Origin of the sequence: Winogradskyella wandonensis, assembly GCF_004346845.1 — a bacterium.
GTDB classification, from domain to species: domain Bacteria; phylum Bacteroidota; class Bacteroidia; order Flavobacteriales; family Flavobacteriaceae; genus Winogradskyella; species Winogradskyella wandonensis.
Genome location: NZ_SMGI01000002.1, coordinates 230,686 through 461,371, shown reverse-complemented (window position 1 = coordinate 461,371; position 230,686 = coordinate 230,686). Strand labels below are relative to the sequence as shown.

The 230,686-nt window shown below is 35.2% G+C and carries 188 protein-coding genes, 4 tRNA genes and 1 riboswitch (2 of these 193 running past the window's edge); of the genes, 132 read left to right on the top strand and 60 right to left on the bottom strand.

Annotated features, from left to right (window positions below; genetic code table 11):
• From DFQ05_RS06835 to DFQ05_RS06825, 3 genes are all read left to right on the top strand, one after another.
• Window positions 1-2,258, top strand: partial view of a beta-mannosidase gene (locus DFQ05_RS06835; RefSeq protein WP_132704651.1) — the 3' portion only. Its footprint begins 220 nt before the window's first position; only the last 2,258 of its 2,478 coding nucleotides appear in the window; the start codon falls outside the window, past its left edge; its stop codon occupies window positions 2,256-2,258.
• Between the two features lie 36 nt (window positions 2,259-2,294).
• Window positions 2,295-3,539 (top strand): metallophosphoesterase, encoded by a 1,245-nt coding sequence (locus DFQ05_RS06830; RefSeq protein ID WP_132704650.1) that lies wholly within the window; start codon window positions 2,295-2,297, stop codon window positions 3,537-3,539.
• A gap of 138 nt (window positions 3,540-3,677) precedes the next feature.
• Complete coding sequence (locus tag DFQ05_RS06825) at window positions 3,678-3,974, top strand: thioredoxin family protein (protein WP_073083249.1); 297 nt, start codon at window positions 3,678-3,680, stop codon at window positions 3,972-3,974.
• On the opposite strand, the gene DFQ05_RS06820 is transcribed toward DFQ05_RS06825, so the two are convergent.
• Together DFQ05_RS06820 and DFQ05_RS06815 are read right to left on the bottom strand one after the other, a co-directional pair.
• Complete coding sequence (locus tag DFQ05_RS06820; RefSeq protein WP_132704649.1) at window positions 3,959-4,636, bottom strand: polysaccharide deacetylase family protein; 678 nt, start codon at window positions 4,634-4,636, stop codon at window positions 3,959-3,961. The genes DFQ05_RS06825 and DFQ05_RS06820 overlap by 16 nt on opposite strands.
• Complete coding sequence (locus DFQ05_RS06815) at window positions 4,637-8,071, bottom strand: glycosyltransferase family 117 protein (protein WP_132705100.1); 3,435 nt, start codon at window positions 8,069-8,071, stop codon at window positions 4,637-4,639.
• A gap of 152 nt (window positions 8,072-8,223) precedes the next feature.
• Between DFQ05_RS06815 and DFQ05_RS06810 the strand changes: the two genes are divergently transcribed.
• From DFQ05_RS06810 to DFQ05_RS06785, 6 genes are all read left to right on the top strand, one after another.
• Window positions 8,224-8,296, top strand: a tRNA-Gln gene (locus DFQ05_RS06810).
• Window positions 8,297-8,505: 209 nt separating this feature from the next.
• Window positions 8,506-8,970 (top strand): ribosome assembly cofactor RimP, encoded by a 465-nt coding sequence (gene rimP / locus DFQ05_RS06805; protein WP_132704648.1) that lies wholly within the window; start codon window positions 8,506-8,508, stop codon window positions 8,968-8,970.
• A gap of 11 nt (window positions 8,971-8,981) precedes the next feature.
• Window positions 8,982-10,214, top strand: a complete 1,233-nt coding sequence (gene nusA / locus DFQ05_RS06800; protein WP_132704647.1) for a transcription termination factor NusA — start codon at window positions 8,982-8,984, stop codon at window positions 10,212-10,214.
• A gap of 61 nt (window positions 10,215-10,275) precedes the next feature.
• Window positions 10,276-12,990 (top strand): translation initiation factor IF-2, encoded by a 2,715-nt coding sequence (infB, locus tag DFQ05_RS06795; RefSeq protein ID WP_132704646.1) that lies wholly within the window; start codon window positions 10,276-10,278, stop codon window positions 12,988-12,990.
• Between the two features lie 99 nt (window positions 12,991-13,089).
• Window positions 13,090-13,674: a phage tail protein gene (locus DFQ05_RS06790; RefSeq protein WP_132704645.1), complete on the top strand. Its 585-nt coding sequence runs from the start codon at window positions 13,090-13,092 to the stop codon at window positions 13,672-13,674.
• A 6-nt stretch (window positions 13,675-13,680) separates the two neighbouring features.
• Window positions 13,681-14,370: a T9SS type A sorting domain-containing protein gene (locus DFQ05_RS06785; RefSeq protein WP_132704644.1), complete on the top strand. Its 690-nt coding sequence runs from the start codon at window positions 13,681-13,683 to the stop codon at window positions 14,368-14,370.
• A gap of 55 nt (window positions 14,371-14,425) precedes the next feature.
• Here DFQ05_RS06785 and DFQ05_RS06780 read toward each other — a convergent pair whose 3' ends face one another.
• Window positions 14,426-14,803 carry an SPOR domain-containing protein gene (locus tag DFQ05_RS06780; protein ID WP_132704643.1) on the bottom strand — a complete coding sequence of 126 codons (378 nt, stop codon included), beginning with the start codon at window positions 14,801-14,803 and terminating at the stop codon, window positions 14,426-14,428.
• 214 nt (window positions 14,804-15,017) lie between these two features.
• Here DFQ05_RS06780 and DFQ05_RS06775 point away from each other — a divergent pair, with 214 nt between their 5' ends.
• The 13 genes from DFQ05_RS06775 to queG all read left to right on the top strand — a co-directional run bounded on the left by DFQ05_RS06775 (window position 15,018) and on the right by queG (window position 36,100).
• Window positions 15,018-16,313, top strand: coding sequence for a c-type cytochrome (locus DFQ05_RS06775; RefSeq protein ID WP_132704642.1), 1,296 nt, complete (start codon window positions 15,018-15,020; stop codon window positions 16,311-16,313).
• A 24-nt stretch (window positions 16,314-16,337) separates the two neighbouring features.
• Window positions 16,338-19,415, top strand: coding sequence for a TAT-variant-translocated molybdopterin oxidoreductase (locus DFQ05_RS06770; RefSeq protein WP_132704641.1), 3,078 nt, complete (start codon window positions 16,338-16,340; stop codon window positions 19,413-19,415).
• 26 nt (window positions 19,416-19,441) lie between these two features.
• Window positions 19,442-21,178 (top strand): NrfD/PsrC family molybdoenzyme membrane anchor subunit, encoded by a 1,737-nt coding sequence (gene nrfD / locus DFQ05_RS06765; RefSeq protein ID WP_132704640.1) that lies wholly within the window; start codon window positions 19,442-19,444, stop codon window positions 21,176-21,178.
• Window positions 21,179-21,183: 5 nt separating this feature from the next.
• Window positions 21,184-21,726, top strand: coding sequence for a DUF3341 domain-containing protein (locus DFQ05_RS06760; RefSeq protein WP_132704639.1), 543 nt, complete (start codon window positions 21,184-21,186; stop codon window positions 21,724-21,726).
• 1 nt (window position 21,727) lies between these two features.
• Entirely contained in the window at window positions 21,728-22,285 is a 558-nt protein-coding gene (locus DFQ05_RS06755) for a c-type cytochrome (RefSeq protein ID WP_132704638.1), read from the top strand.
• 22 nt (window positions 22,286-22,307) lie between these two features.
• The gene (locus DFQ05_RS06750) at window positions 22,308-23,648 is read left to right on the top strand and encodes a quinol:cytochrome C oxidoreductase (protein ID WP_132704637.1); all 1,341 of its coding nucleotides are present in this window, start codon (window positions 22,308-22,310) and stop codon (window positions 23,646-23,648) included.
• 25 nt (window positions 23,649-23,673) lie between these two features.
• Window positions 23,674-24,735 (top strand): cytochrome c oxidase subunit II, encoded by a 1,062-nt coding sequence (locus DFQ05_RS06745; RefSeq protein WP_132704636.1) that lies wholly within the window; start codon window positions 23,674-23,676, stop codon window positions 24,733-24,735.
• Between the two features lie 37 nt (window positions 24,736-24,772).
• A complete protein-coding gene (locus DFQ05_RS06740; protein WP_132704635.1) occupies window positions 24,773-26,566 on the top strand; it encodes a cytochrome c oxidase subunit I in 1,794 nt (597 codons plus the stop codon).
• A gap of 254 nt (window positions 26,567-26,820) precedes the next feature.
• Window positions 26,821-30,984, top strand: coding sequence for a T9SS type B sorting domain-containing protein (locus tag DFQ05_RS06735; protein WP_132704634.1), 4,164 nt, complete (start codon window positions 26,821-26,823; stop codon window positions 30,982-30,984).
• Window positions 30,985-31,015: 31 nt separating this feature from the next.
• Window positions 31,016-31,972, top strand: coding sequence for a PorP/SprF family type IX secretion system membrane protein (locus tag DFQ05_RS06730; RefSeq protein ID WP_132704633.1), 957 nt, complete (start codon window positions 31,016-31,018; stop codon window positions 31,970-31,972).
• Window positions 31,973-31,991: 19 nt separating this feature from the next.
• Complete coding sequence (locus DFQ05_RS06725; RefSeq protein WP_241974228.1) at window positions 31,992-33,935, top strand: OmpA family protein; 1,944 nt, start codon at window positions 31,992-31,994, stop codon at window positions 33,933-33,935.
• A gap of 161 nt (window positions 33,936-34,096) precedes the next feature.
• Window positions 34,097-35,119, top strand: a complete 1,023-nt coding sequence (ruvB, locus tag DFQ05_RS06720) for a Holliday junction branch migration DNA helicase RuvB (RefSeq protein ID WP_132704632.1) — start codon at window positions 34,097-34,099, stop codon at window positions 35,117-35,119.
• 54 nt (window positions 35,120-35,173) lie between these two features.
• Entirely contained in the window at window positions 35,174-36,100 is a 927-nt protein-coding gene (gene queG / locus DFQ05_RS06715) for a tRNA epoxyqueuosine(34) reductase QueG (protein WP_132704631.1), read from the top strand.
• Here the strand turns inward: queG and DFQ05_RS06710 are convergent.
• A complete protein-coding gene (locus DFQ05_RS06710; RefSeq protein WP_132704630.1) occupies window positions 36,097-37,128 on the bottom strand; it encodes a LacI family DNA-binding transcriptional regulator in 1,032 nt (343 codons plus the stop codon). The genes queG and DFQ05_RS06710 overlap by 4 nt on opposite strands.
• Window positions 37,129-37,274: 146 nt before the next feature.
• On the opposite strand from DFQ05_RS06710, the gene DFQ05_RS06705 reads away from it, so the two are divergent.
• The 13 genes from DFQ05_RS06705 (at window position 37,275) to DFQ05_RS06645 (ending at window position 60,051) form a co-directional block, all read left to right on the top strand.
• Entirely contained in the window at window positions 37,275-39,908 is a 2,634-nt protein-coding gene (locus tag DFQ05_RS06705; protein ID WP_132704629.1) for a TonB-dependent receptor, read from the top strand.
• Window positions 39,909-40,028: 120 nt separating this feature from the next.
• The gene (locus DFQ05_RS06700; RefSeq protein WP_132704628.1) at window positions 40,029-41,360 is read left to right on the top strand and encodes an MFS transporter; all 1,332 of its coding nucleotides are present in this window, start codon (window positions 40,029-40,031) and stop codon (window positions 41,358-41,360) included.
• A 21-nt stretch (window positions 41,361-41,381) separates the two neighbouring features.
• A complete protein-coding gene (locus DFQ05_RS06695) occupies window positions 41,382-42,308 on the top strand; it encodes a carbohydrate kinase family protein (RefSeq protein WP_132704627.1) in 927 nt (308 codons plus the stop codon).
• 11 nt (window positions 42,309-42,319) lie between these two features.
• Window positions 42,320-44,059 (top strand): alpha-amylase family protein, encoded by a 1,740-nt coding sequence (locus tag DFQ05_RS06690; RefSeq protein WP_132704626.1) that lies wholly within the window; start codon window positions 42,320-42,322, stop codon window positions 44,057-44,059.
• A 74-nt stretch (window positions 44,060-44,133) separates the two neighbouring features.
• Complete coding sequence (locus DFQ05_RS06685) at window positions 44,134-46,422, top strand: NADP-dependent malic enzyme (protein ID WP_132704625.1); 2,289 nt, start codon at window positions 44,134-44,136, stop codon at window positions 46,420-46,422.
• 76 nt (window positions 46,423-46,498) lie between these two features.
• Window positions 46,499-47,080 (top strand): Holliday junction branch migration protein RuvA, encoded by a 582-nt coding sequence (gene ruvA, locus DFQ05_RS06680; RefSeq protein WP_132704624.1) that lies wholly within the window; start codon window positions 46,499-46,501, stop codon window positions 47,078-47,080.
• Between the two features lie 5 nt (window positions 47,081-47,085).
• Window positions 47,086-54,375, top strand: a complete 7,290-nt coding sequence (gene sov / locus DFQ05_RS06675) for a T9SS outer membrane translocon Sov/SprA (RefSeq protein ID WP_241974227.1) — start codon at window positions 47,086-47,088, stop codon at window positions 54,373-54,375.
• 56 nt (window positions 54,376-54,431) lie between these two features.
• Window positions 54,432-54,812 carry a glycine cleavage system protein GcvH gene (gene gcvH, locus DFQ05_RS06670; RefSeq protein WP_132704622.1) on the top strand — a complete coding sequence of 127 codons (381 nt, stop codon included), beginning with the start codon at window positions 54,432-54,434 and terminating at the stop codon, window positions 54,810-54,812.
• Window positions 54,805-55,179, top strand: a complete 375-nt coding sequence (locus DFQ05_RS06665) for a VanZ family protein (protein ID WP_132704621.1) — start codon at window positions 54,805-54,807, stop codon at window positions 55,177-55,179. Before gcvH ends, DFQ05_RS06665 begins: the two co-directional genes overlap by 8 nt.
• Before the next feature lie 62 nt (window positions 55,180-55,241).
• Window positions 55,242-55,967 carry an energy transducer TonB gene (locus DFQ05_RS06660; protein WP_132704620.1) on the top strand — a complete coding sequence of 242 codons (726 nt, stop codon included), beginning with the start codon at window positions 55,242-55,244 and terminating at the stop codon, window positions 55,965-55,967.
• Window positions 55,968-56,247: 280 nt separating this feature from the next.
• Window positions 56,248-57,039 carry an energy transducer TonB gene (locus DFQ05_RS06655; protein WP_132704619.1) on the top strand — a complete coding sequence of 264 codons (792 nt, stop codon included), beginning with the start codon at window positions 56,248-56,250 and terminating at the stop codon, window positions 57,037-57,039.
• Between the two features lie 218 nt (window positions 57,040-57,257).
• A complete protein-coding gene (locus DFQ05_RS06650) occupies window positions 57,258-59,369 on the top strand; it encodes an energy transducer TonB (protein WP_132704618.1) in 2,112 nt (703 codons plus the stop codon).
• A gap of 49 nt (window positions 59,370-59,418) precedes the next feature.
• Complete coding sequence (locus DFQ05_RS06645; protein WP_132704617.1) at window positions 59,419-60,051, top strand: hypothetical protein; 633 nt, start codon at window positions 59,419-59,421, stop codon at window positions 60,049-60,051.
• Window positions 60,052-60,062: 11 nt separating this feature from the next.
• Here DFQ05_RS06645 and DFQ05_RS06640 read toward each other — a convergent pair whose 3' ends face one another.
• A complete protein-coding gene (locus tag DFQ05_RS06640; protein WP_132704616.1) occupies window positions 60,063-60,941 on the bottom strand; it encodes an MBL fold metallo-hydrolase in 879 nt (292 codons plus the stop codon).
• 142 nt (window positions 60,942-61,083) lie between these two features.
• Between DFQ05_RS06640 and cyoE the strand changes: the two genes are divergently transcribed.
• The 15 genes from cyoE to tsaB all read left to right on the top strand — a co-directional run bounded on the left by cyoE (window position 61,084) and on the right by tsaB (window position 74,457).
• Complete coding sequence (gene cyoE, locus DFQ05_RS06635; protein ID WP_132704615.1) at window positions 61,084-61,977, top strand: heme o synthase; 894 nt, start codon at window positions 61,084-61,086, stop codon at window positions 61,975-61,977.
• A complete protein-coding gene (locus tag DFQ05_RS06630) occupies window positions 61,978-62,568 on the top strand; it encodes a cytochrome c oxidase subunit 3 (RefSeq protein WP_132704614.1) in 591 nt (196 codons plus the stop codon).
• 36 nt (window positions 62,569-62,604) lie between these two features.
• Window positions 62,605-63,603: a cytochrome c oxidase subunit 3 gene (locus tag DFQ05_RS06625; RefSeq protein WP_132704613.1), complete on the top strand. Its 999-nt coding sequence runs from the start codon at window positions 62,605-62,607 to the stop codon at window positions 63,601-63,603.
• Between the two features lie 19 nt (window positions 63,604-63,622).
• Window positions 63,623-64,069: a cytochrome C oxidase subunit IV family protein gene (locus DFQ05_RS06620; protein WP_132704612.1), complete on the top strand. Its 447-nt coding sequence runs from the start codon at window positions 63,623-63,625 to the stop codon at window positions 64,067-64,069.
• Between the two features lie 90 nt (window positions 64,070-64,159).
• The gene (locus DFQ05_RS06615; RefSeq protein ID WP_132704611.1) at window positions 64,160-64,861 is read left to right on the top strand and encodes a hypothetical protein; all 702 of its coding nucleotides are present in this window, start codon (window positions 64,160-64,162) and stop codon (window positions 64,859-64,861) included.
• A gap of 3 nt (window positions 64,862-64,864) precedes the next feature.
• The gene (locus DFQ05_RS06610) at window positions 64,865-65,632 is read left to right on the top strand and encodes an SCO family protein (protein WP_132704610.1); all 768 of its coding nucleotides are present in this window, start codon (window positions 64,865-64,867) and stop codon (window positions 65,630-65,632) included.
• A 57-nt stretch (window positions 65,633-65,689) separates the two neighbouring features.
• On the top strand, window positions 65,690-66,232 hold the full coding sequence (locus tag DFQ05_RS06605; protein WP_132704609.1) for a DUF420 domain-containing protein: 543 nt from the start codon (window positions 65,690-65,692) through the stop codon (window positions 66,230-66,232).
• A 124-nt stretch (window positions 66,233-66,356) separates the two neighbouring features.
• Window positions 66,357-66,581 carry a hypothetical protein gene (locus tag DFQ05_RS06600; RefSeq protein ID WP_132704608.1) on the top strand — a complete coding sequence of 75 codons (225 nt, stop codon included), beginning with the start codon at window positions 66,357-66,359 and terminating at the stop codon, window positions 66,579-66,581.
• 136 nt (window positions 66,582-66,717) lie between these two features.
• Window positions 66,718-67,419, top strand: a complete 702-nt coding sequence (locus DFQ05_RS06595) for an ABC transporter ATP-binding protein (protein WP_132704607.1) — start codon at window positions 66,718-66,720, stop codon at window positions 67,417-67,419.
• On the top strand, window positions 67,412-68,656 hold the full coding sequence (locus tag DFQ05_RS06590) for an ABC transporter permease (RefSeq protein WP_132704606.1): 1,245 nt from the start codon (window positions 67,412-67,414) through the stop codon (window positions 68,654-68,656). Before DFQ05_RS06595 ends, DFQ05_RS06590 begins: the two co-directional genes overlap by 8 nt.
• Before the next feature lies 1 nt (window position 68,657).
• The gene (locus tag DFQ05_RS06585) at window positions 68,658-69,917 is read left to right on the top strand and encodes an ABC transporter permease (protein ID WP_132704605.1); all 1,260 of its coding nucleotides are present in this window, start codon (window positions 68,658-68,660) and stop codon (window positions 69,915-69,917) included.
• A gap of 21 nt (window positions 69,918-69,938) precedes the next feature.
• A complete protein-coding gene (locus DFQ05_RS06580) occupies window positions 69,939-71,108 on the top strand; it encodes an efflux RND transporter periplasmic adaptor subunit (protein ID WP_132704604.1) in 1,170 nt (389 codons plus the stop codon).
• A gap of 49 nt (window positions 71,109-71,157) precedes the next feature.
• Window positions 71,158-72,477 carry a TolC family protein gene (locus DFQ05_RS06575; RefSeq protein ID WP_132704603.1) on the top strand — a complete coding sequence of 440 codons (1,320 nt, stop codon included), beginning with the start codon at window positions 71,158-71,160 and terminating at the stop codon, window positions 72,475-72,477.
• A 2-nt stretch (window positions 72,478-72,479) separates the two neighbouring features.
• Window positions 72,480-73,781 (top strand): efflux RND transporter periplasmic adaptor subunit, encoded by a 1,302-nt coding sequence (locus DFQ05_RS06570; RefSeq protein WP_132704602.1) that lies wholly within the window; start codon window positions 72,480-72,482, stop codon window positions 73,779-73,781.
• 1 nt (window position 73,782) lies between these two features.
• Complete coding sequence (tsaB, locus tag DFQ05_RS06565; RefSeq protein ID WP_132704601.1) at window positions 73,783-74,457, top strand: tRNA (adenosine(37)-N6)-threonylcarbamoyltransferase complex dimerization subunit type 1 TsaB; 675 nt, start codon at window positions 73,783-73,785, stop codon at window positions 74,455-74,457.
• Here the strand turns inward: tsaB and DFQ05_RS06560 are convergent.
• The 4 genes from DFQ05_RS06560 to DFQ05_RS06545 all read right to left on the bottom strand — a co-directional run bounded on the left by DFQ05_RS06560 (window position 74,454) and on the right by DFQ05_RS06545 (window position 77,209).
• Window positions 74,454-75,266, bottom strand: coding sequence for a mechanosensitive ion channel family protein (locus tag DFQ05_RS06560; RefSeq protein WP_132704600.1), 813 nt, complete (start codon window positions 75,264-75,266; stop codon window positions 74,454-74,456). The two genes, tsaB and DFQ05_RS06560, sit on opposite strands and share 4 nt — an antisense overlap.
• Before the next feature lie 73 nt (window positions 75,267-75,339).
• Window positions 75,340-76,002 (bottom strand): hypothetical protein, encoded by a 663-nt coding sequence (locus DFQ05_RS06555; protein WP_132704599.1) that lies wholly within the window; start codon window positions 76,000-76,002, stop codon window positions 75,340-75,342.
• Window positions 76,003-76,054: 52 nt separating this feature from the next.
• Window positions 76,055-76,255, bottom strand: a complete 201-nt coding sequence (locus DFQ05_RS06550) for a dodecin family protein (protein ID WP_132704598.1) — start codon at window positions 76,253-76,255, stop codon at window positions 76,055-76,057.
• A 51-nt stretch (window positions 76,256-76,306) separates the two neighbouring features.
• The gene (locus tag DFQ05_RS06545; protein ID WP_132704597.1) at window positions 76,307-77,209 is read right to left on the bottom strand and encodes a NifU family protein; all 903 of its coding nucleotides are present in this window, start codon (window positions 77,207-77,209) and stop codon (window positions 76,307-76,309) included.
• Between the two features lie 169 nt (window positions 77,210-77,378).
• Between DFQ05_RS06545 and DFQ05_RS06540 the strand changes: the two genes are divergently transcribed.
• The 5 genes from DFQ05_RS06540 (at window position 77,379) to DFQ05_RS06520 (ending at window position 86,696) form a co-directional block, all read left to right on the top strand.
• Entirely contained in the window at window positions 77,379-81,983 is a 4,605-nt protein-coding gene (locus DFQ05_RS06540; protein ID WP_241974226.1) for a choice-of-anchor L domain-containing protein, read from the top strand.
• Between the two features lie 4 nt (window positions 81,984-81,987).
• Window positions 81,988-82,998 (top strand): PorP/SprF family type IX secretion system membrane protein, encoded by a 1,011-nt coding sequence (locus DFQ05_RS06535; protein ID WP_132704596.1) that lies wholly within the window; start codon window positions 81,988-81,990, stop codon window positions 82,996-82,998.
• Between the two features lie 201 nt (window positions 82,999-83,199).
• Entirely contained in the window at window positions 83,200-85,365 is a 2,166-nt protein-coding gene (locus tag DFQ05_RS06530) for a histidine kinase (protein WP_241974225.1), read from the top strand.
• Window positions 85,366-85,369: 4 nt separating this feature from the next.
• Window positions 85,370-86,104, top strand: coding sequence for a LytR/AlgR family response regulator transcription factor (locus DFQ05_RS06525; protein WP_132704594.1), 735 nt, complete (start codon window positions 85,370-85,372; stop codon window positions 86,102-86,104).
• Window positions 86,105-86,180: 76 nt separating this feature from the next.
• Entirely contained in the window at window positions 86,181-86,696 is a 516-nt protein-coding gene (locus DFQ05_RS06520; protein ID WP_132704593.1) for a gamma carbonic anhydrase family protein, read from the top strand.
• 9 nt (window positions 86,697-86,705) lie between these two features.
• Here DFQ05_RS06520 and murI read toward each other — a convergent pair whose 3' ends face one another.
• From murI to DFQ05_RS06480, 8 genes are all read right to left on the bottom strand, one after another.
• Window positions 86,706-87,485 (bottom strand): glutamate racemase, encoded by a 780-nt coding sequence (murI, locus tag DFQ05_RS06515; RefSeq protein WP_132704592.1) that lies wholly within the window; start codon window positions 87,483-87,485, stop codon window positions 86,706-86,708.
• 65 nt (window positions 87,486-87,550) lie between these two features.
• On the bottom strand, window positions 87,551-88,063 hold the full coding sequence (locus DFQ05_RS06510) for an OmpH/Skp family outer membrane protein (RefSeq protein ID WP_132704591.1): 513 nt from the start codon (window positions 88,061-88,063) through the stop codon (window positions 87,551-87,553).
• A 37-nt stretch (window positions 88,064-88,100) separates the two neighbouring features.
• On the bottom strand, window positions 88,101-89,198 hold the full coding sequence (locus tag DFQ05_RS06505; protein ID WP_132704590.1) for an OmpH/Skp family outer membrane protein: 1,098 nt from the start codon (window positions 89,196-89,198) through the stop codon (window positions 88,101-88,103).
• 152 nt (window positions 89,199-89,350) lie between these two features.
• Complete coding sequence (bamA, locus tag DFQ05_RS06500) at window positions 89,351-91,918, bottom strand: outer membrane protein assembly factor BamA (protein ID WP_132704589.1); 2,568 nt, start codon at window positions 91,916-91,918, stop codon at window positions 89,351-89,353.
• On the bottom strand, window positions 91,890-92,630 hold the full coding sequence (locus DFQ05_RS06495; protein ID WP_132704588.1) for an isoprenyl transferase: 741 nt from the start codon (window positions 92,628-92,630) through the stop codon (window positions 91,890-91,892). The genes bamA and DFQ05_RS06495 overlap by 29 nt, the downstream gene beginning before the upstream one ends.
• On the bottom strand, window positions 92,631-93,317 hold the full coding sequence (porG, locus tag DFQ05_RS06490; RefSeq protein ID WP_132704587.1) for a type IX secretion system protein PorG: 687 nt from the start codon (window positions 93,315-93,317) through the stop codon (window positions 92,631-92,633). It abuts the gene before it with no gap.
• A 98-nt stretch (window positions 93,318-93,415) separates the two neighbouring features.
• Window positions 93,416-94,294: an NAD kinase gene (locus DFQ05_RS06485; RefSeq protein WP_132704586.1), complete on the bottom strand. Its 879-nt coding sequence runs from the start codon at window positions 94,292-94,294 to the stop codon at window positions 93,416-93,418.
• A 3-nt stretch (window positions 94,295-94,297) separates the two neighbouring features.
• Window positions 94,298-94,954, bottom strand: coding sequence for a CBS domain-containing protein (locus DFQ05_RS06480; protein WP_132704585.1), 657 nt, complete (start codon window positions 94,952-94,954; stop codon window positions 94,298-94,300).
• A gap of 90 nt (window positions 94,955-95,044) precedes the next feature.
• Between DFQ05_RS06480 and DFQ05_RS06475 the strand changes: the two genes are divergently transcribed.
• The 6 genes from DFQ05_RS06475 to clpX all read left to right on the top strand — a co-directional run bounded on the left by DFQ05_RS06475 (window position 95,045) and on the right by clpX (window position 100,496).
• Window positions 95,045-95,758, top strand: coding sequence for a pyridoxine 5'-phosphate synthase (locus DFQ05_RS06475; RefSeq protein ID WP_132704584.1), 714 nt, complete (start codon window positions 95,045-95,047; stop codon window positions 95,756-95,758).
• Complete coding sequence (locus DFQ05_RS06470) at window positions 95,755-96,522, top strand: alpha/beta fold hydrolase (RefSeq protein ID WP_132704583.1); 768 nt, start codon at window positions 95,755-95,757, stop codon at window positions 96,520-96,522. The genes DFQ05_RS06475 and DFQ05_RS06470 overlap by 4 nt, the downstream gene beginning before the upstream one ends.
• Window positions 96,523-96,571: 49 nt before the next feature.
• Entirely contained in the window at window positions 96,572-96,922 is a 351-nt protein-coding gene (locus DFQ05_RS06465; RefSeq protein WP_132704582.1) for a phage holin family protein, read from the top strand.
• A 76-nt stretch (window positions 96,923-96,998) separates the two neighbouring features.
• Entirely contained in the window at window positions 96,999-98,321 is a 1,323-nt protein-coding gene (tig, locus tag DFQ05_RS06460) for a trigger factor (protein ID WP_132704581.1), read from the top strand.
• A gap of 88 nt (window positions 98,322-98,409) precedes the next feature.
• Window positions 98,410-99,084 carry an ATP-dependent Clp protease proteolytic subunit gene (locus DFQ05_RS06455; protein WP_132704580.1) on the top strand — a complete coding sequence of 225 codons (675 nt, stop codon included), beginning with the start codon at window positions 98,410-98,412 and terminating at the stop codon, window positions 99,082-99,084.
• A 179-nt stretch (window positions 99,085-99,263) separates the two neighbouring features.
• Window positions 99,264-100,496, top strand: a complete 1,233-nt coding sequence (gene clpX, locus DFQ05_RS06450) for an ATP-dependent Clp protease ATP-binding subunit ClpX (protein ID WP_132704579.1) — start codon at window positions 99,264-99,266, stop codon at window positions 100,494-100,496.
• A gap of 198 nt (window positions 100,497-100,694) precedes the next feature.
• Here clpX and DFQ05_RS06445 read toward each other — a convergent pair whose 3' ends face one another.
• The gene (locus tag DFQ05_RS06445; RefSeq protein WP_132704578.1) at window positions 100,695-102,209 is read right to left on the bottom strand and encodes a GH3 auxin-responsive promoter family protein; all 1,515 of its coding nucleotides are present in this window, start codon (window positions 102,207-102,209) and stop codon (window positions 100,695-100,697) included.
• 92 nt (window positions 102,210-102,301) lie between these two features.
• Here DFQ05_RS06445 and DFQ05_RS06440 point away from each other — a divergent pair, with 92 nt between their 5' ends.
• Together DFQ05_RS06440 and DFQ05_RS06435 are read left to right on the top strand one after the other, a co-directional pair.
• Complete coding sequence (locus DFQ05_RS06440) at window positions 102,302-103,093, top strand: DUF2797 domain-containing protein (protein WP_132704577.1); 792 nt, start codon at window positions 102,302-102,304, stop codon at window positions 103,091-103,093.
• A gap of 71 nt (window positions 103,094-103,164) precedes the next feature.
• A complete protein-coding gene (locus tag DFQ05_RS06435; RefSeq protein ID WP_338419703.1) occupies window positions 103,165-103,428 on the top strand; it encodes a hypothetical protein in 264 nt (87 codons plus the stop codon).
• A 79-nt stretch (window positions 103,429-103,507) separates the two neighbouring features.
• On the opposite strand, the gene rpsU is transcribed toward DFQ05_RS06435, so the two are convergent.
• The 4 genes from rpsU to DFQ05_RS06415 all read right to left on the bottom strand — a co-directional run bounded on the left by rpsU (window position 103,508) and on the right by DFQ05_RS06415 (window position 108,206).
• Window positions 103,508-103,702 (bottom strand): 30S ribosomal protein S21, encoded by a 195-nt coding sequence (rpsU, locus tag DFQ05_RS06430; protein ID WP_132704576.1) that lies wholly within the window; start codon window positions 103,700-103,702, stop codon window positions 103,508-103,510.
• Between the two features lie 101 nt (window positions 103,703-103,803).
• On the bottom strand, window positions 103,804-104,667 hold the full coding sequence (locus tag DFQ05_RS06425; RefSeq protein WP_132704575.1) for a sigma-70 family RNA polymerase sigma factor: 864 nt from the start codon (window positions 104,665-104,667) through the stop codon (window positions 103,804-103,806).
• 105 nt (window positions 104,668-104,772) lie between these two features.
• Window positions 104,773-107,409, bottom strand: a complete 2,637-nt coding sequence (locus DFQ05_RS06420) for an AsmA-like C-terminal region-containing protein (protein WP_132704574.1) — start codon at window positions 107,407-107,409, stop codon at window positions 104,773-104,775.
• A gap of 92 nt (window positions 107,410-107,501) precedes the next feature.
• Entirely contained in the window at window positions 107,502-108,206 is a 705-nt protein-coding gene (locus tag DFQ05_RS06415) for a queuosine precursor transporter (RefSeq protein WP_132704573.1), read from the bottom strand.
• Between the two features lie 71 nt (window positions 108,207-108,277).
• On the opposite strand from DFQ05_RS06415, the gene folK reads away from it, so the two are divergent.
• Both folK and DFQ05_RS06405 read left to right on the top strand, forming a co-directional pair.
• A complete protein-coding gene (gene folK, locus DFQ05_RS06410; RefSeq protein WP_132704572.1) occupies window positions 108,278-109,429 on the top strand; it encodes a 2-amino-4-hydroxy-6-hydroxymethyldihydropteridine diphosphokinase in 1,152 nt (383 codons plus the stop codon).
• The gene (locus DFQ05_RS06405; RefSeq protein WP_132704571.1) at window positions 109,401-109,880 is read left to right on the top strand and encodes a GyrI-like domain-containing protein; all 480 of its coding nucleotides are present in this window, start codon (window positions 109,401-109,403) and stop codon (window positions 109,878-109,880) included. Before folK ends, DFQ05_RS06405 begins: the two co-directional genes overlap by 29 nt.
• A 42-nt stretch (window positions 109,881-109,922) precedes the next feature.
• Here the strand turns inward: DFQ05_RS06405 and DFQ05_RS06400 are convergent, their stop codons facing one another.
• Window positions 109,923-110,540: a class I SAM-dependent methyltransferase gene (locus DFQ05_RS06400; RefSeq protein WP_132705096.1), complete on the bottom strand. Its 618-nt coding sequence runs from the start codon at window positions 110,538-110,540 to the stop codon at window positions 109,923-109,925.
• Window positions 110,541-110,645: 105 nt separating this feature from the next.
• The gene (locus tag DFQ05_RS06395; RefSeq protein ID WP_132704570.1) at window positions 110,646-111,185 is read right to left on the bottom strand and encodes an RNA methyltransferase; all 540 of its coding nucleotides are present in this window, start codon (window positions 111,183-111,185) and stop codon (window positions 110,646-110,648) included.
• 109 nt (window positions 111,186-111,294) lie between these two features.
• On the opposite strand from DFQ05_RS06395, the gene mutS reads away from it, so the two are divergent.
• The 16 genes from mutS (at window position 111,295) to DFQ05_RS06315 (ending at window position 138,825) form a co-directional block, all read left to right on the top strand.
• Window positions 111,295-113,907, top strand: a complete 2,613-nt coding sequence (mutS, locus tag DFQ05_RS06390) for a DNA mismatch repair protein MutS (RefSeq protein ID WP_132704569.1) — start codon at window positions 111,295-111,297, stop codon at window positions 113,905-113,907.
• Between the two features lie 94 nt (window positions 113,908-114,001).
• A tRNA-Gly gene (locus DFQ05_RS06385) sits at window positions 114,002-114,073 on the top strand.
• Between the two features lie 50 nt (window positions 114,074-114,123).
• Window positions 114,124-114,208 (top strand) — tRNA-Leu (locus DFQ05_RS06380).
• Between the two features lie 170 nt (window positions 114,209-114,378).
• Window positions 114,379-117,201 carry a helix-turn-helix and ligand-binding sensor domain-containing protein gene (locus DFQ05_RS06375; protein WP_132704568.1) on the top strand — a complete coding sequence of 941 codons (2,823 nt, stop codon included), beginning with the start codon at window positions 114,379-114,381 and terminating at the stop codon, window positions 117,199-117,201.
• Window positions 117,202-117,508: 307 nt separating this feature from the next.
• Window positions 117,509-120,691, top strand: coding sequence for a glycoside hydrolase family 2 TIM barrel-domain containing protein (locus tag DFQ05_RS06370; protein ID WP_132704567.1), 3,183 nt, complete (start codon window positions 117,509-117,511; stop codon window positions 120,689-120,691).
• A 7-nt stretch (window positions 120,692-120,698) separates the two neighbouring features.
• Window positions 120,699-122,135: a carbohydrate-binding protein gene (locus DFQ05_RS06365; RefSeq protein WP_132704566.1), complete on the top strand. Its 1,437-nt coding sequence runs from the start codon at window positions 120,699-120,701 to the stop codon at window positions 122,133-122,135.
• 21 nt (window positions 122,136-122,156) lie between these two features.
• Complete coding sequence (locus tag DFQ05_RS06360) at window positions 122,157-123,005, top strand: glycoside hydrolase family 16 protein (protein WP_132704565.1); 849 nt, start codon at window positions 122,157-122,159, stop codon at window positions 123,003-123,005.
• Between the two features lie 23 nt (window positions 123,006-123,028).
• On the top strand, window positions 123,029-125,806 hold the full coding sequence (locus DFQ05_RS13790; RefSeq protein WP_132704564.1) for a PKD domain-containing protein: 2,778 nt from the start codon (window positions 123,029-123,031) through the stop codon (window positions 125,804-125,806).
• Window positions 125,807-125,879: 73 nt separating this feature from the next.
• Window positions 125,880-129,344 (top strand): hypothetical protein, encoded by a 3,465-nt coding sequence (locus DFQ05_RS06350; RefSeq protein ID WP_199221971.1) that lies wholly within the window; start codon window positions 125,880-125,882, stop codon window positions 129,342-129,344.
• 5 nt (window positions 129,345-129,349) lie between these two features.
• Complete coding sequence (locus tag DFQ05_RS06345; RefSeq protein WP_132704563.1) at window positions 129,350-130,642, top strand: glycoside hydrolase family 17 protein; 1,293 nt, start codon at window positions 129,350-129,352, stop codon at window positions 130,640-130,642.
• 19 nt (window positions 130,643-130,661) lie between these two features.
• Window positions 130,662-132,158, top strand: a complete 1,497-nt coding sequence (locus DFQ05_RS06340) for a glycoside hydrolase family 30 protein (RefSeq protein ID WP_132704562.1) — start codon at window positions 130,662-130,664, stop codon at window positions 132,156-132,158.
• 7 nt (window positions 132,159-132,165) lie between these two features.
• The gene (locus DFQ05_RS06335; protein ID WP_132704561.1) at window positions 132,166-133,713 is read left to right on the top strand and encodes an MFS transporter; all 1,548 of its coding nucleotides are present in this window, start codon (window positions 132,166-132,168) and stop codon (window positions 133,711-133,713) included.
• A 22-nt stretch (window positions 133,714-133,735) separates the two neighbouring features.
• Window positions 133,736-134,647, top strand: coding sequence for a glycoside hydrolase family 17 protein (locus DFQ05_RS06330; protein ID WP_132704560.1), 912 nt, complete (start codon window positions 133,736-133,738; stop codon window positions 134,645-134,647).
• 134 nt (window positions 134,648-134,781) lie between these two features.
• Window positions 134,782-136,587: a T9SS type A sorting domain-containing protein gene (locus tag DFQ05_RS06325; protein ID WP_132704559.1), complete on the top strand. Its 1,806-nt coding sequence runs from the start codon at window positions 134,782-134,784 to the stop codon at window positions 136,585-136,587.
• A gap of 177 nt (window positions 136,588-136,764) precedes the next feature.
• Window positions 136,765-137,754: a T9SS type A sorting domain-containing protein gene (locus DFQ05_RS06320; RefSeq protein ID WP_132704558.1), complete on the top strand. Its 990-nt coding sequence runs from the start codon at window positions 136,765-136,767 to the stop codon at window positions 137,752-137,754.
• A 66-nt stretch (window positions 137,755-137,820) separates the two neighbouring features.
• The gene (locus DFQ05_RS06315) at window positions 137,821-138,825 is read left to right on the top strand and encodes a LacI family DNA-binding transcriptional regulator (protein ID WP_132704557.1); all 1,005 of its coding nucleotides are present in this window, start codon (window positions 137,821-137,823) and stop codon (window positions 138,823-138,825) included.
• A 41-nt stretch (window positions 138,826-138,866) separates the two neighbouring features.
• Here DFQ05_RS06315 and DFQ05_RS06310 read toward each other — a convergent pair whose 3' ends face one another.
• On the bottom strand, window positions 138,867-139,346 hold the full coding sequence (locus tag DFQ05_RS06310) for a hypothetical protein (RefSeq protein WP_132704556.1): 480 nt from the start codon (window positions 139,344-139,346) through the stop codon (window positions 138,867-138,869).
• A gap of 87 nt (window positions 139,347-139,433) precedes the next feature.
• Entirely contained in the window at window positions 139,434-140,669 is a 1,236-nt protein-coding gene (locus DFQ05_RS06305; protein ID WP_338419702.1) for a 3-deoxy-D-manno-octulosonic acid transferase, read from the bottom strand.
• 110 nt (window positions 140,670-140,779) lie between these two features.
• Between DFQ05_RS06305 and DFQ05_RS06300 the strand changes: the two genes are divergently transcribed.
• The 4 genes from DFQ05_RS06300 to DFQ05_RS13745 all read left to right on the top strand — a co-directional run bounded on the left by DFQ05_RS06300 (window position 140,780) and on the right by DFQ05_RS13745 (window position 144,617).
• Window positions 140,780-141,928 carry a DegT/DnrJ/EryC1/StrS family aminotransferase gene (locus DFQ05_RS06300; protein ID WP_132704555.1) on the top strand — a complete coding sequence of 383 codons (1,149 nt, stop codon included), beginning with the start codon at window positions 140,780-140,782 and terminating at the stop codon, window positions 141,926-141,928.
• Window positions 141,929-141,948: 20 nt separating this feature from the next.
• A complete protein-coding gene (gene galE / locus DFQ05_RS06295) occupies window positions 141,949-142,968 on the top strand; it encodes a UDP-glucose 4-epimerase GalE (protein WP_132704554.1) in 1,020 nt (339 codons plus the stop codon).
• 6 nt (window positions 142,969-142,974) lie between these two features.
• The gene (locus tag DFQ05_RS06290) at window positions 142,975-144,255 is read left to right on the top strand and encodes a metal-dependent hydrolase family protein (RefSeq protein ID WP_132704553.1); all 1,281 of its coding nucleotides are present in this window, start codon (window positions 142,975-142,977) and stop codon (window positions 144,253-144,255) included.
• Between the two features lie 170 nt (window positions 144,256-144,425).
• Window positions 144,426-144,617 carry a hypothetical protein gene (locus tag DFQ05_RS13745; protein WP_132704552.1) on the top strand — a complete coding sequence of 64 codons (192 nt, stop codon included), beginning with the start codon at window positions 144,426-144,428 and terminating at the stop codon, window positions 144,615-144,617.
• A gap of 1 nt (window position 144,618) precedes the next feature.
• On the opposite strand, the gene lspA is transcribed toward DFQ05_RS13745, so the two are convergent.
• From lspA to DFQ05_RS06270, 3 genes are all read right to left on the bottom strand, one after another.
• Window positions 144,619-145,110: a signal peptidase II gene (gene lspA / locus DFQ05_RS06280; protein ID WP_241974223.1), complete on the bottom strand. Its 492-nt coding sequence runs from the start codon at window positions 145,108-145,110 to the stop codon at window positions 144,619-144,621.
• Window positions 145,111-145,122: 12 nt separating this feature from the next.
• Window positions 145,123-146,016: an ACP S-malonyltransferase gene (gene fabD, locus DFQ05_RS06275; RefSeq protein ID WP_132704550.1), complete on the bottom strand. Its 894-nt coding sequence runs from the start codon at window positions 146,014-146,016 to the stop codon at window positions 145,123-145,125.
• A gap of 81 nt (window positions 146,017-146,097) precedes the next feature.
• Window positions 146,098-147,027 carry a dihydrofolate reductase gene (locus DFQ05_RS06270; protein WP_132704549.1) on the bottom strand — a complete coding sequence of 310 codons (930 nt, stop codon included), beginning with the start codon at window positions 147,025-147,027 and terminating at the stop codon, window positions 146,098-146,100.
• A 288-nt stretch (window positions 147,028-147,315) separates the two neighbouring features.
• On the opposite strand from DFQ05_RS06270, the gene DFQ05_RS06265 reads away from it, so the two are divergent.
• Window positions 147,316-147,612 carry an isoamylase early set domain-containing protein gene (locus DFQ05_RS06265; RefSeq protein ID WP_132704548.1) on the top strand — a complete coding sequence of 99 codons (297 nt, stop codon included), beginning with the start codon at window positions 147,316-147,318 and terminating at the stop codon, window positions 147,610-147,612.
• 80 nt (window positions 147,613-147,692) lie between these two features.
• On the opposite strand, the gene DFQ05_RS06260 is transcribed toward DFQ05_RS06265, so the two are convergent.
• The 6 genes from DFQ05_RS06260 to DFQ05_RS06235 form a co-directional block, all read right to left on the bottom strand.
• Complete coding sequence (locus tag DFQ05_RS06260) at window positions 147,693-148,496, bottom strand: energy transducer TonB (RefSeq protein WP_132704547.1); 804 nt, start codon at window positions 148,494-148,496, stop codon at window positions 147,693-147,695.
• Window positions 148,497-148,505: 9 nt separating this feature from the next.
• The gene (locus tag DFQ05_RS06255) at window positions 148,506-149,330 is read right to left on the bottom strand and encodes a thymidylate synthase (protein ID WP_132704546.1); all 825 of its coding nucleotides are present in this window, start codon (window positions 149,328-149,330) and stop codon (window positions 148,506-148,508) included.
• Window positions 149,331-149,512: 182 nt separating this feature from the next.
• Window positions 149,513-151,162: a NupC/NupG family nucleoside CNT transporter gene (locus DFQ05_RS06250; protein ID WP_132704545.1), complete on the bottom strand. Its 1,650-nt coding sequence runs from the start codon at window positions 151,160-151,162 to the stop codon at window positions 149,513-149,515.
• Window positions 151,163-151,173: 11 nt separating this feature from the next.
• Entirely contained in the window at window positions 151,174-151,788 is a 615-nt protein-coding gene (locus DFQ05_RS06245) for a bifunctional nuclease family protein (protein WP_132704544.1), read from the bottom strand.
• 116 nt (window positions 151,789-151,904) lie between these two features.
• Window positions 151,905-152,867 carry an electron transfer flavoprotein subunit alpha/FixB family protein gene (locus DFQ05_RS06240; RefSeq protein WP_132704543.1) on the bottom strand — a complete coding sequence of 321 codons (963 nt, stop codon included), beginning with the start codon at window positions 152,865-152,867 and terminating at the stop codon, window positions 151,905-151,907.
• 137 nt (window positions 152,868-153,004) lie between these two features.
• Complete coding sequence (locus tag DFQ05_RS06235; RefSeq protein WP_132704542.1) at window positions 153,005-153,751, bottom strand: electron transfer flavoprotein subunit beta/FixA family protein; 747 nt, start codon at window positions 153,749-153,751, stop codon at window positions 153,005-153,007.
• Between the two features lie 240 nt (window positions 153,752-153,991).
• Between DFQ05_RS06235 and DFQ05_RS06230 the strand changes: the two genes are divergently transcribed.
• From DFQ05_RS06230 to DFQ05_RS06210, 5 genes are all read left to right on the top strand, one after another.
• Window positions 153,992-154,969: a pyruvate dehydrogenase complex E1 component subunit beta gene (locus DFQ05_RS06230; protein ID WP_073082925.1), complete on the top strand. Its 978-nt coding sequence runs from the start codon at window positions 153,992-153,994 to the stop codon at window positions 154,967-154,969.
• A gap of 85 nt (window positions 154,970-155,054) precedes the next feature.
• Window positions 155,055-157,565 (top strand): DUF5686 and carboxypeptidase-like regulatory domain-containing protein, encoded by a 2,511-nt coding sequence (locus DFQ05_RS06225; RefSeq protein ID WP_132704541.1) that lies wholly within the window; start codon window positions 155,055-155,057, stop codon window positions 157,563-157,565.
• Window positions 157,566-157,677: 112 nt separating this feature from the next.
• On the top strand, window positions 157,678-158,205 hold the full coding sequence (locus DFQ05_RS06220) for an inorganic diphosphatase (RefSeq protein ID WP_132704540.1): 528 nt from the start codon (window positions 157,678-157,680) through the stop codon (window positions 158,203-158,205).
• Between the two features lie 126 nt (window positions 158,206-158,331).
• Window positions 158,332-160,692, top strand: coding sequence for a sodium-translocating pyrophosphatase (locus DFQ05_RS06215; protein WP_132704539.1), 2,361 nt, complete (start codon window positions 158,332-158,334; stop codon window positions 160,690-160,692).
• A 75-nt stretch (window positions 160,693-160,767) separates the two neighbouring features.
• On the top strand, window positions 160,768-161,748 hold the full coding sequence (locus DFQ05_RS06210; RefSeq protein WP_132704538.1) for an App1 family protein: 981 nt from the start codon (window positions 160,768-160,770) through the stop codon (window positions 161,746-161,748).
• 52 nt (window positions 161,749-161,800) lie between these two features.
• On the opposite strand, the gene DFQ05_RS06205 is transcribed toward DFQ05_RS06210, so the two are convergent.
• From DFQ05_RS06205 to DFQ05_RS06190, 4 genes are read right to left on the bottom strand one after another with little or no spacing between them, the layout of a single operon-like run.
• Complete coding sequence (locus tag DFQ05_RS06205; RefSeq protein WP_132704537.1) at window positions 161,801-162,415, bottom strand: deoxynucleoside kinase; 615 nt, start codon at window positions 162,413-162,415, stop codon at window positions 161,801-161,803.
• 3 nt (window positions 162,416-162,418) lie between these two features.
• Complete coding sequence (locus DFQ05_RS06200; RefSeq protein ID WP_132704536.1) at window positions 162,419-163,201, bottom strand: hypothetical protein; 783 nt, start codon at window positions 163,199-163,201, stop codon at window positions 162,419-162,421.
• A 60-nt stretch (window positions 163,202-163,261) separates the two neighbouring features.
• Window positions 163,262-163,945 carry a response regulator transcription factor gene (locus tag DFQ05_RS06195; RefSeq protein WP_132704535.1) on the bottom strand — a complete coding sequence of 228 codons (684 nt, stop codon included), beginning with the start codon at window positions 163,943-163,945 and terminating at the stop codon, window positions 163,262-163,264.
• On the bottom strand, window positions 163,938-165,476 hold the full coding sequence (locus DFQ05_RS06190) for a sensor histidine kinase (protein WP_132704534.1): 1,539 nt from the start codon (window positions 165,474-165,476) through the stop codon (window positions 163,938-163,940). The genes DFQ05_RS06195 and DFQ05_RS06190 overlap by 8 nt, the downstream gene beginning before the upstream one ends.
• 125 nt (window positions 165,477-165,601) lie before the next feature.
• Here DFQ05_RS06190 and DFQ05_RS06185 point away from each other — a divergent pair, with 125 nt between their 5' ends.
• The 6 genes from DFQ05_RS06185 (at window position 165,602) to DFQ05_RS06160 (ending at window position 173,191) form a co-directional block, all read left to right on the top strand.
• Window positions 165,602-165,973 carry a hypothetical protein gene (locus DFQ05_RS06185; protein ID WP_132704533.1) on the top strand — a complete coding sequence of 124 codons (372 nt, stop codon included), beginning with the start codon at window positions 165,602-165,604 and terminating at the stop codon, window positions 165,971-165,973.
• Between the two features lie 12 nt (window positions 165,974-165,985).
• A complete protein-coding gene (locus DFQ05_RS06180) occupies window positions 165,986-166,843 on the top strand; it encodes a GLPGLI family protein (RefSeq protein WP_132704532.1) in 858 nt (285 codons plus the stop codon).
• Window positions 166,844-166,934: 91 nt separating this feature from the next.
• Window positions 166,935-167,768, top strand: coding sequence for a GLPGLI family protein (locus DFQ05_RS06175; protein ID WP_132704531.1), 834 nt, complete (start codon window positions 166,935-166,937; stop codon window positions 167,766-167,768).
• A gap of 93 nt (window positions 167,769-167,861) precedes the next feature.
• Window positions 167,862-168,734 (top strand): GLPGLI family protein, encoded by an 873-nt coding sequence (locus DFQ05_RS06170; RefSeq protein WP_132704530.1) that lies wholly within the window; start codon window positions 167,862-167,864, stop codon window positions 168,732-168,734.
• Between the two features lie 43 nt (window positions 168,735-168,777).
• Complete coding sequence (locus DFQ05_RS06165) at window positions 168,778-171,516, top strand: TonB-dependent receptor (RefSeq protein WP_132704529.1); 2,739 nt, start codon at window positions 168,778-168,780, stop codon at window positions 171,514-171,516.
• Between the two features lie 118 nt (window positions 171,517-171,634).
• Complete coding sequence (locus DFQ05_RS06160) at window positions 171,635-173,191, top strand: M20/M25/M40 family metallo-hydrolase (protein ID WP_132704528.1); 1,557 nt, start codon at window positions 171,635-171,637, stop codon at window positions 173,189-173,191.
• A 52-nt stretch (window positions 173,192-173,243) separates the two neighbouring features.
• Here DFQ05_RS06160 and metK read toward each other — a convergent pair whose 3' ends face one another.
• A complete protein-coding gene (gene metK, locus DFQ05_RS06155; RefSeq protein WP_132704527.1) occupies window positions 173,244-174,500 on the bottom strand; it encodes a methionine adenosyltransferase in 1,257 nt (418 codons plus the stop codon).
• Between the two features lie 289 nt (window positions 174,501-174,789).
• Window positions 174,790-174,915: riboswitch (SAM riboswitch) on the top strand.
• A 170-nt stretch (window positions 174,916-175,085) separates the two neighbouring features.
• Here metK and DFQ05_RS06150 point away from each other — a divergent pair.
• The 5 genes from DFQ05_RS06150 (at window position 175,086) to DFQ05_RS06130 (ending at window position 182,391) form a co-directional block, all read left to right on the top strand.
• Window positions 175,086-176,087 (top strand): homocysteine S-methyltransferase family protein, encoded by a 1,002-nt coding sequence (locus DFQ05_RS06150; RefSeq protein WP_132704526.1) that lies wholly within the window; start codon window positions 175,086-175,088, stop codon window positions 176,085-176,087.
• Window positions 176,088-176,095: 8 nt separating this feature from the next.
• A complete protein-coding gene (locus tag DFQ05_RS06145) occupies window positions 176,096-179,182 on the top strand; it encodes a vitamin B12 dependent-methionine synthase activation domain-containing protein (protein ID WP_132704525.1) in 3,087 nt (1,028 codons plus the stop codon).
• A 186-nt stretch (window positions 179,183-179,368) separates the two neighbouring features.
• Entirely contained in the window at window positions 179,369-180,325 is a 957-nt protein-coding gene (gene metF / locus DFQ05_RS06140; protein WP_132704524.1) for a methylenetetrahydrofolate reductase [NAD(P)H], read from the top strand.
• Window positions 180,326-180,559: 234 nt separating this feature from the next.
• Window positions 180,560-181,651 (top strand): acyloxyacyl hydrolase, encoded by a 1,092-nt coding sequence (locus tag DFQ05_RS06135; RefSeq protein WP_132704523.1) that lies wholly within the window; start codon window positions 180,560-180,562, stop codon window positions 181,649-181,651.
• The gene (locus tag DFQ05_RS06130; RefSeq protein ID WP_132704522.1) at window positions 181,648-182,391 is read left to right on the top strand and encodes a head GIN domain-containing protein; all 744 of its coding nucleotides are present in this window, start codon (window positions 181,648-181,650) and stop codon (window positions 182,389-182,391) included. The genes DFQ05_RS06135 and DFQ05_RS06130 overlap by 4 nt, the downstream gene beginning before the upstream one ends.
• On the opposite strand, the gene gldA is transcribed toward DFQ05_RS06130, so the two are convergent.
• The gene (gene gldA / locus DFQ05_RS06125) at window positions 182,384-183,277 is read right to left on the bottom strand and encodes a gliding motility-associated ABC transporter ATP-binding subunit GldA (protein ID WP_132704521.1); all 894 of its coding nucleotides are present in this window, start codon (window positions 183,275-183,277) and stop codon (window positions 182,384-182,386) included. The genes DFQ05_RS06130 and gldA overlap by 8 nt on opposite strands.
• 297 nt (window positions 183,278-183,574) lie before the next feature.
• On the opposite strand from gldA, the gene DFQ05_RS06120 reads away from it, so the two are divergent.
• Genes DFQ05_RS06120 through DFQ05_RS06105 form a run of 4 tightly spaced genes read left to right on the top strand, consistent with a single transcriptional unit; the run spans window position 183,575 to window position 187,501 of the window.
• Entirely contained in the window at window positions 183,575-184,405 is an 831-nt protein-coding gene (locus DFQ05_RS06120) for a prephenate dehydratase (RefSeq protein ID WP_132704520.1), read from the top strand.
• Window positions 184,402-185,547 (top strand): pyridoxal phosphate-dependent aminotransferase, encoded by a 1,146-nt coding sequence (locus DFQ05_RS06115; protein WP_132704519.1) that lies wholly within the window; start codon window positions 184,402-184,404, stop codon window positions 185,545-185,547. The genes DFQ05_RS06120 and DFQ05_RS06115 overlap by 4 nt, the downstream gene beginning before the upstream one ends.
• A 1-nt stretch (window position 185,548) precedes the next feature.
• Window positions 185,549-186,400: a prephenate dehydrogenase gene (locus DFQ05_RS06110; protein WP_132704518.1), complete on the top strand. Its 852-nt coding sequence runs from the start codon at window positions 185,549-185,551 to the stop codon at window positions 186,398-186,400.
• Between the two features lie 18 nt (window positions 186,401-186,418).
• The gene (locus DFQ05_RS06105) at window positions 186,419-187,501 is read left to right on the top strand and encodes a bifunctional 3-deoxy-7-phosphoheptulonate synthase/chorismate mutase type II (RefSeq protein WP_132704517.1); all 1,083 of its coding nucleotides are present in this window, start codon (window positions 186,419-186,421) and stop codon (window positions 187,499-187,501) included.
• Between the two features lie 67 nt (window positions 187,502-187,568).
• On the opposite strand, the gene DFQ05_RS06100 is transcribed toward DFQ05_RS06105, so the two are convergent.
• Window positions 187,569-188,030, bottom strand: coding sequence for a hypothetical protein (locus DFQ05_RS06100; RefSeq protein WP_132704516.1), 462 nt, complete (start codon window positions 188,028-188,030; stop codon window positions 187,569-187,571).
• Window positions 188,031-188,115: 85 nt separating this feature from the next.
• On the opposite strand from DFQ05_RS06100, the gene rsgA reads away from it, so the two are divergent.
• The 12 genes from rsgA to DFQ05_RS06040 all read left to right on the top strand — a co-directional run bounded on the left by rsgA (window position 188,116) and on the right by DFQ05_RS06040 (window position 201,347).
• A complete protein-coding gene (gene rsgA / locus DFQ05_RS06095; RefSeq protein WP_132704515.1) occupies window positions 188,116-189,066 on the top strand; it encodes a ribosome small subunit-dependent GTPase A in 951 nt (316 codons plus the stop codon).
• Window positions 189,067-189,069: 3 nt separating this feature from the next.
• Complete coding sequence (gene dtd / locus DFQ05_RS06090) at window positions 189,070-189,522, top strand: D-aminoacyl-tRNA deacylase (RefSeq protein WP_132704514.1); 453 nt, start codon at window positions 189,070-189,072, stop codon at window positions 189,520-189,522.
• Window positions 189,523-189,591: 69 nt separating this feature from the next.
• Complete coding sequence (locus DFQ05_RS06085) at window positions 189,592-191,496, top strand: DUF3857 domain-containing protein (protein WP_132704513.1); 1,905 nt, start codon at window positions 189,592-189,594, stop codon at window positions 191,494-191,496.
• 22 nt (window positions 191,497-191,518) lie between these two features.
• On the top strand, window positions 191,519-193,531 hold the full coding sequence (locus tag DFQ05_RS06080; protein ID WP_132704512.1) for a transglutaminase family protein: 2,013 nt from the start codon (window positions 191,519-191,521) through the stop codon (window positions 193,529-193,531).
• 2 nt (window positions 193,532-193,533) lie between these two features.
• A complete protein-coding gene (locus DFQ05_RS06075) occupies window positions 193,534-193,860 on the top strand; it encodes a nucleotide pyrophosphohydrolase (RefSeq protein WP_132704511.1) in 327 nt (108 codons plus the stop codon).
• Window positions 193,861-193,893: 33 nt separating this feature from the next.
• The gene (aroA, locus tag DFQ05_RS06070; RefSeq protein WP_132704510.1) at window positions 193,894-195,123 is read left to right on the top strand and encodes a 3-phosphoshikimate 1-carboxyvinyltransferase; all 1,230 of its coding nucleotides are present in this window, start codon (window positions 193,894-193,896) and stop codon (window positions 195,121-195,123) included.
• Between the two features lie 74 nt (window positions 195,124-195,197).
• Entirely contained in the window at window positions 195,198-196,247 is a 1,050-nt protein-coding gene (queA, locus tag DFQ05_RS06065; protein WP_132704509.1) for a tRNA preQ1(34) S-adenosylmethionine ribosyltransferase-isomerase QueA, read from the top strand.
• Between the two features lie 279 nt (window positions 196,248-196,526).
• Window positions 196,527-197,567 (top strand): dual-specificity RNA methyltransferase RlmN, encoded by a 1,041-nt coding sequence (rlmN, locus tag DFQ05_RS06060; protein ID WP_132704508.1) that lies wholly within the window; start codon window positions 196,527-196,529, stop codon window positions 197,565-197,567.
• A 74-nt stretch (window positions 197,568-197,641) separates the two neighbouring features.
• Window positions 197,642-198,619, top strand: coding sequence for a polyprenyl synthetase family protein (locus DFQ05_RS06055; RefSeq protein WP_132704507.1), 978 nt, complete (start codon window positions 197,642-197,644; stop codon window positions 198,617-198,619).
• A gap of 148 nt (window positions 198,620-198,767) precedes the next feature.
• Complete coding sequence (locus DFQ05_RS06050; RefSeq protein WP_132704506.1) at window positions 198,768-199,331, top strand: RNA polymerase sigma factor; 564 nt, start codon at window positions 198,768-198,770, stop codon at window positions 199,329-199,331.
• The gene (locus DFQ05_RS06045) at window positions 199,318-200,145 is read left to right on the top strand and encodes a hypothetical protein (RefSeq protein ID WP_132704505.1); all 828 of its coding nucleotides are present in this window, start codon (window positions 199,318-199,320) and stop codon (window positions 200,143-200,145) included. The genes DFQ05_RS06050 and DFQ05_RS06045 overlap by 14 nt, the downstream gene beginning before the upstream one ends.
• 95 nt (window positions 200,146-200,240) lie before the next feature.
• Window positions 200,241-201,347: a hypothetical protein gene (locus DFQ05_RS06040; RefSeq protein ID WP_132704504.1), complete on the top strand. Its 1,107-nt coding sequence runs from the start codon at window positions 200,241-200,243 to the stop codon at window positions 201,345-201,347.
• 39 nt (window positions 201,348-201,386) lie between these two features.
• On the opposite strand, the gene DFQ05_RS06035 is transcribed toward DFQ05_RS06040, so the two are convergent.
• Window positions 201,387-202,415: a transglutaminase domain-containing protein gene (locus DFQ05_RS06035; protein WP_132704503.1), complete on the bottom strand. Its 1,029-nt coding sequence runs from the start codon at window positions 202,413-202,415 to the stop codon at window positions 201,387-201,389.
• Between the two features lie 8 nt (window positions 202,416-202,423).
• Complete coding sequence (locus tag DFQ05_RS06030) at window positions 202,424-202,831, bottom strand: carboxypeptidase-like regulatory domain-containing protein (RefSeq protein WP_158281895.1); 408 nt, start codon at window positions 202,829-202,831, stop codon at window positions 202,424-202,426.
• Window positions 202,832-203,193: 362 nt separating this feature from the next.
• Here DFQ05_RS06030 and DFQ05_RS06025 point away from each other — a divergent pair, with 362 nt between their 5' ends.
• The gene (locus tag DFQ05_RS06025; RefSeq protein WP_132704501.1) at window positions 203,194-203,496 is read left to right on the top strand and encodes a hypothetical protein; all 303 of its coding nucleotides are present in this window, start codon (window positions 203,194-203,196) and stop codon (window positions 203,494-203,496) included.
• On the opposite strand, the gene DFQ05_RS06020 is transcribed toward DFQ05_RS06025, so the two are convergent.
• Genes DFQ05_RS06020 through DFQ05_RS05995 form a run of 6 tightly spaced genes read right to left on the bottom strand, consistent with a single transcriptional unit; the run spans window position 203,493 to window position 210,467 of the window.
• Window positions 203,493-204,887 (bottom strand): MptA/MptB family glycosyltransferase, encoded by a 1,395-nt coding sequence (locus DFQ05_RS06020; protein WP_132704500.1) that lies wholly within the window; start codon window positions 204,885-204,887, stop codon window positions 203,493-203,495. The genes DFQ05_RS06025 and DFQ05_RS06020 overlap by 4 nt on opposite strands.
• Before the next feature lie 25 nt (window positions 204,888-204,912).
• On the bottom strand, window positions 204,913-206,403 hold the full coding sequence (locus tag DFQ05_RS06015) for a cellulose synthase family protein (protein WP_132704499.1): 1,491 nt from the start codon (window positions 206,401-206,403) through the stop codon (window positions 204,913-204,915).
• A complete protein-coding gene (locus DFQ05_RS06010) occupies window positions 206,403-207,131 on the bottom strand; it encodes a glycosyltransferase family 2 protein (RefSeq protein ID WP_132704498.1) in 729 nt (242 codons plus the stop codon). Before DFQ05_RS06010 ends, DFQ05_RS06015 begins: the two co-directional genes overlap by 1 nt.
• Window positions 207,128-207,526: a toxin-antitoxin system YwqK family antitoxin gene (locus tag DFQ05_RS06005; protein ID WP_132704497.1), complete on the bottom strand. Its 399-nt coding sequence runs from the start codon at window positions 207,524-207,526 to the stop codon at window positions 207,128-207,130. The genes DFQ05_RS06010 and DFQ05_RS06005 overlap by 4 nt, the downstream gene beginning before the upstream one ends.
• Window positions 207,526-209,160, bottom strand: coding sequence for a 4Fe-4S binding protein (locus tag DFQ05_RS06000; RefSeq protein WP_132704496.1), 1,635 nt, complete (start codon window positions 209,158-209,160; stop codon window positions 207,526-207,528). The genes DFQ05_RS06005 and DFQ05_RS06000 overlap by 1 nt, the downstream gene beginning before the upstream one ends.
• A gap of 2 nt (window positions 209,161-209,162) precedes the next feature.
• Window positions 209,163-210,467 carry an NAD(P)/FAD-dependent oxidoreductase gene (locus tag DFQ05_RS05995; protein ID WP_132704495.1) on the bottom strand — a complete coding sequence of 435 codons (1,305 nt, stop codon included), beginning with the start codon at window positions 210,465-210,467 and terminating at the stop codon, window positions 209,163-209,165.
• Between the two features lie 202 nt (window positions 210,468-210,669).
• Here DFQ05_RS05995 and DFQ05_RS05990 point away from each other — a divergent pair, with 202 nt between their 5' ends.
• From DFQ05_RS05990 to DFQ05_RS05975, 4 genes are all read left to right on the top strand, one after another.
• On the top strand, window positions 210,670-211,374 hold the full coding sequence (locus DFQ05_RS05990) for a DUF547 domain-containing protein (RefSeq protein ID WP_132704494.1): 705 nt from the start codon (window positions 210,670-210,672) through the stop codon (window positions 211,372-211,374).
• 63 nt (window positions 211,375-211,437) lie between these two features.
• Window positions 211,438-212,334, top strand: coding sequence for a hypothetical protein (locus tag DFQ05_RS05985; protein WP_132704493.1), 897 nt, complete (start codon window positions 211,438-211,440; stop codon window positions 212,332-212,334).
• 34 nt (window positions 212,335-212,368) lie between these two features.
• A complete protein-coding gene (locus DFQ05_RS05980) occupies window positions 212,369-213,379 on the top strand; it encodes a glycoside hydrolase family 113 (RefSeq protein ID WP_132704492.1) in 1,011 nt (336 codons plus the stop codon).
• A gap of 60 nt (window positions 213,380-213,439) precedes the next feature.
• Complete coding sequence (locus DFQ05_RS05975; RefSeq protein WP_132704491.1) at window positions 213,440-214,702, top strand: POTRA domain-containing protein; 1,263 nt, start codon at window positions 213,440-213,442, stop codon at window positions 214,700-214,702.
• A 97-nt stretch (window positions 214,703-214,799) separates the two neighbouring features.
• Here DFQ05_RS05975 and DFQ05_RS05970 read toward each other — a convergent pair whose 3' ends face one another.
• Genes DFQ05_RS05970 through DFQ05_RS05960 form a run of 3 tightly spaced genes read right to left on the bottom strand, consistent with a single transcriptional unit; the run spans window position 214,800 to window position 217,265 of the window.
• Window positions 214,800-215,489 (bottom strand): TIGR04283 family arsenosugar biosynthesis glycosyltransferase, encoded by a 690-nt coding sequence (locus DFQ05_RS05970; protein WP_132704490.1) that lies wholly within the window; start codon window positions 215,487-215,489, stop codon window positions 214,800-214,802.
• A complete protein-coding gene (locus tag DFQ05_RS05965; RefSeq protein ID WP_132704489.1) occupies window positions 215,482-216,384 on the bottom strand; it encodes a DUF547 domain-containing protein in 903 nt (300 codons plus the stop codon). The genes DFQ05_RS05970 and DFQ05_RS05965 overlap by 8 nt, the downstream gene beginning before the upstream one ends.
• Window positions 216,381-217,265 (bottom strand): sterol desaturase family protein, encoded by an 885-nt coding sequence (locus DFQ05_RS05960; RefSeq protein ID WP_132704488.1) that lies wholly within the window; start codon window positions 217,263-217,265, stop codon window positions 216,381-216,383. The genes DFQ05_RS05965 and DFQ05_RS05960 overlap by 4 nt, the downstream gene beginning before the upstream one ends.
• Before the next feature lie 87 nt (window positions 217,266-217,352).
• Between DFQ05_RS05960 and DFQ05_RS05955 the strand changes: the two genes are divergently transcribed.
• Window positions 217,353-217,838 carry an Mpo1 family 2-hydroxy fatty acid dioxygenase gene (locus DFQ05_RS05955; protein WP_132704487.1) on the top strand — a complete coding sequence of 162 codons (486 nt, stop codon included), beginning with the start codon at window positions 217,353-217,355 and terminating at the stop codon, window positions 217,836-217,838.
• A gap of 59 nt (window positions 217,839-217,897) precedes the next feature.
• Here the strand turns inward: DFQ05_RS05955 and arsM are convergent, their stop codons facing one another.
• The 3 genes from arsM to DFQ05_RS05940 all read right to left on the bottom strand — a co-directional run bounded on the left by arsM (window position 217,898) and on the right by DFQ05_RS05940 (window position 220,458).
• Window positions 217,898-218,866: an arsenosugar biosynthesis arsenite methyltransferase ArsM gene (gene arsM / locus DFQ05_RS05950; protein WP_132704486.1), complete on the bottom strand. Its 969-nt coding sequence runs from the start codon at window positions 218,864-218,866 to the stop codon at window positions 217,898-217,900.
• An 86-nt stretch (window positions 218,867-218,952) separates the two neighbouring features.
• On the bottom strand, window positions 218,953-219,765 hold the full coding sequence (locus DFQ05_RS05945; RefSeq protein WP_132704485.1) for a purine-nucleoside phosphorylase: 813 nt from the start codon (window positions 219,763-219,765) through the stop codon (window positions 218,953-218,955).
• A gap of 96 nt (window positions 219,766-219,861) precedes the next feature.
• Window positions 219,862-220,458 (bottom strand): TIGR04282 family arsenosugar biosynthesis glycosyltransferase, encoded by a 597-nt coding sequence (locus DFQ05_RS05940; RefSeq protein WP_241974222.1) that lies wholly within the window; start codon window positions 220,456-220,458, stop codon window positions 219,862-219,864.
• A gap of 152 nt (window positions 220,459-220,610) precedes the next feature.
• On the opposite strand from DFQ05_RS05940, the gene DFQ05_RS05935 reads away from it, so the two are divergent.
• On the top strand, window positions 220,611-221,498 hold the full coding sequence (locus DFQ05_RS05935; protein ID WP_132704484.1) for a hypothetical protein: 888 nt from the start codon (window positions 220,611-220,613) through the stop codon (window positions 221,496-221,498).
• Here DFQ05_RS05935 and DFQ05_RS05930 read toward each other — a convergent pair.
• From DFQ05_RS05930 to DFQ05_RS05915, 4 genes are all read right to left on the bottom strand, one after another.
• Entirely contained in the window at window positions 221,495-221,989 is a 495-nt protein-coding gene (locus DFQ05_RS05930) for a rhodanese-like domain-containing protein (protein ID WP_132704483.1), read from the bottom strand. The two genes, DFQ05_RS05935 and DFQ05_RS05930, sit on opposite strands and share 4 nt — an antisense overlap.
• A 12-nt stretch (window positions 221,990-222,001) precedes the next feature.
• Entirely contained in the window at window positions 222,002-223,066 is a 1,065-nt protein-coding gene (arsS, locus tag DFQ05_RS05925; RefSeq protein ID WP_132704482.1) for an arsenosugar biosynthesis radical SAM (seleno)protein ArsS, read from the bottom strand.
• Window positions 223,067-223,076: 10 nt separating this feature from the next.
• Window positions 223,077-223,412, bottom strand: a complete 336-nt coding sequence (locus DFQ05_RS05920; RefSeq protein WP_008270413.1) for an arsenosugar biosynthesis-associated peroxidase-like protein — start codon at window positions 223,410-223,412, stop codon at window positions 223,077-223,079.
• A gap of 121 nt (window positions 223,413-223,533) precedes the next feature.
• Window positions 223,534-223,606: transfer RNA gene (locus tag DFQ05_RS05915), tRNA-Phe, on the bottom strand.
• Between the two features lie 106 nt (window positions 223,607-223,712).
• Between DFQ05_RS05915 and DFQ05_RS05910 the strand changes: the two genes are divergently transcribed.
• The 7 genes from DFQ05_RS05910 to DFQ05_RS05880 all read left to right on the top strand — a co-directional run.
• A complete protein-coding gene (locus DFQ05_RS05910) occupies window positions 223,713-224,441 on the top strand; it encodes a type III pantothenate kinase (protein WP_132704481.1) in 729 nt (242 codons plus the stop codon).
• Window positions 224,441-225,763, top strand: a complete 1,323-nt coding sequence (bamG, locus tag DFQ05_RS05905) for a BamG family beta-barrel-assembly machinery protein (RefSeq protein WP_132704480.1) — start codon at window positions 224,441-224,443, stop codon at window positions 225,761-225,763. The genes DFQ05_RS05910 and bamG overlap by 1 nt, the downstream gene beginning before the upstream one ends.
• 15 nt (window positions 225,764-225,778) lie before the next feature.
• The gene (locus tag DFQ05_RS05900) at window positions 225,779-227,161 is read left to right on the top strand and encodes a tetratricopeptide repeat protein (RefSeq protein ID WP_132704479.1); all 1,383 of its coding nucleotides are present in this window, start codon (window positions 225,779-225,781) and stop codon (window positions 227,159-227,161) included.
• Window positions 227,162-227,716, top strand: a complete 555-nt coding sequence (gene lptC, locus DFQ05_RS05895; protein ID WP_241974221.1) for an LPS export ABC transporter periplasmic protein LptC — start codon at window positions 227,162-227,164, stop codon at window positions 227,714-227,716.
• A 69-nt stretch (window positions 227,717-227,785) separates the two neighbouring features.
• On the top strand, window positions 227,786-227,983 hold the full coding sequence (locus DFQ05_RS05890) for a hypothetical protein (RefSeq protein WP_338419701.1): 198 nt from the start codon (window positions 227,786-227,788) through the stop codon (window positions 227,981-227,983).
• The gene (locus DFQ05_RS05885) at window positions 227,984-229,273 is read left to right on the top strand and encodes a hemolysin family protein (RefSeq protein ID WP_132704478.1); all 1,290 of its coding nucleotides are present in this window, start codon (window positions 227,984-227,986) and stop codon (window positions 229,271-229,273) included.
• A 99-nt stretch (window positions 229,274-229,372) separates the two neighbouring features.
• Window positions 229,373-230,686, top strand: the 5' portion of a protein-coding gene (locus DFQ05_RS05880; protein WP_132704477.1) for a peptidylprolyl isomerase. 831 nt of this gene lie beyond the right edge of the window; the window shows 1,314 of its 2,145 coding nt (coding positions 1-1,314); it begins with the start codon at window positions 229,373-229,375; the stop codon falls past the right edge of the window.

Sequence of the window (230,686 nt, the reverse complement as noted above, 5' to 3'; positions counted from 1 at the left end):
GGGTTTCTGAAGCCGATTGGGAATATAAAACCACATTTTTGGTAAGCAAGAAAATACTTCAAAAGAAACATATAGAATTAAATTTTGAAGGCTTAGACACCTACGCTTCTGTATTTCTGAACGATAGTTTAATCCTGAAAACCAACAATGCTTTTCGAAGTTTTGAGGTTGACATAAAAGAGAATTTAAAAGCTGAAAACGAATTGCGAATTCTGTTTGAAAACACTTCAAAATACGAAGAAATAGAAAAAGAAAAGTTAGGATACGAGTTGCCTGAAGGCAATCGCATTTTTACCAGAAAAGCTCAATTTCAGTACGGTTGGGATTGGGGGCCAAAATTAAACACAAGCGGAATTTGGCGACCGATAAAGTTAGTGGCTTGGAATGATTTTAGGATTAAAAATAAAAGAATCAAAACCATTGAATTAAACGATTCAATTTCAAAATTAGTTGCTGGGATTGAATACGCATTTAACATGGAAAAAGATATAACTCAAGCTGTTTATGTAAATGATAGCTTGGTTAGGGAAAAACAATTTAATCCTTCAAACTATAACTCTGGAATTCCTTTTCAAATTAAAAATCCAAAATTATGGTGGCCGCATAATCTTGGCGAACCGTATTTGTACGATATAAAAGTCGTCGTTAAAGATGACAAGAAAATTCTAGATAGTGTCTCAACAAAATACGGTATACGAGATATTGAATTGGTCACAGAAAAAGACAGCGTTGGTGAGAATTTCTACTTTAAAATTAATAATCAACCGGTTTATGCCAAAGGTGCTAATTACATTCCGCAACACAGTTTTCAAAATCAAGTAACCGATGCGCATTATGAGAAATTGTTAGATGATGTTGTAGATGTTAATATGAATATGCTTCGCGTTTGGGGCGGCGGCATTTACGAGAACGATATCTTTTACGATTTGTGTGACGAAAAAGGCATCTTGATTTGGCAAGATTTTATGTTTGCTTGTGCTATGTATCCTGGCGATGATGCTTTTCTAGAGACTGTAAAACAAGAAGCTATTGATAACGTCAAAAGATTACGCAATCATGCATCGATTGCATTATGGTGCGGCAATAATGAAAATTCTGAAGGTTGGCATCGTTGGGGTTGGCAAGCGGGTAGAAGTGATGAAGAAAAAGAAGAGATTTGGAATAATTATCTAAAGGTTTTTGATTCTATTTTACCAGAAACCGTTTCAAAATATACAGATACCGATTATTGGGAAAGCTCACCCAAATATGGGCGAGGGAATCCTAAATACAAAACCGAAGGTGATGCTCACGATTGGTGGATTTGGCATGATGCCTATCCGTTTGAACATCTCGAAGATAACGTGCCGCGTTTTATGAGCGAATTCGGTTTTCAATCATTTCCGAGTTATGAAACAATTAAATACATCAACCAAAATGATAGTATAGAAATTTCTTCAGAAGGCTTTAAAAACCATCAAAAACACATCAGAGGTTTTCAATTGATAGATGAGTATATGAAGAGAGATTTCCCAGTCCCTGATAATGGCGAGGATTATGTATATATGAGTCAATTATTACAAGCTTACGGAATGAGAATAGGTTTTGAGGCACAACGTCGTGTACGACCATACAACATGGGTACATTGTATTGGCAGCTTAATGATTGTTGGCCTGTGATTTCATGGTCTAGTATAGATTTTTTGGGCAATTGGAAAGCGATGCATTACAAGACTAAAAAAGCCTTTGCCGATGTTTTGATAAGCTCACGAGTGGAGAATGATACACTAAGAACTTGGATAGTTAATGATCTTTTGGAAGCTAAATCAGGAACTTTAAAATCTAAACTAATGGATTTTGATGGCAAGACCATTTGGGAGACTTCCAAACAAGTGGAAGCTTCAGAAAACAAAGGTACACTTGTTCAAGAAATAGATTTGAACACCATAGATTTTAATAAAAAAGAAGCAGTTTTAATTTCAGAATTTAATAACAAAACGGCTTATCATTATTTCACAAATCATAAAAATTTAAGCTTAAAATCTTCAACGTTAACAATCGATGTGGCTAAAGCTGAAGAGGGATTCAACATTACCTTATCGTCTTCTACTCTAGAAAAAGATGTGTTTTTGTTTACGAATGAGAAAGGTCATTTTTCAGATAATTTCTTCGACATTTTGCCAAATGAAGTTGTAACTATTCATTTTAAAACAGATGCAGAAACACTAGAAAATTTGCAACACAAAACCTTTAACAGTTTTGTAAGAGAAACGCTGTAAGGCTATTTGTAACTTTGAGTTTTTAAAAACTTAAACATGCGCTGGTTTATTTTTATCATTATTGTAGCTGTTGCAGATTATTATGCATTTCAGTCTTTACGAACAATTACCAAAAGTAACTGGTGGTATATTTTGTATTGGATATTTACAGTAGCGGTTATCGGAAACTTTGTCTATCAGTTTTATGGATTTAGTAGAAGTGACGGTTTTTCGCATACCAATGCTTATGCAGTAGGGTTTTTAATTGCTTTGGTAGTGCCTAAATTAGTATTAATTGCGGTAATGTTTACTGAGGATGTATTTAGAGTGCCGCAAGGCATTTACAGCTATTTTATGCAAGGCAGTGATAATGGAGACCGCGTAAAGCATTTTCCATCACGAAGAAAGTTCATTAGCCAAATTGCTTTGGGCCTAGCAGCAATACCTTTTACATCTATTCTTTATGGTATGTATAAAGGAAAGTATAATTTCAAAGTACTAAAATACACGCTTCATTTTGATGATTTACCTAGAGCTTTCGATGGGTATAAACTCACGCAGATTAGTGATATACATTCAGGAAGTTTTGATAATATCGATAAGGTAAAATATGCTGTAGATTTAATTAATAAGCAGCAAAGTGATGTTATTTTATTTACAGGAGATATTGTAAACAATAAAGCTACAGAGCTTGAGCCTTATGTTCCTATTTTTAATAAGCTTAAGGCAAAAGATGGATTGTATTCTGTTTTAGGAAATCATGATTATGGCGATTATGTTCGTTGGAATTCTGAAGACGACAAAAAACAAAACTTAGAAAATTTAAAAAACCTCCAAAAACAAATAGGTTTCGATTTACTATTGAATGAGAGTCGTTTTATTGAAAAAAACGGAGAACGAATTGCTCTTGTTGGTGTTGAAAATTGGGGGAAAGGCGGTTTTAAAAAAGCGGGAGACCTTAAAAAAGCATCAGAACAAGTAAATAAAAACGATTTTAAAGTCTTACTAAGCCACGACCCAAGCCATTGGGATGCGCAAGTGGTTAATGATGATTATCACTATCACATTACCTTAAGCGGTCATACACACGGTATGCAATTTGGGATTGAAATTCCTGGCTGGTTTAAGTGGAGCCCAGTAAAGTGGCGTTACAAGCGTTGGGCAGGTATTTACGAGGAGTTAGGGCAGTACATTAATGTTAATCGCGGATTTGGTTATTTGGCTTTTCCTGGGCGTGTCGGAATTTGGCCTGAAATCACGGTAATAGAGCTTAAAAAAGGTAGACAAGAAGCAAATGTATAACTCTTGTATTTAGCTTTTAATAAAATTGTATATTTATAAAAGCATCAAACTGAAAGTGATACGCATACTCATTTAAAGTATAGTATAAAAAAAATGCTTAAGTTTGATGTAAATATCTCTGACTAAAACAGTAACGATATGTCAAAATTTGGAGAGCTTATAGATGTAGACAAACCAGTTCTACTAGACTTCTTCACAGAGTGGAACGAGCAATCTACCGCAATGCATCCTGTACTTCGAGATGTAGCCGCAGCTCTAGGCGATAAAGCGCGCGTTATCAAAATAGATGTTGATAAAAACCAAGAATTAGCCGAAGCATTGCGTGTTAAAGGCTTACCAACACTTATTATTTACAAAAATGGCGAAATGAAATGGCGCCATAGCGGCGAGCAAGATGCCAATACCTTGATTGGTATTATTCAGGAGTATGTGTAATCGAGTGCTTTGAACTCAAACCCTCTTTCGCTATAATATTCTAAAACCTTAGGTAAGACTGCTTTCAAATTCCGTGAAGCTTTTACGCTATCATGCATTACAATAATGCTTCCGTTTTTAGCTGAGTTAATTATATTATTTAAGCATTCTTGTTCTGATACTTTTACGTCCCAGTCAAAAGACAATACATCCCACATAACTATTTTATAACCTAGTTTTTGAAGTTGTTTAGCCTGCTTAGTTTTAAACTTTCCATAAGGAGGACGAAACAATTTTGATTTTCCTTCTTCTATCACACTGAGCGCAGTCGAAGAGCTTTGTTTCGACATAACCGCTTCGCATTTAAGAGCATCTAAAATATAATCTTTCGTTTTATGCTTCCAACCTTTAAGGTGGTTATAGGTATGATTACCGATAGCATGACTTTCAGCTGTAATAGATTCAAAAATATCAGGATGTTTTTCAATATTTGCACCAATACAAAAGAAAGTCGCTTTGGCATTGTGCTGTTTTAATGTGTCCAATACCCATGGTGTAATTTCGGGTGTTGGTCCGTCATCAAACGTGAGATATAAATCTTGTTTGCTAGAATCTATAGTCCAAATAAAATTTGGAAATAGAGATTTTACAAATCCTGGTGTTTTAGCAGGAATGAGTTGCATTTAGTTTGTGCTATCGTTCTCTGTGGACGGGATTTTTTTTATCGTATCATTTGCTGTTTCGCCATCTTTCAAAATATCTAAAATATCTGCTTCGGGCTCTTCGGTTAAGGTATCTTCTCCCATAAGTGGCGCAAAAAGTTCTAAATATTCATTAAAACGTTTGGTTTGTTCTAAAGCAAAATCTCTTTCATCATACATAACCAGGGCATCTACTAACGAGCGATATTTTTGGATATCGGTAAAAATCTCGTCTATAATATCCTTTTGTGTTTCGATGTCTTGACCACTGTAATACACTAAACTTTCTTGATATTTCTTGGCAACATCCAAGAAAAGTGTTCTTGCCTTTTCGGTTTTACCAACTTCAAAATAAGCAGAAATGTATGGCTCTAAAAGCGTGTAATAGCCGTATGTGTCAACTGGCATTTTTTCCATGGCTAAATCAGCCATTTCTTCTGCCTTATCTAATTGCTTTTCGTCGATTAATGCTTCTATAAGTCGCGCGATATTTCCGCGGTAGGTAATCCCGTTTTTACGAGTTTCTACATCGTGATAGATGTCTTCACCGCTGCCACCCCAGTCCCATTTTTTAACCAAGTCATACATTAATTCTGGGTCAACACGACCCATATCAAAAGGATTTGCTTTATCAACAGGTGTTTTTATTGGCACCAACTTGTAACATAAACCGTCTAGCTGGAGGTAGTCTTTCATCCAGATATAATCTTCGTCTGCAAAGGCACCACCGCTAAAGTAAATTGGGCGTTCCCAATTGTTATTGGCAATGATATCTAGCATAAGAAGTCGGTTTTTATAAACAGCGCTTCCTGATATTTTAATATCAAGATGCGGTTCTATTTTATCGGCATCTTTAGGTTTTACGAGGCCATTTTTTAACACAGTTTCCTTATTTACAGGTATTCTAATATTACGGGTTGGGTAATAATTAGAATTTAAGAAATACGTTGGATAGCCTACTGGGTCATCGCCTTGAGATTTTACCAAGTGTCTAATTTTACTTTTAGGACCATCACCGCTTACAAACGTCATGAAGTCTTTGATGTTTAAAGTATCTTTAGCGATACGCTCGTTTATTTCACGATAAAATGTATAATCTCTAGTGCCATCACGATATTGTTTGTGTGTTAATTGTGAAGGAATAGGGTCGCTAGAGTAGGCCTTTCGTTTCATTTGGTCTATATACCATGCGGTTTGAAATAGACTTGTATTTACCACACGCACATCGCGACGCACACCTTCTATTTCTTGCAAGTACCACAACGGAAAAGAATCATTATCTCCTATGGTAAACAAGATAGCGTTTGGTGCGCAGGATTCTAGATATTTTCTGGCCATGGCGTTAGCGGTATATTTTCCAGAACGGTCATGGTCATCCCAATTGTTAGCAGCCAAAACTCCAGGTACGGCAATAAGACAAACTAAAGTTATAGCAGTAATAGGTGCGATACTTTTCTTTGCTTGCTTGCTTAAAAGGTCGTATAAGGCATAAACGCCAAATCCAATCCATATAGCAAAAACATAAAACGAACCAACTACAGAATAGTCTCGTTCACGAGGCTCAAAAGGTCTAATATTTGTGTAAAATTGAATAGCCAAACCAGTAAGTAAGAAAAATACCAGAAGTACCCACCAACGCTTTTTATCTACGCTGAGCAAGAAGAAAAAGCCTATTAAACCAAGTATTAGAGGTAAAAAGTAATAGGTATTGCGACCCTTGTTATTTTCCACATCACTAGGCAGATTATCTTGATTTAAGCCTAAGTGTAGCTCATCAATAAAATCGATACCTGAAATCCAATTACCATTAAAGTCGTCATATTTTCCTTGAATATCGTTTTGTCTTCCAGTAAAATTCCACATAAAATAACGCCAATACATATATCCAAACTGATACTGAAACATGTACATAATATTATCTAACATGGATGGTTTCTCTACATCAAACCATGATTGCGCATTTTCTTTTAAGAAATTATGGTAATCTTCGTAATCTACTTTTCCTTGAGCAATAGCCAGTCTAAACTGACTTACCATTTGATTAATTTGTTGCATTTGGTAGCTAGCTCTTACGCTTGCTTCTTCTTCGGGATAACCAGCGCTTAAGTAGCTTTCGTAAATATCGGTTCCTAGAGTAGGTTTTACCTTAAAATCAATTAATCCGGTGAACATCATGTAATTTTCTGCATGTTCTGTGCTCCACATTCTTGGCAACAGCGATGCGTGTTCCGAATTATAGTTTTGCTTGGCATTCTTCCAATCGTTAATAATATCGTACGTCCCCGTTTCTTCATTTCTCTCATAGTTCTTTTTATCATCTACAAACGGTTCGTCCTTGTCTTGACCAGAATATAATTCAGTAAACTGAGGACCATAAAATAAATGGGTTTCTGGATATTGTTCTAAATTATAATAGGCAAGTAATTCTCTAGCGTCAGAAGGGTCATTTTCATTAATAATAACATGCGCATTTGCTCTAATAGGCAACATCATCCAAGACGAAAAACCAATAAAAATAAATAGCAAACAAAGCGTTAGTGTATTGGCATGGATGTGACCTTTCTTACGCGTATAATTCAAACCATAATAGAATGCAGCTATGACAATAATACCAGCGATTATAGTTCCCGAGTGAAATGGTAAACCAAAAGAATTAACTATGGTAACCTCCATCCAACCGAAGAAACGTAACGTATTTGGAAGCAGTAATTTAAAGATGAACAGTAGGATTGCAGCAGAAATAATATTAGCTAAAATGAAATTCTGAACTGTTATGGTCTTGTAGTTTTTAAAATAGTAAATAAGTCCAATTGCTGGAATAGTTAATAAGCCCATAAAGTGAACACCAAAAGATAAGCCAATTACAAAAGCAATAAGTATTAACCAACGATTACCTCTTGGTTTGTGCATTTCGGCTTCCCAACGTAAAGCGAGATAAAATAAAATTGCCATTATTAGTGTTGCCATCGCGTAAACCTCAGTTTCTACCGCATTAAACCAAAATGAGTCTGTAAATGTAAAAGCTAAACTTCCAACCAATGCACTTCCAAGGATTGCAAGGCCTTTACTTTTTTGGTCCTTTTCAGAATCGTATTTAACCATTTTACGAAGTAAAATAGTAACCGTCCAAAACATAAAGAGAATCGTAAACGCACTAGAAACTGCACTCATCATATTTAGAAGTGCTCCAATTTGCGAAGGCTCCAAAGTAAAAATAGAGAAAAAAGCACCCAGCATCTGAAATAATGGTGCTCCTGGAGGATGACCAACTTGTAGTTTGGACGAGGTTAAAATATACTCTCCAGCGTCCCAGTAACTTACTGTTGGTTCTATAGTTAATGCGTAGGTTATGGCGGCAACAGTAAATACAAACCATCCTAAAATGGTGTTCCACTTTTTAAAGTTGAAATTGGTCATAAAAACAAAGTCTTTTGATGCTGGCGAATTTACTAATAAATACAACACAGCCAATGTTTTTAAGCAAACGTTAAGTATTAGTAATTATTTTTTCATATTTTTTTTGCGCAAGTAAAACTTTGTTATAAATTTGCGCTCTCGTTTAATAACGATGGCCCATGGTGTAACTGGCAACACGTCTGGTTTTGGTCCAGAAGAGTCTAGGTTCGAGCCCTAGTGGGCCAACATAATTTAAAACCTCTATTGAAAAGTAGAGGTTTTTTTATTAGGAAAGTAAATAGTTCAATAATTGTTGCATCTGCTATTATGGTTGAATTTTCAGAATAATAGAGCTAAAACGCCTTGCAAAACTCGATATATATTGTATATTTGCACCACTGTTTAAGGAAATGAAGAATATGAGGGGACGAAAAGTCCCCTCTTTTTATACTAATATGTTAAAGCAAAAAGCAGAAAAGCTACTACAAGAAGCACTTGACGAGCGTCAGGATTTATTTCTTATTGATATGTCTGTTGGTTCGGATAACGCAATAAAAGTAGTAATTGATGGTGATAATGGCGTGCTGGTCGAAGACTGTATGTATATAAGCCGGGCCATAGAACATAATTTAGATAGAGAAGAAGAAGATTTTTCTTTAGAAGTTTTATCGGCAGGAGCAGCATCACCACTAACATTGCCAAGACAGTACAAGAAAAATGTTGGTCGTACGCTAGAGGTAAAGACTAAAGACGACAAAAAAATAGAAGGTAAACTAGAAGCCGCAGACAGTAATGCTATTCAATTAAAATGGAAAGCACGCGAGCCAAAACCAGTTGGAAAAGGAAAAGTGACGGTTACCAAAGAGGCAACCATTGCATTAGAAGATATAAAAGAAGCAAAAGTTATAATTAAATTTTAAGTCCTGTTACTATGGAAAATTTAGCGTTAATTGAATCATTTTCAGACTTTAAAGATGATAAATTAATAGACAGAGTTACGCTAATGGCGATTCTAGAAGATGTATTGCGTAATGCATTGAAAAAGAAATATGGAGATGATGACAACTTCGATATTATTATTAATCCAGACAAAGGCGACTTAGAGATTTGGAGAAATAGAATTGTTGTCGCAGACGGTGAAGTTGAAGACCCAAATCAAGAAATTGAACTATCAGAAGCTCAAAAAATTGAGCCAGATTTCGAAGTTGGTGAAGACGTAGCTGAGGAAGTTAAGCTTTTTGAGCTAGGTAGACGTTCAATTTTAGCACTTAAGCAAAATTTAATTTCTAAAATTCACGAACACGACAACACCAATATATACAAGCAATTTAAAGAACTCGAAGGAGAGATTTATTCAGCCGAGGTTCATCATATACGCCACAGAGCAATTATCTTATTAGATGATGATGGTAACGAGATTATCTTACCAAAAGACAAGCAAATTCCATCAGACTTTTTCCGCAAAGGAGAGAATGTTAGAGGTGTAATAGAAAGTGTTGAGCTTAAAGGAAGTAAACCCGCAATAATAATGTCTAGGACATCACCTCTATTTTTAGAGAAATTATTCGAGCAAGAAATTCCTGAGGTTTTTGATGGCTTAATAACAGTAAGAAACGTAGTGCGCATTCCTGGAGAGAAGGCAAAAGTAGCTGTAGATTCTTACGACGACAGAATAGATCCAGTGGGTGCCTGTGTTGGTATTAAAGGTTCTAGAATTCATGGTATCGTTAGAGAATTGGGTAATGAAAATATAGATGTTATTAATTATACTAATAATATTCAACTATTTATTACACGAGCACTTAGCCCGGCTAGAGTAACGTCGTTAAAATTAGACGAAGAAAATATGCGTGCAGAGGTGTTGCTAAAACCAGAAGAAGTGTCTAAAGCCATTGGTCGCGGCGGCCATAATATTAGATTGGCTAGTAAATTAACAGGCTACGAAATAGATGTCTTTAGAGAAGGTGCAGAAGAAGATGTAGAATTAAGCGAATTCTCTGATGAAATCGATGAATGGATTATACAAGAATTTAGTAAGGCTGGTTTAGATACTGCAAAAAGTATTTTAGAACAGGACCTTGGTGACTTGGTAAAACGTACCGATTTAGAAGAAGAAACAATATCAGAAGTTATTAGAATTCTAAAAGAAGAATTCGAAGACTAAAACTATCAATTTTTGCAAATCAATTGGTAAACTATATATTTAGGATTATATAAAAGCATTTATGGCTCAAATTAGAATTAATAAAGTACTTAGGGAATTAAATATCTCTTTAGATCGTGCTGTGGATTTTCTAGAATCCAAGGGTATCGAAATAGAGAAAAGTCCTAATACAAAAATCTCTCAGGATGTTTATGATACATTGGCTGATGAATTTCAGACGGATGCAACTAAACGCGAGAAAGCACAAGAAGTAAGCGAGGCAAAACAGAAAGAAAAAGAAGCGCTGAGAGAAAAAAGAGAGCGTGAGCTCGAAGAAAAAGCTAAAGAAGAAGCGGAAAGAGAAACCGTTTTAAAAGCTAAGGCAGAACTTTCTGGCCCAAAACAAGTAGGTAAAATCGATTTAGATGGTAACAAACCTAATGTCGAAACGCCTAAGAAAGAAGAGCCAAAAGCCGAAGTACCAAAAGAAGTTAAAGAAACAACTTCTAAAAAGACCACGGCCAAAGCTGAAACTAAGAAAGAGGACGCTCCTGTTAAAGCAGAAGCCCCAAAAGAAGAGCCAAAAGCTAAAAAAGAAGATGCTCCTAAAAAATCTGAAACTACTTCTGAGCCAGTAGATGAAAAGATTAAGACGCAGTACCAAAAGCTTAGTGGTCCAAATATTACAGGGAAGAAAATTGATTTAACTCAATTTAATAAACCTAAAAAGAAAAAAGAAGACAAAGCAAAAGATGGCGATGCTACCAATAAGCGCAAGCGTAGAAGAATTAGTAAGCCAGGAGATAACGGTAAGTCAAACTTCTCGAACGATAGAAAAGGTAATTTTAAAGGACGTGGCAATAACAGACCTAAAGTCGTAAAAGAAGAACCTAGCGAAGAAGATGTACAAAAACAAATCCGTGAGACTCTAGAAAAATTACAAGGTAAAAGCAATAAAGGAAAAGGTGCAAAGTACCGTCGAGAAAAAAGGGATCAGCATAGAGAGCAAACCGAAAAAGAATTACAAGCAGAAGCGGCAGAAAGTAAAACGCTTAAAGTAACAGAATTTGTTACCGTAAGTGAAGTTGCTACAATGATGGACGTTGGCGTAACCCAAGTAATTTCTGCATGTATGTCTCTTGGTATGATGGTAACCATGAATCAGCGTCTCGATGCCGAAACGTTAAGTATCGTTGCCGAAGAGTTTGGATATGATGTCGAATTCGTTACAGCCGATATCGAGGAGTCTATCGAAGAAGTAGAGGATAATCCAGAAGATTTAAAACCACGTGCACCAATTGTTACGGTTATGGGTCACGTAGATCACGGTAAAACTTCGCTTTTAGATTATATCCGTGAAGAAAATGTAATCGCAGGAGAGTCAGGAGGTATCACACAACATATTGGTGCATACGGTGTAACTTTAGAAAACGGACAAAAAATAGCATTCTTAGATACACCTGGTCACGAGGCCTTTACAGCGATGCGTGCTCGTGGTGCTCAAGTTACAGACATTGCGATTATTGTTGCAGCTGCGGACGATGACATTATGCCGCAAACAAAAGAAGCAATTTCTCACGCACAAGCAGCAGGTGTTCCTATTGTTTTCGCGATAAATAAGATTGATAAGCCTGATGCAAATCCTGATAAGATTAAAGAAGGTTTAGCCAACATGAATCTCTTGGTAGAAGATTGGGGAGGAAAAATTCAATCTCACGATATATCTGCAAAGTTTGGTACAGGTGTAAAAGAATTATTAGAAAAAGTACTTCTAGAAGCAGAATTATTAGAACTTAAGGCTAACCCAAATAAACTTGCTAGCGGAACAGTAGTAGAAGCATACTTAGACAAAGGTCGAGGTTATGTGTCAACAATTTTAGTACAAGCAGGTACATTAAAAATTGGAGATTACGTTTTAGCAGGAAAAAATAGCGGTAAGGTCAAGGCAATGCACGATGAGCGTGGTAAGGAAATTAAAGAAGCCGGACCATCAACGCCAGTATCTATTTTAGGTTTAGATGGAGCGCCACAAGCGGGTGATAAATTTAATGTATTTGAAGACGAGCGCGAAGCAAAACAAATTGCAACAAAACGTACGCAATTACAACGTGAGCAATCGGTTAGAACACAGCGTCATATTACACTTGATGAAATCGGAAGACGTATAGCACTTGGTGATTTCCAAGAGTTGAATATTATACTAAAAGGTGATGTAGATGGTTCAGTTGAAGCTTTAACAGATTCGTTCCAGAAATTATCTACAGAAGAAATTCAAGTAAATATCATCCACAAGGGTGTTGGTGCAATAACAGAAAGTGACGTGTTGCTAGCAACAGCTTCGGATGCGATTATTATAGGATTTAATGTTCGTCCTATGGGTAACGCACGTCAGATTGCTGATAAAGAAGAAATCGATATCAGAACTTACTCTATTATCTACGATGCCATAAATGACCTTAAAGATGCAATGGAAGGCATGTTGTCTCCAGAGCTTAAAGAAGAGATTACTGGTACAGCAGAGATTAGAGAAATTTTTAAGGTATCTAAAATCGGAAGTATTGCAGGATGTATGGTAACAAGTGGTAAGATTTATAGAAATTCGGGTATCCGATTAATTCGTGATGGTGTTGTAATTTACACAGGCGAATTAGCATCTTTAAAACGATTTAAAGATGATGTTAAAGAAGTGTCTAAAGGTTACGATTGCGGTATGCAGATTAAAAACTACAACGACATTAAAGAAGGTGATATAATTGAAGCCTTCCAAGAAGTAGAGGTTAAGAAAAAACTGAAATAGTTTATGTAGTTAATATTTAGCTAAAGCGCTTCTTGTAAAAGAGGTGCTTTTTTTATTAACTTTATCAATCTTATTAGTTAAAATTTAAATCTATAAATTATGAAAAAAACTATTACGTTTTTATTATTAGCAGTTTTATTCTCTTCTATAAATCCATTAAATGCTCAAGAGGCCTATCTTGGAGATATTAAACTTACGGCCATAACTTTTGAACAACAAGGTTGGATGACCTGCGACGGGCGTTTACTACCAATTGCTCAGTATCAGGCATTATTTGCATTGTTAGGAACTACTTATGGTGGTGATGGGCAAACAACATTCGCTCTTCCTGATCTTAGGGGTAGAGTACCTGTAGGAATAGGTACAGGTCCAGGTTTACCTCCTGTTAATTTAGGAGAAACTGGAGGAACAAATTCTAATACACTATCTGTTGCTCAGTTACCAGCTCACAGCCATTCTGTAACAGCTGTGGCGGAAGATGGCACATCATCTTCCCCTGCAAACAATTATCCAGCTCAGACCAAAACTCTAGATCCAGAATATTCTACTGGTGGTACTGCAATCACAATGAATACCAACATGATTGGGAATACAGGTAATGGTCAGCCTGTAGAAAATAGACAGCCATATCTTGGTTTAAGATACGTGATTTGCATACAAGGTATTTTTCCTTCTCAAAACTAGTAAGATATGAAACTTAGTGATTATTTTAGAATAGTTTTGTTGTTATTGATTTTTAGTGGATTAGGTTTTTCACAACAAATTACATTTAACGCATGTAACTCATTAATCGATACAGAAGACTATCATTTTGAGCAAGTTAGCTTTGCCAACGATAGAAATAGTTTTGTTACAGTTTCTGACCCTATGTTGGGTTCCCGAGACTGTAGTGGTATAGGATTTTGTAAATTAAAAATCGAATGGAGCACCGCAAATATGCGTTGGGAAATTTTAGCTGATGACGGAAACGATAACTTTATCAACACCTATCTGTTATATTATAACGACGAAGCATCGCTACCGAATCCTCCAAGTTTATCGCTTGGCACATGGGTTGAGGCAACTGCAATAACACAGTCTTTATGTGGGCAAATTGTTACTTTAGAGGGTGCTGTACAAAATTCTGTACTAAGCACGGATAACTTTAGCCAACAAGATAGATTATCTGTGTTTCCAAATCCTGTTAGCCAAATGTTGTATCTAGAGGGTAATGCATTAAATATGGATTATTCAGTTGCGCTTTACGATGTCATGGGCAAACAAGTTTTTACTAAAAGAAACATACACGCCATTAATGTGTCTAAATACAGACGCGGTGTTTATTTTTTAAAAGTGAAGACAGCGAATATAGAACTAAATAAAAAGATACTTATTCAATAAAAAAAGGCGGGATTAAATTAAAAATCCCGCCTTTTTCAATTTCTGATTTAGTCTTTTAATCTTTCTTAGGCTGAAAGATAAAAGCATTCATATAGTTTTTCTTGATTCTAAGAAGCGCGCGATCAGCTTCAAGACGGTCTCTAAAATTACCTACCCAAATTTTGTAGTTCGGCGTATTAAAGACCATTTCTGTAGGCCATTCTCCGTATGTGCTTTGAAATTCAGACTTCACTTTTTCTGCCTGAAAAGAACTGCTTCCGCTATACACTTGAATTTTAAAGAGGTCAACTGTTTTTATGTCTTTTTTAAACTCTAAAAGTTTTTCTATGGCTTTTGGTTGGTCTATCGTAACTGTACCTTCTTGTGCGTTGATTAATGCAGGAATTAATCCAAACATTAAAAAAGCTATCAGTTTTATATTCAATTTTTTCATAGTCAAATAAATTATTTTACAAAGTTATATTTTCTTAACGTATTCAAGGGATATATTCTTATTTAGAATGTTTATAAATTAGATATTATGACTTATCTAACATTTCTAAAATCGACTTTATACCTTATTTTTGCATGAGTTTTTAGAAACATGATTTTTATCATAATTATTGAAAAAATCGTACCAAATTTTAGAAGATAATTCAATTACACATATGAAACACGTTATCTACCGTAATTTAACCTCAAGCATTCTTCGTTTAGGTTTCATATTATTACTTACGTTTTCAACTACCATTTTGGCCCAAGACGGTGATCCAGCAAACGGAAAATCTTTATTTAACGCTCAGTGTGCTGCTTGTCATAAACTAGACAGAAAGATGACAGGTCCTGCATTACGTAACGTGGAAGCTAGACTTTACGAAGAAGAAGGATTAGATAGAGAGTGGTTAAATAAGTGGATACGAAACAGTTCTGCGCTTATCAAAGCAGGTGACCCGTATGCTGTTAAGATTTGGAACGAGTACAACCAAACAGCAATGAATGCGTTTCCTACGTTAAGCGACCAGGATATTTCAGATATTTTAGCGTACACAGCCGAACCACCGCCAGCACCTGTTGTTGTTGATGAAAATCCTATTGGTGGCGGAGCGGGCACTACTGATTCAACTTCAAACTCAATCATCTTAGGAGCACTAGCCTTATTATTTGGTTTATTGGCCTTAGCTTTAGTTTTAGTTAATCGTACATTAAAGCGTTTTGCAGACGCAAAAGGTATAGAGGTTCCGGTAGAAGAACAGCGCATTCCAATCTGGAAAGCATTTGTAAAAAATCAATTCTTGGTTCTAGTCACGTCAATAGTATTGTTATTGGCAAGTGGTTATTTTGTTTATGGTTACTTAATGCAAGTTGGTGTAGACCAAGGCTACGAGCCAGTACAGCCAATCCACTATTCTCACAGAATACATGCAGGAGACAATAAGATAGATTGTAAATACTGCCACTCTTCAGCTAGAGTAAGTAAGCATTCAGGAATCCCATCACTTAACGTTTGTATGAACTGTCATAAGAACATTGCGCAGGTGGCTCCAGAGACTTACGCAGAAGGGCAAGAGTATGGTGTAGATTACAATGCCGAAATTCAAAAGCTATATAAAGCCGTTGGTTGGGATGAAGAAGCCCAAGCATACACTGGCGAAACAAGTCCTGTTAAATGGATACGCATCCATAACTTACCAGACTTTGCTTATTTTAATCACTCGCAGCACGTTTCTGTTGCAGGTTTAGAATGTCAAACATGTCATGGTCCTGTTGAGGAGATGGAAATTATGTACCAATACTCATCGCTAACAATGGGTTGGTGTATCAATTGCCACAGAGAGACAAATGTAAAAGTTAAAGACAACGCATACTATACAAAAATCCACGAGCAATTATCTAAAAAATATGGAGTGGAGCAGTTAACTGCAGCGCAGATGGGCGGATTAGAATGTGGTAAGTGTCATTATTAATAATAAGAAGTAACTCACAATTATATGTCATCAAACAAGAAATACTGGAAAAGTGTTGAGGAGCTAAACGAAAATAGTTCTATTGTTGAGACGCTACAGCAAAACGAATTTGTTGAACAAATACCAACAGACGAGTTTTTAGGAGATAAAGAAACTTTAGAATCTTCATCTACCTCGCGTCGTGATTTCTTAAAATATGTTGGTTTTAGTACAGCCGCTGCTTCTTTAGCGGCCTGTGAAGGACCAGTAGTAAAATCTATTCCTTATGTAGTGCAACCAAAGGAAATCGTTCCTGGTGTAGCAAACTATTATGCAACGACAATTGCAGATGGATACGACTTTGCTAGTGTTTTAGTGAAAACAAGAGAAGGAAGGCCAATTAAAATTGAGAATAACGATTTGGCAAAGACCAACGGTCATGCTAATGCAAGAGTTAACGCTTCAATTTTAGGTTTATACGATAGTCTTCGTGTTAAAGGTCCAATGAAAGGTGATACACCAATTTCTTGGGATACATTCAACACAGAAACTAAAGAGGTGTTTAGTAAAGTTGGTGATAAAGAGATTGTATTTTTAACCCAAACGTTTGCAAGTCCTTCAACCTCTAAATTAGTTGGTGAGTTTTCAGAAACATACGGAAATGTACGTCACGTATCTTACGATGCTATTTCAGAATCTGCTGCTTTAGATGCATTTCAAGCAAAATATGGAAAGCGTGCTTTAGCTAATTACGATTTTTCTAAAGCCATGACTATTGTTTCTGTTGGTGCAGACTTTCTAGGTGATTGGCAAGGTGGTGGATTTGATACGGCTTATGCTAAAATGCGTATTCCAGAAAATGGAAAGATGTCACGTCATATTCAGTTTGAATCTAATATGTCATTAACTGGTGCAAACGCAGATAAGCGTGTGCCAATGAAACCAAGTGAGCAGCGTTTAGCTTTAGCTAAATTATACAGCTATGTTACTGGTGCTTCAGTTGGAGGAAATCTCCCAGAGAATCTAGATAAAGCAGTCAGAGCAGCAGCTTCAGAGCTTAAGAAAGCTGGTAGTAATGGTGTTGTTGTAACAGGTATTCAAGATGTAAATGCACAAACTGTCGTTTTAGAAATTAACGAAGCCTTATCTAGTAAAGCTTTTGATACTAAGACAACAATTAACACAAAACAAGGTAACGACAAAGCAGTAATGCAATTAGTTGCCGATATGAAAGCTGGAAAAGTTGGTGCTTTAGTAATGGTTGGTGTAAATCCAATGTACACATTACCAAACGCCACTGATTTTGCTGAAGGTCTTAAGAAAACAACGTCGATTGCTTTCTCTATGAAGAAGGATGAGACGTCTTCAAATTGTAATTATATTGCTGCCGCACCTCACTATTTAGAATCTTGGGGTGATGTCGAAATTAAAACAGGACACTATGCATTAATGCAACCAACAATCCGTCCGTTATTTGATACGAAGCAGTTTCAAGATGTATTATTAACCTGGACTGATAATACAACAGCATATAACGATTATATCAAGGCAACTTGGAAAGAAAGTATCTTAAACGGAGCATCTTATAACCAAGCATTGCATGATGGTGTGTTTGTGTCGACTTCAAATACAACTGAGGAAGTTTCAGCTGTGGAAGAAATAGAGGCGCCAAGCGGAAACGCTGCCAGAGCTTTAGCGTCTTCTTCAAAGTCTAGTGGTATGGAATTGTCTCTTTATACCAAAACAGGTATGGGAGACGGTCAGCAAGCAAATAACCCTTGGTTACAAGAGTTTCCAGACCCAATTACAAGAACATCATGGGATAACTATTTAACGATATCTCAGGCCGATGCAGATGCAGCAGGATTAGTAAATAAGAATGTTGCTAACGGTGGTCTTAACGGTAGTTTAGTAGATGTTACGGTTAATGGTGTCACAGTAAAGAACGTTCCTGTGTTAATCCAACCAGGTCAAGCTAAAGGTTCTGTAGGTTTATCATTTGGTTATGGTAGAACCATGGGGCTAAAAGGCGACATGCAAACAGGCGTAAATGCCTACCCGTTATATCAAAACTTTAATCCAGTTCAAGAGGTATCTATTACCAAGGCTGCTGGAGAGCACGAGTTTGCTTGTGTTCAGTTACACAACACGTTAATGGGACGTGGCGATATCATTAAAGAAACAACTTTAGAGATATTCAATACAAAAGATAAAAAATACTGGAATTCAATTCCAGAAGTTTCACTAAATCATATCGAAACTCCTGTAACATCACCAGAGGTAGATTTATGGGATGAATTTGATCGTTCAATCGGACATCACTTCAACTTGTCAATAGACTTAAATGCTTGTACAGGTTGTGGTGCTTGCGTTATTGCTTGTCACGCTGAAAATAATGTGCCAGTAGTTGGTAAGACCGAAATGCGTCGTAGTAGAGATATGCACTGGTTGCGTATTGATAGATACTACTCTTCTGAAGATAGTTTTGATGGAGATTTAGAGAAAAAAGAAAATATCTCTGGCTTAGGCAGTTCTTTAAGCGAATTTGGAGAAATGGAAAGTCCAAATGAAAATCCTCAAGTTGTATTCCAGCCAGTGATGTGTCAACATTGTAATCATGCACCTTGCGAGACTGTATGTCCTGTTGCTGCAACAGCTCATGGCCGTCAGGGTCAAAACCACATGGCATATAACCGTTGCGTAGGTACACGTTACTGTGCTAATAACTGTCCTTATAAAGTGCGTCGTTTTAACTGGTTCTTATACAACCAAAATGATGAGTTCGACTACTTTATGAATGATGATTTAGGTCGCATGGTATTAAACCCTGATGTTACCGTACGTTCTCGTGGTGTTATGGAGAAATGTTCATTCTGTATCCAAAAGACACAGAAAACAATTCTCGATGCCAAGCGTGATGGGCGCGAAGTTAAAGATGGTGAGTTCCAAACAGCATGTTCTGCTGCTTGTGGAAACGGTGCTATGGTATTTGGTGATGTAAATGATAAAGAAAGTAAAGTAGCCAAACTAAAAGAAGATGACCGTATGTATCATTTATTAGAATATGTAGGTACAAAACCAAACGTATTCTACCATACAAAAGTTAGAAACACAAAAGCGTAAATTAATAAAGAAATCAATATATAATTATGGCGTCTCATTACGAAGCACCTATTAGAAGACCTTTAGTAACAGGAGAAAAATCCTATCACGACGTAACTGTCGAGGTTGCTAGACCTGTCGAAGGTAAAGCCAATAAATCATGGTGGATTGTATTCTCAATTGCCTTGGTCGCTTTCCTTTGGGGAATAGGTTGTATTATTTATACCATATCAACAGGTATCGGTGTTTGGGGTCTTAATAAGACTGTAAACTGGGCTTGGGATATTACCAACTTTGTTTGGTGGGTAGGTATTGGTCACGCAGGAACATTAATTTCTGCCGTACTTTTATTATTCCGTCAAAAATGGCGTATGGCAATTAACCGTTCTGCGGAAGCCATGACTATTTTCTCAGTTGTGCAAGCAGGTTTATTCCCAATTATTCACATGGGTCGTCCATGGTTGGCATACTGGGTACTGCCAATTCCAAACCAATTTGGTTCGTTATGGGTAAACTTTAACTCGCCATTACTTTGGGATGTATTTGCAATCTCTACATATTTATCGGTATCATTAGTATTCTGGTGGACTGGTTTATTGCCAGATTTTGCAATGATTAGAGATAGAGCAGTCAAGCCATTCCAAAAGAAAATATATTCTTTATTAAGTTTTGGTTGGTCTGGCCGTGCTAAAGATTGGCAACGTTTTGAAGAAGTATCTTTGGTACTTGCTGGTTTAGCAACACCGTTAGTACTTTCTGTACATACTATTGTATCGTTTGACTTCGCGACATCTGTAATACCAGGTTGGCATACCACAATTTTCCCACCGTATTTCGTTGCAGGAGCGATTTTCTCAGGATTCGCTATGGTAAACACGCTTCTTATAATCATGCGTAAAGTATGTAGCTTAGAAGATTATATTACTGTACAGCATATCGAATTGATGAATATCGTAATTATGATTACAGGTTCTATTGTTGGTGTGGCTTATATTACGGAGCTATTTATCGCTTGGTATTCTGGTGTAGAATACGAACAATATGCATTCTTAAACAGAGCAACTGGTCCTTATGCTTGGGCGTATTGGGCGATGATGTCTTGTAACGTATTCTCTCCTCAGTTTATGTGGTTCAAAAAATTACGAACAAGTATTATGTTCTCTTTCTTTATTTCTATCGTAGTAAATATTGGAATGTGGTTCGAGCGTTTTGTGATTATCGTAACGTCATTGCATAGAGATTACTTACCATCGTCTTGGACAATGTTCTCTCCGACATTCGTAGATATTGGTATTTTTATCGGAACAATTGGTTTCTTCTTTGTGTTATTCTTATTGTACTCGCGTACATTCCCAGTAATTGCACAAGCGGAAGTTAAGACTATTTTAAAATCATCAGGTGAGCGATACAAGCGCATTAGAGAAAGTGGAGAGAGTTTAGTTGGTACAGGAGCGGATGATAGAACATCTGTATACTCAGCGGGATTAACAGCCTCTACAGAAGCACCGTTACCTAATACAGATGATGGTAAAGTAGATGATTTATTAAACAGTATCGGAAAATTTGATGCTAATACACAAACAGCAGACGATTTAAAGAAAATAAGTGGTGTAGGTCCTAAGATGGAAGAAGTTCTTAACAGTATAGGAATTTACACATTCTTACAAGTAAGTAAGATGACTAAAAACGAATACGACTTGTTAGATTCAATCACAGGGTCTTTTCCTGGAAGGGCAGAACGCGACGATTGGGCAGGACAGGCTAAAAACTTATTAAACAATTAATAGATATGGAAGCAGCTTCAAAAGTAATTCATGCTATCTATAACGATGATGATATCTTAATGTCAGCCGTAAAAAAGGTGAAGGCAGCTAAGCATCATATCGAAGAAATATATTGCCCATTTCCTGTTCACGGACTAGATAAAGCTATGGGTTTGGCGCCTACACGTTTAGCAATAACAGCATTTTTATACGGTTGTGTTGGTCTTACGGTAGCCGTTGTAATGATGAATTTTATAATGATTGAAGATTGGCCACAGGATATTGGTGGTAAACCAAGCTTTAGTTATATAGAAAATATGCCAGCATTTGTTCCTATCATGTTTGAGTTAACTGTATTTTTTGCCGCGCATTTAATGGTTATTACGTTTTACTTACGTAGCAGAATGTGGCCATTTAAAAAAGCTGAAAATCCAGACCCAAGAACAACGGATGACCATTTTTTAATGGAAATCGCTATTCATGATAACGAGGCAGATTTAACAAATCTATTGAAAGAGACTGGTGCTGTTGAGATTAATATTGTAGAAAAAGACGAAGACGCACATTAATATGAAGACGACTTTAAAAATATCAGTAGTATTACTTATGCTATTTAGTATAGTGTCTTGTAACAAAAAAACAAGACGTAACTATCAGTACATGCCTAACATGTACCAATCTGTGGGTTACGAAGCGTATCAAGAATCTGAGGCCTTTGCAAATGGTGTCGAAGCTCAGCTTCCGGTAGAAGGAACCATTCCAAGAGGATATTCGTTATACGAGATAGAGGATACTAATGAGGGTTACGAGTACGCAAAAGCTAACTTAACAAGTCCTTTAGATTCTGCAGCAGTTGATTATGCAAGAGGGAAAGAGCTGTACGATATTTACTGCGGTATTTGTCATGGTAATAAAGGAGCAGGAAAAGGTTATTTGGTAGAACGTGAGAAAATCTTAGGTGTGCCAAGTTATGCAGATGCTGGTAGAGCAATTACAACAGGAAGTATTTATCATGTTATTTATTATGGTAAAAACTCAATGGGCTCTTATGCTAATTTTATGAGCGAAGAAGAGCGTTGGCAAGTTGTGGCTTATGTTGAAAAACTAAAAGCAGATTTAGAAAAATAAGATTTAGACAAAGATTATATAGATGGAATATAAAATTTCAAATCGATTAAAGATAGCTTCAATCATATTAGTGGTTTTAGGTGGACTGCTATGGGGTTACGGATACATGAAATCTCATGCTGTAACTGAAGATAACATATCTGAATATTTAGTTAACGAACACGGCGATGGTCATGGTAATGAGCATGCTGATGCTGGACATGGAGATACACACAGCCAAGTAGCAGGATACGCAGATGCTGACCATGCAGAAGATGGTCATAAAATGAGTCATGAAGAGCATGCCTTACACCAAATACACAACAGACCTTATGCTGCATTATATGTTGCTGCGTTCTTTTTCTTTATGATTGCTTTGGGCGTTTTAGCATTCTATGCTATACAATATGCGGCGCAAGCAGGTTGGTCACCAGTACTTTTTAGAGTTATGGAAGGTATCACAGCTTATGTATTGCCAGGAGGAATATTGGTTCTTTTAGTTGCTGCGTTTGCAGGTAAGCATCTATTTATATGGATGGATGCCGATGTCGTTGCTCACGATAAGATTATTCAAGCAAAAGAAGGCTGGTTAAATACACCTTGGTTCTTTATAAGAGGCGCAATATTTTTAGCTGGGTGGTCTTTATACAGATACTTTTCTCGTAAGTTTTCGATTGCTCAAGACTCCGCTGAGGATAATAGTAATTTCAAAAAGAATTTCAGAATTTCTGCGGGATTCTTAGTGTTTTATATCTACACAGAATCGATGATGTCTTGGGACTGGATAATGAGTGTTGATCCTCATTGGTTCTCTACATTATTTGGTTGGTACGTATTTGCAAGTATGTTTGTAAGTGGTATAACAGTAATAGCATTAATTACAATCTATTTAAAGTCTAAAGGATTATTAGAGTTTGTAAACGATAGTCACTTACATGATTTGGCTAAGTTTATGTTTGGTATTAGTATTTTCTGGACATACTTATGGTTTTCTCAATTTATGCTTATCTGGTATTCTAACATTCCAGAAGAGGTAGTGTACTTTGTTGCGAGAATAGAAGACTACAAATTACCATTTTTTGGTATGGTAGCTATGAATTTCCTATTCCCATTATTATTATTAATGAATAGCGATTACAAACGTATTCCATGGTTTGTAGTTATGGCAGGAATTGTAATCTTATGTGGCCATTATTTAGACGTCTTTAATATGATTATGCCTGCAACAGTAAGTGAAAGATGGTTTATAGGAGCACCAGAAATTGGAGCGATTTGTTTCTTTGCAGGATTATTCTTGTTTATTGTATTTACAGCATTAAGCAAAGCACCTTTATTGGCAAAAGGAAACCCATTTATTAAAGAGAGTGAACACTTTCATTATTAATTAAAAATTTAGAACTGAGACGATAATGACAACTTTGTTAATATTTATTATAGTACTATTTGTAGCCGTTGCCCTTTGGCAAATGGTAAAGATTTTTGATTTAGCACAAGTTGGTGCTTCAAACGATAATCAAGTAGCTACCGACAAGGATAACAGATTTAATGGTTATATGATGATTGCTTTTTTAATCTTCATATATGCTATTACCATTGCAAGTTTTGTGTATTTGGGCGATTTACCTCTAATGTCTAATTCAGCATCAGAGCATGGTCCAGGGATAGATAATTTAATGGTCATTTCTATGATTGTTATATTCTTTGTTCAGATAGTTACACAATTTTTATTACATTATTTTGCATTTAAATATAAAGGAGAAAAAGGACGTAAGGCTTTATTTTACGCAGATAATAATACATTAGAAGCAATCTGGACAATTATTCCTGTAATTGTTCTAGCAGGTTTAATTATCTATGGATTATTCACCTGGAATGATATCATGAATATCGACGAAAGTGAAGATCCAATGGTTATTGAATTATATGCTCAGCAATTTAATTGGAAAGCAAGATATGGTGGTGAAGACAATGTTTTAGGTAAAGCCAATGTTAGGTTAATTGACTTAGATAGAGCCAATATATTGGGTGTTGATGAGGATGATCCAAATGCAAAAGATGATGTTATTGTAACAGAATTACATTTACCAGTTAACAGACCAATCTTATTTAAGATGCGTTCTCAGGATGTATTACACTCGGCTTATATGCCACATTTTAGAGCACAGATGAACTGCGTTCCAGGTATGGTTACACAGTTTGCATTTACACCAACTGTAACTACTGCAGAGATGCGCTCTAATCCGGATATCCAAGATAAAGTTGCAAATATAAATGCACTTAGATTAGATCGTAAAGCCGAAATTGAAGCCTCTGGGCAAGACCTTACTTATGAATTTGATTATTTATTACTCTGTAATAAAATATGTGGAAAGTCTCACTACAACATGCAAATGAAGATAGTTGTAGAGACTCAAGAAGAATTTGATGCATGGATGAAAGAACAAAAAACTTTCGAAAATTCATTAAATTAGCATTAAAAAAATTGTTTTAAGAAAAAGATAAAAGATTATGTCAGTAACAGCAGAAACACACGTTCACGACGACCACGACGTACATCACCACAAAGAGACCTTTGTAACTAAGTATATTTTTAGCCAAGATCACAAGATGATTGCTAAACAATACTTAATTACAGGTATTATTATGGGTGTTGTAGGGATTATGATGTCCTTAATGATGCGTATGCAAATTGCGTGGCCAGAGAAACCAAATGTATTATTCGAAGCCTTATTAGGCAAGTGGGCGCCAGAAGGTGTCATGGATGCCGATATTTATTTAGCATTAGTGACCATTCATGGTACCATCATGGTTTTCTTTGTGCTTACCGCAGGTCTTAGTGGTACGTTTAGTAACTTATTAATTCCATTACAGATTGGTGCTAGGGATATGGCTTCAGGATTTCTTAACATGATTTCCTATTGGTTATTTTTCTTATCTAGTGTGATAATGATATTATCTCTATTCGTAGAGGCAGGACCAGCGGCTGCAGGTTGGACAATTTACCCACCATTATCAGCTTTACCAATGGCACAAGGCGGTTCAGGTGCAGGAATGACACTCTGGTTAGTATCAATGGCAATATTTATTGCATCTTCCTTATTAGGGTCGTTAAACTATATTGTAACAGTATTGAACCTACGTACAAAAGGGATGTCAATGACACGTTTACCATTAACTATTTGGGCGTTCTTTGTAACAGCAATCATTGGTGTAATTTCATTCCCAGTTTTATTATCTGCAGCCCTATTATTAATAATGGATAGAAGTTTTGGAACGTCATTCTTCTTATCAGATATATTTATTCAAGGTGAAGTTTTACATTACCAAGGAGGTTCGCCTGTATTATTCGAACACCTTTTCTGGTTCTTAGGTCACCCTGAAGTTTATATTGTATTATTACCAGCATTAGGTATTACATCAGAGATTATTGCAACAAATTCACGTAAGCCAATATTTGGTTACCGTGCCATGGTTGCTTCAATTTTGGCTATTGCATTCTTATCTACAATAGTTTGGGGTCATCATATGTTTATTTCTGGTATGAATCCGTTCTTAGGTTCAGTATTTACATTTACAACTTTATTAATTGCAATTCCTTCAGCAGTAAAAGCCTTTAATTATATTACAACGCTTTGGAAAGGTAATCTACAGATGAATCCAGCGATGCTATTCTCTATTGGTTTAGTATCAACTTTCATTACAGGTGGTCTTACAGGTATTATCTTAGGTGATAGTGCATTAGACATCAATGTTCATGATACATATTTTGTTGTGGCGCATTTCCACTTGGTAATGGGTATATCTGCACTTTATGGGTTATTTGCCGGGGTTTACCACTGGTTCCCAAGAATGTTTGGTAGAATGATGAATAAGAATTTAGGATATCTCCATTTCTGGGTAACAGCCATCTGTGCTTACGGTGTTTTCTTCCCAATGCACTTTATAGGTATGGCGGGATTACCTCGAAGATATTATACAAACTCTAACTTCCCATTGTTCGATGATACTACAAATACACAGGTAGTCATTACAATGTTTGCTCTTGTAGGAGGTGCATTTCAGCTAGTATTCTTGTACAACTTCTTTAGCAGTATGTTCTACGGCAAAAAGGCGGAACAAAATCCGTGGAAGTCTAACACATTAGAATGGACTGCTCCTGTAAAGCATATTCATGGTAACTGGCCTGGTGCTTTACCAACGGTTTACAGATGGTCTTACGATTATAGTAAGCCAGGACATGAGGAAGACTTTGTGCCTCAAAATGTCCCAATGAAAGATGGTGAAGAGGAACTACAACATTAAAGAATCCAATTGAATAAAAACAAAAATCCCTAAGATTAGCTAATCTTAGGGATTTTTGTTTTTATTCAAATTACTGTAAGTCAGCACGTTAAGTATTTTTTCTTAGCCAAAGCGCAAATTTTATCGATAAAAAACATTAAAATCCGATGAAATACAAAATTTTTCGTTAAATTGCACCCGAATATAAGATTTGTACGAAAAATAAGTACTTTTTTTATTCAAACTATAACCAAAACTTAACCAACATTTTGATTATGAAAACAAACCTTATCAATAGGAACTTGTTTAAATCAATTACTGCTGCTTTGTTACTATTTGCCTTTACCAGTCATGTTAGTGCACAATGTCCAACAGTAACTAATCCCTCGCCACTAGTTTGTGATGCCGCTGGGTTAACCATTCAAGATTTAAATATTTATGCGACAGATATCAATAATGATATCCAATGGTACGATTCCCCAACAGGAGGAACAACTTTTAATTCTAATGAGCTCGTTTCAGAAGGCGTTTATTATGCCGGTAACAGTACGGGCACGTGCGGTACAAGAGAGGCCATTACAGTATCTTTTGTGTTGAGCCCAACTAACCAAAACTTAGATGCTGTTTACTGTAGTAATGAGTCTCCAACAATTCAACTGTATATAGATGAAGTTTTAAGCTTTGCCCAACCGCCTGGAGGCTCTGTTGAGATTTATACAGACTTTGAACTTGCGAATCAAGCATTGCCAACAGACGCTATTCCTACAGGAGGAACAAATTATTTTATTGTATTTGTCGACTCCTCAGGCTGTAGAAGTCAAATAGAAGTTGGAACAACTGCAACCTTTGACGCGCCAGATGAGCCAACACCACCTTCAGTGCAATCGTTTTGTACAACAGCTAATCCTACTGTGGCAGACCTTATACCTGGAACTGTAGATGTATTTAACTGGTACGAAAGTTTAGATGGTGCAGGCAATCCTATTCAACCAGCATTAATGGATACTGATGTCATAGTAAGCGGTACGTATTACATACAAGCAGAAAGCTTCTTTTGTACCAGTAATCCTATAGTAGTAACAGTAGAGGTTAATACACCTATTGACCCAGGAACTTCTGCTACTTTAGAGTATTGTATAGATAGTTTACCTACTACAGATATAAATTTAGTAGACCAGTTAGGTGGCACTCCAGATGCTTTAGGCACATGGTCTGGGCCAATAACAATTACTAATGGGACAACAGGAACGATAAATATTGGAAGTGTAACCACACCAGGCGATTTAGTGTTTACTTATACTGTGCCAGCAAGTGGACCATGCCCAGAAGGAAGCTCAACTGTAACCATCACAATTTATGATAGTTTTACATCTGGGACGCCAGCAGCTAATAATCCAGCATCATTTTGTGTGTCTGGATTACCAGGAGCATTCGATTTGTTTACTTTATTAGATAATGAAGATGTTGGCGGTCAATGGACAGAAGGCACTTTGAGCACAGGTGTGGCAACAACGTCAACGATAGATTTTTCTGGCTTTGCACCAGGAACTTATGATTACACGTATACTCAAAACTTAGCACCTAATGTTTGTGCAGAGGAGTCTACGACAGTTCAGGTAATTATTCTCGAAGATCCAAATGCAGGTGTAGCTTTAAATGCTTCAATTTGTGAAAACGAAATTGCTTCAAATTCACCTTTCGATTTATTTTCAGCTTTAGACGGGAGTCAAGATAACAACAGTGGTACATGGACCGATGCTAATGGTGTAGTCGTAACTTCGCCTGTAGACATAAGTACATTTACGGTTTCAGGCAGTCCTTTTCAATTTACCTATACCATTTCTAACGGAACTTGCGAAGATGCCGAAACAATTTCTATTACTATAGAACCAGCACCAGAATCTGGTAATGCTCTTACACCTTTAGAACTATGTTTTGAAGAATTAACTGCTAATTCACCTTTAGATTTATTTACACTTCTAGACGGCACTCAAGACACTAATGGCACTTGGTATGAAGGTACAGATGCTTCGGGTACAGCAGTAAGTAACCCTGTAGATATTTCAGCATTTGCAGACGGAACCTACAATTATACCTATTCGGTACCAAATATCGGAACTTGTTCAGATGTAGATGTTACAGTTCAACTTATTGTACTTCCGCAACCTAATACAGGTACGCCGACCAATGCTACGTTTTGCGAAAATGATGTGGCAGGAAATTCGCCTTTAGATTTGTTTGGCCAATTAACAGGTAATGATGCAGGCGGAACTTGGTCAGATGATGATGCGTCAGGAGCTTTATCAGGAAGCAATGTAGACTTAACCTCTCTACCAATCGGCAGCTATAATTTTACCTATTCAATAACATCAACACAAGGTTGCACAAATAGTAGTACAGTAACTGTTACTTTAGAAGATGCACCAGAGTCTGGAACGGTAAATCCTCCAGCAGAATTTTGTATTGCAGATGTTTCTTCTGGTGAGACGTTTAATTTATTCGATTTATTAGAAGGTGAAGACCAGTCTGGCGTATGGAGTGATGATGACGCTTCTGGAGCTCTAGCAGGTAATACAGTTACTTTAGACGGATTAGCAACAGGCACTTATGATTTTACATTCGATGTTAATGCCATAGGAACATGCGACGATAGTCTTGTAACGGTTACATTAATTATTTTAGATACAGCGACACCGACAGCAACTACCGTTCAAGAATTTTGCGATAGTGGTCTAGTAGGTGACTTAGCAGCAACAGGAAATTCTATACAATGGTATGATGAAGCTACAGGTGGAAATCCTTTAGATGCATCAACACCATTAGTAAATGGAGAAACATATTACGCAACCCAGACAGATGCAAGCACAGGATGTGAGTCGTCAGTAAGGTTTGAAGTGACTGTAAACATTTTTACAACTCCAATATCAGGAAATGCAATAATTCCCGGACTTATAGAATGTAATGATAATGCCAGTATAGATTTATTTACAGGTTTAGATGGCACACAAGATGCAGGAGGTGTTTGGCAGGATGATTCTGCAACAGGAGCAGTGACAGACAATAGTTTAGATGCTACAGGACTAACACCTGGAGATTATCAATTTACTTACTTTATTGCAGCTACACCACCTTGTATTGATGCAAGTACAACAATTACAATTACTATTGAAGAAGCTTTAAATCCAGGTACTGATGCCAGTACAAACGTTTGTATAGATGCCGGCACGATTGATTTATTCCCACTTTTAGGAGGTGCCGATTTAGGCGGAACGTGGTCTCCGGCCTTAACAAGCGGTACCGGCGTATTTGATCCACTTGTAGATGCAGCTGGGCCGTACACTTACGAGTTGGTAAATGCCTGTGGTTCTTTTATAAGTGTGGTTACGGTATCTGTAACGCTTCCAGCAAATGCAGGAGAAGATAATACAGCCGAAGTTTGTGTTATCGATGGTACGTTTGACTTAACAACATTACTAAACGGAACGCCAGACAGCACAGGAACATGGTTTCCAGAATTAACTAGCGGTACTAATATTTTTGACCCTACAGCAGATACAAGTGGTGTTTACACCTATACTGTAGCCGCAACAGCGCCGTGTACAACAGATGCTTCAGCACAAGTAACTATAACGGTAAATGATATTCAAGAGCCTACAGTTATAGAAGCTACACCAGCATTTTGTGTGATTGATAACCCTACTGTTGCAGACTTAAGTAGTGCTGTAACAGTAACAGGAAGTCTAAACTGGTATGCAGATGCTGCCTTAACTACAGCATTAAGTGATAGTGAAGCTTTAATAGATGGAGAAGATTATTTTGCGACACAAACAGCAGCAAACGGTTGCGAATCTTCTAATAATATATCGGTCGTAGTTACTATTAACGATACACCTACACCTACACTTTTAGATGCGTCATTAGATTATTGTATTAACGATAATCCTACTATAGGCGATTTATCTCAAAACATTTCAGAAAACGGACAAACACCATTTACTGTTGTATGGTACGATGCTATCAATGGCGGAAGTACATACAGTAATTCTGATGACTTAGAAAGTGAACAAACCTATTACGCCGCCTTAATTAATACAACTACAGGTTGCGAAAGTAGTGTGAGATTAGAAGTGATGCCAGATTTGACTAATTGTGGCGCACTTGTTATTCCAGATGGGTTTTCTCCAAATGGCGATGGTGTAAACGACACATTTGATGTCGATAATTTAGAGGTGTTACATCCAAATTTTGAAATGGAAATTTACAACCGATACGGAAATCTTGTCTATAAAGGCAACGCTGCCTCACCAAGATTTGATGGGACTTCAAACCAATCTACAATTGGCGATAAAGTTTTACCAGTAGGTGTTTACTTCTATATTTTCAATTTTAACGATGGTGAAAATAAACCCGTTCAAGGACGCTTATACTTAAGTAGATAAAAGTTTGGCTAAACACACAAAATTAAGAATCATGAAAAAACTAAATATATTTCAAAAATTAGTGATTGTAGCCATACTGACGATGACGTCTTACAGTAGCTACGCACAGCAAGACCCTCAGTTTACACAATATATGTATAACATGAGTGTTATAAACCCTGCTTATGCAACAGCAGAACAAGGTATTTTAAATACAGGAGCTCTTTACCGTACACAGTGGGTAGGATTAGAAGGTGCTCCAAGAACAGCATCTTTATTTGCGCATACACCAATTAACGAAAAAATGGAGATAGGTTTATCATTTACTAATGATAACATCGGAGATGTAGTAGAAGAAAATAACATTTATTCAGACTTTGCATACGTTTTACAAGTAGGCGATAACAGCAAATTATCTCTAGGAATTAAGGCTGGTGTAACCTTATTTAACACCAATTTTAATGGATTTGTTTTACAATCTGGCGGTGTAGATACCGATGTTGCTTTTAACGAGAATATCAATAATACTTTTCCAAATGTAGGATTGGGAGCATTCTATTTCTCGGACAACTATTACATTGGCCTGTCTGCTCCAAATTTATTAGCAACAAAGCATTTAGAATCTGAAAACGGAGTAAGAGCTTTAGGTGCAGAAAGCACACACTTTTTCCTAACAGGAGGTTACGTGTTTGATATTACACCAGACATTCGCTTTAAGCCTGCTTTTATGGCAAAAGGCGTTTCGGGTGCGCCGCTTGCATTAGACATAACAGCTAATATTTTATTGCAAGAAAAGCTTGAAGTAGGTCTAGCATACCGATTAGAAGATGCTGTAAGTGCTTTGGTGAATTTTAGAATTGCTCCAAACCTAAGAATTGGGTACAGTTACGATTATACGACCTCAAACCTTAGCGATTTTAGCTCTGGGTCTCATGAAATTATGCTTTTATTTGACTTAGACTTATTCAACTTTAAGAGTGGTTACGACCGATCTCCGAGATTTTTCTAAACTTTAAAATACAAGACCTATGAAAACAACTCAATCTAATGTATTTATAAGTTCTAAGATGAATTTAAATAGACAAAACATGAAACAATATATTCTTTTATTAGGTAGCTTTATATTCGCTTGTAACGTTTGTGTTGCGCAAAAAGAGCGCCTTAATCGTGCTGATAAATATTTTGAATTAAAAGCCTATGCCAAAGCAGCAGAGCTTTATGAAAAGAAAGAGCCTAGTCAACAAGTGCTTCAAAATTTGGGCGATAGTTATTACTATAATAGTAATATGCAAAAGGCGGTCAAAACTTATAGAGAACTTATTTTAGATTACACGGATTCTTTGGATATTGAGTATTATTTTAAATATGCACAATCTCTTAAAGGCGTTAAAAATTATAAACTTGCTGATGAGTATCTTACCAAGTATTATAATAAAATTGTAAATACAAAAGAGTTTATAGAAAGAAACCGTAAGTCAACACCACACGTTTTCAAGACAAAAACGATAGATAATGTTTCAACCTACAGCGATTTTGGATTAACCTTTTTTGGTAAAGATAAAGTAGCATTTGCCTCAACTCGCAATGAGAATAACCCTGCATTTGTCTGGAACGATTTACCGTATTTAGATATATATTCGGCAACATTAAAAGACGGAAAATTAGAAAACATAATACCATTTTCAGATGTAATTAATACGTCATCTCATGAGAGTAACCCTGTGTTTTCTAAAGATGGAAAAACCATGTATTTTAATAGAACCGATGACACAAAAACAAAAACTGAAGAAGGTCGTGTAGCCCAAGTCAAATTGTATAAAGCTGAATTGATTAATAATGAGTGGTCAAATGTTATGGTTTTACCATTTTCGTCAGATGAGTATAGCACAGAGCACCCTAGCTTAAGTAAAGATGGAAAAATATTATATTTCTCAAGCGATATGCCAGGCTCTATTGGTAGTTTCGATATTTATAAAGTAGCCATTAATGATGACGGCACTTATGGTGAGCCTCAAAATTTAGGTCGTACAGTAAACACAAAACACAGAGAGCAATTTCCTTATATAAGCGATAATGATGTGTTGTATTATTCATCTAATGGATTAATTGGTTTTGGCGGTCTAGATATTTTTAGAACCCAATTTGTAGACAATGTATATACACTTCCTACCAATTTAGGCAGTACAGTAAATAGCAATTTAGACGACTTCTCATTTGTTATAAATGAAGCAGATGACATGGGCTATTTTTCATCTAACCGCTCAGGTACAGATAAAATGTATAGTTATACTAGAGAAGAAAACATTTTAACCAAGTATATGGTAGAAGGCGTTATTAGAGATAAAAATTCTAAAGCACCACTTGCAGGCGCGAAAGTTGTACTATTAGATGACAAAGGAAATGTTCTACAAGAAAAAACCACAACAAAGGACGCTAGTTATTTATTTAAGCTAGACCCAGACATCAACTATGTTGTTAAGGGTACATCAGATGCTTACATACCACAAGAGATTAAATTTACTACCGGAAAAGATGGCGAGATTTATCATAATATTAATTTAGAATTAGAATCATTCTCAGATGCAGAAGAGCGCGTTAAGCAAGACGAGACAGGTAGAGTAATGGTGCAAATCGATAAAATTTTCTTCAACTTTAATAGCTACAAGATTCAGCCTGAAGCTGCACAAAAGCTAGATGTATTGGTAAATTTAATGAAAAAGTACCCATCTATGGAAGTTGAAGTTTCTGCCCATACAGATGCAAGAGGTTCAGATGACTATAATTTGAGTTTATCCGAAAAGCGTGCGGCATCTACTTTAGAGTATCTTGTTAGTCAAGGTATTCAAAAAAGTAGACTCACAAGTATTGGTTATGGTGAAACAAAACCACTCAACAAATGTGTTAGAGAAGGTATTTGTAAAGATGAAGAGTATGATATAAACAGACGCTGTGAGTTTAAGGTTTTAAAATAGATTATAAACTTTCAATAAAAAGCCTCTTCGTTTACTATTAAATGGAGAGGCTTTTTCTTTATATTTGCTTTAAGCTGTTTTTTATGTCTATAACATAATAATATTTGGCTTTGTTATACGGAAATTAAATGTCACCTTGAGCGTAGTCGAAAGGTCTTAAAATGAACGAAAACCTAGACCCAACAAACGAGAATTTCTCACCAGAAGAGTTAGATGTCGAAAAGAAGTTAAGACCACTATCTTTTGAAGACTTTACAGGTCAGGATCAAGTACTCGAAAACTTAAAAATCTTTACCCAGGCTGCAAGGTTGCGTGATGAAGCTTTAGATCATACTTTGTTCCATGGTCCTCCAGGATTAGGGAAAACTACGTTGGCGCATATTTTAGCTAACGAGCTAGATGTGGGTATCAAGGTTACATCGGGTCCCGTTTTAGATAAACCAGGCGACTTAGCTGGATTATTGACTAATCTTGATGAGCGAGATGTACTGTTTATAGACGAAATTCATCGTCTCAGCCCAATCGTTGAGGAGTATTTGTATTCTGCCATGGAAGATTACAAGATTGACATCATGATTGAGTCCGGACCAAATGCTAGAACAGTTCAAATTAATCTGGCACCTTTCACGCTTGTTGGAGCTACAACACGTTCAGGACTATTAACCGCACCAATGCGCGCACGTTTTGGGATTAGTAGTCGACTTCAATATTACAATACCGAATTACTGACGACGATTGTTCAACGAAGCGCTACTATACTAAATATGCCAATTACTATGGAAGCAGCCATTGAAATCGCAGGTCGTAGTCGTGGTACACCACGTATCGCAAATGCATTATTACGTCGTGTTAGAGATTTTGCGCAGATAAAAGGCAATGGAAATATAGATATACAGATATCTAAGTTTGCTTTAGAAGCCTTAAATGTCGATGCACATGGTTTAGATGAAATGGATAACAAAATATTGACTACAATTATAGAAAAATTTAAAGGTGGACCAGTGGGCATTACTACGCTTGCTACTGCGGTTAGTGAGAGCGCAGAAACAATCGAGGAAGTTTACGAACCGTTTTTAATACAACAAGGTTTTATAATGCGCACGCCAAGAGGGCGTGAAGTCACAGAGCAAGCTTACAAACACCTCGGCAAAATTAAAGGACCTACGCAAGGCGGATTATTCTAAAATAATTCTGAGCTGTCACATTGAGCGCAGTCGAAATGCAGGCGAAGAATAGAAATGATAGACAATAAAACCAAATACACAGAATTTATTAAGACCGAAGCCAAACGCCTCGGTTTTTTATCTTGTGGAATTAGTAAGGCACAATTTCTTGAAGAAGAAGCGCCAAGATTAGAAGCTTGGTTGAATAAGAATATGCATGGTGAAATGCGTTATATGGAAAACCATTTCGATAAACGTTTGGACCCAACATTATTGGTGGAAGATTCTAAAAGTGTGGTTTCACTATTGTTGAACTATTATCCTGAAGAGACTCAGACAGAAAACAGTTTCAAGCTTTCAAAATACGCTTACGGCACAGACTATCACTTTGTCATTAAAGACAAATTGAAGGAGTTGCTTAGTTCAATTCAGGATGAAATAGGAGAGGTTCACGGTCGCGCTTTTGTAGATTCAGCACCAGTTTTAGACAAAGCTTGGGCAGCAAAATCTGGTTTGGGTTGGATTGGTAAGCATAGTAACTTGTTAAGCCAAAAAACTGGTTCCTTTTATTTTATAGCAGAGCTAATTATCGATTTAGAATTAGATTACGACACACCAACAACAGACCATTGCGGTACTTGTACAGCTTGTATTGACGCTTGCCCAACAGAAGCCATTACAGAACCTTATGTTGTAGATGGAAGTAAATGTATTTCGTATTTTACAATTGAATTAAAAGACAATATTCCCTTAGAATTTAAAGGAAAATTTGAAGATTGGATGTTTGGTTGCGACGTTTGCCAAGATGTTTGCCCTTGGAATCGTTTCAGCAAATCACATCAAGAACCGTTGTTTAATCCACATCCTGAGTTACTTTATATGACCAAAAAGGATTGGGAAGAAATTACCGAGGACACATTTAGAAAAGTCTTTAAAAAATCTGCAGTTAAACGAACAAAGTTTTCAGGTTTACAACGCAATATTAAGTTTTTAAAAGATTAATTTTTTTTGGTTGACTCTCTTTCAATTAAACCTGTTTCTAGCTCTACCGTTTTATACTCAATTGGTAAATTTTGCTTTTTATTTTTCATTTCTTTATACAACAGTTTAAAAGCCTCTTTACCCATTTGATATCCAGGTTGGTCAATAGTACTTAAGGTTGGTGATATAACTGAAGACATAAACCAATTGCTAAACCCTACAATAGCAATATCTTCTGGAATTTTAATACCATGTCTTTGAAACTCCGTCATTGCTCCTATCGCAACTAAGTCGGTATTTATAAAAATACCATCAACATCACTATGATCTTTTAATAGTTGATTTGCGCTTTGTTTTCCTTCTTCAAAACTCTTAATACTACAATCACAGATATATACTAAAGATGGATCGTATGTAATATTATGGTCTATTAATGCTTGCTTGTAACCTAAAAATCGATCTATCGAATTTTGTGGTAATAGAGGACCTCTAAAATGAGCAATTCGTTTACAACCAATATCAATTAAATGTTTTGTTGCCGTATATGCAGCTTTTCTATCGTTGATTATAACTTTAGAACAGTTAACAATTTTTGCAATCTTATCAAACATAACTAAAGGAACTTCTTGAGCTATCAAATCATTTAGATGCTTATAATCTCCAGTAGCATTTGCTAATGAAATTAAAACACCGTCAACTCTTTTACTTAAAAGTAATTCGATTTGTTGTTTTTCTAAATCGTAAGACTCATTAGATTGTAAGATAATAACGAGATATCCTTTTTTTTCAGCTTGAGCGATAATACCTTTAATAACATTAGAAAAAAAGTGATGGACCACTTCTGGAATGATTAGTCCAATTGTTTTGGATTCTTTTGTTCTTAGCGTGACGGCAAACGAATTTGGCTTATAGTTTAAGGTTTCGGCAAGCTGTTTAACTAATTTTTTAGTCTTTTTACTTACATCTGGATAATCCTTTAAGGCCTTAGACACTGTTGTAACAGATATACCAAGTTGTTCTGCGATTTGTTTTAATGTTACAGGCTTCATTTAAAAAAATAATAGCAAATATAATAAACGAAAACGTTTTCGGTAAAACGAAAACGTTTTCGTTGTCAAAAATATACTTTTATATGCTGATAAATATGAATTTAGTAATTATTAAACCAATTTATTATTAATCAAACAACCAAAAAATGAAATTAATACAGAACAAATGGAGTTTATTTATGTTTTTTGCTATGATAACACTCATGGTTTCAGCACAGAGTAGTATTTCTGGTGTTGTAAAAGACTCACAAGGTGTGACATTAACGGGTGTTAATGTTATTCTAGAAGGAACAAGTAAAGGCGCAGTATCTGACTTGGATGGTAACTACACTATCTCAAATGTCGAAAATGGTACTTATACATTAGTTGGTTCTTACTTAGGTTTCACAACATTTAAGAAGTCAGTAACGGTTGCAGGAGAAGATGTAACTCTTGACATTACGATGTCTGAAGATACAGAATCTTTAGATCAAGTTATTATAACTGGGGTAACAAATCCAAAATCTAGAATAGAGTCTAGCGTATCTGTTACTACATTGAGACCTAACACAATTGCTCAATCTGCACCAAGAACAACAGCAGAAATTTTTAGGACTATACCAGGTATCCGTTCAGAATCTTCTGGTGGTGAAGGTAACTCTAATATAGCAGTAAGAGGTGTGCCAGTATCCTCTGGAGGTTCAAAGTATGTTCAGCTACAAGAAGATGGATTACCAGTACTATTGTTTGGTGATATGGCATTTGCTACGGCAGATATCTTTACAAGATTCGACAATAACATTGGTCGTATTGAAGCTATTAGAGGAGGTTCGGCATCCACATTGTCATCTAACTCTCCTGGTGCTATTATTAACTTAATAAGTAAAACAGGGAAAACTGAAGGTGGGTCACTCGCTACAACTTTCGGAGTGGATTACAACTCTTTTAGAACAGATTTCGATTACGGAGCACCAATAGGAGATGGACTATACTTTCATATGGGTGGTTTTTACAGAGTAGGTGAAGGAATGAGAGATGCTGGATATACGGCAAATAACGGTGGTCAGTTCAAATTAAATTTAACAAAAGAATTTGAAAATGGATATGTGAGGTTATATGGTAAATATCTCAACGATAGAGCTATAGCATACCTTCCAAACCCTATTCAAGTTACTGGAACTAACGATAACCCAGACTATAGTGATATTCCAAATTTTGATGCTAACAACCAAACGCTTCATACATCTTACTTAACTCAAAATGTAGGTTTAGGCGAAAGCGGGCAGTTAAGACGTTCTGATGTAAGAGATGGTATGAATCCTATTTCTACTTCTGTTGGTGTAGAAGCTTCTTTCGATTTAGGAGACGGATTTAATGTCGTAAATAAAGGAAGATTTTCATCTAATCGTGGAGGTTTTAATTCGCCGTTTCCAGCAAGTGTTCTAACTGCAAACGACTTTTTAGCACCTGGTGGTTTTGGGGGTAGTAATGGCTACGCTTCTTTACAATATGCAAACGGAGACGGTCCTGTAGATGGTAACACAATCATTACACCAGTTGTTTTATTTGATACACAATTAAACAACTTCAACAATTTTATGAATGACATTCGTTTAACCAAAGAGTTAGACAACGTTAATATTACTTTAGGATACTTTAAAGGTGTGCAAAATCTGTCTATGTCTTGGTTATGGAACTCGTATTTATTAGAGGCTGCAGGAGACAATGCTAGATTAATAGATGGTTTTGATAGTACAGGAAGTCCAGTCACAGAGAATGGTCTTGTAGGTTATGGAGCAACATTTTTTGGTGATTGCTGCCAAAGAAGTTATGACACAAAGTATAACACTTCTGCACCTTACTTAGCCTTAGAAATAGAGGCTTCAGAAAAACTTAACTTAGATGCAAGTATTAGATATGACAAAGGACGTGTAGATGGAAGCTTTGCAGGTCCAGCAACAACACCATTCGATGTTAACAATGATGGAAATATATCTGTGCCAGAGCAAACAACCCAAGCGATTAACTTAGCAGACCCAACAACTGTTAATTACGATTATGATTATGTGTCATATTCACTTGGTGCTAATTTATTATTGAAAGATGGAGAGGCTATTTTTGCAAGATACAGTAGAGGTGCAGCAGCAAAAGCGGATCGTATTCTCTTTACTGGTCTAGATTTTACAAACAGTGATGCGATAAATGCATTAGATTTTATAAATCAGGCTGAAATAGGATATAAGAGAGGTTTTAATAATGGCTCTATATATGCCACATTCTTTTATGCAAAAACTACTGAAGAAGGTGGTTTTGAAGCAACGACAAATACAATTATAGAGAACGACTATAAATCTTTAGGAATTGAGATAGAAGGTACATACTCTATTAACGATTTTAATTTTAGAGGTGGTTTAACATATACAGATGCAGAGATTGACTCAGGAGCTAATGAAGGAAATACGCCAAGAAGACAACCAGATTTAATTTATAACTTCTTACCGTCTTATAGCTTTGGAGCAGAAAAACAAAATAACCTTGGATTAAGCTTTATCGGACAAACTAAGGCCTACGCTCAAGATTCTAATGAGTTAATTATGCCTGGTTTTGTAATCATCAACGGTTTTGTTAATGTTGGTATTAGTGAAAAATTGGCAGTTAATTTATCAGCTAACAACATTTTTGATACTTTAGGTATAACAGAATCTGAAGAAGGCAGTATCGTAGAAGGTCAAACAAACTTTTTAAGAGTAAGACCTGTACCTGGAAGATCAATTTCACTTGGTTTAAATTATAGCTTCTAAAAGCTATTTGAGTTGGTAATAATTTTTTTTAAAGTTGATTGATAAAAGAGTCAGTGTTAATTTATTATCATTGGCTCTTTTTTCATAAAGACGAGTCCCTAACGTTAAAATTAGAATTTAATGATATCTAAAAAGGTTAAATTAAGCTTTTGGCAAATCTTAAATATGAATGTTGGATTTTTTGGAATTCAATATAGCTTCGGTTTACAGCAAAGCGCAGTTACACCTATCTATGATTTTCTTGGAGCTAGTCCAGATCAAATACCAATACTCCATCTCGCAGGACCAGTAACAGGATTGCTAGTACAACCTCTAATAGGAGCAATAAGTGACAAAACATGGAGTCCTAGATTTGGGAGACGTAAGCCGTTTTTTTTAATAGGAGCAATACTATGTAGTTTAACATTATTAGCATTTCCATTTAGTAGTTCTTTGTGGATGGCTGCAGGTTTATTATGGATTTTAGATGCTGGTAATAATACAGCGATGGAGCCTTACCGTGCACTTATTGCCGACAAGTTAGATGACGAACAGCAGCCACTAGGTTTTCAGATGCAAAGTTTTTTTACAGGCTTGGGACAAGTTTTAGCTAATTTATCATTATTTATTTTTCCGTTAGTATTTATAGGAATGACAGGGTCTTTACCAACTTGGGTTTATGCGTCGTTTTTCTTAGGAGCATTTTGTTCTATTGCTTCAATTTTATGGAGTATAAGTAAAACCAAAGAAATTCCACCAACAGAAGAAGAATTAGCTAAATTAAGGAGCGAAAAACGAAGTGTGCTAGGTCCTCTTTTAGAGATTTTTTCGGCAATAAAAGACATGCCAAAAGTTATGTGGCAATTGGCATTAGTCTATTTATTTCAGTGGTATGCATTATTTTGTTATTGGCAAAACTCTTCTAAAAGTGTTGCGCTTTCAGTATGGAATGCTACACCAGAAAATACAGAAGCTTATAGTGAGGCTGTTGGCTGGACAGGTCTTGTAAACGGCTGGTATAATGTCGTAACCTTTTTAGTAGCTTTTGCTTTGGTTGGCTTTGCAAAAAAATATAGTCCAAAAAAAGTACATGCATTTTGTTTAATAATTGCTGCAATAGGTTTCCTAGCTTTTCCACAAATAGAGAATAAAAACTTATTGTTTTTTGCAATAACAGGCTTTGGTATCGGTTGGGCAAGTATGATGGGAATACCTTATTTGATAGTAGTCTCAGAAATACCTAAGGAAAGATACGGTGTTTATATGGGTATAATTAATATGATGATAGTTATACCAATGATTTTGCAAACAGTCTCATTTGGTTTTATACTCAAAAATTTTTTAAATAACGACCCTCGTTTGGCAATTACGTTTGCAGGTGTATTATTGGTAATTGCCGCTGTTTTAACATTATTTATTAAAAGCAAAAAAGCTCCCGAGGATGTTGTAACTATGCCAATAGGAGGTCATTAAATCTTTAAAAGTATTTAATTCATGAAAAAAATAGACATTCTTTGTGTTGGAGAAGTCCTAATAGATTTTATTGGACATCAAACAGATGTTTTAATAAACAATACAAGAGATTATCATAGGTATTTAGGAGGATCACCAACTAATGTAGCGATGAATTCTGCAAGACTAGGTCTCAATGCAACTATGGTAGCCACAGTAGGTGACGATGGTTTTGGAGAATATATATTCGAAAGATTAAATGAGGTTGGCGTAAATACGGAACCAATAAAAAAACTAAAGAATAAGCCAACTTCTGTCATTTTTGTATCGCGTTCGGATAAAACACCTGAGTTTGTGGCCTACCGAGAAGCAGACTATCATATTTCTGAAAATCAAATATCTTCTAATTTACTTTCTCAGACATATATCTTTCATACCACGTGTTTTGCACTTAGTAAAAATCCATCACGAACCACAATTTTAAAAAAGGCACATGAGGCTTTTGATTCAGGTTGTAAGCTTAGTATCGATATTAATTATGCTGATGAAATTTGGGATAATAAAGAAGATGCACTAAAGGTTATAAAGGCTTACTGTAAATTTAATCCTTTAATTAAAATTAGTGAGGATGATATGCTTAGGTTGTTTAATAAGCAACTCCCACATAATGAAATCTTCGATTTTTTTCATTCTGAAGGTGTAGAAACAATCTGCTTAACTTTGGGTAGTAAAGGTGTAAAACTTTCTCAAAAAGGGAAAGATATTATTCAACTGCCTGCAATAAAAGTAGATAATGTAATGGATGCCACAGGAGCAGGAGATGCATTTTGGTCCGGATTTTTGTTTGCTTACGTAAAGAAAAGACCAGTGGAAGAATGCCTAGAAGTTGCACTTCAGCTAGCAGCTTTAAAACTTCAAAATGTTGGAAGGCTTCCTGACAACATTAATATTTTATCTAATCTTTTATAGAATTATACCTCATGAACAAAAATGAGAACACAGCTTTACTTAGCGGTGTAATGCTAAATGCATATCCAGATAGTATTGGTAAAAATTTGAGCGATACAATACGTATGCTAAAAATGCCTGAGTTTAAAGATGCATTTTCATTGTTTTACATATTACCTACCTTTTTTAACAGTGATTTAGATAGAGGATTTTCAATAATAGACTACAACATCAACAAGGATTTAGTATCAAAGGAAGACTTAGAGATATTAGACCGTTTAAATATTATGCTAAAGTTTGATATTGTTTTAAATCACCTTTCTGTAGCTTCACCTCAATTTAAAGACTTGCTTAAACACGGTGAAAACTCAAAATACAAAGACTTTTTTATCAATTGGAATAGCTTTTGGGAAGGTCACGGAACAATAAATGAGGAAGGTGTAATTATACCCAAAGAAGAATTTCTCAGTAAACTTTTTATGAGAAAATCAGGATTACCTATTCTAAAAGTTCCATTCTCAAATGGAAAAATGCAACCTTATTGGAACACCTTTTATCAGAAAATTACATACAATAAAATTTCAGTCGAAGATTTACAGCATATAAAAGAATTAAAACAAACTGATATTTCTACTATCGTAACCAAAGTGAACGACGCCATAGAAAATAATGAAGCTATTCATACTTTAGATTTTAAAATTGAGAAGACCATTAAGGATAAGGTAATTGGAGCAGTAAATCAAAAATGCACATTCTTAGGTCAAATGGACGTTAATGCAAAATCAGGATTAGTCTGGGAATTTTATGAAGAGACTTTGGCAAAATTAAAGCGTTTTGGATGTAAAATATTACGATTAGATGCCTTTGCTTACTTGCATAAAGAAGTTGGACAAACCAATTTTTTTAATACACCAGGAACTTGGGATTACCTTGAAAAGATTAATCAAATAGCAGTAAAAAACAATCTAATTTTATTACCTGAAATTCATGCAGAATACGGTCTTAATCTTCATGATGAAGTCGCGAGCAAAGGTTATACCATTTACGATTTCTTTCTGCCGGGACTTATGATTCATACCTTAGAAAAAAAGACAAATAATGCCTTGTATAAGTGGATAACTGACATTCAGCAAAAAGGATATAAAACTGTTAATATGTTGGGTTGTCATGATGGTATACCAGTTTTAGATTTAAAAGGAAAACAGATAAACGGCACTTACAATAATGGCTTGTTACCAGATAAGGATATAGAACATATTATGGAAACTATTATAGCTCGTGGTGGCCGAGTCAAGAATCTTTATGATGCTGATGGAAACAAAATCTCCTACTATCAAGTCAATGCTACATTTTATAGTGCGCTTGGTGAGGACGATGCAAAAATGTTACTCGCGAGAGCTATCCAAATGTTTATGCCCGGAATACCTCAAGTTTGGTATTTAGATTTGTTTGTAGGTACAAACGATTATGAGGCAGTCGAAAAAGCAGGCGAAGGCGGTCATAAAGAAATTAATAGAACAACACTCTCTTTAAAAGAAATAGAAGAACGACTTAAGCTAGATGTTGTAAAGAAACAATTAGAGATTATTAGATTAAGAAATACATCAAAAGCATTTTTAGGTAATTTTAAAATTGAGGCCACAACTAATGACCTAATACATTTGTCGTGGAGAAACAATAGTCATTCTGTTAAGTTAGAAGCCAATCTTAACGACTACAAATTCAAAATTTACAGTTCAGACAGTGATAGTACTGATGCCCTTCAATTTTAAGTGTATTTAATTCAAATGAATTTTTTGACAGGTTTTCATTGCCTATCTTTGTAGCTTAATTTATTTTAAATTATATGAGCAAGCAAAGTAAAAGAAGAGAAGCCTTAGTTTATCACGCAAAGCCTACCCCAGGAAAAATTAAAGTCGTTCCTACAAAAAAATATGCCTCTCAACGAGATTTGTCATTAGCCTATTCTCCCGGAGTTGCTGAGCCTTGTCTAGAAATTGACAAGGACAAAGACAATGTTTACAAATACACCACAAAAGGAAATTTAGTCGCAGTAATTTCTAACGGAACAGCAGTTCTTGGTTTAGGGAATATTGGTCCAGAAGCCTCTAAACCTGTAATGGAAGGTAAAGGTCTGCTCTTCAAAATCTTTGCAGATATCGATGTTTTTGATATTGAAGTTGATACAGAAAATGTCGATGAGTTTATCGAAACTGTAAAAAATATTGCACCAACTTTTGGAGGAATTAATCTAGAAGACATCAAAGCTCCTGAAGCCTTTGAAATCGAACGTCGTTTAAAAGAGGAGTTAGATATTCCTGTAATGCACGATGACCAGCATGGTACTGCAATCATTTCTGCAGCGGCATTACTTAATGCATTAGAGCTCGCCGAAAAAACTATAGAAGATGTAAAGATTGTGGTTAGTGGTGCAGGAGCAGCTGCAATTTCATGTACTCGATTGTATCAAGCATTTGGAGCTAGGCGCGAAAATATTGTAATGCTCGATAGTAAAGGTGTTATTAGAACAGATAGAGATAATCTAACGAGCCAAAAGGCAGAATTTGCCACCGACCGAAAAATTAACACGCTTGATGAAGCAATGGTGGATGCAGATGTGTTTGTGGGCTTATCAATGGCAGATATTGTAACTCCAGATATGCTAAAAACAATGGCACCTAATCCTATTGTTTTTGCAATGGCCAACCCAGACCCTGAAATCGCTTACCAACTAGCCTTAGACACAAGAGATGACATTATTATGGCCACAGGCCGAAGTGATCATCCGAACCAGGTAAATAATGTACTTGGATTTCCATTTATATTCAGAGGTGCATTAGATGTAAGAGCTACTAAAATTAATGAAGCCATGAAAATGGCAGCTGTTAAAGCCTTGTCTAATTTGGCAAAAGAACCCGTGCCTGAGCAAGTAAATATCGCTTACGGCGAAACGCGTTTAACGTTCGGTAGAGATTACATAATACCAAAACCATTTGACCCAAGATTAATAGCCGAAGTTCCGCCAGCAGTTGCAAAAGCTGCTATGGAAAGTGGTGTTGCTAAAGAACCAATTGAAGATTGGGAGAAGTATCAAAACAGTTTATTAGAACGATTAGGGTCGGATAATAAATTGGTACGTTTATTATTAAATCGTGCCAAGACAAATCCAAAGCGTGTTGTATTTGCCGAGGCAGACCAGCTCGATGTGTTAAAAGCGGCACAGATTGTTTACGAAGAAGGCGTAGCCATACCAATACTTTTAGGCCGAAAAGAGACAATTTTAGAGTTAATGAAAGAAATCGAATTCGAAGATGCAGATGTCTTAATCATTGACCCAAAATCTGATGAAGAGTCAAGCAGAAAAGATAAGTATGCAGACGCCTATTGGAAGCAACATCAACGCAACGGTGTTACCAAGTACTCAGCTGGGAAAATTATGCGAGAACGAAATTATTTTGCTGCGATGATGGTTAATGAAGGTGATGCAGATGCTTTAATCTCAGGATATTCTCGTAGTTATCCGAGTGTTGTAAAACCAATGTTAGAGCTTATAGGTATGGGTAAAGGCGTAACGCGTATCGCGACAACAAATGTAATGATGACGCAACGAGGACCTATGTTTTTAAGTGATACAGCAATTAATATAGACCCATCCGCAAAAGACTTAGCAAAAATTGCCCAAATGACAGCAAGAGCTGCAAAAATGTTTGGTATAGAACCAGTAATGGCAATGATATCCTATTCAAATTTTGGATCTTCAAATAACGAAAGGACTAAGAAAGTAAGGGACGCAGTTAATTTATTACATCGTACCAATCCAGATTTGGTCGTAGACGGCGAGCTTCAAACAGATTTCGCTTTAAATTCTGAAATGCTTCAGGATATATTTCCGTTTTCAAAATTAGCTGGTCGAAAAGTAAACACACTTATTTTTCCTAATTTAGAATCGGCCAACATTACTTATAAATTATTGAAAGAACTCAACAAAGCAGAGTCTATAGGACCAATTATGATGGGCCTTAGAAAACCTGCTCATATTCTTCAGTTAGATGCTAGTGTAGACGAAATAGTAAATATGACAGCCATTGCCGTAATAGATGCTCAAGAGCGCGAAAAACGCAGGCAAAAAAAGTAAGACTATTCTCTTTTTTTCTCGTTTTTAAGTCCCAATAATTTTATTACATTTGAGGCATTAACTTTTTTTTAACTACATGATTACACACTTAGAGGGAAAGCTAGTTGAAAAGAATCCAACAGATGTAGTTATAGATTGTAATGGGGTAGGCTATTTTGTTAATATCTCGTTGCATACGTTTGGTCAGATTCCTGATAAAGAGCATATTCGATTGTACACACATCTTCAAGTAAAAGAAGATGCACATACGCTGTATGGGTTCTCTTCAAAAACCGAGCGCGAAATTTTTAAGCTATTGCTTTCTGTAAGCGGTGTAGGTGCTAGTACGGCGCGTACCATGTTATCCTCTTTAAATCCAGAGCAAGTTAAAGAAGCTATTGCTTCTGCTGATGTGGCAGTAATTCAATCTATAAAAGGAATTGGCGCTAAAACGGCCCAACGTGTTATTTTAGATTTAAAAGATAAAGTGTTAAAGGTATATGGTATAGACGAAGTTTCCATCACTCAAAACAATACGAACAAAAGTGAAGCGTTATCTGCTTTAGAGGTTTTAGGATTTAATAAAAAACAATCTGAAAAAGTTATAGAAAAACTAATGTCTCAGCAACCAGATGCTAATGTAGAAACATTAATAAAAGACGCCTTAAAAAACTTATAATCCTTTTGAATACAACCACCGCTATCAACTCATTTTCTGTAATCAAGTTAAGATATTGCTTAGTACTTCTAAGCTTTTTGTGTTTTGGTGTTAGCTGGGCTCAAACGAATCCAACACAACAGGATTCTACCAAAACAACGTTTACCTTCGGAGATATTAAGCTTCCTAAATTGGGTAGTATCGAATCTAAATACACATACGACCCAGTTTTAGATAGATATATTTATAACGAGAAGTTCGGAAAGTTTAATGTCAACTATCCACTGATTTTAACTCGGGAACAGTTTCAAAAATTAGTGCAACGCGAGCGACTTAATGCCTATTATAAAGAGAAAATAGATGCAACTTCTGGTTTGAAAGAAGGAAGTGAAGAAGGCCAGAAAAACCTACTTCCAGATTTTTATGTGAATAATGACTTTTTCGAGACCATCTTTGGAGGAAACACGATATCGGTTGTTCCGCAAGGTTCTGTAGATATAGATTTAGGTATCTTATTTTCACAACAAGACAACCCTACTTTTACACCAAGAAACCGTAGTAATTTTACCTTTGACTTTGACCAACGTATTAGCATGAGCTTAACAGGTACCGTTGGAACGCGCCTTCAGGTTAACGCGCAATACGATACAGAACGAACTTTTGACTTTCAGAATTTAGTAAAGTTAGAATACACACCAACAGAAGACGATATCATCCAAAAAATAGAGGTCGGTAATGTAAATATGCCTCTAAATAGCTCATTAATAAGTGGAGCACAAAGCCTTTTTGGAGTTAAAACACAACTGCAGTTTGGTAAAACTACCGTGACCGCAGTGTTCTCGGAGCAACAGTCTGAGTCGCGTTCTGTAACAGCTCAAGGTGGTGGAACCTTAGAAGAGTTTGAATTCTTTGCACGGGATTACGACGAAAACCGTCACTTTTTCCTAGCCCAATACTTCGAAGAGGATTACGACAGAGCCATGCTAACCTATCCGTACATTAATAATAATATTCAAATTACAAGAATTGAAGTATGGGTAACTAATAGAAATAACCAAACGCAAAACGTACGAAATATAGTAGCGTTGCAAGATTTGGGAGAGTCAGACGATATAGGTTTGGATAATCCTCCAGCAGGATTTGTTAATGTGCCAACAGGAAGTTTACCAGATAACGGAAATAATGATTTTGATCCAACCAATATCGGTGGTGCAGGTTCTTTATTAACAGAAAACGTAAGAGATATAACTAATGTAGAGAGCGGAATTAATGTTCCTGTCAATGAAGGGTTCGATTATGGCATTTTAGAAAGCGCAAGACAACTTCAACAAGGACAAGATTACCAGCTTAATACACAATTGGGCTATATTTCTTTAAACCAACGCTTATTAAATGACGAGGTTTTGGCCGTTGCGTTTCAATACACGGTTGGAGGTCAGGTTTTTCAAGTTGGAGAGTTTGCCAACGATGGGGTAAATGCCACAGATGTTACCATTAACCAAGGGAATGGAAATCAAATTGTAAACAATCAAAGTTTAGTCCTAAAAATGCTGAAAAGTGCTGTAACTGCAGTTGAAGAGCCAATCTGGGATTTAATGATGAAGAACATTTACGATACCGGTGCGTTTCAATTATCTCAACAAGATTTTAGATTAAATATTTTTTATACTGAGGCATCGCCGCTTAATTATATTACGCCAGCAGAAGGTCAGAGTTCATTCGGAGTTGATATTAACGGAAATGTAATTGATTCTAATAATCCTCCACCTCCTGAGGACTTAATAGAAAATAACTCTTTAATTCAATTACTATATGTTGATAGATTGAACTTTAATGGTGATCCACAGGAAGGTGGTGATGGGTTCTTTGATTTTGTTCCTGGGCAAACCGTTTTAGTGCAAAACGGAAAAATTATTTTTACTAAAGTACAACCATTCGGAAGGTATTTATTCGATGTTTTAGATAACGATGGCAATTCTTTAAATAACGAAACTGACTATAATGACCCTAATTCGTACAACCCAAACCAAGCCAAGTATGTGTATGATTTACTATATAAATCAACAAAAACCCAAGCATTAAACGATGCAGAAAAGAATAAGTTCCAAATAAAAGGGCGTTACCAAAATAGTGGCAGCGGAGGCGGAATTCCTATTCCATTCAATGCAGCTAGAGGTTCGGTAAGAGTTACAGCAAACGGGCAACTTTTAGTAGAAGGAGTAGATTATGTAGTAAACTATGCTGCTGGTCGCGTAGAAATTCTAGACGAATCTTTAAAAGCGTCGAATACACCAATAAGCGTAGATGTTGAGAACAATGCACTTTTTGGACAGCAAACACGCAGATTTACTGGGATAAATGTAGAGCATCAATTCAATGAAAATTTCTTACTTGGTGGTACACTTCTTAACTTAAATGAACGCCCAATAACACAAAAGGCAAATTTCGATTCGGAACCTATTAACAATACAATTTTTGGTATTAACGGAAACTATGCTACAGAGGTGCCATTTTTTACGCGTTTAGTAAATAAGCTGCCAAATATAGATACAGATGTACCATCCAATTTCTCTGTAAGAGGTGAATTTGCGTATTTAGCACCAGGTGCTCCTAAAGGAACAGATTTTAATGGTGAGGCCACAGCGTATATAGATGATTTCGAAGGAACACAAGGTAACATAGATTTACTCTCACCATTTGCATGGAACTTATCTAGTAGACCAATAGACCTTAACGGAGATGGAGCGCCAGACCCAGAGGATGATATTGGTTTAGAGAATGGTTTTGGTCGTGCACTACTAAACTGGTATAGTATAGATCCTATATTTTACGGACCACAACGACCAAGTGAAATTACCGACGACGATGTCTCGGATTTATATACTAGGCGAGTCTTTATCAGAGAAATTTTTCCTGAAATAGATTTAGTACAAGGACAACAAGCCGTAATTAATACTCTAGATTTGGCGTATTACCCAACAGAGCGAGGTCCTTATAATTTTGATCCTAACGCTGCAAATGGTCAACCGTTAAATCCTAATAACAGCTGGGCTGGTATTACTAGACAAATTACCTCTACCGATTTTGAGCAGGCCAATGTGGAGTATATCGAGTTTTGGATTCAAGATCCGTACTTAGATAATCCTACAAACCCTGGAGGAAAACTAACTATTAATCTGGGTAACATATCTGAAGATGTACTTAAAGACGGTAAAAAGCAATTCGAAAATGGACTTCCAGAAGATGGCGATATTAGCTTTCTTCAAAATATAAGTGCGCAAACGCCCTATGCCGTTCCACAAACACAATCGTTAATTTACACGTTTGGGACTACGGGTCAAGAACGTATAAACCAAGATGTCGGTTACGATGGTTATGACGATGCAGAAGAAATCGATTTTGTAAATCAATTAGGCAATCAAGGCATTATACCTTCTGGTCTAGATTTTGGGCCTGACCCATCTTTAGATAACTACAGGTATTTTTTAAATACCGAAGGAAACATTTTCGAGCGTTACCGTCAGTACAATGGTTTCGAAGGCAATACACCAGACGAATTCTCTCAAACGAACAGAGGTAATACAACACAACCGGATGTAGAAGATATTAATCGTGATAATACCATGAACACGATTAATAGTTATTATGAGTATGAAATTGATATAACGCCATCAGCCTTAAACCCAAATAACACATTAATTAACGATGTTAAAGTTGCGCCTGTTACGCTACCTAATGGTACCACACGCGACGTAACGTGGTATCAATTTAGACTACCTATTTCAGAGCCAACTAGAGCCATAGGCGGTATTTCTGATATACGTTCTGTGCGTTTTGCTCGAATGTACCTTACGGATTTTACAGAGCAAACGGTTTTGCGTTTTGCAAGTTTAGATTTGGTACGTAGCGACTGGCGTCGTTTTACTCAACCGTTAAGTAATAATACCACAGCTACTAATGAGCCAGAATTTAATGTGGCTATTATTGGTATTCAAGAAAATGATGGAAACTATGTAATTCCGCCTGGCGTAAGACGCGAAGAGTTAAATAATAATAACAACGTTATTCGCCAAAATGAGCAATCTTTAGTCTTAGAGGCTTGCGATTTACAAGAAACCGATGGCCGAGGCGTTTTTAAGAATATTAGTTTAGATATGCGTCAGTACAAAAAATTACGTATGTTTTTACATGCCGAGTCTCAAGAAAACGAACCTTTACAAGATGGCGAGTTGGTAGCTTTTATAAGGCTTGGAAATGACTTTACCGAAAATTTCTATCAGGTTGAACTACCTTTAATAAATAGTGATTTAATTCAGTCTGGAAGTACATCCCTAGAGCGCCAAATTTGGCCAGAAGAAAATGAAATTAATATCCCATTAGAATTCTTTCAAGAGATAAAATCTAGAGGTATTTCTAACCAAACTTTAGCAAACGCAGATCCAACATATTACGATGTAATCAACGGTGAATTGGCAGAATTACCATCCTTAGAATTCCCTGTTGGTGGTATTCAAAATCAACGAGTCGCTATAAAAGGAAACCCTAACTTTGGAAACATCAGGGTATTAATGGTTGGTTTAAAACATTCTGGACTAAATCGTACACCTGTCTGTGGCGAGGTGTGGTTTAATGAGTTACGTATGTCGGACCTAGAGAACGAAGGTGGATGGGCGGCAGTAATGTCTATGGATACCAACTTTGCCGACTTTGCTAACGTTAGTGCTTCGGGTAAACGTAGTACTATTGGATTTGGTGGCATAGAACAAAACCCAAATGAACGTAGCAGAGAAGATGTTATTGGTTTTGATGTAACCACAAATCTTCAATTAGGACAATTATTACCAAAGAAATGGGGAATTAATCTTCCACTTAATTACATACATAGTGAAGAATTAATTACACCTCAGTTTGACGCGTTTTACAACGATTTAACTCTAGAATCTCGTGTAGCGGCTGCACAATCAGCAGAAGAAGCAGAGCAAATCGAACGACAATCCGAAACCTACACCAAAAGACGAAGCATTAACTTTATTGGTGTAAAGAAAAATAGAACAAGCGATAAGCCAAAGCGTTTTTACGATGTAGAGAACTTAACGTTTAATTATTCTAATAACAAAATAGAAAGTAGAGATTTTGAAATCGAGCGTGCACTTCAACAAAATGTAAGAGCTGGCGTAAATTACAATTATGCGTTTAATCCAAAGAAAATAGAACCATTTAAGAAAAATGATTCTTTGTTTACTGGCAAGTATTGGAAGATTCTCAAAGATTTTAATTTTAATTTGTTACCAACTAATTTCTCTGTAACTACAGATGTTAATAGAGATTTTAACAGTCAAAAATTTAGAGAGGTGGCACTCGCAGGAAATAACATTGGTATAGAAGAAGTATTTAGAAGAAATTATACGTTCGATTTTCAGTACGCTATAAACTATAATCTAACAGATGCGCTTAGTTTCAACTACACGGCAAACAATAATAATATTGTTAGAAATTACTTTATAGACGACCGTCTTAACGGGCGTCAAGACCCAGAATTAGATATTTGGGATGGGTTTTTCGATGTCGGTGACCCAAATATTCAAAATCAGCAATTATTAGTCAATTACGAATTGCCTCTAAACAAGATTCCTATTTTAAGCTTCTTAAAATCTACATATACCTACAATAGTAATTTTACATGGCAGAAAGGGTCGGATTTAAATCTTAATTTCGAAGCTACAGATCAAGATGGTAATGTTACAGGTGTTTTTAATCTAGGGAACACCATTCAGAACGCAAATACGCATACACTAAATACAACCCTAAATATGGAGTCGTTGTATAAAGAGTTGGGTGTAAAAAAAGCGTCTAACTCAAGACGAAATACGTCTAGAAGAACTTCAGGCGGAAATAGAAATACCTCAAATAATCCTGCACTACCTAAAAAGAAAACGGTTGGTAGAAAAATAGGCAACGCATTCTTGGATGTTGTAACTATGGTAAAACGTGTAAATATCAATTATGTAGAAAATAATGGTACATTTTTACCAGGTTACCTAAATACGCCAGGCTTCGTAGGAACGTTAAAACCTACTCTAGGATTTACTTTCGGAAGCCAGCGCGATATCCGCCAGCGTGTAGCACAAAACGGTTGGTTAACTATATTCCCAGAGTTTAACCAGCAGTACACAGAGAATACCGATAAAAGACTTGATTTTACGGCAAATCTTGAGCCAATGCGTGATCTTAAAATCGATTTAATTGGTAGCAGAAACTATCAAGAAAATACTGCGCAAAATTTTAGAGCTTTAGACAGTGACAATGATGGACTGAGTGATGCTTATGAAGAATTGATAAACAATTCTTTTGGTAATTTCAATATTTCAACATCGTTAATACGTACGGCTTTTAGTAAAAGTGATGCTAATCAGTCGGCCACATTTGATGATTTTAGAGCCAATAGATTAATAGTAGCAAATAGACTAGCAAGAGACTTTTACGGTAATACAACCTTCCCAACAGATGCAGATGGTTTCCCTATTGGGTTTAGTAAAAACAGTCAACAAGTATTATTACCTTCATTTTTGTCGGCATACCATGGGACTGATGCAGAAGATGTTAGTCTAGGCGCGTTTAGAGATATCCCAATCCCTAATTGGCAATTAAAATACACAGGACTGATGAAGCTGCCTTGGTTTAAAAAGAATTTCAAACGTTTTTCGTTGCAGCATGGTTATCGCTCAACGTATAGTATCAACCAGTTTAGAACTAATTTAGATTTTAATCCATCAAATCCTAATGAAGTAAATCAAGCAGGAGACTTTAAAAATGAAACACTTTTCAGTAGTATTAATTTAGAAGAATCGTTTAGCCCATTAATTCGTATTGAAGCTACGATGAAAAATTCACTTCAGGTTACAGCAGAAGTTAGGACTAGCCGCTTATTATTACTAAGCTTCGACAACAATCTAATGACTGAAGAGCAGAGTAAAGAATACACGCTTGGTTTAGGTTATAGAATAAAGAATGTAAAACTCTTCAAAAAATTAAGCGGAAACCGTGGCGGTAATGTAGCCAGCGATTTAAATCTTACCTTAGATGCTAATGTTAGAGACAATTTAACGATAATACGGTATCTAGATTTAGAGAACAATCAAATAACGGCAGGACAAACCATTTGGGGAGCAAAGTTTAATGCGCAGTACGATTTAAATAGAAACCTTACAGGAATCTTCTTTTTCGACTATTCGTTCTCGGATTTTGCAATCTCAACATCTTTCCCTCAAACCTCTATAAGATCGGGCTTTACTTTACGTTATAATTTTGGTAATTAATTTTGAAAATCGAATTTTAAAAAATTACATTTGCTAAGCAATAAAACAAATTAATTATGAATATTCCAGCGGACTTAAAATATACAAAAGACCACGAGTGGGTAAAAATTGAAGGTGATACAGCAACTGTTGGTATTACAGATTTTGCACAAAGCGAACTTGGTGATATTGTCTACATAGAAGTAGAAACAGTAGATGAAACTCTAGATGTCGAAGAAGTTTTTGGTACAGTTGAGGCTGTAAAAACAGTATCTGACTTGTTTTTACCATTAAGTGGTGAGATTATCGAGTTTAACGAAGCTCTAGAAGACGAGCCAGAAACGGTAAACTCAGACCCTTATGGCGCTGGTTGGATGATTAAGGTAAAGTTCTCGGATGAAAGTCAAATAGAAGAGCTTTTATCTGCTGATGATTACAAAGCCTTAATTGGTGCTTAAGAATCCCAGAGCTGTCCTTTTAGTCGCTATACTCTACACAATAGTCTTATTGTATTTTACATTTGCTAATGCAGAGAATGTTTTACCTGATACCAAAATAAAGCATCAAGATAAAATCTTCCATTTTATTGCGTACACAGGTTTAGCAATACTCTGGTGTTATAATTTTATATTATATAGACTAAAGAGGCCCCTTTTAATTGGGTTTGCTTCAACTTTAGTTTTAGGTCTTTTTTTAGAATTAATACAAGAAAAGGTTAACCCTCTAAGAACTTTTGATGTCTTAGATTTAACAGCAAATGGTTTAGGAGTTTTACTTGGTACAATTGTTGTTGCATTATTTTTTAGAAAACTAAAGTTAAAATAATATTACAGCTTGTTTTTTTAAGTAAATATTAATTAAATTAGCATCTTACAACAAATATAATTATGGAACCTAAAAAGAATCCAAAATCAGACGTAAGTCGTAACAGCTCAATCTACTTCGCTGTTGGTTTAGTGTTAATGTTATTAGTTACCAATTTAGCTATTAACTACAAAACGTATGATAGAAGTGACATCGCGTTAGATGGTTTAAATCTAGATGATGAGTTAGAAGAAGAAATTCCGATTACAGAGCAAATAGTAACGCCACCACCGCCACCACCACCGCCACCAGTAGCGCCAGTGGAAATTGAAGTTGTAGAAGACGAAGAAGAAGTTGAAGAAACGGTAATCGAATCTACAGAAACAGAGCAAGACGCAGAAATCGTTGAGGTCGAGGAAGTAGAAGTAGAAGAAGTTGAGGAAGACTTAGAGGTTCCTTTTGCAGTTATCGAAAATGTGCCAGTTTTTCCAGGATGTGAAAAAGAGAAAGGTAATAATGCTAAGAAAAAATGTATGTCTGAGAAAGTGGCAAAGTTTGTAAACAAAAAGTTTAATACAGATTTAGCGAGTGACTTAGGTTTATCTGGGAGACAGCGTATTAGTGTATTCTTTAAAATAGATAAAACTGGAAGAATTGTTAATGTTGGAGCAAGAGCGCCACATCCAGGATTAGAAAAAGAAGCTAAGCGTGTTATTGGTTTGCTACCACAAATGAAACCAGGTAAGCAAAGAGGCAAGGCTGTAACAGTGCCTTACTCACTACCAATTTTATTCCAAGTACAAGACTAAGAAAGCTTAGATTTAAAATATTAAAAATCCCGTTCAAAATTAATTGGACGGGATTTTTGTTTTAGAACCTATTTGGATTTTTTGAGTTTAAGCGAAAATTAAAAGTTTTGCTGACATGTTGAAGTCATTTTTTAGTTGCATAGCCGAGCTACGGAAATTAAAAATGACAAGGACAAGCGACAAAAGATAAATTTTTTAGCAAATTCAAAAGGTCCAAATAGGTTCTTGGTATGCTTCTTGTGACTTTGACACAATATTAACATTTTAATTATCATATATTATGAAAAATCAAAGTCAAAACAACAAAAGCGTTGGTCAGAACGCTTCTGAAGTGAGAAAATCTCAAAAGCACGAGGTTAATTTACAAAAAAACTCCACACTGTATTTTCAAATTGGGCTAATCCTATGTTTATTGGGAACCTTTACCCTTTTTGAAATGCGGTTTGAGAGTAAAATAATTAAACCAGAGCGACCAGAAATTGATGTCGAGGTCTACGATGTAGCCATGACGGACGTTAAGGTTTACGAGCCAGAGGTAAAGCAAGAAGCAAAAAAAACACCTAGTAAGAAGTTACTTGATACTTACGTTCCACAAGACAACGATACTCCAGAGCCTAAAGTTGAAGATATTATTACACCAGACATAGATGTTTCTGATAAGAAATTAGTTAAGATAGAAGACATCAAAGACCCAATAGATACTCCAGTCGATAACTTTAACATTAAGAATGTTGAGTTTGTTCCAATTTTCCCAGGATGTGAGAAGTATAATTTAAATTCAGAACGAGAAAAATGTCTTAACGAAAAGATGAATAAGTTGGTACAAAGAAAATTCAATACTGACATAGCAAGTGATTACGGTTTATCGGGTGAACAAAAAATCTATGTTACCTTTACAGTCGATAAAACAGGTCATATTAAAGATATTAAAACCCGTGCACCACACCCAAAACTTCAGCAAGAAGCAGAGCGTATCGCTAATAAAATTCCAAAAATGGAACCAGGTAAAATGGGAATTACTCCCGTTAATGTAATGTACAGTTTACCTATAAAATTCAAAGTTCAAGATTAAACTAAACCGTCGGTCTGAGTTTTTCTGAAAAGAAATGTATCGAGAACAAGGTTTGGTTATATACTCACTTCTAAATATATCTTGAAAGTATTTATTAAGTGAGGCCTTTCATCAATCATTTATCGAAGTGAAAGTCGTTATTTTTAATAACGGCTTTTTGTTTTTATACGCCATTAAAAAAATAGTATCTTTCGATTGTAATTTAAGCTGAGTCATCAATGCGCTATTTTTTTGCTTTCGTTTTTCTATTTGTTTTGTCTAAAAATGCTGCACAATCCGAAGTTAATTACCAAAAGCCACCAATTTTTGCAGATTGCCAGTCAAAAGCATACGAAGAACTTCAAGACTGTTTTAGATTAGAGCTTCATCGTTTTATTTTTAAAACTTTCGAAATACCAGATGTTGTTGATAAAGAAAACTATAAAGGCGATGTAAAGGTGCTTTTCGAGGTGGATAAAGAAGGAAAGTTTCAAATTATTTTTGTCGATGCTGCTTATGAAGAATTAAAAGACGAAACTAAGCGTGTATTTTCAGAATTGCCAAATGTTACACCAGCCATGTACGACGGTAAACCTACCTATGTACAATACTCCACCAAAATCAATATTCCGTTAATGTATCCTCTAGAAGTTGAGTTTTCACCAGAAACTTCGAAAAAGGAAAAAATAAAATCAAAAGACGACACCTTGAATGCTACGCTCTCTAACGAATTAGACAGTATCACAGCGTCTCTTAAGCCATATGACAAACGCGAATATAGTAGCCAGCTAAACATTCCATTTACACATTCGTATTACTCGCGTTTCGATGCTAATATGAATGTTATTGGCGCAAATTCGCACACAGCAGCTAAACCATTTATTTACAACGATGTTGCGCCATATTACGATTTTAAAGCAGAAAAAGAAAGCTTAGCAAAAGACGCGCATTCATGGATTGGTCGCAAACTTTGGAATGAGCATTTGGTGCAAGTACAGTCTAAAGATTACTGGTTTACCATCGACCCAATCTTAGATTTACAAGTAGGAAGTGATTCTGAAGGTGGCTCGACCTACAACAACACTAGAGGTGTTTTTATACAAGCAGGATTAGGAAAAAAATTCAATTTTACGACCTCTTTTTTTGAGAGTCAGGGACGTTTTGCAGAGTATTTTAATCAGTATGCAGAAAGCTTAAAAGCCTTTGGCCCAGACCCAGCAATAATTCCGGGTCGTGGGATTGCAAAACGTTTTAAGGATGATGCTTATGATTATCCGGTAGCAGAAGCGTACCTTTCTTACACGCCTGCTAAATTTTTAAATGTACAATTTGGACATGGCAAAAATTTTATAGGTGACGGTTACCGCTCTTTATTTCAAAGTGATGTAGCAAGCCCTTCACCTTTTTTAAAGACTAACCTTAACTTTTGGAAAATAAAATACACAAGTACGTGGATGTGGCTAAAAGATGTACGGCCAGCAGTGGTGCAAGACGGTGCCTTTTTAACAAAATATATGGCTAACCATTATTTAAGTTGGAATGTATCTAAACGTCTCAATCTTGGTTTTTTTGAATCCGTAATTTGGACCAACTCCAACGACCGAGGGTTTGATGTCAACTACTTAAATCCACTAATCTTTCTGAGAGCGATAGAATTTAGTACAGGACAAGATGCGGGTAATGCCGTTTTAGGATTATCAGCAAAATACAAATGGAATAATAAGGTGAATTTATACGGACAGTTTATAGTAGATGAATTCTCGTTATCCGATGTTAGAGATGGTAACAAAAGCTGGAAAAACAAGTTCGGCTTTCAGTTAGGTGCTAAATATTACAATGCGTTTAATGTTGATGGATTATTGCTACAAGCCGAATATAACCAAGTACGTCCGTATACGTATTCTCATAATACCATTGTGCTTAATTATGGGCACAATAACCAATCTATGGCGCATTTATGGGGTAATAATTTCCGAGAATTAGTTTTAATTGGTCGCTACAACAATAAACGATGGTTTGCGGATGCTAAGTTAATTTTTGGAGAGCGCGGCTTTGATTTTAGAGATGGTGGAGATACCTTCTATTATGGTGGCGATATTTATGGCACAGAGAACGACCGACCTAGCGATACAGGCATAGAAATTGGACAAGGTAATAACACTTCAGTTTTTCATGGGGAACTCATGGCGGGTTATATAATTAATCCAGTAAGTAACTTAAGAGTATTTACCAATATTAACTATCGTAACTTCGACCCGACGGCAGAAACTGCATTTGTAAATCGCACCAACACCACTTGGATTAGCTTTGGTGTCCGTACGGACTTGTTTAATTGGTATAATGATTTTTAGGAGTTAGTTCAATGAATATATCAATAAGAAAGATTTAAGTGAATTAGATATGAACTCTAAAATTTTAGAAAAAGAGCTTAGAATAGATGAAGAATTGCAGGACGACTCTGTAATTACAACTTATTTAAATTTAGTTTCAGAAAATATTAAATCGAATAATAAAAAGATAACAAGAAATTCATTTTGGCTTGTTTTGAGTTTTCTGTTTTATATCCTTATTAAAGACTATGAAGATTCTTTAGAGACAATTTCTATACAATTTGTAACTTTAAAAAACAATCTTCTTTTATTAAACTTAATACCAGTTTTTTTTTCGTTTCTTTTTTTTCAGAACATAGCTCTTTGGAATAACAATATCAATCTTATTTCTCTTTTTGATAAATTATCTTCGAGATTATTCAAATTACCTGTATTATCAGATACTAAAAATGTTATTAAACCATTCTCCTTTCTTCATCATGTAGTAAACTATCAGTATAAGAACAAAAGGGTGAATGAAATTTTAAAAATACCTTTGACTATAGTTTTTTTAACTGTAATCATTTTCCCATTATTATTTCAGGTATATGCTATCTATCAAATAGCAATAAACAATTATCCGACATTTGTTTCAATATCTTGTGCTGTATTAACATCAATATTGTTATTGTCTTCAATAATACAAGCAGTATCTAATCGATAAAGAGATTTTTTTTACTTTCCTTTCAAACTCTGATAAAACGTTACACGAATACGTTCACTATTAATAAAACCACTACCATAACCTAAGTCATCATATTCTTTTGTTAGTGATTCATCAGCTTTAACTTCATCTTCTGTTTTACCTTCAGCAATGGCTTGAGAAATATTGGCTTTTAAGGTTTCGAGCATTTTTAAGAAAGCTCTATAATCTTCTTTATTCGCAATAGTGCCATGGCCTGGAATAATCTTTGTTCCGTCATCTACTAGAATAAAACCACGTTTTACAGCTTCGATATAACCGTTAACACTTCCGCCTGAATTTAAATCTATATAAGGATAACGACCTTTAAAGTAGGTGTCTCCAGTATGTAAAATATTACTTTCAGTAAAATAGAGCATGGCATCACCATCTGTATGAGCATTGGCTACATGAAACACGCCAACGGGCTCACCATTAATGGTTATATAAAGTTGTTCCTTAAATGTAATAACAGGCAAGGCTTCTTTTGGGTTGTTGCTGCCATCCCGCCGTGGATTCAATAATCTTGTTTTAACGTTATTGTGGGCAATAATGGTAGCACCTGCTTTTGCCATGTTTTCGTTTCCACCTGCATGGTCACCATGCCAATGCGTGTTTACTAAAAACTTTAGCGGTTTATCGCTTAGGGTTTTTATTTTGGCTAAAATCTTTTCAGATAAAGGTGCAAATTGGTCGTCAATAACAAAAACACCATCCTCGCCAACAGAAACACCAATATTTCCTCCAGCTCCAAAAAGTACATATACATTTTCTGATAGTTTTTCGGACTTTATTTCAACATCATCAAAACGACCTTGCGAAAACCCAATAGCACTAGTTAAAACGATTAAAAAGGAGAAGAAATATTTCATGTTTATTTTATATTTTAAAGCGAATGTGTCGCTCAAATTTACGCTTTCTTACATAAAACGTTTAAGTTTAGTTAATAACTAGGTTTTTACGTTGTCCAAAACTAATTTTCAAGTTATCTTTGCAGTCGCAAATAAATTAGGATTGAGCACTGTAAAATCTACCATTTCTATAGCGTCTATTTGGACGGATTTTAAAGAAATTACCAAAATGGGATTATCTGTTGTAGTGGTATTCTCTTCTATTGCCGGTTATTTTTTAGGTGCAGAGTCTTTTAGCTTTTCTACATTTTTATTACTCTGTTTTGGTGGTTACTTTATGGTAGGTGCTTCTAATGCCTACAACCAAATAATAGAAAAGGATTTAGATGCTTTAATGGATAGGACTAAGAATAGACCAATTCCGGCTGGGCGCATGTCGGTTAGCACTGCCTTCGTTATCGCCGTTGCATTCACTATAGCAGGTGTGGCTACACTATACATAATTAACCCAAAAACGGCAATGTATGGGGCCATTTCTATATTTCTTTACACTTGTGTTTACACACCATTAAAAACAAAAACGCCTATTGCGGTATTTGTTGGTGCTATTCCTGGTGCCATTCCTTTTATGTTAGGTTGGGTTGCGGCTAGAGGTAATTTTGGAATTGAGGCAGGAACGCTTTTTGCCATTCAGTTTTTTTGGCAATTCCCACACTTTTGGGCTATTGGTTGGTTTTTACACGAAGATTATAAAAAAGGTGGATTTTTTATGCTCCCAACAGGAAAACCAGATAAGGCTACAGCCGTACAAATCATCCTGTATTCAATATGGACGGTTATCGCTTCAATTATTCCTGTTTTTGGGTTTACGGGAGACTTAAAGCTAACCATCGTAGGCGCTATTGTTATTTTTCTTTTAGGAATGGTTATGGTGTATTGCGCACTTAGACTTTTTAAGTTAAGAACAAATAAAGCGGCAAAACAGTTAATGTTATATAGTGTTACTTACATCACTTTGTTACAAATAGTTTACGTTGCCGATAAATTTTTAAGCTAAATGGATTTAACTCAAGGAACACAACAAGAAAAAGAAGCACGCTCTAAAAAAATGATGCTTTGGTTTGGTATTGGCTCATTAATAATGACGTTTGCCGGACTAACAAGTGCTTTTATTGTAAGTAGAAAGCGCGAAGATTGGTTAACAAATTTTGAATTACCACAGGCTTTTACCATTTCGGTTGCCGTTATCATAGCTAGTAGTTTAACAATGATTATGGCAAAGCGCGCCATGAAGCAAAACAACAGTAGCCAAGCCAGTATTTGGTTGTTGCTAACACTTGGTCTTGGAATTTATTTTATTGTAAATCAGTTTGAAGGTTTTTCGCAATTCGTAGCTCAAGGTTATAATTTTACAGGGCCAACTAGTAATGTTACCATATCATTTATTTATGTTATTGCGGTGGTACATATTTTACACGTCGCAGCAGGTTTAATTAGTTTAATTGTAGTGATTATTAATAACCTAAATAAAAAATACACCTCAGATAATATGTTAGGTCTAGAATTAGCGGCACAATTCTGGCATTTTGTAGACATTTTATGGGTGGCTCTATTTCTATTTTTATATTTTTTTAGATATATAATTTGATTATTTTTGTCAAATCTTAAAATTTAAATACGTTATATGGATACTACAGTAGCAAATACTGGTACAGAAGGTAAAACTTGGGGTGGTGGAAACAGACCACTAGGCGCAAGTTACGGAAAGTTGATGATGTGGTTTTTTATCGTATCGGATGCCTTAACATTCTCAGGATTTTTAGCAGCATACGGATTTTCAAGATTTAAATTTATTGGTGAATGGCCAATTGCAGATGAAGTGTTTACGCACGTTCCGTTTTTTCATGGGAATTATCCTATGATATATGTAGCGTTCATGACATTTATTCTTATTATGTCTTCTGTAACTATGGTACTAGCTGTAGATGCAGGACATCACATGAATAAGGCTAAAGTTACGCTTTACATGTTTTTAACCATTATTGGTGGTGCAATTTTTGTTGGTTCTCAAGCTTGGGAATGGGCAACATTTATCCAAGGCGATTATGGTGCTGTACAGACCAAAGGTGGAAATATTTTACAGTTCGGAGAATACGTAGATGTCGATGGTGAACAAAAATTCAAACGCATATCTATTGACGATTTTGCGGTTCCTGTAGCCGATGTAAGAGTGGAGCACGAGCGTAAAAACGGATTGTGGTTTGTGGACGAGGCGCCACTTCCAGAATATTCGGTAAATGAAATTTACAAGGGTCTCGAGGCTAATCCAAACATCTTAGTACGTAACCAGATTATTAACGAAGAAGGCGAGAAAACAGTATTGTCAAGAGAAGAGTCTCTTAAACAAATCAAAGAAAATGGTCAGTTAGTTGTTAAAGGCGCTAACTTGGTTGTAAACGAATACGGAACGTCACTCTTCGCAGATTTCTTTTTCTTTATCACAGGTTTTCACGGATTTCACGTTTTCTCTGGAGTCGTAATTAACATCATTATTTTCTTTAACGTAGTTCTTGGGACCTACGAAAGAAGAGGAAGCTACGAGATGGTAGAAAAAGTAGGACTATATTGGCACTTTGTAGATTTAGTTTGGGTATTTGTATTTACATTCTTTTACCTAGTTTAATTAAAATAATAGCATAACAATGGCTCACGCACATAAATTAGAAATATTTAGAGGACTTTGGAAATTTAAGTCCAACACACAAAAGATTTGGGGTGTTTTAGCATTTTTAACTTTAGTTACAGCAATAGAAGTTGTATTGGGTATTTACAAGCCAGAAAGTTTAATGCATACGTGGTTAGACCCAATGGAAGGTGGTTTTTTTGCAACACTTTACAACATTATCTTATCACCTTTTATTTATATGAAGCCTTTAAACCTTATTTTCATATTATTAACTATCGTTAAGGCTTACTATATCACTTGGGACTTTATGCACATGAGAGACGAGAAATCAAGTTTACGTCGTGCAGTAGTATGGACAGGTGTTTTTCTAATATGTTACTTAATCTTTATTTTATTACAAGAAGGAGGTTATGTATTTGAAGTTTACAATACAGATGACGCTTTAATTAAGAGAGATTTTTAATCATTAAATGAGTTTACACTGAGCTTGTCGAAGTGTTAATATGATATCAAAAAGGTGGTTTATATAAACCACCTTTTTTATTTTTGCACTATGAAAAAGAACAACGCCAAACGCAATACTATATTAAGTATTTTATTCTTTTTACCGGTGGCATTTATAATAATAATGATGCTATCTAAAGACAATTACAATCCATTAGATATAGTAAATAAAAACGTTAAAGAATTGCCTAATAATGAAGAGAATATATCTCTAAAAAATCATATCACGTTATTAGCATTTTTTGGCAAGAATCCCTTGCAACATTCCGTTGCAGCACTAAACTTAAAAGAGTTAGTCTACGATAGAACTAAAGGTTTTAAAAAGTTTCAAGTTGTAGTGTTATTGCCTAAGGAAGCAAAGGCTGAAGCAGAACAATTACTAAAGCAAATTAAGTCCTACGAAGATTTAAGATTTTGGCATTTTGTATATGCCGATGATGCAGATATTAAAAGCGTATATAATAGTTTAAAAACGCATGAGCCTCTAAGTGCCAGTTTATCAACAAATTCGGTTTTTATCGTAGATAAAGATAGATATCAACGCGGAAGACTAGACGATAGAACCAAAAAAGAAATAGAAGAAAAAAAACCTAGCTACCCGCTTTACGGGTACGATTGTATTGCTGTTTCAGAATTAAAAAATAAGTTGGCAGCAGAAGATATGCGAGTGCTGTTTAAAGAATATAGAGATAAAAGAACTGGTAAATTTGAAGGTTCTACAACCCGCAGAGCAGACGATTTAAAAAATTAAAACATGGCTAAGAAAACAAATTATTCTTACATAGGAATAGCATTTATAATCTTGGTTTTTGGGATAATTTTTATTCCAAAAATTATAGATAGATTATCTAACAACGATATCACGCGTGAAGAAAGTCGAAGTAAATCTGTGTCCACTCAAGATTTAGAAAACGCTTCAAACAATATCCAGTCGGATTTAGTGTATATTCCAGATGGTCGCGGTGGAAACCGAAAAGTACCAGCGTTTAGTTTTACAGACCAAAACGGAAAGACAATTACCAATGAAGATTATTTAGGTAAGGTGTATTTAGTAGAGTTTTTCTTTACAACATGCCCAACGATATGTCCAAGAATGAATTACAATTTGGTGCAAATTCAAAATGAATTTAAAGACTATGAAAACGATTTTGGTGTAGCCTCTTTTACAATAATGCCAGACGTGGATACACCCGAAGTTCTAAAGGCTTACGCCGACAAATACGGAATTACTAACCCAAATTGGCACTTAATGACGGGAGATGAAGAACAAATTTACAAACTAGCCAATGAAGGCTTCTATCTATATACAGCCAAAGGTGAAGATGCGGCAGGTTTTGAGCACTCGGGTAACTTTGCCTTGATAGACAAAGAAGGGTATATCCGTTCGCGATTAACATCTAAGGACAATCCTTTAATTTATTACAACGGAATTATTTCTGAAGAAGAAGGCGTTGATGATGAAGGTATTCCGCAAGAAATAACAATTTTAAAAGAAGATATCGCTAAACTTCTAAAAGAATAAAAAACTTATTTTTTTTGGTCACTGAGGTAACTCGAAGTGACCCAGTAATACAGAATTATGAGCAACATTAATATTGAAAAAGAAAAGAAATACAATAAATGGATAGTGGCACTATCTATTAGTATTCCGTTAGCTGTAGCTGCGTTATTTGGTGTAAATTTAAAACGTCTTGGTTTCGATGTAGAACCACTGACATTCTTACCTCCTATATACGCAAGTGTCAATGCATTGACAGCTGTTGTTTTGGTTGTAGCGGTAGTGGCTATTAAAAAGGGTAATCGTAAGCTCCATGAAAGCCTAATGAAGTTTGCAATTGCATTATCTGTTTCGTTTTTAGTGATGTATGTAGCCTATCACATGACTAGCGATAGTACAAAATTCGGGGGAGAAGGTGTGATTAAGTATGTATATTTCTTCATCTTAATAACGCATATTTTACTGTCTATAGTAATTATTCCTTTTGTGTTGATTACTTACGTTAGGGCAATTACAAATAATATAGAAAGACATAAAAAAATAGCAAAAATTACATTTCCATTATGGCTGTATGTTGCCATAACAGGTGTTGTGGTGTATTTAATGATTTCACCTTATTATTAATGAAACTCTAGATGTAAAAGTGCAAATCACGCATTACATCTAGTAAGTTGAATTAATGCCGCTGCATATCGGTACCTTTAAAATTATACAACTGTCTGTTCGAGCGCAGTCGAGACTATTAGTTATGAAAAACAAAATTGTACTTCTCTTATTTTCTCTTATTTTCTTTATCAAAGGAAACGCTCAATGTGCCATGTGCCGTGCTGTACTAGAGAGTGAAGAAGGTCAATCTGCTGCCCAAGGCATCAATGATGGGATTGTTTATTTAATGGCAATTCCGTATATCTTAGTTGGTGGTATAGGCTACATTGTGTACAGAAAATTTTTTAGAACTAAACCTCAGGCTTAGATTTTACACAAAGCTGTAACACTATTGGTATTTAGACGTCTTATAAATATCAATCGAAATGTTAATTCTTAACAAATACTTAGCACTTACCCGTAGGGCTTTTGCTTAATATTGCAAGGAATTAACAGTCTTTACTATGATTCAAATCAAAGATTTGCATAAATCCTACCATATGGGTAGTAATTCGCTTCATGTCTTGAAGGGAATAAATTTCAATGTAAAAGAAGGTGAGTTAGTCTCCATCATGGGCTCTTCGGGTTCAGGGAAATCGACACTACTTAATATTTTGGGGATGTTAGATGAAGCTGATAGAGGCAGTTACGTTCTCGATGGTGTCCCAATAAAAAATCTTAACGAAAAAATTGCGGCAAAATACCGTAACGAATTTTTAGGATTCATTTTTCAGTCCTTTAATCTTATAAATTACAAAACAGCTGTTGATAATGTGGCTTTACCCATGTTTTATAAAGGGATTAACCGTAAAGAACGTGTAGAAAAAGCACGCCACTATCTAGAAAAAGTAGGATTAGCAGATTGGTCGCATCATTTACCGAGCGAATTATCAGGCGGACAGAAACAGCGCGTTGCTATAGCAAGAGCTCTAGCAAGTGAACCTAAAGTATTGTTAGCCGATGAACCAACGGGTGCACTAGATACAAAAACCTCATATGAGGTAATGGATTTAATTCAAGGCATAAATGACGAAGGTAAAACCATTCTAGTTGTTACACACGAAGAGGACATTGCCCACATGACCAAGCGAATTGTAAACCTCAAGGATGGTGTTATAATAGACGATAGTCCAGTAGAACAAGTAAGAGCAAAACAGCATGTTTAACGTAGAGCGATGGCAAGAAATATTCGAAACACTTAGGAAGAATAAACTTCGTACATTTTTAACGGGTTTATCAGTGGCTTCTGGTATTTTTATTCTAGTAATATTGCTAGGCTTTAGTTCTGGCATAGAAAATGGTGTGACTTCAGAATTTCAGCAAGATGCAACAAATGAAATTTTCGTACGAACACGAATCACGACAAAAGGTTACAAGGGTTTAAATCCAGGACGTCGAATTCAACTTAAAGACGAGGATTTTGCGATGGTATCCAATAATTATGATGAATTTTTAGAGTACCGAACAGCGAATTACAGCATTTGGGGCGGTCAAGTGGCCTATAAGAACGAGACTGGAAATTATCGTGTTCAAGGTGTTTTACCAGACAATCAATTTATCGAGAATGCCGATATTGGTAAGGGAAGATTCATCAATTTTTCTGACGTAAACGAGAATAGAAAAGTTGCAGTCATCGGAAATAAAGTGAGCCAAGACTTATTTAAAACCGAAAATCCAATTGACAAATACATATCAATATTTGGCATCCCTTATAAAGTTGTAGGCGTTTATTTTGATCCAGGTGGCGAGCGCGAAGAAAGTCAAGTATTTCTGCCATTAACGTCTGCTCGGGTAGCATTTAATGGAGGAGATAATATCAGAAACATGTCGTTTACAGTAAAGATGTCTGAAAATTTTGATGAAGCCGTAGCTGTTTCAAAAAATATTACAGAAGCCATTGAAAAAGATTTAAAAGAAAAGCTCATCATTGCACCAGACGATACAGCTGCCATACGAGTCAACAATACACTGGAAGAAGCTCAAAAAATATATTCATTGATTGACACTATTAAAGCGGTGTTTTGGTTTATCGGAATTGGGACTATTATAGCAGGTGTAGTTGGTGTAGGTAATATTATGATAATTATTGTAAAAGAGCGCACAAAAGAAATAGGTATTCGTAAAGCCCTTGGTGCTATACCAGCATCCATAATCGGAATGATTTTACAAGAAGCAATTTTTGTAACTATGTTCTCTGGTTTATTTGGGCTAATCGCTGGTTTGGCCGTACTAGAAATTGCAGGCCCATATGTAGATAGTCCTTTTATAAAATTTCCACAAGTAGATTTCGGCACAGCAATTACCACTGTATTTATTTTAGTAATAGCTGGTGCTTTTGCAGGATTTTTGCCTGCATACAGAGCTGCAAAAATTAAACCAATAGTAGCACTAAGAGACGAGTAATATGTTTAATAAAGACCGTTGGGACGAAATATTAGAAGCACTTAATGCCAATAAGGTAAGAACAGCACTTACAGCATTTGGGGTATTTTGGGGAATTACCATTTTAGTATTGTTATTAGCCTTAACTAATGGTTTAAGAAATGGCGTAACATCTGATTTTGGAAATTTTGCCACGAACTCTATGTTTATGTGGAGCCAAAGAACTTCAATTTCTTACAAAGGTATTCCCAAAGGTAAGCGCTTACAGTATAAAATATCTGATGTAGAGGCTATCCGTGCAGAAATCCCAGAATTAAAATACATCTCACCACGAAATTCTCTTGGTGGTTACCAAGGCGCAAACAATGTTATAAGAGGAACAAAAACTGGGGCTTTTCAAATCTACGGAGATTATCCAGAGTTTATTAAACAAAAGCCTATGGATATTCTAGAAGGACGTTTTTTAAGCTATTCTGATATTAACGCTAAGCGAAAAATATGTGTTATCGGACCAGATGTTGTTAAAGGGCTTTACGATAAAGACGAAGAGGTTATTGGAAGCTATATAAAGATTAATGGTGTTAATTTTAAAGTAGTTGGCACATTTAAAATCACCAATTCTCAGGGCGACTCGGAAGAAGAAGCAAATACCGTATTTATTCCCTTTACGACATTTAACCAAGCATTCAACTATGGAGATCGCGTAAGCTGGATGGCAATTACTGCAAAAGATGGTTTCAGTATAACATCAATTAAAGAGCGTGTTTTCGATATCATCAAATCACGTAAAAACGTTCATCCAGATGACGATAGAGCAATTGGTCATTTTGATCGTGCCGAAGCCTTTGGTCGTATTAATGGATTATTCAATATACTCGCAATCGTCGGTTATTTCGTAGGTATTTTAATACTTGCTTCTGGAGTAATTGGTATAAATAATATTATGCTAATCGTAGTAAAAGAAAGGACCAAGGAAATTGGAGTGAGACGTGCTTTAGGCGCGACACCGTGGATGATTAAGGGTCAAATTCTTCAAGAAAGTTTAATATTGACTATCCTTTCTGGAATGTTGGGTGTTGCCTTTGCGGCCTTTGTTATATGGGGAATGAACTCTGTTTTAGACAGTGTAGGTCCAGTAGAAAATTTTGCAAACCCAAGCGTTAGTATGACAGTTGTTATTGTAGCACTAACCATTTTAGTTTTAGCCGGTGTTTTGGCTGGATTAATACCTGCAAATAGAGCAACTAAAATGAAACCAGTTGACGCATTAAGAATAGAATAAAATTACTAGTAAATATTTATTATGAAAAGAACCACCACTGTTATTGTATTAATTGTAATTGTCCTTGTTTTTGCAGGGTCGCTTTACTACTTATGGGATAAAAATCAAGAAGACCCAGTAACCTATACAACACAGAACGCATCAACCCAAACTATCGTTGTTAATACCGTAGCAACAGGAAGTATAGTTCCAGAGGAAGAAATTTTAATTAAACCAAATATCTCCGGTGTTATCGAAGAGGTGTATGTTGAAGCTGGTGAATTTGTAAAACAAGGCGACTTAATTGCAAAGATTAGAGTTATTCCTAATGTATCGTCTTTAACTAGCGCAAAAAACAATATAGCTTCTAATAGAACAGCTTTACAAACTGCTGAAATTAATTTTAATACTCAGAAATCGATTTTCGATAGACAAAAGCAATTATTTGATAAAGGTGTTATTTCTGCAAACGACTTTGACCAAGTTAATAATACATATTTACAGGCTAAACAGCGTGTAGAGCAAGCTAGAATTGATTTGCAACAGTCACGTCAAAATTACGACATCATTAAAACAGGAACAACATCAGGATTAGGAAATATAGCACAAACACAAGTTAGGGCTACAGTTTCAGGAATGGTTTTAGACGTGCCTGTAAAAGAAGGTAATCAAGTTATTGAAGCTAATAACTTTAATGAAGGAACCTCTATTGCGTCTTTGGCAGACATATCAAAAATGATTTTTGAAGGTAAAGTCGATGAAAGTGAAGTTGGCAAAATTAAAGAAGGCTTACCTTTAGAAATTACAGTTGGTGCTATTGAGAATAAAAAATTCGATGCTGTTTTAGATTATATAGCGCCAAAAGGTGTTGCCGAAAATGGGGCTATTCAATTCGAGATTGAAGGTTCTCTTAAAAAATTAGATTCAACAGACACATTCATCAGGGCAGGCTTAAGTGCTAACGCTTCGATTATTTTAGAAAAAGCAGAGAATGTTTTAGCTATTAAAGAAGCACTGGTTCAGTACGACCCAAAGACAAAAAAGCCATTTGTAGAGGTTGAGGTTGGAGACCAAGAATTTGAGCGAAAAGATGTCGAGTTAGGTATTAGCAACGGTATTTTTGTCGAAGTAAAAAGCGGTATAACAAAAGAAGATAATATTAAAGTGTGGAACCAATTACAAGGACCTCCAAAATATGCAGGTAGAAATTAATTCTTTTTTCTGTAACACTTTAACATTTACAAAGACATATAACATAATTATGAAAAAATCAATCATCATTATAGCGGTAATATTTTTAGGAATTACTGCAAACGCACAAAAGAAATGGACACTTAAAGAGTGTGTAGAATACGCTTTAGAAAACAACATTTCAATTAAACAAAGCGAGTTAGACTTAAAAGCTACAGATATCGAAGCGTTAACGGCCCTAGGTAATTTTCTACCATCATTTAGTGGCTCTGCAAGTGTTAGTGAAAGTATAGGTCTAGGATTTAACCCAGCAACAAATCAGCCTGAAACCGTAAAGTTTTTATCTGCAACAGGAAACCTAAATGTTGGTTATACAGTTTTCGACGGTCTAAGAAACATAAGACAAGCACAACGTGCGGAGATATCAAAATTAGCTAATCAATATCGATTGTCTCGAATGAAAGATGATATTTCATTATTGGTTGCAAATAGTTATTTAACGGTATTACTAAACAAAGCCAATCTTGAAGTTCTTAAATCTCAAAATGACGTTACAAAGCAACAAATAAGACAAACAGAACAATTAGTCGAAGTCGGTACACTGCCACAAGGTGATTTATTAGAAATAAAAGCAACAGATGCTAGTGAACAACAGTCTATTGTTAATGCAGAAAACCAAATAAAATTATCCTTAATAAGCCTAGCACAAGTATTATTAATCAAAGATTACGAGAATTTTGATATCGAAGACGAAGGTTACGGAATTGTTGATTCTGTATCAGACAAGCCTGTAGAAGAAATTATTCAAAACGCAAAGGAAAACCGTTCAGAAATCAGAATAGCAGAGCAAAATGTAGAATTAGCTAAAAAGGATGTTCAAATTTCTCAGGGTGCTTTATTACCAACAATTTCGGCATTTTTAGGATATAATACTCGATTTACTAACGCAGACCCAAGAGATTTTATCGACCAGTTATACATTAACGACGGTATTCGCTATGGCTTTAGTCTTAATGTTCCTATATTTAATGGATGGAATGCAAAAGCAAACGTAAAGCGAAATAAGATTAATTTAGAGCGTAGCAAATTTCAGTTAGAACAAGCAGAGTTAGATTTAGAGTCTAATGTTTATCAAGCTTATGTGGATGCAAAAGGAACATTAAAGGCTTACGAAGCCGCAGAGTCTGCTTTAGAGTCTCAAGAATTAGCATACGAATATGCAAAAGCTAGATATGATGAAGGCCTAACAAACGCTTTCGATTTTAGCCAAGCTAAATTAAGATACGATAATTCAAAAATCAATCTCAACAGAGCTAAGTACGATTATATTTTTAGACTTAAGGTCTTAGAATTATTTTTCGGAATACCAGCTACTGAATTAAAATTTTAAAAATGAGTAAACCAGTCAAAATAATTTTAGCAGTTGTTGTTGCTTTGCTTCTACTTTTAGTTGTAGGAAAGTCAACAGGACTATTCGGTAAAAAAGGAAACTTTAAGCAGGTAACAACCCAAAAGGTAGAGCTTAAAGAAATAATTGAAACGGTTTCTGCAACTGGAAAAATTCAGCCAGAAGTCGAAGTAAAAATTTCCAGTGAGGTTTCGGGAGAAATTTTAGAATTACCTTTTAAGGAAGGTGAGCAAGTAAAAAAGGGAGACCTTTTGGTACGAGTTAATCCAGACCTAATACAATCTGCGTTAAACAGTTCTCAGGCGCAATACCAAAACGTTAGAGCAAATTTAGAACAAGCCGAAGCCAACCTAAAACAAGCTAAAGCAGATTATAATCGTAGCAAAGCGCTTTTCGATAAAGGCGTAATCTCCAAAGCAGATTGGGATAGAGCAGTAGCTACATACGAGACCGCTCAGGCGGCAAGAAGTTCTGCCTACTACAGTTTACAGAGTGCTGGTGCAAATGTTAATCAGGCAAGGGATAATTTAAGCCGTACAACAATTTACGCGCCTATGAGTGGTACGATTTCTTTGCTGAATGTTGAATTAGGAGAACGTGTTGTTGGGACACAACAAATGGCAGGAACAGAAATTCTGCGAGTTGCCAATTTAAACAATATGGAGGTTGAGGTCGATGTTAACGAAAATGATATCGTAAAGGTAAATATTGGAGATACAACTATTGTTGAAGTTGATGCCTATTTAAAGAAAGAATTTAAAGGTATCGTTACAGAAATTGCTAACTCTGCAGCGGGTACTTTAGCAGCAGACCAGGTTACTAATTTTAAAGTAAAAGTTAGAATTTTAGAAGAGTCTTATTCTGAATTAACCGAAGGAAAGCCAGAGTCGTATTCGCCATTTAGACCTGGAATGACCGCAACAGTAGATGTAATTACAGATAAAAGAGAACGAGCGGTTGCGGTGCCAATTAGCGCAATTGTAATTAAGACAGATACAAGCTCAGCTAAAAAAACATACGGAAAAACAATAGAAAAGAAATCTTCAACCTCCGAGGAAGAAAAGTTCGAATGTGTTTTTGTAGACGATAATGGTGTGGCTAAGTTGAGAGTTGTTAAAACAGGAATTCAAGACGATACTAATATTGAAATTGTCTCTGGTTTGGAAGAAGGTGACAAAATTATTACAGGACCGTATAATATGGTTTCTAAAACGCTAAAACCGGGAGATAAGGTAGAAGATAAAGATAAATCCGAAACACCCAAAGAAGAGACCAGCGAAGACTAATATGGCTCTAATTCTAAATATAGAAACGAGTACAACTAATTGTTCCGTCTCCTTATCTAAAGATGAGGAGATTTTAGTTTTAAAAGAGGACAACAATTCAGGCTATTCACACGCCGAAAAACTACATCTATTCATTAAGGATGTCATTGATGCATCTGGAGAATCAAAGCATAATCTTGATGCTATAGCAATAAGTAAAGGACCTGGGTCTTACACAGGTTTGCGTATTGGTGTTTCTACAGCGAAAGGGCTTTGCTTTTCTTTAGATAAGCCATTAATTTCTGTATCTACCTTAGAAGCCTTGGCGCTTCAGGCAAATGTAAACGACGGTCTTATAGTTCCTATGTTAGATGCAAGACGACTAGAAGTGTATTCTGCAATTTACGATTCTAACCACAAACAAATTAGAGATATCCAAGCTCAAGTCTTGGATAGTTATAGTTTTTCTTCAGAATTAGAAAGCCAAAAGATTCATTTTATTGGCAACGGAGTAACCAAGACTAAAGAAATTATTAAAAACGCTAATGCCATATTTATTGAAGACAAGTTACCCTCAGCTTCAACAATGGGAGTTATAGCACATAATAAATACAAAAAAAGCGACTTTGAGGATGTCGCTTATTTTGAACCGTATTATTTAAAAGATTTTGTAGCTATAAAATCTAAAAAAAATTAGCCTTGTTTTTGTATTTCAACTTGATGAGGATATGGTATTTCTATACCAGCTTTATCTAGTGCTAGTTTTGTGTTTTCTGTAATATCAAAATAGACACGCCAGTAATCTTCGGCTTTACACCATGGGCGCACGGCAAAATTAACGGAGCTATCTGCTAATTCTAATACATCAACCGTAGGCGCAATGTCTGTCAAAACTAATGGATGAGATTTTACAACAGACATAAAGAGTTCTTTAGCTTGCTTAATATCGGCATCGTAACTTATGCCAAACACCAAATCTACACGTCGCGTACCTTCTGCTGTATAGTTAACTATGGCGCCGTTAGAAAGATTCCCATTTGGTAAAATAATTTCTTTGTTAGATAAGCCAGTTAGCCTGGTGGTAAATATTTCTATGGCTTTTACAACACCTACCTGACCTTGAGCTTCAATTAAATCTCCAATTTTAAAAGGTTTAAAAACCATAATTAAAACGCCACCTGCGAAATTGCCCAAGGAGCCTTGCAACGCAAGTCCGATTGCTAAGCCTATCGAAGCTAAAATAGCAGCAAAAGAGGTTGTGGCAATACCTACAGTTGTTAAAACCACGACAATCAGGACCACTTTTAAAGCCCATTTAACTAGGTTACCGAGAAATTTCTGAAGGCTTTCGTCGTAATTACTTTTTTGTAGTGCTTTTTTAACACCCTTAAGTATTAGTTTAATTACAAAACCTCCAATAATCCATATTAAAATTGCGCCTATTAATTTAGGACCAAATGATAGTATGAGGTCATAACCTTTGTTAATCCAATCTTGTGTATTCATTCCGTGCTTAAGTTTTGTGAATAAAAAAAGATGGTTAAAAATAACCATCTTTTTTAATATATATGTAATAACTTTACAGCGTTGCTAAAAATCCGGCGAGTTTTGCTATGTCTTTATCCTCATTTAAAGATATTTTATTTTCTTTAATAAAGCTTTTAATTGCTTTTGAATTTTTAGGGAATGAGTTTATGATATCTTTTTTTCTAACAGAAAAGTAAGAGACTTTATTACTTAATTTTATGTAGTATTTGTCATCTAAGCGTTTATATTTTGCTGGTTTTTCTTTGTCGTAAGAGGTTTTAGCTGGGACTAAATCCTGAAAAATAATCTCCTCTTTTTTGTATAGAGAATAATCATTAGTTTCTGTTACAACTACTAAAAAGCCTCTTTTTTCATCACTGTTTTTGTCAGTGTAATCAACGGTTTTATAAACCTTATTGCTTCCCAAAAAAGTAACTGTATAATCATCATTAACATCTAATGCTATAGTTTTTTCACTCGTTTCTATATGCATTTCTTGATGATAAGCGTTGTATCGTGCGTTAAAAACTTTATCCTTAAACTTATTAAGTCTTACAGGTGAAAACTCATCTTGGATAAATGGAGAACCCTGAGCTATAATTTCTTTTGCTGGGTCTCTCGCCATAGCATCTTGAAAGTTCCATACTCTTTGCTGATTAAATTGGGCAAATCCTAATTGAGATGTAAGCACAAATAATAATAAGATTTTTTTCATTTAGTATTATTTTAATATTATCTATTTAGTACCAAAAATAGTGCCAATACTCCTATTTTACCTCAAAAGTCAATTTTACATTAACACGAAACTCCACAACCTCACCATCATTAACAATAGCACTTTGGTCTTGTACATAAACAGAACGAATATTCTTTACACTTTTTGAAGCTTCTTTAACCGCTTTTTTAGTTGCGTCTTCCCAACTTTTATCTGAGTTAGATAATACTTCAATAACTTTTAATACTGCCATGATTTTATAATTTTAAATGATTAATAGTTTATAAAGTTACGAAATTTCATGCTAACCATTTACAGCATTAACAGTTATGTTTTGGTCATTAAGCATTTCTTTTAGCATATTTTCTATGCCATTTTTTAGTGTAAATGTAGATGATGGACAGCCGCTACATGCGCCTTGTAGTAGCACTTCAACTTTTTTAGAAGTGTCATCGTAAGAAATAAACTCTATGTTCCCACCATCACTTGCTACAGCTGGTTTTACGTATTCCTCTAATATATTTACAATGTTTTTCGAAGTATCATCTAGTTTTTCAAAAGTACTTTCTGTTTTCTCTTCTTGTACTTCTTTCTGTTGCGAAATAGGCTTAGCTAATATCGATTTCCCGTCCTCGACATAAGATTTAATAAACTCTCTTAAAGGCGTTGTAATCTCTTCCCATTCGGCAACATCGTATTTTGTTATGGAAATGTAATTTTTATCCATAAAAACACTCTTGACAAAAGGAAACTGAAATAAAGCAGTAGCCATTGGAGCGTCTTTAGCTTCGTCAATAGATGAGAACTCACAAATCTGACCGACTAATGCTTTATTGCAAACAAACTTTAATACACTTGGATTTGGTGTACTTTCGGCATATACTGTGACTGCATTTTTGGGTTTAGACGTTTCTTCTTTAACAATAGGAGCATCAGAGTTTAGGTAATTTTTAATTTGCTCTGCAACTTCGTCTTGTACATCTGCCCATTCCACAATATTGTAACGTTCTATCGCTACAAAATTCGAAGCGATATATACTTTTTTTACAAACGGTAGGTAAAATAATTGTTGGGCTAAAGGCGAATTTGAGGCTTCATCAATATTGTTAAACTCATAGCTATTGTGTTGTGTTAGAAAACGGTCAGCTTCAAATTTAACAATAGTATCGTTAGAGGTTGGCTGTATCTTTATTGTTGTAGGAGTCATTCTTTTTTTTGCAAAAATATGAAATCATTAAATCTTACGTTAGTTGTTTAACTAAAGTTTATTTCATGTTTCACTTCAACGGACAAAAGGTATTCGTTCCCGATTTTAACTAAGCAAGTCGTATAAAATCCTTAAATTTCGTCCCCGTTGAAAACTTACGGCTAAAAAGATGAAGAAAAATTACTCGAGTCGGTTTGTAAAAACCTTGGTTTTTATAGGTTTTGTGTGTCTGTCTCTAGCTACTTTTGCACAAGATTTAATTATGCAGAACGGTACTTTTAACCGTTGTGCTCCAGACCGTTTCTTCGATTCTGGTGGAGAGTTTGGAAGCTATAGCTCTAACGAAAATTTCACAATTACCATCTGTCCCACTACACCTGGAGAAGTCGTTATTTTAGACTTTACTAGATTTAGTACACAAGCAGGTTCTGATATCCTAACTATTTACGACGGAGATAGTACGGCATCACCTGTAATTAATAATTATTCGGGCACTGTAAGTCCAGGAAGAGTGTCATCTACACATCCATCCGGATGTTTAACGGTTAGTTTTTCTTCTAACGGTTTTGGTAATACGATAGGTTGGGAAGCTACTATAGAATGTGCTGCGCCTTGTCAAACAATTACTGCAACGATAGATAGTACTACGCCAGCTATTAATACAGTAACCAACCAAATAGAGATTTTACCTAGTCAAACAGTAACTTTTAATGCTAGTGCTACTTTTTCTGATACTGGAGCTAATGCTACGTATTTATGGGATTTTGGTACAGGAGGTACAGCAAATACCTTAAATACGTCGCATCAGTTTAATACCTCTGGCACCTACAATGTAACGCTAACGGTATCAGATGATAATCCTTTAGGCTGTTCTGAAACAGTTACTATAACCGTCAATGTTGCACCTCCATTTGTGACGATAAATAATGCTGCATTTCCCGAATCTTATTTTTTACCAAATGAGCTTATAGAAAATGTATTGGTCACTGGTGGCTGTTCTGCAGTTAGTAATTTCCAGTCTCAGGTATTTGGTGGCCCGGCAGATTTAATGTCTAAAAGTTATGGATATTTTACAAGAGGAGGTACAAACTTTCCTTTTGAAGAAGGTATTGTTATCACATCTGGAACTGCTTTTTTAGGAGGTAATGAAACTCATAATCCAACAATTAGTGGAGTAAATGGAGGATTAGGAGGTGATACAGATCTAGAAACTAGTTTAAATATAATTAATACCCAAAATGCTACCTTCATTCAATTTGATTTTACACCAACAACGGATGAAATTAATTTTCGATATTTGATGGCATCAGAAGAATATAATATGAATGATGAGTGTACTTTTGCTGATGGTTTTGCTTTTTTGATTAGACAAGCAGGAAGTGCAGATCCTTTTAGAAATTTAGCTGTGTTGCCAGATGGAACTCCAGTAAATGTAACTAACATTAATGAGGCTCCTGCATGTACTTCAAATCCTGATTTTTTTGAAGGTTATAATATTGGAGATACTAATTATGGTGGTAGAACAGAAGTGCTTACTGCTGTAGCAGATAACTTAACTCCAAATACTACATATGAAATTAAACTTGTAGTTGCTGATCAAGGTGATGATTTGTTTGATACTGCTATTTTCATAGAAGCAGGAAGTTTTAATCTAGGTGGTGATTTAGGTGAGGATATCACTTTAGCAAACGGTACAGCAGCTTGTGGTGTTTTAGAAGACATAACGCTAGATACCCAAGCACCTAATGCTATACATACCTGGTATTTTAATGGCGCGCCTATTGCAGGTGCAGGAACAGGGTCTACATTAACAGTTTCAGAAGCTGGTACTTATAGTGTCGACGTAGAGTTTGCACCAGGTTGTTCTACCTTTGATGAGATTATAGTAGAGTTTAGAAATAGCCCAGAAATTGTTAATCCGCCAATAAATCTGGCGGGTTGTAGTCCAACAGGTATGGCTATTTTTAATTTAGAGGAGAATATGCCAATAGTCTTTGGAGCTCAAGACCCAGCGGAATTCGAGGTATCTTACCATAATAGTCAAGCAGATGCGGATACAGGCGATAATCCTATAACAACTATTAATGCTTACAATGGGTCTGATGGCGAAGTAATTTTTGTAAGAATAGACGATAGAGTTACGGAGCAATGCGTAGTTACCGCTAGCTTTGTACTAGACGTATTTACAGCGGTTACCGCAGAAGATGTGACTTACCCTCTTTGCGATGATGATACAGATGGGGACGATACAAATGGCATTGTAGAGTTTAATTTACCATTAATAGATTTACAAGTTCTAGGTACACAAAATCCTTTACAATTTACTGTAAGTTATCATATCAGCTCTACAGATGCCGAGTTTGGTTTAAATCCGTTGCCTAATTTATACACCAATACAACGGCAAATTCTCAAGATATCTATGCTAGAGTGCAAAACAATAGTAACATCGACTGCTTTGCGACTTCAGAAGTTACATTGCAAGTTGACCCGCTACCTGTAATAACCGCAAGTGTAGACATAAGACAATGTGATGATAATACTGCAGATGGTTTATCATTTTTTAATCTTACCGAAGCTAATGACATTATTTCTACGAATTTTGCTAACGAGACATTTACATATTATACATCGGTAACTGATGCAGAAAACGAAACCAACCCGATAACTAATGAGTTGGCATACCCAAATACAGATGCTTCCGCGGCACCAGATATCATATATGCTCGTGTAGAAGATAATACTACAAGTTGTTTTAGAGTAGCACAATTAAATTTATTCGTGGATACAAGCACAACACCACCTGGATTTGTAATTCCGCCTTTTGAGGAGTGCGATGACACTCGTGTGGATGATAATATAACGGATGGCATAACTACGTTCGATTTTAGTTCTGCAACAGCTTTAATACAGGCATTGTTTCCAGTAGGTCAGAATGTTGATGTGACGTATTATGAGTCAGTGACCGATGCATTAGGAGAATTAAACGCTATACCAGACCCTTCAAACCATATTAACTCCGCATTTCCATTTACACAAACCATTTTTTACAGGGTAGAGAATCAAGCAAATGAAGAATGTCAGTTTATTGGGGACTTTGAGTTACGTACTATTAATCCAACGCCGAGAACAGATACAGAATCTGAAGATTTAGTACTCTGCGACGATATAACTATTGGCGACCTATCGGAAACATTCGATTTAACACAAAACGAGGCGTTTATTTTCGACGGTCAACCAAATCTTTCAGCAAGATATTTTACAGATTACAATAGCGCTTTAAATGCTATTGTCGCAAACGAGATAACAAATCCAGCAGCCTACATTAATACAAGTCCTACGCAAACCATTTATGTAAGAGTAGAAAATACGCTGACCACATGTTTTGCTATTGTAGATTTCGATATTACTGTAAATCCATTACCAGAAGTTATTGCAGTTTCGCGCATAGAGGAGTGCGAAAACGGTACGGATGGATTTTTTGACTTCGATTTAGATTCTAAAAGAGCTGAAATATTAAATGGTCAAGACGCATCACAGTTTAGTGTTACCTTTCACTTAACTCAAATAGATGCCGACAACTTAGCAAATCCACAACCAGATACATTTACAAACACGGTAAATCCCCAAGAAATTTTCTTTGCAATCACCAATACTAGTACAGGCTGTTCTAATAGTACAGGCTCATTTTTTATTGAAGTTTTCGAAGGAGCGCAAGCAAATTCGGACGGAGAGCCTCTGGATTTTGAATTGTGTGATGATAACATAGAAAATGATGGCGTTGCACAATTTGATTTACGTTTATTATATGATGAAATTTTAGATGGTCAAAACCCTGATGATTATACGATTACGTATCACTTGAGTGATACGGGAGCTATAAATAATCAAGAGTTAATACCAGATGTTTACGAAAACTTCTCTAATCCGCAGACCATTTGGGTAAGAGTAAGTAATAATATTTCACCAGATATTTGTTTTGATGTGCAACCTATACCGTTACGTGTTAATCCAATCCCAGAGTTTAATTTGGACGATTTATACATTTTATGTTTATTACCAACAAACGGTTCTGAAGTTGTACCAGTTCCTCCAGTTTTAGACACTGGTTTATCCGCTACAGATTATAGTTTTGAGTGGAGTCTTGACGGTGCTGTTTTACCTACTGAAACAGGTTCAACCCTCATCCCAGCTCAGGGCGGAACATATAGTGTATTAGTCACGGATATAACAACTTCGGCCTTAACACGTTGTACTTATATGGACGAAACTGTTGTACTAGAAAGTGAAGTGCCAGTAGTAGAAGCTCAAGTTACCTCGCAAGCTTTTGCTGGCAATCATATTATTGAAGCTACAACCGTTAATATTGGAGATTTTGAATTTAGCTTAGATAATGGGCCATGGCAAGATACAGGACTATTCGAAAATGTAACGCCTGGAACTCATACTGTTTACGCCAGAGATATTAATGGATGCGGTGTAGGTTCTGATACAGTATTAGTTATCGATTACCCATTATTCTTTACACCTAATGGTGATGGAAACAACGATACTTGGAATATCGTAGGAATAGACACACAACCTAGTGCAAAAATTTATATATTTGACCGTTTCGGAAAACTGTTGAAACAATTAAGTCCAACAAGTCCGGGATGGGATGGGACCTTCCAAGGAAACTTAATGCCAACTGACGATTATTGGTTTTCAGTAGAGTATGTAGAGCCTACAACTGGTCAACGATTAGAACAAAGAGCCCATTTTACACTGAAACGATAAACTTATGAGATTACAAAAAACCTTTTTAGTTGCCTTAGTTGGGATGTTTTCTTTTTTTGGATTATCCCAAGAAGGAATGCCTGTTTATTCAGATTACCTAACAGACAACTATTATCTAATACATCCGTCAATGGCTGGTGTGGCTAATTGTGCAAAAGTAAGATTAACAGCAAGGCAACAATGGTTTGGTGTTGATGATGCGCCTAGCTTACAAACATTAAGTGCTCATAGCAGAATTGGCGATGGACCTTCTGCAATTGGTGCTATCGTTTACAATGACGAAAATGGTTTTCATTCTAACACTGGAGCATACATTACTTATGCGCATCATTTATTATTATCACGTAATGAGGTTGACTTAAATATGATATCTTTTGGTTTAAGCGCCGGATTTATTCAATATAAACTAGATGAAACAAGCTTTTTAGCTCCAGGAGATTTCGATCAGCTTATCGCAGGTATAGAGCAAAGTGCTACCAACTTTAATATCGACGTGGGTATGTCTTATCATTTCCTTGATTTTTATGCTCATGTAACAGCAAAAAATATTCTTAATAATGATGGAATTAACTTTAACGAGCAAGGATTTCAGTTCAATAATTTAAGGACGTATTTAGCATCGGTAGGGAACGTTTTTCAGAAATACGGCAGTGATTGGAGTTTCGAACCATCTTTAATGTATATGTATAGAGATGCTACGCAAGAATCTTCGATAGACGTAAATATAAAAGCATACCGCGAGGTAGATTTCGGAAAAGTTTGGGGCGGCTTATCTTACAGACGCAGTTTAGATGGCGCGCAGTTTTTAGAGGGAAACACCGTTAGTAGTCAGAAACTACAATACTTTACGCCTTTTATTGGTGTAGATTATAACCAATTTACATTTGCTTATACCTATTCGTATCAGGCAAATACGATAAACTTTAATACTGGTGGATTCCATCAAATTACACTAGGCTATAACTTTAATTGCCGACGCGAGAAATACGAGTGTAATTGTCCGGCAATTAATTAAAATAACATCCTCAACTTACGTTGGGGATTTTTTTTGAAATAATAATAAGGATGTGTGAAGCATTAGTTTCAATGTGTGAAATAGCTTTTTGAATTCGTAAACACATCTATTTCTATTTATTTTAGCGCGTCTCGATAGCTCACTTATTTTTTAAATACAATTAAAGGCTATAACTTTATTAAAAATTAGGAATTAACTTCGGTGAAGAGATTAATTAAAATACTCGTAGTTGGTATGCTTGTAATACAAGCGCCCAATTATAGTTATGCTCAAGATAATTCGTCTAGTGAAGACGCTTACTTTACAGTACGCGGTTCTGTTAGAGAGAAATCGTCTTATGAGCCCATTGCAAATGCTTCAGTTCAAATTAATGGAGGTACCTATTTAACTACAGGTTACGACGGAACCTTTAAAATCAGAGTTAAAATAGGAGATCAGTTAATGATTAGTCACCAAGATTTTCAAACTGTATTTCATACTATTGAGAGTGATGACCGCATCTTAATACAAGTAGAAGAAGAAAATTCTAAACTTACTTCAAAAGAAAAACGCCGATTAGAAATTCAGGCTTTTAACCAGCTTATCGATTCCGCTGATACCTATCTTACAAAAGACGCAGAACGCAGTAACCAATTTATTGTAGATGCTTTAAATAAAAGTCTCTCTCAATCCCAAAATGCAGAGGCTTATCAAACCCTGGGCGATTTATATATGTTTTGGAAACAGTATGATTTGGCTGTTGCTAATTATAAGATTTCGCTGCAGAATGTCGATAATTCTGAAACACGATTAAAATTGGCCAAGGCGCACAATGCTAATAATAATCCGAGTGAAGCTATTAAAACGTACAATGCCATTAATTTTAGTAATTTATCTAACTATCAGCAGACGGTCTATTACGAAGGTTTAGGTGATGCGCAACTTAAAAATAAACAGACTACAACTGCAATCTCCAATTACAAAAAGGGACTTAAAGTGGCTTCAGACTATTTAATTCAGCCAAAAATCACAGACTTAAATTCTAAAATCGCACAAGCTTATAATGTAGAGGGAAATCCAGAGGAGGCTAAAAAATTCTTTAATAATTCTATGCGTATGGCTAAAAAAGTAAGTCCAAAACGTGCCATAGAAGAGCAAGCCACTGTTGCAGAATTTAATAGTGATAACAAGGCTTACGATGATGAAATTGAAATAAGAAAAGAAGTCGTAGAGGCTGTTAAGGGCATCGAAAAAGATTCTATTATATCTAACGATAGTCCAATTACACCGCAAAAACAAAACTATAAAATTGGCAACGCCTTAATACTTCAAAAAAATTATAACGAAGCGATTTCGTTTTTAGACGAGAGTATTTCCGAAGCAGATAAAAGAGAAGATTTAGAGGTGAAAAATGATGCGTTGAGGCGAAAGGCGGATGCGTTGGAAAATTTAGGAAAGTACGATGAGGCAAAAAAAACGTTTCAAGAGTTTATGGCTTCTGTAGATCAATTGTATTTAAAGAAACAGCAAGAAATAGCAAGGTCTGCAAGACTAGCGCGTTCTATCGCAGAGAGCCAAAATAGAATTTTAAGCTTAGAAAATGATAGAGCTTTAAGTAAAAGTCGTTACGAGCTTACCGAAGCACAAAATAAAACACAACAAATTATTATTTATGCCTTAATCGGCGGATTAGTATTACTCTTAATTGCTGCTTATTTTACATACAAGTATATTAAGCAACAGCGTTTGGCTAATAATTTACTAGCATTAAAATCGCTAAGAAGCCAGATGAATCCGCACTTTATATTTAATGCGCTAAATTCTGTAAATAGTTTTATTGCTTCAAGTGACGAGCGAACGGCCAATAAATATTTGTCCGATTTTTCATTTCTTATGCGAGCTGTTTTAGAAAATAGCGAAGAAGATTTTATTCCGCTTAAAAAGGAGATAGAGCTTTTACAGTTATATACCAAATTAGAGCATTTTAGGTTTAAAGAGAAGTTCGACTATACAATAGAGGTAGACGAAAACATAGATGTAGAGGATTACGAAATTCCGCCGATGTTGCTTCAGCCATATATAGAAAATGCCGTTTGGCATGGACTGCGATACAAAACGGAAAAGGGGCATTTAAAAATTGAGATTTCTCCAAAATCTGATAATGAGATTACAATTTCAATTGTAGATGATGGCGTTGGTAGACAGCGATCTCAGGCAATGAAGACTGAAAATCAGAAGAAACACAGGTCCAAAGGACTAAGCAATATAAAAAAGCGTATTCAGATTCTTAACGATATGTATAAGGATAAAATTGATGTTGTTATCGATGATTATCAAAATGCTGAAGACGCCGGAACACGAGTAGAAGTTACCCTAAAAAAAGATTAGTCTTATGAAGCTAAACGCCATTATCGTAGAAGACGAAAAAACAAGTAGAGACATTTTAAAAAACTATTTGTCTAAATATTGTCCAAATATTAATGTATTAGGAGAAGCAGAGAATGTAAACGAAGCACTAATCTTAATCCGAAATAATCAATTAGATGTGGTGTTTTTAGATGTAGAAATGCCCTACGGTAATGCGTTTGATTTACTAGATAAGGTTGGTGACATCGATTTTCAAACCATATTTGTCACTGCTTATAACCATTACGCTATGGATGCGTTAAATGCCCATGCGTCTTATTACCTTATGAAGCCAATTTCTATTGACGAATTAATAAAAGCGGTAGATTATGTAACAGAAATCCGAGCTAAAGAAGACGCATTACAAAATCAAGTTCTGGTACCAAAGACCAATAGCGTAGAAGGAAAAATTACAATACCACAACAAAATGGCTTCGAGGTTTTAGAGACGATTAACATTCTCTATTGTAAGGCAGACGATAATTATACCGAAATCTTTACCAAAGACAATAAAAAGAAGTTAGTAAGTAAGACTTTAAAGTATATAGAAGAAGCCTTGAAGCAAGCAAATTTTGCGCGTGTTCATAAGAGTTACTTAGTTAATGTCGATGAAATTGTAGAATACCACAAAGGAAAAGGCGGAAGCATTGTATTAAGTAACGGAAAAGAGATTATGGTATCGGCTTCAAAAAAATCAGAATTGCTATCCTATTTTAAATAGTAAGAATTATTATGTCACACTGAGCGTTGCCAGACCTGTCGATAAGGAGGACTAAGTGCTCATAAACAAAAATTTTATGCCAATAATACAACCTGTAAACGGTAAACATCCAGAAATTCCTGAAGATTGTTTTGTTGCTGAAAATGCAACAATAGTAGGCGAGGTTTCTATGGGAAAAGAGTGTAGCGTATGGTTTAACGCTGTCATTAGAGGAGATGTTCATTTTATTAAAATGGGAGATAGGGTTAATGTGCAAGACGGAGCTGTTATCCATGCAACTTATAAAAAATCGCCAACCACTATTGGTAATAATGTATCAATAGGACATAATGCCATTGTTCATGGTTGTACGATTAAAGATAATGTACTTATAGGAATGGGAAGTATTGTTATGGACGACTGCGTTGTTGAAAGCAATAGTATAATCGCCGCTGGTGCTGTAGTAACAAAGAATACAGTTGTTGAGTCAGGAAGCGTATATGCTGGCGTGCCCGCTAAAAAAGTTAAAGATATTAGTGAAGATTTAGTGTCTGGAGAGATTAACAGAATTGCTAACAATTACGTTAAATATTCAAGCTGGTTTAAGCCGTAGAATCTAACATCAAAAATTTAAATAACTTACAGGAAATTGATTGTTTAAGATTTTCTTCAAAATTGAAATATCTCCATTTGAATAAAACTCTATTTTCGGAGTTGACGCCTCGTTATTAAGAATTTGTTTTGTTCTTAATACCGTTTCGGTTTGTTTTGCTACGGCTAAACCCGAGTCAATAATAGTAACATGACTTGGTAAGATTTTTTTTAATTCTGGTATAAGGTAAGGATAGTGCGTGCAGCCCAAAACGAGGTAATCTATTTCCGCTTTAATCATTGGTAATGTAAACTTTTTCAGTAAATCCCTAATGTCTTGAGAATGCAATTGTCCAGCTTCAATTAGTGGTACAAGACCTTCGCCTACTTGCTCAATTACCTTTACATCCTTAGCGTATAAATCAGAAGTTTTATGAAATAACGCGCTGCTCAATGTGCCTTTTGTAGCTAGAATACCAATAGATTTAGAACGACTGTTTAATGAAGCAGGTTTAATGGCAGGCTCTATACCAATAAAAGGAATATTATAATTTTGTCGTAGATAAGCAATGGCATTTGTTGTTGCTGTATTACAGGCCACGACTATAAGTTTACAACCTCTATCTATTAAAAGCTCTGTATTTTTAACAGAAAGTTGTAATATGTCTTCTCTAGATTTATTCCCATACGGTGCATTAGCACTATCTGCTAAATAGATTATGTTTTCTAAAGGTAGAAGGGCATGAATCTCCTTAAAAATGGATGTGCCGCCTATACCAGAATCGAAAATACCAATGGGATGATTACTCATAGTACTACAAAAATAAAAAGCCGCTTTAAATAAGCGGCTTTTAAATTATAATTCTTTAATAAAGATTAGTATCCTAATTCTTTCTTTACTTCTGCAGTAATGTCTTTACCGTTAGCCACAACTAAAGAGGCTCTATCTAATACATATTCGTATCCTAAAGTATTTGCTACTTTATTAATGGCATCCATTACTTTCTTTTGCACAGGTGCCATTTTTTCGAACTGCGCTTTTTCGATATTGTATTGTGATGTTTGCTGAAATTCTGCAATGCTATTACGCATTTTCTCAACTTCTTTTACACGCTCGTCATTCTTCTGGTCCGTTTGTGTAGGTGCCTCTTTTTGGTATCTTGCAGCAGTATCTTCTAAAGTTTTAACCATATCGTTAAACTGCTTCTCGTCAGTAGCCCTCATGCTTTCACCAAGCTTCTTTGCTTGCTCCTGTGCTGCTAAATACTCTGGAAATGTCTTAAGAATCTCCTGTGTGTTAACATGTGCAACCTTGGCCTGAGCGTTTACCATGCTTATACCACCAACAAAAAGGGTCATTGCTAATAGTAGTGTTTTTAATCTTCTCATTTTAATTTATTGTTTACGTGTTTTTACTTATTGTATGTTAATTATCTTCTTTTTCTTTCGCTTTTGCTTTACGAATAGAATCGTTTTTTCTTAATTGTTTTAATCGTTCTTCTCTGGCTTTTTTGCGTTGTTCTAAGATTTTTTTCTTTCGTTCTTCTAAAGCTTTCTTACGCGCTTCTCTTTCTTCTAAAGCCTTTTTTCTTTTTGCTTCTAGAGCATCTTTAGGTGATTTTGCTTTAGTCGAGTCTGATTTCACTGCGGCTTTACCTTTCTCAGTACTATTTGCAGTTTTTTTAGAGGCAGATGTATCTGCGCTCTTCTCAGCTTCCGCCTTTTCTGGATTCTCTCTTTTGTTACGTGCCTCGGCTATTTTTGCTCGTCGTGCTTCGGCTTCCTTTCTTTTTGCTTCTCTAGCTTCTTTCTGCTTTTGTCTTCGTTCTTCTAGTGCTTTTTCTCTGTCCAAACGTTTCTGTTCTAGTTCTGCTTCGCGCTGAGCTTTGCGCTCTTCTAGAGCTTTAGCGCGTTCGTCTTTAGTTTTACTTACTTCTGGCACAGCTTCTTCTTCCTCTAAAGCTTTACGCTCTTTTTTTGTTTTGGCCTGCTCTCTTGCCGATGCTCTTGTTATTATCCGTAAAACTTGTTCACTAATATCAAAACGTTCTGCTGAATATAGCATTAAAAAATCAGCGTTTTTATCAAAAACAAAATCGTATTTTTTGTTTTCTGCTATTTCTTTTACCGCTGCCCAAATTTGGTCTTGTACAGGCTGCATTAATTGTGTACGTTGAATTACCATATCACCACCCGGACCAAAACGCTTTTGCTGATAGTCTAAGACCTCTGCTTCTTCAAAAGATAAGTCTTCTAATCGCTCTTCGTATAGCTCTTTGGTTAAAAGCACTTTCTCGTTCTCCAAAGCCTTTTTTTTGGTCTCGATATCTGCTAATTTCTTTTCAATTTCAGACTTCCACTTGGTAAGCTTTTGCTCTAATTGCGCATTTGCTTCTTGATAATCTGGAACATTTTCAAGTATATATTCTGTATCTATATAGCCAATTCTTGCACCTCGCACCGTTTGAGCATTAAGGCTCATAAAACCAACGATAGCCAATATGTAAAGAACTCTAAATTTCATGGGTCTGTATTTTAATTTATCTAATTCCGTTATTTTATGCACTTTCATTACTATTGAAAGAGAGCAATACTTCAAATAAACGAAATATATTCTTAAAAATTTTAACACCAGTATGAAATGTTATTATGCAATTAGAAAATATCGTGCCAAACTTAAAATTGTTGTCCAATAATAAAGTGAGTTTCCCAACCATTTTTTTGTGACTGCCCAGGAAGTGGGTCAAACCCATGACCGAAATCTATACCTAATAATCCAAATGCTGGCATAAAAATTCTTACACCTAAACCAGCCGAACGCTGTAAGTTAAATGGATTAAAATCTCTAAAACTATTAACCGAAGCACCGCCTTCTAAAAAGGACAGAGCGTATATTTTTGCACCTTGACCTAAGGTAATAGGATATCTTAACTCTAATGAAAACTTATTATAAATAGACGCTCCATCTTGCGAAGACAACGATTGATTAGGATACCCTCTTAATTGAATAATTTCTCTCCCGTCTAATGCAAAGTTCCCTAAACCATCACCACCTAAGAAGAAACGCTCAAAAGGGATGACACCTCTATCATTATTATAAGCACCTAAGAAGCCAAATTCTACACTTGGTCTTAAAACTAATTTTTTTGCAACTTCTGCGTACCAATCTGCTTTAAACTTTACTTTGTAAAATTCTAGCCATTTAAAACGCTCTTGGTCAATTTCTGCAATACGCTCTGGTGTTGTTGCAGGATTATCTCTTTCTTCTCTTAACGCACCATAATCTACACCGTTAAACAAGGAATATGGTAAGGATAATTTAGCCGATATCGCAAAGTTTGAACCTCCTGTTGGATAGATTGGGTCGTTATAGGTATTGTTACGTGTTAATCCAATGGTGTACGCTAAGTTGTTAGATGTACCATTTTGAAACTGAAAAAGACCAGATCTAAAGTTATTTAAGTTATAGTTTTGATAACTTAAGGCTTGAGAAAACAAAAAGTAATCATCTGGTTCTTTAAGTCTAGTTGAAATGCCGACAGTTATACCCAAAATATTGAAACTTTGACTTCTATCTGCTCTACGTGTTGCAGGATTAAATTGAAATTGTTTAGAGTAAGATATAGAAGAGGATAACTGGAATGGCTTTTTACCACCTAACCAAGGCTCGCTAAAAGAAAAACTATATGTTTGAAAGAACTGACTTGCTTGTAATCTAAGTGCTAGACTTTGCCCATCTCCTCTTGGTACTGGTTTATAGGCTTCGCCATTGAATATATTTCTTAGTGAGAAGTTGTTAAACGATAATCCTAAAGTTCCGATGAAGCCACCGCCACCATAACCACCTTGTAGTTCAATTTGGCTAGATCCTTGCTCTTCTACGGTATACTCTATATCTAGGGTGCCATCAACGGGATTTGGATTTTTAATATCTGGAACAATAGCTTGAGCATTAAAGAATCCTAGTTGCCCAAGTTCTCTTATTGTTCTAATGATATTTGCCCTACTATACAATTCACCTGGGCGTGTGCGTATTTCTCTATAAATGACATGGTCGTTAGTAACATCGTTACCTTTTACAGTAACGCTATTAAAGTAAGCTGGTTTACCTTCGGTGATTCGTATCTCTAAGTCAATTACATTACCATCAGCGCTGACCTCTACAGGATTTATTGTAGAGAACATATACCCAGTATTTTGATAAACGTTTGTAATATCTATACCATCTGGTTTTTCTTCATTAGCGATACGCTTTTTTAATTCCACGCCATTGTAGGTGTCACCTTCTTCGATTCTAAGAATCTGAGACAAAAACTCGTCTGAATAAACCGTATTACCAACAAAATCAATTTTACCAAAAGTATATTTTTCACCTTCCTCAACATCAATGACGAGGCTTATAGTTTGGTCATCATTGTAGATGATAGAATCTTTAACAACTCTGGCGTCTCTGTAGCCGTTTTCTTTGTACTTATCGATAAGGCTAACTAAATCTTCTTTGTAATCTGCTTCGACGTATTTAGAGCGTTTTAAAAGTCGAATCGGATTTTTTTGTTTCGTATTTTTCATGGCTTTTCTAAGCTTCTTATCCTTAAGCTTTTCGTTGCCATTAAATGTGATGGATTTTATTTTTACTTTGTTTCCTTTATCGATATCAATACGCATATTAACACGCTTTTTTTCAATCGAATCATTTGTTACTTCGGACGTAGTAACGTTAACTTTAGCATTTAAAAATCCTTTTTTCTTGTATTTGTTAGTAAGATAATTCTTGGTTGTAGTGATTAAATTTTCGGTTACTTTAACACGCTGTTTTAAGTTGTTTTCGTCAAGAATTTCGTCTTTCTTTCCTTTTTTTACGCCTTCTATTGTTACCTCGTTTAGTTCTGGCAAGTCGGATAAATTGATTTCTATATCTACTTTGTTATCATCAGTAATATTTGTAAAATAAATATCAATAGAACTAAATAGATTAGATTTCCACAGTTTCTTTACAGCTTCGCCAATCTTTTCGCCACCTATAGTAACTTCTTGTCCCTTTTTTAATTTTGAAAATGTAATGATGGTATTGGCATTAAAAGCCGTGTTTCCTGTAACAAAGATGTCGTTAATAATATATTTTTCTCCTGTTTGGGCATTCAAACTTTGAGAAACCGTAACTAATATAATTAATAGAAAAGCGTAAAAATTCTTCAATGCTTTTTTGTTTATGCTTTTAGGTAAGCTGTTCGCTTGTTTTTCCAAATCGTCGTTCTCTGTTTTGATAATTTTTAATAGCTTCGATTAAATGTTCTTTTTTAAAATCGGGCCATAAAACATCCGTAAAATATAATTCTGCGTATGCAATTTGCCATAACAAAAAATTGCTAATTCGTTGTTCTCCACTAGTGCGAATTAGCAAATCTACATCAGGTAAATCGTGCGTGTAAAGATGCTTATTTATAATTGATTCGTCAATACTTTCGGCTGAAATTATATTATTTTTAACTTTAAATGATAATTCTTTAACAACATTAACAATTTCTTCGCGAGAACCGTAGCTCAGGGCTAAAGTCAATGTCATATGTTCATTATTTTTCGTTTTTTCTTCAACAAATTTCAGTTCGTTAAATGCTTTTTCGGGTAAATCTTTTAAGCATCCTATTGCCGTAAGTTTTATTTTGTTGTCTTGAAGTGTTTTTATCTCTTTTTTTAGAGATTTAACTAGAAGTTTCATTAAGGTTTGAACTTCTAATTTTGGTCTATTCCAATTCTCGGTAGAGAACGCGTAAAGCGTTAAATTTTTTATACCAATTTCTGCGCAAGCTTCGACTGTTTCTCTTACGGACTTTGTGCCACTTTCGTGCCCGAATACCCGGACCATTCCTTTTTGTTTAGCCCAACGACCATTGCCATCCATAATTATTGCAATATGGTTGGGTAAATTGTTACGGTCTATTTGGTCTATTAGTTTCATTTAAAAATCGCAATAACATGGTTTTTGACCAAAGGTATAGGTTAAGGTTAGTCCACTAAAGACATACCAATCGTTACTGTTTATATTCCCAAAACTAAACTGTTGTCTAAAGTCTGCGTCTGGTACGCTTCCGTCTAACTCATCAGAGAAGGTGTATCTAGCACCTACCTCTGCCGCAAGGATAATATGTGGACTTATAACTTGCTTATATCCAAGAACCATAGGGATTCCGTAAGCCCAGCTGTTTGTGTTTTCTGAGGTTAACGTGCCGTTGTCAAAGTAAAAATTCTCATGATTTGCAGCAGAAATACCAGTGTATAAATACGGTGTTCCTTTTGGTGCTAGGTCAAGAAGGTCCCAATCGAAAAATGTAAACTCCATACCAATGGATGCTTCGAAAAGTCCGTTCTGAAAACCATAACCACGTTGCACACGTCTAGGGTCATCGGATTTGCTGTCTTCTACTTTTAGATTGGTATAAATAATAGAGGCTCTAAATGCATGCCTTGGGCTACGATTCCATTTTACAAGTCCTCCGATGGCTAAAGTATTTGGTGAAATATAGTTTGTAGAACCTACGTCGCCAACAAAGTTGCTTCCACCAGCAAAAATACCAAATTCATAAATTTGAGACTGAGAGATTTGTATGCTAAATAGGCTTAATAAAAGAACTAAAAAATACCTCATAAAATTTTAAAAGTTTGCAAATATAACAATTAAGATTACTCTTTAACAATTTGATACAAATTGTCTTACAGAAAACAGAATTTACGGGCATTTATTGTTTAGTTGCGTCTATCTTCTCCCCAAAGCATTTTTTTTCTTAGTGTATCTAAAAAGCTTTCGCTGTGCAGTTCCACCATTTTAATTTCAAACTTTGCCTTTTCAATTTTTACAGTAGCAGAATTTGGTAAGGTAATGATCCTAGAATCTAGAGAAAGTAAAAATTGGTTTTCTCTACCGCTAACTCTAAGTTTTACCTTAGTTTTATCGGGAATAACCAATGGTCTGGCATTAAGGTTATGAGGTGCTATAGGTGTTAACACAAAGCTGTTTGTTTCTGGGGAAATCACTGGGCCGCCACAACTTAAAGAATATCCTGTAGACCCTGTTGGAGTGGCTAGTATTAACCCATCTGCCCAATAAGAGGTTAAATATTCGTCATCAAGATGCGTTTCAACGGTTATCATAGAGGTCGTATTTTTTCGACTTATGGTAACTTCGTTTAGTGCAAAATTGGTTATTGCTAAATCATCGTGCTCTGGGGAAACACTTACAGAAAGCAAAGAGCGTTTCGATAATTTATACTGGCCATTGAAAATAGATTTAAGAGCATCTTTTATCTCATTTGTCTGTATGGTTGCTAAAAATCCTAGTCTTCCAGTATTTATTCCAACAATATTAATGTCTAAATCTTTTACATAAGTTATGGCGCGCAGAATAGTGCCATCACCACCTATACTTATGAGTAAATCGTAACTGTTATCTAATTCCGTAAAAACACCAATGGACCAATCGTTGTGAAACACAACATCTTGTAATGCTAAGAAATCTTCTTCAACAAAAACATCAATATTATAATCTTGCAGATTATCTAGAAGCGTTTTAAAGGCAACTGAATTATTGCTGTTAGCATAGTCCTGACCGTAGATTGCAACTTTCATCAGCTACATGTTTAAGTACTTATCAAGATACTTCGAGCGATCCTTTAAGCTATTTATGTAACTATCGTCATCGTGTCCGGAAACGACATTGTAACTGTAACGTCTAAACGTTTGCATAACATCATTTAGACTTGTATTACCAATCTTTAAAGTGATTTGTACTAAATCATTTTCGATTTTAGAAATAAAGGCGCCTAATAACTTGGCATTATTAGACTCTACGATTTGACTAACTTCACTAAACGAATAATCTTGAAGCCCTTTTTCGACAATTAAAATGCCTCCTGGTTCTGAGAAAAAAGGCGTTTCGTTAAATAGATGAATAATATCATTAAGCTCGTAATATCCTAAGTATTTGTTTTCAGGACTTAATACAGGCATAATATTACTGTTGTTCTGTGCAAATGCTTCCAAAACATCTAGCCAATTGGTTGTGGTGCGCACAAAAAAACCTTCTGCGGTATAGCTGCAATCGGCAATCAATTTTTTAGCCTCAAAGCAGTGTGCGTCTGTTTCTGGTATGCAGCCAAGGTAAATACCATCTTTCTCAATAGGAATATGAGAATAGGTTAATTGGTTAAACAGCAACTGTAAATCGCCAATAGAATCATTAATGTTTAATGGTTTTATGTCGTTTATGATGTAATCTTGTAACTGCATAAATCAATTATCTAGTGTTCTGCAAATTAATCAAAAATAACCATAAAAAGCGTGGTCTACTTTGTATTTTTGTCTTTAAAATTAAGAGAAATGACAAAGCTAAGCGTTAATATTAACAAAATCGCAACTCTAAGAAATAGTAGAGGTGGAGATGTCCCAAACGTGGTGCAATTTGCCAAAGATGTGCAGCGATTTGGTGCAGAAGGTGTTACCATACATCCTAGACCAGACGAGCGGCATATTAGGTATCAAGATGCACGAGATTTAGTACCTGTTGTGCATACCGAGTATAATATAGAAGGAAATCCTATTCCAAAATTTATCGATTTGGTATTAGAAACAAAGCCGACCCAAGTTACCTTAGTTCCAGATAGCATTGATGCCATAACATCCAACGCTGGATGGGATACAATAAAGCATAAAGATTTTTTAGTTGAAGTAATTTCGGAGTTTAATCGAAATAATATCAGAACGTCTATTTTTGTTGATCCAGTGGTAAAGCAAATCGAAGGTGCTAAAGAAACTGGCACAGACCGCATAGAGCTCTATACCGAAGCGTTTGCGCATCAATACTCCTTAGGAAATCAAGATGCAATAAAGCCTTATACAGAGTGCGCCAAGATTGCAAATCAGTTAGGGCTTGGCGTTAATGCAGGTCATGATTTGTCTTTAGATAACATCAAATTTTTCAAAGAAAATATAGAAGGTCTTTTAGAAGTCTCTATTGGTCATGCTTTAATATCGGAAAGTTTGTATTTGGGTATCGAGAATGTAATTCAAATGTATTTACATCGGTTGTCATGATTCTACACAGTAACATTATAGGTAAAGGACAGCCATTCGTTATTCTTCATGGTTTTTTGGGGATGGGCGATAATTGGAAAACGTTAGCGCGGCAATTTTCAGAATTAGATTACCAAATGCATTTGGTCGACCAGCGTAATCATGGACGAAGTTTTCATTCAGACGTATTTGATTACGACATTATGGCCGAAGATTTAAAGGCATACTGCGATGCTAATAACCTCAAAGAAATAATACTCCTTGGTCATTCCATGGGAGGCAAAACAGCTATGACCTTTGCCACTAGATTTCCAGAATATGTCAAAAAATTAATAGTCGCTGATATTTCTCCGAGATATTATCCTGTACATCACGATGCTATTTTAGACGGCTTATCAAATTTAGATTTTACACTAATAAAATCTCGAGGAGAAGCAGATGAAACGTTGGCCCATTACGTCGCAGATGCAGGAACACGTATGTTTTTATTGAAGAATTTGTATTGGGTAGAAAAAGGAAAATTAGGACTTCGTATTAATCTCCCAATTTTAAGAGAACATGTGTCCGAAGTAGGTGAAGCTTTGCCGTCACAAGCGGTTTTTGGTAAGCCCACTCTATTTTTGCGTGGCGATAAGTCCGAATATATCGGCCCTACAGACGAGGGCATTATCCACCGGCATTTTATAGATGCTAAAATCGAGACTGTTTCTAATGCTGGACATTGGCTACACGCAGAAAACCCAAAAGCGTTTTATAAATCTGTTGTAGAATTTATCCGTGCCTAATGTTATAGAAAAAACGTAACTTTAAAATCTAACACTAACTGTTTCAATCATGAATTTAATCTTGCGCTTACTCATTAATGCTTTTGCCGTTTTCGTTCTAGCTCATTTTTTAAGTGGAGTTACCGTAAATGGTTACGTGGGTGCAATAATTGTAGCCCTTGTACTTTCTATATTAAACCTTTTAGTAAAGCCAATTTTAGTTATTCTAACATTGCCAATAACGGTTTTAACTTTTGGATTGTTCTTATTAGTTGTAAATGCACTCATAATTTTACTGGCCGACAAACTTATTGATGGCTTTGCGGTTAACGGACTGTGGACGGCTATACTTTTTAGTATCTTACTATCCATCTTACAATCGATACTTCTATCTGTATTTAAAGAAGAGAAAAAGCCTTAAAAATCAATACCTTAAAACTATTGTTGGGTTGCAAAAAAATATGTACTTTTGCAGCCCAATTTTAGTTTGTATTATAATGAACATTACAAGAGAAAACATCGATGCGTTAAACGCTGTTGTAAAAGTAGATATCGCTAAAGAAGACTATAGCGACAAAGTAGAGAAAATCTTATCAGATTACCGTAAATCTGCTAATATTCCTGGCTTTAGAAAAGGGCACGTGCCAATGGGTATGGTCAAAAAGCAATACGGTAAAGCGGTTTTGGTAGATGAGGTTAATAAATTATTACAAGATGCGCTTGGCAAGTATTTGGTAGAAGAAAAGCTAGATGTATTAGGTAATCCTTTGCCAAAACCACAAGACGATTTAGACTGGGATGCAGATGCATTTTCTTTTGAATTTGAGTTAGGTTTAGCGCCAGAATTTGATGTAAAGCTAAAAGGAAAGAAGGCTATTACACACTACCATATTGTTGCAGACGATAAAATGATTGATAATCAAATCAAGCATATACAAAAACAATACGGTAAAATAGTTTCCCAGAACGAAGTTACAGAAGACTCAGAAGTAACAGGTAAGTTTACAAATGAAGAGGCAGGAATAGAAAATGTAGCTACGTTCGAGGTAAGTAAAATTAAAGGCAAAACAAATCTTAAGAAATTTGTTGGAGCTAAAGTTGGAGATGTCATTACAGTAAAAACTAAGAATTTATTCGAAGATGCACACGATTTAATGACGTATTTAAAAGTATCTCATGACGATGCCCACGACTTAGATGTCGAAGTGTCTTTTGAAGTATCTGAAATTAATAAGCGCGAATTAGCAGATCTAGACCAAGAATTATTCGATAAGTTATTTGGTAAGGACGTTGTTAAAACCGTAACTGAGCTTAAGGCAAAAATTAAGGAAGATTCCGAAAAGCAATTTGCTCAACAAGGTGACCAAAAATTGTTAAACGATGTTACCGAATATCTAGTTGAAAGTACAAAATTCGATTTACCTGCGGAGTTTCTTCAAAAGTGGATGCAAACAGCAGGCGAAGAACCAATGACAGAAGAGCAGGCTAAAGAAGAATACGAAAAGTCAGAAAAAAGTATGCGTTATCAGCTTATCGAAGGTAAATTGATAACAGAGCATAATCTTCAAGTACAATTTGAGGATTTAAAGGCATACGCCATGCAAATGATAAAAGGTCAAATGGCTCAGTTTGGTCAGATGAACCCAACTGAAAAAGAGCTTGAAGACATCGCGGCACGTATCTTGTCTAACCAAGACGAGGTTAGACGATTGTCAGAACAATTGATGAGTCAAAAGCTTTTAGAATTGTATAAAAAGGAGGCTAATCTTAAAACAAAAGAGATTACCTATGATGATTTTGTAAAAGAATTTTACAGTTAATCATTTAGCAATATAAATTGTATCTTTAAGGCGTAAAATCGATTGATTTTGCGCCTTAATAATTTAAACGATAAACAGATTATAACATATGGATTTCGGAAAAGAATTTGAAAAATTTGCAACCAAAGATCAAGGAATAAATAGTAATTACTACAGTAAGATTATACAAAGTATGTATCCTACTAATCTAACGCCAAATATCATTGAAGAGCGTCAGATGAACATCGCTATCTTCGATGTATTCTCACGTCTTATGATGGATCGTATTATATTTTTGGGCACTGGCGTCAACGACCAGGTGGCTAATATTATTCAAGCACAATTATTATTCTTACAAAGTGTAGATGCATCAAAGGATATTCAAATTTATATCAATTCGCCAGGAGGTTCAGTGTACGCTGGTTTAGGAATTTATGATACGATGCAATTCGTAAAACCAGACGTAGCTACCATTTGTACAGGTATTGCAGCATCTATGGCAGCCGTATTATTATGTGCAGGGCAGAAAGGAAAACGCTCTGCACTAAAACATTCTAGGGTAATGATTCATCAACCCATGAGTGGTACACAGGGGCAAGTCTCGGACATGGAAATTGCTGTTCGAGAAACTATTAAAGTAAAAGAAGAATTGTATAATATTATTTCAACTCATTCAGGGAAGCCTTATGAGCAAGTAGAAAAAGACTCTGACCGAGATTATTGGATGAAGTCTGATGAAGCATTGGCTTACGGAATGATTGACGAAGTTTTGGGAGCAAAGTAAATTTCACTTAATTCGACAAATAAATAAATTTATTTTCGAGTGACATCCCGAAACTTCGGGAGAGAAACATTTTAAGATTATCAAATTATAATTGACAGTTTAAAAGCTTATAGCCTTAAACTTTCAGTTTCAAATTAAAATAGAGATTTCCGCTCATGCGGAAACTAAACAAAGTTTAAATGGCAAAAGAAGAATTAGAATGTAGTTTTTGTGGTAGGAAAAAGCCAGAAACCAATTTGCTTATTGCGGGATTAGATGCGCATATTTGCGATCGTTGTATAACGCAAGCCAATGGTATTGTTATAGAAGAATCCAAGCAAGGGTCCAATGCAGAGCTCAGTGCAGAGCTAATGCTAAAAAAACCAAAAGAAATAAAGGCTTTTTTAGACGAATATATCATAGGACAAGAATATACAAAACGTGTTATGTCTGTTGCGGTATACAATCATTATAAGCGTTTATTACAGCCACCAACAGATGATGATATCGAAATACAAAAGAGTAATATTATCATGGTTGGGCAAACCGGTACAGGAAAAACACTTATGGCAAAAACTATTGCTAGAATGCTTAATGTACCTTTAGCAATTGTAGATGCTACGGTTTTAACCGAGGCTGGTTACGTTGGAGAAGATGTAGAGAGTATTTTAACCAGATTACTACAAGCTGCAGATTATAATTTAGAAAAGGCTGAAAAAGGCATTGTTTTTATCGACGAAATCGATAAGATTGCGCGTAAGAGCGATAATCCATCAATCACTAGAGATGTTTCTGGAGAAGGCGTTCAGCAAGCGTTATTAAAATTATTAGAAGGAACCGTTGTTAACGTACCACCAAAAGGAGGACGAAAGCACCCAGACCAAAAATTTATAGAAGTTAATACAGAGCACATTTTGTTTATAGCTGGCGGTGCTTTTGATGGTATAGAACGTGTTATTACTAAGCGTTTAAATATGCAAGCCATCGGTTACAGCTCTATTAACTCCGATGATAATGTAGATAACGATAATATACTACAGTACATTATTCCAAAGGATTTAAAAGATTTTGGTTTAATCCCAGAAATTATTGGCCGTTTACCAGTCTTAACGCATATGGATCCACTAGATTCTAAAACCTTAAGGGCCATATTAACAGAGCCGAAAAATGCTATTGTAAAGCAGTACAAAAAGCTGTTTGCAATGGACGATGTTGATTTAAATATTACTGACGGTGCTTTGCAATTTATTGTAGATAAGGCCATCGAATACAAATTAGGCGCGAGAGGATTACGTTCACTTTGTGAAGAGATTCTAACAGATGCGATGTTTCATTTGCCAGGTTCTGATGAAACAAAACTCAATGTTACAAAAGCTTATGCGGAAGAAAAGTTGACAAAATCTACACTTAAGAAATTAAAGGCAGTTTCTTAATATTTAAATAGTCTAAGACAATAAGAAAACCCAGACAAAGGTCTGGGTTTTTTATGCTTTGGATTAATCAATACTAAATATAAGCGGCTGATATTAGTAGCAATATAGATTTAAGTTTGTATTCTTCAAATCAAATTAGACAAGGCGTTGTTATTTTTCGATATAAATTATAAATGAGTTCAAAATCGGGATAAACGGTTACGAATTTAGTCTTAGAAGTTCATCTAAATAATCTCGAGAATTTGATAACCGAGGCACCTTGTGTTGTCCGCCTAACTTATCATTCTGTTTTAACCAATCGTAAAATAAATTTGGTCGCGCTTGATGAATGGTAGGTTTTTTAAGCGTCATATTGTTGTAGCGCTTTGCCTCATAATCAGAATTAAGCGCTTTAAGTGCATTGTCAAACAATTCGGAAAAATAATTAAAATTCTCAGGTGGTGTTTTAAATTCAATTAGCCATTCATGAGCTCCCTTTTCTTTGCCTTGCATAAAAATTGGAGCTGCTGTATAATCTACAATTTCTGCTCCTGTTCGTTTGCATACTTTTTTCAGAGCATCTTCTGCATTTTCTATAATCAGTTCCTCGCCAAATGCATTGATGTGATGTTTGGTCCGTCCAGATACTTTTATTCTATATGGGCTAAGGCTTACAAATCTTACGGTATCACCAATCTTATAACGCCACAAACCAGCATTGGTGGTTATTATTACAGCATAGTTTTTATCGAGTTCTACCGCGCTTAGTGGTATCACTTTTTCTTCGGATGTGCCATAGGTTTCCATTGGGATAAATTCATAAAAAATACCATAGTCTAGCATAAGCAATAAATCGCCAGAGTAGTTTTTGTCTTGTATTGCAAAGAAACCTTCAGAGGCATTATAGATTTCATAGTATTTAAATGTTCTGCCAGGTAAGATAGACCGATACTGTTCGATGTACGGATTAAAGCTTACACCGCCATGAAAATACACTTCGAGATTTGGCCAAATATCAAATAGATTATCTTTTCCTGTTTCTTCTAACACATTATTTAGTAACACCAACATCCAAGAAGGTACACCTGCTAAACTGGTTACATTCTCGTTAATAGTTTCGTTAACGATGGCTTGCATTTTGGCTTCCCATTCGCTCATTAAAGAGACCTTACTACTTGGCGTGCTGCTAAACTCTGCCCAAAACGGCATATTGTCTATTAGTATCGCCGATAAGTCTCCAAAAATAGTTCCGTTTTCCTTATAAAGTTCTTTGCTGCCACCTAATCTTAAACTTTTTCCTGTGAAAAGCTGCGATTCAGGATTATTGTTTAGATACATACAAAGTAAATCTTTACTTGCCGCATAGTGGCAATCCTCGAGAGATTCTGTACTTACAGGAATAAACTTACTCTTTGCATTTGTTGTACCACTAGATTTGGCAAACCATTTTATTGGTTTTGGCCAAAAAATATTTTGTTCGCCCTGTCTAGAACGCTCAATCTGTGCCTGAATGCCTTCATAATTTACGATAGGTAGACGGCGATTAAATTCTTCATAAGACTTTATAGAGGCAAAATCGTATTGTTTTCCAACTTCTGTGTCCTTGGCAAATTTTAAGAGGCTAAAAAGTAATTCGTTTTGGACATCGTGAGGGTATTTTAGAAACAATTCAATCTGGTGAAACCGTTTTTTTAAAAACCACGAAGCAATGGAATTGACTATAGGAATTGGCATGGATTGGTTATCTTTAGCCGTTAAACGGCATTAGGCAATAATACGTTTGGTTGGTAATTAATACTAAAAGCTAAAATTAAGAAAATTTTGTTATGGTTTACAGCGGTGTGCTTACTAAAATGCAAACTGAGTTTCAAAATCCAATTCAGTATTATTTAGTATTTAAGAACGATTTTATCCACGTTAATCAGTTATTGGATAAGTTTATTGAAATTAAGTACGTGGGCGAAGAGTGTCTAAGCTGTGGTTTACAAAAAGACATATATCGGCAAGGGTTTTGTAAAAGTTGTTTTTTTGATATGCCTAGCGCAGGCGATTGGATTATGCGCCCCGAATTAAGTACTGCACATCTAGACAAAGAAGACCGAGATTTGGACTACGAAAAAAAAATACAGCTTCAACCACATATCGTTTATTTGGCGAATTCTAGTAATGTTAAGGTCGGTGTGACAAGAAAAAGTCAGGTGCCTACACGTTGGATAGACCAAGGTGCGCATGAGGCTATAGAAATTGTCGAGGTGCCAAATAGATATTTGGCAGGCATTACAGAAGTAGCCTTGAAAGATTACGTGGCAGATAAGACTAATTGGCGAAAAATGTTGAGAAATGACAATGCAGATGAAGACTTAAAAGCATGGCGAGAGCGACTTAAAATTCACATTCCCGAAGAAGCAAAAGGCTATTTTATTGACTATAACGAGGAAACTCAACTTCATTTTCCTGTACATCAATATCCAGAAAAGCCTAAAAGTTTGAACCTAAAAAAAGAGGGACGTTATTCTGGTAAGCTGGTTGGCGTAAAAGGGCAATATTTCATTTTTGAAGACGATACTGTTTTTAATATTCGAGCTAACGAAGGATTGGTCGTAGAGGTTATTATATAAAACTAGGTGTTATAAATGCGTTAAATTGCTTTTTGTTTAACTTTTTTTAAATTAATTTAGACAAAAAAGTAATGATGAAGAAAGTATCTCCAATGGTATATGTTACGATAACCACCTTGTTGTTAGTTACGATAATGGTGATGTGCGCTATGGGTTTTCCTTTTAATTGGGTGTTTTATCTAACGGTAGCAGGACAAATATTGGTAGTTTTAATGGTTTACAAAGTATTGACAGACGATTATGAAACTGATAAAACTTTTGAACACTTCTATGAGGACCGACCAATACAACCCGTAGAAGTTAAAGCAGAAAATGAAGAAGAAAAATTCAGGTAGTGCGCAAGTTGTTTAGACAATTTGAACACAAAAAAAGCGACCTATTTGGTCGCTTTTAATTTTATAGTAATATAAAAACTTATATGTTTTCTGCGTCTCTTAATCTTTGAATATACTCCGCTTTTTGGATTTCTCTTCTACGCTTAACAGAAGGTTTTGTAAAATAACGAGACTCTCTTAAGTTTTGCATAATTTGCACATTTCTGTGCTTACGCTTGTATCTTTTAAGAGCTCTTTCAATGTTTTCGCCTTCCTTGATTTCTATTTTAATCATATCGTGTTTTGTATTGTCTATTTACTAAAGAGTGTGCAAAGATAATACAACTTTTTAAATTACGTTAAAAAAAGCTGTTTTTTTTACTAGGAATGAGAGTGCTATCCTAAATATGTTTTTAAAACTTTGTTTCTACTTGTTTGTCTTAAGCGACGAATTCCTTTTTCTCTTATTTGTCTTATGCGTTCTCTCGTTAAATCAAAGGTTTGTCCTATTTCTTCTAAAGTCATAGGATGCTTTTCGCCAATGCCATAGCACATTTTTATAACTTGACTTTCCTTTTCTGGAAGGGTATTTAAAGCGCGCTCAATTTCTGTATTAAGAGACTCTGCCATAAGACTTTTATCTGGTTTAGGAGAATCTTTTTCAGAAACTACATCATATAAACTAAAATCTTCGTCTGCCTTAAGTGGCGCATCCATGGATACATGACGACCAGAATTTTTCATAGAGGACTTTACTTCTCTTATGCTCATATCTAATTCTCTTGCAATTTCTTCAGCATTTGGTGGTCGCTGGTTTACTTGCTCCAAATAGGCGTAGGCTTTTCTAATTTTATTGATGGTACCAATTTTATTTAACGGAAGTCTTACAACTCTTGCCTGCTCTGCAAGTGCTTGAAGTATGGATTGTCTTATCCACCAAACAGCGTATGAAATAAATTTAAATCCTCTAGTTTCATCAAAGCGCTTTGCTGCTTTGACCAAACCTGCGTTACCTTCATTAATTAAATCGGGTAATCTTAAACCTTGGTTTTGGTACTGCTTTGCTACCGATACTACGAATCTTAAATTTGCCTTTGTTAATTTATCGAGTGCAAGTTGACTACCTTTTTTTATTTGTTGAGCAAGTTCTACCTCTTCGTCTGCTGTAATTAGAGGAATTTTACTAATGTCTTGTAAATATTTATCTAATGATTTGTCTTCTCTATTCGTAACTTGCTTGGTAATCTTTAATTGCCTCATAGTATGTTTTTAAAATTAATACATTTAATAACATACTCTAATATCTGAGAATTCCAAAATTTTAGCTGTTTTTAACGCTTTTTGATTAAAAACGAACGAAAATCATCAATTTTTAGTCGAATCTTGTGGTTTTTTCTTCTTTTTCAGAATTCCACCCAAGATATTTTTTACACCTTCTTTAACCGTAGTATTGGCTTTTTTATTAGTCGTATCAACTTTTGTAGAATCTTTCGGTTTTGTATTGCCGCCTAAAATTCCGCCTAATAAATCATTGACTTTATCCGAACCTTTGTCTATTAGTTTTTGTTTCTGGATTTCAATAAGTTGTTTAGTCAGGTTAGAAACGCCGCTTGATAAATCGGTTTTAATATCTGGATTTGTAAATGTGCCACCAATATTTGCAGTAACAGGAATGGTGATTTTATTCACATCATTATCATTAATTTTTGCAATCAAATTGTTTACATCGGAGCCTAAGTATTTTGCAGGAACTTGCAAAACAGCACTGTAATTCATGTCGTTAGAAAAGCTGTGTGTACCCGAAATTTCAATGGGAATATCTTTATAGGTTATAGTAAAAGGTTTTACAGAAACCTGACCATTTTCAAAACTTAATTTTGTTTTTAAGTCCTTTAAATCAAGTTTACTAAAATCTATAAAATCGAATTTAGAGCTTAAACCTTCCAAAATTTTACTCTGTGAAACCGATAGCTTTGTAGTTAATAATTCTGCCAAAGCATCACCAGAAATTGTACTTAAATCAGGAGAGAAGTTTTCATCTAAAAGCCCATTTAATTTTATAGTAGAGTTAAGTTTTCCTTGAATAACTTTGGCGATTGGCGCTAATGCTTTTAATAATTTTAATTCTTTAAAAGATTTGGAAACGTCAAACTGTTGCATGGCCAATTCCATATCAAACTTTGGTTTGGCTTCTTTTGTAGAAACATTACCAGAGATGCCTAATTTGCCATCAAACAAATCTGTAGTCATATCACTAAGATTGGCATTTTGGTCTTTAATTTTGAGTCTTCCGCTTACATTTTTTAGATTGAGATTGTCGTAAACCACATTTTTAGCATTGGCATAAATAACACAATCTAAAAAGTCTGGAATTTTTAAAGATTCAGAATCTGATGTCACCTTGTTAGATGCGTCTGAGACTGTTTCGTCTTCAACCATAACATCTGAAATCACAAAATTATCAGAAGTCACTTTAAAATCGCCTTGCAATTTTTTATCACTTAGTAAAAAGCCAAGAAGATTATTAATAACTCCTGTAGCATACAAATCGCTTCTCCCTGTTAAGGCTTCAAATTTATTTAAGGTCACCATACCAGGCTTAAAGCTCATGTCGGCGGTATTAATTTGTATTGGATTTACAATATCTTCAGACGAGAAAATAAAATCAGTGACAGAGACTGTACCATTATTTTTAATGCGTTGATAGGCGTTGGTCTCTATCGCATCCATATCAAAAGACGTATTTAGCTTGCCTTTAAGTATGCCGCTCAATTGGTTATCTAGCTCAACAGGGTAAGCCTTTGTGATATTTGCCAAATTAAGTACGCCATCTAGGTCAGCATTGACCAAAATGTTTTTGGTTAGGTTTTTAATATGTGCTTCGGATTTAAAAACATCTTCGTCAATCTTAAAGTTAAGCTGATTGATGTCTATATAAGTGTCATCAATGTCTCCAGTTGTGTTTTTTACTGAAGCATCAATAACGATGTTTTCTACACGTTTTGGTAATTGAGGATACTTAAAAGAGGCGTTTTTAGAATTGATTTTAATATCTAATGTTGGGATAGTTTCTTCAGAAACTAAGCCTTTAATTATGCCGTTTACTGTAAAGTCACCAGTGGTTTCAACATTGGCTATATCTTTGGTATACGCTTTTGGAATAACCGCTAGAAAGTCTTTAAAGGACGACTCGGGATTTTTAAAGCTGATGTCTATCTCTTGCCCTTTTTCTACCAATTGAATATAACCTTGAAACTCTAAAGGAAGGGCATTTATAAACCCTTTATTATCCTTAAATGTGTATTTGTTTTGTTCTAAGTCTAAATCGATTAACGCATCTAATTTTATTAGATTATTTATGAGGTACTCGGAATCTTCGGAAGATAAACTGATTTTTGCATCGGTTTTAGTGTCTAATTCTGAGAGGTTGCCTGAAAAAATTCCGTTACCTGTATGATTAATCTCTGTTGCGTAGAATTTTGTATTAGTAGTTTCGTCTATATAGGTAAAGGCACTGTTGTTAATCTCGTAATGTTCTATATCGAAGCTAAACGCATCTGAAGAAGTTTCACTATTTGAGCTTTCCGAAGTTTCGTTAGTCTCTTTTACAATATCATAGTTAACATTGCCTGAGGCGTTAGTTTTAAGTGTTAATAATAACTCGTCGGCGATAATTTCGTTAACAGTCAAAGGTTCTTCAGATCCTTTAAGCAACTCTTTTATAGGCATCTCAAAAGTAAGGGACTTAGCAGCTGCCAGCGTTTCGTTTTCAAAAGGAGCTTGAGTAATAATCTTTAAGTTGTCAATACTAATTTCTGCCTTAGGGAAGCTACTAATTAAGCTTAGGCTAATATCATCAAAACTAAGTTCTGCCTTTAGATTTTTATCCGCATAGTTTTGGACGATTGTATCAATCTTCGATTCTAAAAAGAAAGGAATACTAACTAATAAGACTAGAAAAATTAAAACTAATATTCCTAAAACTTTAAATACTTTCTTCATTACTTTTTTTCTTAATAAAATTTATAGAGAGATAATTAGTATACGAAAATTATTGAGGAAAAGTTCGCTAAGGGCTTAAGTTTAAGAAGATTTTAAGCTAAATCAATTTCTTCGTTAACTTTTAGCCTGAATCGCCTTCTAAACAAATGTACTCCCAAATAGAGAAAAGGTGTGTCTATGATTGCAATGAGAACTTTAAATAAGAATCCAGCTACTAATAATCCTAAAAACTTGTCCCACTCAATTTTACCAAAACTACAGAGAAGGATAAGTACAGTTGCTGTATCTACAAACTGCGACAGAAAGGTTGAGAAATTATTACGAAGCCAAAGGTGCTTGCCTTTTGTTAGTCTTTTCCAGAAATGGTAAATCTGGATGTCTACAAACTGAGCTAAAAGATAGGCCATCATACTTGCAAAAACTGCTATTGCTGTACTACCAAATACTGTTGTAAAGATGCCATCTTTTACAGGAGACCAAGATGTTGCAGGAACGGTATTGGCGGTGTAAATAATAAGCATAGAAAAGAATGATGCAAAAATTCCTGCTATCACCACTTCATTTGCTCGCTTTTTTCCGTAAATCTCACTGATTAAATCTGTAATTAAAAAGGTAATAGGGTACGGTAAAATTCCTACTGAAATTTCAAAAAGTTTACTGCCAAAAATTTCGATATCCAAAGGATACCAATAAAAAAACTTTTGAAAAATAAGGTTGGATACAACCAGCGACGTGATGAAAAGTGCGCCTAAAAAAAGATAGATACGTTGCGCAAGAAGCTTGTCTTTTAATTGCATTAAAAATCGTTAATAAATAGTTCCTGTAAAGATAATCTATTAATATATCTTTTAGTTATTTTGGGCATTCAATGAAACCATCAAAACTAGTTTATATAGCGCTTGGCAGCAATAAAGGTAACAAACTGCAGTATTTGCAATCTGCTGTAGATGCTATTTTTAAGCGTATTGGCGCAATAAAAAAGCTATCTAAAGTTTACCAAACACCTGCGCTAGGGTTTGACGGCGAGCCGTTTTTTAATGCCTGTGTTAAAGTAGAAACAGAGCTTAAACCTAAACAGCTTCTTAAAACACTTCAATCTATTGAGAAGGATTTAGGACGTGCTAAAAAAACAACTTCTGGTTATGAATCTCGGGAAATAGATTTAGATATTCTGTTTTACGATTCTGAAATTATAAATGAGAAGAACTTAACTATTCCGCATCCCGAAATTCAGAATAGAAAATTTGTGCTTCAGCCTTTATTAGACGTTTTGAAGGATTTTGAACATCCGGTTTTAAATAAAACGATTGAAACCCTTTTGGAAGAATGTAGAGACGATTCTTCTATAGAACCCATAAATATTTGGCTTAAAAACCCTAAGAAAAACTATGCGTTTGGCAACTATAATTACATAGCTATTGAAGGGAATATCGGTGCCGGAAAAACAAGTTTGGCTAATAAAATTTCTAACGATTTTAATGCGAAATTAATCCTAGAACGTTTCGCCGATAATCCATTTTTGCCCAAATTTTACAAAGAGCCAGAACGGTATGCGTTCACTTTAGAAATGTCTTTTTTGGCGGATAGGTATCAGCAAATTAGTGACGATTTATCACAACTCGATTTATTTAAAGATTTTATAGTGAGCGATTATGATGTGAACAAATCACTTATTTTCTCTAAAGTAACGTTGCCAGAAGATGAGTTTCGCTTATACCGAAAATTATTTTATCAAGTCTATAAAGATATCGCTCGGCCAGATTTGTACGTCTATCTCTACCAGAATACTGAAAGACTTCAAAAAAACATAAAAAAACGCGGACGTAAATACGAGAGCGACATCAAAGCTGATTATCTTGAAAAAATCAATGCGGGTTATCTAGAGTTTTTAAAATCTCAAACTGATTTAAATGTAAAAATCATTGATATTTCTGAACGTGATTTTGTAAAAAATCGTGAAGACTATCTATGGATTTTAAATCAAATAAATAATGAAGTACAGGCTAGTAGAAACGAATAAAATTTATGTTGTCGGTCTAAGTTCTGAAGCTAATTTTCAAAGCATCAGTCAGGTAACCCCACGGTTGGCAAAACAATTTATGCCAAGATTAGGAGAAATTTCTAATAGAAAAGACAATTACACGTTATCACTTCAGAGTTATAAATGCTTCGATTTTTCTAAATTCAATCCAACCGAAACATTTGAAAAATGGATTGGCGTTGAAGTATCTAATTTAGATGATGTGCCTCAAGACATCGAAACTTTTACAATTCATGCTGGTAAATATTTGATAATTGATTTTAAAGGGTCGATTCCTGAATTTATAAAACAATGGCAATACATACATTCCACTTGGTTGCCAAATTCTGAATTTGAGCTAGATAATCGACCACATTTTGAGCGTTTACCACCGAGTTACAGTCCGATGAATGAAGTGAATGAGGAAGAGATTTGGATTCCGATAAAATAATTTTTTTGTATTTCGGTGTCACACTGAGCGCAGTCGAAGTGCTTATAACGAAATAAAAAGCGTCGTCACAATCCGACCATCCTTTTCGCTCAAAATAATCTCATTTAAAACTACTGTTTCTTTTACTTCAAAATTAAAAGGCTCAGCCAAAATATCTACACCACTATGTTGTTTTAGTCTGATGCCTTGACTCGCAATTTTATCTTTGTTTGGAATAAAATCACCAATAGGAATATGCTCTGTTAAGATGATGTATTTATAATCTGAAAGCTTCTTCAAAATATCCTGAATTTCAGAATTTGATAAATGCTGAAGTACTTGTCTTAAAATGACACAGTCAGCTTTTGGTAAACTATCTTTTGAAATATCGAGGCAATGAAATTCTAAGTTTTCAGCTTTAAAAAGTTGTTTGTTTCGCTGAATTAATTCGTCAACAATGTCAATGGCAAAATAATGTTTGGTATAATCAACAAAATGTTTTCCAATATTAAAATCGCCACAACCCAAATCGCAAACGGTCAATTTTTTGTCATGAGATTTTAAAAAATTTATGACCGCTTCAACATATGGTTTGGTAATTTGTTCCTCATGAGAACCTTCACCCGAATAAAAATCCGAGCCATCAGTTCCCCAAAGTTTCTGCTCGTAGATTTGCTGCATTACGGCTTTTGTTGGCCAAGGTTTCTTCGGACGATTCAAAGTTTATAATTTAATATTCAGTATATTAATGAGAATAGCGGAGCAAAGTCTTCCCTTTGGGAAGATTTAGATGGGCTGTTTTTTTAGTTTAGAAAACACATCCCAAATCACAACACCACAACTCACCGAAATATTCAAAGAATGCTTTGTACCAAATTGTGGAATTTCAATTACGACATCACTCGCATCAACCACATTTTGCGACACACCTTTAACTTCGTTTCCAAAAACAAAAGCATATTTGGTTTCTGGTTGAGGTGAAAAGTCGTTAAGCATTGTGGCGTTTTCGGCTTGCTCAATAGAACAGATTTTTACGTTTTCTTCTTTTAGCTTTTCAATAACATCCATGGTGTTTTCTGCATATTCCCAATCTACGGTTTCGGTACTTCCAAGAGCTGTTTTACGGATATCGTTATGTGGCGGTTGTGCTGTGATGCCGCAGAGATATATTTTTTCAATCAAAAACGCATCACTCGTTCTAAACACCGAACCGATGTTGTTTAGACTTCGGATGTTGTCTAAAACGATAATTATGGGCGACTTTTCAGCTTGCTTAAATTCTGAAACATCCAATCGGTCTAATTCGCTATTTTTTAGTTTTCTCATGTTGAAATCTTGGCATTTTTGTAGATAACTTATCGGTTTCAAGCTTTATAAAACTAAGCTATTTAGCTACATTAGCAATCTTACAATTAAAGCAAAAATACACAATCCATTGGCTAAAAAGGCAAAAAAAGAAACACCGTTAATGAAGCAGTACAATGCCATAAAGGCAAAGTATCCTGATGCTTTATTGCTGTTTCGTGTAGGTGATTTCTACGAAACCTTTGGTAGTGATGCCGTAAAAGCATCCAAAATATTGGACATTATTTTGACCAAACGTGGCGCTGGTAGCGAGAGCGAAACGGAGTTGGCCGGCTTTCCGCATCATTCCTTAAATACCTATTTGCCAAAATTGGTGAAAGCTGGCGAACGTGTGGCAATTTGCGACCAGCTCGAAGACCCAAAACAAACCAAAAAGATTGTAAAACGTGGTGTTACAGAATTGGTAACGCCTGGCGTTGCGCTTAATGATGATATTCTGCATTCAAAATCTAACAATTTTTTGTGTGCGGTACATTTTGATACAAAATATATCGGTGTTTCGTTTTTAGATGTATCTACAGGTGAGTTTTTAACCTCTCAAGGTAATGCCGAATATATAGATAAGTTACTTCAGAATTTCAGTCCGAGTGAAGTCCTGATTTCAAAAAAATGTAGAAAAGAATTTTCTGAAACTTTTGGGACTGATTTTCATACCTTTTATTTGGAAGATTGGGTATTTCAAGCCGATTATGCTAATGAAATCTTAACCAAACATTTCAACACAAAAACGCTCAAAGGTTTCGGGATAGAAGATTTATACGAAGGTATTATTGCTTCTGGTGTCGTTCTTCATTATTTAAGCGAAACACGACATAATAAATTAGAGCATATTGCCACGATTTCGAGAATCGCCACGGACGATTATGTATGGATGGACAAGTTTACCATCAGAAATTTGGAGCTGTACCATTCTACCAATTACAATGCGGTAACGCTTATTAATGTTATTGATAAGACCATTTCAGCTATGGGCGGACGCACGCTAAAACGTTGGTTGGCATTGCCATTAAAACAAGCCGATAAAATAAAGCAGCGTCACGAGGTTGTACAGTATTTGTTAGATAATGAGGCTGAACTTCAAAAGATTCAAAATCAGATAAAGCACATTGGTGATATTGAGCGTTTGATTTCGAAAATAGCGACGACTAAGGTTAATCCGCGAGAGGTCATTCAGCTTAAAAATTCGCTTGAAGCTATCGTTCCCATTAAATCTTTAGCTGAAAATTGCAAGAATGAAGCCTTAAGAATTCTCGGTGGAAATTTGAATAATTGCGATTTGCTTCGCGAAAAAATTAAGCAAACCCTTAACGAAGAAGCACCAGTTAACGTTTTAAAAGGAAACACAATTGCTGAAAGCTTTTCTGCAGAATTAGATGAGCTGCGAGGTTTATCAAAATCTGGGAAAGACTATCTCAATAATATGCTTCAGCGCGAAAGCGAGCGCACGGGAATCACTTCACTGAAAATAGCTTCAAACAATGTGTTTGGTTATTATATTGAAGTAAGGAATTCGCATAAAGACAAAGTACCAGAAGAGTGGATTCGTAAGCAAACTTTGGTAAATGCCGAACGTTATATTACGGAAGAACTCAAAGAATACGAGGCTAAAATTTTGGGTGCGGAAGAACGTATCCTTGCCATCGAACAACAATTATTTTCAGACATGGTACAATGGATGCATCAATATATTCTACAAGTGCAACAAAATGCACAACTCATTGGTCAACTCGATTGTTTATGCGGGTTTGCAAGTCTGGCAAAAGCTAATAATTATAACTATCCGCAAATCGATGATAGCTTCGCCTTAGAAATTAAAGACGGTCGTCATCCGGTTATAGAAAAGCAATTACCATTGGGCGAAGCATATATTGCTAATGACGTTTATCTCGATAGAGAATCACAACAAATCATTATGATTACTGGGCCAAACATGTCTGGTAAATCGGCAATTTTAAGACAAACGGCGTTGATTGTGTTGTTAGCTCAAATCGGGAGTTTTGTGCCAGCCAAAGAAGCAAAAATCGGATTAATCGATAAGATTTTTACACGTGTTGGTGCAAGTGATAATATTTCTATGGGTGAATCTACTTTTATGGTAGAAATGAATGAAACGGCATCTATTTTAAATAACATTTCGGACCGAAGCTTGGTGCTTCTCGATGAAATTGGTCGTGGTACAAGTACTTACGATGGTATTTCTATTGCTTGGGCAATTAGTGAATATTTACATGAGCATCCAGCAAAACCAAAGACATTATTTGCTACGCATTATCATGAATTAAATGAAATGACTGAGACATTTAATCGCATCAAAAACTTTAATGTTGCTGTAAAGGAGTTAAAAGACAATGTACTTTTTGTGCGAAAGTTGGTTGAAGGCGGTAGCGAACATAGTTTTGGTATTCACGTGGCTAAAATGGCTGGTATGCCGCAGCAAGTGATTCGTCGAGCAAATAAGATTTTATCAAAACTAGAAAAATCTCACTCGAGCGAAGAGCTTACGGATAAAGTTAAATCACTTAAGGACGATTTACAACTGAGCTTTTTTAATCTGGACGATCCGCTTTTAGAAGAAATAAAAGACGAAATATTACATACAGATATAGATACGTTGACGCCAGTAGAAGCTTTGATGAAGCTCAACGAAATAAAACGAATGTTACTTAAGAAGAAGCAAGCTTAAAATAATTTCAATTTATTTTTAAATTATACTTTGCTTTTTTAAGAAATAGTTTAAATTTGCATCCGCTTTTAAGGCGAAAAGTTCTTTAAAAACTGCGAAAGTAGCTCAGGGGTAGAGCATCACCTTGCCAAGGTGAGGGTCGCGGGTTCAAATCCCGTCTTTCGCTCTATACTTTAATAAAATATACCAATTTGATTACATTGATGTAATCGAGATGCTGAAGTGGTGGAATTGGTAGACACGTTGGACTTAAAATCCAATGGCCATTATGGCCGTGCGGGTTCAAGTCCCGCCTTCAGTACATACGAAAAGCCGAAACGAAAGTTTCGGCTTTTTTCATTTATACCCAGAAGACCTTTTACACTAAACTATCTTTAAACTGATGCCTATACATTAGTGTTGTATATTTCCCTATAAACTCAATAATAATAGTATTTGTTATGTTTTTACTACCTTAACAAAAAAAATCTCATGAGATTAAAGCGCATTGGTAAAGCAACTAAAGGGCTTTTTGCTCTAGCTATTCTAATTTCATTTTATTCCGCTTCACAAGAGCTTCCTCCGATAGAACGATTTGCGCCCCAGGACTATAAGGGAGATGATCAAAATTGGTCGATAAGTCAAGATGATAATCAAAATATTTATGTAGCCAATAATAGAGGTTTATTAGAATATAATGGAGCTAGATGGAATCTGTATACAATACCAAACCAAAGTATTGTTAGGTCTGTTGCTGTCGTTGAATCCAGGATTTATACAGGAAGCTATATGGATTTTGGCTATTGGGAAAGAGATAAGTATGGAACACTTAATTATAATTCAATAACAAAAGAGTTAAAACAAGAATTAATTGAGGATGAGGAATTTTGGAATATCATAGCTTACAACAGTTACATAGTATTTCAATCTCTTGATCGCATATATATATATGATCCTAGTAAAAAGTCTTTCGGAATTATTGAATCCAAAACTCAAATTGTTAAATCCTATCGTACAGAAGATGCTGTTTATTTTTTTGAAAAAGATGTAGGTGTCTCTAAGATTCAAGACGGAAAGGCAAGCTTAATAATCGATTCAAAATCGATCCAAAATCATAATATAATCAATATTTTTTCTAGTGGAAATAGTTTGTTAATTCAAACTAGAGAAAATGGATTTTACAGTTTTGAAGGTGCTGATTATGATAAATGGAATATTTCTACCAACAGCTTACTTTCTTCGGTTAGCGTGTACAATAGTTTAAGACTGCGTAATGGTAATTTTGTTTTAGGAACAATTTCTAATGGCGTCTTAATATTAGATAGCAGTGGAAATTTATTGTATCAGATTAACAAAAATTCGGGATTATCTAATAATACTGTATTATCAACATTCGAAGATAAAATGGGTAATGTTTGGTTTGGTTTAGATAACGGTATTAACGTTATTAATCTTAATTCGCCTTATCGCATTTATCAAGATAACGAAGGTTATTTAGGTACAATTTATGCTTCCGAAAAAACCAATGATTATTTGTATTTAGGAACTAATCAAGGGCTATTTTACAAGTTGTTAGATTCTCAAGACAGGTTTAAGCTTGTTCCTAACACAAAAGGTCAGGTTTGGTTTTTAAAAAAGATAAGGAATCAACTTTTTTGTGGGCACGATAAAGGCAGTTTTGAAATTAGCGATGGTAAAGCAATACCAATTTCTAATAATGATGGCGTTTGGAAAATTAGCAAAATAGAGAACAATTCTAACCTTCTTATTGCTGGGAATTATAATGGACTTAGCATCTTAGAAAAAGACATAAATAATCGCTGGAAGTTTAGAAATACGATTAGAGGTTTTAATATTTCTTCGCGATATTTTGAGTTTATTGATAATAAGAACATTTTAGTTAGTCACGAATACAAGGGTGTCTATAATTTAGAGCTTTCGCAGGATTTCTACAACGTTGTCGATTATAATAAAATTGATATCGATAAAAGCATTGGGTCAGGTTTAGTAAAGTACAAGGAAAATATTCTATACAGTTATAGAGACGGTATTTTTCAATATGAAAATGAATCAAAGTCTTTTAAAAAAACAGATATTTTTAAATCGTATCATTCAGAAGATAATTATGTCTCTGGGAAATTGGTCAACCAAAAAGCTGATAGAGGACTTATAGCGTTTTTTAAAGATGAAATAGCGTTTTTGAATCCAGGTATGCTAGCAGACGAACCTACAATAAGGACTATATATCTACCAAGTAGCCTAAGAGGTAGCAAGTTAGGTTTCGAAAATATACTGAGTTTAGATGACGGTAGATATTTATTGGGTACAACGAATGGTTATCTAATAATTGATGCCAATAAATACAATTTAAATGAGTATGAAATTGCAATAGATAAAGTTTCGTATTCAAAACTTCTTCAAGATGAAATTGCTGTTTCTGTTAGTGAACCTGTTGAGTTAAAAAGTCGAGAAAACAATCTTTATTTTAAGTATAGTGTTCCTGATTTTCAGAAACTAGTTCCCTCTCTCTATCAATATCGACTAGTTGGGATTTATGATTCTTGGAGCGATTGGTCTTCACAATCTTCTGTTTTTTACGAGAACTTGCCTTATGGTAATTATACGTTTGAAGTTAGAGCTAAAGTAGGCAGTAAAATGTCATCTAATATGGCGACATACAATTTCTCTATTGCAAAGCCTTGGTACGCAACAGGATGGGCAATTGTAGGCTATGTGTTTCTATTTTTAATTATTGCGGCACTTATACAATATTTAAATAGACTCTATTACAAAAGGCAAAAACGACAATTATTATTGGCCAAGGAAAAAGAGTTTGAAATTACAGCACTAGAAAATGATCGAAAAATAATGGAGTTTAAAAATCAGTCACTCCAAAAAGATATTGAAAATAAAAGCAGAGAGTTGGGTATTTCCACGATGAATCTTATCCGTAAAAATGAATTTCTTAATTCACTTAAAAAAGAGCTGAATGCGCTTAATAAAGGAAATGAGCTCAAAAAAATTATTAAAATAATAGACAAGAATATCAATAATAATGAGGATTGGAAATTTTTTGAAGAAGCATTTAATAATGCAGATAAAGACTTTCTAAAGAAGATTAAAACGAAGCATCCTTCATTGACTCCTAACGATTTAAAATTATGTGCCTATTTAAGGCTTAACTTATCTTCAAAAGAGATTGCACCTCTTTTAAATATTTCTCACAGAAGTGTAGAAGTTAAACGATATCGTTTGCGTAAAAAGATGGATTTACCACATGAAGCCAGCTTAACAAATTACATTTTGGATATTTAGTACATTAACATTTGCTGTTTAAAACACAACATTACCTATACAAATGGAATTAAAGCGCCGCTGTCATTAGGTTTGGCTTGTTATATAAGTAGCTGTTAGACAGTTGGTTGTGTATATTAACTGAGAATTTATCAAAAAATTATACTTTTATTTAAGATGTATATTTTTTATTGTGGTTAATTTTATCAAATTCGCATTATATACACTTAATTTTACTAAATCTGCGATGGGAAGCTCTTTTTGCTACAACGATGTAGTTCGTGTCATCGAAGATTAATATACGTTACTTTACAATACAACTACCAACATGAAAAGATTATTTCTGAGTTTATTAGTACTAAGTATTTCCTTTTCTGCGCTATCACAATCTGCAAGTGTATACGTGCAAAAAGTCAACGACGGGCAAAAGCTTATAGTTAACGGAAAAGAATTTGTTATTAATGGTATCAATTGGGATTATGTGCCAATCGGAAATGGTATCCTAGACAAAGGTATTTGGAATAGTTCTGATGACATCATAAAATCTGCACTAGATTCAGAAATGCAGATATTTAAGAATATGGGTGTAAATGCTATACGCACCTACGGTTTAGAGCCGCGATGGATTACTTACATTTATGAGAACTATGGCATATATACAATGCTTAATACGCAGTTTGGAGCTTATGGACTTACAATAAATGGAGCATGGACGCCACAAACAGATTACACCGATGAAGCTACTCGTAAAGTTTTAATGAAAGAAGTAACCGACATGGCCAAAAAGTATAAGAATACGCCAGGTCTTTTACTTTACATGGTAGGTAACGAAAACAATTATCATTTGTCTTGGACCGGCGCGGAGACAGAAGCAATCCCTATAGATGGCGTTGACCCTGGAATTCGACTAGCAGCTGAAGGCCTCTACAAAGCCTTTAATGATGCGGCTATAGAAATCAAGAAAATAGACTCTTCTGTGCCAGTAGCCATATGTAATGGAGATTTATTATATCTAGATATTGTTAAGCAGTATTGTACAGATGTAGATATTTACGGAACAAATATGTATCGCGGGATTTCATTCGGAGATGCTTTTCAAAGAGTAAAGGATGAATTGGACAAGCCAATTTTATTCGCAGAGTTTGGTGCAGATGCGTTTAACGCTAGAGATAATAAAGAAGATCAATACACACAAGCGTATTATAATTTAGGTAATTGGAAAGAAATTTATCAGAACGCGGCAGGTGTGGGAAAGGCAGGAAATTCTTTAGGTGGATTTACCTTTCAATCTAGTGATGGTTGGTGGAAGTGGAACCAGACTAAAGATTTCGATGTTCACAACACAGTTGCCACTTGGCCTAACGGAGGCTACTCCAGAGACCAAGCTAAAGAAGGCGATTTTAATATGAATGAAGAGTGGTTTGGTATCTGTGCAAAAGGTCCAACCAACGAGAGAGGTTTGTACGATTTATACCCAAGAGCGGCATATTATGCTTTAAAAGAAGCGCATAGAATTAATCCTTACGAAGAAGGTGTTGATGTAGATTTTATAGAAAATTACTTTAGCAACATCAACATTATGGACGCTGTTTTAAGGGCTAGAGGAGACAAAGCAGCTTTAGACGCTATGGATGGCGGAAAGTTAAGTATTAGCAGACTATCGGCTAATTTTTCAACCTTTAGTACTGGCGGAAGTTTAATAACTACTCCTGAAACACCTGATGAAGATAATCCTACTCAAAGGCCAAATCAATTAGGTTTTGATCATATGCAGTCATTCTTTATCGGCGTAGAGGCAAAACCTTCTGCCAATTTAAGGGCAAATGTAGATTTTAACATCGTCGGAAATGTAGCAGGAAATCCAATTAACGAAATATTTTACGAAAGCATTACACGACCAGTAGAAGTAGATGAAGATAACAATGTTGTTAACAACGGCGAGCGAATTACACTTTATCAAGCAGCGTTCGAGTGGAATGCCAAAGATTTTGATATTCGCGGATTTTATAGAACTGGTCACTATCACTGGGGTTACGAAGGTGATTTCTTTGGGCTTTATCCAGAAGCAAACTACGGTCCTAATTTAGATATTTATGGCGGTGAAATATTAGGAGCAGAGATTGATGGTAAAGGTGCTTTTAAAGGTTTAAAAGCAGCTATTGGTCCACAATTATGGTGGGGAGCAAATCCTACCATGTTATTTAAGTATTCAAAAAATTATAAAGGTTTTGACATTACAGGTATCTACCAAAGAGATTTCGAAACGGATATTCAAATCGACCCTGAAACAGGAGAACGTGTTCTAGATGCTAATCAAGTACGAAGTGGTATTATACCACCATTTCCTGCTGAAAGAGCAACTTTAGCTGTTGAAAAAGATTTTGGAAAATTTAATATTAAGGTCGGTGGAATGTGGGCTGGAAGTCCACTAAACGGAACTACCTTTCAGGATGTAAGAGGCACACCTGGAAATTATGTGGTGTACACGGATAAAATTCAGTCTAGCGATAATTGGGGAGGTAAATTTAAAGTCACGTATCAAGGCGGTCGTTTTAATTGGTACGGACAAGCATCTTACATGGGCTTAGTAGCCAATGGTGGTGCAGACCAAACACAAACATTTACTGGCTGGAGATTAAGAGACTCAGGTAGTGGAAATATGACGAATATATTGTCTGGTTTCACCTATTCTATTGGAAAGTTTCAAATCGCACCAAATTTCATGTTCCAAAAACCTTTAATCGATGCAATGCCAAACGACGTTCAAGGTCCTGGGCGATTAAGAAACTTTATTGACGATCCTTTCGCTGTACGAAACGGAAATCGTGAAACTTATGGTTACGAAATGTTGGTGACCTACGATCCAACTCCTGGCACATGGATGTACGAATGGAATAATGATCGAGCAGAAGATGCAAAATTTGCAGCTAACCTTGGCTTTACTTATCGCCGTTTACCAACAACCATGGATGGCCATATAGGTTTCCAAGCAGACCGTAGTTTGTTAAGGTTTGGTCAATCAGCACCAGCTGAAGATTTATGGGAAATTAATTCTAGAATGGTATCTAAGCTAAATAACGAATTAGGTATAATTGGTAATTTCTATTATGGAAATGGCCAAGCAAATGGCGATAGTGATAGATTAATTAAGCGTTTTGGAGGTGACATTAGAGCCATCTACAAAAAGATGATGTTGCAAGCGCATGTAAAAATTAACGACTGGGGACCTTACGATTACCATAGGGATTTTAACCTCACCTTCCCAACGCAGTTGATGTTAGATATATCGACAAGTATAAGCAAACCAGACTGGTTTTTATTGCCAAGTACAAGAATCGGGATTAGAGGCACATGGCGTTCTTTAAATGAATTTTCACCAAGATTCTTACCGCTTGCTCCAGACCCTAATGCAACTAACCCTAACCAACCGCCACCAATTAGTCCAGTTGGCTTTCCAAATGGTCAAGAATGGGAGATTAGAACATACGTAAATATTAACATTGGAAAATAGTTTTAAGATGAAAATAAATAGAAGTATACATAATATAGTATTTGTTTTTACGCTGCTATGCTTGGTTGTGTCATGTGAAAGAGGATTGTCAGAGGATGTTCAGTTTGCTACCTTTCCAAAGAATGGTGATATTTTTATAGATGCACCGGTAAGTCTTACAGACGAGTTTTTTGTATCATTCGACCCTGCGGGTGGTGCAAATCCAGATGGATTTGGGACTGACAATAACGAGGCTTTTCAAGGAACAACGTCGATAAGAGTAGACGTGCCTGCACCTAATGACCCTGCAGGTGGTTTTATAGGCGGTATATTTTTAGACCGTGGTGATGGTAGAGATTTAACAGGTTTTGATGCCTTAACGTTTTGGGCCAAAGGATCTACTACAGCTACTGTTGGTCTCGTCGGTTTCGGAACAGATTTCGACCAAAACAAGTTTGCAGTTACCCGAGAAAACATTCAGTTGTCTACAGATTGGAGAAAATATACAGTGCCAATTCCAGATGCTTCAAAATTGGTACAAGAAAAAGGAATGTTTATTTTTTCTGCAGGCACAAATAGTACTAATGGTTTTGGATTTACCTTTTGGATAGACGAGTTGCGTTTCGAAAACTTAGGAACAGTAGCACAACCAAGACCAAGAATTTTTGATGGACAGGATATCGTTCAGCAAGCTTTTACAGGAACAACACTAAATGTTTCGGGATTATCTCAAATATTTAATATTGCCGATGGAAGTAATGTAGAGGTTAGTCCAGCACCAGCATATTTCAATTTTGAATCGTCAAACTTAGACGTAGCAATAGTAAATGAGTCTGGAGAAATCCAAATCATTGGTGAAGGTACAGCAACTATCACAGCACAACTTAACGGTGTTGCAGCCCAAGGTTCAATGGAATTAACATCCGTTGGAAGTTTTAATTTTGCACCAACACCAACACAAAGCCCAGAATCAGTCGTATCGTTGTTTAGTGATGCCTACACAGATATTCCTGTATCTAGATATAATTCTTTCTTCGAACCATTCCAAACAACACTAGGTGGTGTATTGCCAATAGGAAACCAATCCATAATTAGTTACACTAACTTAAATTTTGTAGGAATTGTATTTAACGATGTTATTTTCCCTGCTGAAGCAGTTTCTCCAGTAAATGCAACGAATCTAAATACTTTACACATAGATATTAATGTGCAAGAAGCATTGCAGGCAGGAGATAGACTATTATTACAATTAACAAACTATGGTTCTACTGAAACTGTTGGGTCTTACTTAATAAACGGAAGTGAATTGCAACAAGATGCCTGGGTGAGCTTCGATATTCCGTTATCAAGTTTCTCAGGTCTTTCAGATAGGTCTCGAATTGGCTTACTGTTGTTTAATTCAGAAGACGGTCCTGCTAGTCCAACCATATCTAACATTTTTGTAGATAACATATACTTCTATTAATTAGAGAAAAATAAATAAAAGATGAAATTGAAAAGAAATACAAAAGAAATGAGAGTCTGCTCAGTATTTGGGGTTAGTCTTTTATCATTTCTGTTTTTCACGAGTTGTAATACAGACGAAACACAGACCGTAGCGACATTCGATAATTTAGTACTCGAAGATAATTTTGATATTGATGGTCAAATCAATAGAGATATTTGGAATTTCGATATTGGTGATGGTGCAGCCCAAGGCATACCAGGTTGGGGAAATAATGAGCTGCAGTACTATACTGATAGACCAGAAAACGCTACGACAGAGAATGGTTATTTGCTAATTACCGCGCAGCAGGAAGACTTTAATGGCGCGCAATATACCTCTGCAAGACTACAAACTAAGAATAAGTTTCAGCAGCTTTATGGACGTTTCGAGGCGCGTATTCGTTTACCATACGGACAAGGCTATTGGCCTGCATTCTGGTTATTAGGGGATGATAGCGATGGTTCTATTTGGCCTCGGATTGGAGAAATAGATATTATGGAGAATGTTGGTGACGAGCCAACGACCATTTTTGGTACAGTACATGGTCCAGGCTATTCTGGAGCAGAGTCTATTTCTAAAAGTTATACACTTCAAAATACTAGAGTGGATACAGAATTTCATATTTATGGGATAGAATGGGGACCAAACTATATTAATTATTACATAGACGATGTATTGTATAATCAAATTACTCCAGAAGATGTTCCAGGAGAATGGGTATTTAATGACAGACCATTTTATATTATTCTAAACGTAGCTGTAGGCGGCAATTTACCTGGGCCACCAAATGCAGAAACCGAGTTTCCGCAAACAATGCTTGTTGATTACGTAAGAGTTTACCAAAGATAACAACCACACAATTCAAAAATATTATGAAAAACATAACCAAAGGAATAAAATTGCTATCAATCCTATTTTTGGCTTTAGCCTATTTAGGATGTGACGAGGATGATGTCGTTTTGCCACAGATTAATGCAGAATTCACACAAACAATTAATCAAGACACAGGCGTTGTATCTTTTATTAATACATCGACTAACGCTAATACCTACTCATGGGATTTTGGCGACGGAACTACATCCACGGAGGTTAATCCAATAAAGGTGTACACTTCAGGAACGTATACCGTAGTTTTAGAAGCAAAAAATGTGGCTGGTGCTTCAGATACCTTCGAAGATACCATAGTTATCAGCATTCCAGAAGAAATAGCTTTTCCAATTACATTCGATAATCCTTTAGTTAATTACGAGCCTTCTGTTTTTGGAGGTGCGTCATTCGCAATTGTAGAAAACCCAGATGCTTCTGGTGCTAATCCTACAGTCTCTAATGTTGGTGCTATTACAAATAGTGGCGCTACTTTCGAAGGTGTTTTGTTCGATTTAGGAGAACCACTTAACTTAACGGAAGACAAAACAGTAAAAGTTTTATTCTGGGCAACATCGGCAGTAGATATACTTTTAAAACTCGAAGATGGTACCGCAGGTGATATAGAAGTAACAGCAAGTCATGGTGGTTCTGGCTGGGAAGAATTATATTTTACATTCGACTCTGCAGCAAGCTATAATGGCGTTACTTTTTTTGTTGATGGACCAGGTGTAACTTCTGGAACATTTTACTTAGATGACATTACTCAAATTAATACAAACGATATTCCTTGTGAAGATACTGATTTAGCATTACCTATCGATTTTGATTGCGAAACAATAGATTATGCTACAAAAATCGTAGGAAATGTAAGCTTTACAGTCGTAGATAATCCAGAATTATCGGGTATTAACGCTACGGCGTCAAAGGTTGGGCAAATCACAAATGTTGGCGATAATTTTGAAAATGCCTTTTTCAATCTTGATGTGCCTATAGACTTTTCTACAGAAAATAGTGTGCGTTTAAAACTGTTCTCTAATCAAGCCCTACCTATATTACTGAAGTTTGAAGATGGTACTGAAGGCGATGTTGAAAACTTACAAAACCACACAGGAAGCGGATGGGAAGAGCTAACATTTACTTTAGGCTCTACAGGTTCTTATAATGATATGGTCTTATTCGTAGCATTTAATCAGACCGATGCCGGAACGTTTTACATAGATGATATCGAACAAGTGGCTGGCGATACTGGAGGACCTTGCACTCCTGAAACGACAGAATCCATAGCTGCAGCAGATTTAAATATTACATTTCAAACAAATACGCCTCCTGTAATTGAAGATAATGTAGCTTTCTCTTGGATTGACAATCCTGATGCTGCTGGACCTATAAATACATCATGTAAAGTGGGGCAAGTAACTAGATTTAATAACTCACCATTCGATAATCTTCAAATTGATTTAGCAGATAAATTGGATTTTAATACTTCTGAAGGTATCAAAATGAAAGTTTGGTCACCAGTGGCTAATACGCCGGTTTTATTAAAACTTGAAGAAATTGGTAATCCAAGTAACTTCGTGGAAATTTTGCAAACTACTGGAGCTGCCAATACATGGACAGAGTTAACGTATGATTTTGCAGCCACGGCGACACCTCAATTTAATAAACTAGTTATATTTTTCAACTTTAACGTTGGTGATGCTAGCACTTATTATTTCGACGACCTTATGGTTTATGGCTCAGGTGGTGGCGGAGGAACTTGCGTTCCAGAAACTTCTGAGTCCATTGCAGCTGCAGATTTAAATATTACATTCCAAACAAATACTCCAGCTATAATCGAAGACAACACAGGATTTTCTTGGATTGATAATCCTGACTTTGCTGGACCTGTAAATACGTCTTGTAAAGTAGGTCAAGCAGTTAGATTTAACAACTCACCTTTTGACAATTTACAAATTGACTTGGCAGAGAAGTTAGATTTCAACGCTTCAGAAGGTATTAAGATGAAAGTTTGGTCACCAATTGCAAATACTCCTGTGTTATTAAAACTTGAAGAAATAGGCAATGCTGGTAACTTTGTAGAAATTCTCCAAACAACAGGCGCGGCAAATACATGGACAGAGTTAACTTATGACTTTGCCCCAACCGCAACACCACAGTTCAACAAATTAGTAATATTCTTCAATTTCAACGTTGCAGATGGTAGTACTTATTACTTTGACGATATTATGGTGTATGGCTCTCCTGGTGGTGGAGGCGGACCTACAGGTGGTAATTGTACCACTGGAGAGGTTGCAGCATCCTCGTTACCATTAGATTTTGAAGGTTGCGAGACTTTCCCACAAAGCCTTAATTTTGGAGCGGGCTTAACCTCTGGTTTAGATGATAATCCTAATCCTTCTGGCATAAATACCTCAAGTGCAGTTTTAATGGTTGATAAACCAGCTGGTTCGGAATTCTTTGCTGGAGTGCAAAATAATTTTGGAAGTAATTTTGATTTATCAAATCCAAGTCATGAGTTTAGAATGAAAATATATTCAACTAAACCAAATACTGTTTTCCGATTCGAAGTAGCTCAAGACGAACCAACTGTTGGAAATCCGCCACCAGCATTTGTGACGGTAACCGATGCTAATGTCTGGACAGAAGTGAGCTTTACTTTCACGGCTATGCCTGCACCAACATCGTACTTTAGATTGGTAATCAAGCCAGATAACGACCAGACGGATAGTCCAATTACAACTGGAGGGACTTATTATTTCGATGATATCGTATTAATAGAATAATTCTAATAGACCTGTATATTAAAAGGCTAGCATTACGTTAGCCTTTTTTAAACATATAAAGTACAAGTAAGTAATGAGAAGAAGTACTGCTTCAAAATATAATTCCAAAGAATCTAATTCGGAAAAAGAAATAGAACTACAAAGCGTTAAAATAGACGGAGAGTCTTATTTTAAGATTTCTAATAGCGATGCCATGCGTCCATTTTTTATGAGCATCGTCAGTGACTCCAATCATTGGCTATTTATTTCTAGTAATGGTGGACTTACCGCAGGTCGAAAAAATAGCGAATACAGCCTTTTTCCGTATTACACAGATGATAAAATTACGGAGTCTTCAGAGATTACTGGTAGTAAATCAATTTTTTGGATAGATGATAAACACTTATGGGAGCCGTTTTCAATTAGGCAAGAAGGATTGTATAAAACCTCTAGAAATCTATACAAAAACAGATATGGTAATAAGATAATTTTTGAAGAAATAAATCACGACTTAGAGGTTTGTTTTAGGTACCAATGGAGTTCAAGTAATCGGTATGGTTTTGTTAAATCGAGTACTATAGAAAACCGTTCTAAAGCAAAAAAAGCAATCTCTATTTTAGATGGTCTTCAAAATTTATTGCCCTACGGCGTTGGAAGCGATTTACAAAATGCGAGTAGTAATTTGGTTGATGCTTATAAACGAACAGAATTAGACGAAGCATCTGGACTAGGAATACTTGCTTTAAGTGCTATTATTGTTGATAAGGCAGAACCAAGCGAAGCTTTAAAAGCAAATGTTGCTTGGTCTTTAGGATTAGATAAGCCTAAATATTTATTGTCATCACTACAATTAGATGATTTTAGAAAGAAAAAAGCGATTAATCAAGAAACAGATGTCAAAGCAGAAAAAGGAGCTTATTTCGTAAATTCGGAGATTTTATTAGCCCCAAATAGTAGCAAAACATGGTCTTTTGTAATTAATGTTAATCAGAACCATTCAGCTGTTGCACAATTAAAAAAGGCCATTATTAGTGATAAAGATTTACTTAATAAGGTAGAAGCCGATGTTGAGTTGGGAACTCAGAAACTAATTGAGTTAAATGCGTCTTCTGATGCGCTTCAGCTTACGCAAGATAGTCAAAGAGATACACGACATTTTTCGAATACGCTTTTTAATATTATGCGAGGTGGCATTTTCGACAACAATTATGTTATCGAAAAATGGGACTTCAAAGACTATTTAGCGAAAGCGAATAAAAAAGTGAATCGAAAGAAAGAGTCTTTAATTGAAGATTTACCGGATTCATTTTCATTGTCACATCTGCATGCTATTGCAGAAGCTAGTGATGACCAAAATTTTAAACGCTTGTGTTTCGAGTATATGCCGCTAAAGTTTAGTCGCCGTCATGGAGACCCGAGTCGTCCTTGGAATAAATTTTCGATTAATACAAGAGACGAAGAAACGGGTGCCAAAATTTTAGACTACGAAGGTAATTGGCGCGATATATTTCAGAATTGGGAAGCCTTGGCGTACTCATATCCGGAGTTTATAGAGAGTATGATTCATAAATTCCTTAATGCAACTACTTTTGATGGCTATAATCCATATCGCGTTACAAAAGATGGCTTCGATTGGGAAGAAAGTGACCCAGATGACCCATGGTCTTATATTGGCTATTGGGGCGACCACCAAATTATTTATTTACTTAAATTTTTAGAGTTTTTCAACGAGGTTAAACCAAGTAAACTAGAACAACTTTTCAACAAGAGCGTATTTGTATATGCTAACGTACCTTACAAGATAAAGGCGTATCAAGATATTTTAAAAAATCCTAAGGACACTATAGTGTTCGATGATGAGTTGGACGCCAAAATAAGACAACATCGTGAAGAATTAGGTGCTGATGGCGCGTTGTTAAGAGACGAAAATAGATTTATCGTAAAGGTGAATTTTATAGAGAAAATCTTAGCCACGACCTTAGCTAAACTTTCAAATTTTATTCCAGAAGGTGGAATTTGGATGAATACCCAGCGACCAGAATGGAATGACGCTAATAATGCGTTGGTTGGTAATGGCGTGTCCATGGTAACACTCTATTATCTAAGACGGTTTTTAAAATTCTTCGAAGGTATATTTTCAGAATGTAAAACTGGAAATGTTGAGGTTTCTACCGAGCTTATTACCTTTTTCGAGGGCATATTTAATACACTAAAAACAAATGAATACATCTTATCTGGACATATCGATGATAAGTCTAGAAAATTAGTTTTAGATGGATTAGGCCAATCGGCTAGTGATTTCAGAAATCATATTTATCACAAATCGTTTTCTGGCAGAAAAGCTGAAATATCAATATCTAAACTGCAAGAATTTATTGCATTAAGCTTACAATATTTAGAACATTCTATCAGTGCTAATAAGCGAGACGATAATATGTATCACGCTTATAACTTAATGACGGTGACAAAAGATGGAGGCATTTCCATTTCGTATTTAGACGAAATGTTAGAAGGTCAAGTGGCTGTACTCAGTTCAAAATATTTAACGTCTAAAGAGGCACTAGCCGTATTGGATAGCATGAAAAGTAGTCGATTATTTAGACCAGACCAATACAGTTATTTGCTTTACCCTAATAAGGATTTAAAAGGCTTTATGGAGCGAAATAATGTTCCTCAGACTCGTGTAAAAGCCTCTGATTTATTATCCAAATTAGTGGCCGATGGAGATACCCGAATTATTGAAAAAGATATAAACGGCAACTATCACTTTAATGGCAACTTTAAAAATGCAGATGACCTAGAAGTCGCACTTAACAAGTTAGAAAATACAGAGTACCAGTCGCTATTACAATCAGATAAATCGACAGTTTTAGAATTGTTTGAAACTGTTTTTAATCATAAAGCATTTACAGGTCGTTCTGGAACATTTTATGGTTACGAAGGATTGGGTTCAATTTATTGGCACATGGTATCCAAGTTATTGCTAGCCGTTCAAGAATGTTGTTTAAAAGCCATTAATAGTGGTGAAGATGATGTTACAGTTGGCAAATTATTAGAACATTATTACGAAATTAACGAAGGTATAGGTGTGCATAAATCTCCAGAATTATATGGCGCCTTTCCAACAGACCCTTATTCACATACACCAGCAGGAAAGGGCGCGCAACAACCAGGTATGACGGGTCAAGTAAAAGAAGATATCCTTAGCCGTTTTGGAGAATTAGGTGTTTTTGTAGAAGCAGGACAACTTGTTTTTAATCCATGCATGTTGCGTAAAGATGAATTTTTAAAGGAGCCTAAAACCTTCAATTATGTGGGCATTGGTAATCTTAAAAAATCAGTTAAGATTAACCGAGGTGAGTTAGCATTTACAATTTGTCAAGTGCCTGTTGTTTATAAAATTGCAGATGCTCAATCGTTATTAATTTTTAAATCTGATGATACCGAGTTAGAGATTTCAGGTTTAAAACTTGATAAAACGAATAGCAGCAGTATTTTTAAGAGAGACGAAAATATTCAGAGAATAGAGGTGTTTATTAATCCTTCAATTTTAAAATAATAGTTATGAAAAAGACGGTTAGCATAGCAATTTACGTTCTATTTCTAGCAATCGTTTTTTCCTGTAATAAAACTAAAACGAAATCAAATCAGATGCAGTCAAAAGCTACTGTTACAGCAAAAGATATATTAGGAAATCCAAATTACCAAGCGATATCCTACGGTGGATATAGAGCTAAATCAAGAGATAGTCAGCCAACTATTCCTCAGCTCAAGGAAGACATGAAACTATTGTCTGCGATGGGTATCAAGCTCATTAGAACATACAATGTCCAGCCTAAATTGCCTCACGCGGCCAATATCTTAAAGGCCATAAAAGAATTAAAATCTGAAGACCCAGATTTTGAGATGTATGTTATGTTAGGCGCATGGATAGATTGTCTTAATGCTTGGACGGATAAAACACCAAATCATAATGTAGAAAGCCCAAATAATAAGGGCGAAATAGAACGTGCCGTTAAATTAGCAAATCAATATCCAGACATTGTTAAAATTATTGCCGTTGGTAACGAGGCTATGGTAAAATGGGCAACCAGCTATTATGTGCAGCCAGACGTTATTTTAAAGTGGGTAAAATATCTTCAAGATTTAAAGACCGAAGGAAAGTTGCCTAAGGATTTATGGATTACGAGTTCCGATGATTTTGCGTCTTGGGGTGGTGGCGACACTTCCTATCATGTTAAAGATCTTGAAGAACTTATTAAGTCTGTAGATTATATTTCTATGCATACCTATCCTTATCATAATACACATTATAATCCAGAGTTTTGGGGTGTTCCAGATGCACATAGAGGTATGCCGGATAGTACAAAAATAGAGATGGCAATGGAGCGCGCTTTAATTTTTGCGCAAAAGCAGTACGATAGTGTAGCTAATTACATGAAAAGTTTAGGCGTTAATAAACCAATTCATATCGGGGAAACAGGCTGGGCATCGGTCTCAAATGGCTTATACGGTGAAAATGGTTCTAGGGCAACTGATGAGTATAAACAAGGATTATATTATAGTCTGATGCGAGAATGGACAAACCGAGCAGGTATTTCTTGTTTTTATTTTGAAGCGTTTAACGAGCAGTGGAAAGATGCAAAAAATCCTAAAGGTTCAGAAAATCACTTTGGATTATTTACTATCGACGGGAAGGCAAAGTATCCTATATGGGATTTAGTCGATGCAGGGATTTTTGAAGGATTAACTAGAGATGGTAATCCTGTTAAGAAAACATACAACGGTAATAAATCTGCCTTATTAAAAGAAGTATTAGTTCCGCCATCTCAAGAAGAAATTATGGCGCCGAAATAAGCCGGGTATATAGAATTAAATGAAAATAAAACTAACTAGATATTGTATTTTTTTATTGCTAATCACTATGAGTTGTAGCAACCAAAATATGTTGCAAGTTTCTGTTTACGAAACTTCAGAAAGTGGTAATAAGCTAACCGAAATAAAGTCTTTTGCTGCTCCATCTAGAGACTCTATTGCTAATGTAACGCTAAACCCAAATCAAACCTTTCAAAAAATAACTGGATTTGGTGGCGCGTTTACAGAGTCTTCGGCTTACTTACTAAACAAACTAAGCAAAGAAAATAGAGATGAAATCATAAAGGCGTATTTCAGTCGAGAAGGCGCTAATTATTCATTAACGAGAACGCATATGAACTCTTGCGATTTCTCGCTTTCAAATTATTCGTACACGCCAGTAGCTGATGATGTTAATCTAGAGCATTTTACGATTGAAGAAGATATGCCAGATTTAATCCCGATGATTAAGGGCGCAATGGCGGCATCAGAAGACGGCTTTAAACTATTTGCTTCACCATGGACAGCAGCGCCATGGATGAAAGACAATAACGATTGGGTTGGCGGAAAGTTACTCCCAAAGTATTACGATACTTGGGCGCTATTCTTTTCAAAATATACTAAAGCTTACGAAGATTTGGGAATTCCTATTTGGGGATTTACTGTAGAGAACGAGCCTCACGGTAACGGAAATAATTGGGAAAGTATGCACTACTCACCAGAAGAAATGACAGAATTTGTTCAGCATCATTTGGGACCAAAATTAGAAGCTGATGGTTATGGAGATAAAGTAATTCTAGGTTATGATCAAAACCGTGCTGGTATAAAAGAATGGGTTGATGTGATGTACGCCACGGAAGAGTCTGCTAAATATTACGATGGTACTGCTATACATTGGTACGAGAGTACTTACGAAGTGTTCCCAGAAGATTTGCAATATGCACATAATAAAGCCCCAAACAAATATCTTATAGAAACAGAAGGTTGCATTGATGCAGAGGTGCCAGTTTGGAAAGATGATGCATGGTATTTTAAAAAAGAAGCTACAGACTGGGGCTGGGATTGGGCGCCAGAAGACCAAAAATATTTACATCCTAAATATTCACCTTTTAATAGATATGCCAGAGACATCATTGGTTGCCTAAATAATTGGGTCGATGGATGGGTCGATTGGAATATGGTTTTAGATAAGCAAGGTGGTCCAAACTGGTTTAAAAATTGGTGTATCGCACCAATAATTGTAGACCCAGACAAGGATGAAGTGTATTACACGCCACTGTATTATGTTATGGTGCATTTCAGTAAATATATTCGACCTGGAGCGGAAGTTATCGGCGTGAATAATCAGAACGAGAATTTACAAATCACAGCTGCAAAAAACCCAGATGGTTCTATTGCTGTTGTTGTTTTTAATGAAGGCGATGAAGCTCAAGATTTTAATCTTGCATTAGGAGAAAAGCTTCAACCAATTACCATTAGTGCAAGAGCACTACAAACAATAATAATTCCAACTAACTAATATAATTATGAGTTCTACTAAAGTCCCTATTGGTCAAAAAGCTGCTTTTGGAGCAGGTCACTTTATATTGAATATTCTTCCTGGAACGTTAGGTGTCTTTATTCAGTTTTTTTTACTTACGGCATGGGGTGTAGATCCGTTGTGGGCAGGTCTTCTCGGCGGTTTGCCTAGAATATTCGATTCAATTACCGACCCAATAATGGGATTCATATCAGATAATACAAAGTCTCGTTGGGGAAGACGCAGACCTTACATATTCGTTGGTGCGATTATTAGTGGAATTTTATTCTTTTTAATGTGGCAAATCGATGATAATGCTTCTCAAACATATATTATATGGCATGTTATGGTTATCCAATTGCTTTTCCTTATTGGAAATACAATGTTTGCTACTCCACTTGTTGGCTTAGGATATGAAATGACTTCAGATTATAACGAAAGAACACGCCTAATGGCTTTTTCAAATACGATGGGCCAAATAGCATGGATGATTGTTCCTTGGCTATATGTTATTATTCCAGACTCTAATACGTTCAATACTCAGACAGAAGGTGTTCGTACAATGGCACTAATAGTAGGTGCATTGTGTGTCGTATTTGGAATTTTACCGGCCTTATTTTGTAAGGGGATAGATTCTGCTAACATGGAGAATCGTAAAGAGATTACTTGGAAGACTTTGTCATCAAACATGGTGGAATTATGGGATGGAATTAAACAAGTTTCTAAAAATAAACCATTTATGAAGCTTTGCGGCGCAACATTCTTGGTGTTCAATGGATTTCAGTTAGTTGCGGCATTTGGTGTTTTTATCATTGTGTTTTATATGTATAGTGGTAGTTACGAATTAGCAGGAACTTGGCCTGCATGGTTCAATACAATTAATGCTATAATAACAGCATTCATTGTAATTCCAATAATTACAAGAATGTCAAATAAGTGGGGTAAGCGTAGAGCTTTTATCATATCAACAATCATATCTATAGTGGGATATATTTTAAAATGGTGGGGATTTGATAAAGACTTAAATAGAGAATTTAATCAAACAGAGCTTGGACAGAGTTTAACTTCTGGTGTTGGTTCACTTTTTGAATCTTTAAATCCTATATTAGATGATATAGGGATGTCATGGTTTAGTATTGACCCTGGAAATGAAATCCCATGGCTTATATTTTTACCTATCCCTTTGTTTGCATTTGGTATGGGAGGATTATTTACTTTGATGATGTCAATGACTGCCGATGTATGTGATTTAGATGAGTTAGAAAATGGTATGCCTCGAAAAGAAGGGACTTTCGGAGCAATATACTGGTTAATGGTAAAAATAGGTCAGTCTATGGCTCTTGTTTTAGGAGGAGTAATTTTAAGTATTGTTGGTTTTGATCCAAATGTAACGGAGCAGTCCATAGAAACAATGAATAATCTTAGAATTGCAGATATAATTGTTCCAGCGGGTACGGCTGCATTAGCCGTTTGGGTCATGTGGAAATATAGCTTAAATGAAGATAGAGCTAGAGAAATTAAAGCAGAACTTGTAAAGCGAAGAGGCGAATTATAATAACATAAATTATAAAAATATAATGTCTTACAGAGAAGAATCCTATTACAAATCAAATTACAGTCAAACCCAGACAGTAGGAATTGAAATATCTCAATATAGTCTTGAGGATTTAAAGGCTTTATGGCGAAAAACTATAGAAGACGGAATGCATGGTATCTGCTTTAGTATGTACGAAGATGGTCAAGAACCAGGTGATGATATAAGTTTTGAGCAAGTAGAGCGTCGTGTAAAAATATTAAAACCATATACCTCAGCCATTCGTTCTTTTTCTTGTATAGAAGGTAATGAGCATGTACCCGTTGCGGCAAAAAAACACGGACTAAAGACATTGGTCGGTGCTTGGCTATCTGATGATAAAGATGATAATGAAAAAGAAATTGAAGGTTTAATTGCTTTGGCCAAAGCTGGGCATGTAGATGTTGCAGCAGTAGGAAATGAAGTGCTTTATAGAAATGATTTAAGCTTAGAAGAGCTTATCGGTTACATCAAAAGAGTAAAAGAAGCCTTATCAGGTTTGGATATTCCCGTAGGTTATGTTGATGCGTATTATGAGTTTTCAAGACATCCTGAGTTAGTAGAGAATACAGATGTAATTCTAGCTAATCTTTACCCGTATTGGGAAGGTTGTCCTATTGATTACGCATTAGGGCACATGCAAGCTATGTATGGGCAGGTGGTAGATGCTGCGCAAGGCAAACCAATAATTATAACAGAAACAGGATGGCCTAGTCAAGGCGGAAGTCTTAAAGGTGCTTTTGCAGGAGAAGAATCCGCAATGAAATATTTTATCGATGCAATGCGATGGACCAAAGAAAATGACATCCCAATCTTTTATTTCTCATCCTTTGACGAATCTTGGAAGACTGGAGACGAAGGCGATGTTGGAGCCTATTGGGGACTTTGGGATAAACATGAGAATTTGAAATTTTAGAAGCTGTAATTTTGACAAATTCATAAAATATTAACACAATAATGATGATTGTATAGTTATTGTAGTGGTGTTAAATACTTTATTCAAAATTATAACTGATATTTTTATAAATAATTAACTTAAAACTATAACACATGAAAAAAATTACTTTTTTTATCGGCGTATTTTTGTTTACGGCGTTTTCTTATTCACAAAGTTTTCCTCTAGATTTCTCAGATTCACTTGATGTTTTTTCTGGAAATAATGGTTCTTCTTCGGTGATTGTTGTAGACCCTGCGGGATGTTCTACGGATGGATGTTCAGGTGATGTCCTTCAAATAAATGGTGCTGGAGATCAGTTTGGTGACCCAGTTTCTTTAGACTTAACTCGATATGTTGATTTATCTGACTCAGCAAATAATACTATTACATTAGAGTTTTATGCAGCCTCATCAGGAAATTTGTTAGTACAATTTAGCAATGGAGCTCAAGAGGGCTCTGAAAATGGATTGCCTGTAGAAATAAACGCACCAGTAGTTGCTGGTTTAAATTCTTTAGTTTTAGATTATGATACAGCCGATAATGGATTTCCAAATTGTCAAGGATGCCCAACACCACTGCCTGTAACATTAGATAAATATGCAACAATTTCTCTATTCGTTGATTTTGGAGTTGCAAATTTATCACAAGTACATTTTGTAGATAATATTGCAGGAGGATTAGACGGTGGTGACATATTACCAACTTGTACAGATGGCGTACAAAACGGTTTAGAAACTGGTGTGGACTGTGGTGGACCAGATTGTGGGCCTTGTCCAGTACCTCCATCAACAGCGGCACCTAATGCTCCAGCTCGTGACCCCAATGACGTTATTTCTATTTTCAGCGGAGAATATTCTAATGTATCAGTTTCAGGAATTAATGTCTTCGCTGGAGCTAGTCTAGACAACTTTACTATTGATGTGGCTGATGATACTAGACGTCTTACAGCTCCTACTCCTGGAGGAGGCGCTCAGTATGAATTTTTCGGAGCCTCACCTGCTTTAGACTTAACAGATTTTACGCACATGCATGTTGATTTTTATGTTGAAGGAGATGTTGCTCCGGGTCAGCTATTTCAGGTTTTTCTTTTAGATTTTCCAAACTATCCAGCTGGAGATGGTGCTCAAAATATTAATACTTCGTTCGATGTTAATGCTTCTGGCTCTGGTGCATGGATTTCTGGAGATGTTGCTTTAGATGACTTTGCAAATAGTGCAGCTGCAAGAAATCAAGTTGCTCTAGTACAAATAGTAGCTGCAGGTCCTTCAGCTTTTGGTCCAATATATTTTGACAACCTGTATTTTTACAAACTTAATGATGACTGTGATAATGCAGAAGTTATTGATAGTATTGATTTTGGAGCAACCTTAAGCGGTACTAATGTAGGCGCTACTGATTCTGGATTATCAGATGGATGTGTTACAGGTAATGATGTTTGGTATTCTTTCACTGCTGCTCAAGATGGAGAAGTCAATGTGACTTTAGACGCTGGATTTGAATATGCATTCTACAGTGATTGTATGGGTACTTTGGTTGGGTCTTGTAATGCAAGTTTGACTGCTGCAACTACAGGAACAACATACTATTTAAGAATCGGTGATGATGGCTCTCCATCTACCAGAGCATCAGGTACTTTTAACTTTTCAATATCTGGTTCTGCATTATCTACTAATGATTTTAGTAACCTTGGAAGTCTTAAAGTATATCCAAACCCTTCAAACTCTATTTGGAATATAGAATCACCTAATACGGTGATTGAGCAAGTTGAGGTATATGACCTTTTAGGAAAAAATGTATTATCACTACAACCAGAAAGTCAAAATGTAGAAATTGACGCAACTCAACTAAAAACAGGATTGTATTTAGCTAAGTTTTCTGCAAATGGAACTACTAAGACAATACGCTTAGTTAAAAATTAATTAAGAAACATAATAGTAATTTCAAAAGCCACTCTTATCTTGGTGTGGCTTTTTTTTTGCGATTCATGGAATTTTAACAAAACAAAAGGATTTGTATTGTTATTATTGTGGTGACAAATCCTTAATTTTATATTTAATCAAATATTTTTGAATATTAATTAACTAAAAACATAATGCATGAAAAAAATTACTTTTTTATTTATTCTATTTTTATCATTGAGTCTTATTGCTCAACAAAATGTGACTTTTAGTGTAGATATGTCCACTTACGGCGGCTCTTTTACTACAGTTGAAGTTAATGGAACCTTTAATGGTTTTTGTGGAAATTGTAATCCATTGACTGATATGGGTGGAGGAATTTGGGAAGTTACTTTACCATTACCAGAAGGTACAATTGAATATAAATATACTGTAAATGGAGGAGCTGTCTATGAGGATTTAACTCAGGGAGCAGTTTGTTCTGTAACAAATTTTGGTTTTACCAATAGGTACTTAGAAATTGGCCCTTCGGCTATTGTTTTGGATACAGCTCCATGGGGTGGTTGTGCTGAGGATTTAGTTAATCCAGGTCCTCATAACGTTACTTTTTCTGTTGATATGTCAGGCTACGGTGGAGATTTATCGGCAGGTGTAAGAGTTATTGGAGAATGGAATGGATTTGATGCAAATTCTAATCCCTTAACAGACCAAGGTGGCGGTATATGGTCTGCTACCATACCTCTTGCAGAGCAGACTTGGCAATATAAGTTTGTCGTTGGTAATTATATCGCCGATGAACAATTTACTCAGGGAGCCATTAATACTTCGTCAAGCTCAGGACCCTGCGCTGGTGGTGTTTGCACCAATAGATTTATTCAAGTTGCTAATGACTTAACAGTTCAAACAACGTGGAATAATAGTAGCCAAACAGTTTTAAGCACAAATAGTTTCGATAATAATAGTTTCAAAGTATTTCCAAACCCATCAAATACAGTTTGGAATATTTCAGGATTAGATACAACTATCGAAAAGGTTGAGGTTTATGATATATTGGGTAAATCTGTTTTATCATTAGAGCCAAATAGCCAAGATGTTTCTATCGATGCTTCAGCATTAAAAACAGGATTATATTTAGCAAAGCTAAGTTCTAAAGGATCTTCTACTACGCTAAGACTTGTTAAAAACTAAATGTGCAATTATGCCAATTATTTCAAAAGCCACACTTATCTTAGTGTGGCTTTTTAATTCAATCCTATGGTAACCCTAAAAGAACTTGCAAAATTATTAAACGTATCTGTCTCTACTGTTTCTAAAGCGCTAAGTGATAGTAGTGAAATTGGTGAAGCAACAAAAAAAAGAGTAACAGAACTTGCAAATGAGCTTAATTATAAGCCCAACAGAATTGCACAGCAATTAAAATCTAGTGAAACTAAAGTTATAGGTGTCGTTGTGCCAAGCCTGATGAATCCTTTTTTTGCTGAAGTTGTACATGGAATAGAAACCACATTGGGCAATAATAACTACGACATGACTATTTGTATCTCTAATGAGAGTTTAGAAAAAGAGCAACGGAGTTTCTACTTGTTATCTTCAGGTAGTGTAGATGGTTTTATTGTTGCTGTTGCTAGAGAAACTCAGATAAAATACGATATCAAGCATTTCGAGACAATAAGTAAAAATGCTCCAATAGTAATGTTTGATAGGGTACTAAATGATATTGATTGTAATAAAGTTGTTGTAGATGATTTTAATACTGTTTTTGAAGCTACGAGGTACTTAATACAAAAAGAAAACAGAAAACACATATTGTTAATAAGTAATATTGAAGAGTTAAGCGTAGGTAAGCACCGTGTTAATGGCTACAAAAAAGCTGTTGAAGAACATAATCTTAAAACCAATATAATAAAACTCGACAGAGAAGAAAGTCCTGATGAATTAATAAAAAATTATTTACAGGCGCATCAAGAGATAGATGCAATAATTTCAATAGATCACATTACAGGAATTATGGCACTTAATTCAGTTAAAGCCTTAAGTAAGAATGTCCCTGAAGATATATCAATTATCGGCTTTGGCTACGTAGATTCAGAATATGTATCAAGTCCTAAACTATCCGTTATCAATCAAAAAGGATTTCAGATTGGTCAATTGGCCTCCCAAATATTGGTAGATACTTTAGCCTCGGCAGAAAAAGTAAATTTTAAGACCGAAATGATTAAGAGTGAATTAGAACTTAACGAAACAACAAAAAAGGCCTAGAGAAATCTCTAAGCCTTAGTTATAAATGTTTTATGAATGAACTAGTTTCCAGACTTCATTTTGTCCATAGCATCATTCACTGATTTTTTAGTGTCTTCAGCAGCGTCGTTAACCGCGTCTTTAGTGTCTTCTACTACATCATTTGCAGAATCCTTAGCATCATTAGCCATTTCTGCTGCTTTTTGTTTGGCAGCTTCAAACTTAGCTTTTGCTGCTTCTAAAGCTTTTTCAGCCTCAGCTTTGGCTTCACCAGTTGCATTATCGACAGCAGCTTGAGCATCCTTTAATTCTTGCTCAGCTTTTGCAAGCATTTCGTTAGCTGCGGCTTTTGCTTCGCTAACTGTTTCTTCAGCTGCTTCTTTCATATCTTTAGCCGCTTTGTCTATAGCATCTGACGTTTCGTTAGCTGCTTCCTCCATCTTATCTGCCGCTTTATCTGCTTCGTTTTTTGCATCTTTACAAGATGTAAAAGATAAAGCTAACACTGTGCATAATGATAGACTTAATAAGATTTTTTTCATAATAAAATAGTTTTAGTTTATTAGTTGAATTCGTAAAATAACTAAAAAAATGACAACAACTTAGTTTGCAGTCATTTTTATCTAATGTTATATACGTATATAATCCATGATATGGACTACGGCACCTTGATTATTTTTTATGTAAGTAGAATTAACGGCTCCCAATTTTTCCCTTTTAGCCTTATCATTTATTAAAGTTGAAATATAGCTTGAAAAGTTTTGATTATCACTTACAGAAATCACACCGCCAAGTTCTATTAATCTAGAGGCTTCTGGGAATTTATTGTGGTTTTTTCCTATGATAATTGGAACACCAAAAACCGCTGGTTCTAAAATATTATGAAGCCCTGTTTTACCCGCTGCGCCACCAACATAAGCAATGTCGGCATAGGCATAAGATTTGCTTAAATAACCAATGGTGTCTAAGATTAATACGTTGTAATCCGAAAGAATTTTTCCTGCCATTTCAGAGAATTTTACAACTGCGACATTAAGTTGTTCTACAATAGCGTCGATATAGCCTGGTTTGATATTATGAGGTGCAATTACAAATTTTAAATCAACGTGATTTTGATTGATAAAAGGAATAAAAAGCGCATCGTCGGCTGGCCAGGAACTTCCAAAGACTATTGTTGTTTTTTCTGCTTTAAATGCTTGGATAAAATCAATAGAATTATCCATTTTTAGTTGCTTGCTAACTCTATCAAAACGCGTATCTCCAGCAGCTGAAACGCTTTTGCAACCAATAGATTCAATCAATTGTTTAGAAGCCAAATCCTGAGTAAAAATATGCTCGAAAGTAAACAAAGCGTTCCGCATAAAACCACCATACCATTTAAAGTAAGATTGATTTTTTCTAAATGTAGCGGAAAACAGTATCGATTTAATTTGTCTGTTTTGTGCTTCAATAAGGATATTAGGCCAGATTTCGTACTTCACGAAAAGAATTAAATCTGGATGCACCAAATTTAAAAATCTACGAGCATTTTTTGGCGTGTCCAAAGGCAAGTAGACGGCAACATCTATCTCGGTAGCATTTTTTTTAATTTCGTAACCTGACGGTGAAAAAAAAGAAACTATGATTTTACGTTCTGGATACTTAGATTTTAGAGCTTGTAAAACTGGCAAGCCTTGTTCGTATTCTCCAAGAGATGCAGCATGCATCCAAATTGTTTTATCTGTTTTGGCAATCGATTCTTCAAGTTTTTTAAAGGTCTTTTCTCTACCCTTTACGCCAAGTCTAATTTTCTCATTAAAAAGCGATAATAGCTTTAAAACTAACCCGAGCAGATAGATTCCTAAAGAATAAAAGAATTTCAACATATTCAATTTGTGCTAAAATACATTCTTTCCATTAAATTTGTGAACGAGCCATAACATTTTTGTACTTTCGCTATAAGCCAAAAGGCATTAGTTTTAATACACTTTTTAGAATGAAAAAAATACAAATGGTCGACCTTCAAGGCCAGTATACCAAAATAAAGAATGAAGTTAATAGTTCTTTTGATGAAATATTAGGAAGTGCTGCTTTTATAAACGGTCCGAAAGTGCATCAATTTCAAAAAAATCTTGAAGATTATTTAGATGTAAAACATGTCATTCCGTGTGCTAACGGAACCGATGCTTTACAAATAGCAATGATGGGTCTCGGCTTAGAACAAGGCGATGAGGTTATTACTGCCGATTTTACCTTTGCAGCAACAGTAGAAGTTATTGCATTATTAAAGTTAACACCAGTTTTGGTAGATGTTGACCCAGTAACTTTTAACATAGATGTAGATGCTGTAAAAAAAGCAATTACACCAAAAACCAAAGCCATTGTCCCTGTGCATTTATTTGGCTTAGCTGCCAATATGGATGAAATTATGGATTTAGCTAAAGAACACAATCTTTATGTTATAGAAGATAATGCGCAAGGTATTGGAGCAAATTACACACATAAAGATGGTTCTAAAACCAAAACCGGCGTTATTGGTCACGTAGCTTCAACGTCTTTTTTTCCGTCTAAAAATTTAGGTTGCTATGGTGATGGTGGTGCTATTTTTACTAACGATGATGATTTAGCACATACCATAAGGGGAATCGTAAATCACGGGATGTACAAGCGCTATCACCATGACGTGGTTGGTGTAAATTCGAGATTAGATTCTTTGCAAGCAGCTGTTTTAGATGCTAAATTACCGCATTTAGATAGTTATAACAATGCACGCAGAGATGCTGCTCGAAAATATAACGAAGCCTTTAAAAATCATCCAAAAATTACAGTGCCATCTGGAAGAACAAACTGTGATGGAATTTGCGATACTTGTGACTGTCACGTGTTTCATCAATACACTTTAAACTTAAAAGATGTTAATAGAGATGCACTTGTGGCACATTTAAACGAAAAGGGAATCCCTTGTGGTGTTTATTATCCCATTCCGTTACACAAGCAGAAGGCCTATGCTGATAACCGTTATAATGAAGCTGATTTTCAGGTTACAAACGACTTGGTGCAATCTGTAATTTCTTTGCCAATGCATACAGAGTTGGATGATGAGCAGATTGCTTTTATAACAAAAACAGTTTTAGAGTTTATATAGATGCCAACTAATCTCTGAGTATGAAAATTTTGGTAACTGGAGGTCTTGGTTATATTGGCTCTCACACAGTTGTGGAGCTACAAAACGAAGGCTATGATGTTGTAGTTATTGATAATCTTTCTAATTCTACAATATCAGTTTTAAATGGTATTGAAGCTATTACAGGAATTCGACCAGAATTTGAAGAGCTAGATTTAAGAGACAACTCTAAACTAAAAGATTTTTTTGAACGCCATAACGACATTGATGGCGTTATACATTTTGCAGCCAGCAAAGCCGTTGGCGAAAGTGTTGGAAAACCCTTGTTTTATTATGAGAATAATGTTTCAACACTTATACATCTTCTTCAGGAGTTGTTGAAACTCGATAAACAAAATATAATTTTTAGTTCATCTTGTACAGTTTATGGCGAAGCCGATAAAATGCCAATTACTGAAAATGCACCAATAAAACCAGCACAATCACCTTACGGGAATACGAAGCAAATCTGTGAAGAAATTTTAATAGATACCTGCAACGTCAGCTCATATTTAAAAACAATTGCCTTACGCTATTTTAATCCTATTGGGGCGCATCCTTCAGCAGAGATTGGCGAGTTACCACAAGGCGTTCCACAAAATTTAGTACCTTACATTACGCAAACAGCAATCGGTTTACGAAAAGAGTTGTCAGTTTTCGGAAACGATTATCCAACGCCAGATGGGACTTGCATTAGAGATTATATCCATGTGGTTGATGTAGCCAAAGCACATGTTGTCGCTCTAGAACGATTGTTAAACAATCATCAAACTTCAAATTATGAAGTTTTCAATATAGGAACAGGAAAAGGAAGCTCAGTGATTGAGGTTATTGAAGCTTTTGAAAGAGTTTCAAACCAAAAACTGAATTATAAAATTGTTGAAAGACGTACTGGAGATGTGATGTCTGCCTATGCTGATATCTCTAAAGCCAAAAACATGTTGGGTTGGACATCAAGCCTCACTTTAGATGAAGCTATGCGAGATGCATGGCAGTGGGAACAAAAAATCAGAACAAAATAATTAATTATGAAACTATTATTCAGACTGTGCGTTTTATTATTTACAACGACGATTGTAGGGCAGACGACCTATCTACATTGTGGGAAATTGATTGATACCAATTCTGGTAAAATTTTAAACGAGAAAACAGTTATTGTTGAAGGGAATACTATCGTAGATGTTGTAGACGGTTACGCAAAACCAAAGTCAGGTACAGTAGTTGATTTAAAATCTAAAACAGTGATGCCAGGCTTAATAGATATGCACGTACATATCGAGTCTGAAACTAATCCGAAAAAATATCTTGAAGCTTATACGTTAAACGATGCAGACGTAGCCTATAATTCATTACACTATGCAAACGTAACTTTAATGAATGGTTTTACAACAGTTAGAGATTTAGGAGGTTCTGGTGTCAACGTGTCTTTGCGTAATGCAATAAACCAAGGTAAGGTTGTTGGCCCAAGAATTTTTACTGCTGAAAAAGCGCTCGCTACAACTGGTGGGCATGCAGACCCTACTAACGGAGCAAAACGAAGTCTCCTTGGTAACCCTGGACCAAAAGAAGGTGTGGTTAACGGCGTAGAAGATGCTAAAAAAGCAATTAGACAACGCTATAAAAACGGTGCAGATTTAATAAAAATTACGGCAACAGGTGGTGTTTTAAGTGTTGCCAAAAACGGGCAAAACCCTCAGTTTACTATAGAAGAAATTAAAGCCATTTGTGAAACTGCAAAAGATTACGGATTCCATGTAGCGGCACATGCACATGGAGATGAAGGCATGCAACGTGCCATAAAAGGTGGTGTAAAAACTATTGAACACGGAACACTCATGAGTGCTGAAACTATGGAATTAATGAAACAGTACGATGTGTATTTGGTGCCTACAATTAGTGCGGGCAAGTTTGTTTCAGAAAAAGCTAAAATTAAAGGCTACTATCCTGAAATCATTGTTCCTAAAGCCTTAGATATTGGACCTAAAATTCAAGATATGTTTGCTCGTGCTTACAAGGCTGGTGTAGGTATTGCGTTTGGTACCGATGCTGCTGTTTTCTATCATGGCGATAACGGAAAAGAGTTTGGGTATATGGTTGAAGCAGGTATGCCGGCTATCGAAGCTATACAAAGTGCGACAGTAACTAATGCTATGATTTTAAAGATGGAAAATCAATTAGGCCAGATTAAAAAAGGTTTTATTGCCGATATTATTGCCGTTGAAGACGACCCAACGAAGAATATTTCTACGATGGAAAACGTTGTTTTTGTAATGAAAGATGGCGTAGTATATAAGGGTGTCCAAAATTAAAATTGAGAACCTTGAGATTTTGAGGAGCCATAGTTTAGAAATTGATAACTATTTTCTGAAATAATTGCAAAAATCTAAGTAAAATAAAGGCTTAACATAGGTTTAACGTTAAATAATCGCTTGTTCTTCCTGCTATTTGTTCCTTTGTAATTAATGATAAAGGATAATACATGAAATTGATAAGCATAAAAAGGGAGACCAAAACAGAAAAGCGATTTTCACCAAGAATGGGCAAACTGTACACTAACGTAACTTATATAAGAAAGCAGTTTTTAAACATACCCATAAAAACACTTCATAAATATCGCGAAACGTATTACGGAGAAGTTAAAGACTGCCAAGATTGCGTACTAACAAGATAGACTAAGCTTCCGATTTTTTCTTCTTCAGGATAAAATTACTGAATATAAGCATAAACATTCCAGTCGTTACAGCAACGTCTGCAACATTGAATATACCAGTCTTAAATACACCTCCTAAATCGATAAAGAAAAAGTCCGTAACAGAACTGAATAGGAATCGGTCAATTACGTTAGCTAACCCGCCACCAACAATACAAGAAAATGCAATTAAGCTAAGCTTGTCCAAACTCTTAGTTTTTACGATGTAGTAAACAACATAGAGTAAAACTAAAAGCGGTAAAAGTTTTAATAAAATAAAGTGAAGTGTAGGATTCATATCACTACCCATACCTAAAAAAGCACCTTTATTTTCTACATACTGCATAACAAATTTATCGCCGATTAATTCTTTGGTTTCACCATAGATAAAATTAGCGCGCACCCATATTTTGGATAATTGGTCAACTGCTAAATTGCCGATAACAATTAATGCTATCAAGAGATTTCTATTCAAAATAATAAGTTATTAAGCGTTAGTTTCAAATGTGGCAGAAGCTGTTTCAGCCTCTCTATGTATTTTTTTCACCAATCCTTGGAGTACTTTTCCTGGCCCGACTTCGGTAAAATGCGTAGCACCATCAGCTATCATCTGTTGTACAGACTGTGTCCAACGTACCGGCGCGGTTAATTGCGAAATTAAATTGGCTTTTATTTCTGTTTCATTAGTAATAGCAGAAGCTGTTACATTTTGATAAATAGGGCAGTTAGGCTTATTAAAGGTTGTATTCTCAATTGCTGCCGCTAACTCTTCACGAGCAGGTTCCATCATTGGTGAGTGAAATGCTCCGCCAACAGGTAATACTAATGCACGTCTTGCACCTTCTTCTTTCAGCGTTTCGCAGGCTTTATTAATGGCTTCAATTTCTCCAGAAATTACTAATTGCCCTGGACAATTGTAGTTTGCAGCAACAACAATACCTTCTGTAGTTGCACATACTTTTTCAACTATATCATCATCTAATCCTAAAACTGCAGCCATAGTACTAGGTTGTAATTCGCAGGCCTTTTGCATGGCTTGTGCACGCTGAGATACTAATTTTAAACCATCTTCAAAGGTTAAAGCTCCAGCAGCAACAAGCGCAGAAAATTCGCCTAAAGAATGACCAGCAACCATATCTGGTTTAAAATCTTCTCCTAAAGTTTTTGCCAAAATCACGGAGTGTAAAAAGATAGCTGGTTGTGTAACTTTAGTTTCTTTTAGGTCTTCAGCAGAACCTTCGAACATAATATCTGTAATAGAAAAACCTAAAATATCATTGGCTTTTTCGAAAAGTTCTTGAGCTAAAGGTGAGTTTTCGTAGAGGTCTAAGCCCATACCTGAGAATTGAGCACCTTGACCAGGAAAAATATATGCGTTCATTGTAGTTTCAATTTAGTGATGCAAAAATAGGAATTAAATTATTTAGGATAATAAATAGATGTCTTTGAAAAAGATAATATCTTATCGACGAGCGTAAGTAATAAACGAAAAAGCATGTGCGTGCTTTTCATCGGCTTCATGCTTAGTTCTTGAAACTTCTTTCCATTCCATAGCATCTATCAAAGGGAAAAATGTATCGGCATCTTTAAAAGTAGCATGAACACGTGTAATTTCTAATTCATCGGCAAAAGGCATGGCTTGTTTGTAGATTTCGCCTCCACCAATTATAAATGGATTGTCATCTTTTCTAGAGGCATCCAAAGCATCAGCCAACGAGTTTACAACAATAACACCATCAGGTGCGGTATAGTCTTTTTGTCGAGTAATCACTATATGTGTTCTGTTAGGAAGTGGTTTAGGAAAACTCTCAAAGGTTTTACGCCCCATGATAATATGGTGTCCATTAGTGAGTTTTTTAAAACGTTTTAAGTCATCACTTAGATGCCAAATAAGGTCGTTGTCTTTGCCAATGGCATTATTTTCACCAGCAGCAACGATTACAGTTAGCTTATTCTTTTTTTTTATGGAAGTGTCTACCTTAGGTGATTTTTCTTGAGCATATTGCTTTTCAGCTAATTTTTCATCTTCTTTGGCAAACTTTTCTTTTAGCTTATCTATACGCTGTTGTTGTTTAGCTACCAATTTTTCTACTTGCTGTTTTTCCCAATCTTTACCCATAAATTTATTGGTAATAAACACATTGATAAAATGGTATATAAATAAAAATAACCAAGCTAAAATGGCATATACAAACCAATTAATACCGGCGATGGTAAAATCTTTTCCTATACCAAGCACAGTATTGGCAATAATTAAGAAAACGGCGCCAATAAGAAATACTACAAAATGAACGTATAATCGTTTTTTAGCTTTTATGCGTTTTTGTGCATTCTCAATTAATTCTAATTGTTCTTTATCAATGGATGGTGTCTGTTTCTTTTTACCGAACATAAGCTTGCTTTTTGCTAGGTTAAAGATACCCTTTTTTCACTAAATCGTTGTAGTAGATATTTGTATTGTATTTTATTAGTTTTTCGAAAACGATGTAGTTGAAAATCAGTCAAGTAAGACTCAATTTATTTATTGAAAGAATAGCGATTTTAGCATCTAAATTTTATCAATTTGCAATCTTGATATCGTCATTTTTATGAAAGTGGTAATTCTTTACAGGTCCTTAGCATTTCGCTATTCTAGGGTGAAATTCTTTTATACATTTGATTATTAATTAAATCGATTATTATGGCAATTAAAAAACAGTATTTAAAAAGTAAGCCAGTTTGTAAAGTAACATTTTCTGTTCCTGCAAAAGAGGCAAAAAATGTAGCTGTTGTTGGAAGCTTTAACGAGTGGAATACTGAAGCTACAGAATTAAAAAAATTAAAGAACGGAACCTTTAAAGGAACGGTAGATTTACCTTGTGATAGTTCTTATGAGTTTAGATATGTCGTTGATGGTGCTTACATCAATGATGAGCAGGCAGATGCTTACGCTTGGAATGACTTTGCTGCCGCAGAAAATGGGGTGATTAATTTGTAATTAAAAATAAGACAGAATAAAAAAGGCTTCAAGTATTTGAAGCCTTTTTTAATATTTTACAGAGGATTAGCATAAGACTATCAATAACTTATTAAAAGAAGGATAGGTAAACTAATAGGTACAGTTACCGGTTTGTGAGCAATATAGCCTGGAGTTAAATCATTTAAATTTTTGATAACTCTAATTGCTTCATCTTCTAATATTTTATTTTTAGCCCTTGCACCAACATTAATAATTTTTCCTTGAGGGTTAATTTTAAAAAACACTGAAATTTTAACTTGTGAACCAGGTAATATTCCAGACTCTTTTATTCGTCCGTTAGAATTAAATTCAGATTTCACATAACGTGCTATACCCAAAGACATGCACTTCCTCAGTCTTTCATTTGGCCATTTTTCCTTACATCCGGAAAATATTGGATATTTTTCGGGCATAAAGAAATCTTTTTCTTTTGGGGATGTATTATTCCAAGTTTCAAAACCATTTTCTTTTAGCGAAAAGTAGAACGTATTTCTATAATAACTAGCTATATTTTCTCCTTTTTTATTGGCTGAAGGGATAGCAGTTTTAATTTGTGTTAAAATATCATTAAGTTTTTTGCTTACCTCGATTTCCTTTGAATAAAATAAGGAGTTTGAGCTATCAACTTTTCCATTTTCATCAAACCTAAGTAAAGAGGAAATAATTATTTCAGAGGGTTTGTTTTTAAAAGAGTTAACATCTAAAGAGTTAAGTTTAGAAAGTATTAAATTATGAATTGTGAAATACGAGCAGCTTAAACTGTTTTCTTGATTATTGCATTCTGTTAATAATGGGATTTTGTTGTTTTGCCCGTTAGCAAAACTAAATACAAGAATTGCAATTATTAATTTTAAAACTTTCATAAATAGTTATTATACAGCAACAACACCTTTAATATGTGGGTGTGGATTGTAATCCACCAAGGTAAAATCTTCGAATTTAAAATCAAAGATGTCTTTAACTTCTGGATTCAAAATCATTTTAGGAAGTGGTCTTGGCTCACGCGATAATTGAAGCTCTAGCTGTTCCATATGGTTATTGTAGATATGCGCGTCTCCAAAGGTGTGGATAAAATCGCCTGGTTGGTAACCGCAAACTTGGGCCATCATCATAGTAAACAATGCATAAGACGCAATATTAAAAGGCACACCTAGAAAGATATCCGCACTACGTTGATAGAGTTGGCATGATAACTTACCATCAGCAACATAAAACTGAAAAAATGCGTGGCATGGCGGCAACGCTGCTTTACCATTAGCTACATTTTCTGAAAAGGATTTTGAAGTATCTGGCAACACAGAAGGATTCCAAGCAGAAACTAACATTCTTCTACTGTTTGGATTGTTCTTCAATGTATGAATAACTTCTTTAATTTGGTCAATTTCGTCATCGTTCCAGTTGCGCCATTGGTGACCATAAACTGGCCCTAAATCACCATTTTCATCAGCCCACTCGTTCCAAATACGTACGCCGTTTTCTGTGAGATACTTAATGTTAGTATCGCCTTTTAAAAACCAAAGAAGTTCATAAATTATGGACTTTAAGTGGAGTTTCTTAGTAGTCACCATTGGGAAACCTTCGCTTAAATCGAATCGCATTTGGTAACCAAACACACTTTTGGTACCTGTTCCTGTTCTATCTCCTTTTTCGTTGCCCTCGGCTAAAACGTGCTTTACTAAGTCGTGGTATTGTTTCATATGCCCATCTTCCGTCTTCCCAAAGGGAAGAAACTAATTAAAATAAATGATAAACGAATTTAAGTAAATTGAATAATTCATTCTTTTAATATGACCAGGCAGATATCAAAAGTTATTAACTAATTTTCACAAGTATATGTTTTCCCCTTTGGGGAAATGTCCGTAGGACAATGGGGCTTCTTTTACCCAATAATCATTCCTGCAATTGTTGCAGAAATTAAAGAGGCGATAGTTCCACCAATTAAGGCTTTCATTCCAAATTTGGACAATTGTTTACGTTGACCTGGCGCTAAAGAACCGATACCGCCAATTTGAATTCCTATAGAGGCAAAGTTGGCGAAACCACAAAGCATGTAAGTGGCCATAATTACAGACTTGTTGTAATTAAGGTGAGTGGCATTTGCAACATTTTTAAGATCTGCTAACTGAATGTATCCAATAAATTCACTAGCTGCTAATTTAACACCTAGAAGTTGCCCCATAAGTGCCATGTCTTCTGATGATACGCCGATTAACCACATGAGTGGTGCAAAAGTATAACCCAAAATAAGCTCTAGCGAAAGTGTTTGGTAAGGTGTGTTTGCCATTACCCATTCATTTAGGGTAGTAACATCCCCAACCCAGCCTAAAACACCATTAATCATTGCAATAAAAGCAACAAATACTAATAGCATTGCGCCTACATTAACAGCTAGTTTTAAGCCTTCTGTAGTTCCGTTAGAAATAGCATCTAATATGTTTGACCCAATTTTTTCCTGAGATACACTTACGTCTGTGTTGATGTCTTCAGTTTGTGGATATAATATTTTTGAAATCACAATAGCGCCAGGAGCCGCCATTACCGATGCCGCTAAGAGGTGCTTGGCGTAAACCAAACGAAGCGCTGGGTCGTCACCTCCGAGAAAACCAATATAAGCTGCCAATACTGCTCCTGCAACAGTTGCCATACCACCAATCATAACAAGTAGTATTTCAGACTTGTTCATTTTTTCGAGGTAAGCTTTTATTAAAAGTGGTGCTTCGGTCTGTCCAAGAAAAATATTTCCGGCAACACTCAAGCTTTCCGCACCCGAAATTTTAAGAAGCTTAGATAGTAACCATCCAAAGGCTTTTACTACCTTTTGTATAATACCCAAATAGAATAGTACAGATGTTAAGGCTGAGAAAAATAAGATGGTTGGCAATACTTGAAAAGCGAAAATGAATCCAAAAGTATCCATATCCATTACAAGTCCTTCAAATAAGAATTTACTTCCTGCTCTAGTAAAATCTAATACGCTTACAAAAAGACTTCCTACCCATTCGAAAGCTGTTTTTACAAAGCCTACTTTTAAAACGCCTATGGCAATAATTAACTGAAAAGCTAAACCAATACCAACAGTTTTCCAGTTTATTGCTCTTCTGTTACTACTAAATAAAAAGGCAATAAAGATAAGCGTGACCATGCCTAAGGCACCGCGCCATAGACTATTAAGTGAAAAACCTTGACTAGGTATAAGTTGGTCTTCCGAAGATGTTTTGCTTAAGGTTGAAGTTCTGTCTTCGAAATTATATTTTAGATTAAAAGTTTTTGATTCGTTACTAAAGACAAACGTAGAGTCTGTTAATTCAGAAATTTTATAACGCTCAACACTATTAATTGAGTCGTTGATGTACAAAATCATTAAATTATTCTGTCTAATGTAATCTCCTTCTAAATCTTCATATTTAAAACTGCCATCTTTAAATTCAAAGATATTTCCAGATTCGTATTGCCATGTTTTTTCGATACCTTGAGCATTTACAGAAAGTCCAAAAAAAATAGCTGTTATAGCTAATAAAATATGTTTCATTTAGGATTGATTTAGCGTTTAGAAATCTCGTCTCTAATCTTTGCTGCTGTTTCGTAGTCTTCGTTAGCTACAGCTTCGTCTAAAAGATTATGCAATTCTTCTAACGATTTGTCTTTGTATATGTCATCACCAAAAGCAGCTGTTTCAATTTCTTCAGCAATAAGCTCATCCATTAAAATACTATCGTCATCTTGCTCGTCCTTCTTGGGATTAACTTTAAGATAGATTCCAGCTTTGTCTAAGATATTTTTGTAAGTAAATATTGGTGCCTGAAAACGTAATGCTAAAGCTATAGCATCACTAGTTCTAGCATCGATGATTTCTTCTATATTATCGCGTTCGCAAATAAGGCTAGAGTAGAAGACACCATCCACGAGTTTGTGAATAATAACTTGCTTTACAACAATAGCGAAACGGTCAGAGAAGTTTTTGAACAAATCGTGAGTAAGCGGTCGAGGTGGTCTAATTTCTTTTTCGAGAGCAATAGCAATAGATTGGGCTTCAAAAGCACCAATAACTATTGGTAATTTACGGTCGCCATCTACCTCATTTAATATCAAAGCATAAGCGCCATTTTGTGTTTGGCTATACGATATGCCTTTTATGTTTAAGCGTACTAAACTCATAATTTCTCGATAATCGAGATTTAAATATACTAAAACACAAAGAACCGTTTAAATTTTGAATTTACCAACTACTGGTTAAATCTAAACAGTTCTTTGAATTTTAAAGATAATAAAATTTAAGCGTTTTGTGCCTTAAATGCTTTTAACTTTTCGGTTAACACAGGTACAACTTCGAAAGCATCACCTACAATACCATAATCTGCTGCCTTAAAGAAAGGAGCTTCTGGGTCTGTATTGATAACCACTTTAACTTTTGAAGCACTAATACCTGCTAAATGCTGAATAGCTCCAGAAATCCCAATAGCAATGTAAAGGTTTGTAGCAACAGGCTTACCTGTTTGGCCTACGTGCTCGCTATGCGAACGCCATCCTAAATCACTTACCGGCTTAGAGCATGCTGTTGCAGCACCAAGAACTTCTGCTAAATCTTCTACTAATCCCCAGTTTTCAGGACCTTTTAATCCACGACCACCAGAAACAACAACTTCGGCATCGGCTATAGTTACTTTTCCTGCGGCTTTGTCTACTGATTCTACAGTTACGCCAGATTCTGAAATTGAAGGTGAAAAATCTTCAATCGATGCGGAACCACCAGATTCTACTAATCCGAATGAATTATTAGATAAGCCAACTAATTTTACGTCTGTCGAAATCTCTGTATTTGCAAATGCTTTATTAGTAAATGCGGTGCGCTTAACAGTAAAAGGCGAGAGGCTAGATGGCTTTTCTACAACGTTAGAAACATAACCTGCTTCTAAACCGACTGCTAATAATGGTGCTAAATATTTGCTATCTGCACTAGAACTAACGACGACTACTTTCGAGTCCGCTTTTTTAGCAGCTTGTTCGATAACGCCTGCATACTTTTTTGCGTTGAAAGGATTTAGAGCATCGTCTTTTACATTAAGAACTTTATCTGCTCCGTAATTTCCTAAGGTATCAACATCGTTTGCATTTATAGCAATTGCAGTAACGCTTGTTCCCATATCATTAGCAATTGCTTTTGCGTAAGACACGCATTCTAAAGCTGCTTTTTTAAGTTTTCCGTTTTCTGATTCTGTATATACTAAAACTGACATAATAAATCTTTTATTTATGGTTCCCGTGAAAACGGGAAACGTATTATTAATTTTTAAAAGCTTTGGTCACTGAGGTTCTCGAAGTGACCTATCCCTAAATGTCCATTTCGAGTGCCTCAATGGACGTCTTTGGGAATTTAAATCACCTTAGCTTCGTTATGAAGTAAGTTTATTAATTCATCTATATTATCTGCATCTACCAATTTAACAGCACCTTTTGGTGCAGGTTTTTCAAAACTGTTTGCGGCAGTTTCTGCATTCGCTCCAATAGGTTCAACAACGTTTAAAGGCTTTTTACGAGCCATCATAATACCTCTCATGTTAGGAATACGCAAATCACTTTCTTCTACTAAACCTTTTTGTCCGCCAATAACTAATGGTAAAGACGTGTTTACAGTTTCTTTTCCGCCATCAATCTCTCTTACAGCTTTTGCATTTGTGCCATCTACTTCTAAACTTATACAGTTGGTTACAAAATTAGCACCAACTAATTCCGATAACATTCCTGGAACCATTCCGCCATTGTAATCAATAGACTCTCTACCGGCAATTACTAAATCGTAACCACCATCTGTAACTACTTTTGCTAATTCTTTTGCTACAGCAAAACCATCTTTAGCTTCTGTGTTAACACGAATTGCAGAATCTGCTCCAATAGCTAACGCTTTACGTAATGTTGGTTCTGTTTCTGGGCCACCGACATTAACAACATCGACGGATGCACCTTGTTTTTCTTTAAACCACATGGCACGTGTTAAACCAAATTCATCATTAGGATTTATAACATATTGTACGCCATTGGTGTCAAATTTTGTATCACCATCTGTGAAATTGATTTTCGAAGTCGTATCAGGCACGTGACTAATGCAAACTAAAATCTTCATAACTCTTCTTTTTTGTTTAAATAACTATAATTTTATTTACGATAACGTTATCGTAATTTATTCTGAAACACTATATTTTACAGGGATTAAAGCTGAAAACACCCTTTTAAATTAAGTGGTTACGAAGATAAATACTTTTTTTCGAATATTTACTATGCGTGCATAATAAATTTTAAAGAAATTTCATCAATAAAGTTTTTCTTTTATTCCTATTTTTGCTTTTCTATTAAAATTTAAAGGATGAAGACGATTCAATTTAGAGAAGCGATTGCAGAGGCTATGAGTGAAGAGATGCGCAGGGACGAGAGCATCTATTTAATGGGTGAAGAAGTTGCTGAATATAATGGTGCATACAAAGCATCTAAAGGTATGCTTGATGAGTTTGGACCAAAACGAGTTATAGATACACCGATTGCAGAGCTTGGTTTTGCTGGTGTTGCTATTGGCTCTACAATGACGGGTAATAGACCTATTGTAGAGTATATGACGTTTAACTTTTCTTTAGTTGGTATCGACCAAATTATAAATAACGCCGCAAAAATTAGACAAATGTCTGGAGGGCAGTTTAAGTGTCCTATTGTATTTAGAGGTCCAACTGCATCTGCGGGTCAGTTAGCAGCAACGCACTCACAAGCTTTTGAGAATTGGTTTGCAAATACTCCAGGGCTTAAAGTTGTAGTGCCATCAAATCCTTATGATGCAAAAGGTTTATTAAAATCAGCCATTAGAGATGATGACCCAGTAATCTTTATGGAAAGTGAGCAGATGTATGGCGATAAAGGAGAAGTTCCAGAAGGAGAATACACAATTCCATTAGGTGTTGCAGATATTAAACGCGAGGGTACAGACGTTACTATTGTTTCTTTTGGTAAAATTATAAAAGAAGCTTACAAAGCTGCTGACGAACTTGAAAAAGAAGGCATTTCTTGTGAAATTATAGATTTACGAACCGTGCGTCCAATGGACAGAAAAGCAGTTGTTAATTCTGTGAAGAAAACGAATCGCTTGGTTGTTCTTGAAGAAGCGTGGCCTTTTGGAAATGTTGCTACAGAAATAACATACCTAGTACAGTCTGAAGCATTTGATTATCTAGACGCACCAATTGTAAAAATTAATACTGCAGATACACCAGCACCATATTCTCCTGTATTGTTAGAAGAGTGGTTGCCTAATCATACAGATGTTATTAAAGCTGTAAAAAAGGTGATGTACAAATAAATAATTCGCATATTTCTGCGTTAATTAAACTTCATCTTCTATTGTAATTTAAGTTTAGCACAATAGTTGATGAAGTTTTTTGATTATGAAGCAAAAATTACTTTTTCTTTTTTTAGCCCTAAATTCTATAATCGTCTTAGCCCAAACTAAGGTTAGCGGTTATGTTTTCGATGAAAGTAATCAGCCAATTGCTTTTGCAAATGTTATCTTTAAAGGCTCTACTATTGGTACCATTACCAATGAGGATGGTAAATTTTATTTAGAGTCCGATGAAAATTGGGATACTCTCGAGATTTCTTTTCTAGGTTTTGAAGTATTTACTTATCAACTTCCAAAACGCGTCAATTACGATTTAAAATTCACATTAAAAGAAGAAGCTGCAGCCTTAGACGCTGTAGTTATTGTCACTGGAAAGCAGTCCAAGAAAGCTTCGGAAAATCCAGCCATTCGAATTCTTAAGAAAATATGGGAGCGTAAGCGCCAAAACGGTCTTAAACAGTTTAAACAGTACGAATATGACCAATACGAGAAAGTAGAATTCGACTTAAATACCATAGACAGTGCCCTTATAAAAAGTAAGCTTTTTAAAGGGATGGAGTTTGTTTTTGAAGAAGTAGATACTTCTCGTGTTACAGGTAAGACCTATCTGCCTATTTTTTTAAATGAATCTGTAAAAAAGATTTCGGGTGATAATGTTATTGGTAAAAAGCGCGAAGAATTAGTAGGTAACAAGAATTCTGGTTTTAGCAATAATCAGATAATCATAGACTTTATAGACGATTTATATTCAGATTATAACATCTACGATAACTATCTTAAGTTTTTTGATAAAAGTTTTGTGAGTCCATTAAGCCGTACAGGTATTCAGACCTATAATTATGTCTTGTCGGATAGCGCATTTATTGATAATAAATGGTGCTATAATATCATTTACTATCCGAGACGCAAAAACGAATTGACCTTTAAAGGTGATTTTTGGGTTAACGACTCAACTTACGCTATAAAAGAAATTAATCTTCAAGCTTCAAAAAGTGCGAACATTAACTGGGTAAAAGAAATTTATATAGAGCAAGAGTTCGAGGTGCTTAACGATTCAATATTCCTTATTAAGAGAGATTATTTCTTATCAGATTTTGCCCTTAATAAAAAGGAGAAATCACGTGGTGTTTACGGAAAACGAACCACACTTTTCGATAATTATAAATTCGACATAAAAAAAGAGCCTGATTTTTACGATAAGGAAGTCTACAATTACGATGAGGATGTCTACAATAGGGAAGAAGAATTCTGGGAGAAGAATAGATTAGAAGCTTTAAATAAAGATGAAAAAGGTGTCTATAAAATGCTAGACACCTTAAAGACCGTAAAGAAATTTAAACGACTTTATAATCTAGGAAGCATTTTAGCATCTGGTTATATCGAATTTCCAAGTATTAATATGGATTATGGTCCAATATTCTCAACCTTTGGTTTCAATGATGTAGAAGGTGTGCGTTTACGTGCAGGCGGAAGAACCTATTTTGGACCAAATGATTTATGGCGACTAGAGGGGTTTTTGGCCTACGGATTTAGAGACGACAAGTTTAAATATGGGATATCAGGAAAATGGTTGCTAGATAAACGCAGTCGACTTACCATATTTGGAGGTAACCGTAGAGATGTAGAGCAAATAGGTGCGAGTTTAACGAGTTCTACAGATGTCCTTGGAAGGAGTTTAGCTTCCTCTGCCGTTATTGCCGGTGGAACAAACGATAAACTGACCAATATTAATTTATCAAATTTTGGTTTCTCAATAGAGCCGTTTAGAAATGTTGTATTTCGATTAGACGGAAGCTATCGAGAAATGCGTTCTGCATCGCCAACTTTTAGTCTTGATTATAATGACCCTGAATCGGCTTCAGGGATTTCTTCTGAAGTCAACCAGTTTGAAACTCGTTTTTCTTTAGGTTATTATCCAAAACGCCAAATGACAGGTTTTGGAGTAGAACGCAAGGAAAAGAATGATAATTTTGCTAGACTATTTGCGCAATATAGTCGCGGAGATAAAGATTTGTTTAACAGTGATTTCGATTACACCAAACTTCAGTTCTCTTACATTCAGCCATGGCAGATTGGGGGTTTTGGTAGATTAACGACCTCGGTAGAGTTAGGTAAGACTTTCGGAGACGTTCCATTAGCGCTACTTAGCGTTGTTCCTGGAAACCAAACTTATTTTTCAATTTATAACACGTTTCCTCAATTAGATTTTTACGAATTTGTTACAGATACCTACACATCTCTGCATGTAGAGCACAATTTTAATGGGCGCATTTTTTCTCGTATTCCTTTTCTTAAAAAATACAATCTAAGAGCTATTTTGGGAATTCGCGGTGTATGGGGAGAATTATCCGATGCAAACCGTCTTTTAAGTACCACAGGAAATCCTGCTGAAATTATATTAAGAGCTCCAGACTCTAGAGTTTATTACGAATATAGTTTTGGAGTAGCAAATATTTTTAAAGTGCTAAGAATCGATTTTAATTTCAGAGGGAATTATTTAGACTTACCAGATGCCAGAAGATTTGGTGTAACAGGAAGTTTTGGTTTTTACTTCTAGCAATAAGATATCAAAATATCAGTATCTCAAAATTCCAATACATATTTTCTGTCATTACGTTGTAATAACCAAACATTAAATTATCTTTGCACCCCTAAAAAATGAATGATTTATGACTGGTAATGGACAATTAACCTTTGATGTTTTAATAGAAATACCAAAAGGAAGTAGAAATAAATACGAGTACGATTTTAACCTAAAGAAGATTCGTTTCGATAGAATGCTCTTTTCATCAATGATGTATCCTGGAGATTATGGATTTATCCCAGAAACTTTAGCGTTAGATGGTGACCCTTTAGATGTGTTGGTTTTAGGCCATGAGCCTACGTTTCCTATGTGCGTTATGGAAGTTAAGCCAATAGGTGTTTTTCATATGGCAGATGAGAAAGGTCCAGACGAAAAAGTAGTATGTGTTCCTGTATCTGACCCCATTTGGAGTTTAAGAAATGACATATTCGATTTAAATCCACACAGACTTGATGAAATAACGCATTTTTTCCAAGTTTACAAAGACTTAGAAGAGAAAAAAGTAGATGTCGGTGGTTGGGGAAATGCCCAAGAAGCATACGATATTGTAACGAAATGTATGGAGCGTTTTGATAGTAGTGAGCATAAGAAAAATGGAGACTTTTCAATTTAATGCATTATCAATAATATTTAGCTAAAAATTTTGAGCCATCTTTAATTAAAGGTGGCTTTTTTTATCAGGTATATTTTTCTATTTTAGATCCCGAATTTTATTAACTAATTAACTTAATATTAAAATATGGAATTACTTATTAAAGGACTACCTGCGTTTGGGGTTTTGGCTTTACTATTTGTATTTATTAAAAGTGCATGGGTAAGCAAACAAGACCAAGGAAACGATAAAATGAAAAGAATCGCAAAAAACATTGCAGATGGGGCAATGTCTTTTCTAAAGGCCGAATATAAAATATTATCAATCTTTGTAGTTGCAGTTGCAATTTTACTTTATTTCAAAGGCGCCAATGAATCTGGGTCTAACGGTATGGTAGCTGTATCATTTATTATTGGAGCTATATGTTCTGCTCTAGCTGGTTTTATAGGCATGAAAGTGGCTACAAAAGCAAATGTAAGAACAACCAGTGCTGCTCGTACATCTTTGGGCAAAGCTTTAGAAGTGGCTTTTGCTGGTGGTGCAGTAATGGGCTTAGGCGTTGTTGGTCTTGGAGTTTTAGGCCTTAGTGGTTTATTCATGATATATAGCGAAATGGGCTGGGGAATTAATGAGGTTTTAAATGTACTGTCAGGATTTTCTCTAGGTGCCTCTTCTATTGCTTTATTTGCTCGTGTAGGTGGTGGTATCTACACAAAGGCTGCCGACGTAGGAGCTGATCTAGTAGGGAAAGTTGAAGCTGGAATTCCAGAAGATCACCCTTTAAACCCTGCAACCATAGCTGATAACGTTGGAGACAACGTTGGAGACGTAGCCGGAATGGGCGCCGATTTATTCGAATCTTACGTAGGCTCAATAATCGGAACAATGGTATTGGGAGCATTTATCATTACACCAGATTTTAATGGATTAGGCGCTGTGTATTTACCAATGGTCTTAGCAGCTGTTGGTATAGTTATGTCAATTATAGGAACATTCTTTGTTCGAGTAAAAGATGGTGGTAATCCACAGACAGCATTAAATATTGGAGAATTTGGTTCTGCAGGTTTAATGCTAGTAGCTTCTTATTTTATTATTCATGCCTTAATTCCTGAGACAGTAGAAGGATTGCCAGCAGGTGCAATGGGTGTATTTATTGCTGTAATCGCGGGCTTAGTTGCTGGTTTAGCTGTTGGTAAAGTTACGGAGTATTACACTGGTACCGGAACAAAACCAGTGATGTCTATCGTAAAACAATCTGAAACGGGTAGCGCAACAAATATTATTGCAGGGTTAGGTGTTGGAATGATGTCCACGATGATTCCTATTTTATTAATTGCAGCTGCGATTTTGGTATCTCACCATTATGCAGGATTATATGGTATTGCTATTGCGGCAGTTGGGATGCTTGCAAATACAGGTATACAATTAGCGGTTGATGCTTACGGACCAATTTCAGATAACGCTGGGGGAATTGCAGAAATGGCAGAATTACCAAGTGAGGTTAGAGAGCGTACAGACAAATTAGACGCGGTTGGTAATACAACAGCAGCCATTGGAAAAGGTTTTGCTATTGCATCTGCAGCGCTTACAGCCTTAGCTTTATTTGCAGCATTTATGAAAACGGCTAATGTCATTGCAATCGACGTGTCTAAACCTACTGTTATGGCAGGTCTATTAGTTGGTGGAATGCTACCGTTTGTTTTTTCGGCATTATCAATGAATGCAGTAGGTAGAGCAGCGATGGCCATGATTGAAGAAGTCAGACGACAGTTTAGAGATATTCCAAAACTAAAAGCGGCTTTAGAAGTAATGAGAGCAGTAGATTCTGATATGTCTAAAGCTACTGAAGCTCAAAGAAAAATCTTTGACGAAGCTGATGGCGTGGCAGAATACGAGAAGTGTGTCGCTATTTCTACTCAGGCGTCTATTAAAGAGATGGTGCTACCAGGTTTATTAGCCATTGCCGTACCAGTTGCGGTAGGATTTTTAGGCGGTGCAGAAATGTTAGGTGGTCTTTTGGCCGGTGTTACAACTTGTGGTGTTTTAATGGCAATTTTCCAATCTAACGCTGGTGGTGCATGGGATAATGCAAAGAAAATGATAGAAGAGCAAGGACGCAAAGGTACTGATGCGCATAAGGCAGCAGTAGTTGGCGATACAGTTGGAGATCCTTTTAAAGATACATCAGGACCTTCTTTAAACATTTTGTTAAAGTTAATGTCTGTTGTGGCTTTAGTTATCGCTCCTAGTTTGGCATTAGATAATGCTAAAGTTTCGACTTACGAAACACAAGAAGTTAATAAAGAAATTATACTTACTGATGCAGATTTAGCAGAAGCTACTATAGAATATACAATGGTAGTGAATGGAGAGGAAGTTTCTAAATCCAAAACGTTTACTGGAACTAAATCTCAAGTAGAAAAGCAACTTTTGGATTTTGAAAGTTCAATGAAAAATGCTTCTGAAAAAGAAATAAAAGTAGAGAAAGTAGATATATCTAAAGGATAATAGATTTAATTTATAACAGGAAAACCACACTGTCTTTCTAATTAAGATAAGTGTGGTTTTTTTTATATTTGATTGATGCTAAAAAAAGACCCTTTACAAATCATTCCGTTTTTAACTTACGGAACTTCTGAGCATCTATACTTACGCGGGCGTGCCTTAGAAGACGAGGATATCGATTTGTCTAAAAAAGGCTGGTTTAGCTTATTAGTAAATTCTTGGAAACGTTTCGAAACAGATGAAATTCGGAATACAGCAATAACAATTAAAATTCAGGAGAATCTGTTTAATCTAAAAACCGATGCCGAAGGCTATTACCTTTACGATTCACCTATAAGCAAAGAATTTAAAACAGATATTGAAGGTTGGTTAGACTATTCCGTGAGTTATAATGCACTAACGATAAAGCGCAAAATTCAACAAGAAAATGTATTTAAAGGCAAAATGTTAGTGCCATCTCAAGAGGCTCAATTTGGTGTTATAAGCGATATAGACGATACTATATTGCACACCGGTGTTACCTCTAGATTAAAATGGAGAGTTATTGTTAACACGTTATTCAAGACACCTCTTAAACGAAAAGCGCTCGACGGTACAGCCGAGTTTTACGACCTACTTCATAATACGGTTAACCCTATTTTCTACGTGAGTAATAGCCCATGGAATTTATATAGATACCTTGAGTTTTTTCTAAAATCGAACAAATTTCCAAAAGGTCCCATTTTACTTCGTGATTTTAGAACACCTTTTGACAAAACGCCTAAGCCAGAATTGGCACATAAGTACCAAGAAGTATTCAATATTTTAGAAACCTATCCTAGCTTAAAGTTTATTTTAATAGGGGATTGTGGAGAAAAAGATGCGGATATATATCTAGATGTCGTCGAAAAATTTCCTAATCGAATAGCTGCTATTTACCTGCGTAGTGTAAATGATAAAAAGCGTATGAAACGCATCAATAGACTTTTTAAAGATTATAGAAAGCTTCCTGTTTTAATAGTAGATAATAGTACAGAAGCTATTAAGCACGCAAGGGCTAACGGTTTTATCACTATGTAAACCCCATTGTATTGAAAAGAATATAGAAACTATTGTTTGGTCGTGCTAGCGATTAGAATAAACCGTTTATCTCAGCATCAATTTTATTAATTATACCTCCTAAATCTTCAGGATTTGCAACAAAGTCCAAATTATCTACATCGATAATCAATAAATTTCCTTTGTTGTATTTTGTTATCCAAGCTTCATAACGTTCATTTAGTCGGCTTAAATAATCAATACTAATAGTATTTTCATAATCACGTCCTCTTTTATGAATTTGCGCAACCAGATTAGGAATGCTACTTCGTAAGTAAATTAACAAATCAGGACCTTTTACAAAAGACTCCATTAGTTCGAATAGCGACGAATAATTTTCAAAATCTCGGTTAGTCATCAAGCCCATGGCATGGAGATTTGGCGCAAAAATAAAAGCATCTTCGTAGATGGTTCTATCTTGAATTATGTCTTTTTTACCTTGTTGGATTTGATTTACCTGACGAAATCTGCTATTTAAAAAATATACCTGAAGATTGAAACTCCATCGCTCCATCTGGTTGTAGAAATCATCTAAATAAGGATTGTCTACAACATCTTCTAGTTGTGCTTCCCATTTGTAATGTTTCGCTAATAATTTTGTGAGCGTTGTTTTTCCAGCGCCTATATTTCCAGCAACGGCAACATGCATAGTTTATTGAGATTTTAGTTGGTAGCGACGTAGCTTTTCGTCGTTGTAAATATACAAGGTTTCGTCGGTTACCAAAAACTGATTTATTAACAAATCCTCGGTGTTTATAGTCTTTAATTCTTTACTATTTTTTGCAAGTAGAAATAGGTTATTACCCGACTTTAAAATCAGTTGACCCTTACTAAAAGCCATGTCTGTAAAGTTGTTGTTTTCAATTTTATGGATTAAACTTCCAAAATAGCTGTAAACGTACAAGTAGTTTTCAGTGAGTAGGTAGCAATAATTATAGTCACTTTTTAGAGATAACGCCTGGGATTGTACGGGTACGGTTTTAATTCGTGTTTTTTTGGAGAGGTAATCAAATAGTTCTAATTGCTGTAAATCTTGATTAAAAAGCCAGATAAAATTATCGTAACCTGTAGAAATAAGAGTCACATTTTTATAATCTGAAAGTGTGTTAAAATCTACTTTAGTAATTTCTGCGAGCCGATTGTCTAATACAACCATGGTATTAAAATCTTGATAAAAAAGATTTATTTTAAGAGGATTAAACGTATTTGCAGATGATATTTCGCCGAGCTGAAAGTTGGCGTAGCTAATAATGGTATCTGTAGATTTTTTGTAAAAACTATGGTTTTTGTCCGAATAATAAAGTGTGCCAAATGTATCTACACCAAAAATTTTATATGCTTTTAATTCGGCGGTAGCTTCAAGTTTAAGCTCTATATTTTCTTGCGAAAAACTAAAAGAGCAAAGACAAAGAATAATGTAGAATATACGTTTCATTATAGCCAGAAAAGTACAAAAATTGAACCATTTAATTGCTTCAATATACTTTTTTAGCTTCTAAATCGTCAACTTGTAACCAAAGCCTCTCACATTTAAAATCTGTATGCTTTCGTCTTGTTTTAATTTTTTCCGAAGTTTAGAAATAAAAACATCCATACTTCTAGCTGTAAAGAAATCGTCTGTTCCCCAGAGCTTGTTAAGAATAAGTGAGCGGTCTAGTACAGCATTCTTGTTTTTAATGAGATGAAATAGTAAATGTGCCTCGCGGTGGGTAAGTTGCACGGCATCTTCTGTTTTGTAGGTTAAAAGTTGCTTTGGGAAATCGAAACTATAATCGCCGAGTTCTAAAATTTCTGATGATTTCTGAAGCTTCGTGCGCCCAATTAAATTATGAATTCTAACGATTAGCTCTTCCATACTAAATGGTTTTTTTAAGTAATCGTTACCTCCAATAGTAAAGCCTTCAACAACATCTTGCGTTTGGGATTTTGCAGTCAGAAATATTATAGGAATAGCGTCGTCTATCGCTCTTATCTCTTTAGCAAGCGTAAAACCATCTTTTTTGGGCATCATAACGTCTAGAACCAAAAGTTCTGGAGCTTCAGCTTTGTACGTTTTAAATGCCATTTCCCCATCTTCGCAAAGTAGTACTTCAAAATCTCTAGTTTCTAGACTCTCTTTTATAATTTGGCCAAGTGCGGCTTCATCTTCAGCAAGTAATATTTTGATAGGATTAGCCATTTGGAAGGGAGATTTTAAATGTTGTAAGTTGATTATTTAGGTCTAGCTTAATGGTACCGTCATGCTTTTCTATAATACTCTTAGTGTAAAACAAACCAATACCAAAACCTTTAACATCGTGTTTATTGCCTTTAGGAACACGATAGAATTTTTCGAAAATTCGTTCTTTATTCACTTTAGCTAAACTTGTTCCGTTATCTGAAATATTGATGTTAAACGAATTTTTGTTTGGTATTACATCTATTGTAATTATTTCGCCACCGTATTTTATGGCATTGTCTAGAATGTTATTAATCGCGTTTTCGAAATGAAAAACATCTACTTTAGATAGTAAGCTTTTTACTTTAAAACTTGTTTGGATTATTTTGTTAGTATGTTGAGTTTGGTATCGCCTGCATAGCGATGCTATTAGCGGAACAATATCTATTTCTTCTTTATTAAGTTCTAAACTTTCACTGTCTAAAGTTGCAGTTTCAAGCAGTTTTTCTACCATTATATTTAGCTTAGACAACTGAGTAGAAGACATATCTATATATTTTTTAGTTTTCTCTTTGTCGTCGATAATGTTAAAGTTATTAATGCCTTCTAGAGCAGCACTAATGGTAGCGATTGGTGTTTTAAATTCGTGAGTAATATTGCTTATCAAGTCATTTTTAACTTCGGCTAGTTGTTTTTGATTTTGGATGATTTTTAGTAGATAAAACAAGCAGGCAATTACACTTAATACTAATAATGTAGAAATACTAATTCCACCAAGCATTCGGCCTAAAATCACTTTGGTTTCGTTAGTAAAATTTACTTTAAGATTACTTTCTTTAGGTAAAAAAGTAGATTCAGAGCATACACTTAAAATATCTTTGGTCTTTAGATTTGTAGTATCCGCCTCAACAATAATTACCTCATCAATTGAGGTGTTTGATTCTTTTGGGTTTTCATACGCTAAATTATAAGTCATATTTATTTTTTTGCGCTGAAGTTCCTTCTTAAGTAACGTGTCTATGACTCTTAAATTTAAAGTGTCATTGGTTATCGAAATCATTATCTGATTTGTTAAGATTTTAATGTTGTCTAGTTTGGCATTTCCATCAGCTTGCTTTAATTCTTTCATTTTAAGTTGAAAAGAATCAATGTTCAATGATTTATTTTTTTTGCGACGAGCAGCCATCATGGAATCTGCTTTAAAACCTCTTAAAACAGAAAATCCTTTAATTTTTTTGGTTTTATTTGTGTCTATCTGCTCTATTTTACCGTTTTTAAAATCAAGATTATTAAAAATGTCGTTGAAAGTACTTTTTTCTTCAGTAAACTTAGATACCGGTATTTTATCAAACGTCATTGCCATAGTAGTTTGCTCAGCAATCTTTGCATAATAATCATCTACGGCTTTATCTAAACTCGTTTGTACGTCGTTTATAAACTGTTGCTTATTGGTAAGATAGTTTTTGTAATTCCAATAAATTTGTATGCCTATGGTTGCGATAATTACAAGGGTAATTACATAAAGTATATATCTATAGCGTTTATCATTCATACTTCAAAAGTAGAGGATATTCTAATAGCAGACTAATCGGTTAACACACATTAACGTTGGTTAACTTTAAAATCGTAAAGAAGTTGACATATTTGTAGTGTACTAATCAAAAAAACAAATACAACATGAAAAATTTAATCACAGTAGTTGCAATTATTATGGTAACCTCAGTTTTTGCTCAGTCCAATAATTTAAAAGGAGAAGTTAAGTTAGGAGACAACAAAATCGAAAATATGAGCATTAGTGTCGAAGTTGATTCTGCAGAAGAAATCGAATCTACCTTTTCAATCAAAGATTTTGAAGAACTATTAGATATTACCGAAAAAGGTGAAGAACTGAGTTTTAAAATAAAATGTAACGGAAAGACCATGTCTAATGGTGTAAAGTCTAGCATGAGCTATGAAATAAAAGGAAACACTAATGATAAAAAAGAGTTTCTTAAGAATATTAAAAAACTAAGAAAAGCAGCAATTAAATATTATAAATCAAAAGAATAAAATTATCAAAAAATGAAAACAGTTATTAGAGTTGTCGTCCTTAGTTTAGCACTGGTTTTTTCCAGTGCTAGTGCTCAAGATTTTAAAGGAGTTGCGACTTATAAAACGCAGCGAGCAGTAGATATTAAAATAGACAGTAGTAGTAATCCAAATATGACTTCGGATTTACAAAAGCAAATGTCCGAAATGCTAAAAAAACAATTTCAAAAAACGTACACACTTACGTTCGACAAAGAGTCTTCCATTTATAAAGAAGACGAAAGTCTGGCGCCACCGCAAGTTGGTGGTAACGGAATGCAAGTTATGACTATTGGAATCGGAGGCGGTAGTGACATTCTTTATAAGAATACTAAAACCAATACGTATTCAGAAAAAAAGGATACCATGGGCAAAATTTTTCTAGTCAAGGACGACTTAGAGTCTATAGATTGGCAATTGGGAAGCGAAACAAAATATATTGGTAATTATCAGTGTTTTAAAGCCACTTTTACTAAAATGGTACCCAAGCCAGTTGACCTAAAAACGTTTGGTAAATCCCAAGAAGAGGATAAAGAACCGGAGTTAGAAGAACGTACTGTAACAGCATGGTATACACCACAAATTCCTGTAAATAACGGACCAGCCAAGTATCAAGGTTTACCGGGATTAATACTAGAAGTCCATGATGGCAAGCTTAATATCGTATGTAGTAAAATTGTAATCAATCCAGAAGATGCGATTGATATTAAAGAGCCTACAAAAGGTAAAAAAGTTAATCAAGCAGAATACGAAAAAATCATGGATGCTAAGCAAAAAGAAATGTTAGAACGTTTTAAGCCACAACGGGGAAATAGAGATGGCGAAAGCATTCATATTCGTATTGGAGGCTAAAAATAAGGTGTTAATGTTTTGATAAACAGATAAATTGTGTTCAATGATTGTTTAGATTTGTTAAACAAAACAATAATTTTAGACCATCATCATGAAATCAATTTTCTTAAAACTTAGCATTTTAGTAGTTGTTCTTAGTTTTTCACTACAGAGTAAAGCACAAGAATTTCAAGGAAAGGCGTATTATTTCTCAAAATCAACTATGGATTTAGGACGATGGGGCGCTAGACTAAGCGAGGCACAAAAAAAGCAAGTCATGGCTAGGATGAAGAATAGACTTGAAAAAACGTATGTATTATCATTTAATAAAACCGAGTCGTTTTTTAAAGAAGATGAAAAGCTAGATGCCATGTCTGGAGCCACAGATTCTTGGGGAAAGAATTTTGCGCAAGGTGACCAGTATAAAAATGTGAAAGACAATCAGCTTGTACAAAGTCAAGAATTTTATGGTAAAAAATTCTTAGTAAAAGATAAGCTTCAAAAAATAGACTGGCAAATGGGTTCGGAAACTAAGCAGATAGGAAACTATACTTGTTTTAAAGCTATGGCTTTAATTCCGTCTGATGAGTTGTCTTGGTATAATTTCTCTTGGGATAAATTAAGAAATCAAGAGCCTCAGGTAGATTCAACAGGAGCAGTTAAAGAACCAGAACTAAAAATGACGCAGGTAGAAGCATGGTATACTCCTCAAATTCCTGTTAGTCATGGCCCATCAGAATATTGGGGATTACCAGGTTTGATTTTAGAAGTTAGTGCAGATAATAATACGATGCTGTGTTCCAAAATTGTTATTAATCCTAAAGAAACAGTAGAAATTGAAGCCCCAAAACGTGGCGAGGAGATTAATAAAGCAGATTATCAAGCTACTGTTATAGAAAAGATGAAAGATTTTAGAAACAATAGACCAAGTCGCCGAAGAGGTTAATTTGTTTAACTTAAGTTTAACGAACAGCGGTTTAACTTTTTGTTATTTCACAAGTCTAAAATTAGATAACATAAAGTTTAAACTCAATTACTGATGAAACAATCTCTACTTAAAACTTTTGTACTTGCCGTTGTTGCATGTATAGGTACATTCTCTTTCGGACAAGATTTCCAAGGAAAGGCGTATTACAAAACAAAAACGACTATAGATATGAGTCAATTTGGTGGTGGACGACAGATAAGTCCAGACCAAATGAAACGTATGCAAGAGCGAATGAAAAGTTTCCTCGAAAAAGAATACGTTTTAACATTTAACAAAGAAGAATCGATTTATAAAGAAGAAGAACGCCTCGAAGCACAAGGCTCTGGTGGTTGGGGTGGATTCGCAAGTAGTTTTACTGGTGGACCAAAATATAAAAATGTAAAAGACAAAGAGCTAATACAAGATCAAGAATTTTTTGGAAAGCAGTTTTTAATAAAGGACCAGCTTAAAAACCTAGAATGGAAAATGGGTTCGGAAACTAAGCAAATTGGTAATTATACCGTTTTTAAAGCTACTGCAACAAAACCTGTCACAGGATTCGATTGGAGGAGCATGAGACGTCGTCAACCTGAGAATAATAAGAAAGAAAAAGATTCCACAAAATCTACTGACGCCGATGACCCAATGAACGAAGTAGAGATTCCTAAAACTATAGAGGTTGTAGCTTGGTACACACCGCAAATTCCTATTAATCAAGGGCCAGATGACTATTGGGGCTTACCAGGTTTAATTTTAGAGGTTAACGCAGACAGAACAACCATTCTATGTACCAAGATTGTAATGAATCCTAAAGAAAAAGACAATATTAAAAAACCTGAAAAAGGAGAAGTGGTAACACAACAAGAATACACAGATATTACTACAAAAAAGATGCAAGAAATGAGGGATAACTGGCGTGGTAGACGAGGCGGACGAAGAAATTAACCATTTCTACATTACTAACCAATTTATAAGACATCACTAAAAAATGAAGAAAATATTCACGCTACTCACATTTGTAGTAGCATTAAGTTCCTATTCTCAAGTTAAGCTCTCCGGAGTAGTTAAAGATAGTATAGGTCAACCTTTAGAGTTAGCAAATGTTATTGCCATAAATCAAGAATCAAAAGCTTTAGAGTCTTACGGAATTACAGACGCAAAAGGCGAATATCGATTGTCCCTAGGTAAAAACGGTAAATACAAAGTACAAGTCACATACATTGGTATGAAAACTATTGACCTTATTCTAGAAACTAAAGAGGCAGATATCAAAAAAGACTTTACAATGCAATTAGACAATGCTCTTGATGCTGTAGAATTAACCTACGAAATGCCTGTTACTATAAAAGGAGATACGATTGTATATAATGCAGATTCTTTTAAAAACGGTACGGAACGAAAGCTCGGTGATGTATTAGAAAAGCTTCCTGGAGTTGAAGTTAACGAAAATGGACAATTAGAAGTTGAAGGAAATCCCGTGCAGAAAATCACCGTAAACGGAAAGGATTTTTTTGATGGGGACACAAAACTTGCAACGCAAAATATACCATCTAACGCAGTAGATAAAATAGAGGTATTAAGAAACTTCTCTGAGGTAGGACAATTACGAAGTGTTACTAATAATCAAAATAATGTAGCGATTAATATTAAACTAAAAGAAGGGAAAGAAAACTTTTGGTTTGGAGATATTACTGCTGGAGTAGGTTCTGCACCTTCGCCAAATGATGAGTTGTATTTAGTGCAGCCAAAACTGTTTTATTACAGCCCAAAATACAGTGTCAATGTTATCGGTGATATGAATAATATCGGTGAACCAGCCTTAACCAATAGAGAAGTACGTAATTTTGGAGGAGGTTTTAGAGCGCCGAGTCGCGATAGTGGTACCAACATAAATCTAGGGAATAATGGTTTAAGTGGTTTAACTAGTGTTGCAGACGCTCAACGCGTTGAGTCAAAGTTATTAGCGACCAACTTTAGTTATTCGCCAAACTCAGCCTTAGATTTAAGTGGTTTTATAATTTATAATACGACAAGATTAAATACAAGAGAGGAAAGATTTAGACGATTTCTTGATGCAGGTGCAGGACAAGTGGATGAGGAAACAGTAAGTACAGGTAAAGAAGCGTCTGATCAAGGTTTGGCAAAATTAAGTGCCACTTATAAACCAAATCCAAATAATCAACTAGATTACGATATTTTAGGACGTTTGTCAAAAGACATTGAGGGACAATCTGAGTTTTCTTCTGTAATAGGTGAAACATCGCAATTAGCAGAGGTAACTCCATTTAGCATAAATCAAAACTTAAACTACTATTATACCTTAGATGAGAATAACATCTTCGCCTTAGAGGCAGCACATTTATTGCGTAACGAAGACCCTTTTTTAAATGCTGTTTTAAATAATGACCCAGCAAGTGATAATGATGCTTATGACGATACAGCAGAAGGTATCGGATTAGACCAAAGTTTAGATGTTTACGATTTAGGACAAAATCAATTGGTCAAAACCAATCAATTAGATGCTAAAGTTGATTATTATAATATACTTAATCCAAAAAGCAACTTAAATTTTACCTTCGGAACCATTCTAAGTCGTCAAGATTTTAATTCTAATATTTTCCAGTTTTTAGAAAACGGAAATACTCTAAATCCCACACCAACTCTTGATGACGGCGATGGCAACCTTTTAAGAGCAGAGAATGACACGCAATATAATTTCAGTGATATTTATGCAGGCGTGCGTTATAATGTAAGAGTAGGTAAATTTACGTTTAGACCAGGAGTTTCATTTCATGCCTATGGTAATCAAAATGAGCAATTTGGTGTTAAATTTGAAGATAATTTCTTTAGAGTGTTACCCGATTTTGAAGCTAGAGTACAATTTAAAAAATCCGAAAGTTTAACCCTTAACTACCGTATGTCTAATCAATTTACAGACGTAACAAATATAGCCGAAGGTTTACTTTTAAATAATAGCCCAACAAATTTATCATTTGGTAATTCAGAATTACTTAATGGACTAAGTCAAAATGTTAGTTTGTTTTATAGAAGTTTTAATTTGTTTAATAATACTCAGGTTGTAGCCAGAGTTAGTTATTCTAAAAGAGAAGACCAAATTCGTAATCGTACAAACCTAGAGAATGTCATTAGGACAAACACATTTTTTAATTCACAATTTGCTGACGAAAGTTTAAGTGTATTTGGTTTGTGGAATAAACGTTTTGGTAAAATCCGTGTTGGTGGTACCGCTACATTTAACTACAATCTAAATAATCAGTTTATTAATAATGTAAGAGGAATTAACGAATCTTTCATTCAAAGTTATACACCAGAGTTTCGTACAAATTTTAGAGAAGCACCTAATGTAAGGTTGAGATACACCTATTCTGTAACAACTAATAATCAAGGTAATACAAGTACTGAGATTATAACTAATAGGCCGTCAGTACGTTTTGATGCTTACATATGGGATTCTGTAACGTTTGTCACAGATTATGAGTATAACAATCAAAATTTCAATGGTAGATCAGAATCTTTTACGACATGGAGTGCACGTTTGGGTTACAGAAAGGACAGAGATGCAAAATGGGAATATGAAATCAGAGCAAACAATATTCTTAATATTGATGCTAGAATTAATAATGGGGCAAACAATGTATTTGTAACTAATTCTGCGACTTTTCTTCAGCCAAGATTTATAACATTTAGAGCTATTTATACGCTTTAAATAAGTTTTGCAATACAATCATAAAGCCCATTTTGCTTTAAGTAAAATGGGCTTTATATTTTAGATGTGCAGCAAATATTGTAATTTGTTCCTTTAACCAATTAAAGTATCAAAACTTATGAAACGTGTTATTTACTTATTCATTATTGCTTTTGCATTTAACATAACCAATGTTAAAGCACAAGATAAAGACCCAATTATTGAAGCTATTGTAAAAGAAGCTAATGAAAATTCTCAATTAGAAAATATTGGTCATGAACTAATGGATGTTGTTGGTCCTAGATTGGTAGGTACACCGCAAATGCTCAATGCACATAATTGGGCCATTGAAAAATATAAATCTTGGGGAATAAATGCTAAAAAAGAAAAATGGGGCGAGTGGCGCGGATGGGAGCGTGGTATTACGCATATAGATATGATAGAGCCACGAGTACAATCGCTTAGAGGAACACAATTGGCTTGGAATCCTAGCACAGGTTCTAAAGGTGTTACAGCAGAGGTTATTGTACTTCCAGAAAATATCAAGGACTCTATTTCATTTCAAAATTGGTTGCCTAACGTAAAGGATAAGCTCGTTTTAATATCAATGAAGCAACCTACTGGCCGTCCAGATTATAATTGGGAAGAGTTTGCAACGGAAGAATCTTTTCAGAAAATGAAAGATGAAAGAGATACCCAGACAAAAGCGTGGCGCGAAAATATTAGTAAAACTGGTTATAATACACGTTCAATTATTCCAGTATTAGAAGAAGCAGGTGCTGCTGGGATTATTGCAAGTAATTGGTCGAGAGGATTTGGTGTAAATAAAATTTTTAGTGCACGTACAAAGAAAATACCAACTGTAGATTTAGAATTGGAGGATTATACCATGTTATATCGCTTAGCAGAATCTGGACATACGCCAAAACTGAAAATTGTTGCAGAATCTAAAGAATTAGGACGCGTACCTACATTTAACACTATTGCAGAAATTAAAGGCTCTGAAAAACCAGATGAATATATTATTCTTTCCGCCCATTTCGATTCTTGGGATGGCGCTACCGGAGCAACAGACAATGGTACTGGGACTTTGGTAATGATGGAAGCCATGCGCTTATTAAAAAAGTTTTATCCAAACCCTAAACGTACTATAATTGCAGGACATTGGGGCAGTGAAGAACAAGGCTTAAATGGTTCTAGAGCATTTGTTGAAGACCACCCAGAAGTTGTGGACGGATTACAAGCCTTATTTAATCAAGATAATGGTACTGGTCGTGTTGTGCGTATTTCTGGCGGGGGCTTTTTAAACTCATACGATTATTTATCACGCTGGTTATATGCTGTGCCTAATGATATTACAGAGCATATCGAAACTACATTTCCGGGACTTCCAGGTGGTGGAGGTTCTGACTATGCTTCTTTTTTAGCTAAAGGTGCACCAGCATTTAATTTAAGTGCGTTAAACTGGTCTTACTGGAATTATACATGGCATACCAATAGAGATACTTACGACAAGATTGTTTTCGATGATGTAAGAAACAATGCTATTCTAACAGCAATTTTAGCATATATGGCTTCGGAAGATGCTGAGAAAACTTCTAGAGAGCAGATTGTATTACCAATAAACCCTAGAACTGGAGAACAACGCACTTGGCCAACACCACGGTCACCAAATAGAGATGGTGGTAGAAACTAAAATAAAAAAGCCTTCTCATTTGAGAAGGCTTTTTATGTCATTCTTTTAAGAATTAAATTCCGAAAGCAGTTTTCACTTTATCTACATAATCTAATTTTTCCCAAGTAAATAATTCAACATCCATGGTTTTAGATTCGCCATTAGGCTGTTCAAAGGTTTTGGAAACAACTTCGTTTACGCGCCCCATGTGTCCGTATGCAGCGGTTTCGCTATACATGGGTTGGCGTAATTTTAAGCGTGCTTCAATTGCCGCGGGACGCATATCAAAAATCTCAGACACTTTTTCGGCAATTTCACCGTCGGTTAGGTTAAACGGACAAGTTCCGTACGTGTCAATAAAAATCCCCATTGGCTCTACAACACCAATGGCGTAGGATACTTGTACTAAAACTTCGTCACACAATCCTGCAGCTACAAGGTTTTTAGCAATATGTCTAGTAGCATATGCGGCACTACGGTCTACTTTACTAGGATCTTTTCCAGAAAACGCACCACCGCCGTGAGCGCCTTTTCCGCCATAGGTGTCTACAATAATTTTACGACCAGTTAAGCCAGTATCGCCATGCGGTCCACCAATTACAAATTTCCCTGTTGGGTTAATATGATACTTGATATTATCATCAAACAATGGGCGAATATGCTCTGGTAATTTTGCAATCACTCTTGGTATTAATATCTCAACGATATCTTTTCTAATTTTTGCTAGCATTATCTCATCACTAGAGTCAAAATCATCATGTTGCGTAGAAACAACAATAGCATCTATACGTTGAGGTGTATTATCGTCACTATATTCAATAGTGACTTGACTTTTAGAATCTGGTCGTAAATAGGTAATATCCTTATTCTCTCTCCTGAGTGCGGCTAACTCCTTTAAAATTAAATGCGAAATGTCTAAAGCCAAAGGCATGTAGTTATCCGTCTCCTTTGTTGCGTAGCCAAACATCATACCTTGGTCACCAGCACCTTGCTCTTCTTTAGAAGCACGGTCTACACCGCGATTAATATCTTCGGACTGTTCGTGGATTGCAGAGAATACACCGCAAGAATTGCCATCGAACATATATTCGCCCTTAGTGTAACCGATTTTGTTAATCGTATCTCTAGCAATTTTTTGTACGTCTAGGTAAGTATTAGATTTTACCTCACCAGCTAGTACAACTTGCCCAGTAGTTACTAGAGTTTCGCATGCAACTTTAGAGTCTGGGTCAAAGGCTAGAAAGTTATCAATTAATGCATCACTAATTTGGTCTGCTACCTTGTCTGGATGACCTTCAGAAACACTTTCTGAAGTAAATAAATACGCCATAATTTTATTTGTTTATCTAAAGATTTGACGTAATTGTATAGGAAGTATAACACTGTCTTTAGCATTTTTTTCCAGAGGTTGCAATCAGTCAAATCATTCCTCTTTTGTTATTTTGAAATGCAAAAGTACACATTTATAGCTTTTAACAAAGTCTTGACTCATAACTAATTCTTAAAAATAGAAATCAAAGATGATTTTTGTTAAAAACTGATAAAAAGTCCAAAAGATTTGGATTTTAATTCTTTTCTATCGCATATTTGTACCTTAAAAGTTCAAAACTTTACTGAAAATGTTATCAAGAAAGGCTGAGGGAATAGACCCGACGACGCCTTAGCAACCCTTAGAATTACTAAGAAGGTGCTAAATTCTACTCGAAGAAGCGAATCATTTCTCGCTGATTTTAGATAGATAACCCATCGTAATTGCTCATCTGCAATTGCTATTATTTCTTAATAACATATTCTTTATTACATCTTAATTAAGATGTGTGTTCAATTTTAAGAGGCTCCTTTTTGGGTCTTAAAATTAGGATTCCCGTTTTGGCTTTGTGTAGAGTTAAGCGGGAATCTATTTTTAATATTTGGTATGTATAACATAGTAAAAGAAATACAAAAACGAATTTTAGTGCTCGACGGCGCCATGGGAACCATGCTCCAACAATACAATTTTACAGAAGAAGATTTTCGCGGTGAGCGTTTTAAAGACTATCCATTGCCGTTAAAAGGCAATAACGATTTACTGTCCTTAACCCAACCCCAAGCCATTGCAGAAATACATCAGAAGTATTTTGAAGCTGGTGCAGATATTGTAGAGACCAACACGTTTTCTGGGACTACAATCGCTATGGCGGATTACCAAATGGAAGATTTAGTTTACGAACTTAATTACGAATCGGCTAAGATTGCGAAGCAGGTAGCTGAAGAGTTTACAGAGCTAAATCCTAAAAAACCTCGATTCGTAGCTGGAAGTATTGGTCCTACAAACAGAACAGCGAGCATGTCACCAGATGTAAACAGGCCAGAATTTCGTGCCGTGACTTTTGAAGACCTTAGAGTGGCATATAAACAACAAGTTGAAGCGTTGCTTGATGGTGGTGTAGACGTACTTTTAGTCGAAACCATTTTCGATACGTTAAATGCTAAAGCTGCATTATTTGCTATTGAAGAAGTAAAGGAAGACCGAAATATTTCAATTCCAGTTATGGTTTCGGGAACAATAACAGATGCTTCAGGGCGTACTTTATCAGGACAAACGGTTGAAGCATTTTTGACATCTGTTTCGCATATTCCATTACTCACTGTTGGATTTAATTGTGCCCTTGGAGCAGAACAGTTGAAGCCATACTTGCAGAGATTATCTAACAAAACAGAGTTCTTTACGTCAGCGCATCCTAATGCAGGTTTGCCAAATGCTTTTGGTGAGTACGACCAATCCCCAAAAGAAATGCAGTCTTATATTGAGGATTACCTCAAAGACGGACTAATAAATATTATTGGAGGTTGTTGTGGGACTAATCCAGAACACATTAATGCCATTGCAGAAGTAGCAAAGAATTACAAACCAAGAACAATTTCTGTAACAGCTTAAGATACTATATGAGTAAAGAGAATAAATATTTAACGCTTTCAGGTCTTGAGCCATTAGTGGTTACACCAGAGTCTAATTTTATCAATATTGGAGAGCGTACCAATGTTACAGGTTCAAGAAAATTTCTTCGACTTATTAAAGAAGAAAAATATAACGAAGCACTCGATGTTGCTCGTGACCAAGTTGAAGGTGGTGCACAAATTATAGATGTAAATATGGACGAAGGTATGCTTGACGGAAAGTATGCCATGGTAAAATTCTTAAACCTTATCGCTTCAGAGCCAGATATTGCGCGTGTGCCTATAATGATAGATAGCTCTAAGTGGGAAATTATCGAAGCTGGTTTGCAAGTCGTTCAAGGAAAATGTGTGGTGAATTCTATCAGCCTTAAAGAAGGCGAAGCTGAATTTATTCGCCAAGCAAAACTTGTAAAACGTTACGGTGCCGCGGTAATTGTTATGGCATTTGATGAAGTGGGACAGGCCGATACCTACGAGCGTAGAATTGAAATCTGTGAACGTTCTTATAAAATACTTACAGATATTGTCAATTTCCCACCTCAAGATATCATTTTCGATCCGAATATTTTTCCTGTCGCTACAGGTATGGATGAGCATAAACTAAATGCACTCGATTTTTTTAATGCTACAAAATGGATTCGTGAAAACTTACCTTATGCTAACGTTTCTGGAGGTGTAAGTAATGTATCATTTTCGTTCAGAGGGAATACTGTTGTTAGAGAAGCAATTAATTCAGCATTCTTGTATCATGCGATACAACATGGTATGAATTTAGGGATAGTTAATCCAACACTTTTGGAGGTTTATGACGAAATCCCCAAAGACTTATTAGAGCATGTAGAAGATGTACTTTTTAATAAAAGAGAAGATGCCACAGAGCGCCTTTTAGATTTTGCAGAAACGGTCAAAGGTCAAAAGAAAGAAGACGAAACTAAAGTTTTAGAATGGCGTAATGCTCCACTTCAAGATAGAATTACGCATAGTTTGGTGAAAGGGATTGATGCTTTTATAGTTGAAGATGTTGAAGAAGCAAGACAGCAAGCTTCAAAACCTATTGAGGTTATTGAAGACAACTTAATGGCAGGAATGAATGTCGTTGGAGATCTTTTTGGAAGTGGGAAAATGTTCTTACCTCAAGTAGTAAAGTCTGCTCGAGTTATGAAAAAAGCGGTGGCATATCTACAACCTTTTATTGAAGCAGAAAAAAAAGCCCCTAAATCCCCAAAGGGGACTTTACACTGGAAAACTGCAGACCCACTAAATTACAGTTTACTTAAAGCATATGCTAAGGAGATGCGAAACAAACCCACTGAAGCCGAAGCGCTTTTATGGGATGTTTTAAATAACAAAAAAGTAGATGGCTACAAGTTTAGAAGACAGCATATTATCGGTTCTTACATTGCCGATTTTGTTTGTTTAAAAACAAATTTAATTATCGAAATCGATGGACTTATTCACCAACTTCCTGAAAATAAAGTATCTGACCAAGAGAGAAAAAAATGGCTAGAAAATGAAGGCTTCAGAGTAATTAGATTTACGAACAATCAAGTTTTATCTAATCTTGACTTTGTTTTAAATAGTATTAGAGAGAATCTTGCGGTTCCTCCTTTGGAGGTTAGAAGGCAGGGCAAGATTCTCATGGCAACTGTAAAAGGCGATGTTCACGATATTGGTAAAAATATTGTGAGTGTGGTTTTGGGCTGTAATAATTATGAGATTATTGATTTGGGCGTTATGGTGCCACCAGAAAAAATTATTGAAACTGCAAAGCAAGAAAATGTAGATATTATAGGCTTAAGTGGGCTTATAACGCCGTCCTTAGACGAGATGGTGTATGTGTCTAAGGCTATGGAAAAGGAAAAATTAGACATTCCTTTAATCATTGGTGGAGCTACAACATCAAAAGCACACACCTCAGTAAAAATTGCACCGAATTATAATAATACGGTGGTACATATCAATGACGCATCAAGAGCAGTGACGGTGGTTGGTAATTTACTACAGCAGGATAACAAGGTTTATAAAGAACAAATCAGAGAGGAATACGATAAGTTTAGAGAGCAATTTGTATCTCGTGGAAAACGAAAGGAATATTTGTCTATTGTAGATGCTCGTAAAAACAAATATCAAATCAATTGGGATGAGACCGAAATCGTAAAGCCAAACGAATTAGGGATTCAAGTCATTGAAGATTTCGATATTACAAAACTTGAGAGTTTTATCGACTGGTCTCCATTTTTTAGAAGTTGGGATTTGCATGGAAAGTTTCCAGAGATATTAAAAGATGATATCGTAGGCGAGCAAGCTTCAGAATTGTATAAAGATGCCCAAGATTTACTGAAACGGATTTTTAATGAAACATTGCTAAAAGCGAAAGCCATTTTTGGATTGTTCCCAGCAAATTCAATTAATGATGATGATATTGAGGTTTCTGTCAGTCTGAGCGCAGTCGAAGACAAAGACACCCTAAAATTCCTAACACTCCGCCAGCAACTCAAAAAGCGAGAAGGTGTTCCAAATCACGCCTTAGCAGATTTCATAGCTCCAAAAGAAACAGGAAAACAAGATTATATAGGCGCATTTTGCGTTACAACAGGTTTTGGAACAGCAGAATTAGCAAAGAAGTTTGAGGAAAATAACGATGATTATAATTCTATAATGATAAAGGCGCTTGCCGACCGATTAGCTGAAGCTTTTGCCGAGTATCTTCATAAAGAAGTACGCACAAAGCATTGGGGATATGCCACGTCAGAAAATTTATCTAATGAAGAATTGATAAAAGAAGCTTACAAAGGCATTCGTCCAGCACCCGGTTATCCAGCTTGTCCAGACCATTTAGAGAAAAAAACAATTTGGGACTTGCTAAAAGTTGAAGAAACTATTGGTGTAAAGCTAACAGAAAGTTTAGCCATGTGGCCTGCAGCAAGTGTGAGTGGATATTACTTTGGAAATAAAGAAGCCAAATATTTTGGATTAGGAAAAATCACTAAAGATCAATTAGAAGATTATGCAACTCGAAGACAAATTAGTATTGATGATGCCGAAAAATGGTTAAGCCCAAATTTGGCAGATTAAAGCCCATCCTAACCTTCCCATCCGCGTGGCGCTGAAGCTTTAGTGGAGGCGTAAGGGAAGGAATTATTGGACTCCTGAAGAGTTTAATAATCTTATAGATGTGAATAAAAGGTAAAGCTTTTAAAAAATGAATGTAAATATAAAACGATAACAATTTCTCTCCTTTGGAGAGATTAAGAGAGGCTTATGAAAGTAACTGAACATATAAAGAATGCCAACGGAATTACTCAATTTTCTTTCGAGATTTTGCCACCTTTAAAGGGACAGAACATTCAATCTATTTTCAATAATATAGACCCACTAATGGAGTTTAATCCGCCATTTATAGATGTAACTTATCACAGAGAAGAGTACACGTATAAAGATGCTGGTAATGGCTTATTAAAAAAGCAAGTGGTAAAAAAACGACCAGGAACTGTTGGTATTTGTGCAGCAATACAAAATAAGTATGGCGTAGATGCCGTACCGCATATATTGTGTGGTGGCTTTACAAAAGAAGACACGGAAAACTTTTTGATAGATCTCGATTTTTTAGGAATTGACAACGTAGTGGCACTTCGTGGGGATGCTGTTAAAACAGAAACATACTTTAAACCCGAAAAAGATGGGCATAATTATGCAAGTGAGTTGGTACATCAAATTGCAGGTATGAACAAAGGGATTTATCTAGATAACGAACTCGAAAATTGCTCTAGCACAAATTTTTGTATTGGTGTTGGCGCTTATCCAGAAAAACATATGGAAGCGCCAAGTCTAGACAGCGATATTCATTTTTTAAAAAAGAAAATTAAAAATGGTGCTGAATATATTGTTACCCAGATGTTTTTCGATAATCAAAAGTATTTCGATTTTATAGACAAATGCCGATTAGAAGGAATCACTGTGCCTATTATTCCAGGTCTAAAACCAATTGCTACAAAGAAACAGTTAAACTTAATTCCACATAGGTTCCATGTGGATTTACCTGAAGAATTGGTTATAGAGATTGTAAAGTGCAAAGACAACAGTGCAGTAAAACAAGTTGGTATAGAATGGTGTATTAAGCAATCTAAAGAATTACAAAAGGCAGGTATCCCTGTTTTACATTACTATTCCATGGGAAAAAGTAATAATATTCAGCAAGTAGCAAAGGCCGTTTTTTAAATTTAATATTAGTTTCTTATTCATTTAACCTTTAAGACAACTTTCATCTTCATTTTTGTAAAAGTAAAGAAGATGAAAATTTTAGAAAAGTACAAAACTGAGTTAAGGTTTGTTTTCCAAATCCTATTATTAACAGGCATTTCTTTAACTTTGGCATATCTATGGTTTTAATAGTAAAGTAGAATTAATATAAACTATCATTTTTGATTACATTTGCGACTTTAACTTGGTTTAATGCGCAGATTTTTTTTCAGTTTTATTTTTTTTCTTTCACTTCAGCTTTTAGCACAAGAAAAAAAAACCGAATCTTACTTAGACTTAAATTATTTCAAAGGAAATATTGCGCTTCACAACAATAAAATTCTAGGACTTATAACAGGTCAGCCAGAGGGTTTTATATTAAGTTGGAATAAAAAAACCTTCGGTGAAGAGGCTTGGGAACAACGCTATAATTACCCAGATTATGGAGCTTCTTTTATTTATCAAAATTTAAAAAATGAAAGTCTTGGTAATAATTTCGGAATATATGGGCATTACAATTTCTATTTCTTAAACCGAAATTTAATGCTTAGAGTCGGACAAGGTTTAGCGCATACATCTAATCCTTACGATAGATTAAACAATCCAAAAAATATTGCATTTGGGTCAAGGTTGTTAAGTAGTACCTATTTAATGTTAAACTACAAGAAAGAGCGAGTTTTCGATAGATTTGGCCTGCAGACCGGTTTAACCTTTGTGCATTATTCTAATGCAAATGTAAAAGCGCCAAATACAAGTATTAATACAATAGCGTTAAATGTAGGCGTGACATACAATGTTGATGAAATTGATACTGAGTATGTTAAGAAAGAAAAAGAAGATGCCTTTACACAGCCTATAAAGTATAATTTTGCATTTAGAACGGGCATTAACCAAAGCGATATTGTTGGTAGTGCACAGTATCCGTTTTATATTGTTTCTGCCTATGCAGATAAACGTGTAACTCACAAAAGCGCGCTTCAATTTGGAGTAGATATGTTCTTCTCTAACTTCTTAAAAGAATTAATACAATACGAAAGTACAGCCTTGCTTAATAATGGCGTTACGGGAGATGAAGATTATAAGCGCGCAGGTGTTTTTGTAGGTCACGAATTATTTATAAATCGATATTCTGTGGAGTCGCAGTTGGGATACTATTTTTATTATCCTTTTGATTTTGAAACACGCGTTTATTTTAGAGCAGGACTTAAACGTTATTTTGGAGACAAATGGTTTGCCGCTTTAACCCTAAAGTCACACGGCGCAAGAGCTGAGGCGGTTGAACTTGGATTAGGTATTAGACTATGAAAAAAATAATATATATCTATTGTTGCTTTATTCTTTTTGCGTGCGATAGCGAGAATGCCTCGGATTGTTTTCAAACAGCTGGGACACTCGTACAAGAAGAATTTACTGTAGATAATTTTAGCCGTGTTTTAGTAAATAGAGATATAGAATTGATTATCAAAGAAGGTCCGCAACAAGTTATCGTAGAAACTGGTGAAAATCTTTTGAACGATATAGAGGTTGAAGTCGTCGGTAATCAGCTTGTCCTAACGGATAATAACACATGTAATTTTGTTCGCGATTACGGCATTACAAAAGTGTATGTTTCATCTCCAAATCTTACAGAGATTAGATGTTCAACACAATTTGAAATTAAATCCGATGGCATACTCACCTACGATAATTTGGCTTTAATTTCTGAAGATTTCTCGTTGCCAGATAGTTTTCCTATTGGAGATTATAGGCTACAGCTAGATGTGGAGAATTTGCAAATTACGTCTAACAATCTCTCTTTATTCTATTTGTCTGGTACAGCAGAGAACGTAAACATTAATTTTGCTAACGGTAACGGACGTTTTGAAGGCGAAAATTTAGTGGCAGAAAACATTTCCGTTTTTCATCGGGGAACAAATGATATACTGGTAAATCCGCAACAATCTTTAACAGGAAGAATTTTATCGACAGGAAATGTCATTTCTTATAATCTGCCACCAATAGTTGATGTCGAAGAGGTCTTTAATGGAAGATTAATTTTTAACTAGTCAACTCTCTAAACAAGCTTTCTAAACTCGCATTTTTCTGATTAAGCTGAAGAATTTTTAATTCATTATCATGAGCAAAATCAAATACATGAGAGCGCATATCCTCAGTTGTTGAAAATGTAATCTCATAGATAAAGTCGTGTGTGTTTTTTACAGATTTCACCTTGGGTAATTTTAATAAAAACGTGTCTTCCACACGATAATCGAACTCTACAACCACGATTTGTTCTTGTCCTTCGCGTAAGTCGTCAAGATATTTGTCAGCAACAATTTCACCTTTATTAATAATAATTACGCGGTCGCACATAGCTTCTACCTCTTGCATAATATGTGTAGATAGAAATACAGTTTTCTCTTTTCCTATGGTTTTTATAAGATGTCTTATATCCACTAATTGATTAGGGTCTAATCCAGTAGTAGGTTCGTCCAAGATTAAAACATCAGGGTTGTGTAAAAGTGCATTAGCTAGACCAACACGCTGTCTATACCCTTTGGAAAGTTGCCCAATTTTTTTATTTACCTCAGGTGTCAGTCCTGTCATCTGGATAACCTCTTCAATCCGTTTTTTACTAACATTATACACATCTGCGTTAAATTTAAGATATTCCCTTACGTACAAATCGGTATATAATGGGTTGTGTTCTGGTAAATAGCCAACAGATTGTTGTACTTCTTTTTTATTTTTATCAATGTCATATCCATTAACTTTTGCATCACCTTCAGAAGGATTGATGTAAGTGGTTAATATTTTCATCATTGTAGATTTCCCTGCGCCATTAGGACCAAGAAATCCAACAATTTCAGCAGAATTGACAGAAAAAGAAATGGAGTTTAGTGCTTTTTGCTCTCCGTATAACTTGCTTATATCTTTTACCTCTATTGACATCTATAACTATTTTTGTAAAAGTAAGTATTAATAGAGAAAACGAAAGCTGCAAAAAAGTATTTCAACAATTTTGTTTTTTTAAATAATTAGTTACTTTAGCCAAAGTTATAATTAACTATGAATCCAAACGCAACATATTACAACTGGTTTTACTACTTTTTTAACAAAAGAAGCGAGGCTTAGTATGTAATGTTTAAACATAAAAATTATTAAAGTCTCGATGAAAATCGAGATTTTTTTTTATCAAAATTTAAGGGTTGATGGTACTGAGATTGTTTCAGTATCTGATTAAACAAAATGAATAAAATTAAGAACATAGCAATACAAGGTATAAAAGGATCATTCCATCATAGTGTTGCCGAAAACTATTTCGGTAATTCAGAAGTTTTTGAAGAATGCATGACTTTTGATATTTTGGTAGATTGTCTTCTAAATGGCAAATCTGATGTTGCCGTAATGGCTTTAGAGAATTCTATTGCGGGTTCAATAATTCCTAATTACGCATTAATAGATGTTAATGATTTAAGGATTGTCGGAGAATATTATTTAGATATCCAGCATCACCTTATGGCATTGCCCAATCAATCAATCGAAGATATAAAGGAAGTGCATTCGCACCCAATGGCTTTGTTGCAGTGTAAAGAATTTTTTAAATCATACCCTGAAATTAAATTGGTAGAAGCTAGAGATACTGCAGATGTCGCCAAAGAAATTTCAGACAGACAGCTTTTTGGTATTGCGGCAATCGCTAGCGAAACGGCTTCAAACTTATATGCACTTAATATTTTACAAAGGAGCATCCAAACAATTACGCATAATGAAACGCGTTTTGTAATTGTTAAAAGAGATGATGAAATATTGGAAAACGATATTAATAAAGCTTCTCTTAAGTTTGAGCTAGACCACAAAAGAGGAAGTTTGGCAGTCATACTTAATGTGCTTAGCGATTGCAAACTCAACCTTACCAAAATTCAGTCGTTACCAAAGATTAATACACCTTGGAAATACGCTTTTTTTATAGATGTTACCTTTGATGCGTATTCAGATTTTGACAAAGCAAAGTCTATTGTAAAAATTATGGCAGAAAATTTTAAAATTTTGGGCGAATATAAAAATGCAAAATCATGATAGAAGTAGCAGACCGACTAAAACATGTTGAAGAATATTACTTCTCTAAGAAGCTTAAAGAAGTTGCTTTTTTAAAGTCTCAAGGCAAACCAATCATTAATTTAGGGATTGGTAGTCCAGATTTAGACCCGCCATTCAAAGCCGTAATGGCGCTCGAAGAGAGTTTAAATCACGCAGGCGCTCATAAATATCAGAGTTATCAAGGTATTCCTGAATTTAGGGATGCTGTGGCCAATTTTTATAAGACACATTACAATGTAAACTTAAGCGCTAAGACTGAAGTTTTACCACTTATGGGAAGTAAAGAAGGTGTGATGCATATTTCTATGGCTTTTTTAAATCCTGGTGATGGCGTGTTAATTCCCAATCCTGGATATCCTACCTATTCCAGTGTTGCAAAGTTGCTGCAAGCAGAGCCATTGTACTACGATTTGAAAGAAGATAATAACTGGCTTCCAGATTTTATCGCCTTAGAGCGTATGGACTTAAGTAAGGTAAAGTTAATGTGGATTAATTACCCAAATATGCCAACGGGTACAAACGCACCTCATAAGTTTTACGACGATATCATTGCGTTTGGGAAACGCCATGATATCTTAATTGTTAATGACAATCCATACAGTTTTATACTAAACGATAAGCCCAAAAGTATTTTGCAATACAGGCAAGCCAAAGATGTTTGTTTAGAGCTAAATTCTATAAGTAAAACCTTTAATATGGCAGGCTGGCGTGCCGGAATGGTTGTAGGCAACTACGATTTTGTCAATGCAATTCTAAAGGTGAAGAGTAATATGGATTCTGGGATGTTTTATGGTATCCAAAAAGGTGCTGTTGAAGCTTTAAAAAGTTCTGACATGTGGTTCGAGAGTTTAAATAGCATCTATCGTAAAAGACGTCAATTGGTTTGGGAATTAGCTGAAGCTCTCAATTGCACATATAATGAAGATGTGTCGGGTTTATTTGTTTGGGCAAAATTACCAGAACATGTAAAGAGTGAAGAATTTACAGATTTAGTATTAAAAGAACATAGCCTATTTATAGCTCCAGGAACAGTTTTTGGTTCTAATGGCGAAGGTTACGTGCGGTTTTCAATTTGTGAAGAAGAAGAAATTATTAAAGAAGCAATAGCACGAGTTAAGTAGGATGAAAAATGTTGTAGTCATTGGAGTTGGATTAATTGGCGGAAGTTTTGCTTTAGATATAAAGAATAAGTTTCCTGATGTAACTATTTATGGTATAGATACAAATAAAAAACACCTAGAAGAAGCGATTAGTCTTGGAGTTATTGATGCTGAAATATCGATAAATCAATTATCTAAAGCAGATTTGGTAATCATTGCCATTCCTGTTGATGCTACATTAGTGTTACTTCCAGAAGTATTAGATAACGTTGCGGAAAATACAATTGTTTTTGATGTAGGTTCAACAAAAGAAGATATATGTCTGAAGGTAAAAAATCATCCTAATCGCAGAAATTATCTAGCAGCGCACCCAATTGCAGGTACAGAATTTTCAGGGCCAAGTGCGGCAATAAAAGGATTGTTTAAGGATAAAACGAACATTATTTGCGAAGTAGAAGAAACAGCCTTTAAGCTTCAAGAGAAAGCTCTAGCACTTTTTTCAGACTTAGGAATGCGAATTCGTTACATGAATCCAAAGGCCCACGATAAGCATATTGCTTATGTCTCTCATTTATCGCATATTAGCTCGTTTATGCTAGGTAAAACTGTCATTGAAAAAGAAAAAAACGAGCGTGATATTTTTGATATGGCTGGTAGTGGTTTTGAGAGCACGGTACGTTTAGCAAAAAGTTCACCAGCAATGTGGACACCAATTTTTAAACAGAATAAAACCAATGTCATTGAAACCTTGGACGAATATATTAACAATTTAAAACATTTTAAAAGCTTGATGGAAAAAGACGATTTTCAATCGGTCTATCAAGAAATGGAATCAACAAATTATATAAAGCAAATTCTCAACGGAATTAAATAGAAAAGGAAAAGAAAAATTATGGAAAATAAAAAAGAACTTAGAAACTGGTTAGATGCCTTTGGATTAGACCATCCATTGGTTATCGCTGGTCCATGTAGTGCTGAAACAGAAGAGCAAGTCTTAAAAATAGCACATCAATTAAAAGATAGTGACGCTACCGTATTTAGAGCAGGTATTTGGAAACCAAGAACACGACCAGGAAACTTTGAAGGTGTAGGTGCTCTAGGTCTTAAATGGATGCAGCGCGCCAAAGAAGAAACAGGTATGCTTACTACTACTGAGGTAGCTAATGCCAATCATGTAGAGTTAGCTCTAAAGCATGATATTGATATTTTATGGATTGGAGCCAGAACAACCGTCAGTCCATTTATCGTTCAAGATATTGCCGATGCACTTAAAGGAACAGACAAACCGGTATTGATAAAAAATCCAGTTAATCCAGATTTGGCATTATGGTTAGGTGCTGTTGAGCGTTTTTATACGGCAGATGTAAATAATTTAGGGGTAATTCATAGAGGTTTCTCAACATACGAAAAAACAAGATACCGTAACAATCCAGAATGGCAAGTTGCAGTAGATTTACAAAATCGCTTTCCAGATTTACCATTGATTTTAGACCCATCGCATATTGCGGGTCGAAGAGATATTATTTTTGAATTAAGCCAGACCGCTTTAGACTTAAACTACGATGGCTTAATGATAGAAACACATCACAATCCAGATAAAGCGTGGAGTGATGCAGCACAACAAATTACACCAGAAACACTTATAAAATACACAGAAGATTTACGTATACGTAAAGAAGTGGGTGAGGCTGCTGAGTTTAAAAACAAGATAAATACCCTGCGTACCCAGATAGATGTGGTAGATCATCAACTTATTGAAATGTTAGGAAAACGTATGACTATCGCGGACGCTATAGGTCAACTTAAAAAAGACCACAATGTAGCTGTGTTACAATCTAAACGCTGGAACGAAATTTTGGGTAAAATGATTCTTCAAGGCGAAGAAAAGAACCTTAGCGAGGAGTTTATTCTAAGAGTCTTTAAAGCCATTCACCAAGAGTCTATTAATCATCAAGAAAAGATTATTAATAATTAGTGTAAAAGCAAAAATGCTCGCTGGCACATGGCTTATTTAAGTTAGCGAGCATTTTTATTCATTTACGTTAGACTTTCCTATTTCTTTTAAATATATATCTGGTTACAAATATACCTTGACCATCGTTTGTGCCAGCATCACTTTCTACAGCACTTGCAACAAACATAAGTTCCCAGCCATCTTCTGCCATTGCTGTAAGTTTAGAGCTTATCACGGCGTCATTGGCAACTATATTCTGAAATCTAATTCCGCCAAGATTATAGAAGTTTAAGAGCTTAGTTTCTTCAAAATCTTTTACTCTGATGTCACCTCTTTTAGATTTGTTTCTTTCATCCTCTTTTTTATCACTGGACCTTTCTGAAGTAAATTCATTATAATCTCTTTGTTCATTAGAAGATAATAATCGAGAACGCCCTAAACCATTGGGGACGATTGATTCTACACTTGTAATTACTTTATATTCTACTTGAGAATAAACTTCAACAAAAGAAAAGCATGCAATTGAAAGCAGCAACACTATTTTTTTCATAGTAAATGATATTAAAATTATTTTCATTGAATATACAATTAATATATGATTATGGTTTTTGGTAAATGTTGTTTCTTTGTAATTAATGACAGGAACAGTTTACAAATCGACCGGAAGTTGGTACACCGTAAAAACACCAAATGGTAAATTCTACGAGTGCAGAATAAAGGGTAGATTTCGTATTCAAGATATTAAAAGCACCAATCCTATTGCTGTAGGAGATGTGGTAGAATTTGATGTAGAAACTAAAAATAATACCGAAACAGGAGTTATTAAACGCATTGAAGAACGTAGAAACTACATAGTCCGGAAATCGGTAAATCTATCTAAGCAAACACATATTATAGCATCAAATATAGATCAGGTATTTTTATTAATTACCATTAATAACCCGCCAACATTCTCAAGTTTTATAGATCGGTTTTTAGTGACAGCAGAAGCCTACAGTATAAAAACAATACTGCTTTTTAATAAAATTGATACTTACGATGAGGAAAGTCTAATTGAAGTAAAATACTTAGCGAGTATCTACAGAAAAATAGGTTACGAATGTATCGGAATTTCTGCAACGACAGGAAAGAATATCGACAAAGTAAAAGCATTGATGGAAGGAAAGACCAGTATGTTTGCTGGTCATTCTGGCGTGGGAAAATCGACCTTAGTCAATGCTATTGAGCCAACTTTAGATTTAAAAACAAAGGAGATATCTAATCAGCATATGCAAGGGCAACATACGACTACTTTTGCAGAAATGTTCGATTTAAGTTTTGATGCAAAAATAATCGACACTCCAGGTATCAAAGGTTTTGGAGTGGTTGACATGGAAAAAGAAGAGGTTGGTGATTATTTCCCTGAGTTTTTTGAGTTAAAGCAAGATTGTAAATTCAATAATTGTTTGCATTTAAAAGAGCCAAAATGCGCAGTTAAAGAAGCTTTAGAAAACGATGAGGTGTCTTATTCTAGATACAGAAGTTATCTTCAAATTTTAGAAGGAGAAGATGAGCATTACAGAACTGATAATTGGGAAGAAAATTAGACTATGAGAGTTGTGATACAACGTGTTTCTGAAGCATCAGTAACAATAAGTAAAAAAGTTGTAGCATCTATTAATACAGGATTACTTATTCTTGTTGGTATTGAGGATGCCGATACACAAGAAGATATTGAATGGCTGTGTCGTAAGATTTCTGGATTACGAATTTTCCCAGACGAAAATGGTGTAATGAATAAAAGCATTACTGAAATTGGCGGTGATGTTATTGTTGTAAGTCAGTTTACACTTCATGCAAGTACAAAGAAAGGGAATCGTCCAAGTTATATTAAGGCAGCTAAGCCAGAAGTTGCTATTCCAGTTTACGAGAGTTATAAAAAAACGTTAGAAGCTTATATCAAAAAGCCAATACAATCCGGAGAGTTTGGTGCCGACATGAAAGTAATGTTAGTTAACGACGGACCGGTTACGATTCTTATTGATAGTAAGAATAAAATGTAAGAATAAAACGACATCCAACTTTTGATTTTTTTTATTCAATTATTATATTGTTCCCAGAAATAATAATTAATGAAATTTACAAAAGCGCTCTCTGCTTGCGTTTTTTCTCTTTTGTTTGCAGTTGCTTCCTCCCAGTCAGACTCAGATTTTAAAACGAGCGGAATTTCCCCAGAACTTACTATTAAGGCCAACGCCGTAGTCAGATACGAAAAACAAACTATCGAAATCAATGATTTTGATGATATGTATGTTACTACTAAACGAGTGGTAACCGTTCTTAACGAGTATGGTGATCAGCATACAAATGCCTTTGAGGGTTATGACAATAACACCAAGATAAAGAAAATGGAGGCTAAAATATATAATGAGTTTGGTAAAGAAATCAAAAAGTTTAAGATTAGGGATTTTACGGATCAAAGTGCTGTAAGCGGCGGGACACTCTATTCCGATAATCGTGTAAAATATCTAAGTTACACGCCTGTAAAATATCCATATACAATAGAGTATAGTTCAGAAGTTCAAATGAAAAGTACTGCCTTTGTCCCTCAATGGCGACCAATAGATGGGTATTACGTTTCAGTTCAATATTCGGAGTATGAGCTGGTTAATAACTCTGGTATTGAAATAAAGACTAAAACAGAGAACTTTGATAATTATAATATAGAAAAGCTTAGTGATACGCATTTAAAAGCCAAAAATTTAAAAGGAATTAAATACGAAGCTTATAATCCTGGGATTTCAAATATTGTTCCAATTTTTAAGACCGCCTTGACCACTTTTAACATGGAAGGTGTAAAAGGAATAAATAACAGCTGGGAAGATTTTGGAAAATGGATGTATAACGATTTAATCTCTGGGACTGGTCAAATACCTCAATCGGTAATTGATAATGTTAGGTCACTTACTTCAGGGGTCACTGATAATATTGAAAAAGCGAAGATAATTTATGAGTTCATGCAAGACAAAACCAGATATATAAGCGTACAAGTTGGTATTGGTGGTTGGAAACCAATGAATGCTTCAGAGGTTGATAAATTGGGCTATTCAGATTGTAAGGGTCTCACTAACTACACCAAAGCACTTTTAGAGGCTGTGGGTGTACCATCCTATTATACTGTAGTTTGGGGAGACAACGATATAAAAGACATAGATAGTGATTTTTCTGTAACAGAGGGAAACCACGTAATACTATGTGTCCCTACTAATGAAGAAAATATTTTTTTAGAATGTACAAGTCAAACAGCACCTTTTGGTTTTACGGCTGGTTTTACAGATGATAGAGATGTGCTATTAGTCACACCTGAAGGAGGCAAAATAGTTCACACCAAGGTTTATGATTCAGAAGAGAGCTTGCAAATTACAACTGCGGAGATAAATCTAATAAAAGACGGGTCGTTTGACGCCAATGTAAGCGTAAAAACAACGGGTTATCAATATGCAATTCACGAAGATATTATTAGCAAATCTTTAAGAGACCAAAAATTATATTATAAAGAGTACTGGGATAATGTAAACAATTTAGAAATTATGTCCATAGACATAAATAACAATCGTGATGAAGTTATTTTAACTGAAAATGTAAAGCTTCGAGCCACGAACTATACATCTAAAAGTGGAAATCGATTAATTATTATGCCAAATATATTTAATCGAGTCAGAAGTATTCCTCCAAGATACGATAGCCGAAATTTAGATTTCAGAATACAACGTGGATATAAAGATGTGGATGAGTTTATTATTAATTTACCAGAAGGCGTTAAAGTAGAAGCAATGACAGAAGGAGAAAAAATAGAATCTAAGTTTGGTGTTTACGAGTATAAAATTGAAAAACTATCAAATACTAAATTAAAGTATTCTCGTTCATGGACAATGAATAAGGGAAATTATGAAAAAGAAGATTATAATGCGTTTAGAGATTTTAGAAAACGCATTGTTAAACTAGATAAGACCAAAATCGTATTAAAAATAGATTAAAAAGAATTAATTAAACATGCAAATGAAGAATATTATAACACTTACAATATTTGTCAGTTTCGTTACATTTAGTGTGGCACAAGACTTTAAATTCGGAAAGGTGTCCAAACAAGAATTGCAAGAAAAAGCACATCCAATAGATGCTTCTGCCGATGCGGCAGTACTTTACAAAAAAGAGCATATTACTTTTAATTACGTGCAAGGAGAAGGGTTTGTTCAAAATCGTGAAATACACGAACGTATTAAAATTTATAATAAAGAGGGCTATGATTGGGCAACAGAAAAAGTCTACTTATATCAAGGCTCTTCTGGAGCTTCAAAAGAAAAAATAATAGGTATTAAAGGCTATACTTACAACCTTGTTAATGGTAAAGTTGAAAAAACTAAACTTAAAAAAGACGGCATCTTCGACGAGGAGTTAAATGAATTTATGGACATAAGCACCATAACTATGCCAAATGTTCAAGATGGTTGTATTATAGAATATACTTACGATATTAAGTCTCCGTTTAGTTCTATAGATGATATATATTTTCAATACGAAATCCCAATTAATCAACTTGATATTAAAGTGGCTACACCACAATATGCTCAATATAATAAGTTAGCTAATCTTAGAGCAAGTTACCAGCCAAAGTTGAGTAAAAGAAAAGTAGAGAGAAAAGTTGTATTTACTGACAGACAACGATCTGAATTTTATACTACGAATACAAAATTTAGTCAATCCACAGAAACTTATTTTGATAATGTTATAGAAATATCAGAAACTAATATCCCAAGCCTTAAAGAAGAAGCTTATGTCGGAAGTATGGAGAATTATGTATCTAAGATGAGTTTTGAAATGGTTGCTACACTGAACGATTTCGGAGCTATAGAAAAATCTTTTTCCTCAAATTGGGAAAAAGTTTCTAAGAATATTTATGACAGCGATGCTTTCGGCGGACAATTAAATAGAAATAATTTCTTTAAAGATGACATCGCGTCTTTACTACAGGGTGTAGAGGTACCTTTCGAGAAAGCATTTGTACTACAGTCTTTTGTTAAATCTAAAGTTAAATGGAACGGAAGCTACGGGTTTTACAGCCAAAAAGGCATAAAGGATGCTTATAAAGAAGGTAGCGGAAACATCGGAGATATTAATCTCTTACTCATCTCTATGTTAAAGTCACAGGGCGTAAACGCAAATCCAGTGTTAGTAAGTACTAAAAATAATGGAATACCATTATATCCAACTAGAAGAGGGTTTAACTACGTAATTTGCATGGTTGAAGACCAAGGTAAATATGTGCTTATTGATGCTTCAGAAAGATATAGTCTTTTCAATGTGTTGCCAAGAAGGGTATTAAATTGGCAAGGACGATTAATTAAAGAAGATGGTTCATCTAGCTGGGTTCCTTTAATGCCTAGTCAACAAGCAGTAGAGTCTAACTCTTTAAATATAAAAATTGAAGATGACTTTACCGTAAGCGGAAAAGTAAGACAGATGATGACAGGTAATTTAGCGCTCAATCTCAAAAAAAAATACCTTGGTTTAAGTCAAGACGATAAAGTAAAATCATTAGAGAGTGACAAAGGAGCTATTGTAATTTCAGAAACAGAATTGGAAGACAAGGAAAATGGTGATTTTATAATATCTTATGATTATGAACTCTCGGACGCAGTTGATGAGATTGGAGGTAAATTATACTTTAAACCTCTCTTATTTATGGGAGAAAAAGAAAACCCTTTTAAGCTTGATGAAAGAGCATACCCAATAGATTTTTTAATTCCATTTAAGAATAAGTTCAAGGTAAATATCATGCTACCTTCAGGTTACGAAGTAGAAGCAATACCGCAAAGTGAAGCTATCGAATATAAATCAGGTGCAGTAAAGTACACTTTTGTCGCAAAACAAAATGGTAGTTTTATTCAGCTAAGTACGGAGTTTGATTTAAAGTCTCCGATAATAGATTCTGCAGATTATAAGGTTTTTAAAGAATTTTATAGTAAAATTGTAGAAAAGCAAATGGAACAAATCGTACTTAAAAAGGTATAGATATGAACATAAATGATGCCCAAAAGGCAGTTGATAATTGGATAAAAGAACACGGCGTACGCTATTTTAATGAGCTCACTAATATGGCACAACTCACAGAAGAGGTTGGTGAAGTTGCACGCATTATTGCTCGGCGTTACGGAGAACAAAGTGAAAAAGAATCCGATAAAAATAAAGATTTAGGAGAAGAATTGGCGGATGTTGTTTTTGTAGTCCTGTGTTTAGCAAATCAAACAGGAATAGACTTACAAGCAGCCTTTGATAAGAAAATGGATAAAAAAGCCGAGCGTGACCACGATAGGCATCACAATAACAAGAAATTAAAGTAAATTTGTTCCCGCTTCGGCGGGAATTCTTTTTTTATGACATTACATATACAAAAATCCACGATAAAATCAATCTCTGAAGTTAAGATTACAGGCTCCAAAAGTGAAGCTAATCGTTTATTGATACTACAAGCACTTTATCCTCAATTACAAATAGAAAACGTATCTAACTCTGACGATTCTCAATTGATGCTAAATGCACTAACATCTTCAGAAGCGGTAATAGATATTCATCATGCAGGTACAGCCATGCGGTTTTTAACCGCTTATTTTTCTTCAAAAGAAGGAAGAGAGGTTGTTCTTACGGGGTCAAAGCGTATGAAAGAGCGCCCAATAGGCGTTCTGGTCGAAGCGCTAAGGCAATTGGGAGCTAATATCGAATATATTGAGAATGAGGGTTTTCCGCCGTTAAGAATTAAGGGACAAAGACTTACCAAAACCAAAGTGACCTTAAAAGCTAATGTCAGTAGTCAATACATATCGGCGTTATTACTTATTGCCCAAACATTAGAGAATGGACTTGAGTTAACCTTGGATGGAAAGATAACGTCTGTACCATATATAAAAATGACGCTAAGTTTACTCGATGAGATTGGAGTTGCTAATTCTTTTAAAGGAAATAGTATCACTGTTAAACCCATAAGCGAAATAAAGTCCAAAACGATAGTTGTGGAGTCAGATTGGTCTTCAGCATCTTATTTTTACAGTATTGTGGCTTTAAGTAATGTTGGTACAAAAATTACTTTGTCTTCTTACAAAAAAGACTCACTTCAAGGCGATTCTGTATTGGCAGATATTTATAAACTGTTTGGTGTAAGAACAACATTTAAAAAAAATACGATAGTTTTAGAGAAATCATCAATCGTTAATAATCAAACGTCAATCAACTTAGATTTAAGCAACGCGCCAGATATTGCACAGACTATTGCAGTCACATCATTTGGCTTAGGTTTAAAATGTCAATTGACGGGGCTTCACACTTTAAAAATCAAAGAAACAGATAGACTAGAAGCGTTAAAAACTGAATTAACTAAGCTTGGTGCCAAGATTGAGGTTACAAACGACACGCTAACTCTTTACAGTTCTACTTCCGTTATTGATGATGTACAAATAGAAACCTATAACGATCATCGTATGGCTATGGCTTTTGCGCCATTGGCTCTAAAGACTTCGATAACTATTAAGGATGCTGATGTGGTTTCAAAATCTTACCCAGATTTTTGGTTAGACCTAGAGCAAATTGGTTTCAATTTTGATAAAGCGTAAATAATTCCTCGTTTACTTGACAACCCCTATCACGAGATTGTATATTTGCAACTTTCAAAATTTAAACTAAAACTATGAAATTATCACACTTCAATTTTGACCTTCCAGAAGAATTACTAGCCGAGCATCCCGCAGAACACAGAGATGAATCGCGTTTAATGGTATTGGATAGAGCAAACCAGACGATAGAGCATAAAATGTTCAAAGATGTTATCGATTATTTCGATGAAGGAGATGTGATGATTCTTAACAATACAAAAGTATTTCCAGCAAGACTTTACGGAAATAAGGAAAAAACTGGAGCTAGAATCGAAGTTTTTTTATTAAGAGAACTAAACCAAGAGCAACGTCTTTGGGATGTTTTAGTAGACCCAGCTCGTAAGATAAGAATTGGTAATAAATTATATTTTGGCGATGACGAGACGTTGGTTGCTGAAGTTATAGACAATACAACATCTAGAGGTCGTACACTTCGTTTTTTGTATGATGGAAGTTATAATGATTTCAGAAATAAATTAAACGAACTTGGAGAAACGCCACTTCCTAAGTACATTAAAAGAGACGTAGAGCCAGAAGACGAGGAACGTTACCAAACCATATATGCGGCTAAAGAAGGCGCTGTTGCAGCTCCGACGGCTGGATTACATTTTTCTAAACACTTATTAAAGCGTTTAGAAATTAAAGGCGTAGAACGTGCCGAAGTAACATTGCATGTGGGATTAGGAACGTTTAATCCAGTAGAAGTAGAGGATTTGTCAAAGCACAAAATGGACAGCGAGGAAATAGAAATTAAACAATCAGCTGCAGATATAATTAACAGAGGTATCGCTAATAAAAAGCGTGTATGTGCCGTAGGAACTACATCTATGCGTACCATAGAAAGTTCGGTATCTTCTAGCGGAACATTAAATCCTTATTCTGGTTGGACTAATAAATTTATTTTCCCACCATATGATTTTAGCATCGCTAATAGTATGATTACGAATTTCCATACGCCAAAGTCCACATTGTTAATGATGATTTCTGCTTTTGCAGGTCACGATTTTATGAAAGAGGCCTATGCACAAGCTGTAAAAGAAAAATACAGATTTTATTCTTACGGTGACGCGATGTTGATTATATAATCGCGACTCACAAAAAAATAGAACCTCTCATTTACTAACTCTAATCGAGAGGTTTTTTATTTTGGCGTTCCCCCGAAATTTTTTCGGGGTCGGGCTTTTCGCTGTATTTTTTATTTGACGACTTTTCGACTGCGCTCAAAGGGACAAATAAAAAGATGCCGCTACAATCCCTAACGTGTAGCTCTTATAATTTAATAAATCAATTTACTCGCTAATTAGTGAAAATTCGTGCTATTCGTGTCTGTTACAATCGCCAATATCTGCTACCTTTGTAACCAAATGAAAACGATCAAAAAAGATATACGCGCACTCACTAAAGACCAACTACGAGAGTTTTTTGTAAAAAACGGAGACAAGGCCTTTAGAGGTAACCAAGTTTACGAGTGGTTATGGCAAAAGTCCGCGCATAGTTTCGAGGATATGACAAATATTTCTCTAGAAACTCGTCAGATGCTCGAGGATAATTTTGTGATAAACCATATTCGCGTAGATCAAATACAACGTAGTGAGGATGGTACTATAAAAAATGCAGTCCGTTTACACGATAATCTTGTAGTGGAGTCTGTTCTTATACCAACGGCGACACGTACCACAGCTTGTGTGTCTTCTCAAGTAGGCTGTAGTTTAGATTGTAAATTTTGTGCAACTGCAAGATTAAAGCGAATGCGTAATCTTAACCCAGACGAAATTTACGATCAGGTTGTAGCTATAGATAACGAGAGTAGATTATATCACAATCGTCCATTGAGCAATATTGTGTTTATGGGAATGGGTGAGCCATTGATGAATTATAATAATGTCTTAAAAGCCATTGACAAAATAACATCTGATGAAGGCTTAGGCATGTCACCAAAACGAATAGTGGTCTCAACATCGGGCGTTCCCAAGATGATTAAAAAAATGGCAGATGACGGTGTTAAATTTAAGCTAGCCGTGTCTTTGCACTCAGCCATTGGCGAGGTGCGTACATCTATCATGCCTTTTAATGCAACGTTTCCGCTTGCCAGTTTGCGAGAAGCCTTAGAATATTGGTATGCCAAAACAAAAAATAGAATCACCTACGAATATGTGGTTTGGGATGGAATAAATGATAAGCGAAAAGATGTAGATGCGCTTGTTGACTTTTGCAAATTCGCACCAAGTAAAGTAAATCTTATCGAGTACAATCCAATTGACGATGGCATGTTCCAGCAGGCTAACTCTAAAGCTATAGATATGTATGTAGATGTTCTGGAAAGAAACAACATTACAGTAACTGTAAGACGTAGCCGTGGAAAAGATATCGACGCAGCATGCGGGCAATTGGCAAATAAATCTTAAACTTTAGTACAAACCTTAATAAGGTCGTATCTTTACAATCTAACTGTTCTATATACCGAAACCGCAATTATCTATTGAAGATAACTGAACAAATAAAACAGCCCATAGCTTTCGAGATGGAACTTTTCGAGAAAAAGTTTCGTTTGGCGATGTCAAGCAAGGTGGCACTCCTTAACCGTATTACCCATTATATCGTAAACAGAAAGGGTAAGCAAATGCGGCCAATGTTTGTATTTCTAGTAGCTAAGATGCTTAACAATGGCGAAGTAAGTGAGCGCACTTACCGAGGCGCTTCGGTTATTGAGTTAATTCATACAGCAACATTAGTTCACGACGATGTTGTGGACGATAGTAACCGCCGCCGAGGATTCTTTTCTATAAATGCACTTTGGAAAAACAAAATTGCCGTACTTATTGGCGACTATTTATTATCTAAAGGCTTACTGCTGTCCATTGATAATAACGACTTCGATTTGCTTAAAATCATTTCAGTTGCTGTACGAGAAATGAGTGAAGGCGAATTACTTCAAATCGAAAAAGCACGTCAATTAGATATTACCGAAGATGTCTATTACGAAATTATCCGCCAGAAAACAGCAACACTCATTGCTGCCTGTTGCAGCTTAGGTGCTGCATCTGTAAAACCTAATTCGCCAGAGATAGAGCAGATGCGAAAGTTTGGTGAACTTATAGGTATGGCGTTTCAGATTAAAGATGATTTGTTTGACTATGGCGAAACTAAAATAGGGAAGCCAACAGGCATAGACATTAAGGAACAAAAAATGACGCTTCCGTTAATTTATGCGCTCAATAATTCTTCGAAAAAGGAAAAAGCTTGGCTTATTAATTCTGTAAAAAATCATAATAAAGATAAAAAGCGGGTAAAAGAAGTGATTGCTTTTGTGATTGAAAAAGGAGGTCTAGATTATGCAGAAAGTAAAATGGTAGAGTTCCAAAAAGAAGCCTTAACACTATTAGATGCTTATCCCAAATCCGAATTTAAAGCCTCATTAACCTTAATGGTGAACTACGTCATCGAAAGAAAAAAATAATTTTTTATTATCTTGAAAGTATTTATTTTATTGATGTTTCGAGAATAATTATGAGAAGTGCTCAAATATTTTTCAACCCTCAGGCAACCAAAAGCCAACCATTTGCGTCTTTATAAATAGAAGTGCAAACCATCACTTTAAAACGAGAATGAAAGTCATTCAACTTCATAATAACGAGGAGAAACTCATAGCAAAAGCCGCTAAAAATAATCGCGAAGCTCAGCATGTGTTATATGAGTTACACGCGCCAAAAATGTTAAGCGTTTGTCGTTATTATATAAAAGATGTGCATCAGGCCGAAGAAGTTATGCTTAACGGATTCTTTAAAGTCTTTAAACATCTCAAAAGTTTTAAAAATGAAGGCAGTTTCGAAGGTTGGATACGACGCATTATGGTTAGAGAAGCTATCTCGTGTTTGCGTGGCAAAAAGCAATTAGAATTCCCTGTAGAGGAAATAGATTTTAAACAAAACGCTACAGATAGCATTAATTCTAATATCGAAGTTGCAGAGATTCAAAGACTAATAGATGGTTTGCCAGAAGGTTACAAAATGGTATTTAATATGTATGCCATCGAGGGTTATAAGCATAATGAGATTGCGGAAATGTTTCAGATTTCTGAAGGCACATCAAAATCGCAACTATACAAAGCAAGACAATTGCTTCAGCAAAAAATTAAAGATTTAAATAAGACCGGTTATGGCACCAATTAAATTTGAAGAACAAATAAAAGACAAGTTAGAGCAGCGTACGCTTACGCCATCTACAGACGCTTGGTCTAAGCTTTCGCAGCAGTTAGATGCTGAAGATAAGCGCAATAAAAGGAAGTCGTTTTGGTGGTTCGGTATCGCCGCAAGTGTTGCTGCATTGGTATTTTTATCGATTAGTTTTTTTAATAATGAAGACGAAAATTCTTTGAACGACATTATTGTAAAAGACAAGATTAAAGAAACAATATCATCTCAGCCAGAAGGTATATTTCAAAATGAAACCAATGATAATTCAGAGAATCAGTTAGTAATCACAGAACAAAAAGAAACGTTAGAACATAAATCTGAAACAACTAAAAAAGAGAAATTACAACAGAGTTTAGCTGTTACAGACCAAAGAAAACAAAATCAATTGCTACAAAAAGTAAGTGCTAAGAAAGAAAATAGTGCAGTAGCTAAAGCTGAAAAACAAAAATTACTAGAGCTTGATAAGATAAAATTGAAAAAAAGTTCTGCTGAAGATTTAATACAAACCCCTAAAGTAGAATTCAATTCAGTAGCAGATGTCTTGCAAGAGGTAAAATCTAGTAATAAAACTACAGTGACAGACCAACAAATCGATTCGCTTTTAAAGGTGGCAAACAGAGAGTTACTTATGGATAAAACTATAAAGAAGAAAACCAACATTGTTAATGCGGACGCGCTACTTCAAGACGTTGAAGAGGCAATGGGGCAATCGTTTAGAACTCGAATTTATGAAACCTTAAAAGGTGGTTACGAGGAAGTGAAAACAAGAGTTGCGCAGCGCAACGATTAATCGAATGCATCAATCAAAAAAACACCGTTGCCAAGACTAGGGTGTTTAAAGAAACCGAACAGAAACTAATTTCATTAATTAAAATTTAACGAACAATGACAACACTATCAAAATACGTTGTAGCGCTTATCCTATGCCTATTTGTAAGCAATATAAGTGCCCAAGAAACCGAACAGACAGATGCTAAGAAAGACACAATTAGCACTTTAAAACTTCAAAAAATAAAAAGGCTAGAACGTCTTAAAGAAGATATAAAAATACAAGAGCGTGAATATCTTAAAGCCGAAATCGAAGTTATTAATAAACGATTAGACAACGATGAGATTACTGCAGACGAAGCCGAGAAGTTAAAAAAAGAGGCAGCAAAAAAACGCGCGGCTAATATTGAAGACCGATTGGCTATAGTCGATAAAAAAATTGAGCTTGTAAAACGTAATCCTTATAACGAAAATTTGGATGAAAACGGTACTTCGTTTGTAGGCCTTTTAGTAGATGGTAAAGACAGAGCAGAATTTGGAATATCAATTAAGTCTGGTAAAAAGAGACCGCCAAAATACGATATTCGTACTGGTAATAGAATGGTTTTTGCGATTGGATTTAATAATGCTATCGGAGATGGTCAGGATTTAGATAATACACCTTACAAATTAGGAGGCTCAGGCTTCGTAGAGTTAGGTTGGGCTTGGCAAACTCGTTTGTTAAAGGAATCTAATTTTGCAAGATTAAATTATGGATTTTCTTTTCAGTGGAACAAATTAGATATTAAGAACAATCAATATTTTGTAGAAAATGGTGATATAACCTCACTCCAAGATTTTCCTTCGGATTTAAAGAAAGCAAAGTTTAGAGTTACTAATTTAGTTTTCCCAGTACATTTAGAATTTGGGCCATCACGCAAAAAAGATTATGGTGATAGAATTCGATACTTTACAGATAATCATTTTAGAGTCGGTATTGGCGGATATGGTGGCGTAAGATTAGGGTCAATGCAAAAATTAGTCTATGAGGATGCAGATGGAGACCGAGTAAAAGACAAGCAAAAGCGTAACTTTAATGCCTCTAATTTTGTGTATGGTGTTAGTGGATATGTAGGTTGGGGAGATATTTCGCTCTATGCAAAGTACGATTTAAGCCCGCTTTTTAAAGACCAATCTTTAGAGCAGAATAATATTTCACTGGGTCTCCGTTGGGATTGGGATTAAACAAGTCTTTGAGTTAATAAAAAAGTCTTAATTAGCAATTTAATTAAGGCTTTTTTCTTTTTTAACTCTTACGACATAAGTCGCAACAAGAAAACCATTAATTTGTAGATGCACATCGTAAAAGCCTTTGCGTTTAAACTTATAGCTAATGTCTATGCTATTCCCGTTCTGTTCTACATTATCAGGTAATTTTGTGGTGGAAGAACTACCATCTACGATAGTTAGCGAAACATCTTCTGCATTGATTTTAGGCTTTAGGGTGTAACTAATCTCTAAAGACGAATTGACCTCTATTTCGTTATATAATCGATTTGGACCTATATGATTTGATAATAACTTATAAGCATCATTGTATAATATTGGTGCGTTTACAAAATCGTTAAAACTAGGTGTTTTGTCCATTAAAAACCATTTAGGTTCAATAGGAAAATGACTTATAGCAAACAGTTGTGGTGTGACTAAAAACAAGCCATTGTTGTAACTAAATTTAAATCGTCCACTTTCGGAATCTTGGATGCCGCTAGCCCAAGTTGGGTCACAGAGGTACCATTTTCCGTTAAGATTTACAGCATTCCAGCTGTGGTTTGGTTCTTCTAAATCTTCGGGATTGCCGGAACTTGGTTTCCCAAAACCATTAATTATTTTACAATCAATATTAGCAAGCTGGCTTAATGTTTTAACTAAGTAGGCGTAGCCTGTGCAAATCGTTCGTCTTCGTCTCAGGAGTGTTGAGAAAATTTTTTTCTTAAACTTTTCGTTCCAAGCCTCTAGTTTTAAGCTGTCGTCTTTAAATCGTTTACGTTTTCGCTTGTTTTTTGCGTACAGCCCATAATCGTTCTTTACGTTATTACATACCCATAGGTAAATAGCCCTGAAACGTTCGGCATCTGTTTCAAGACTATTCGTAAGATTATAGACCAATTCTGGCATATCGTCTAAAGATGCACCTCGATTTTGTTTTGCTAATTTATCAGCTTCTGTAAAGTCAATCGAAGAGAAATCTTCGGACTGCGCAGAAAGACAGAAGCTTGCAAAGTAAAACAAGAAAAGAACTAAAAATCTAGCCATTAATTTTACTAATTACGGCTTTGACGTTTACTCTTGTAAGGTACATTAGTGTTCAGTGCGCTTAGCACATCAATTGCTTCCTCTGACATCGTTAGCTCAATAAAACTTGAATCTTTGTCTATAACTACAGATTCTTTTTTGTAACCAAGGTAGCTAAAAATCAAAACGTCTCCAGCACTGAGTTTTTCTGGAAACGCAAAGCTTCCGTTTGCTTTAGACACTGTGCCAGATTTAGAGCCTTTTAGATAGATGCTTACCCCATCGAGAGGACCATTAGCATCTTTTACCACGCCATTTACAGAAATAGCATTATTCTGTGCTTGCACTGGATTAAAAACAAGAATAGCTAAAAAGAATAAGCCAATACTAAAAAGTTGTTTCGGTAATGCGTTTGTGTGTAAAATAGATGTTTTCATAATCATATAATATTTGTTCAACTCAAATGTATAATCCCCTATTTGTTATAAAAAGGGATATTGAGCCAACCTAGCTTTTAGTAACGTAAAACGACTGTTTTGTTTAGTAAGAACTAAAATAGCATATCTAATTCTAAAATGGAAAGTTTTAACAGCCCAATACAATCTTAAAAAATAAAGTTTGTTTTGTCGTTTAAATTAAATTCATTCGTAAATTAGTTTTACCAAATCATTTATTACTTTTAAAATATGAAATGCCATATCCAAAAAAAATGGAAGATTTGAATGATGATAATTAAAGCATTTCACCCTTATGCTGAGCGGAGTCGAAGCATGACTGAAAAAGAAAATAAAATTTACAGATGAAAGATAACTTGAAACGTGTTATTGTAGACTTTAAGAAACTAACACCAGAAATACTAGCTTTATTAGTAGAGAAATATCCTGATGGTTATGACGATGCCCATATTATTTCTTTTAGAAACGCTAAAAACGAACTAATTGAAGCGGTAGAAGTTACCACCGAGGATACTAAGTATTTGGTAAAAGTAAGCTCTACATTAGCTGTGACTATGGAGAACTATGACGAAGATGATTACGAAGACTTTGACGATGATGATCCAGAAGCAGTGCAACCACCAGACGAAGAGGATATGGAAGATTAGATTTTCAATCTTCTATTCAGCAATACTTCATATACGAATACACTAAATACAATACCGTATTCTAGAGCGATAATCCACAAATTTTCGGATTTATCAGCAGTACCAATTGTTAAGTAAGATAAATAACTAAGAACAATTACCGCACTCCAAATAATAGGAAATCGGTAGTTGGTAAATAGACATAAAATAACCAAAGTAGCTATGTACCATGGATGTACAGTAGTGCTTAAAAATAAATAAAATGTAAAGGTTAATAACATAGATTCTGCCAATTTGGGCAGACTGTTATTTTTTTTGAAAAGCGAAAAACACAGAATTATGGCAATTGATACTAAAGGCATAATTTTTCCAATTACTTTTATTTCATTGTAACCCGTTATGGCATATCCAATTTCTCTTGCTAGGTAATAGATGCTTGCATTAAATTCAAAATTACTAAACCAAAGTCCTACCGTTTGAGCATAGTTGTCTATAAATTCCATTGAGAAAAAGGGTAGAAATAAAATTGCTGTCGTTATTAGAACAATAGAATAGAAAGCAATAAGCTTTTTTAAATCTGGGATTCTATGGTTTTTCTCTTTTGGAAACCACCAAAAGAAAATTGGTAAGAACATTAACGGAATAAGCTTTACAGAAATAGAGCATGCCAACACCACAGCAGCCCATTTCCATTTACCAGATTGAAGTAAATATAAACTCCAAACCAGAAAGAAAATCATAACACCTTCAAAATGTAGGTTACCAGTTAATTCTATTATTATAAACGGATTTAGAATATATAACCAAATGCGATGCGCTGACAAGTTTAAATGCTCTAATAATTTTTTTCCAAACCAAAGTGTGCCAATATCTGCCGCTATAATTAGTAATCGTAAGATAATTACCGCGCCTGTAATGTTATTTCCAGAGAATAAAGCCGCGAAATAAAAACACAGTTGATTTATTGGAGGGTAATTGGTATAATGCGAAGCACTTAATGCACCCATTCCGTTATATAACTCTTGCGCTTGCGATATGGGAAATTGACCGTTTAGAATAAATGAGTCAGGAGTAAATAAATAAGGATTGAAGCCTTCGAGCAGCATGCGACCATCCCATATAAAACGATAAAAATCTTGTGATAGATTTGGTATTGCAGGCAGGAAAACGAGTCTAAATAAAACCGCCGCAATTGCTAAAAACCCAAAACTGATCTTGGGCTTAGAGGCGTTAGAGTCGAGGGATTTTTTTAAAATATAAGCAAAAACGAAAAGAGCACTATAAAGTAAAAGGAGTTTTAAGGCTTCTGTACGTACTAAGTTATAGACAAATGAAGCATACAATATCAAGCTTAATAAAATACAAACCAGTGGTAGTCTGTGATATTTTAATAAGTCTTGATTAAATAACATAAGCTAAAGATATGTCATAGAAATCTTAAGCTTTAGAACTTAAAGATTTAAAAAATACATAACCGAAACCAATAAACAACATTAAGTGAAATGGAAACAATCCAAAATCACCACCTTGGTCGCCAACCACAAATGCACTGTATAAGCCAAAACCAAAGTAAAGCATTAGGCTACCTTCGATAATTACATGAGGCGATATTTTTTTACGTAAGTATTTATTGCCTTTCCAGGAATCTTTAAGTGTACTAATGTTAAATTTGGGTGTACGTACAAATTCACTTCGTTTACCAATATGCCCTTCGATTACCGCAATAGAATTATGTAAAGAAAAGCCCATTGCAATCGAGAAAAACGTAAAAAACATACCAATGTAACTAAAGAACTTTTTGAAACCGCTTCCGTAAATATTTCTATACATAAACCAATAGCAAACAAAGAAGATTATAGTGCTTGTCACAAAGAAACTCATGACGTAAAAGTAGTTTCTTAGGTGTGCATATTCATTTTTAATATACAACATTGGAATACTAAGTATAGCAACAGTGAATATGCTTAAAAACATGGTGCTGTTTAATAAGTGCAGTAAACCATGAATTTTTGTTTTAAAAGAAATATTTTTAGAAGTAATTACGCGTTTTAGCATTTTTCTAAAGTTTTCCGCACCACCTTTATTCCATCTAAATTGTTGAGAACGCGCCGCACTAATAACTACTGGAAGCTCTGCTGGTGTCTCGACATCTTCAAGATACTTAAATTCCCAATTTTTTAGTTGGGCACGATAACTCAAATCCAAATCCTCTGTTAACGTATCACCTTCCCAATTTCCAGCATCGATGATACATGTTTTTCGCCAAATACCAGCTGTTCCGTTAAAGTTTATAAAGTGGCCTTTACTGTTGCGCCCTACTTGTTCTAACGTAAAATGTGCGTCTAAAGCAAACGCTTGGATTTTAGTGAGCAACGAGTAATTTCTATTAATATGTCCCCATCGTGTTTGCACAACACCTACTTTTTCATTTTTAAAATAAGGTACTGTACGTTTTAGCCAATTTGGTTGTGGTAAAAAGTCAGCATCAAAAATTGCAATAAATTCGCCTTTAGCAATTTTTAAACCCTCTTTTAATGCGCCAGCTTTAAAACCGGTTCTATCGGTTCTTGTAATATGTTTAATGTCTAAACCAGTAGCGGCCAACTTCTCAACATGGGCACGAGTACTTTCAACAGTTTCATCTGTAGAGTCATCTAATACCTGAATTTCCAATTTGTCTTTTGGATAGTCCATTTTAGCCATGTTGTCTAAAAGTCTATCCATGACGTACATTTCGTTATATACAGGAAGCTGAATGGTTACGAAAGGAATTTCATCTGGATTAGAAAAATCGAATTTCTCAGAATTATCAGTTTTCTTTTTTGAAGACAGGTAATTATAAAGCAAGTTTAATTGCGCCAAAGCATACATAAAAATAAGTATGATGGCAATCGTGTAAATAACGATTATGGTGTATTCTAAAAACATTATTTAAAGCTATATTTAAAAATCCATGTTAGGATTTTAACGCCTGCAAATATAGCACCTTTTACCGTTCCTGAAACTTTTGAGACGCCTATTCTGTTTCTGTAATTAACTGGTATTTCTCTGTAACTAAACTTTTTCTTTAAAACTTTAAGTTGCATCTCTACAGTCCAACCATAGGTTTTGTCTTCCATGTCTAGTGCTAAAAGTTTGTCATATTTTATCGCTCTAAATGGTCCAAGGTCTGTAAAAGTAGAACGAAAAAATAGTTTCATTAACGAGGTTGCAAGCCAATTTCCAAAAATTTGCGGTCCAGTCATGCTGCCAGCTTCGCGTAAATTTTTGTCTCTTGCTCCAATAACAAAATCGATATTGTCGTCTATTATTGGCGCGACAATTTTTGTAAGCTCTTCTGGATAGTCACTGTAATCGCCATCCAAAAAAACAATAATATCTGGTCGCTTTGTCTGGTTATTGAGCGAAGCGGAGGCGATATACGACATACCTTTTAGACAGGCATAACCGTAACCTTTTCTGTTTTCAACTAATACTGTTGCACCTGCGTTTTTAGCATTTGCTTCAGTATTGTCTGTAGAATTGTTGCTTACAACGATAATTTCGTCAACAATTTTTGGGATGTCTGCAATGACTAGAGGGATAGATTCTTCTTCGTTATAAGCAGGAATAATAACTTTGATACTTAGGCTGCGCTCAGCATGGTTTTTTTTCATTGAAGGTCTCTTAGTCTATTTTCTTTTTTAAAGGACCTAAAATCGGTCCATTGTTTAATTTTTTTGCCTAAGGAGTATTTTACTGCGGATATCAATTTTTGGTTTTTATACATTAAGCAATAACCATTTTTCTTACCATCTTTTAATTGACATTTATGGTTCACTTTTCCATGAATATCATAAAAAATCCACCAATTAACCTTTTCGCCAGCTTTATAATGGCCTTCTTCTTTCAATTTACCATTAGAGTGATAAAAGCGCCAATACTCTGTTTTTTCTCCTTTAATAATCCAACCAGCAGATTCTAATTTGCCATTTTCAAAATAATTTTTCTGATAACTCTTTTGTGCATTTGCAAAACTACTGATAAGTAATAAAAAAACTAAGAAGCGCATTACTTTTGATTTACAAGCTCCATTAAATCAACATCGTTACCCAAAAGAATTTCAGTAGGATTAATACGTCCTTTCATTGAGTCGTTTTCTAATTTAAGAACACCGCGAGGACAAACAGCCGAACAGATGCCACAACCTACACAGCTTGAGCGTACAATGTTTTCGCCTTTTTGGGCATAATGGCGGACATCGATTCCCATTTCACAACTGTTAGAGCAGTTACCACAAGAGATACACTGACCGCCATTTGTTGTAATTCTGAATTTTGAAAATAAACGCTGCTGAAAACCTAAAATTGCTGCCATAGGACATCCAAAACGACACCAAGCACGACTTCCTAAAATTGGGTAAAATCCGGTACCAATGACTCCTGAAAATATTGAGCCAATTCCAAAGCCATAAAACGTTCTTAAAGCTCCATTTAAACTATAAGTATTTTCATTTAAACCAAAAGAAAAATACTTAGCATTAATCCTTATTTGGCTTATGTCTACAAAGTACATTGTCGTAAAGAAAGCAATGACAACCCCAAAGCAAATACTAGCACTTATGATAGTTTTTCTAGGAAAAGAATTTCTTTTAAAAATCATAACTAAGATATAAACCATAGTTAAGAATATTCCAGAAAGTAATATGAATATCTTTTTTGTTAGCCAAAAATCATTCTTATCATAACCTAAGTAAGTTGATACCATGGCGACTGTCATTACAACTGCAAATACCAATACAGTATGGATTAGCCAACGTTCTAATTTCCAAGCAGATAGTTTTTTCGAGGATAAATGCCTAAAGGAATCACCAGCAGTTTCGGCTAGGCCACCACAACCACAAACCCAAGAACAATACCAGCGTTTCCCAAACTTATAAGTTAATATTGGTGTAATAACGAAAATAGATAGAATACCAAAAATAATTAAAGCTAAACCGATGGTACCATTAGACAAAAAGGCATTTACCGACCACTCATCGAAAAGATAATAGTTTAATGGCCATACACTTTTTAAATCATAATATGGTAAATCATTATTCATTACATACATAAATTCTGGAATCAAGAAGGCAAAGCCTAATTGAAAAAACATCACAGAAACCGTACGAATTTGTTGATAACGGTTATGGCGGTATTTTAGAATAAATTTATATCCAAAAGCTAAAATAGCTACGGTATATAAGGTGCCATAAACAAACCATTGACTCGCATTTCGGCCAGAAAGCAGTTGGCTTAATGGGTCGAATAAGGCTATTAGTCCATTGTTAGAGCCATCAACGCCTTGGCCTAAACCCAAATATTTAGGATAGAAATACAGTACAACATAAAATGTAGTTAAAATAACCCCAAGAACCCATCCCCAAAAACCGCGTGACGAAACGGACTTAAACCATTGGCCATCATTTTTAATGCCTTCTAATTTGGTGAGATAAGCCTCTCTAGAATACATGATTACTCCAATAGCAATTAATCCTAAAGCGGCTGTTAAAGAGAGTCCTTCATTAGGAAAATTAGTATTAAATAAGGCTAAGGTTAATATAAATAAGCCAACAATACCTACAGCTAAAGCGACTTTTTGTTTAGTAGTAATGCCCAGAGCGTCTGGTTTTGCCAAAGACATACTGTGATTTATTTTATTACTCATGGTTAAGTGGTTTGTAATGTGTTGTTGTATGCTGAAAGAATTTCAGCTTCGTAATGACTATAAAATTCTGGGTCGAAGTTGGCTTCCTGTAGATTTTTCATAACATAATCTACATCACGCTCTTCGGTAAGCCAACGGTCAAAAACCTCATGACGCATACGAATACCAAAGGTGTTGATGCCTAAAAATTTATTAGTGTCTTTATGGTAAGCTACAGTAATGCATTTGGTATCGTCTTTGTGTTTCCAATGGAAATGTTGCTCATAATCTTGCTTGTTTCTTTCACTAAATACCCAACCGTAAGTTTGGTATTCTATATCCATAAACTTTGCAGAATTAAACCAATGTCCTGGTTTGTATTCAATACGGTTTCCACAAATGGTCTGAGCTAAGGTTTCGCCCATCATACGGCCAGTGTACCAAACAGCTTCAATTGGTCTTCTGTTTCCAATAGCTTCACGTTGTTCGGCACAATCGCCAATGGCATAAACGTCTTTAATGTTAGTTTCTAAAAAACGATTTACTTTTACGCCACGTCCGACTTCAATGTCAGAGCCTTTTAAAAAATCGATATTTGGCGATACACCCGCGGTAAGACCAACGACATTACATGGAATTTCTTCACCAGTTTCTTCGATAATCACTGATTTTACCTTACCATTTTCATCTGCTTTTATTTCTCGAAGATTAGTGGATAAGCGTAAATCTATATGATGTTTTTTAATGTGTCTATTAATCATCTCGCTTTCACCAGATGGTAAAACGCCATTCCAAAAGCTGTCTTCGCGCACTAAAAACGTTACAGGGATACTTCTAGAATTAAGCATTTCTGCCAATTCAATTCCAATTAAACCGCCTCCAACAATCACAGCATGTTTGCAAACGTCATTGCTTGGTGCATGCTTTTCAAGATTGTCTAAATCTTGTTTGTGATACATGCCCATAACACCATCAAGGTCTTGTCCTGGCCAGCCAAATTTATTGGGCTTACTTCCAGTAGCAATGATTAACTTATCGTATTGCAATGTATCGCCGTCGGCAAAATGTAAAGTCTTCGATTTTGTTTCAATCGTTTTTACATAACCCTTTTTAAGGTCTATTCTGTTTTTCTCCCAAAACCAGTTCTCGTAGGGTTGGGTATGTTCAAACTTCATATGTCCCATATAGACATACATCAAAGCAGTACGAGAGAAGAAGTAATCTGTTTCAGCAGAAACTATGGTGATTGTCTTGTCAGAAAGTTTACGGATATGTCTTGCAGCGGTTACGCCAGAAATGCCATTTCCGATAATAACGATATGTTCCATATAATTGGTTGTTAGTGGTTGGTGAGTCGCACCTAAAGGTAATAACTTAAACTTTAGGTTTAATTTAGAAAGAGTTTAAATAGTAAAAGTTTGTAAGGATTTAAGATAAAATGAGACACGAAAATTCTTTGAAAATTTATGTAAGAACAAAGAGTTAACATCGACAGAAGAGCCATTATAACAAATTTACACTTTGTATATCATGAAAAAATTCTTCTTCATATTTATAACAATTATTGGAGTAAATCTGCAAGCGCAAAACTTAGATACTTTTTTTAAAGGTGCTGATGAGTTCCTTAAGGACTACGTAAAAAATGGAAAAGTGGCTTATGACGACATCCATAAAAATCCGGAAAAACTAAATGCGCTTTTGGCAAATGCCGAAACGATTTCTGTTAGTGAAAGCGACGCTAAAAACTACCAAGCCTTTTGGATAAACGCTTATAATCTTTCAGTCATTAAAGGTATAATTGATAATTACCCAACAAACTCGCCATTAGATAACAAAGGTTTTTTTGATAAGACAACTTATAGTTTAGCTGGAAAACAGATAACACTAAATGATATTGAGCACAAGCTGTTACGTCCAAAATTTAAAGACCCAAGATTTCACTTTGTTTTAGTCTGCGGTGCTGTTGGCTGTCCGCCATTAATCAGCAAAGCGTATTTGCCGAGCACTTTAGATGCACAATTAGAAGCGCAAACAAAAAAAGCTATCAATGGAAGTTTCCTAAAAGTGAAAAAAAACAAAGTTTCAGCTTCAAAAATTATGGAATGGTATAAAGAAGATTTTACCATGAATGGCACTACAGAAATCGACTTTATAAATAAATACCGAACCGAAAAAGTTTCAGACAAAGCAAAGCTGAGTTACTTTGATTACAACTGGAATTTAAACAAACAATAACATATTATTACCACTAACAAGTCAAATTAAATTCCAAAAAAGGGATTTTCAAACCAAACAAACATGGAAAAATTTATTATCGCAGCAATTGCAATTGCTATGAGTTTTACAGGATTTTCTCAAGAAGATGAAGAAACTAGTAAAAGTGTAATTCAAGAATATACACCTTCAATTTTATTAAAAAAAGGACAATGGGATATAAAGTGGTTTAATAATCTTTACACAGAAACTACAGATTTATTTGGTCCGAATGGTGATAAACAAGACATTCCTCGTCAAACATTTTTTACATCGACTTTAGATATTTTTACTGGAATTTCTGAAAGTAATAGAGTTAATATTGGATTGCTATTAGAATTTCGCTCTAACGCCATTGGCGGAAGAGATGCCATAGATGTATTTTCTTTTGATGGCGAACGCGGAACGGCTCGTTCTGGTTTTACATCTTTTGCACCGGCCATAAAGTTCAATCCTATAAAAAGTGTGTCTAATTTTACAATTCAGACTGCTTTTCACATTCCGTTGATTGATAATGAAACTGAGGACGGCGTATTTTTAGACCAAGATGGCTTTATTTTTCAGAATCGCTTTTTCTATGATTATAGTTTTACTGGCGGCGATTGGCAGTTTTTTACAGAGCTTAATACAGAATACAATTTTGGTGAACAAGATAGTTTTGCCTACAATAGTTTGCGCTTAACGCCAGGTGTATTTTTGAGTTATTTTCCAAGTTCTAGGTTTACAGTTTTAGGGTTTGTACAACATTTACAATTAATTTCTTTTGGAGGCAACGACCAAGGCTTTAACGATTTTAGTCAAGACGCATCCATTCTTGGAGCTGGAGCAAAGTATCAATTGTCTGACGAATTGAATGTAGAATTCTTGTATTCAAACTTTGTAAGAGGAAACGACACAGGTTTAGGTCAAACTTTTAATATAGGTTTAAGAGCTTTGTTTTAAATATATATTTATTTTAGGAGCTAAAATTCGTGTAATGAATAGAGTTAAGCTCCTAATTTGTTTTGTTTGTGCTATAATACTTTCGTCTTGCCTAAGTCAGAACAAGAAAATTAATGGTGCAAGTTTTGTCGCTTACGGTATCCCTGTCGATGAGACACACACTAAGCCATTGGTTACAAAAATCAATGCAAATTTCGCTGCGGTAATGCCTTTTGGGTTTATTAGAGGTTTAAATAGCCCAGAGATTATTCATAATACCGAACGTCAATGGTTTGGTGAGACACGAGCAGGCGCAAAGCAATATTCTGAAGAGTTACGTAAGCAGAATATTAAAATTATGGTGAAACCTCAAATTTGGATTCGACGAGGAGAATTTACAGGGTTCCTTAACATGACTTCTGAGGAAGATTGGAGAAAATTGGAAGAATCTTACACCAGTTTTATTTTAGAATATGCCGATTTAGCGCAAGAAATTAATGCAGAAATTCTTTGTATAGGCACTGAACTCGAAAATTTCATCGCAAAGCGACCAGACTACTGGAATAACCTTATTGATGAGATAAAGAAAATTTATAAAGGAAAACTAACGTATGCTGCAAACTGGGACGAGTACAAGCGTACCCCTTTTTGGAATAAGTTAGATTTTATAGGTATTGATGCCTATTTTCCTGTAAGCGATGAGCAAACCCCATCTTTCGAAAAAAGTATGGAAGGCTGGCAAAAGCATAAGCCAGTAATTAAAAGTTATTCAGACACCTACCAAAAACCCATACTTTTTACGGAGTACGGTTACCGAAGTGTAGATTACTCAGGTAAAGAACCTTGGAAATTCGACAGAAGTATGACTAAAGTTAATCTAGAAGCTCAAGTCAATACAACAAAAGCCTTGTACGAAACCTTTTGGCACGAAGACTGGTTTGCAGGTGGTTTTATTTGGAAATGGTTTATAAACTACGACAAGGTTGGTGGCAAAGACAACAACCAATTTACACCACAAAATAAACCAGTAGAGCCAATCATAAAAAATTATTATAGCAGTTATTAATTTTTAAATATTAGCGTAAGGATATGTTTTGTTTGCGACAAATCGTCTAATAACCATATCATGAAATACATTACGGCTTTAATTTTACTATTTACTACACTCGTTAACTCGCAAGAAAACAGTGTGGCCGATTTAAAAATTCAAGGTAATAAAAGGCTAAAAACGTCTTTTGTAAAAAAGATATCACAGATTAAGCAGGGCGTAAAATTAGATTCAGCATTGATTGAAGCGGATATAAGATTACTAAAACGATTACCTTCTATAGCTCACGCCTACTATCAAGTATTTCCGGCAAATGCACCAAACCAATACAATGTGTTTTATAATATAGAGGAAAACTTTACTATTATTCCCTCGGCAAATGTTTATACGACTAACGACGATGAGTTTGCCTACAGATTAGGTCTTTATGAGTTTAATTTGTTTGGTCAGAACATCACTTTTGGGGGTTTTTACCAAAAAGACATCTTCGATTCTTACGCCATAAATTTTAGAGCGCCGTTTCTGTTTTCTAGGAAATTAGGATTAGCCATAAATTACCAAGACTTAACAACTTTAGAACCTGTTTTTTTCGATAATACAACAGCCGATTATCGTTACAATAACGCATCTATTGAAGCCTTAGGCTTGTTTCAGATTAATTTTACCAACAGAATAGAATTGGGTCTCAATTATTTTACAGAGGATTACCTCTATCAATCTGGTGCTACAAATCCAGAAGTACCTCAAGAATTACGAGTAAAGAAACTGCTATACAAGGCTATTTACGAGTATAATAATTTAAACTATACCTATCAGTATGTCGAAGGATTTCGGAGTATTTTTAATTTTCAGTATGTGCACTCTACAGAAGATGAGCAATTGCCAGATTTTCTTATAGGTTGGAATGATTTTCAGTATTTTAAACGACTTGGTAAGAAAGGAAATTGGGCCAATAGATTACGATTAGGTTTGTCCACAAATAATGATACACCTTTTGCGCCTTTTGCCGTCGATAATAATTTGAATATTCGAGGCGTAGGAAACTTAATTGATAGAGGTACAGGAGCCATTGTCTTAAATACAGAATATAGACATACACTTTACGAGAAAAACTGGTTTGTTTTACAAGGCAATGCCTTTGTAGATGCTGGCAGTTGGCAAAATCCCGGCGGGGATTTAAGTGATTTTGTAGATTCGGATAATTTAAGAATTTACCCAGGAATTGGTTTGCGTTTCATTCACAAAAGCATATTCAACGCCATATTTAGAATTGACTATGGCTATGGTATAACTCCAAATGCTACTAATGGACTAGTTTTTGGGATTGGGCAGTACTTTTAATGAAACTCAACTTTTTCAAAAGTTTTGCTTGCAGAAAAAGTTTTTAGTTGAATTAATGCCGAATTTATTTCGGTATCTCATTCAATTTTTAAATGATTTAAGCAATATGCTTTTTATAATATGCAAATAACTCATCTGCAGAAGCACCAAACCACCGTTTTACATAAATAGCCCAAAAGTGGTACTGCAGTTTCCAAACGCCATGTCTTTTGTAGAGACGTGCTGAGGTTTTTATCTTTTTGTTGATGACAACAAATTCTTTCCGTTTGTAGAGTTCGTTAATGAGAATATTGTCTTCGTATATGATGTAAGATTCGTCATAGCCACCAATATCATCGAATAATGCTTTTGTAATAAACTGACTTTGATCTCCACCTCGGCAAGCACGCCAACTAAATTGGGTGAGCCAACTAGCTAAGCGTAACCACCAATGTTTACTATCGAATTGCATGCGGAAACAACCAGCGTTATTTCCTTTTTTAACCTCGTCAATGATAAGTTCGTCGTAACTAATCGGCGGAAAAGAATCAGCATGTAAAAAGTATAAGATATCTCCTGAAGCATATTTTGCACCATAATTCATTTGCTTGGCACGTCCTTTTTTTGAATGTAATAGTTTGATGTTTAAATCGAGATTTTCAATAATGTTTTGAGTGCCATCTGTACTTCCGCCATCAACAACTATAATTTCAGAAATATGTTGAATTTGAGCACAATCTATGAGATGGTAGATAAGCTCCTCAATAGTTTCTGATTCATTTAAAACGGGAATAATTATACTAATCATTTAAATCCCAATTATAATCTAGGAAACTTTTTTTAGCGCCTGAAGAAATTTCAACTTCTGTGTACTTGTTTAAGAAATCGATAAGGTTACCGTCGGTTTTAAAATCTTTAGCAAACCACTTGAATATTTTAGAAAGTTGAAGTTTATCTGCGCTGATGATGTTTCGATTTTTATCAGCTAAAAACTCCTTTGTTGCATTCGTTAATTGGGTGTCTAAATTTGAAGCTGTAAAGGCTTTGTTCTGTAATTTTGGGCAAGAAAAAGAAGCACAAACAATAGCAAAGTGAATGCGCGGCTCGTCCATTTTCCTTAAAATTTCGTGTTCAATCTGGTTGAGATTTATCCATTTCTCGCCAAATTTCCAAAAACGTTGGTCCCAAGGGTCTTTTATGTCTTTGATGCTTTTTATAGGATAATTTCTAAGAATTAAATCTATGGTTAAAGCGTTGTAGGCGTTAATCCAATAAGCGAGTTTTTCGTTTTTAGACCAGCTGTCTTCAGGAAGATTTTCTGAAATATAATCAATGTAAATATCTAAATCTGTTCTATCATTTTTAATTTCAGAATAGTTGACTTCGCCGTTTTCGGAAACATAGTTTTGTAAAATGTTATTTAATCTTACATCGAAACTATTTTTAGAATTATTTGTCGATTTAGGAGGTTTTGGTGGAAGCGGCAATTCTGAAGTTTCAACTACGATAATCGTATCTTTCTGAACAACTCTCGGGTCAATATTTTCAACAGCTATATCTTCTTTATTAACAACTTCGATGTCTTTTTTAATCTCAATTTCATTCTCAACCTTTTTGGTTTCTTCGGTCTTTTCAATGGCTTTTTTACTGATTCCACAAGCAGTTGTTAATATGAGTAATACGAGTAGTGAAAATTGCTTCATTTCTTTTTAATTGGATATAATTCCTGACTAATAAAATCTTTAGGAAAGTTTTCATCGCCACTAAAGCCTAATTCAATATCACGTCCGTTGTGCGGCACGTAATCGGTTTTAAAAAGATAATCCCAAAGACTTAAGGTTAGTCCAAAATTAACGCCATAGCTTACATGCTTTGGCAATTCTTTTGCATGATGCCAAATGTGCATTTTTGGATTATTGAAAATGTATTTTAAAAATCCATAATCCCAACCTAGATTAGCATGATTAAGATGCCCAATTGCTATAGAAAAGAAATAAACAATGGCTACATCCTGCGCATCAAAACCACCAATAATGGCTATTGGAATGTAAAGTAGAGATTTGTAAACCACAGGTTCCATCCAATGGTAGCGTAAGTGGGCAGCAAAACCCATTTCTTTTACAGAGTGGTGTACTTTGTGGAAATTCCATAGAAATGGTACGCGATGTAACAAACGGTGTGTGTTCCATTGTACAAAGTCCGACACCAAAAAGAAAATGAGTAAGCCTAACCATTTAGGTAAATCATCAACATCAAATAGTTGAAGACTTCCAATGTTTAACCCAATAGATTTTAAAATATCATTAAAAAATTCTGAAACCGTATTCGATAATGCAATAAGGATAATGAGGTTGAGAATAAAGAAATTAAAAAACATGTAAAATGTATCTAGCCAAAAGTCTTTTCGAAAAATTGACTGATTTTTACGCCATGGAAAAGCAATTTCTAGTAACCAAACGGCGATAGAAATGACAATTAAACCATAGAAAAAATTATCCCAATGATTTAAATCAATAAGCTCGTATTTGAGATAGTTCCAATAATTAGAATAGGAGTTTTTAAATATGTCGATATACTTTTCCATAGATTTTTTAGGTCGAAAGACTTTAGTAAAAATAACACAATTGGATAGAATTGGTATATTGCATCAACACTAAAAAACGATTGTACCATGCGAAAAATAGATAGTTTATTAGAGGAGTACGCGGAAAGTCATCAAACAACATTTAATAAACGTGTGCATTATGTTTGTGTGCCAGCCATATTTTTAAGCCTTATAGGATTACTGGCTTCTATTCCTACAGGTGGATTTTTAGTAGACCAAACACCAACATGGATGGAGCCTTTTCTGCATTTTGGTACTGTAGTTATTCTTTTGGGATTGCTGTATTACTTGAGGTTATCGTTCGTGCTTTTTATTGGGATGCTTATTTTTTCAGCATTAGTACTCTATGGCATTCATCTTATTGAATATTCTCAAATCGCACCCTTATGGCTAGTTATGGTAGTTATTTTTGTTATAGCTTGGATTATGCAATTTGTTGGGCATAATCATGAAGGTAAAAAGCCATCCTTTCTTAAAGATGTACAATTTTTAATGATTGGTCCGGCTTGGACCATGAGCCATTTGTTTGATGCTTTAGGGCTTAAATTTTAAGAAGATATATAATAAAAAAGAGCGCTTATTAGCGCTCTTTTTTTTGACTTATATTTTTATTAGCAACATCCGCCACCATCATAGTGGTAGGTAGATTCGCTAATAAAAATATCATCTCTTCCTAAATCTGCAAGAGCACCAGCGGTTTTATCGCAAATGGCAATAGGCTGATTTTTGAGTAAAATATGTCCTTTTTTATCATCAAAATAGTCTTGGTCACCATAATAGATTGCTGCTTTACCTGTAAAAATACAAGGACCATCTTCTGGCATTGGGTCTTTAATGGCGGCAACTTCGATAGACTCGATGTAAATTAACTCATCTGTTGGGTAATGTTTTGGGTCTAAGATTCTGTATGGTTTACGTGCTCTAATTTCTATAGTCCCAAAACCCGCATCGGTTAATGCTTTTACGTATTCTGCTATTGGTAAACTTCCACTTAAACATAACGCACGTAGTCTATCATCATTACGCAAAGTATCGTTCATAGGTTGTTCGCAAGTTGGGTCGCTCATTACCAAACGTCCGTGAGGTTTAAGAACGCGATACATCTCGTCAATGGCTTTCTTTAAATCTTCAGCTTTAAAGATGTTGAATAGACAGTTTTGCGCCGCAACATCGATAGAATTATCTTCAACAGGAAGGTTTAAAGCATCACCTTTTTTAAGGTCAACAAATTCACTTTTAAACCAGTCGTTTTGTTCTTCTGCAACTTTAAAGTTTTTACGAGAAGCTTCTAACATTTCATCTACAACATCAACTCCGATGACACCACCTTTTTGACGGTTAAAATATGAGAATTGTAATAGCTCCATGCCGCCACCAACACCAACATAAAGCATTTTTGGATTGTTGGTTAAATCTCTTGCGTTTACTGTGCTTCCACACCCGTAATTCATCTCTTGCATTATTTTTGGAATCTTTAATCCTGGTAATTCCCAAATTGGGTTTGTGGTACAGCAAAGCCCAACATCTGGCGTTAATGCTGCTTCTTTGTATAAATCGTTAGTTGCATCTAAGTAACTCATAATATATTTCTTTTGTGTCTTCGATTGCCTCAGACACCATTTTAATTTTTAACTTGGAGGTTGACAATCTGGAAGCCTCCTAAAATTTATAATTTTTTTATTAAGTCTTTAAACAAGGTAATCATATTTGGCTCGGCTTTTCCGGCCATAGCAATAATTTCTGCAATGTCTACAGGTTTTAGATTATCCGGGTCGCATTCATCGGTTAAAACAGATAAAGCAGCGACTTTCAAATTAAGATGATTTGCTACAATAACTTCTGGAACAGTACTCATGCCGACAGCATCAGCGCCAATAGTTTTAAGCATGCGGTATTCCGCACGAGTTTCAAGCTGAGGTCCAACAACAGAAGCGTAAACACCTTCGTGTAATTTGATGTTATTAGCTTTCGCTATGTCTTTAATCTTTGCGTTAATGTCAAGATTGTAGGGAGCACTCATATCTACAAATCGATGACCGAGGTTTTCTACACCTTTAAAGGCTAATGGAGAGCTGCCTTGAAGGTTAATGTGGTCGTCGATAAGCATAATTTCACCTTTTTTGAAATTAAGGTTTATGGCACCAGCAGCGTTAGAAACTAAAAGCGTTTTAATACCTAATTTTTCCATAATGCGAACAGGGAATGTCACATCTTGAAGCGTGTAACCTTCATAAACATGAAAACGACCTTGCATCACCACGACCTTTTTGCCTGAAAGATTTCCGTAAATCAATTTGCCTTTATGAAACTCCACTGTAGCCGTTGGAAAATTAGGAATATGATTGTAACTAGCTTCGGCAATGATTTCTATTTCATTTATAAGTTGGCCTAAACCTGTTCCTAGGATGATGCCCACATCGGGCGTATCAAAGCCTTTACTCTGTAAATATTCGGTGCTTTCGGTTATATATTTTATCATATTTAAAAAATCGTAATTATAGCATCAAAAGTATCTATAACAATACAGGTAAACAATATAAAAATTCAAAAATTTAGACAGAAAACCGTGTGCAACTTAGAATAAATAATTAAATGCTTTATAAGGCTTTAAGTCCTCTAAATAGTCTATGTCGTTTAAAGTTTCTAAAACATACAGACTATCGCTAAAAAAATCTTTTTTTGTTTGTTCTAATACCGTTTCGGTTCCCCAATCTTTATTTTTAAAAACGTTTTTGTTTAAGCTTCTCATACCCAAAAGGTAATAGCCGCCGTCTGCTGCTGGTCCAATAACAGCATCGTTTTTATCCAATTTTTCAAATGCGGTCTCTATGATGGTTGTATCTAAATCAAGCAAATCACTACCAACAATAATTATCTTTTTAAAATCTTTTAAAAACAATGTTTCAAAAGCATTTTGCATACGTTCACCAAGGTCATTTCCTTCTTGTAATTGTTTATTAAAGAATGCATTATCCCAAATATCGTTCTGATGAATGTTTTCAGAATAAAAAACAAAACGTTCGGCATTTACTGTTTTGGTAACGTCTGCTGTATGTTGCAGAAGGTGCTTGTAAATCTTTAGGGCTTCTTCATCGCCAACAGATTTTGCTAAACGCGTTTTACACTTTCCTAATTCTGGATTTCGAGTAAATATTATTAGAGCGTTAGTCAAAGAGTTTGATTTTGGTACGTGAGACAAAAGTATGTAGAAATTTTCACAGATTTTTAATGGCAAAATTCAAACATCTATAAAGTTGGTCTTTTATCTATTCGTATAGGTGTTTTAAGAAAAAAAAATTATTTTGAGGGCATAAAGCAATATTTATGAAAAACATAATCTCACTATTTCTGTTAATTTCTGCTCAAATAATCTATTCTCAAGGTAATACGGTTACAGTTGGTAATGGCTACTCTAACTATGTTAAAATTGTAGATATTTACAATTTCTCTAAACTTAAAGAGACTGTTGTAAAACTAAAGTTTAGTCCAAAGACTGCCATTTCTGCGACATTACATGCGCCAAGCGGAACATCGCCTTTTGTTTTAACAGACAAGAAAGGGAATAGGTATGCTTTAAAAGCTCAAGTAGGTTGGAAAGGTAATCTAGCATCGGGTTTTGGGACGATTAATCTTAAAGCGAACGAAACCAAAACGGTAAGTTTGTACTTTAATCAAGTCAGTAACATTGAGGATATTTATTCTTTAACAGAAGTCGATTGTAGCAGTACAACAAGTTGCTGGAACTTCTACGACATTAAGGTAAAAAAAGGAAACAGTGTAATTAATACCTCTACAATTGGTATTGACAAATCGAAAGTTTCTGCAAAATATGAAAAGACTTGGCTAGAAAATGATGTTTTCGATTCTAACAACAAATTTGGTATTAGAATACACAATAAGTTTTTTATTTACGGACTAAAAGGGAAAAGCTGTTATTTAACTATAAGAATTATGGAGGGCGATAAGTTTATTAAATCTACCCAATTTGGTTATAAAAATGTTTCAGGACAATTAGAAATTAAGAAATCGCTTAAGCCAGGTTTTAGTTCTGCAGTTTATAATGATAAAGAGGTATTTCTCCCATATGAATTGTTAAGTAATAATTTGCCAATAGGAAAGCATAATTTAAAAATCGATGTTGACCTTTTTTATAAAGATGGTACGTTATTAAAACATTTAGGATTTAAAGAATTTGTTTATACAAAGCGTTAATTAGAGACTTTAATGCCTTTTTTAAGCCATTTACTCCATTCGTCGGAAAAGGTATGGATACTGTCTGTGGGCATATTCTTAGCATTGTAGACTTCGAAGTCATTGTTTTTCCACTCAAAAATGCCGCCATAAAGATTTTTTACGTTGGTGTAGCCTGCACCTTTAAGTTTCTCACCAATGGTTTCTGAACGAATGCCGAGAGAGCAATAGACCACAATAGGTTGGTCTTTGTCTTTAATTTTGTCTGTCACTGTTTTTAAATCAAAAAAATCATAACCTACACAAATGGCGTCTTTAAGATGACTCACCTCGTATTCTTTTGGCTCGCGAGCATCTAAAAGAATAGCTTCAGTTTTAGGCATTGCCAGTTCTTGGGCGGAAATGTAAGGAACACCTTTATCATTGTATTGTTGTAACAGCTCAGGAAGCGATTCTTGAGAGAATACTAACATAGAAATTAAAACTAAAAAAGATGTAAAAATGCGTTTCATGATTTATGAAAATTAAGCTACCGTACCTTGGCAGCTACTTCCTGCACCAGCGGTGCAACCGTAGCAATGCTGAGAAATTACAATATTTCGACCTTCTAGCAATTCGGTTTTGTATTCTGAGATATGCTTTGACTTGCTGTTTACAGGTAAGTCTAGCATTTGATTAAAATCGCAATCGAATAAATAGCCGTCCCAGCTTACAGAAAGTGTATTGGTACACATCACATTTTCCACCGCCATAGGATTGTAAGCTTCTACCAAACTATACATGTAGTCCTCATAATTTTCTGAAGCAATCAAATAATCTAGGAAACGCGAAATCGGTAAGTTGGTAATTGCAAATAAATTATGAAATTGAATACCAAAATCTTCCATCAATGCTTTTTTAAAGTCCTTTTCCATGCTAGCTTGGTCACCAGGTAAGAAAGCGCCTGAAGGATTGTAAACTAGGTCGAGTTTTAAATTGCTATCAGGCATTCCGTAGCCTACGGCATTGAGTTCTTGTAGTGCTTTTATGGACATATCAAAAACACCTTCGCCGCGTTGTTTGTCTGTCTTTCCGCGAGTCCAATGTGGCATTGAGCTTACAACGTGGATATTATGTTTTTTGAAAAACTCTGGTAAATCGTAGTACTTTTTATTTGCTCTAATTATGGTAAGATTTGAGCGTACAATGAAATCCTTAACCCCAATTTGTGAAGCTTCTTCGACGAACCATCTAAAATTTGGATTCATTTCTGGAGCACCGCCAGTTAAGTCAAGTGTATGAGCTCCAGTTGTCTTTACCACATCCAAGATTTGCTGCATGGTCTCACGCGTCATAATCTCCTTACGGTCTGGACCAGCATCAACGTGGCAATGTTCACAAACCTGATTGCACATATAACCAACGTTGATTTGTAAAATCTCTAATGGTTTTGCTTTTAATGGAAACTGATTGGTTTCGGCAATTTTGTCTTTAAACGTTGGCAACTCTCCGTTGGCAAAAATACCATTAGATAAAATTTCTAGTTGTTTATTAGTGTTAGCTAAATCGCTCTGTCTTTTTTTTAGCGATTGCGTTTTTAGTTTTGTCATATATAAAAGACTATCCGTCTAGTTTATTTACTTTATTCATCATTTGTACACCATGCACTAAAGTTGCGCCACTCTTTATAGCAGCACCCACGTGTATGGCTTCCATCATTTCCTCTTTAGTAACACCACGCTGTAGACCATCTTTGGTATAAGCATCAATACAATATGGGCATTGTTCTGTATGTGCTACGGCTAATGCGATGAGTGATTTTTCGCGAGCGGATAAGGCGCCTTCCTCGAAGACTTTTCCGTAGTATTCAAAAAATTTATTACCAAGCTCTTCACTCCATTCGGTGATTTTTCCAAATTTTCGAAGGTCTGCTGGGTCGTAGTATGTTTTAGACATATAAATGTTATTGTTTTGAAATTGAAAAAACAAGATAATATTTTAGGACGAAGTAAAACCTTAAAGCTTACATAAAATCTTAAAACCAAAAAACCCGACTCCAAAGAATCGGGTTTTAAAGTGGTGCCTCCAGGAATCGAACCAGGGACACAAGGATTTTCAGTCCTTTGCTCTACCAACTGAGCTAAGGCACCAGTTGCTTCATTGCTAAAGCGGATGCAAATATAAATTCATTTTTAGTATATCCAAAAAGAAAATAACAAAAATTGATTTTATAAATTTGTCTTTTCAAAAAAGCCCATGAACCTTATTGTAGATGTTGGTAATACACGCGTTAAATTTGCTGTTTTTCAGAGAAATAAACTTCTTTATAAAACCAGCAGTATTATTTCAAATTTTAAAAGGGAATACAAAGCAGTAAAAAAACAGTTTCCAGCACTTAATAAGGCAATTGTTTCCTCTGTGGGACGTTTAACGCAGGCGAATATTTCTTATCTAAAAGAGGACTTACCAATATTAGAGCTTAATTCTAAGGCTAAAATTCCGTTTAAAAATAAGTACAAAACGCCAAATACCTTAGGTGTAGATAGAATAGCTTTGGTGAGTGCTTCAGTTCTAAACTTTAGAGATAATAATGCGCTCATAATAGATGCAGGTACATGTATTACTTACGATTTTATAACTAAGGACAATCATTATTTAGGAGGTGCGATTTCCCCAGGTGTTAGACTAAGGTATAAAGCTCTAAATGATTTTACAGCTAACCTTCCTTTATTAGAAACTGAAGTACCTAAACAGCTCATTGGAGATTCTACAAATACCTCAATTCACGCTGGTGTTATTTTCGGAGTAGTTAACGAGATTGATGGTATTATTGAGGAATATGCCAAAAAATATTCAGATTTAACAGTTATTTTAACAGGTGGTGATGCCAAAATGTTGTCTAAACAATTAAAAAGTAGCATATTTGCCAACTCGGATTTTCTGCTAGAAGGTCTAAATTATATTCTAGAATTTAATTCATTATAATGATTAAAAAATTTGTTGCAATTTCAATAGCAATAATCGGCTGTTTGTCATACGCTCAGCAAGGAACGGCTTCTCCGTACTCTTTTTATGGCATAGGTAGCCTAAGATTTAAAGGGACTATAGAAAATCGAGGAATGGGCGGTATTGGGTCTTATATAGATAGCCTACATATAAATCTACGAAATCCGGCATCTTATGCTGGTAAAAATTTGCAATCTAAACCATATGATGGCGAGAGTAGACCTGTTAAGTTTTCTGTAGCAGGTACTTTTACAACCTCCAGCCTAAATAGCAACACCGAATCAGAAAATGCAAATTCATCATCATTTGATTATTTGGCAGTTTCGATTCCGCTTGGACGGTTTGGGGCAGGATTTGGATTACTTCCTTTTACGTCTGTGGGTTATCGATTACAGGATTTTAATCCTGTTGAAGACCGAGTAGATTTTAGATATGAAGGCGAAGGCGGATTGAATAAAGCGTTCTTTAGCTTAGGTTACTTGGTAACTGACAATTTCACTATTGGTGCCGACGTTAATTACAACTTTGGTAATACACAAAATAGCGCAATTCAGTTTGTTTATGATGATGAGGGAAATCTGGTGCAATTTGCAACCAGACAAAATAGTCGCTCAGATTTAAGTGGGCTTAACTTTAATTTCGGAGCGGCTTACAAAGGTAAATTAACCGATAAATTAGAATTTTCTGCAACTGCAACTTTTGCTCCCGAAAGTAGTCTTAACTCTATCAACGACCGTTCAATTTCTACTATAATAATTAATAATTTTGGAGACGAGTTTGTACAAAATACTATTGAAGTAGATTTAGGAGAAGACGAAGAAACAGATTTATCGTTACCTAATCGGTTATCTTTTGGTTTAGGTCTTGGTCAGGCTTCAAAGTGGTTTGTAGGTGCAGAATACGTATCTCAAAATTCAAGTGTGTTTGGTAATCCACTTTTAGATGCTTCTAATACTGGGACATCGTTCGAGGATGCATCGTCTTTTGCAATTGGCGGATTTTATTTACCGAGTTACCGATCACTCTCAAGTTACTTTAAAAGAGTAACTTACCGTGCAGGAGCCCGATTTGAAAATACTGGATTAGTCATAAATAATGAGTCTATAGACGAGTTTGGCATATCTTTTGGACTAGGATTGCCAATAGGACCACAGACAGGATTGTTTTCTGAGTTAAATCTTGGTTTCGAATATGGCCAAAGAGGTACAAAAAGAAGTAATTTAATACAAGAAAACTTTTTTAATTTCAACGTAAGTTTATCCTTAAGTGATAGATGGTTCCAAAAAAGAAAATATAACTAACAAAAATTTTAAACGATGAAGACGAAGATTACATTACTACTTATAGCCTTAGTTGTTGGTTTTAGCACAAGTTACGGCCAACAAGATGAGGAGTGTATGAACAACCTTTCTATTTTTGATTCTTATGCTAAGAACAAAAAATATGATGAAGCTTATGAGCCATGGATGAAAGTTAGAACAAAATGTCCACAGTTTAATAGAGCCATTTATGTAAGAGGTGAAAAAATCTTAGAGCATAAAATCGATAAAAGCACTGGTGCAGAAAAAGTAGCTTTTATAAATGATTTATTAAAGCTTTATGGTGAGTACAACCAGTATTATGCGTCTAAGTTCCCAGTAGGAAAGCTACAGTATGAGAAAGGTAAATTGTCTTATACTTATAGAAAAGAGTTAGGGTTGTCAGATGAGCAAATCTATAATATCTTCGATAAGGGTTATAATGAAGATTTACAGAATTTTAATGACCCAAAATCATTATACATCTACTTTAAGATGATGGTAAATTTGTATGATGCGGGTAAAAAAACACCTCAGGAGTTATTTGATAAGTACGACGATATTAATGATAAGATAGAAGAAGAAGTTGGTAAATTATCAGAGAAAATCAACAAGCTAATACAAAAAGAGGAGTCTGGTGCTACCTTAAGTTCAAAAGAAGCCAAAAGAAAAAGTAGCTATGAAAGTTATATAAATGCCTACGATCAAATTTCTGAAAGTGTAGATGCTGAAATAGGTAACAGAGCAACGTGTGATGTATTGATTCCTTTATATCAAAAAGACTTTGAAGAAAAGAAAAATGACAGCAAGTGGTTGCAGCGTGCAATGAATAAATTGTATTCTAAAGAGTGTACAGACGACCCAATGTTTATAAAAGTTGTACAACAAAAAAATACAATAGAGCCAAATGCAGATACAGCATATTATCTAGGTGTGCTTAAAGAAAAAGAAGGTAAAACTTCGGAGGCAGAAAAGTACTACAAGCAGTCTATGGACTTGCAAACAGATCCATTGAAGAAATGGAAGTTAGTATATAGATTAGCGGAAAAGAATAGAAAAAAGGGTTCTTTAAGCAAAGCAAGACAACTGTATAGAGAAGCGTTGCAGTTAAACCCATCTAACGGTACACCTTATTTAAGAATTGCAGGTATGTATGCGTCTAGCGCCAATAATTGCGGTACTGATGCGTTTGAAAAGAGAGCAACTTACTGGGCTGCTGCTAACGAAGCTGCAAAGGCTGGTAGAGTAGATGGACGTTTAAAAAGTACAGCCAATCAAGCTGTAGCAAGATATGAGGCGTTAGCACCAGACAAAAGCATGATTTTCTCTAAAGGAAATGGTGGTCAATCCATGACCATAGGATGTTGGATTGGTGTTACTGTTACGGTACCAAAAATATAATTGAAAAAACAAATTTCACATATCATTTTTAACATAGTCATGGCAATAGCTGTGACTATGTTTTTTTCATGTAAAAATAACTTTAAAGATGTGCAGCAAGTTGGCGTTCTGCAGAACGAGCCTATAGGTATTGCAGATACTATAAACTTGAAGTACACGGACTCATTTCAGCTTAGGGCAAATCTTATAAGTCCTAGAATGCTAGATTTCTCCAATCGTAGTTTCGCTTTTTCAGAATTTCCAAAAGGTATCGAACTTCATGTTTATGATGATAATGGTAATGTAAGTAAAATCTTTGCAGATTACGCCATTACTTATGATGAGACAGACTTAATAGATCTTAGAGGGAACGTGATTTTGGCAACGCATAATAAAGACTCATTATTTGCACCACAGATGTATTTCGACCAAAAAACAGAATGGGTATTTACTAACGAGAACGTTAGATTACGTTCAGAAGGTACAGATATTACTGGGCGCGGATTTGACTCCGATAAGAATTTTGACGTCTGGGAAATGCTTGAAACTTCTGGAGAAGTCGAAATAGAGAACTAAGACTAAAGCAAGTTCAATAGCTTTACAATCAAAAAATCGATTACTTTTGTGCTATAATTAGTTAAGGATATGATTAAAGCATTAAAATTTTTTCAATACGCATATATCATTTTTGCAGTGCTTTTTGCATGGGATGCTATTACCAATTGGTCAGTAGATAGAAACCGAAGCTACATTTCTATACTATTTGCGGCATTAGCGGTATTTATGTTTTTCTTTCGTAAGCGTTTTAGACAAAAATTTCAGGACCGTCAAAACAAGAAATAGATGTCTGCCGATATCATTATAATTATTAGTTCGCTAATACTATCTGCTTTCTTTTCGGGAATGGAAATTGCATATGTGTCTTCCAATAAAATTCATATAGAATTAGAGAAGAAACAAGATGATTTTTTAGGCAGGCTATTAACTAAATTAACAGCAAAACCCTCTAAGTTTATTACCACAATGCTTATTGGTAATAACATTGCCTTAGTTATTTATGGTTTTGTAATGGGCGATGTATTGGTACGTTGGTTTCAAGGTTTTCTTCCTTCGGAATATAGTCTAATAAACTATCTTTTTAATGATTTACAATTGCTGTCTCAAACCGTTATTTCTACAGCAATTATACTTCTTACTGCCGAGTTCTTACCAAAGGTGTTTTTTCAGATATATTCTAATACTTTATTGAAGTTTTTTGCATTACCGGCATACCTATTTTACCTTTTGTTTTCGATTATATCAGAGTTTGTTATTCGTATATCAGACATCATTTTAAAAGCCTTTTTTAAAACTGAAGGTGATGCTGTAGAACTAGCGTTGACAAAAGTTGAACTGGGAAATTTTATTACCGAGCAGATGGAGTCCGTAGAAGAACATGACGAGGTGGATAGCGAAATTCAGATTTTTCAGAATGCCTTAGAATTTACAGAAGTTAAAGCTCGAGAAGTTATGGTACCTCGTACCGAGATGACAGCTGTAGAAATTTCGGATTCTGTAGAAAACTTACGCCAATTGTTCATAGAAACCGGATATACAAAGATTTTAATCTATAAAGATACTATTGATGATATTTTAGGCTATGTACATTCGTTTGAGTTATTTAAAAAACCAAAAACTATAAAATCGGTTTTAATTCCTGTAGTTTTTGTGCCAGAAACCATATTAATAAAAGATGTACTAAATGTCCTTACAAAAAAGCGTAAAAGTATAGCTGTAGTCATTGATGAGTATGGCGGAACATCGGGTATGATGACCGTAGAGGATATTATCGAAGAGCTTTTTGGAGAAATTGAAGACGAGCACGATAGTGTAGAATTAATCGAAGAACAACTATCCGAGGATAGCTTTAAATTTTCGGCACGTTTAGAGGTCGATTACCTTAACGAAACCTATAAACTTAATCTGCCAGAAAGTGAGGCTTACGAAACTTTGGGAGGATTAATTGTAAACTACGCAGAGGAAATCCCACAATTAAACCAGACCATAGTAATTGATAATTTTAGATTTACAATTACCGAAGTATCCACCACAAAAATCGATAGTGTTTATCTAGAAATTGTAGAGGAAGATTAATACACTTTAAAACCTCTAAAAAAGAGTCGTCATCCTTTTATTATTTGGGATAAAATGTTATTTTCGCACACTTAATTTTAACAACCTATATACCATAAAATGGCAGTTTTAAATAAAATCAGACAGCGTTCATTCATTTTAATATTAGTAATAGCTTTAGCCTTATTTGCTTTTGTAATTCAAGGAGTTATTGATAGTCCAGGAGGATTAACGGATTCTCAAGATGTTATAGCGACAGTTAATGGAGAAGATATCAAAAGAGAGCCATTTATGTTGGCTGTGCAAAACATGCAGCAACGTATGGGACCAAGTGCTTCAGAAACTCAAGCAAAGAACAATATTTATAATCAAGAGTTAAGACGTATTATCATGAATACGGAGTTCGAGAAATTAGGACTTTCAGTAGAAAAAGATAAAATGCGTCAGCTTTTAGAAAATAGTTTTGGTAGTTATCCAGAGTTTCAAAACCAGGATAGCATTTTCGATGTCAATAAGTTAAATGCTTTTATTGCTAACCTTAAGGATATACAACCTCAAGGCGCACCTCTTAGTACATTTACCATTAATTATGCGCAGTGGACAAATAACGAACAGCAATTAGCAAATAACGCACTTACACAGCAGTACTATAATTTAGTTAAAGCTGGTGTAAACGCAACGCTAACTGAAGCAGAAGATGAGTATTTAGCAGATACAGAAACTGTAGATATTAAATACGTACAAGTACCATATACGTCTACAGCAGACAGTTTGGTTAAGATTACAGAGTCTGATATTAAATCTTATATAGAAAAAAACAAAGAGACCTACAAGGTAGATGCTACAAGAGAAATCTTATTTGTTGAGTTTAGAGAAGACGCCTCACCAGAAGACGAGGATAATTTAAAGGCAGAGTTGTTAGCACTTAGAAGTGATAAAGTAGAATATAATGAAGCAACAAAAGGTACGGATACTATCTTAGGATTTGATAATACAAAAAATATTGAAGCGTTTGTAAACTCTAATTCAGATATTAAGTTTTCAGATGCATATTTAAGAGCATCTCAATTAGGCGCTGCAAAAGATAGTTTGTTAAACACGGCTGTTGGTAACTATTACGGACCATATAAAGATGCTGGTTATTACAAATATTCTAAAGTTTTAGATAAGGCAAGTAAGCCAGACTCAGTTAAAGTTCGTCACATTCTAATTCCGTATGCAGGTGCAAATAGAGCAGCGGCAGATGTGACAAAAACGCCAGAAGAAGCTAAAGCAACAGCAGATAGCATTTTTAATATCGTAAAGAGAAACCGCTCTAAGTTTGTAGATTTATTAGACTTATCTTCAGACAAAGTGAGCAACGAAAAAGAAGGCGTAATTGAGTTTACATACAATCAAGGCTTTGCTCCAGAATTTAAGGCGTTTTCGTTCGAT

Coding starts and splice junctions, on each gene's coding strand:
- DFQ05_RS06115 (WP_132704519.1), top strand. CDS start 184,402: ATGATAGAAGTAGCAGACCGACTAAAACATGTTGAAGAATATTACTTC.
- DFQ05_RS06100 (WP_132704516.1), bottom strand. CDS start 188,030: ATGAAAAAAATAGTGTTGCTGCTTTCAATTGCATGCTTTTCTTTTGTT.
- DFQ05_RS06785 (WP_132704644.1), top strand. CDS start 13,681: ATGAAACTTAGTGATTATTTTAGAATAGTTTTGTTGTTATTGATTTTT.
- DFQ05_RS06725 (WP_241974228.1), top strand. CDS start 31,992: ATGAAAACAACTCAATCTAATGTATTTATAAGTTCTAAGATGAATTTA.
- DFQ05_RS06735 (WP_132704634.1), top strand. CDS start 26,821: ATGAAAACAAACCTTATCAATAGGAACTTGTTTAAATCAATTACTGCT.
- DFQ05_RS06330 (WP_132704560.1), top strand. CDS start 133,736: ATGTCTTACAGAGAAGAATCCTATTACAAATCAAATTACAGTCAAACC.
- DFQ05_RS06040 (WP_132704504.1), top strand. CDS start 200,241: ATGACAACACTATCAAAATACGTTGTAGCGCTTATCCTATGCCTATTT.
- DFQ05_RS13745 (WP_132704552.1), top strand. CDS start 144,426: ATGAAATTGATAAGCATAAAAAGGGAGACCAAAACAGAAAAGCGATTT.
- DFQ05_RS06200 (WP_132704536.1), bottom strand. CDS start 163,201: ATGAAACGTATATTCTACATTATTCTTTGTCTTTGCTCTTTTAGTTTT.
- DFQ05_RS06370 (WP_132704567.1), top strand. CDS start 117,509: ATGAAAAGATTATTTCTGAGTTTATTAGTACTAAGTATTTCCTTTTCT.
- DFQ05_RS06175 (WP_132704531.1), top strand. CDS start 166,935: ATGAAATCAATTTTCTTAAAACTTAGCATTTTAGTAGTTGTTCTTAGT.
- DFQ05_RS06265 (WP_132704548.1), top strand. CDS start 147,316: ATGGCAATTAAAAAACAGTATTTAAAAAGTAAGCCAGTTTGTAAAGTA.
- DFQ05_RS06815 (WP_132705100.1), bottom strand. CDS start 8,071: ATGACCAATTTCAACTTTAAAAAGTGGAACACCATTTTAGGATGGTTT.
- DFQ05_RS06550 (WP_132704598.1), bottom strand. CDS start 76,255: ATGGCAGTATTAAAAGTTATTGAAGTATTATCTAACTCAGATAAAAGT.
- DFQ05_RS06525 (WP_132704594.1), top strand. CDS start 85,370: ATGAAGCTAAACGCCATTATCGTAGAAGACGAAAAAACAAGTAGAGAC.
- DFQ05_RS06750 (WP_132704637.1), top strand. CDS start 22,308: ATGGAATATAAAATTTCAAATCGATTAAAGATAGCTTCAATCATATTA.
- DFQ05_RS06150 (WP_132704526.1), top strand. CDS start 175,086: ATGTATAACATAGTAAAAGAAATACAAAAACGAATTTTAGTGCTCGAC.
- DFQ05_RS06165 (WP_132704529.1), top strand. CDS start 168,778: ATGAAGAAAATATTCACGCTACTCACATTTGTAGTAGCATTAAGTTCC.
- porG (WP_132704587.1), bottom strand. CDS start 93,317: ATGAGGTATTTTTTAGTTCTTTTATTAAGCCTATTTAGCATACAAATC.
- DFQ05_RS05910 (WP_132704481.1), top strand. CDS start 223,713: ATGAACCTTATTGTAGATGTTGGTAATACACGCGTTAAATTTGCTGTT.
- DFQ05_RS06645 (WP_132704617.1), top strand. CDS start 59,419: ATGAACTCTAAAATTTTAGAAAAAGAGCTTAGAATAGATGAAGAATTG.
- DFQ05_RS06400 (WP_132705096.1), bottom strand. CDS start 110,540: ATGCAGCAAATCTACGAGCAGAAACTTTGGGGAACTGATGGCTCGGAT.
- DFQ05_RS05990 (WP_132704494.1), top strand. CDS start 210,670: ATGAAAAAATTCTTCTTCATATTTATAACAATTATTGGAGTAAATCTG.
- infB (WP_132704646.1), top strand. CDS start 10,276: ATGGCTCAAATTAGAATTAATAAAGTACTTAGGGAATTAAATATCTCT.
- DFQ05_RS06000 (WP_132704496.1), bottom strand. CDS start 209,160: ATGAGTAATAAAATAAATCACAGTATGTCTTTGGCAAAACCAGACGCT.
- rlmN (WP_132704508.1), top strand. CDS start 196,527: ATGAAAACGATCAAAAAAGATATACGCGCACTCACTAAAGACCAACTA.
- DFQ05_RS06245 (WP_132704544.1), bottom strand. CDS start 151,788: ATGAGTTTAGTACGCTTAAACATAAAAGGCATATCGTATAGCCAAACA.
- DFQ05_RS06030 (WP_158281895.1), bottom strand. CDS start 202,831: ATGAAAACATCTATTTTACACACAAACGCATTACCGAAACAACTTTTT.
- DFQ05_RS06230 (WP_073082925.1), top strand. CDS start 153,992: ATGAAGACGATTCAATTTAGAGAAGCGATTGCAGAGGCTATGAGTGAA.
- DFQ05_RS05985 (WP_132704493.1), top strand. CDS start 211,438: ATGGAAAAATTTATTATCGCAGCAATTGCAATTGCTATGAGTTTTACA.
- DFQ05_RS05955 (WP_132704487.1), top strand. CDS start 217,353: ATGCGAAAAATAGATAGTTTATTAGAGGAGTACGCGGAAAGTCATCAA.
- DFQ05_RS06220 (WP_132704540.1), top strand. CDS start 157,678: ATGACTGGTAATGGACAATTAACCTTTGATGTTTTAATAGAAATACCA.
- DFQ05_RS06560 (WP_132704600.1), bottom strand. CDS start 75,266: ATGAATACACAAGATTGGATTAACAAAGGTTATGACCTCATACTATCA.
- DFQ05_RS06215 (WP_132704539.1), top strand. CDS start 158,332: ATGGAATTACTTATTAAAGGACTACCTGCGTTTGGGGTTTTGGCTTTA.
- DFQ05_RS06185 (WP_132704533.1), top strand. CDS start 165,602: ATGAAAAATTTAATCACAGTAGTTGCAATTATTATGGTAACCTCAGTT.
- DFQ05_RS05995 (WP_132704495.1), bottom strand. CDS start 210,467: ATGGAACATATCGTTATTATCGGAAATGGCATTTCTGGCGTAACCGCT.
- DFQ05_RS06630 (WP_132704614.1), top strand. CDS start 61,978: ATGGATTTAACTCAAGGAACACAACAAGAAAAAGAAGCACGCTCTAAA.
- DFQ05_RS06375 (WP_132704568.1), top strand. CDS start 114,379: ATGAGATTAAAGCGCATTGGTAAAGCAACTAAAGGGCTTTTTGCTCTA.
- DFQ05_RS06470 (WP_132704583.1), top strand. CDS start 95,755: ATGATTCTACACAGTAACATTATAGGTAAAGGACAGCCATTCGTTATT.
- DFQ05_RS06555 (WP_132704599.1), bottom strand. CDS start 76,002: ATGAAAAAAATCTTATTATTATTTGTGCTTACATCTCAATTAGGATTT.
- DFQ05_RS06505 (WP_132704590.1), bottom strand. CDS start 89,198: ATGAAATTTAGAGTTCTTTACATATTGGCTATCGTTGGTTTTATGAGC.
- DFQ05_RS06510 (WP_132704591.1), bottom strand. CDS start 88,063: ATGAGAAGATTAAAAACACTACTATTAGCAATGACCCTTTTTGTTGGT.
- DFQ05_RS05885 (WP_132704478.1), top strand. CDS start 227,984: ATGTCTGCCGATATCATTATAATTATTAGTTCGCTAATACTATCTGCT.
- fabD (WP_132704550.1), bottom strand. CDS start 146,016: ATGAACGCATATATTTTTCCTGGTCAAGGTGCTCAATTCTCAGGTATG.
- DFQ05_RS06545 (WP_132704597.1), bottom strand. CDS start 77,209: ATGACTCCTACAACAATAAAGATACAGCCAACCTCTAACGATACTATT.
- DFQ05_RS06580 (WP_132704604.1), top strand. CDS start 69,939: ATGAAAAGAACCACCACTGTTATTGTATTAATTGTAATTGTCCTTGTT.
- DFQ05_RS06475 (WP_132704584.1), top strand. CDS start 95,045: ATGACAAAGCTAAGCGTTAATATTAACAAAATCGCAACTCTAAGAAAT.
- DFQ05_RS06610 (WP_132704610.1), top strand. CDS start 64,865: ATGGCTAAGAAAACAAATTATTCTTACATAGGAATAGCATTTATAATC.
- arsS (WP_132704482.1), bottom strand. CDS start 223,066: ATGACAAAACTAAAAACGCAATCGCTAAAAAAAAGACAGAGCGATTTA.
- DFQ05_RS06320 (WP_132704558.1), top strand. CDS start 136,765: ATGAAAAAAATTACTTTTTTATTTATTCTATTTTTATCATTGAGTCTT.
- DFQ05_RS06135 (WP_132704523.1), top strand. CDS start 180,560: ATGCGCAGATTTTTTTTCAGTTTTATTTTTTTTCTTTCACTTCAGCTT.
- DFQ05_RS06685 (WP_132704625.1), top strand. CDS start 44,134: ATGAGCAAGCAAAGTAAAAGAAGAGAAGCCTTAGTTTATCACGCAAAG.
- DFQ05_RS06315 (WP_132704557.1), top strand. CDS start 137,821: ATGGTAACCCTAAAAGAACTTGCAAAATTATTAAACGTATCTGTCTCT.
- DFQ05_RS06790 (WP_132704645.1), top strand. CDS start 13,090: ATGAAAAAAACTATTACGTTTTTATTATTAGCAGTTTTATTCTCTTCT.
- DFQ05_RS05975 (WP_132704491.1), top strand. CDS start 213,440: ATGAAATACATTACGGCTTTAATTTTACTATTTACTACACTCGTTAAC.
- DFQ05_RS06700 (WP_132704628.1), top strand. CDS start 40,029: ATGATATCTAAAAAGGTTAAATTAAGCTTTTGGCAAATCTTAAATATG.
- DFQ05_RS06600 (WP_132704608.1), top strand. CDS start 66,357: ATGAAAAACAAAATTGTACTTCTCTTATTTTCTCTTATTTTCTTTATC.
- DFQ05_RS06350 (WP_199221971.1), top strand. CDS start 125,880: ATGAGAAGAAGTACTGCTTCAAAATATAATTCCAAAGAATCTAATTCG.
- DFQ05_RS06305 (WP_338419702.1), bottom strand. CDS start 140,669: ATGTTGAAATTCTTTTATTCTTTAGGAATCTATCTGCTCGGGTTAGTT.
- rsgA (WP_132704515.1), top strand. CDS start 188,116: ATGACAGGAACAGTTTACAAATCGACCGGAAGTTGGTACACCGTAAAA.
- DFQ05_RS06755 (WP_132704638.1), top strand. CDS start 21,728: ATGAAGACGACTTTAAAAATATCAGTAGTATTACTTATGCTATTTAGT.
- gcvH (WP_132704622.1), top strand. CDS start 54,432: ATGAATATTCCAGCGGACTTAAAATATACAAAAGACCACGAGTGGGTA.
- DFQ05_RS06730 (WP_132704633.1), top strand. CDS start 31,016: ATGAAAAAACTAAATATATTTCAAAAATTAGTGATTGTAGCCATACTG.
- DFQ05_RS06820 (WP_132704649.1), bottom strand. CDS start 4,636: ATGCAACTCATTCCTGCTAAAACACCAGGATTTGTAAAATCTCTATTT.
- DFQ05_RS06760 (WP_132704639.1), top strand. CDS start 21,184: ATGGAAGCAGCTTCAAAAGTAATTCATGCTATCTATAACGATGATGAT.
- DFQ05_RS06300 (WP_132704555.1), top strand. CDS start 140,780: ATGAAAAAAATACAAATGGTCGACCTTCAAGGCCAGTATACCAAAATA.
- queA (WP_132704509.1), top strand. CDS start 195,198: ATGAAATTATCACACTTCAATTTTGACCTTCCAGAAGAATTACTAGCC.
- DFQ05_RS06575 (WP_132704603.1), top strand. CDS start 71,158: ATGAAAAAATCAATCATCATTATAGCGGTAATATTTTTAGGAATTACT.
- DFQ05_RS06780 (WP_132704643.1), bottom strand. CDS start 14,803: ATGAAAAAATTGAATATAAAACTGATAGCTTTTTTAATGTTTGGATTA.
- DFQ05_RS06655 (WP_132704619.1), top strand. CDS start 56,248: ATGAAAAATCAAAGTCAAAACAACAAAAGCGTTGGTCAGAACGCTTCT.
- DFQ05_RS05930 (WP_132704483.1), bottom strand. CDS start 221,989: ATGAAACGCATTTTTACATCTTTTTTAGTTTTAATTTCTATGTTAGTA.
- DFQ05_RS05965 (WP_132704489.1), bottom strand. CDS start 216,384: ATGAAGCAATTTTCACTACTCGTATTACTCATATTAACAACTGCTTGT.
- DFQ05_RS06695 (WP_132704627.1), top strand. CDS start 41,382: ATGAAAAAAATAGACATTCTTTGTGTTGGAGAAGTCCTAATAGATTTT.
- DFQ05_RS06405 (WP_132704571.1), top strand. CDS start 109,401: ATGAAGTACAGGCTAGTAGAAACGAATAAAATTTATGTTGTCGGTCTA.
- DFQ05_RS06395 (WP_132704570.1), bottom strand. CDS start 111,185: ATGAGAAAACTAAAAAATAGCGAATTAGACCGATTGGATGTTTCAGAA.
- DFQ05_RS06595 (WP_132704607.1), top strand. CDS start 66,718: ATGATTCAAATCAAAGATTTGCATAAATCCTACCATATGGGTAGTAAT.
- DFQ05_RS06585 (WP_132704605.1), top strand. CDS start 68,658: ATGTTTAATAAAGACCGTTGGGACGAAATATTAGAAGCACTTAATGCC.
- DFQ05_RS13790 (WP_132704564.1), top strand. CDS start 123,029: ATGAAAAACATAACCAAAGGAATAAAATTGCTATCAATCCTATTTTTG.
- DFQ05_RS06340 (WP_132704562.1), top strand. CDS start 130,662: ATGAAAATAAAACTAACTAGATATTGTATTTTTTTATTGCTAATCACT.
- DFQ05_RS06240 (WP_132704543.1), bottom strand. CDS start 152,867: ATGTCAGTTTTAGTATATACAGAATCAGAAAACGGAAAACTTAAAAAA.
- metK (WP_132704527.1), bottom strand. CDS start 174,500: ATGGCGTATTTATTTACTTCAGAAAGTGTTTCTGAAGGTCATCCAGAC.
- DFQ05_RS06640 (WP_132704616.1), bottom strand. CDS start 60,941: ATGAAATATTTCTTCTCCTTTTTAATCGTTTTAACTAGTGCTATTGGG.
- DFQ05_RS06075 (WP_132704511.1), top strand. CDS start 193,534: ATGAACATAAATGATGCCCAAAAGGCAGTTGATAATTGGATAAAAGAA.
- DFQ05_RS06455 (WP_132704580.1), top strand. CDS start 98,410: ATGGATTTCGGAAAAGAATTTGAAAAATTTGCAACCAAAGATCAAGGA.
- DFQ05_RS06225 (WP_132704541.1), top strand. CDS start 155,055: ATGAAGCAAAAATTACTTTTTCTTTTTTTAGCCCTAAATTCTATAATC.
- DFQ05_RS05900 (WP_132704479.1), top strand. CDS start 225,779: ATGAAGACGAAGATTACATTACTACTTATAGCCTTAGTTGTTGGTTTT.
- DFQ05_RS06770 (WP_132704641.1), top strand. CDS start 16,338: ATGTCATCAAACAAGAAATACTGGAAAAGTGTTGAGGAGCTAAACGAA.
- DFQ05_RS06440 (WP_132704577.1), top strand. CDS start 102,302: ATGGTTTACAGCGGTGTGCTTACTAAAATGCAAACTGAGTTTCAAAAT.
- DFQ05_RS06270 (WP_132704549.1), bottom strand. CDS start 147,027: ATGTTCGGTAAAAAGAAACAGACACCATCCATTGATAAAGAACAATTA.
- DFQ05_RS06260 (WP_132704547.1), bottom strand. CDS start 148,496: ATGAAAGTTTTAAAATTAATAATTGCAATTCTTGTATTTAGTTTTGCT.
- queG (WP_132704631.1), top strand. CDS start 35,174: ATGATAGACAATAAAACCAAATACACAGAATTTATTAAGACCGAAGCC.
- folK (WP_132704572.1), top strand. CDS start 108,278: ATGAAACCATCAAAACTAGTTTATATAGCGCTTGGCAGCAATAAAGGT.
- DFQ05_RS06775 (WP_132704642.1), top strand. CDS start 15,018: ATGAAACACGTTATCTACCGTAATTTAACCTCAAGCATTCTTCGTTTA.
- DFQ05_RS06235 (WP_132704542.1), bottom strand. CDS start 153,751: ATGAAGATTTTAGTTTGCATTAGTCACGTGCCTGATACGACTTCGAAA.
- DFQ05_RS06520 (WP_132704593.1), top strand. CDS start 86,181: ATGCCAATAATACAACCTGTAAACGGTAAACATCCAGAAATTCCTGAA.
- DFQ05_RS06045 (WP_132704505.1), top strand. CDS start 199,318: ATGGCACCAATTAAATTTGAAGAACAAATAAAAGACAAGTTAGAGCAG.
- DFQ05_RS05970 (WP_132704490.1), bottom strand. CDS start 215,489: ATGATTAGTATAATTATTCCCGTTTTAAATGAATCAGAAACTATTGAG.
- DFQ05_RS06160 (WP_132704528.1), top strand. CDS start 171,635: ATGAAACGTGTTATTTACTTATTCATTATTGCTTTTGCATTTAACATA.
- DFQ05_RS06420 (WP_132704574.1), bottom strand. CDS start 107,409: ATGAAGAAAGTATTTAAAGTTTTAGGAATATTAGTTTTAATTTTTCTA.
- DFQ05_RS05920 (WP_008270413.1), bottom strand. CDS start 223,412: ATGTCTAAAACATACTACGACCCAGCAGACCTTCGAAAATTTGGAAAA.
- DFQ05_RS06210 (WP_132704538.1), top strand. CDS start 160,768: ATGCTAAAAAAAGACCCTTTACAAATCATTCCGTTTTTAACTTACGGA.
- DFQ05_RS06290 (WP_132704553.1), top strand. CDS start 142,975: ATGAAACTATTATTCAGACTGTGCGTTTTATTATTTACAACGACGATT.
- DFQ05_RS06015 (WP_132704499.1), bottom strand. CDS start 206,403: ATGTTTTTAGAATACACCATAATCGTTATTTACACGATTGCCATCATA.
- DFQ05_RS05945 (WP_132704485.1), bottom strand. CDS start 219,765: ATGATAAAATATATAACCGAAAGCACCGAATATTTACAGAGTAAAGGC.
- DFQ05_RS06205 (WP_132704537.1), bottom strand. CDS start 162,415: ATGCATGTTGCCGTTGCTGGAAATATAGGCGCTGGAAAAACAACGCTC.
- DFQ05_RS06120 (WP_132704520.1), top strand. CDS start 183,575: ATGAATAAAATTAAGAACATAGCAATACAAGGTATAAAAGGATCATTC.
- DFQ05_RS06365 (WP_132704566.1), top strand. CDS start 120,699: ATGAAAATAAATAGAAGTATACATAATATAGTATTTGTTTTTACGCTG.
- DFQ05_RS05890 (WP_338419701.1), top strand. CDS start 227,786: ATGATTAAAGCATTAAAATTTTTTCAATACGCATATATCATTTTTGCA.
- DFQ05_RS06080 (WP_132704512.1), top strand. CDS start 191,519: ATGAAGAATATTATAACACTTACAATATTTGTCAGTTTCGTTACATTT.
- DFQ05_RS05935 (WP_132704484.1), top strand. CDS start 220,611: ATGAAAAACATAATCTCACTATTTCTGTTAATTTCTGCTCAAATAATC.
- nusA (WP_132704647.1), top strand. CDS start 8,982: ATGGAAAATTTAGCGTTAATTGAATCATTTTCAGACTTTAAAGATGAT.
- ruvA (WP_132704624.1), top strand. CDS start 46,499: ATGATTACACACTTAGAGGGAAAGCTAGTTGAAAAGAATCCAACAGAT.
- DFQ05_RS06825 (WP_073083249.1), top strand. CDS start 3,678: ATGTCAAAATTTGGAGAGCTTATAGATGTAGACAAACCAGTTCTACTA.
- DFQ05_RS06625 (WP_132704613.1), top strand. CDS start 62,605: ATGGATACTACAGTAGCAAATACTGGTACAGAAGGTAAAACTTGGGGT.
- DFQ05_RS06335 (WP_132704561.1), top strand. CDS start 132,166: ATGAGTTCTACTAAAGTCCCTATTGGTCAAAAAGCTGCTTTTGGAGCA.
- DFQ05_RS06250 (WP_132704545.1), bottom strand. CDS start 151,162: ATGAAACATATTTTATTAGCTATAACAGCTATTTTTTTTGGACTTTCT.
- DFQ05_RS06445 (WP_132704578.1), bottom strand. CDS start 102,209: ATGCCAATTCCTATAGTCAATTCCATTGCTTCGTGGTTTTTAAAAAAA.
- tig (WP_132704581.1), top strand. CDS start 96,999: ATGAACATTACAAGAGAAAACATCGATGCGTTAAACGCTGTTGTAAAA.
- DFQ05_RS06705 (WP_132704629.1), top strand. CDS start 37,275: ATGAAATTAATACAGAACAAATGGAGTTTATTTATGTTTTTTGCTATG.
- DFQ05_RS06130 (WP_132704522.1), top strand. CDS start 181,648: ATGAAAAAAATAATATATATCTATTGTTGCTTTATTCTTTTTGCGTGC.
- aroA (WP_132704510.1), top strand. CDS start 193,894: ATGACATTACATATACAAAAATCCACGATAAAATCAATCTCTGAAGTT.
- DFQ05_RS06660 (WP_132704620.1), top strand. CDS start 55,242: ATGGAACCTAAAAAGAATCCAAAATCAGACGTAAGTCGTAACAGCTCA.
- rimP (WP_132704648.1), top strand. CDS start 8,506: ATGTTAAAGCAAAAAGCAGAAAAGCTACTACAAGAAGCACTTGACGAG.
- DFQ05_RS06495 (WP_132704588.1), bottom strand. CDS start 92,630: ATGAAACTAATAGACCAAATAGACCGTAACAATTTACCCAACCATATT.
- DFQ05_RS06710 (WP_132704630.1), bottom strand. CDS start 37,128: ATGAAGCCTGTAACATTAAAACAAATCGCAGAACAACTTGGTATATCT.
- galE (WP_132704554.1), top strand. CDS start 141,949: ATGAAAATTTTGGTAACTGGAGGTCTTGGTTATATTGGCTCTCACACA.
- DFQ05_RS06145 (WP_132704525.1), top strand. CDS start 176,096: ATGAGTAAAGAGAATAAATATTTAACGCTTTCAGGTCTTGAGCCATTA.
- DFQ05_RS06325 (WP_132704559.1), top strand. CDS start 134,782: ATGAAAAAAATTACTTTTTTTATCGGCGTATTTTTGTTTACGGCGTTT.
- DFQ05_RS06085 (WP_132704513.1), top strand. CDS start 189,592: ATGAAATTTACAAAAGCGCTCTCTGCTTGCGTTTTTTCTCTTTTGTTT.
- DFQ05_RS06605 (WP_132704609.1), top strand. CDS start 65,690: ATGAGCAACATTAATATTGAAAAAGAAAAGAAATACAATAAATGGATA.
- DFQ05_RS06425 (WP_132704575.1), bottom strand. CDS start 104,667: ATGAGGCAATTAAAGATTACCAAGCAAGTTACGAATAGAGAAGACAAA.
- DFQ05_RS06690 (WP_132704626.1), top strand. CDS start 42,320: ATGAACAAAAATGAGAACACAGCTTTACTTAGCGGTGTAATGCTAAAT.
- DFQ05_RS06020 (WP_132704500.1), bottom strand. CDS start 204,887: ATGTTATTTAATCAAGACTTATTAAAATATCACAGACTACCACTGGTT.
- DFQ05_RS06105 (WP_132704517.1), top strand. CDS start 186,419: ATGGAAAATAAAAAAGAACTTAGAAACTGGTTAGATGCCTTTGGATTA.
- nrfD (WP_132704640.1), top strand. CDS start 19,442: ATGGCGTCTCATTACGAAGCACCTATTAGAAGACCTTTAGTAACAGGA.
- dtd (WP_132704514.1), top strand. CDS start 189,070: ATGAGAGTTGTGATACAACGTGTTTCTGAAGCATCAGTAACAATAAGT.
- DFQ05_RS06480 (WP_132704585.1), bottom strand. CDS start 94,954: ATGCAGTTACAAGATTACATCATAAACGACATAAAACCATTAAACATT.
- DFQ05_RS06170 (WP_132704530.1), top strand. CDS start 167,862: ATGAAACAATCTCTACTTAAAACTTTTGTACTTGCCGTTGTTGCATGT.
- DFQ05_RS06415 (WP_132704573.1), bottom strand. CDS start 108,206: ATGCAATTAAAAGACAAGCTTCTTGCGCAACGTATCTATCTTTTTTTA.
- DFQ05_RS06255 (WP_132704546.1), bottom strand. CDS start 149,330: ATGAAACAATACCACGACTTAGTAAAGCACGTTTTAGCCGAGGGCAAC.
- DFQ05_RS06485 (WP_132704586.1), bottom strand. CDS start 94,294: ATGAAAGTTGCAATCTACGGTCAGGACTATGCTAACAGCAATAATTCA.
- murI (WP_132704592.1), bottom strand. CDS start 87,485: ATGAGTAATCATCCCATTGGTATTTTCGATTCTGGTATAGGCGGCACA.
- DFQ05_RS06195 (WP_132704535.1), bottom strand. CDS start 163,945: ATGGCTAATCCTATCAAAATATTACTTGCTGAAGATGAAGCCGCACTT.
- DFQ05_RS06310 (WP_132704556.1), bottom strand. CDS start 139,346: ATGAAAAAAATCTTATTAAGTCTATCATTATGCACAGTGTTAGCTTTA.
- DFQ05_RS05960 (WP_132704488.1), bottom strand. CDS start 217,265: ATGGAAAAGTATATCGACATATTTAAAAACTCCTATTCTAATTATTGG.
- tsaB (WP_132704601.1), top strand. CDS start 73,783: ATGGCTCTAATTCTAAATATAGAAACGAGTACAACTAATTGTTCCGTC.
- gldA (WP_132704521.1), bottom strand. CDS start 183,277: ATGTCAATAGAGGTAAAAGATATAAGCAAGTTATACGGAGAGCAAAAA.
- DFQ05_RS05980 (WP_132704492.1), top strand. CDS start 212,369: ATGAATAGAGTTAAGCTCCTAATTTGTTTTGTTTGTGCTATAATACTT.
- DFQ05_RS06570 (WP_132704602.1), top strand. CDS start 72,480: ATGAGTAAACCAGTCAAAATAATTTTAGCAGTTGTTGTTGCTTTGCTT.
- rpsU (WP_132704576.1), bottom strand. CDS start 103,702: ATGATTAAAATAGAAATCAAGGAAGGCGAAAACATTGAAAGAGCTCTT.
- DFQ05_RS06615 (WP_132704611.1), top strand. CDS start 64,160: ATGAAAAAGAACAACGCCAAACGCAATACTATATTAAGTATTTTATTC.
- DFQ05_RS06110 (WP_132704518.1), top strand. CDS start 185,549: ATGAAAAATGTTGTAGTCATTGGAGTTGGATTAATTGGCGGAAGTTTT.
- bamG (WP_132704480.1), top strand. CDS start 224,441: ATGATTAAAAAATTTGTTGCAATTTCAATAGCAATAATCGGCTGTTTG.
- DFQ05_RS06650 (WP_132704618.1), top strand. CDS start 57,258: ATGCGCTATTTTTTTGCTTTCGTTTTTCTATTTGTTTTGTCTAAAAAT.
- DFQ05_RS06345 (WP_132704563.1), top strand. CDS start 129,350: ATGAAAAAGACGGTTAGCATAGCAATTTACGTTCTATTTCTAGCAATC.
- DFQ05_RS06050 (WP_132704506.1), top strand. CDS start 198,768: ATGAAAGTCATTCAACTTCATAATAACGAGGAGAAACTCATAGCAAAA.
- DFQ05_RS06830 (WP_132704650.1), top strand. CDS start 2,295: ATGCGCTGGTTTATTTTTATCATTATTGTAGCTGTTGCAGATTATTAT.
- ruvB (WP_132704632.1), top strand. CDS start 34,097: ATGAACGAAAACCTAGACCCAACAAACGAGAATTTCTCACCAGAAGAG.
- DFQ05_RS06010 (WP_132704498.1), bottom strand. CDS start 207,131: ATGAAAAAAAACCATGCTGAGCGCAGCCTAAGTATCAAAGTTATTATT.
- DFQ05_RS06180 (WP_132704532.1), top strand. CDS start 165,986: ATGAAAACAGTTATTAGAGTTGTCGTCCTTAGTTTAGCACTGGTTTTT.
- DFQ05_RS06465 (WP_132704582.1), top strand. CDS start 96,572: ATGAATTTAATCTTGCGCTTACTCATTAATGCTTTTGCCGTTTTCGTT.
- arsM (WP_132704486.1), bottom strand. CDS start 218,866: ATGAGTTACTTAGATGCAACTAACGATTTATACAAAGAAGCAGCATTA.
- DFQ05_RS06740 (WP_132704635.1), top strand. CDS start 24,773: ATGTCAGTAACAGCAGAAACACACGTTCACGACGACCACGACGTACAT.
- DFQ05_RS06005 (WP_132704497.1), bottom strand. CDS start 207,526: ATGCGCTTCTTAGTTTTTTTATTACTTATCAGTAGTTTTGCAAATGCA.
- DFQ05_RS06590 (WP_132704606.1), top strand. CDS start 67,412: ATGTTTAACGTAGAGCGATGGCAAGAAATATTCGAAACACTTAGGAAG.
- DFQ05_RS06035 (WP_132704503.1), bottom strand. CDS start 202,415: ATGGCTAGATTTTTAGTTCTTTTCTTGTTTTACTTTGCAAGCTTCTGT.
- metF (WP_132704524.1), top strand. CDS start 179,369: ATGAAAGTAACTGAACATATAAAGAATGCCAACGGAATTACTCAATTT.
- DFQ05_RS06535 (WP_132704596.1), top strand. CDS start 81,988: ATGAGATTACAAAAAACCTTTTTAGTTGCCTTAGTTGGGATGTTTTCT.
- DFQ05_RS06360 (WP_132704565.1), top strand. CDS start 122,157: ATGAAATTGAAAAGAAATACAAAAGAAATGAGAGTCTGCTCAGTATTT.
- DFQ05_RS06435 (WP_338419703.1), top strand. CDS start 103,165: ATGATGAAGAAAGTATCTCCAATGGTATATGTTACGATAACCACCTTG.
- DFQ05_RS06025 (WP_132704501.1), top strand. CDS start 203,194: ATGAAAGATAACTTGAAACGTGTTATTGTAGACTTTAAGAAACTAACA.
- DFQ05_RS06540 (WP_241974226.1), top strand. CDS start 77,379: ATGAAGAAAAATTACTCGAGTCGGTTTGTAAAAACCTTGGTTTTTATA.
- clpX (WP_132704579.1), top strand. CDS start 99,264: ATGGCAAAAGAAGAATTAGAATGTAGTTTTTGTGGTAGGAAAAAGCCA.
- DFQ05_RS06620 (WP_132704612.1), top strand. CDS start 63,623: ATGGCTCACGCACATAAATTAGAAATATTTAGAGGACTTTGGAAATTT.
- DFQ05_RS06190 (WP_132704534.1), bottom strand. CDS start 165,476: ATGAATGATAAACGCTATAGATATATACTTTATGTAATTACCCTTGTA.
- DFQ05_RS06745 (WP_132704636.1), top strand. CDS start 23,674: ATGACAACTTTGTTAATATTTATTATAGTACTATTTGTAGCCGTTGCC.